Raw genomic sequence first — 226772 nt, forward strand, 5'->3', positions numbered from 1 at the left:
TGCTCATCACGATCGGCGCCGGACTGCTGATAGCGGCCTGGTGGGGCCGCGGCGCCGGGCTGGTGGCGGCCGGGACCGCGGTGGCGCTCATCGTGAGCGCAGGTCTGATGCTGGGCGGCCTGCCACGGAACATCGGCTCGTCCGAGTGGGCCCCGACCACGCTCACCGAGCTGAACGCCGCCTACGATGTCGGCGTCGGCGACGGCCGGCTGGACCTGTCGGAGCTGAAGCTGGCCCCGGGCACGACGGCGACGGTCAACGCCGCGGTGTCGTTGGGCGAGCTGGAGGTGATCGTGCCGCCGACGGTGAGGCTGGAGGTGCACGCCTCCAACAAGGTCGGCGACATCACGGTCGACCAGTCGGTCCGGGGCGGCGTGGACATCCGGCTGGACAAGGTGCTGGAGCCGGAGATCGAGCCCAAGGGCGAGGTCTCGACGATCGTGCTCAACCTGAGGGGCGGGCTCGGCGACATGGAGGTGCGGCGTGCCGCGTGAGGTCGAGCGCCCACGTCAGCTCCACAGGACGGACTGGATGGCCCTGCTCAGCGGCGTGCTCTTCGTCGTTGTGGGTATTTTGATCGTGACACGCGCGATCAGGGATCCGCTGGTCCTGATCGGCGTCACGGTGCTGGGATTGGCGTTCGCAGGGCTTGTCGCGATCGTCGCACGGGCGGTCCGCGGTAAGTAACCCTTGACCGGGAGTAACACCGGCGTAGGTTCGGGTGTGTCCGCCTTTCCCCTGCTCCTGAGGGAGGACGTATGCCCCGGATCACCGTCACCGTCGATGGGATCAAGTACGAGGAGGACGTCGAGCCGCGACTCCTTCTCGTTCATCTGCTACGAGAACGGCTGGGTAAGACCGGCACACCTGTCGGCTGTGACACCAGCAACTGCGGCGCATGCACGGTCATGCTGGACGGCAAGAGCGTGAAGAGCTGCTCGGTCCTCGCCGTCCAGGCCGACGGCTGCGACGTCGTCACGATCGAGGGCCTGGGCGTCAACGGGTCGATGCACCCCATGCAGCAGGCCTTCCACGAAGAGCACGCGCTGCAGTGCGGCTACTGCACGCCCGGCATGGTCATGGCCGCGATAGACCTGCTCAGAGACGATCCCGACCCGTCGGAGGAGAGGATCAGGCAGGGCCTGGAGGGCAACCTCTGCCGCTGCACCGGCTACTGCAACATCGTCCGCGCCGTACGCAAGGGCGCGCAGGAGATGGGTCAGGCGGTGAGCACGCCATGACGATCCAGGAAGTCGGCCAGGAAGTCGGCAGGCCCAGGAAGCGTAAGGAGGACGCCAGGCTGCTGACGGGGCGCACGCAGTGGACGGACAACCTCACGCGTCCGGGACTCCTGCACGTGATGTTCCTGCGCAGCCCGATGGCGCACGCGAGGATCACCAGGGTCGACGTGTCGGGGGCACGTGAGCTTCCTGGGGTCGTGGCGGCGTTCAGCGGTCAGGACTTCGCCGCCGAGCAGGGCAGTCTGCCGTGCGCGTGGCCGGTGAGCGAGGACGTGGTCATCCCCGACCACCCGCCGATGGCGGTGTCGGAGGTGCGGTACGTGGGCGAGGCCGTGGCCTGCGTGATCGCGACGGACCGCTATCGCGCGGCCGACGCGCTGGAGGCCATCGACGTCGAGTACGAGCAGCTGCCCGCGGTGCTCGAGATGAAGGAGGCGCTGACCGCGGAAAGCCCGAAGGTGCACGAGGCGGGCAACAAGGCGTTCAGCACCAAGATCACCTCGGGTGACATCGAGGCCGCGTTCAGGGACGCGCCCATCGTCATCGACCGGACGTTCCGGCAGCAACGGCTGATCCCGAGCGCGATGGAGCCGCGGGCGGTCATGGCGGACACCGACGGCGAGTCGTACACGTTGTGGTCGTCCACGCAGATCCCGCACGTGCTGCGGGTCATGCTGGCGGTCGTGACCGGCATCCCCGAGCACAAGATCCGCGTGATCGCGCCCGACGTGGGCGGCGGGTTCGGCTCGAAGCTGCAGGTCACCGCCGAGGAGGTGCTCTGCCTGCTGCTGGCGCGCAAGCTCGGCAAGCCGGTCAAGTGGACCGAGTCCCGCTCCGAGGGCAACCTGACCGTGCACCACGGCCGCGACCAGATCCAGCACCTCCGGCTGGCCGCCGACGCCGACGGCCGCATCCGCGGGCTGCAGGTGGACCTGCTGGCCGACATGGGCGCCTACCTCATGCTGGTCACGCCGGGCATCCCGCTGCTGGGCGCGTCCATGTTCAACGCGATCTACAAGATGGACGCGTACGAGTTCGCCTGCACGGGCGTGTTCACCACCAAGATGCCCACCGACGCCTACCGCGGCGCGGGGCGGCCCGAGGCGACGTTCGGCATCGAGCGGATGATGGACGAGCTGGCCGCCGAGCTGCACATGGACCCGGTGGAGGTGCGCAGGCGCAACTGGATCAAGCACGAGGAGTTCCCGTACACCACGATCTCCGGGCTGACCTACGACTCGGGTAACTACGAGGCGGCGACGGACAAGGCGACCGCGATGTTCGGCTACGACAAGCTGCGCGCCGAACAGAACGACCGGCGGGACCGGGGCGACCCCGTGCAGCTGGGGATCGGCGTCAGCACGTACACCGAGATGTGCGGCCTGGCGCCGTCGAGGATGCTCGGCGAGGCCAACTACGCCGCGGGCGGCTGGGAGCACGGCACCGTGCGCATGCTGCCCACGGGCAAGGTCGAGGTCATCACCGGCACCTCCCCGCACGGGCAGGGGCACGTGACGGCGTGGAGCCAGATCGTGGCCGACGCGCTCGGCGTGCCGTTCGACGATGTCACGGTCCTGCACGGCGACACGGCGATCTCGCACAAGGGCATGGACACCTACGGCTCGCGCTCGCTGGTCATCGGCGGCATCGCGGTGCTGAAGGCGGCCGAGAAGGTCAAGGACAAGGCGCGCAAGCTGGCCGCGCACCTGCTGGAGTGCTCGCCGGACGACCTGGAGTTCGAGGCCGGGGCGTTCAAGGTGCGGGGCACGGAGTCGCAGAAGACCATGCAGGAGCTGTCGTGGGCCGCGTTCGCGGCGCACGACCTGCCCGAGGGCGTGGAGGCGCGGCTCGACTCGGACGCCACGTTCGACCCGGAGAACTATTCCTTCCCGCACGGCACCCACCTGTGCGCGGTGGAGGTGGACACCGAGACGGGCATGGTGAAGATCCGTTCGTACGTGGCGGTCGACGACGTCGGCAAGGTGGTGAATCCGCTGATCGTCGAGGGGCAGGTGCACGGCGGCATCGCGCAGGGCATCGCGCAGGCGCTGTTCGAGGAGGCCGTCTATGACGCCGACGGCAACCTGCTGACCACGACGATGGCCGACTACCTGCTGCCGTCGGCGGCGGACCTGCCGACGTTCACGCTCGACCGGACCGAGTCGCCCGCGACCAGCAACCCGCTGGGAGTCAAGGGCGTGGGCGAGGCCGGGACGATCGCCTCGACCCCGGCCGTGGTGAACGCCATCGTGGACGCCCTGCGCCCGCTCGGCATCCACGACGTCGAGATGCCGTGCTCGCCGGAACGCGTCTGGCGCGCGCTGGAAGGAGTGCGGTCATGATCCCCGCGCAGTTCGAGTACGTGCGCCCGGACTCGCTCGCCGAGGCGTCGCAGGCGCTCGCGGCGGACGAGGACGCCAAGGTCCTGGCCGGCGGGCAGTCGTTGCTGCCGCTGCTGCGGCTGCGGCTGGCCTACCCGTCGACGCTGGTCGACGTCGGGCGGCTGACGGAGCTGAAGGGCGTGCACGACCGCGGCGACCACGTGTTCATCGGCGCCATGGCCACGCACGACGAGGTCATGCGCTCCGACGTGGTCAATGCCGGCTGCCCGCTGGTGGCGCTGGCCGCCGCCCACGTGGCGGATCCGGCGATCAGGCACCGGGGCACGTTCGGCGGCTCACTGGCGCACGCGGACCCGGCAGGCGACCTGCCGGCCGTGGTGCTGGCCCTGGACGGCGTGTTCGTGGCGAGGTCGGCGCAGGGCGAGCGGGAGATCCCCGCCGCCGACTTCTTCGTCGACTACCTGGAGTCGTCGCTCGAGCCGGGAGAGATCCTGGCCGGGGTGAAGATCCCGAAGCTGGGCGAGGGCTGGGGCTTCCATTACGAGAAGTTCCATCGCACCGCGCAGGCGTGGGCCATCGTCGGCGTGGCGGCGGCCGTCAAGCGCTCCAACGGCGCGATCGCCGAGGCCAGGATCGGGCTGACGTGCATGGGCCCGACGCCTGTGCGCGCCCGCGCGACCGAGTCCGCCCTGCAGGGCATGGAGCTGAGCGACCAGATCCGGCAGGCGTGCGAGCAAGCGGCGGCGGACACCTCCCCGCCGTCGGATCTGCACGCCCAGCCGGACTACCGCCGGCACCTGGCCAAGGTCCTGACCCACCGCGCGGTACGCACCGCGGCAGGCGCACCTTAGTCCACCTCCGGGGGCGCCTCTTCCAGGGGCGCCCCCGCCCGTCGTAGTGTCGCAACATCGGCAGAAGGAGCGGATCGATGGCGATGCGGTTCGAGCACGAGTTCACTGTTCCAGTCCCGATCGAGCAGGCCTGGGCGGTGCTGCTCGACGTAGAGCGGGTGGCGCCGTGCCTGCCCGGGGCGACACTCGACATCTTCGAAGGCGACGAGTTCACCGGCAGGCTGAAGGTCAAGGTCGGCCCGATCATGGTGACCTATCGGGGGACGGCCAAGTTCGAGGACGTGGACAAGGACTCCCACACGCTCACCATCCAGGCCTCGGGCAAGGAAGCCCGCGGCTCCGGCACGGCCTCGGCCACGGTCAAGGCCCGGATGGCGCCGCATGAGGGGGCCACGGCGGTGACCGTGGAGACGACGTTCAACGTGACCGGGCGGCCCGCCCAGTTCGGGCGGGGGGTGATGGCCGAGGTGGGCGCGAAGCTCATCGACAAGTTCGCGGAAAACCTGGCGGCGCTGCTGTCCGAGCCCACCGTGGAGCCTGCCCAGCCGCAGGCGGCGCAGGAGGAGGAGCGGCACCTGAGCGCCGTGCCCACTCCCGACGAGGACGTACGCCCCGCCGGCACCTTGCGCACGTCGCGGACGCCCGATGAGGAGGCGCTCGACCTGCTGGAGATCGCCGGACAGCCGGTGCTGAAGCGGCTGGCGCCCGTCGCCGCCGCGATCGTGGGTCTGCTGATCATCGCCTGGGTGATTCGTCGGATGATGCGCTGACCGCAAAACTCCGGCTTTTTGGGCAAAACTCCATCAAGTCCGGACACTTCGTCCTCCCCGAGGGAAGTGCCATCCCCGCAGGCAATTGGACCAGCGGGGGGACTTGGGGATGCCGGACTGCACCGTTGTCGTGATCACGTATAACGACGCGGCCCGCCTGCCCAGGGCCGTGCGCTCCGTGCTCGGCCAGTCGCTGCACGACCTCGAGGTGATCATCGCCGACGACGCCAGCACGGACGGCACACCGGAGGTAGCGGCCCGGCTCACCGCACTGGATCCGCGGGTGCGTTACCTGCGCAGGGGTGTCAACAGCGGGGGCTGCGGGGCGCCGCGCAACGACGGGATCGACGCCGCGGCCGCGCCGTACGTCATGTTCCTGGACAGCGACGACGAGCTGCCCAGGCACGCGTGCAAGAGCCTGCTCACCGAGATCGAGCGGACCGGGGCGGATTTCGTGTCCGGGCAGATCTCGCGGTTGTTCGAGGCGAGCGGGCGGCTGCAGCCGTACTACCCGTCGTTGTTCGCCCGCCGGCGCGTGGTCGAGGGCATCCGCGAGGAGCCCGAGCTGTTCCTGGACAGCTTCAGCACGAACAAGCTCTATGACGTGAGCCGGCTGCGGGAGCGGATGCTGCGCTTCCCCGAGGACATCCACTTCGAGGACCATGTCTTCGCCACCGAGTTGTACGCGGTGTCGCGGAGGTTCGCGATCGTGCCGTGGGTGGTCTACCACTGGCACCGCTCGCCGGCGAACTCCTCGATCTCCTTGAGCGTCGACGACATGGAGAACGTGCGGCAGCGGGTCATCGCGGCCCGGCTCAGCGACGACCTCCTGCGCACGTACGGGGCCGAGGACCTGGTGCCGCACCGGCAGCGCCGGTTCGTGCGGCAGGACCTGCGGGTCTACCTCAATCCGCTGCCCGCGCGGGATCTGGTGTGGGTCAAGGAGTTCGCCTCGATCGTCCGGCCGTACCTGGAGGAGATCCCGGCCGAGGTGGTGCGCGAGGCCGAGCCGCTCGAACGGGTCTGCTGCCGGCTCATTCTCGACGACCGGATCGAGGACCTGCGGGTCGCGGCGGGATCGCTGACCGGGCCGCGGGCCGCGCCACGGGCGGCCGTGCAGCTCAACGGGCGTACGTACTGGGGCACCTCGGTCTCACCCGGGCTGGACATCACCGCGCTGCGGCTGGCCGAGCTGCCCTTCTCGGCCTCCCGGCTGCGGCACGAGGCGTCGGAGATCACCTGCGAGGGCGAGCGGGTGCGGATGACCGTGCGGACCTACGACCCGTTCGGCGCGCTGCCGGTGGACTGGACGGCGTTCCTGCAGCTCGGCACGGAGAGGATCCCCATCGAGCCGGAGCCGTCCGGCGAGGGGGGATATCTCAGCGAGGTCGTCTTCACGCCGTCCGGCAGGTGCGATCCGCGCATCGGCTTCACCAGGATCTCCGACGGGCACACCACGACCGACCGGATCATCGCCGACCCGCACACCCCGCCGATCGAGCTGCCGCGGTGCCGGGTGCTGGTCGAGGGTTATGCCGCGTACCTGTGCGTGCGGCCCGATCCCACCGCGCGGTCGGTGTGGCGGCGGGTCAAGCAGGTCGTGCTGAGGCGGTTCAACACGCCGCGCGCCAAGCTGCGTGCCTACAAGGTGCTGATCAAGGTGCTGCCGCGGCGGCGGGACCTCGCGTTGTTCGAGTCCGACGTCGGCAAGAGCTGCAGCGGCAGCCCGCGGGCCGTCTACGAGGAGCTGCGGCGGCGGAACCTGCCGATCGAGGTGGTGTGGTCGGTGGCCGGGAACCGCCGGAACTTCCCTCCTGGCGTGCGGCTCGTGCGGCGCGGCAGCTGGCGCTATCTCTGGACGATGGCGCGGGCCGGGATCTGGGTGGACAGCCACGGGTTCCCGCTGGACTACCCGAAGCCGCGCGGCACCCGCTACCTGCAGACGTGGCACGGCCAGGGGATCAAGTCGATCGGGTTCGACGCGCCGGATCTGCGGGCCGACTTCGACAAGCCGCGAGACCAGTGGCGGGCGGCTGTGGCGCGGTGGGACGCGCTGGTGTCGCCGAGCGCGGAGTTCTCCCGGATCTTCGTGCCGTCCAACGGGTACACGGGCAGGGTCTACCGGTACGGGACGCCGCGCTGCGACGCGCTGGTCAGGGGCGTGGCCGTCGGGGACGTCCGGGGGCGGCTGGAGATCCCGCGTGGGCGACAAATCCTGCTTTATGCGCCTACTTACCGGGATTGGGCAAAGGGAAGCGGCAAATCCGTACGGGTCGATCTGGAGCTGCTGGCTGAGGAACTGGCCGACGACTGGGTGCTGGTGCTGCGTACCCATCCGGTCGAGCACTACAGCCCACCCGAGCACCTCAAACACTTCGTACGGTCCGCCGGGTCCTATCCCGAGATCAACGATCTGATGCTGGCCTCGGACGCCCTGCTGACGGACTACTCGTCCGTGATGTGCGACTACGCGATCACCGGCAAGCCCATGGTGTTCTTCATCGACGACTGGGACGACTACCGGCTGTCGGAGCGCGGCGTCTACCACGACCTGCCCGCCATCGCGCCCGGACCGTGCGTCACGACGACCGAGGAGCTGGTGAGCGTGCTCAGGCGTCTGCCCGGCCTGCACGCGTCCTACGCCGAGCGGTACACGGCCTTCCGCCACCTGTGGTGCGCCGACGAGCGCGGGGACGCGGCCGCGCGGATCGTGGACGACTTCTTCGGGTCCGGCCTCCTGGAGAAGGTCCGGTGAGCGTGGTCTTCGCCTGCGTGGACGCCGACACCCTCGGCGGCATCCAGCAGGTCACGCACACGCTCGCCCAAGGGCTGGCCGAGCGCGGCCATGAGGTGCACGTGATCGGCCTGCAGCGGTCCCTGGCGCCGTTCACGTACGTTGACCGGCCGCTCTACCACCGCCACGTGGTGGAGTCCGACCGGAAGGCGCGCAAGCTGCTCGCCGCGATCGGACCGAGGTACGCGATCATGACCTCGCCGTCGGTGGTGATCAAGCTGTCGGAGCTGCTGCCCGCCGGGCTCCGGCCGATCGGCCAATACCACGGCTCGTACGACCACGCCCGCGGCTGCTGGCACCTCGGCTCGATCAGGAAGCACTACCCCAAGCTCGACCAGGCGGTCTTCCTGAGCGAGGACGACACATGGCGCTTCTCCGAGGACGCGCTGCTGCCCAACGCCTGGACGTTGCCGAACCCGCTGGCCGCCTGGCCGGAGCGCACGTCCACGCTCAGCTCACACCGGGTGCTGGGCGTGGGCCGGCTGGAAGGCGTCAAGCGGTTCGACCGGCTGATCAGCGCGTTCGCCCGCTCGGGGGCACCCCCGCCCTGGGAGTTGCACCTGATCGGCGACGGCGCCGAGCGGGAGCGGCTCCGCGCGCACGCGGACAGGGAGGGCGTCGGCGACCGCGTGGTCTTCAGGGGCCTGGTGCCGGCCGCGCGCCTGCCCGCCGAATACCTGAACGCCGCGATCCTGGGCCTTACCAGCGAGCACGAGGGCCTGCCGATCGTGTTGCTGGAGTCGGGCGCGCACGGGGTGCCGTCGGTGGCGTTCGACGTGTCGGGCGGCGTGCGGTCCGCCGGGCCGGTGCTGACGCCGCCGGGGGACGTGGACACGTTCGGGGCCGAACTGTCCAGGCTCATGAACTCGATGGAGGAGCGGCGGCGCCTCGGGGCCGCCGCCCGCGCACGGGCCGAGTCCTTCCGCCTCGACCACGTGCTGGACCGCTGGGAGCGGCTGTTCGCCCACATCGAGCGCTAAACGGTCAGCTCCGACCGCTGCTGCGGAATCCCCGCGAGCGAGCGCTGGCGCGAGGTGAGCAGGGCAGGCACCGGGCTCGGCTCGCGCAGCCGGTTGAAGCGGTCGCGCATGTGCTTGCGCATGCGGCTGGCCTTGCGCTTCTGCATGGTCTTCTGGCAGGTCGTGATGTGCTCCCTGGCCGGCTTGGGCACGCCGGTCAGCTCGTAGCCCATGGACTCCAGGCGGTCGCCGAGCATGTGCTCGCACAGCGCGATCTCCCAGTCGTCCAGCCGGTTGGCCCAGCTGCCCACCCGGGTGCGGATGACCTCGCCGTGCGTGTTGCTGTGCCAGACCTTGTGCTGCGGCACCGCCACGCTGGCCGCCTCACGTGGGGAGACCATCGACGGGGAGAAGTCCTCCTCCAGGAAGTGGCAGAGCTTTTTCAGCTCGGTCGCCGGATCGTCGGTGAGGTCCTCGTACCGCAGTTCGTAGTACGTGTCCTCGGACAAGGTGCGCCGCAACCGGCCGCCCGCGTCGATGGCCTCGGCCCAGGTGGAGATGGCGTGGTAGGAGTCCAGCGTGTACCAGGGCATCTCCTTCAGCGAGGACACGCAGTCGCGGCCGTCCCTGATCAGGTGGATGAACTGGGCGTCGGGGAACAGCCTCAGCAGCATGTCCACCTGCTTGACGTAGCTGGGCCGCTTGTCGCCCCAGCGGCTCTTGTCGAAGCGGTCGGCGTACATGCGGAAGGCCGTGCCGATCACCGACCCGAGCGTGCCGGGACCGGCCACCGCCTGCCTGACGAACTCGTCCTTGTCGATCTTGAGCTCCCGGAACTTCGTGCTGCGGTCGGTCGCGATCCACTGCGCCAGGGCGCGGCGGCGATGGGCCACGCGCAGGTCGCCCCACTTGCGCCGGCGGTAATACGCGGGAACGAGGAAGCGGGTCTCCGGCGGCACCGCCATGCGCGGGTGCGAGTGCAGCATGAGCTGGAGCATCGTGGTGCCGGAGCGCGGACATCCGATGACAAAGACTGGTCGGTCGGACATTTCGTACTAACCCCCCGAAAACTTAGACGAGAACGCGCTCTCGGCTCTCCTGAGAGGAGGCCACGGCGTACCTGCGTGTGAAGAGCCACATCCGGTAGACAAGGACGACCTCGTTGACGAGCAGCAGGACCCCTGCCGTCGCGGCGACCGGGATCAGCGCCCACGCCCCCGCGAGGGGCGCGACCACGAACACCGCGGCGTGGAACTCGATGCCGCTGATCAGGTGCGAGCGGACCCGGCGTCGGGCCAGGGACCTGTTGAGCCGCCGGTAAAAGCTGCGCGGCCGTGGCGCCCGCTGCGGCGCCATCTGCTCCAGCGGCTCGCGGGCCAGCGGCAGCTGGTCCAGCAGCGCGGGGTCCACGGGGTCCAGCGCTCCGGGATCCTCATCGAGCTCCGGCAACTGCCGCTCTTCCCTGACGGCCTCGCGCACGCGCTTCATCTGCGGCGCGTTGACGTACCTGAAAAGGTCCAGCACGGCCACCCCCGCGCCGAGAAGCACGTAACGCAAATCCCCGGTCAAGGTGTACTGCCCGTACGCCAGCCCGCCGGCGCACAGGACCACCCTGACCCGGTCCCCCACGTAGTCGAGCCAGAGGCCGAAGGGCGTCCCCGTGCCCTTGAGCCTGGCTATCTTGCCGTCCACGCAGTCGATCATGAAGCTGAGATAGAAGACCACGGCGCCGGCGACGAGCTGATTCATCGCGAGGCAGGCGGCCGACACCATGCCGAGGACCAGCGAGAACACGGTGAGCGCGTTCGGCGTCAGCCGCGTACGGTTGGCGACCGGAAGAGCGACCCGGCAGGCGACCGGGTCCACGAAATACACGGTCCACCAGGAGTCTCTCCGCTTGCGTGTCCCGTAGACGTCATCGAGCGAATAGGTCCTCATGGAGACCAGCATGAACACGACACGCACTCTTGCGATTACTGTCTGGAACTACTGGGGCATGTCCATGCCGCTTCTTGACCAACCCGGCACTCCCGATGCCGTGAACCGCCACGACGCGTGCGCCTCGACGTCCCTGAACCAGCCCTTCAGCACCAGCCCGCGGGTCTCGGTCCGCGCCTGCAGCCGCCAGCTCGGGCCACCGCCGGCCAGCCGCTCCGGGTCGATGGTCGTGACGATCCCGTGCCGTCCGGCGCGCCGCACCTCCAGCGGGACCTTGCGGCGGCCGTCGCTGAGCCACAGGTCGATCTGGCCGACCCGGCGGTCGACGCGGTGGATCGAGACGTGCCCGCGTACCCGGTACTCCGTGCCCGTCCACTCGCAGCTCTCGACCCTGGCGTGCAGTTTCAGCTCGTCGCGGGCGTCGAACACGGCGTCGGGGATCTTGAGCCGGCGGTCGCGGAAGAACGGGTAGTCGCCGTACCAGCCGGTGTTGCGCCAGCCACGCGGCACGATGCGGGCGGCGTCCTCGCGGGCGCGGCGGAACTCGCGGATCTTCCGCAGCTCGGCCACCAGGCCGCGCCCGAGCAGGTGCAGCTCAAGGCGGCGCAGCGACGGCGCGGTGTTCAGGGCGTTCTGGCCCAGCGAGGCCACCCACGCGCGGGCCAGCTCGAGCAGCGGCTCCGGCTCCTCGCTGACCTCCAGCGCCTGGAACAGGAAGAGGATGTCCTTCTCCAGCACCAGCGCGTCGAAGCCGTCGAGCAACTCGGGCGCCCGCTCGTCGAGGAACGCCCGGACCGAGCGGATGGCGGCCAGCCGCTCGTGCAGGTTGGGCAGCTCGTTCCGGCACTGCGTGATGGACGACTCCCGCCTGCGCCAGTGATAGACCACGTCGCCCAGCATGTCCACACGGGTGGCCAGCACGTGCGCCCGCATGGCGACCGGCACATCCTCGTAGATGCCGGCGGAGAACCGCAGCCCGGCGCGCTCCCAGAAGTCGCGGCGGTAGACCTTGTTCCAGATCGTGCGGTCTCTGATGAGCACCGGCTTGTCGGTGATGTGGGTGCACAGCTGCGGCCGCCTGAACACCTTCTCGTGCAGGATCGACTCCTCCAGCACGCCGTCGACCAGCCGCCCCACCGCGCCGCACGCCAGGTCGGAGCCGGTCTCGGCCAGCTTGGCGACGAGCCGCTCGTACGCGTGCGGCGGCACGACGTCATCGGCGTCGGCGAAGGCCAGGTACGCGCCCGTGGCCCGCTCGATCCCCGCGTTGCGGGCCGGCCCGGGCCCCAGGTTGCGTTGCTCTATCAGGACGAAGCGGCGGTCCTTGGCGACGAAGTCCTCGGCGATCCGCCGGCTGCCGTCGCTGGAGCCGTCGTCGACCATGACGACCTCGAAGTCCTCCAGCGTCTGGACGGCCAGCGACTTCAGGCACTCGGTGAGGTACGACTCCACGTTGTGGTACGGAACGACGATGCTGAGATGGGGGATCATGCCGAATTTGCTCCTCGGATCTCAGGATGGGATCGAGGGCAGCATGCCTTGGAATCCGCACCCGAGACCTGAGCCTGATGAGCTCTTTACCGAAGGTCCGCAGAAAGCCTCGGCCTTCAGCCGGAGCGCGGAACCTCAGGTGGGGCGGCGCTGCTGTTCGATATACGCCTTGATGATCGATAGTGGGGCTCCGCCACAGGAGGCGGCGAAGTAGCTGGGTGACCAGAAGGGGCCGTGCATGATGGCGCGGTCGAGGCGGTCAGTGAACTCTTTGCGGAGGTAGTGGGAGGAGACGCCCTTCAGGGAGTTGACGAGTTTGCTGACGGCGACTTTGGGCGGGTAATGGACGAGCAGGTGGACGTGGTCGTGTTCGCCGTTGAAGTCGCGAAGTTCGGCCTCGAAACTGTCGCACACCTCGATCATGATGTCTTCGCAGCGGCGCAGCATCTCCTCATCGAAGCCGTTTCTGCGATATTTGGCGACAAAGACCAGATGGACGTGCAGCGCGGAAACCACGTGCCTGCCACGCCGATATTCCATCTCCCGGCTCATGGGCCAGGTGATAATGTGTTCGAGTCTTGAGACGCAGGCGTCCCGTGGGAGAGGGGTGTTTCGCGTGCTGGCGGGCCGGAAGTACCGCCTGGAGTTCGACTTCGGGCAGCGGGCGTTCGCCGAAAGGCTGGCCGGGATCTGCCGGGCCGTGTGGAACACCGGACTCGAACAACGGCGGGAATACCGGCGGCGCGGACAGCGGATCACTTATGAGGAGCAGTGCAAGCAGCTCGCCGAGGCGAAGACCGACCCGTACTGCGACTGGCTCGCCGACGCCCCCGCCCAGGTGATCCAGCAAACCCTCAAAGACCTGGACCAGGCGTGCCGCACGCATGGCACGTGGAAGGTGCACTGGAAGGCCAAGGCGAAGTGGCGGCCGTCGTTTCGGTTCCCCACCGCCAAGCACATCCCGGTCGAGCGGATCGGCCGCAAGTGGGGGCGGGTGTTCCTGCCCAAGTTCGGGTGGGCGCGCTTTCGCCTGTCGCGCCCGCTTGGGGGAAGCGTCAAGTCCGCGACCGTGTCCCGGGACGGCAAGCACTGGTTCATCAGCTTCCTCATCGACGATGGGATCAGCGAGCGGGAGGAGCACGCCTGCCCGGCATGGGTGGGTGTGGATCGGGGGGTGGTCACGGCCGCTGTGACGTCGGATGGGGAGTTCTTCGACCGCCGCCACGCCACAACCGACGGTGTCTCCTCCACGCAGCCGCCACCGGACAGCAAACAGGACCGAGAAGGCGACCTCGGGTATCTCACGCCCGGCGAAGCGGAACGGTATCTGCGGCTGCAACGCCGGCTCGCCCGCGCGAAGAAGGGATCGAAGCGGCGCAAGACGGTCGTGGCCGCGATGGGTGAGATCATGCGGCGGGTGCGGTGGCGGCGCGCCGACTTCAACGCGCAGGCCGCGCACCGGCTCACCCGGTCCTACGGGCATGTGGTCATCGAAGAGCTGAACACCAAGGGCATGAGCGCGGCCGCCAAGCCGAAACCCGACCCCGGCCTGCCGGGCCGGTTCCTGCGCAACGGCGCGGCGGCGAAATCCGGGCTCAACAAGGCGATTCTCGACAAGGGCTGGTACGGCCTGGAAGTCGCCCTGCGCTCCAAGGCCCGCTACACCGGCAGCGCCATCCATAAGATCAACCCCGCGTACACGTCCCAGACGTGCCCGAACCCTGCCTGCGGGACAGTGGACGAGAAGAGCCGCAAGAGCCAAGCGATCTTCTCCTGCGCTTCTTGCGGGCACACCGAGCACGCCGACATCGTCGGGGCGAAGAACATCAAAACCAAAGGACAGGCGGCCGGGCTGGTCGTCTCAGGGCGTGGAGACCCACCCGGGTCCGCGAAACGCCAAGCACCCCGTTCCACAGCACAGGCCGCGCACGCGGCACGTGCTGCCGCATAGCGGCACGGGAATCCCCGTCCCTTCAGAACGGGGAGCAGGTCAACTTTCGGCGAGCTCGTAAACCGAGATGGACGCGCTGCGGAACCGCAGCCGGGCGAATTTCCATAGGTTCGGATTTCGCCCGGTGAAGAGCCATTTGACCCCGTATTCTCGGGCGAGGCGCCGGACGTTCTCCGCCGTCGGCGCCGCGAACACCGCGTCGTTCGCCGCCAGCCGAGCAGGGTCTGCGAACGGCACCGTCAGGTAGGACGTCACGAACAACTGGGTACGTGACTGCGTGCTCTCGGCGTACCCCCAGCCCTCCACGAGTACCCGGCGTTCGGTGAACCCCGACACCCAGTAGTGCCTGCTGTCGCACGGATGCGGCGCGACGGGACGGCAATGCAGGTCGGTGGCCACCACGTCGGCGGGTGAGGAGTGCTCGCGCAACCACCGCCCGGCCTCCAGCGCGCCGTCGGGGATCAGCCGCTCACGGTCCCCCGGCGCAGGCGTGACGTGCGCGACCACGTCGCGCACGGAGGCCGGGACCGAATACCCCGCGAGCAGCGCCACCACCGCCAGCACGGACCCACACCGCCACACCACCACCCCCGCGACCGCGAGCAGCAGGTACGGCACCACGACCCGCTCCAGCGCATCCCCGGGCACGTCGAGCTGCGCTGCCATCACGGCGGCGCCCGCCCCGGCCCCTGTCCACGCCACGGCCCGCCAGGGCTTGTTCATGGTCGCGCCCGCTTCGCTCCTCGCTCTCTCGCCGCGATCTCCTCCGCTTCGGAGGGCAAGCATCCCGCACACGGCAGCGATCGACAGGTAGGGCCGGACGCCTTCCAGGAAATAGAGCTGCGACTCCGACGGGTGTCCCAGCAGCGTGGCCGCGCCGATTCCGGCGACGCCCATACCGAGCAGCAACACCATCGGCGGCTCCAGCACCCGCCGCCCGAGCCCTGCCACCCCACCCCACACACAACCGAGGCAGAACAGGTGCACGACGGAGAGCACCACCAACGGGCCCAGGGACGCGGAGGCCAGTGCGGGCATCTCGATGCCGGCCACCGCCCCCCACACCACCCGCATCGTCGCGAACGGCGAGACCGCCATCCCATGAGACCCCCGCCCGAACACCACGAACTGGGCGATGAGCAGGCACACCAATGTGAGCGCCGCCGCGGCTGCCCACCTGCGCGGCAGCCGCCGCTCCGCGACCCACCGCACGGCGACCACAGCCAGCAAGCCCGCCAGCAACAACGGCAGAAACGTGGCCTTCGCCCCGGTCAACGCCAGCAGCAGCACGACCAGCGCCACCCACCCTCGCCGCGACCAGCCGGCGACCAGCAACACCACCACGGGCGCGAACAACAACGCCCCGAACGTCTGCGTGGGACTCGCCCAGGCGGTGAACATCGAGCGCGCCGTGAAGGACACACCGTCCTGCAGGACCGGGCTGAGCAGGAAGTACGTCACTCCGACCGCCGCCGCCCCGGCCCCCCAGCGCCCGCCGAGCCGCCGCCCCAGCACCGCCACCAGCACGACCATCGCCGCCATCATCGGCAGCGTGGACAACTTGTACACGAGCGTCACCGGCTCGATCCCGGTGACCCAGCTCGTCGCGGCCATGTCGGCATAGACGAACCAGTGGTAACAGAGCCGCTCGCCCAGCACGGACGGCAGCGTGGGCGGCAAATGGTGCTTGACCTCGCCGACCAGGGCCAGGTGGTAGGGCATGTCCACGTACGCGCTCGCGATCGGCACCCGGTACAGGGACAACGTGCTCCACGTGATCAGGTATCCGATCACCCCTGCCAGCACCCATGCACACCACCCGGGCATCCGCTCCGCGCCGGCCCGGCCCCGCCAATGTCGCCGCAGCCCCGGCGCGATCAGGAAGGTGCCGAGCACGGCGACGGGCGGGACCAGCACGAGCAGCGGCATCCCGGCGGCCCTCGCCGGGATGTAGGCCAAGACCTCTATCGCGTAGCCGAGCGCAAGACCGGCCGCGACGTCCTCGGCCGTCGACCGCCCGCCCCCCGTCAGCGCCCGCCAGAGCAGGGTCCCCGGCAACGCCACCCCGAGCCCGGCGTACGCCGCGAACGCCGCCAGATCGCGGGCCGAGACCCCGCACCATAGGAACACGGCCACCGCACCGGCCGCCACGATCCCCGCAGGCCACCACCCCGGGCCCAGCCGACGGCGCGAGGACCGCGCCGGAGCGGCATGTGTGCTCTTGAGCGGCGCGATCGTCATGAAACCGGGGACCACCGGCACAGCACCGCGCGAACCATCGTCATCGGACCACCGTGCGAACCATCGTCATCGGACCACCGTGCGAACAGTCGTCATCGGACCACCGTCACCAGCCGGGTGAACTCGGCCGGCAGATCGACCCCGTCCCACACCCGATGGAAACTGAGCGCGCTGCCGACCGGCACCATGCGGTCGACCCCGGGCCCCGCCAGTGCCCTGGCCAGCTCCTCCAACTCCGGCCGCCCGAACCCGTAATGGGTCATCGTCTGATCCCGCCGCTCGACCAGTCCCGCCAGCTCGGCCGGCGAGCCGAGCCTGGCATGGGCGAACGTCCCCGCGCCCAGCCACCGCCTCGGCGCCTGGTCGGCGGCCGCCAGGGTCACGTTGGCCAGCGCGTTCCCGCGGAACTCCACGCTCTGCGCGACTCCCTCCGCGGCCAGCCCATAGGTGGAGACCCGCTTCTCCACGGCCATTGCCGCATCGACACCCCAGCCGCGTGCCGTGACCACCCGCGACACGTGATCGATGAAGTCGGCCCGCGCCGCGTCGCAATCGACCTCCGCGCCCACCCAGAACACCGTCCGCGGCGACGAGCAGGCCGCCTGGTCGAACCAGTAGGTGTCGTTGACGAACCCCTCCGCCACGCTCACTCGCGTGGCTCGCGGCGCGCACAACCACGCCGCCGCCCGTATCACGGCGAACGAGGAACGATCAGGGAAGACCAGGTCACGGGCATGCGGGGGGAGCGGGTATCGCCGCACGTCCTGCACCGTCCGGTCGCCGCCCCACACCACCCGCAGGTCGCAGGCCGCGGAGAGCGCGGTGGTGACGGCCTCGGCTTCGCGTTCGTAGGAGATGATCCGCTGTGTCTGGCCGACGACGGGGTCGGCCTCGCGCAGCGCCTCCTGCAGCGTCTCGACGATCGCCTCGGCGACCGCCCCGGAACGCGGCGAAAGGCGTACGACGTTGCGGTTGCCCATCAGGGCCGACAGGGCCCAGGAGTAGACGAAGACCGTGTCCACGTTCGCGGGCGGGATGTGGAAGATCAGGCCGCGTGGCACGCGTACGTGCTCGCCGGCCATCCCCTCGATCGTGCGGGCCAGCTCGCTGGGCCGCAGGAAGAATCCGAGCGACCCGAGCTCAGGGTGCCGCCGGGCCAGGGTCGGCCGCAACAGCCGCCTGCCGAATTCGGCCAGGAACTCCCGAACCCGCCGATCCCCGACCTCGAGTCGGCCCCGCACCTGTCCGAGCAGCACCTCCACGGGTACGCGCTCCTCCCACGGAAACCGCACCCGCACCACCGCGCCGCCACCCGCCTGTGACGCGCCGCCACGCGCTTGTGAGGTGCCGCCACGCGCTTGTGAGGTGCCGTCACCCGCCCCAGTCGCGCCGGTATCCGCCCCGGATGTGTCCCGCATCAGCCGACCTGCCCCATGGTGTCGCTGCAACCCCGTGCCTCCGCTCGCGGCAGCCTGCCGAGGACCTCGAACCGCTTCCCCGGCCAGGCCCCGTCGTCGACGCCCCGCACCACACCTAGATCCTCCGTGAGCAGCACATGACCGGGATACGACGTCGGCAGCGTGCTGACGACCTCGATCAGCCCGGGCACGCCGTTCGGCGCCTCCTGCCACGTCTCCGGATCACGAATCACGACATTGGCGAAATCGGGGCAGTAAAGCCCATCCCCATGGGGCCCTTCCAGAAAGATCGTCCCGATCTGCTCGACCATCCCGTAGAAGTTGTGCACCCTGGTCAACCCACACTCCGCCGCCAGCCGCCGCCGGAACTCGGCATTGTCCACCGCCTGCTCGGCCAGGCGCTTCCACCCACCGGAGTGGATCAGCACCCCCTGCGACAGATCCGCCCCCAGGTCCCGCAGCCAGAGCCACACCATGAACGTGAACCCGAAGATCAGGAACCGCCGGCTCCCATGCCGCTCAAGGAACCCCTTGACCGCCTCGGCGTCCACCCGCCCCTGCTCGTCCAGCACGAACGTGTGATCCCTGCCGAAGTTCATCATCCCGAGCACCCCAGCCCCGCGAGCGCTCAACGTCGGATCCCGCACCACGGAACGGCTGTCCACGACCAGCATCGGCAGCCGCCGCTCACCCAGCACCACCCTGAGCGTGGCCGCCAGCATGCGCGTCTGAGCCGCGGCCGCCTCCCGGTCCAGATAGACCTGGCTCGGCTGCTGCCCGGTCGTCCCGCTGGAGGTCAGCACCCTGAACACCTGCTCCTGCGGCACGCTGCGCAACTCGTGCGTCTTGAACAGCCGCACCGGCAACCACGGCAGGTCCATCAGGCGCTCGTAGGGCGGCACCGCACCGATCGCGTCGAGAATCCGACGGTAGGGCCGGCAGGTCGCCCTGTGCCGCTCGGTCAGGGCGGCCAGCTCGGGCACCAGCACTGCCTCCCGCTCGGCCTCATCCATCGTGAAAACGCTCACCCAACGCCCCCCACGTCCTTGACCACACACCACCACGCGCCCGCCCACCTGCCCCGGCCCTATCCCCGCAGACGTCGCCTCCGGGATCGCGGGCCACCCCCGGGATCGTCTCGCCCCTCGGGACCGTGTCGCCCCTCGGGACTGCGTCGCCCCGGGACTGCGTCGTCCACGGGATCGCACGTCGCCCCGGGATCGCGTCGGCCCCCGGGATCGCGTCGGCCCCCGGGATCGCGCGCCGCCCCACGGGATCGTGTCGCCCACCGGATCGCGTCGCGCCCGGGATCGTGTCGCGCCCGGGATCGTGTCGCCTCCGGGATCGTGTCGCCTCCGGGATCGTGTCGCCTCCGGGATCGCCCCGGGATCGTGTCGTCCCCGCGGGACTGCGTCGCCCGCGGGACTGCGTCGCCCGTGGGACTGCGTCGCCCCCGGGATCGCACGTCGGGATCGCGTCGCCTCCCGGGATCGCGTCGCCTCCCGGGATCGCGCGCCGCCCCACGGGATCGTGTCGCGCCGGGATCGTGTCGCCTCCGGGAAGTGGACCCGCCCCGGGAAGCGGACCGCCTTGTGCATGGGCTTGGCCGCCAGTCGCGCCGATCGCCTTGCCAGGCGGCGCACAGAGCGTCGCCGTCGTGCCCTCCACGACGCGTCGATAGGCCGTCCGCCGGGGGCGTGGCGCCTGGCCGCGGGACGCGCACAACATTAAGGAGGCGCGGTGCGCCCAGCACCCGGATGAACGACGAGGCCGTCATGAGCGGGCTTCCAGGGCACGGTAGTCGATCTTGCCGGTGGCCAGCAGGGGGAGACGGTCGATGCCGCGTACGTCGAACCCGCTCCAGTGCACCCGCAGCTCGGCCCCCAGCCGCCGCGCAAGTCCCACGCACCCGGCCGCGTCCAGCCCTTCGGCCCACACCGTCACCCGGTCGTCCCCGCTGGTGGCCGCCACCGGCCCGGAGTCCCGCAGGAGGCGCTCAACGTCGTCCAGATTCACCCGTACGCCGAAGATCTTGGCGATGCGCTTGAGTCGTCCCGTGATGAAGAGGAAGCCCTCGGAGTCCAGCCGGCCCAGATCGCCGGTGCGCAGCACACCGCCCAGATCGTCCCCTCGGGCCAGGTCCGCCGCCGTCTCCGCGTATCCCATCATGACGTTAGGACCGTGATAGACGACCTCGCCGTCCTCGACGTCCAGTCGCCCACCCGGAACGGCCACCCCCACCGAGCCCGGCTTGTCGGCGAGCCGGTCCGGGGGCAGGATCGTGATGCGGGCGGTGGCCTCCGTCTGGCCGTACATGACGAAGAACCGGTCCGCCTTCTCCGAGAACTCCGCGATCAGCTCAGGGCTGAGGCGCCCGCCGGCCTGGGTGAGCGTGGCGATCGTCGGATGCTCCGACCGGTCGTAGCGGAGTCGGCGCAACATCTCGTACTGGTAGGGGACGGCGGCCAGTGACGTGCACCGGTGCGCGTCCAGATGCGTCCAGAACGACCGCTCCAGCAGCCCCGCCTCCGTCAGCATCACGGTCGCGCCCGCCGTCAGATGGCTGTTGAGCACGGACAGGCCGTAGCTGTAATGCAGCGGCAGGCTCGTGGGCGCGATCTCGCCGGGCGTGATGGACAGCGCGGCGGCGATGGCCTGGGCGTTGGCCAGGACGGCCTGGCGGGACAGGCGCACGAGCTTGGGATTGCCGGTGGAGCCTGAGGTAGCGAGGAGGATGGCGAGGTCGGGATGCGGATCAGGCACGTCGCGCCGTGTCGGCGGGGAGCCGTCGGCCGCATGTGTGAACCCGACCAACGCGGCCGGCCGGAACCGGCCCACCAGATCGGCCAGGATCCCGGCGGGGAGGTCCGGATCCAGCAGCGCGATCGGCCGGCCGGAACGCCAGGCGGCGAGGTATCGCAGCACGGAGGCGAGGTTGTTGCGCATCCCGCAGAACAGCGGCCCCGGCCGCAGCCGGGAGAGAGCCTCCGCCGTGCGTGTGATGTGGTTGCCCAGCGCATAGCCGCCCAGGCCCGCCGCTTCCCCGGCCACCACGAGCCGCGCCTCCGAGTGCGGGAAGACCGCACCCCTGAGCCCGGCCTGCGGGTGTGGCGATGGCTTGGCGAAGGTCATGGCGTCAGCCCGCCGTCCACGCCGATGACCTGCCCGGTGATGAAAGCCGCGGCGGGCGAGAGCAGGAACGCGACGGCACCGGCGACGTCATCGGGTGTGCCGAGCCGGCCGAGCGGGGTCGCCGCGATCGTCGCCTCCCGGGCGTCGCCGTCGAGTGTGGCGAGCATGTCCGTCTGGATGTAGCCGGGAGCCACGGCATTGACCCTGATCCCGGCCGGGCCCAGCTCCTTGGCCGCGGCCAGGGTGAGGCCGATGACCGCCCCTTTGGTCGCGGAGTAGACCGCCTGTCCCCGGCCGCCCGCGCGGCCCATGACCGAGGAGACCAGCACCACGGCGGGAAAGGCCCCCCGGCGCAGCAGCCTGAGCGAGGCCTGCAGGGTGTGTGTCGCGCCCATGGCGTTGACCTCGAACAACCGGTTGATCGTGTCGTGGCGCATCATGCCGAGCGGGCCCGCCGCGTGGATGCCGGCGTTGATCACGAGGGCGTCGAGCCGGCCGTGACGCTGGTAGATCTGCCGCATCATGGCCGAGACGAGCGATGGGTCCGCCACGTCGCCGTGGATCGGGTGGGCCGCCCCGCCGGTCTGCGCCGCCACCTCGGCGGCGGCCTTGGACGCACGCTCCTCGTCGCGGCCGTGCACCTCGACGGCGTATCCGGTCGCGGCCAGCCACATCGCGATCGCCCGCCCGATGCCCGCCGTCGATCCCGTGACGAGCGCGACACGTGGCTCGGACGACGGCGACAACGACGGTGGCGGCGTGGTAGTGGGCTCCGACGAGATGGCGGCGCGGGGCGCAGGCGGCACGGCTGCGCCGGGCTCAGACGGCGGCGGCGCCGATGCCATGCTTCTCCAGCAGCTCGGCCGCCTTCGCGAACGAGCTCATGTCGATCATCTCATCAGTGTCGATCATGATGGAGAACTCGTCCTCCATCGCGGCGATCAACGCCATGTGGGCCAGCGAGTCCCACTGTGGGACCGCCCGGTATTGGAGGCCGTCGACATCGGCGTCGGCGGGAAGGTTGAGCGCCCTGCGGAAGACGGCCCGCAGGCGATCGAGATGACTCATGATCACTCACTCTCTGTCCTCAAGCCACGACGTAGTGTAGCGGCATTTCCGGGTCCGGAGAAACCAAGCCCCCGTCTCGAGTAATGGAACCGTATAACGGCGAGTGGGGCACGTTGGGCGCTGGGAATGTCGGCTGGGGCGCGCGAACCACTACAGGGGGAATGATGGACGAATCCAATCACTGGTACGGGCACTCCCGCATACTCGCCAGATACTGCGACCTGTCCGACGAGGTGCCAAAACGCATCCAAGGTTTCCTTCAGCACGGATGGAACTATCTCCATGGATTTCCCCCGAACGACCACTGGTGCAGCCCCGGATACCCCCGCTTCATCTGGTCCGACGTGCTGCGCCGCCGCGGCTGGTCGATGGGCAGAAGGGGGCACTACCTCATCGGCGCCCCCTGGATTTACCTCCTTCATCTGGAGCCTGAGCTGGGCGTGACGCCGGAGCGCCAGGGTACGATCTGGTATCCCTTTCATGGTTGGGAGAAGTATTCCGTCACTGGCGACCACGCCCGCCTGGCCGACGAAATCCGAAATGTCGAGACCGGTCCGGTCACGGTCTGCCTTTATTGGTTGGAATTCGCAAATCCGGACATTCGGCGGGCGTACGAATCGAGGGGATTTCGAGTCATCTGCCATGGCGAGCGCGGATCCCGCTGGGAGGGCAAGGGGCGGGACTTCCTGCGCAAGCAGCTGGTCCAGTTGCGGCGCCACCGCAGGGTGGCCTCCAACCGGCTCGGCAGCGCGCTGTTCTACGGCGCCTCGGTGGGGTGCGAGGTGGCCGTGTACGGGGACCCGATGCAGTTCGAGGACGAACGTCCCGAGTACGGCGGCACGGCGCGCCGCATGCGGCTCTGGCCCGAGCTGCACGGCACACGCGTCGATCCGGAGCTGGCGGCCGAGGTGGCGCGGCGCGAGCTGGGATTCGAGTATCAGGCGACACCGGAGGAGCTACGGCGAATGTTCGGATGGAAGCGGGTGGGCGAGGGAGCGACGCCGCCTGGAGCAGAGGCGGAGACGAAGCGACCGGCGCGGGGGAAGGCGGCGGCATCCGGGCGACCGAGCCGCCGGACGGAGTGAGGCCATGAACACGTGTATGAGTGGCGAGGCGCCCGAGAACGTCCATTTGATCGGCGGCGAGATGCTGCTTTGGTCTGACATGTCCAACATGGGTGGTGCGACAGACTGGCGGGGCGCGGCACTGGAGCTGATCAGGCGGATGCTCCCGCCGAGCGGCCGGGTCCTGCTGGTCGGACCGCATCCGCAGCTGGTCGTGGACGAGGTGGCGGCGCATGCCTCCGCGGCGCACGTCTCTGCGGCGCACGTCTCTGCGGCGCACGTCTCCGCAGTGCATACCCCTTCGGCGGCCGTGCTCCTGCGGTCCTACCCCGACGCCTGCGCGCTCGGCGAACGCCATCCGGGGCTGGCGGTATTCTGCGGACGGCTGGAGGTGTTCGCGGCAGACGAGCCGTACGACCTGGTGCTGGCCCTGGACGGGCTGCTGCGTACACACTCCGCCGAGGCGCCGGCCGCGGCCTGGATCGAGTCGCTCGACGCGCTGGCCGCACTCGTCGCGCCGGGCGGGCGCCTGGTGCTCGGCGTACGCAACGACCTCGGCGTGGACCGGCTCGTCGAGGCCCGGCCCGCCGACCGGGACGGCGCCGACGACCAGTGGGCCCCGCACGGCTTCGACCCCAGCTACCCCAGCGGACGCGGCGCCCTGGACGCTGGACTGGAGTCGGCGGGGCTGACGGTGCAGCGGTGCTACGCCGCGTACCCGGGCAGGCAGGCGCCTCGTGCCCTGCTCGCTCGCGAGGCCCTGACCGCCGAGCTGCCGGACGCGCTCACGTTCCCGCTGAGTTCCTGGGGCGGTGACGGCATGCTGGTGGCCGACCCGCTGCGCCTGACCCGCCTGGTGTTCCGGCATCGCCTGGGGGAGGAGCTCGCCCCGCTGTGGCTCGCCGTGGCCACCCGCCCTCCGCTGATCACCAAGAGCCCGATCGGCGCCGACGATGCAGGAGAGCTGCCGCTCGGCCTCATCGAGGAAGGGCCGGCCCTGTACGAGCTCACCCAGGCCGGACTCAAACACCTCCCCGACGGCGCGGAGCACCCCGTCCCCACAGGCCGGGTCGTCGAAGAGATCCTCGTCGAAGCATGCGCCCGCGAGGACGTGAAGACCGTCCGCGAGCTGCTCCAAAACCTGGCCATCTGGCTGGAGCAGGGCGGCGACGCGGCCGCCGGCACCGACAGCCTGGTGTACGACGGCGAGCGGTTCACCGCCATCGGCCCCATGGCGGCGCTCCCGTCCACGCCCCCCGAGCCACGTGTAGTGCTGTGCCGGATCCTGCGGCGGTTCGCGGTCAGGCTGCTGGCGGCCGGCCACCATCACCCGTGGCCATGGCCGCTGGAGGCGGACCAGCTCACGCTGACCCTGTGCGGCATGGCCGCCCGCCCCTGCGATCCAGGCGACCTCGACCGGGCCCGCAAGCTCGACGCCGAGCTGGGGCAGCCCGCCGAGCTGGCGGAGCAGGCGCCGACGTACCGCGACCTGGTCAGCGCCCGCGACCGCCTGACCGACCAGCTCACCGCCGCCCTGGCGCGCGTCGCGCGCCTGGAGACCAAGTTGTCCTACCGGGAGCGTGAGCTGGTCAGGGCCAGGGCCAAGCTGCGCAGGACGCATCGCAAGGCCACCGCCTACCGCAGAACGCTCGGCTACCGGCTCTCGCGCCGCCTGGCACGCCCGCGCAGGGTCGCCCGCAAAGTGTTCCGCTTGTTGTCCGGCTGACGAGGAGGAGTACAGGTGCCGGTTCTGTCGGTCATCGTCCCGTTCTACAACGTCGAGAAGTACATCGGACCCTGCCTGGACTCCATCGCCGCCCAGAGCCTGAAGGATCTGGAGGTGATCTGCGTGGACGATGGCAGCGACGACGGCGGCCCGGCCGTCGTCAGGGACCGGCAGGCCGGCGACCGCCGCATCCGTCTCATCAGCCAGGACAACCAGGGTGTGGGACGGGCCCGCAACATCGGCCTGCGCCAGGCGACCGGCCGCTACCTGGCCTTCGTGGACGGCGACGACACGGTCCCCCCGGGCGCGTTCGGCCGCCTGGTGTCCTCGCTCGAGTCCTCGGGCTCCGACCTGGCCTGCGGAAACGTCATGCGGCTCTACAGGAACCTGCTGGTCCGCTCGTGGGCACACAAGGAGGCGTTCGCCAAGCCCGTCAAGGGCACCCACATCACCCGCCACCGGCTGCTGATCCGCGACCGCATGCTCTGGAACAAGATCTACCGCCGCTCCTTCTGGGAGGAGCTCGGCCTGAGCTTCCCCGAGCGCATGTACGAGGACCAGCCCGTCGCCATCGCCGCCCACGTCGGCGCGCGCTCGGTGGACGTGCTTGCCAAGGTCGTCTACCACTGGAGGCAGCGCGACGAGCCGGGCTCCTCGATCACCCAGCGCCAACTGGAGCCGGGCAACCTGCGTGACCGCCTCCTGTCGGTGCTGGAGACCGCCGACCTGGTGGCCCGCCGCGCGCCGCGGCTCAAGCCGGACTTCGACCGCGACACGATGGAGATCGACATGAGCGTCGCGGTGGAGGCCGTGGCCGCCATGGGCGACTCGGCGGACCCGGCGTTGATCGACCTGATCGTCCGTTATCTCGACGGTGTGTCGCGCGAGGCGTGGCAGAGCGTGCCGTTCGCGCACCGGCTTCAGGTCCACCTCCTGCACGAGCGCCGCCTGGCCGAGCTCGCCGACGTGCACGCCCAGGTCCGCGACGGCCGGCTGCGGCCCCGGGTGCGCCCGGCCGGGTTCGTGCGCAGGCGCTGGTACGGCCGCCACCCATGGATGCCGGGACAGTTGTCCGACGTGTCGGCCGAGCTGGACCTGTCCGCCAGGCTCGTGGAGCTCGACTGGCGGGACGGCCGGCTCGCCGGCGCGGGCTGGGCGGGCGTCGGCAGCTTCGACGTCGGCGCGCTGGGCCAGGCACGCGTACGCGTCTGGCTGGAGGAACGCAGGACCGGCGAGACCGTCCAGCTGGGCGAGCAGGACTCCGCGCCGGTCTGGGAGCACTTGGCGGACGACGACGGTGACACGCTGCCCCAGCACGTGTTCCCGTTCAGGTTCGCCCTCGACCCGGCCGCGCTGACCACGGCCCAGCTCGCCCGGCGCGGCCTCTGGGACCTGCGGCTCGACCTCAAGGGGCAAGGGCTGCGGCTCGACGGCAGGGTGGGCGGGCCGCGCTGGCTGCCGCCCGAGATCCCGGCGCCGCGCCGCAGGTCAGGGGTGTGGCTGGTGCCGGTACGCAGCGTCAAGGGCTCCTGGGGCCTGCGGCTGCGTAAGGCGGAGGCGATCATCGCGGAGTGCCGGGTGAACGGCGGCGACCTGGTGTTCTCGGGGGAGATGTCCGACGTCGGCGACGGGGAGCCGGTGCTGCGGTTGAGACGCAGGAGCGACGGCGAGGAGATGTACTTCCCGGTGGCGCTGTCGGGCCGGGACTTCCACGCCCGGGTGCCACTGGCGGACGTCGACGAGCGGGTCGGCGACGAGTCGTGCTGGGAGGTCGTCATCGACCAGGGCAAGGCGCTGCGCCCGCTGGTGCGCACCCGCCAGCGTCCCGTCGCGACCATCGCGGAGCGGCGGTTTCTGGTGGACCGGGGCGAGGACGGCTGCCTGCTCCTCGCCGAACGCTAGGCCAGGATCTTCGCCAGTGTCTCCACGACCCGGTCCTGCTGGGCGTCGGTGAGATCGGGGAACAGCGGCAGCGACAACTCCTCGGCGTAGTAAGCCTCCGCGTGCGGGCAGAGGCCGCGCCGGTAGCCGAGGTCGGCGAAGACCGGATGCCAGTAGGCGGGGATGTAGTTGACCTGCACGCCGATGCCGGCCGCCCGCATGCTCTCGTAGACCTCACGCCGCCGCCCGTCGCGGACGCGTACGGGATAGAGGTGCCAGCTCGGGGACACGTAGGCCCGCTGCGCGGGCAGCCGCAGCCCCGGCACCTCGCGCAGCAGCAGGTTGTAGCGGGCGACCAGCTCGCGCCGCCGCTCGCGGAAGCGGGCCAGCCGCCGCAGCTGGCTGATGCCGAGCGCGCACAACACGTCGGGCAGCCGGTAGTTGAGCCCGAACGCGTGCACCTCCTGGTGCCAGCCGCCCACGTCCGGCTCGCGTTGTTCGGCGGGGTCTCTGACCAGGCCGTGGTTCTTGAAGCGGGCCGCCCGCGCATGCTGCTCCGGATCGGCCGCCGCCACGGCGCCGCCTTCGGCGGTCGTCACGGTCTTGGTGGGGTAGAACGAGAACGTCGTCAGGTCCGCCAGCGACCCCACGGGCCGGTCCTTGTAGGCCGCCCCGATCGAGTGCGCCGCGTCCCCCACCAGCGACGCGCCCACCCGTTGTGCGACCGTCCGCAGCTCGTCGTAGTCGGCGGGGTGGCCGGCGTAGTCCACCGCCGTGATCGCCCGGGTCCGGGAGCCGGCCAGCGCGGCCACGGCGTCCGGGTCGAGGTTGCCGGTGTCGGGCTGCACGTCGGCGAAGACCACCCGCGCGCCGAGCAGCGCCGCCGTGGCGGCCGTGGCCACGAACGTCAGCGGCGACGTGATCACTTCGTCGCCCGGGCGCACCTCCGCCGCCGCGTATGCGACGTGCAGCGCGGCCGTGCCCGAGGTGACCGACACGCACGGCACGCCGCCCGTCCAGCGGGCCAGCTCCGCCTCGAACGCGGCCACCGCGGGCCCGGTGGTCAGCCAGTCGCCGCGCAGCACCTCGGCCACGGCCTCGACGTCGGACTCGGCGATCGACTGCCGCCCGTAGGGGAGCATCAGCCGGCCACCAGGGTGCGCAGGTCGTCCACCGACAACCACTCGTCGTTGGTGTCGGAGCGGTAGGCGAAGCCCTCCGGCAGCATCTCGCCGGTCTGTGGTGGCTTGTAGCCCCACGTCGCGATCGTGGGCTGGACGACGAAGCGGTCGGCGAGCCGCAACGCCCTGCGGCCGTCGTCCGGGCCGATCATCTCCTCGTGCAGCTTCTCTCCGGGACGGATGCCGATCTCGTAGATCGGGCTGTCCGGCGCCAGCGCCTCGGCCAGGTCGGTGATGCGCATGCTGGGGATGCGCGGCACGTAGAGCTCGCCACCCCGCATCAGGTCGAACGAGTCGACCACGAACCTGACCGCCTGGTCGAGCGTGATCCAGAATCTGGTCATGCGCTTGTCGGTGATCGGCAGGCTGGCGCCCCGCTCAGCCAGGCGCAGGAACAGCGGCACCACCGAGCCCCTGCTGCCCACGACGTTGCCGTAGCGGACCACGGCGAAGCGGGTCACGTGCGCGGCGGCGTAGTGATTGGCCGACACGAACAGCTTGTCGGCGACGAGCTTCGTGGCCCCGTAGAGGTTGATCGGGCTGGACGCCTTGTCGGTGGAGAGCGCGACCACCTTGCGCACGCCGCAGTCGATGGCGGCCTCCACCACGTTCTGTGATCCTGCGACGTTGGTGCGGACGTATTCGAACGGGTTGTATTCGGCCGTGTCCACCTGCTTGAGCGCCGCCGCGTGCACGACGTGGTCGACGCCGTGCATGGCGCGGGTCAGCCGGTCGCGGTCCCTCACGTCCCCGATGAACCAGCGCAGCCGCTCGTCGTCGTTGAAGAGCTGCCTGCTCTCGTATTGTTTGAGCTCGTCGCGGGAGAAGACCACCAGGCGGCGCACCCCGAGTGTGTCGAGCGCGTGGCGGATGAAGGCCTTGCCGAAGGACCCCGTCCCGCCGGTGATCAAAATTGATGATCCGCTGAGAATGCTCACGTGCCCCCCGAAATTCGCGCTTACGCACTGTTGTCGTCATGCTCGGCGGTAGCATAGCGCGATCGATCAATGACGCACTGTCACACGGGGAAATGGGGCTGCTGTGCGTATTGTCGGGATCATTCAGGCTCGTATGGGCTCTACGCGGTTGCCGGGCAAGGTGCTGCGGCAGCTAGGGGGCGGCGGGCGTTCGGTGCTGGGGTGGGTGGTGCGCGCCGTGCGCGAGTCGCACGCCGTGGACGACCTCGTGGTCGCCACCACCACGGAGGACGTCGACGACGTGGTGGTCGCCGAGTGCTGCCGCCTCGGCGTGGACTGGCACCGGGGACCGGTGGACGATGTGCTCACGCGGTTCATGCAGGTGCTGGAGGAGCGGGAGGCCGAGGCCGTGATGCGCTTCACGGCGGACTGCCCGCTGCTCGACCCTCAGGTGATCAGGGAGGCGGCGCTCGTCTACCGGGCCGTGCCCGGGCTCGGCTACCTGAGCACGAGCCTGGCGCGTACGCTGCCGCGCGGGCTCGACGTGGAGATCGTCGGCCGGGAGGCGCTGGAGCGGGCCGACCGGGAGGCGGCCGCCTACCACCGCGTGCACGTGACCTCCTACGTCTATGAGCATCCAGGCGACACGCGGCTGCTCGGGCTCACCTATCAGCCCGTCGCCGACGATCTGCGGGTCACGCTCGACACCGAGGACGACTGGCGGCTCATCTCCCGGGTGGTGGACGAGCTGGGCGACGGATGCGTGCCGGTCGGGACGCTGGTGAGCTGGCTGCGCGACCGGCCGGAGGTGCGCGAGCTCAACGCCCATGTCCAGCAGAAAGCGCTCCAGGACGCGTGACGGGCGGGTTGCGGGTCGGCTTCCGCTGCGACGCCAGGGTCGGGCGCGGAGCCGGCCATCTGGTGCGTTGCGTGGCGTTGGCCGAGGAGCTGTGCGCGCGCGGAGCGCACGTCGTCTTCGTCGGTGCGGTGGACGGGTCCGAGTGGGCGCGGGCGCAGCTGCGTGAGCGTGGTCTCCCGCTGGTCGCCGCACAGGAAGACCCGGTCCGGCTGGCGCGGCTGGCCCGTGAGCTCCGGCTCGACGCCGTGGTGCTCGACTCCTACGACCTGCCGGAGGGCACGGGGGCGGCGCTCAGGGACGCGGGTCTGGCGGTGCTCGCGATCGTCGACGGCGACCCGCTGGGCCAGGCGGCCGACCTCTACCTCGACCAGAACCTCGGCGCCGAGCGCCGGCCCTTCCGCGCCGGCCGGCGGCTGGCCGGGGCGCGTTACGTGTTGCTGCGCGACAGCGTGCGGAGATGCGAGCGGGCACCGCGGCGGGGCATGGCGGTGCCGCGGGTGTTGTGCTTCTTCGGCGGCACCGACAGCGCGGGCGTGGTCCCCGCGTGGACGCGGGCGCTCCTGGCGACCGGCGTGCCGTTCGAGGGCACGGTGGTCAGTCCGGCCCCCTTCGCCGCGGGTGACTCGATCACCGTCATCCCGCCGACGGACCGGCTGCCCGCGCTCATGGCCGAGGCCGACCTCGTGGTCACCGCGGCGGGCTCGGCCGTCTGGGAGCTGCTCCATCTCGGCGTGCCCACGGCGCTGACCTGGGTGGCCGGCAACCAGCTGATCGGCTATGAGGAGCTGGTGGGCAGGGGCGTCGCGGCCGGGCTCGGCAACACGCCCGGACCGCAGGCCGTCGGCACGCTGGCCCGCCTGCTCGCCGAGCCCGCCGCCCGCGAGGAGCACGGCCGGCGGGGCAGTGGCCTGGTGGACGGCAAGGGCCGGGAACGCGTCGCCGACGCCCTGCTCGAACTGCTCTAGATCAGGTCCCAGGTCAGCGGCGTGCCCTTCGGGACGTCCCGGGCGAAGCGCCGCCCCATCACGTCCCGTGCCGAGTCGGGAGGCAGCCCGCCGGCCGGCCGGATCGACCGTACGTTCTCCGCGCTGACCGTCTCCCCGGCCCGCACCTCGCGGACCACGTACAACGACCGCCGGAACCGCAGCCCTTCGCGTTCGGAGGCACGCGGCCCGATCACCGCGCTCCCCAGCGCCTCCCAGGCCCGCTCGCTCTCCGTCACCAGCGTCGCCAGCTCGCCGGGCTCCAGCGAGAAGGCGGCGTCCACCCCGCCGTCGGCCCGCGACGCGGTCACGTGCTTCTCGATCAGGCAGGCCCCCAGCGCCACGGCGGCCAGCGGGACCCCGATGCCGGGCGTGTGGTCGGAGATGCCCACCACCTCCCCGGTGAGCTCCGCCAGCAGCGGCAGCGCCCGCAGGTTGCTCTCGGCCGGCGAGGCCGGGTAGGAGGCCGTGCACGCCAGCACGGCGAGCTGTGTGCACCCGGCTTCCCTGGCGGCGGCCACGGCGGCGTGGATCTCCCCGGTTGACGCCATCCCCGTGGAGATGATCAGCGGCTTGCCGGTCCCGGCCGCCAGCCGGATCAGCGGCAGATCCACGATCTCGGATGAAGCGATCTTGTACGCCGGCACGTCGAGCTTCTCCAGGAACTCGACGGCCGTCGGATCGAAGGGTGAGGAGAACACGATGAGCCCGTGCGAGCGCGCCCGCTCGAAGATCGGCTCGTGCCACTCCCACGGCGTGTGGGCCCGTTCGAAGAGCCGGTAAAGCGTCTGTCCGCCCCACAACTCGTGCCCGTCGCCCACGCGGAACGCCGGCCCGTCGGCGTCGATGGTGAGCGTGTCCGGCCGGTACGTCTGCAGCTTCAGCGCGTGCGCCCCGGCCGCGGCCACCGCGTCCACGATGGCAAGCGCCCGCTCCAGGCTCCCGTTGTGGTTGCCGGACAGCTCGGCCACGACGAACGGCGGATGACCAGGACCGATCGCCCGCCCCGCAATGGAGATCATGTGTGTTCCTTCCTCAGCTCGATGGCCACGACCTCACGCGCCACCCCGTCCACGTCCCGCCGGTAGAACCCGACCTCGACGAACCCGAATCGCCTGTGCAGCAGCCTGACCGGCTCGTTGTCGGCCAGCACGGAGCCGTGCAACGTCGTCAGCCCGAGCGGCCCGAAGGCGTGGTCGATGGCCGCCCGCTCCAGGCCGATCCACGCCCGCAGCAGCCTCCCCGATCGTTCGAGCCCGTCGAAGTCCAGGTAGAAGCCCCAGCAGGCGCTCGCCGCCGTCAGGTCGGCGTAGGTCACCACGCCCGCGGCGGTCCCCTCGTGGTCGTAGATCAGGACGTGTGTTGCCGGATCGGCGCGGGTGGCCGCCCACCAGCGGGCATGCTCGTCCGCCCCGATCTCATGTGTGGTGAAACTGGCGGCCCGCACCTGCGGGTGGTTGCGCCAGCGCCGCATGACCGGCAGATCGTCGTCCCGGACGCCTCTCAGCATCGCGCTCCCAACTAAGCGTGACACATCCCTTGCCCAACGTAGCTGATGGAGGGTCGGTTGACCTGCTCCCCGTCCTGAGGTGAAGCTGAAGGCTTTCTGTGGACCTTCGGTAAAGTCACTCTCCGCTCAGCGGAATGGTGAGGGAATCCCCGCGCGGCCCGTTGGACATCCCCAGCAACATTTCCCTGGACGTACGGCCACAGGCAAAGGATCAGGGAATTCATGGACACGCGTGCCGCCACGAAGCCGGCCCCCCGCGTCCTCGACACCGCGGCCCGGCTCGCCAGCGTCGACATCGTCATCCCCGTGCTCAACGAGGAGCGTGCCCTGCCCGGCTGCGTGCGAACGCTGGCCGCTTTCCTCGACGACCGATTCCCGCTGCCGTGGCGCATCACGATCATGGACAACGGCAGCACCGACGCCACCTGGCCGCTCGCCGCCGCGCTGGCCGGGGAGTTCGACCAGGTGCACGCCCGCAGGATCGACGTGCGCGGCCGGGGCGCCGCGTTGCGCGCGGCCTGGCGCGACAGCCCGGCCGACATCGTCGCGTACATGGACGTCGACCTGTCCACCGACCTCGACGCCCTGTTCCCGCTGGTCGCGGCGGTGGCCAGCGGACACTCCGAGATCGCCATCGGCACCCGGCTCGCGCACAGCGCGCGCACCCGCCGCTCGCTGCGCCGCGAGGTGGTGTCGCGTTCCTACAACGCCCTGCTCAGGTACGGTTTCGGCGCCGGGTTCAGCGACGCCCAGTGCGGTTTCAAAGCGGCCAGGACCGACGTGGTGCGGCCGCTCATGGACAAGGTCGAGGACAACGGCTGGTTCTTCGACACCGAGCTGCTCCTGCTGGCCGAGCACAACGGGCTGCGGGTGCACGAGGTGCCGGTCGACTGGATCGAGGACATGGACTCGCGCGTACGCGTGGCCAGGACCGCGGCCGACGACCTGAAGGGGCTGGCCAGGCTGGCGTGGTCGATGTCGACGGGCCGGGCCGGCGTCCGGCTGAGCAGGGCCGAGCCCGTGCCACGGCATCCGGACGCCGTCGTGGCCCGGCCGCGGGCGGTGACGCTGGCACGATTCACCTCATTCGCCGCGATAGGCGTGTTGTCCGTCATCCTGTTCACGCTCATCTACCTCCCGCTGCGCGCATTCTGGTCACCGGCCACCGCGAATCTGGCCGCGCTCGTCCTCACGGGAATCGTCAACACCGAGGCGAATCGCCGGTGGACGTTCGGCCGGGTGCGACGCAGCACCATGCATGTCCGCGCGACGGTGCTTTCCGCCACCACCTATGCGCTCACCACTGCCGCCGTGCTGGCGGTGCCGCCGGAGGCCGGGCGAGCGACCGAGGGCGGGGCGGTCGTGGCCACGTACTGCCTGCTGACCGTGATCCGCTTCACCGCGCTGGACCGCTGGGTCTTCTCCCGCACGAGGGGTTGAACACACCGATGGAAACCACAGAGATCCGCCGCCTGATCGCGCTGGAGAACCACCACTGGTGGTACCGCGAGCGCCGGGCCATCCTCCGCCGAGAGCTGCGTGGGCTCGGCCGTCCCGGACGAGCGCTGGACATCGGGGCCGCCGGCGGCGGGAACACCAGGGTGCTGGCCGAGGCGGGCTGGGACGCGACCGCGACGGACAGCAGCGAGACGGCCGTCGAGCTCGCCAGGCAGCGTGGCGTCAAGGCCGTGTGGGCGGACGCGCGGGCGCTGCCGTTCGAACGGAACAGCATGGATCTGGTGACCGCGTTCGACGTGCTCGAGCACATTCGCGAGGACCACCTGGTCACTGAGGAGATCGCCAGGGTGTTGGCGCCGGGCGGGCACGCGTTGATCGCGGTGCCGTGCGACATGGCGCTGTGGTCGGCCCACGACCACGCCGTGGGCCACGTCCGCAGATATCACCGCGACTCCCTGACCGGCGTCGTCGAAAAGGCGGGACTCCAGGTTCAGCGGGTCTGGAGCTGGAACGTTCTCCTGCGGCCCCTCGTGGTCCGGCACCGCCGCCGCTCCCGGGGCAGCGACCTGCGGAAGATGCCCGCCGTGGTCAATGCGGGCCTGTCGGCGATCGTCGCGGCCGAGCGCTACCTGCCGGTCAAGTCGCTCAAAGGCGTGAGCTTGTTCCTGCATGCCAGACTCGGGGCGTGAGAACGGCGGACGGCGTTGGCCTAGGCTGTCGTTTGTGGTGATTCACGCCTTACTCGCAGCTTCGCTGGCCCTGACCTCCGCGCCTGCCGCTGCCCACGCACAGATCGACTGCTCCCGGGTGAAGTGCCTGGCGCTGACGTTCGACGACGGTCCGGGAGAGACCACGCCCGCCCTGCTCAAGACGTTGAAGCAGGCGGGGGCGAAGGCGACCTTCTTCCTGGTCGGCAAACAGGTGGAGGTGCGTCCGAAGATCGCCGCGCAGGTGGTGGCGCAGGGGCACGCGATCGGCAACCACACCTACTCGCATCCCTCGCTGCCGACGCTTCTCGACGACGAGATCGTCGCGGAGCTCCAGAGCACCCAGGAGATCATCCAGCAGGCCACGGGGCGGTCGCCGGTGATGTTCCGCCCGGCGTACGGGCACACGGACGAGCGGGTGCTGAGCCTGGCCGACCAGGCAGAGCTCGCGCAGATCATGTGGACGGGCACGACGCTCGACTGGCAACTGCGTGACGCCAAGAAGATCAAGGCGGCCGTGCTCAGGCTGGCCCAGCGCAACGGCGTGATCCTCATGCACGACACGGTCCCGGCGACCGTGAAGGCCATGCCCGGCATCGTCAAGGAGCTCAAGAAGCGCGGCTACCACCTCGTCACGGTGCCGACGCTGCTGCGCGGCAAGGGGCCGAAGGCCGGAGTGAGCTACTTCTAGGGGGCCTTCCGGCAGCTCGGGATCGGAGACATGGGGAACGACACGACGGTCGAGAAGCCCAAACCGTGGGCCGCCCTCGCCACCTTCCTCGCCGTCCAGGCGGTGCTCGGGTGCTGGTGGGCGGCCTTCTACCCCGGCCTGTTCAGCCGCGACTCGGTCCTCTACCTGAGCCACACCGTCGTCGGCCCCTGGGTGAGCGACCATTCCGTGGTCTACGACGCGCTGCTGTGGCTGAGCTTCCGGACGACCGGCGACCTGGGCGTGGTCACGTTCGCGCAGACCACGGCCATGGCGGCGGCGCTGACCTTCCTGGCCCAGTCGCTGAAGGCGCTCGGCGCCCCGCGTGCGCCCACCACGGCGGTGGCGGTACTCATGCCGTTGGCGCCGCCTGTGGGGACGTTCGCGGTCACGTTGTGGAAAGACGTGCCGTTCACGATCTGCGCGGTGGCGATCGCGGGGGTGTGCGCGCGCTTCGCGGCCCGGCGTGCGGTCACCTGGCCCGGGCTGGTGGGGCTCGGCGGGCTGATGCTGGCGCTGGGGTTGTTCCGCGCGAACGGCTTCCTCGTCGTGGGCGTGGCCGCCGTCGTGCTCGTGCTGGTCGTCACGACCATGCGGGTACGCCTGCTCCTTGCCGGCACGGTGGCGGCGGCGCTTCCGCTCGTGCTCACGAACCTCGTCTTCCCCCAGGTCGGCATCGTCGCCCCGTCGAAGACGTACGTCTACCACACGGCCTTCGGGGACATCGCGGTGGCGTTCCGGGACCGGCCCGACCTGTTCAGCGCGCAGGACAAGACGTTGATGGCGTCGGTGGCGCCGCTGGAGCGGTGGTGGTGGGGCGGGACGTGTTACACGATCAACCCGCTGATCTGGCGGGGCGACTTCAGCTGGCAGCAGGCCGACGCGCACACCACCGAGCTGCTCGAGTTGTGGAAACGGCTGCTGCTCAGCGAGCCGCGGCTGATCGTCGACGCGCGCCTCTGCCGAGGGGCGATCGCCTGGAAGCCTGTGCAGGATCCCTTGATGACGGGTGGGGCGACGTATCGTTTCTCGCGCCGGCCCACCGCGGACACCTACGTCGGGCCGGCCAAGGTGCCGGACTTTCCCGGACGCGAGGTCTACACGCTGCGGCCGCTGTCGTCGGAGCTGAACCAGCTGGCCGATCGGTGGCTGACGGCTTCGCTGGAGCCCGAGTACGACTGGGCGTTGTGGCGGGGGGCGTCGTGGGCGTACCTGTCGTACCTGGCCGTGGCGCTGGGGGCGGTGGTGTTGCGCAACCGGTATGTGGTGGGGGTGGCGGCCGTGGTGGCCGGGCAGCAGCTGGCGGTGCTGGCCAACATCTCGGCGCAGGATTTCCGGTACATGGCCTCGCCGATCTTCGTCGCGGTGCTGCTGGTGCCGTTCCTCTTGAGGAGCGTGGGCGTTTTGGTTATGCGGCTCGTACGGCGGGGCCGGCACCCGGTACGGCCACAACAGCCCGAACTCCTACCTTCGCCTGAGCCGTCGCCCGAGCCCGAGCCCGCGACGGAGGCGGAGGCGGAGACCGGGACCGGGACCGGGACCGGGCCTGCGGCTGAGCCTGCTGAGCGCGAGCAACCGTGAGGCCCACGACGTCCGCGTGAGAAGGCGCTCAGCCGGACGGCCGAGCGACTCCGGGGAGAGGAACCACCGACCAAAGATCGCTAGACCGGGGACAGGAAGTCGCGCACGAGCTGGTCGTAGCGGGTACGATCCACGTTCCACGCCTCCGTATGCTCGCCCTGCGCGAACGGCTCGAACTGGATCTTCCAGCCCAGGTGGTGGCCGGCGGCGACGAGGTCGCGCGCTTCCTGGATCGGGTGGTCGGCGTCGGGGACGGTGTGGATCAGCAGGAGGGGCGGCCTGACCTTCGGCGGGTGGCGGATAAGGCTGAGCCTGTCCGGATCGACGCCGGTACGCCACTCGATGACCTGGTTCGACAGCCCCGCCATGAAGGCGGGCAGGTGATAGTTCTTGACGGCCTGTTCCGCAGTCATCCGTACGTCGATCATGGGCGCGTCCATGATGACCCGGTCGACCACGTTCGCGAGCGGTGACCTGGCCAGGAACTGCCCGACGAGCTGACCGCCCATCGAGGTGCCGTACAGGATGAACCGCCGCGCCCCCATCGTCTGCGCCTGGCGCAGGGCGGCCTCCAAGTCGCGCCACTCCGACGCGCCCATGTGCAGCAGCCCATCAGGCGAGGGCGGCGCCCCTTCGTCGTTGCGGTAGCTGATGTCCAGGAAGGGCAGCCCGAGTTGGTGCACGATAGGAAGGATCTTCAGCTGCGCCTTGCGCCGCCCGTTCTGCCCGTGAACGGCGACGACCCAGGTCGCGCCCTCCCCGGGTACGTACCAGGCCGGCGCCGGCCCGAGCTCCGTAGGCACCATGATCTCGGTGTAGCCGACCCCCCAGGCGACCTCGGGATCGCCGGGGGGAACGTTGCCGAAGTAGCCAGGAGTGCCCACCGAGGGGGTTGGACCGCGCACCACCTTGCGTGTCACCCGCCCCGGAGCACGGGACACGACGTCACCGAGCATCGAGTAGGTGCCACTCCACTCCAGCCAGTACGTGCCCGGCTTACCGGTCTGCGGCGTCTGCTCCAACGTCACCAGGTCACCCTGCACGGCGAGCACCTTGGTGTTGCTCGTGCCGTAGCGAACCACCCCGATCGCCTGATCGCTGCCGAACCAGGCCCCGGCCCCCGTCGCCGCGACCAGGATGACGAGGACCGCCACGCCCGCGACCCACGCCCTCCGCTTCCAGCGGGGCCGCCGCTCATTGCCGGATGCCATCGAAAATCCTCCTCGCGGTGCGCGCGCACAGACTGCGGAACCCGTCTTCCTCCAGGCCGATGCGGCCACCGAGGTAGAGCTGCACGAGCCCCTGGATGGACGACGTCAGCGCCAGCGCCACCTCCAGCGGATCGTCCTTGCGCAGCAGTCCCTCGCGCATGCCCTCCTCGATCACCACGACGAGCATGGTGAACACCGGCGACCCGCCGCCTTGAAAGTCATCGGGGAAGCGCCGAGCCCGCTCCCGGCGATCGGTCATGAGGAACCTGTACAGGTGCGGCCGCCCCAGGGCGAAGTCAAGGAAGTCCTCCATGAGGCCGAGCGCCCTGTCCTCCCAGGGGCCATCGGAGACGCGGACTCCCCACCCCTGGGCCAGCTCCCGGAAAGTGCGATCGGCCACCGCATCGAGGAGCGCCTGGCGACTCGGGTAGTGCTTGTAGGTCGCCATCGGGGACACGCCGACCATGTCGGCCACCCGCCGCATGGTCACGGCCGCGGCGCCCTCGCTCACGAGAATGGCCTGCGCGGCGTCGGCGATCTTCTCCGCCGTGTTGGAGATGCTCACGGTGTACACAGTAAACCATAAAGGTGTACGGCGTACACCCTCGGGCGGGTACACCTTGAGTCCGTTAGGAGCCGCGATGTCAAAACCAGGCAACGCCGGCGAGATCGTCCTGGCACAGGGCACTAGCGCCTGCTCGCGGGCTCCGCCTCCATGAGATCGGCCAGCGCTTGCCGCGCCTGGGTCTCCCTGGCGGGTATGCGCAGCGACTGCCAGATGGCGAGCGCCTGGCGGTAGGCGTCCGCGGCGGACGCGGCGGCCCCTCGAGCCCGGAACACTTCGCCCATGGTGATCAGCGCCCGTCCGAGGCCCCACGGATCCGAGTGGACATGTGCCTGCTCGATGGCCTCGGCGGCGATCGCCTCGGCCTCGGCCCATCTCCCCTGGGCCGCAGAGAACCCGGCGAGGTCCCCACCTGCATGGGCGAGATGGGCATGTTCGCCAACGGCGAGCAGAATGGCGCGCACCCGTTCCAGGCAGACCTCGGCCTCGGCGAACCGCTCTTGCCTGCAGTAGATCAGACCGGTGCAGCGGAGGGCCCATGCTTCCAGAAGGGGGGTCCGGCTGGCGCGGAAGGCATCCCGGGCGCGCTCGAACAGGCTGAGGTAGTCGCCCTCGCGGTGTTGGTGGCGCCAGGTGAGAATCCGGCGGGCGGTCACGAGCCCGACTGACAACCAGTCGCCGTCCGTGCCCTGATGGGGCTCCGGTTGGGAGACGGGAGCCGGAGAGGGATCGGATCCAGGTTCGGCGGCCAGCCGGTAGGCCTTCAGCGCGCGTTCGCCGTAGCCGAGCGCGGCCAGATAGTCGTCACGGTCGCTCTCGACCAGCATCAGCAGGCCGAGCATGGTGGCCCTGCCCTGGTCGTCGCCGAGCAGTTCTGCGGCCCGCAGGCCGGATGACAGCACCGCGACCCGCTCGTCGTGGCGACCCTGCAACTCCAGGATGTTCGACAGACGTTGCGCGAGCGGCCAGGCCAGCCCCGCGTCGCCGCCTGAGTCACCGCTTGAGTCACCGTCCGGGTCAGCGCCTGAGCAACCGCTTGAGTCACCGTGCGGGTCGCCGCCTGCGTCCGCCGCGCGGCGGACGAGCGAGACCAGAGTCTCGCGTTCCTCGTCGAACCACTGGACCGGACGGTCTCGCACGCGCTCGACGATCGCGTCGGGTGGTCGCCAGCCCGGCTCAGGAGCAGGATCAACCCCCACCCAGTGGGCCAGCCCGTCATCGGCGGCGGCGGCCAGGGCGAACCATCCGTGCGTGGCGCGCCGGACCGCCGCATCGCGCTGCCCGGCGTCGCCGCCCTGCGCCGCCAGCTCCGACGCGCACAGCAGGACGAGGTCGTGCATGCGGTAGCGGGGACCGGTGGCATCGCGCCCCGCGGGCTCCACCAGGTGCGCCTCCACCAGCTCATCGAGGACGAGCTCCGCACCCGGGCCGATGAGCGCAGTCGCCACCCAGGACGGGAAAGGGTTGATCCGCAGGAAGCCGAGCCACCGGAACAGCCGCTGCTGGTCACCGGTCAGGTCGCTGTAGCTGTCCAGGATGCCGGTCCGCACCGCGGCGTCACCGAGCCGCAGCCAGTCGAGGCGCGTTTTCGCGTCCCCGAGGCGGTCGGCGAGGTCGGCGAGGGTCCAGTTCGGCCGGGTCGCCAGCCGTGCTGCCGCGATGCGGACCGCCAGCGGAAAGCCGCCGCAGTAGCGTGCGATCTGCCTGGCGGCCGCCAGGTCCTGCCGTTCACCGGCGGCCTCACGGAGCAACTCGACGGCGCCGGCCTCCGGTAGCGGAGGCATCTGCAGGGACAGCCAGGCGTCGGTGCCCGCCAGCCGCCGCCTGCTGGTGATCAGTACGGCGCAGCCGGGCCGTTCGGGCAGCAGGGCGCCGATCTGGTTCTCCTGCTGGGCATTGTCGATGATGACGAGCACGCGCCTGCCAGTCAGTATCCCTCTGAACATGTCGACGCGGTCGTCAATGCTGTCGGGAAGCGCCTGCGGCGGTACCCCGAATGCCTCAAGGAACCGTCCGAGCAACGCCTCGGACCGGCTTGACGGCGAAAGCCTCGCGCAAAGGATGCCGTCGGGGTAGTCGCGCCGCAGTTCGTGGGCCAGCCGTACGGTGAACGCCGTCTTCCCGATGCCGCCGGGACCGGTGATGACCACGCGCGGCGAGGTGGCGGCGTCCGCGGTGCGCAGGGCCGTGACGACCCGTTCGATGAGCTCCCCGCGCCCTGCCAAGTCCGGGATTCGCGCCGGCAGTTGGACGGGCGGCGGATGGCGGCACGTGTAACCTGCCGGATCGGCACGCGTCGGAACCTGGTCGCCGCCCGCCTGGAGCATGTCCATCTGGAGCCGCCGCAGCCCGGCACCCGGCTCCAGCCCCATCTCCTCCGCCAGGCGTCGCTGCGCCGCGGCGTAGACACCCAGCGCCTCGGGGGTGCGCCCGCCCTGGTGCAGGGCGCGCATGAGCTGTCCGACCCCATGCTCACGGAACGGGTGCTCGGCCACGTGCGCGGTCAGCTCGCCGACCAGCTCGCGGTGCTCGCCGAGCGCGAGCCGGTGCTCCCAGCACTGCTCCATGGCGGCCAGGCGCTGCTCGTCCATGCGGGCGGCGGCCGACGTCAGGGGCCCACCGGCGGGACCGCCCAGAGCCGGGCCGCGCCACAACGCGAGAGCGGCACGCAGCGCCTCTACGGCGCGATCGAGGCGGCCTTCGCCGGCGAGGGTGCCAGCCTCGGCCACCCGGTGCTCGAACCGCTGCCAGTCGAGCTGGGCGTCATCGTCCAGCCGCAGCAGGTATCCGGGTCCATCGGTGACGATCCGGTCTTCTTCCCCGGCTGACGCCAAGGCGCGCCGAAGGTCGGCGACGCCGTTCTGCACCTGCTTGCGTGCGGTGGAAGGCTCGTTGCCGTCCCACACCGCCTCGATGAGAGCTTCGATCGACACCACCCTGCCGGGCTCGAGCAGCAGCATGAGCAGGATCTTGTGCTGTCGAGGGCCGCCCGGCCGGATTCGCCGGCCGTCCCGGCGTACGTCGAGCGGGCCCAGGATCCGGAACTCCAGCAACGGGCCCCCACCTCCGGGAGGAGTCGGTCAGGTCGGCGCGTGGGCCAGCATACCGAGGACCAAGGACGGATCAGGGATGGATCAATGACGGACCGAGGGCGGCGTCCCCCATCCTTGAGCGCGGATCACAACATGGCACTCTCCTCCGGGCGCAGATCGAAGAGGAGGGCGGGGAAAGGCTGATCATGCGCTTGGTACAGCCGTTCCCTTCTAGGGAGGCAACACGTGTTACAGAAGATGCTTCGGGCCCTGGTCGTCGCCGTCCTGTTGACCGTGGGCGGCACGGCGCCGCCCGCGGCTGCCGATCCGGGAGGACCTGGAGGCTCCGAGCCGACGGCTGATCAGGCGGCAACCGCGTCCGCGAGCAGGTCGGTCGGCCAGTACGTCCCGCTCGACCTGCCGGAGCGCATGGTCGACACCGGTGCGGGAGGCGTGGCCGCGGGCGGGACGGTGACGCGCAAGCTGGCCGGAAGCAATGGCATCCCCGCCGAGGGGATCGTGGCCGTGGCCGCGCACGTGGCGGTCGGATCACCGTCGGCCGCCGGATCGCTGCGCGCCTGGGCGGCCGGCGACCCGGTGCCGCAAGTGACGACGGTCACCTTCGACGCGGACGTCCAGTGGTCGTCCGCCCACGCGGTGATCCGGCTCAACGCGGCGGGTGAGGCGAGCTTCTTCAACAACAGCGCCGGAAACGTGCGCGTTGTCGTGGATGTCAACGGCTACTACGTCAGGGACGCCGTCCCCGAGGGCCTGCGGTTCGTCCCCGCCGTCCAGAGCAGGATCCTGAACACCAAGGAGGGCGTCGGCGTCTCCACCACCACCCCGGTCGGGCCGAACTCGTCGATCACCTTCCAGGTGGCCGGCAAGGGCGGGCTGCCCGCCGCCTCCCAGATCGGCGCGGTCGTGCTGAACGTGACCGCGGTCTACACGACCGCCACGGGATCCTGGCAGGTCTATCCGGCGGGCTCCTCCCCCCGCTACGGGCACGGTCATTTCGTGGCGGGCCGTCACAAGTCCACCACCGTGATAACCAAGTTGTCCACGGACGGGCGACTGTCGCTGCGCAACGCCGGTCAGGGAAGTACGCACTACCTGGCCGACGTGGTCGGCTACTACCGGGCGGCGCCGTCGGCGGTGCCCACGTCCGGCGTGATCCCCGTCAAGCCGCAGCGGGTCCTGGACACCGCCGCCGACGGCGGACCGATCCCCGCCAAGGGCACCAAGGTGCTCAGGGTCGGCGGGACGGCCGGAGTCCCGCAGTCGGGGGTGTCGGGGGTGGCGCTGCTGCTGTCGGCCCGCGGCTCGGCGCACGCGAGCTTCCTGACCGTCTACCCGGGCGGGACGAGCGCTCCCGATCCGTCGTCGGTGCAGTTCCCCGCCAACGGGACCGGCTTCAACCTGGTGTGGACCAAGACCTCGGACAACGGCACCATCCGCATCTACAACGGCAGCGCCAGCCCCGTCCAGGTCTGGGGAGACTTATACGCTTATGCCGAGGCTGCGACCAAGCCCGACGCACCGACCCAGGTCAAGGCGGAGGCGGGAGACAAGCAGGTCACCGTCTCCTGGCAGAAGCCCTTCGACGGCGGTACGCGCATTACCGGGTACACGGTGACCGCGTACCCCGGGGGCAGGACCGCCACCACCACCGGCGCGACGACCGCGACGGTCACCGGCCTGGACAACGGCACCGGGTACACCTTCACCGTCACGGCCACCAACAGCCTGGGGACCTCGCCGCCGTCGGCGCACTCCGCCCCGGCGATCCCGGCCGACCCGAAGCCCCCGGGCCGTCCGCTGATCACCGAGGTGTTCCCGCGCGACGGCGAGGTGCGGGTGAGCTGGAGCCCGCCGGCGACCGGCGCGGCCGGGGTGACCGAATACGTGGTGGCCGCGGAACCCGGCGGCGTGAGCGTCAAGGCGGGTCCCCAGGACACTGAGGCCGTGGTGTCCGGCCTGGACAACGGCACCGTCTACACGTTCACGGTGACCGCGGCCAACGGCAACGGGTCGGGACAGCCGTCGCCGACGTCGGAACCGGTCTCACCGGCCGAGGCGGAGGTTCCGGTGAAACCGCTGATCACCGCGGCGGTGCCGCTGGACGGCAGGATCGACATCCAGTGGGCGCCGGCGGCCGACGGAGGCTCGGCCATCACCGGCTACACCGTGACCGCCGAGCCGGGCGGGCGCACCGTGGACACCCCGCCCGACACCACCGTCGCGTCGGTCTCAGGGCTGACCAACGGCACCGCGTACACCCTGTCGGTGGTGGCCAAGAACAAGGCCGGCACCAGCCCGGCCGCGACGACCGACCCGCTGACGCCCGACGCGAGCCGGGCCCCCGCCGTACCGACAGACGTGCGTGCCTCGGTCGTGGCCGACGGCTCGATCAAGGTGACGTGGACCGCGCCGGAGGACACCGGGACCGCGCCGATCACCTCCTACACGGTGACCGCCACAGGAACGGGCGGCAAGTCGGCGACCGTGACCGGCACCTCCGCCACCCTCACCGGCCTGCGCGCCGACACCGGCTACACCATCAAGGTCGCCGCCACCAACACGCACGGCATCGGCACGGCCAGCGAGCCGACCGGGCCGGTGATGCCCGACCTGTCCGTCAAGGCGACCCCTAAGGTGCTCTCCAGCGGCGCGCTGAACACCCTCCAGGCGGCCCACCCCGACGGGACGCTCGACTTCGTCCAGCCGCCGTCCGAGATCACCTCGCTGACACCGGGCACGTTCATCATCGCCACCTCACATCCGCGCCTGCCGGAGGGCCTGTTCCGCAAGGTCACCGGCGCGCGCGAGATGAGCGGGCTGTTCGTGGTGTCCACCGCCCACGCCGGTCTCGACGAAGGGCTCGGCGCGGGAGCCGTCGCCTACGACGAGACGATCAGCGCCGCCGAGATCCGCGATTTCAAGCCCGCCTCGCCCGGCGTCACCCTGGTCCAACCCATCGTCGAAGGCCGCACCCTCCAGCAGGGCGCCCCGCGCGCGACCCGGGGCGCGAGCATCGGAATCCGCGACGGCGAGGCCGTGATCAGCTTCTCCACCAGCGTCAACGGCTTCCCCTACGCCTCGCTCCAAGCCGAGGCCGGGCTGCGCCCCATCCTCAAGGGAGGCATCGACATCGGCGTGGACGGTGTCAAGACCCGGCTGAAGCTGGGTGCGCAGACCCGGGCCAACGCGACACTCAAGGCAGGCATCGGCGGCGAGCTGGAGCAGACGATCCCGCTGGGCTCGTTCACCACCACACCGATCACCATCCCCGCCGGGCCGGCCCCGATCGTGCTCGTCCCCGAACTCACCTTCAAGGCCACGGTCAGTGTGAACGGCTCCGTCGGCATCCGGGTCTCGGCGGGCTATTCCCGCGTCATCGCCGGCGAGATGCGCACGCACAACGCCACCGTCACCGACTTCAACGTGATCAACGAGCCGGGCAGCAGCAATTACCTGGACGACCTCCAGGCCTACGGCTCGGTCGGCGCCCAAGCCGGGGTGTCGGTGGGCCTGCTGCTCAAGGTATACGGCGTGGCGGGCCCGGAGTTCAGCGCCGGCCCGTACGTCAAGGCGACCGTCGACGTCGGCGCGAATCCCTGGTGGGAGGTCCGGGCGGGCATCTCGGCCAGCGTCTCGCTGAAGCTGAAGCTCTTCACCTTCGAGCTGTCCAAGGACTGGCCCATCGCCGACGTCAACACCGTGATCGCCCGGGCTCCCGGCGCTTGGGACGGCATCCTCATCGAACCGGGCAGCGCGGACATCGGGCTGAACGAATCCCTCACCCTCAAGGTCACCGCGAACGGCACCCCACCGCCGGTGCGCTGGCGAGTGGTCTCCGGCCCGGGCACCATCAACCAGGACGGCGTCTACACCTCCGACGAACGCGGCGTCGCCGAGATCGAGGCCGCTCCGACACAGGGCGACAAGAAACCCGCCCGGGCGGGCATCCGGGTCGGCACCCGGCCGAGCGCCCCGAAGGTCGAGGTCAAGCCCGCTCCGCTGGCGCTGCGGGTGTCCTGGCCGGCGGTGACACCCGGCGACAGCCCGGTCACCGAATACGCCATCACCACCCACCCGCCTACTTCGACCACCTACGTGCCCGTACGCGCTGGGGCGGCGAACTACACCGCCTACACCGGCCAGCTCAAGCTCGGCTCGTCGTACTTCGTGAGGGTCACCGCGATCGCCGAGGGCCTGGACGGGGAGTCCGCCTGGGTGGGACCGACGGCCCCGACCGCCCTGCTGGGCCGCCTCGGTTCGCCCACCTATATCGCGACAGACGCCAACGGCAACCCGGAAAAGTTCGGGGTGTACGAATTCACGCTGTCCAACAACGGAAGGTATGCCTTTTTCGGAATCGAGGCCCGCAGCAACCTGGCCCCACCCGAGATCTATGACCCGAACAGCACCGCTCACTATCTCATACGCAGGGATCTGACCACGGGTGAGATCGAGCTGGCGTCCCGAGGCACGGATGGACACACCCCGATGACGACGGCGTATTATCCATGGGCTTCGCCTTCTTACGATGGAAACAGCGTCGCATTCATCACCTCGGACGCGGGCGGAGACTCGCCGGGCGAACGTGTCCTCGTTCACGACATGGCCGAACTGACGACCTGGGAGGGCGCACCGGCCGGCGACGTCGCGACGAGACCGCTGTCCCCGGAGCTCTCCGGGGATGGAAATGTCCTGGTGTACCAGGAGCGCGATGGCGAAGCCCCGCTCGGCGACGTCGACGAGCCCATCTGGCGCAAGCAGCGGAACGCCGCGCGGGAGCTCGTCGAGCCATGCCCGCGGGAGCGCTGGGTGTGTCGTGCCGGCAACGTGTCGCATGACGGCAACCGCATCGTGTACTCGCGCTGGGATGTCGCCACGGATCGAGGCATTCCCATGCTCTGGGAGGCGGGTAGCCGGACCAACCTCATGCAGAACGCGTCCGCCAGCGAGTACGCAGCCGCCCCCGTGATCTCCAGCAACGGCGCCAAGGTGGCAGTCCGCTATCTCAACCAAAGCACGGAGGGAATCGCAGTCGTACCAATCACGGCGACGTCTATCACCGAGGCGGACCTGGTCGTGAAAAGAGGCATCACCCCGCCCAGCCATCCGAAGTCATACCCGGCCGACCTGAGCGCGAACGGGCAACTCATGGCCTATGGCGAGACCGATGTCCTGAAAGGCCACATCCGGTTCGGGGTCGCCGATACGGAGGCGAAGACCTCCCAGCTCGTCGTCGAATTCGGCACCCACCCTGATATGACGATCAGCGACCAGGGCACCGTGCTCGGATGGCTGCAAGCCTGCGCTGAGGGAGTAGGAGTCCCGTGCCCCGAGGGCATGCTCACAGGTCCGTACGTGCAGCGGTTGAACTGATGCGATCGAGGTTCGGAATGCGCCTCACCCGACGCGGTTTGCGGTCGGCGGCGATGTCGGTTGCCATGGTTCTGGTCACAGCCGCGGCGCCGGGTTCGGCGCGCCAGGATCCCGTGTCGCACGGCACCAACAACGTGTTCGGGAACCCCACACCCGGAGTCGTCCTGCCCGAGAACCAGGCCACACTCCAACGGCAGTTCGACATCGAGATCGTCAACGTCGTCGGCGGGGCGATCACCCATGTCGGCGCCACCGGGCAGCGCACGCGGATCGGGTCGGTGGAACGGCCTGCGACGCGGCCGATGGCGGCCGGGGACGGGTTCTGGGCGTCGAAGTACTCCCGTGCGGTGAACGGGGGCGGCGGACATGTCCTGGCGGCCTCGGTCTACGTGCTGCGGCTCAAGGCCGGGCCGGACCAGGTGTACGACCCGCGCTTCTACGACACCTGGCGACCGGGCGACCCGCAGGACTGGCGTACCAGCCTGATCAACATCCGCCCCGACAGGTACCACGAGGCCGACAGCGGCCGCTGGCAGGCCGACACCATCTACACCGACATCGTCGGCGGGACGGGCATCTTCGGCGGTGCGAGCTCGCCGCCGGTCGGCTCTCCCTTCACCTACTACGACGAGGCCGCCCGGCGGTGGCGGCCCGTCACCGCCTCCTTCGCCGGCGACTACACCAAGCCGCCGCCACGCAAGCTGCGGTTCACCGTCTACAAGCCCGTCACGCAGCACGGATCACCCTCCTCCATCGAGTTCGAGAACTGGGCGGCGGGTGACACCGTCGCCGGCGTCGAGCACCCCGCCAACGGCCGCGTCCTGCTGGGCTACCCGGGCCCCGAACCGGTCCATATCGCCGACGTCCTGCAGCGAGTCACGGGCGTGGGCCGGTTCGGCGGCACCGAGTTCGCCCACGCCGGCCAGGTCGACACCAACCATCCCGGCGCCCTAACGCTGTCGACCTCGCCGTACGCCGGGTTCAGCCACGACGAGAACGTGCGCGGCGGCCTGCAGATCGTGCCGGCCAACCATGTGAAGTGGCTGAGCCACCGGCTCGGGCAGAACTCGTTCATCGGCCTGCCGCAGTGGCTGATCGTCGGCGCCGCCGGAGTGGACAAGGCGCTGCTGGACCGCCGGGTCCCCTATCTGGTGGACGGGCAACTGTCCGTCTTCCCCGGCTGGGAGGCCATCGCCCCGATCTTCGGCATGTACGTCAGGACCGCCTACGACGCGGCGGACCCGGACTGCGGCACCCGTTTCACGGTCTCCACCGACTACGGGCGCACCTGGCGGTCCAGTCCGGAACTGGTCGGCATGCGCGACCCGTCGAACTGCGCGAATTCCTCCTGCGTGCAGAACTGGACGAACATCCGCCTCCACCTCCGCTACCCCGCGGGCCCTTGACGCGCGGTAGGAACCTTCTCCCGAGGTAACCGATATGAGAACCACCAGGGCGGCTTTTGCCGCCGCCGTCATGATCGCGCAAGCCGCTTGGGCGGCCGGGACCGCGCACGCCGCCGCGGATCCGCTGCAGCCGGCCGCGGCCTGCCCGACCAGCGGCGAGGTTTACCGGATCTTCATGGCCGCAGACGGGTCCGACGCTGCCGACGGCTGCACGCGCACAACCGCGGTGGCGAGCCTCGCTCGGGTACAGGCCCTGCTCAAGGCGGCCGCCCCGGGAAAGGACGTCGAGGTCCGCATCGCCCGGGGCACCTACCGGCAGACCAGTCAGGTGTCGTGGGACCACTACGTGCCAGGCCACGCCATCTCCTTCCTGCCCACCGGCTACACGCCCGGCAACGGCAGGCCGGCCGACGGCGTGCCGATCTTCGACGGGGGCGGCGCCGCCGGGTGGTGGTTCAAGGCCACGCTGCCGAGCGGACATCCGGGCGGCGCCACCATGCTGCGGTTTTACTACCTGCAGGTGCAGAACTACGCCAACGGGCTCCAGATCGTCGGCGGGTTGACCACGTCTGGCGGGCGGCGCTTACCCGCCACCAAGGGAGCCAACAAGAACATCATCTGGGGCATGACCTTCACCAGGCTCGGCAACAAGCACGCACCGCAGACCGCCGGTACCGCGGCGCTGTCGCTGGCCAACTCGAAGGGCAACCGGGTCGAGGCCAGCCATTTCAAGCAGCTGGAGAACACGGGCTCCGAAGGCAAGCTCATGCATGGCGTCTACCTGGAGACCCACAGCAATGGGAACACGGTGACGCGGAACCGGTTCGAGCTGGTCAGCGGCGACGCGACGCGGGCACGCAACGACAGCAACGGCAATCGCCTCTTCGACAACACCTTCCGCAGGACCGGGGTGCGCGGCGCGTACGAGGAGTGGTTCTGCCATCCCACGACCGGGTGCGACCGGCCGACCTCCCAGGAGTGCGCATCACACGGGAACGTCTTCTACTCCAATGACATCGGCGCCGCCTACGACGGCGGCACGCTGCCGGACTGGAGCCTGATGCCGCCGGGCAACCGCTTCGCCGGCGACCACCCCGGCTGCACCAACGAGGGCCAGCCGAGACTCCGGACATGGAGCAACACGTGACAGCGGCCTAGGCCGGCTGCGGCGCGCAGGGCGGGGAGATCCGGGCGCCAACGCCGCGGCGCGCCGCACCGCCGCGACCGACCGGCTACCCCAGAGATTCCGGCGCCCGGACGGATCCCTGACGAACTGGTGATATCGGCGGCAGGGGCCGACCTCACCGACACCCCGTCGGCCTGACCGGCGAGGCGTCTCGGCGTCGGGTTCGGGAGATCTCTACCAGCCGCCCCTGTAGAGCTGGCCGCGGACCGCACCGCCCGGGAACTCGGCGTTGTGCAGGTTGGCGTACCAATTCTTGGGGTTGTTCTTGATGCGGAAGGCCACCTGGGAGGGAGCGGTGGCGGTGCCGGCCAGGCCGTTCACGCCGGTCGGCAGGCCCTTCTCGGCGGCGAAGAACGGCACGGCCACGGGGCCGTTCTTGCCCTTCGGCGCGCGATGGATGTGGGCGGCGGTCGGCGCGGCGACGCGGTTCCAGGCGGTGGCGAAGTGCACCTTGGTGCCCTTCACCCAGACGAGCCAGGCGGCGCGCCCGTCCGGGTCGCCGACCTTCATGCCGGGCGCCGGCACCTCCTGGTCGCCGTCGGCCACCGCGGTGAGCGTGCTGCGATTCCCGACGGCCAGCACGGACTCGAGCACCACCGGCCGGACCCGGTGCAACTGCGCGCGGACGGCGCCGCCGGGGAACTCGCCGGTGTGCAGGTTGGCGTACCAGCCCATGGGGTTGTGCATGATCCTGTTGAGCAGCCCGAGGTCCTTGACGTAGACGGTGCCCTTGATCGCGCTGAGCGAGGCGGGCAACGCCTGGCCGAAGAACGGGATCCGGACGTCGCCGTTCTGGCCGGCGTCGCCCCGGTGGATATGGAAGCCGGTCGGCGGGGCGACTTTGTGCCAGCGGATGGCGTAGTCGACTCGGTTGCCATGGATGCGGAACACGGCGATCGCACTGCCGTTGCCGTCACCGACCTTCATGCCCGGCGCGGGCACTTCGTTCTTGCCGTAGAGCTTCGCCGCGAAGTACATCGGGGTGCTCGACTCGGCCTGGGCGGCGGCCGGGCTGAGGGAGGCGCTGATCAGCCCAGTGGAGATCAACGCCGTGGCGAGCGCGAGGCCGGGGACGGTGAGGATGCGCTTCGTCATGATCGACCCTTTCGAGGCCTCACGAGGTGAAGCCCCCATAGCGGAGGTGACGCAGGGTGGTACGCCCCGCGTCGTCCGCTGGGTTCAATCCGGAAATGTGGATAAATACGCATTCGAGCCCGGCCACGGCCGGATGAACCCTTCGGTTTGCGGCGCCGTACCTCTCGAAGATCGGACTATCCCGACACCAGAAGGAGGGGCCGCATGCGGATTCCATCGGGGGGAAGACGATTCAGACCGTGGTTGGGGGCCGCTTGCCTGGGCGGGAGCATCGCGCTCGCCCTGTCGGGCTCCCCGGCGTTCGCGCACGTCGGCACGGCCGCAGCACAGAGCATCGTCTGCCCAAGCGTCGCGGACAAACTTCCCCAAATACCGGCCACCGCCCAGGCCGAGGTCGACCGCAACCTCGCCCTCCTGGACAAACAACTCCAGGAGGCCAACGACCGACTAGCCCGCTCCGTCGGCCAAGGAGGCCCCAACTTCGTCCAGAACGCCATCCTCGGCCCCCTCGCCTCCAAACGAGGCGCCACCATCGACCGCATCGCCATCGCCATCGGCCGCACCGCCCAACGCCCCACCGGCCTCGACAACCTCGCCACCTGCACCCTAAACGACTCCGCCGCACCGGCGCCCACCGACGGCACGGCCACACCGGCACCCACCGACGCCGGCACGGCCGCACCGGCACCCAGCGACAACGCGACGGCCACCCCCAACCCAAGCTCGACCTCAGGTCCCGGGACGGGACAGGCCATCGTCTGCCCAAGCGTCGCGGACAAACTTCCCCAAATACCGGCCACCGCCCAGGCCGAGGTCGACCGCAACCTCGCCCTCCTGGACAAACAACTCCAGGAGGCCAACGACCGACTAGCCCGCTCCGTCGGCCAAGGAGGCCCCAACTTCGTCCAGAACGCCATCCTCGGCCCCCTCGCCTCCAAACGAGGCGCCACCATCGACCGCATCGCCATCGCCATCGGCCGCACCGCCCAACGCCCCACCGGCCTCGACAACCTGGCCACCTGCACCCTCGGCAATGCGGGGAACGCCGCGCTGTCGGCCGCCGACTTCGTCGACATCCAGCAGGTTGCCGCCTCCGAGCAACCGGAGCCGAGTGAGAGCGGCTCGACCGGCACGTTCGTCTCCCGATGCGGCACGAGCAGCGAGGGCCACAGCAACAACGACAACGTCATCACGGCCCCCGGCGTGAGCAACGGAACCCAGGCCCAGTACGACTACGTCGGCAACATGTCCACCGACGCCGTCTCCACCAACGAGAGCCTTGCCGACGCGGACACCACCTGCCGCAACCCGTCCGATCAGTCGGCCTACTTCTGGCCGGCCTTGCGCGTCCTCGACGCCGAGACGGACGCGGACGCCACCGGCACGGCCGTACAGCCGTCGTCGGTGCGACTGGAGTACCGCGGCAACGCGACCTCCGAGGTCACCGCGCCACCGCAGTTCCTCAGGATGCTCGCCGGCGACGCCAGAGCCGCGACCAACGGCGGCGCCGAAGCCCGCCCGACGTGGACGTGTACGGGCTTCACCGACCGCCTGACCGACAAGTACCCCATCTGCCCCTCCGGCAGTGACCTGGTCCGCGTCTTCGACATGCCGAGCTGCTGGGACGGCGAGAACCTCGACAGCGCCGACCACCGCACCCACCTCACCTTCCCCGACGAGGAGGGGGCCTGCCCCAGCGGCACCGAGGCCGTGCCGCAACTGCGCCTGACGCTGACGTACGACGACGTCCCCACCACCGAGCCCGAGGGCACGGACGTCCCGTTCGCTGTGGACAGCTTCGCCAGCGAAGGGAACAGCCCGAACACCGACCACGCCGGCGCCATCGTCGTGATGTCGGAGCAGCTCATGAACAAGGTCGTGCAGTGCATCAACGGCGGCAAGAACTGCTGACCCAGTAGGCACCCGCCTGCCGACGGCCGGACAGCACCTACCGGAGCGAGTCCGGCCGTCCCTGCGCGCTACCGCGCGTAGATTAAGAGATCACCCCATGACCCCGGCTCAACAGTGCCCAGCGGACGAGATGGTCATGTTCGCCTGCAGGGAGATCGGCGAACTCACGGAGGCGATAGACGCCGCGATCGACGCGCACCCATTTGCCGGTGTCGACGTGGTAGTGCTGCGCTTGGTAGGTATAGCCGTCCTCGATGGCCTGGGCTGCGGTGAAATAGCCACGCTGGTGGCTGTCGAGAGCTCGGCCTACGTCACTCCCACTCGATGGTGCCCGGGGGCTTGCTGGTCACGTCGACGACGACCCGGTTGATCTCCCGGACCTCGTTGGTGATCCGGGTCGAGATCCGCGACAACACGTCGTACGGCACCCGCGCCCAGTCCGCCGTCATCGCGTCCTCCGAGGTGACCGGCCGCAGCACCACCGGGTGGCCGTACGTGCGCCCGTCCCCCTGCACGCCCACCGACCGCACCTCGGCCAGCAGCACCACCGGGCACTGCCAGATCTGGCGGTCGAGGCCGGCCCGCGAGAGCTCCTCGCGGGCGATCGCGTCGGCCTCGCGCAGCAGGGCCAGGCGTTCGCGGGTCACCTCGCCGACGATGCGGATGCCGAGGCCGGGGCCGGGGAACGGCTGGCGCCAGACCATGGCGGCGGGCAGGCCGAGCTCCTCGCCCGCCCGGCGCACCTCGTCCTTGAACAGCGCGCGCAGCGGCTCCACCAGCTTGAACTGCAGGTCCTCCGGCAGGCCGCCCACGTTGTGGTGGGACTTGATGTTGGCGGTGCCGGTGCCGCCGCCCGACTCGACCACGTCAGGGTAGAGCGTGCCCTGGACCAGGAAGTCCACGGGGCCGTCGGCCATGATGGCGCGCTGCTCGTCCTCGAAGACGCGAATGAACTCGCGCCCGATGATCTTGCGCTTCTCCTCGGGGTCGGTGACGCCGTCCAGCGCCTTGAGGAAGCGGTCGGAGGCGTCGACCACCCGCAGCTTGACGCCGGTGGCGGCCACGAAGTCGCGCTCGACCTGCTCGGCCTCGCCCTTGCGCAGCAGGCCGTGGTCGACGAAGACGCAGGTCAGGCGGTCGCCGATGGCCCGCTGCACGATGGCGGCAGCCACCGCCGAGTCCACGCCGCCCGACAGCGCGCAGATGGCGCGGCCCTCGCCGACCTGGCGGCGTACGGCCTCGACGGACTCCTCGACGATGTTGAGCATCGTCCAGGTCGGGCGGCAACCGGCCGCGTCGAGGAAGTGCTTGAGCACCACCTGGCCGTGCTCGGAGTGCAGGACCTCGGGGTGGAACTGCACACCGTAGAGGCCGCGCTCGACGTGCTCGAAGGCGGCGACCGGGGTCTCGCGCGTCGAGGCGGTCACCCGGAAGCCCGCGGGCGCGGCGGCGACGCTGTCACCGTGCGACATCCAGACCTTCTGGCTGGCCGGCAGGCCGGCGAAGATGATGCCCTCGTCGAGCACCTCCAGCGCGGTGCCGCCATATTCGGCGACGCCCGTGCGGGCCACTTCGCCGCCGAGCGCCTGCGCCATGGCCTGGAAGCCGTAGCAGATGCCGAACGTGGGCACGCCCGTCTCGAACAACCCATGCGGCACGGGCGGCGCACCCTCGGCGTAGACCGAGGAGGGACCGCCGGAGAGGATGATCGCCTTGGGATTCTTGGCCATCATCTCCTCGACGGGCATCGTCGACGGGACGATCTCGGAGTAGACGTGGCACTCGCGCACCCGCCTGGCGATGAGCTGTGCGTACTGCGCGCCGAAGTCGACCACCAGCACTGTGTCGAATTCAGACACCGTGAGAACCCCCCCAAAGGCGAAATGCGGTACCCCCAGTCTATCGGCCCCGAATATTGCACCTGGCCTGCCGGGGAGACTCGTGCTAACACAGAAAGGTGGATCTTGTCTGGCCGGTGGCCGCGTGGGCCGTGTGGGTCGCCGCGCTGGCCGCCGCCTTCAAGGTGTCCAGCCGCGAGCGGCCGCCGAAGGCGCCTCCTGCGCGGGACGCGCCTCAGCCCGTGGTAGAGCTTCTGCGCGACATGCGGGCGCAGGAGGTGTTCCATGCGGCGCTGTTCGAGCTGGCCGGGCGCGGGTGGGCGACGGTCGAGGGCGACCGTCTTGCCTTGGCGATACCTCGGCGGGAGCCGCTGCTGCCGTACGAGCGCTGGGTGCTGGAACGGGTGACCGCCCGGATGAAAGGGGCCGCGGACGCGCCGGTCGTCGCGCTCATGCCGGACAGCGACGGTCTGGAGCGCGAGTTCATGCCACTGGTCCGGCAGAGTGCGATCGATCTCGGTCTGGCGCGGCGGCGCTGGCCCACCATGATCGTGCCGGTCCTCCTGGCCGCCGCACTCGTCGTCCCCTGGTACGCCACCATCACCAGGTCCGGGGTGTCGTGGGCCGGCGGGATCGCGACGATGGTGTCGTTCGTGGCGGGGATAAGCCTGCTCATGGGCGGGCGGGGATTCCTCCCGACCGCGCGCGGCCGGGAGATCGCCGGGCCTGAGGCCGCGCCCCTCAACCCCGAGCAGGAGTGGATCTTCACAGGCAGCGGCTGGCACGGTGTGGAGATCGAACCCGCCGAAGCCGCCTGGCCGGGCCACAAGCGGCAGGAGGTCACCGGCCACGTCGTCAAGCGGTGGGTCCACGTCGAGTCGGGCGGCGAGCACGGGTCGCGGCGGGACTACTACATCGCACTGCACGACGGCAGCTCCGACAAGGCCACGGCGTTCCGCGTGGAGCAGGGTGTCTACAAGGACGTGCTGCCGGGCGACGCGGTCCGGCTGGTCGTCAAGCCGCGCAGCGGCACTGTGGTCAGGGTGCTCGCCCACGAGCGTCACTGGTAGGACGGCAGGTTTCCAGTCAGCAGGGTCTCGGTCTGCAGGCGCAGCCTGGCGGCGTATTTGGGATCGCTCAGCACCAGGAACCGCTCCTCGCGGATGGCCTGCACGGCCAGATCAGCGACCTCGGACGGCTCGATGCCGCCCGCCGCGGCCCTGCCGACCTGGTCGAGCGCCTCCACCTCGTCCTGGGTGGGGCTGCCGGCCAGAATGGCCGGGCGTACGCGCTCGGACTCGGCGATCCGCGTCCTGACCGCCCCCGGGCAGAGGGCGGTCACCCGGAGCTTGGCGCCCACGGCGGCCAGGTCCTGGGCGAGCGCCTGGGAGGCGGCCAGGGCGGCGTGCTTGCTGAGCGCGTAACCACCCGACCCGGAGACGGCGAACAACCCCGCCACCGACACCGTGTTGACGATGTGCCCCTCAGCGTCCTGCTCGATCATGCGCGGCACGAACGCGTGGACGGCATGCAGCACACCCCAAAGATTGACGCCCAGCAGCCAGGCGAAGTCCTCCTCGCCGCGGGTCCACATGTGGCCGCCCTGGTAGACGCCGGCGTTGTTGCAGAGCACGTGCACGGCCCCGAGCTCGCCGAAGCAACGATTGGCCAGGTGGGCGACGGCGGCCGCGTCGGAGACGTCGGTGATCTGCGTGAGCACCTTGCCGTCCCCGGCCAGCGCGGCGGTCTCCGCGAGCCCGCCGTGGTCGACGTCGGCCAGCATGAGCGTCATGCCCTCGGCCGCTAACCGCAGGGCCAGGGCCCGGCCGATGCCGCTGGCCGCGCCCGTCACCACCGCAACCTTGCCAACGAGCTCGCGCACGTGATCGACGCTACAGGATCGCGCCGATCAGTCCCAGGGGCGGCGAGCCCAGATCGAACAGCGCCTTGTGGAAGCGCTGCACGGTGAAGCCGGTCCCCCACTCCGTGCGCGCCCGCTCCCGCAGGTCGAGGATGAGCAGCTTGCCCCAGGTGTAGCGGCCGTACGTCGGGTCGAAGGTGGCCCGGCGGGCTTCCGACAGCGCCGCCGGCCCCGCCAGATGCGTGTCCGACTCGAAGCGCCTGGCGCCTTCCTCGACCGTCATCTGCCCGGTGTGCACGCCGATCGCGCAGGCCAGCCGGGTGACGCGGATGAGCGCCTCCACCCACACGCCGATCTCGAAGCGCGGGTCGCCGGCCTCGAACCCCTCCTCGACGCACAACTCCTCGGCGTAGTGCGCCCACCCCTCGATGAACGCCATCGACTGCAGCAGCCGGCGCACGTCCGACGGCGCCCGGCGCAGCGCACGGGCGTGCGAGAAGTGTCCCGGCGCCACCTCGTGCACGTTGATCGCCGGCAGCGTCGTGTGGCTGAAGACCTCCAGCCATTCCTCCTGGTCCTGCTCGGGCCAGGAGGGGTCGGGCGGCGTGATGTGGTACCAGGACGGCCCTTCGGGCTCGCCGGGCGAGTTCCAGGCCATCATCGCCATGGCCCAGCGGCGCGACTCGGGCGCGAGACCGACCAGGCACTCACCGTCGTGGTATGGCACGAGGTCCTTCTCGCGGGTGAACGCGATGGCCTTCTCGGTGCCCGCTCTGGCCGCCTCGATCACGCCGTCCGCGTCGGGGTGGTCTTTGACCAGCTCACGTACGACGTCCAGCGGCGGCCCCGAACGCCCCAGCCGCGCGCAGGACTCGGCGAGCAACCCCATGAGCCGGTCGCGCTCGGCGTCGGCCCGCTCCGCCAGCCGGCCCAGGTCCACCGGCAGGCCCTCGGCCGTGCCCATGAGCCTGGCCAGCACGTCGCCACCGAGCGAGGCGTCGGGCTCGCCCTCCGCCGCGGCACGCTCCATGTGGGCGACGAGCCTGCCATGCGCCGCCAACGCCTGCTCGTCCGTGACACCGGCTGCCAACCCTCTGGCGGCGCCTATCAGGGACTTCGCGACCGGCGCGCTCATCTGGTCGAGCGCGGCGATCGCGCCGTCCACGGCGTCCGGCCAGAGCGCGAGATGGGCCGCCTTGGCCGCGGCGCGCTCGGCCTCGGGGCCGTAGTCGCGGTCGTAGCAGGCGAGATCCAGGTTCGACAGGTGCACCATGGGGTTCTTGCGGTGCAGCTGCAGCTCCCCAAGCTGAAACCGCAGGCTCTCCTCGAACACCTCCAGGTGCTCGGCGTCGTGCGGGTCGGCCGGCGCGGCCCCCTCGCCGAGCCGCGCCAGCCCGGCCCGTACGCCGTCGGGCGACAGGTCCTGGATCCGGCCGTCGTACTCGTGCCTGCCGCCGCCCTCGCGCGCCTCGGCCACCATGAGGTCGGTGACCGCCTTCAGCCTGTGATCAAGTTCCGTCATGTCGCCGACGCTAGCGCACGGGCATTGCACCGATAAATCATGCGCTTCCCGGCAAATCATGATGTGAGAATGCTCGGCATGGCCCTCCAGATCACGACCCTCGCCGAGCGCCCGGAGCTCGGGGCGGCGCTGTGGAACATGGACCACACCTGGCCCGTGTTCATGTTCCAGGATCCGATCGCCGATCTTTTCTACCCGTTCGCCGACACGATCTACCCCGAGTACGTGCTCGTGGCCGACGACGACCTCGACCCCGGCCGGCTGGTCGCCAGGGCATGCATGATCCCGTACCGGGCGGACGGGGACGAGCTGCCCGACGACGGCTGGGACGGCGTGGTCCGGCGGGGCTGGCTGGCCCGCCAGCGCGGCACGCGGCCCGACGCCGTCTCGGCCCTGGAGATCACCGTCCGCCGTGACCTGCAGGGCAAGGGCCTGTCGTCGATGATGCTCGCGGCGATGCGCGAGCGTGCCGCCCGCCACGGCTTCAGCGAGCTGGTCGCGCCGGTCCGGCCCAACATGAAGCACCTCGAACCGCACACCCCGATGAGCGAGTACGCCTACCGCACCCGCGACGACGGCCTGCCGTACGACGGGTGGCTGCGGGTGCACGTACGCGCGGGTGGCAAGATTGTCAAGGTGGCGTCGCGGTCGATGACGATCGCGGGCACGCCGGCGGAATGGCGCGCGTGGTCCGGCCTGCCGTTCGACCGCACGGGCGCCGTCGAGGTGCCGGGCGCGCTGAACCCGGTGCACTGCTCGGTCGAGCACGACCACGCCGTTTATGTGGAGCCGAACGTCTGGGTCAGCCACCCGCTGGGCTAAACGGTCGTACGGCGGCGCAGCTCGGCCAGGTGAGGGCCGACGTCCAGGCCCTTCCCCACGGCCCACGCGTCATCGTGGTACGTCGCCAGATGCCGGTCGGCGGCGTCGCCGATCAGCGAGACCACGGTGCCGCTCTCGCCTCTCGCGCGCATGCGTTCGACCAGCTCCAGTGCCGCCCAGAGCGCGGTGCCCGAGGAGCCGCCCACCGGCAGCCCTGTCACCTCCCTGATGTGCCTGGCCGCCGCCACGCTCGCCGCGTCCGGCACGGGGATGACCAGGTCGACGAGGTCGGGGCGGAAACCGGGCTCGATGCGCGGCCGGCCGATGCCTTCTATGCGGGAGGGCATGCCGGTCGCGTAGTCGGGGGTGTCGAGAGTCCAACCCGGGAAATACGCCGAGTTATCAGGATCCGCCACTGCGACCCGGCACCGGTGTTCCCCGCCAACCGCCGCTTCGTCGCTTGGCACAGGCCTCCCACCGACACCCGGCGCGGACCCCTCGGCAGAGCCCCCTGGAAAGGCGCCGTCGCCAGCCCACACGACAGAACCGTCGGCAGCGCTCGGGACGGGGCCATCGGCGTCGGTGCTCGGGGCAGGGGTGTCGGCTGGGCGGTGGGAGCGTAGCCAGTGGCCGAGGGTGGCGGAGGTCGCGCCTGTGCCTGCGCCCGTCACCACCCAGTCTGGGCTCACCTGGCCGAACAGCTCCTCCGCCAGGTCATGAGGCGCCGACCGGCCGAACTGGTCGAGAAAATGCCCGTCGATCTCCCGGGCCGCATCGTAGATCGCCAGCGGCGGCGTCACGAACCTGCACTCCCCGCCCAACGCCTCCACCGCCCGCGCCCGCGCCTGGCTGCGCTCGCCCGGCATGACCACGACGTACGGCAACCCGAGCCGCTGCGCGAACCACGCCTGCGCCACCGCGGCATTCCCGCCTGTCGCCTCCACCACGGTCGTGCCCTCGACGACCAGCCCATCGAGGATGGCCTGCCGGAACAACGCCCTGGCATGCCGGTGCCTCAGGCTTCCCGTCGGCTGCGCGGACTCGTCCTTCAACAGCAGCCTGATCCCGGGCGCCGGCACCGGAAAGTCGATCAACGGGGTCGGCGGCCCGGCCGCCAGGACGTCCAGCGCTCGCGCGTTCCAGCTCACCGCTCCACCCTGTCAGGCGCTGATCAGGAAGACAGTGCCTGTTCGCCACAGGCGAGCATCACACGTCCAGGTACGTCCGTTCGCCCGGCCCGAGCAGCCGGAGCCGGTGGCCGAACCCCGCGAACGCCTACTAGCGGCGATCGCGCCCCGCCCGCGAACAGCAGCGCCACGTCCACCGGCCCCACCCGCTCCGCGACGGCCCGCACGACGTCGAGCGAGGCGTTGTCGCCACTCACACCACCCACGTCGACGGACGTCCAGTTGGGCAGCCCACGCACCGGCACGCCCACGCGCTCGGCCGCCGCCCCTGTGGACAACACCAGCGGCGCGGACGTCAGATAGGCGCGCCCGGCTCTGTCCAAGTTGTCCGGGTGCTGGTCCCGGGAGAGCAGCACGACGTCCACCGGCCCGACCTCGTCGGCCCCGACGGCGGGACCGGCGGTCTTCGTGAGCGCCCTATTTCCGTGACCGTCAACGACACGGCGCCACGCCGGGTTTCCGCCCAGAGCCCGTCGTCGATCCGCCAGGTCGCCCGGTGGCAGAGCACGCGGAAGCCACCCCGGCACATCGTGGCAGCTCAGCGGGGTTTGGCGGCAGTTGACCAAGATGGACGTCCCATATACTGGCGCTGGACGTCACGTGCATACGAGAAGACATTCGTAAAGCTACTCATGGGTAGTTTTTGCGGATCCGTGCCATAGCGACAGAATCTCTTCATGGCAACCTACGCTGCGCTGCGACCCGGAGATCCACAACGGCTGGGGGGCCTGGATCTCCTCGGCAGGCTCGGCGAGGGCGGCCAGGGCGTCGTATATCTCGCCAAAGACCATTCTGGCGGACATGTCGCGGTCAAATGGCTGCGGCCCGACCTGTCCGGCGACCACGCCAGCGTCGAGCGGTTCCTGCGCGAGGTCCAGGTGGCTCAGCAGGTGGCGCCGTTCTGCACCGCCGCCGTCCTGGGCACCGGAGTCGAGCAGGACCGGCCGTACATCATCAGCGAGTTCATCGAGGGGCCCTCGCTGCAGCGCGTGGTGCAGGAGGAGGGCCCGCGCGCGGGCACCGTCCTGCACCGGCTGGCCATCGGGACCGCCACCGCGCTGGCCGCCATTCACCAGGCCGGAATCGTGCACCGCGACTTCAAGCCGGCCAACGTGATCATCGGCGCGGACGGGCCGCGGGTGATCGACTTCGGCATCGCCAGGGCGCTGAACGCCACCTCCACCGTCAGCAGCACGGTCGTGGGCACGCCGTCATACATGCCGCCCGAGCAGATCATGGGGCATACCGTGGGCCCGGCGGCGGACATGTTCGCGTGGGCGAGCACGATGGTGTTCGCCGCCTCAGGGCGGGCGCCGTTCGGCAGCGACACGATGCCCGCCGTGATCAACCGGGTGCTCAACCAGCAGCCGGATCTGGGCGTCCTGGACGGGATGCTGGGTGACGTGGTGGCCGCCTGCCTGAACAAGGATCCGGCCCAGCGGCCGACCGCCGAACAGGTGATCATGCGCCTGCTGCAGCACCCGGCGCCCAAGCCCGGCATGCTCGCGCAGGCCGCCGCCGAAGCGGCCCCGCAGGCGCCCTTCGCGCCGCCGTCCGGCCAGCCCTCGGGTCCGCAGCCGGGCCCGCCCACAGGTCCGCAGGCTGGCCCGCCGTCGAATCCTCAGTCCGTGCCGGTCCCCTATCCCGGCCACTTCTCGCACCCGGCGCCGGCCGCGCATTCCGGGCAGGTACCGCCGCCTCCCCAGCAGCAGTGGCAGCCGCCGACGCCGCGGCCCCCGTACGGACAGCCGACGTACGCGAGCATGTACAACCCGCCGCCGAAGAAGAGCAAGGCCCCGCTGATCGCCGGCATCACGGTGGCGGTCGCGTTGCTGCTGCTCGCCGGGGTGATCGTGGTCATCCAGATGGACAAGGCGGCGTCGGTGCAGGCGGGACCGTCCGACTCGGCGACGCCCGGTCGCACGCGGACCAGCACCAGCGCCAGCCCCAGCTCTGGCACCGGCACGGACGCCAGCGCCAGACCGAGCCCCAACCCGTCGTCCACGGCCGCCGTGCCGCGGACGGGCACCAAGCAGACGCTCCCCGGCAAGGTCTCGCTGTACGAGAACCCGTCCGACGCGATCGTCCTGACCTCTTACGAGATCTTCGACAAGGCCAAAGACGACTGGATCGACTACGCGAGGGGCTCGCTCCGCGGCCCGTTCACCAAATACGCCGGCAACTGGGAGTCCATGGTCTCGCCGGACGGCCGCTACCTGGCCAGCAGGGGCAGACAGTACAGCGACGACGGCTACGACTTCATCTACATCACCGACCGGCAGTCCAGTGAGCGTACGACGATCAAGACCGTCAAGGAACCGCTGATCAGCAGCATCAGGGCCTGGTCGAAGGACGGCTCGAAGATCCTGCTCAACACGGAGCGGAAGACCGGGAAGGACAAGTGGATCTATCTCGGCTTCGTGCTCGTGGACCTGGCCACGAAGGAGGCCACCAAGGTCGACGTGTCTGACTCCTCTGTCCGCGACACGGCCTTCGGCTTCGACGGCGCCGACGAGGGCGTGGTCAACGCCTACGGCAGCGAGAAGAACCGCGGCCTGCGCTTCTTCGACGCCCAGGGCAAGGCCACGCGCTCGATGCCGGGCATCGGCACGCTGTCGGCGGGCACGCAGGACATCTTCTCGCCGTCGGGCAAGACGTTCGTCACCAACTGCCCCAACGGCGGGGACGGCGATCATTGCATCTGGGACGCCGCCTCCGGCGAGCGCCTGCGCAAGTTCTATTCCGACTGCGACAAGGTGCTCGGCTTCTACGACGAGAGTCACCTCTACTGCTGGGAGCAGGACAACGGCCTCAACGACGAGATCCAGGTGATCGACTTCTCCGGCAAGCTGTTGCGCAAGCTGCTGGAGGTGCCCAACAACGTGGACTTCAGCCCCGCCTTCACCATCAATCCGCAGCGGGGCTCCTGAACCATCCGGTAAGGAAAGCCGTGATGAGGTCATGAAGACGCTGATCCGTACGGCCGTGACCGCCGCGGCACTCGTGACGGTGGCGGCCGCCTGCACCTCCTCCACGGGAGAGGCGCCGGTGCCCCCGAAGAAGACGGCCCTCGGGGCGGTTCGCCTGGTGGCCTACACCAGCTGCGACGACATGCTGGCGGGCCTGCGGGAGAAGGCGGCGGCGAACGTCGGCCCGTGGGGGTTCGGCGGCGTCATGCCGCTGACGGCGCGGGCGGAGGACACGGCGGCGATCACCCCCAACGCGAAGACGGCCGTCCCCGAGCACTCCACCACCAACGTGCACGAGGCCGGCGTGGACGAGCCCGACCTGGTCAAGACCGACGGCAACCGGGTGATCACGGTGACCGGCGGCACCCTGCGGGTCGTCGACACCGCCACGCGCAAGGTCACCTCGACGCTGAAGCTGACCGAAGGCGACGAGCGCGTCTTCGCCCCCGCCGACCTGCTGCTGTCGGGCGACCGCGCCCTGGTGTTGTTCCGCGGCTACGACGACATCATGTTCAAGGTGCGCTCGATGCTCCCGCTCGGCGACACCCGTTACGTGCTGGTCGACCTGTCCGGCGAACCGAAGGTCCTCAGCACGGTCAAACCCCAGGGCACCTACGTCGACGCCAGGATGGTCGGCTCCACGGTCAGGATCGTCACCCGCAGCCAGCCCGAGATCACGCTCCCGCAGCCCAAGGAGGACGCCTCGGAGGCCGAGCGCATCAAGGCGAACCAGGCCGCGGTGCGCCAGGCCCCGATCGACGCCTGGCTCCCGAAGATCGAGATCACGGACGCGTCGGGCGCCGTCAGGAAGGACGCGGTCCGATGCGAGCGGGTCAGCCACCCCGCCGACTACACCGGCACCTCGCTGCTGACCGTGCACACGCTCGACCTGGCGCAGGGCGTCACCGCGACGGGCACCGACCCGATCAGCCTCGCCGCCGACGGCGACATCGTGTACGGCACCGGCACGAGCCTGTACGTGGCCAGCAACCCGCGCTGGTGGTCGTTCCCGATGCCGATCGAGGACACCCCGGACGCCGCCCCGGCGGAGGAGCCCACCCCCGAAGAGCCGAAGCCGACCCCCACGATCCCGCCGGAGGAGACCGAGATCCACCGGTTCGACGTCGCTTCTCCTGGACCGCCCTCCTACGTGGCCTCCGGCAAGGTCAACGGCAGGCTGCTGAACCAATACTCGATGTCCGAGCACGACGGCCACCTCCGCGTCGCCACCACGCTCACCTCGCCTGACGGCAAGAACAGCTCCAGCACCGTCCACGTCCTGAAGGCCGACACCTTGGCCAAGAGCGGCGAGGTCGGCGGGCTCGGCGAGGGTGAGCGCATCTACTCGGTCAGGTTCATCGGGCCGATCGGCTACTGCGTCACGTTCAAGCAGGTAGACCCGCTCTACACGCTCGACCTGCGGGACCCGGCGGCCCCCAAGGTGACCGGCGAGCTGAAGATCACCGGCTACTCGGCATACCTGCACCCCGGCGGCGAGGGCCGGCTGATCGGCATCGGGCAGGAGGCGAGCGAGCAGGGCAGGACGCTCGGCACCCAGGTGTCGTTGTTCGACGTCAGCGACCCCGCCAGCCCGCGCCGGCTGTCGCAGCTGTTCCAGAAGGACTCAGGGTCGGAGGCCGAGTGGGATCCGCACGCGTTCCTGTACTGGCCGAAGACGGGCCTGTCGGTGATCCCGTTGACCCAGCAGACCGAGTCGGGGGCGCTCGTCCTCAAGATCGATGACTCGGGTGTGTCGAAGCTGGGCATGATCAAGCACCCCGTCCAGGAGAGCCAGGACTACCAGCCCGGCATCCAGCGCTCGATGGTCATCGGCGCGACGATCTGGACGTTCTCCCAGGAGGGCATCCAGGTCAACGACGCCACGACGCTCGCCTCACAAGCCTGGATCCCGCTTCGTTAAGCCACTTAAGAGGTGTCGGCCAAAGGAATCGGCTCGCAGCGACCGGCACCTCTTTTTATGGACTTTTCCAGACAAATGATGAAAGCTTTACTGACAGTCCCTGTCGAGGAAGGGCTTTCATGCGACCACTCACCCCCCTGCTCGCATTGCTCATCGGCGCTCTGGCGTTACCCCTGACGCCCATCCCCGTCTCTGCCACCGCACCGGACGGCACGTACATCGTCCAGCTCAACCCGGCGATGCGGGCGCCCCGCGGCGCCGCCCAGGACCAGGTGTCCCAGCACGGCGGCCAGCTCATCGGCGTCTACGAGCACGCCTTCAAGGGCTACACCGCCCGCCTGAGCGCGGCCGCCGCCGAGCAGCTCAAGCGCAACCCGAACGTGCTCAGCGTCGAGCCCGACGCCGAGGTCACCGCCTTCCCGCAGACCACGCCCACCGGCGTACGGCGGATCTTCGGCCCCGACAACCCGAACCTCGACATCGACGGCACCGACGACGTCCGCATCGACGTGGACGTGGCCGTCGTGGACACGGGTGTCGACTACACCCACCCCGACCTGAACGTGGTCGCACGGGCCAACTGCCAGGCCGGCGTCTGCCTCAACAACTCCGGCACCGACGACAACGGCCACGGCTCGCACGTCGCGGGCACCGTCGGCGCGATCGACAACGCGATCGGCCCGGTCGGCGTCGCGCCCGGCGCCCGCATCCACGGCGTGAAGGTGCTCAACGCCGCGGGCTCGGGCACCCTGTCCGGCATCGCCGCAGGCATCAACTGGGTGGTGGCCCGCGCCTCCACCATCGAGGTCATCAACCTGAGCCTGGGCTGCAACGGCTGTTCCAGCAGCGCGATCAACACCGCGATCACGAACGCGGTCAACGCCGGCATCGTGGTCGTCGTGGCCGCCGGCAACAGCCACGCGAACACCTCGACCTTCTTCCCCGCCAACCACCCCGACGTGGTCACCGTCTCGGCCCTGACCGACAACGACGGCCTGCCCGGCGGCGCCGGCGGCAGCACGCTGTCGTGCCGCAGCGAGACCGACCAGGACGACACCTCGGCGTTCTACTCCAACTACGGCGCCACCGTCGAGATCACCGCACCCGGCACCTGCATCTACTCGACGTGGCGGAACGGCGGCTACAACACGATCAGCGGCACCTCGATGGCCTCCCCGCACGTGGCGGGCGCGGCCGGCATCCTCACCTCGGGTGCCCGCAAGCCGACGACCAGGGCGGGCTCGCTGGCCGTCCGCAGCACGCTGATCGCCACGGGCAACTCCAACTGGACCGATGACTCGGGCGACGGCATCAAGGAGCCGCTGCTCGACGTGCACGACTCCACGCGCTACCCGCCCCCGGCGTAGCAGTCAGCGGGCGGCCTCCGGGCCGCCCGCACCAAGCGGCCTGGACGGTTCGGTCATGCTCACTCCGGTGCGACCACGGGGACGATCTCGGGCGCGCCGAGCCTGGTCGCGTCGGCCTCCTGGTCGGAGTCCTGCTCCTGGGAGCGACGCTCGGCCTCCACGCGCTTGGTGTAGTACTCCACCTCCCTCTTGACCTGTTCCCCGTCCCAGCCGAGCGGCCCGGCCAGCAGCTCGGCCGCCTCCTGCGCCACGCCCTGGCCGCGGTGGAAGGTCTCGATGGAGATGTGCGTACGGCGGGTCAGCACGTCGTTGAGATGCCTGGCGCCCTCGTGGGTGGCGGCGTAGACGATCTCGGCACGCAGGTAGTCGTCGGCCCCGGTCAGCGGCCTGGCCAGCGACGGGTCACCCTCGATCAGCTCCAGCACCTCATCGATCAGCGATCCGTAGCGCTGGAGCAGGTGCTCGATCCTGGCCACGTGCAGGGACGAGCTCTGGGCGAGCCGATATCTGGAGTTCCACAGCGCCTGGTAACCCTCGGCGCCGGCGAGCGCGATGCGGTCGGTGCACGAGCGCGGCACCCGCTGGTCGAGCCCGTGCGCCACGGCGTCCACGGCGTCGCGCGCCATGACCCGGTAGGTCGTGTATTTCCCTCCCGCGATCATCACCAGCCCTGGCACCGGGTGCGCCACCACATGCTCTCGGGACAGCTTGGAGGTCTCGTCGGACTCGCCCGACAGCAGCGGCCGCAGCCCGGCGTAGACGCCCTCGACGTCGTCGCGGGTCAGCGGGACCGACAGCACGGCGTTCACATGGTCGAGCAGGTAGTCGATGTCCGCCCGAGAGGCCGCGGGGTGGACCTTGTCCAGCGTCCACTCGGTGTCGGTGGTGCCGATGATCCAGTGGCGTCCCCACGGGATCACGAACAACACCGACTTCTCGGTACGCAGGATGATCCCGGTCAGCGAGTGGATCCGATCGCGCGGCACGACCAGGTGGATGCCTTTGGACGCGCGGACGTGGATCTGGCCCCGCCCGCCCACCAGCTCCTGGATGTCGTCGGTCCAGACGCCGGTGGCGTTGACCACCTGCTGGGCGCGCGCCTCCAGCTCCTCGCCGCACTCCAGGTCCCGCACCCGCACGCCGGTGACCCGCTCCCCCTCCCGCAGGAACCCCACGACCTGCGACCGGGGCGCGACCAGAGCGCCGTACGTGGCCGCCGTGCGCAGCGTCGTCATCACGTAACGCGCGTCGTCCACCTGGGCGTCCCAGTACTGCACGGCGCCGGTGAAGGCGGCCCTCTTCAGCGCCGGTGCCAGCCGCAGCGCACGCGACCTGGACAGGTGCCGATGGCCGGGGACGCCGCGGCTGAGCCCGGAGGCGAATCCGAGCGTGTCGTAGAGCGCCACCCCGGCGCCCACGTAGGGGCGCTCCCAGCCGAAATGGGTCATCGGGAAGAGGAACGGTACCGGCCTGACCAGGTGAGGCGCGATCCGCTGCAGCAGGAGCGCGCGTTCCTGGAGCGCCTCGCGTACGAGCTCGAAGTTGAGCTGCTCCAGGTAGCGCAGGCCGCCGTGGATGAGCTTGGAGGAGCGTGATGAGGTGCCCGAAGCGAAGTCCCTGGCCTCGACCAGCGCGACGTCGAGGCCGCGGGTCGCGGCGTCGAGCGCGATCCCCGCGCCGACGATACCGCCGCCGACCACGACCACATCGAGCTCCCGCGCGGCCATGTCCTCCAGTGCCGCGGCGCGCTCCGCGGGCCCGAGCCGCGCCACGCTCCTTCCCGACGTCATAGCTCCCCCTATCGCCTGCGCTCCATACCTACCCAAGCCCGGCCCCATACGACCCCTGCCTCCGGTGAGGGCCCCGTCAGGCGCGTACGACCTTGACGCCGGCGTCGGAGAGCTGCCCGGCGAGGGCGTCAGACAGCTGCGAGTCGGTGACGAGCGTGTCGATCTGATTGATGGGGCAGATGCGAGAGAACGCCCGTTTACCGATCTTCGAGGAGTCGGCCACCACGACCACCTGGGCGGCCCGGCTGATCATCAGGTGGTTGACGCTGGCCTCGCCCTCGTGGTGCGCCGACGCGCCCAGCTCGACGTCGAGCCCGTCCACGCCGAGGAAGGCCACGTCCAGCGTCACCTGCTCCAGCACGCCGGACGCCAGCGGCCCGATGAGCTCGTACGACTGCTGTCTGGCCACGCCGCCCGTCACCACGATCTTGACGTGCCGGCGTACGGTGAGCTCCGCGGCGATGTTGAGCGCGTTCGTGACGATCGTGAAGCCGCTCTCCAGCGTGGACAGCGTGGCGAGGGTGCGCGCCAGCTCGGAGGTGGTCGTGCCGCCATTGAGCCCCACCACGGCCCCCGGCGTGACCAGCTCGGCCGCCGCGCTCGCGATGCGGTGCTTCTCGTCGGCGTGCCTGGCCGTCTTGTAGCGCAGCGGCAGGTCGTAGCTCACGCTCTGCGCGACCGCCCCGCCCCGCGTGCGCATGAGCATCTGCTGCTGGGCCAGCTGGTCGAAGTCCCGCCTGATCGTCGCGGTGGAGACGTCGAGCGCCTCGGCGGCCTCCTCGACCGACAGCCTGCCCTCCTGGGCCAGCAGCTCGAGGATGGCGTTCCAGCGGTCGTAGCGGGACACGAGGCCTCCTAGCGGATGTGGTCAGGAGCAAGCGTGGCACACCACGACACCCGGAGCCACCACTGCACATTGTTGCGCTTTTCTGTTATAAATAATGCAGAAACAATCAATCATGGGAGGCATGCGGTGACCACCCACACCGAGGCCGAGATCGCGTCCCAGCCGTCGTGCTGGCGGCGGGCCATCGAGGACGTTCCCGTCGACGTGCTCCCCCGCCGGGGCGAGCGGGTCGCCGTCGTGGGCTGCGGCACGTCGTGGTTCATCGCGATGGCGTACGCGACCCTGCGCGAGCGCGCCGGGCACGGCGAGACCGACGCCTTCGCCGCCTCCGAGTTCCCCGCCGGCCGCCGCTACGACCGCGTGCTGGCGTTGTCCCGCTCGGGCACCACGACGGAGGTCTTGGAGCTGCTGGCCCGGATCGACACGGCGACCACGGCCATCACCGCCGACCCCACGACCCCGATCATGACGGCCGCCGACGAGGTCGTGGTGCTCGACTACGCCGACGAGCGGTCGGTCGTGCAGACCAGGTTCGCCACCACGCAGCTCGCCCTGCTGCGTGCGGGCCTCGGCGAGGACCTCACGCAGGCGATCGCCGACGCCGAGGAGGCCGTGGCCGCGCCGCTGCCGGACACGCTGGTCGAGGCCGAGCAGTTCAGCTTCCTGGGCATCGGCTGGTCGGTCGGGCTGGCGCAGGAGGCGGCGTTGAAGATGCGCGAGGCGTCCCGATCATGGACGGAGGCCTACCCGGCCATGGAATACCGGCACGGCCCCATCAGCATCGCCGCGCCCGGGCGCGTGACATGGATGCTCGGCGCCGCCCCCGGCGGCCTGCGGGCACAGGTCGAGCAGACCGGCGGGACGTTCGTCGAGAGCGGGCTCGACCCGATGGCCGAGCTGATCCGCGCCCAGCGCGTGGCCGTCGCCAGGGCCTTCGCGCGTGGGCTGGACCCTGACGAGCCCATGCACCTCACGCGATCTGTGATCCTTTCCTCATGAGCCTTACTCTCGCCGACGCCAGGATCGTGACTCCCGAGGGAGTGCACGAGGGGTGGCTGACCATTGAAGACGGCCGCATCACGCACGTCGGCCACGGATCCGCGCCGGGGCCGGGCCTGAGCCTGGGCGGGCGGCACATCGTCCCCGGGTTCGTGGACATCCACAACCATGGCGGCGCGGGCGGCTCGTTCCCCACCGGCGAGCAGGACCGGGCCCGCGACGCGGTCGCGCTGCACCGGCGGCACGGCACCACGACGACCATGGCCAGCCTGGTCACCGACTCGCTCGACGGGCTGACCCAGGCCGCGGCGGCGCTGGCCGAGCTGTGCGACGAAGGGCTGCTGGCGGGCATCCACTTCGAGGGCCCCTACATCGCCAGGAGCCGCTGTGGGGCGCACGACCCGACGCTCCTGCGCGAGCCCTCGACGCAGGAGTTCGCGGGGCTGGTGAAGGCCGGGCGTGGGCACGTACGCATGATCACCATCGCGGCCGAGCTGCCCCGCGCGCTCGACATGATCCGCATGGCCGTGGCCGAAGGCGTGATCGCGGCCATCGGGCACAGCGACGCCGACTACGACCAGACGATCATCGGCATCGAGGCGGGCGCGAGCGTGGCCACGCACCTCTACAACGCCATGCCGCCGCTCGGACACCGCGCCCCGGGGCCCGTGGCGGCGCTGCTCGACGACGAGCGCGTGACGGTCGAGCTGATCAACGACGGGGTGCACGTGCACCCGGCCATGTTGCGGCTGGCGTACGAGGTGGCAGGGCCCGGCAGGACCGCGCTGGTCACGGACGCGATGGCGGCCACCGGGCTGGGCGACGGCGACTACGCTCTCGGCTCCATGCAGGTACGCGTGGACGGCGGTGTGGCCCGGCTCGTCAAGAGCGGCTCCATCGCGGGCTCCACGCTGACCATGGACGTCGCCTTCCGGCGCGCCGTACGGGAAGTGGGCATGTCGCTGCCCGACGCCGTCCAGGTCGCCTCGCTGACGCCGGCGCGGGTGCTGGGGCTGTCCGACAGGATCGGCTCGATCGCCGTCGGCAAGGCGGCCGACCTCGTGGTGCTCTCCGATGAGCTGGAGGTGGCCGGGGTGATGAAGGACGGCGTCTGGGTCACGGAGCCCCGATGATCCTCACCGTGACGCTCAATATGGCGCTCGACGTGACCTATGAGGTGCCTTCCGTCGACTGGGACGGGGTCAACCGGGTCGGCGCCGTGCACCGGCGCGCGGGCGGCAAGGGCGTCAACGTGGCCCGCGTGCTGGCCGCGCTCGGCCGGCAGGTGCTGGTCACCGGCCTGGTGGGCGGGCCCACCGGCCGGGCCATCGAGGAGGACCTGGCGTCGGCGGGACTGCGGAGCGAGCTGTGCCGCATCGCCGGCGACTCCCGCACGACGCTGGCCGTCTGCGAGACCGCCGGCCCGGCCGCCCCGCAAGAGCCCGCCGCCCCGCATGAGTCGGCCGCCCCGCACGAGAAGGTCGCGACCCGCCGCACGGCCCTGTTCAACGAGCCCGGGCCCGACGTCACACCCGACGAACTGGCCGGCTTCGTGCGGCGCTACACGTCCCTGGCGCGGGAGGCGGACGTGGTGGTCCTCTCGGGCAGCCTGCCGCGCGGTGTGCCCGCCGACATCTACGCCACGCTCGCCGGCATCCCCGACGCGCCCGTGATCGTGGACGCGGACGGCGACCCCCTGCGCCACGCGCCCAAGGGCCGCCCCGCCGTCGTCAAACCCAACGCCGAGGAGCTGGCCAGGGCCTTTCCCGGCGGACAGGGCGCGCAGGAGGTGCGTAGCCAGGGTGCGGAGGCCGTGGTCGTGTCCATGGGCGCCGACGGGCTGCTGGCCGTGACCGGGGAAGGGACATTCCGGGCGCGGATGCCGTACACCGTGGTGGGCAACCCGACCGGGGCCGGCGACGCCCTCGTCGCGGGACTGGCGATGGACGTGGGGCGGCCGTGGCCCGACCGGCTCAGGAGGGCCGCGGCGCTCGGCGCGGCGGCCGTGGCCGCGCCGGTGGCCGGCGCATTCGACCGTGACGTCTACGCCGCCATCCATCCACAGATCGTCATCACGTAAGGAGCCCACCATGCCCCTCGCCGCCATCGGCGACATCGTCCGCCAGTCGCCCGCGGGGGTGGGCGCCTTCAACGTGATCCAACTGGAGCACGCCGGCGCCATCGTGGCCGGCGCCGAGGCGCTCGGCCTGCCGGTCGTCCTGCAGATCAGCGAGAACTGCGTGCGTTACCACGGCGCGCTGGAGCCGATCGCGCTGGCCTCGCTCGCAGTGGCCCGGCGAGCCGACGTGCCGGTCGCCGTCCACCTCGACCACGCCACCGACCGCGCGCTCGTCGAGGAGGCGGTGAAGCTGGGGCTCGGCTCGGTCATGTACGACGCCTCCGCGCTGCCCGACGAGGACAACGTCCGCACGACCGCCGAGGTGGCGGCCTGGTGCCACGAGCGGGGCGTGTGGGTGGAGGCCGAGCTCGGTGAGGTCGGCGGCAAGGACGGCGTGCACGCGCCCGGCGCCCGGACCAAGCCGCACGAGGCGGTCGGCTATGTGGCCAGGACCGGCGTGGACGCGCTGGCCGTGGCCGTGGGCACCTCGCACGCGATGACCAGCAAGGACGCGGTGCTGGACCTGGAGCTCGTCGCCGAGCTGCGGGCAGCCGTGCCGGTGCCGCTGGTGCTGCACGGCTCGTCGGGCGTGCCGGACGACGTGCTGCGCGAGGCCGTCCGGCGCGGCATGAAGAAGATCAACATTGCGACGCACCTGAACAAGGCGTTCACCGGCGCCGTACGCGACTACCTGGCCCACGACGAGCGCGTCGTCGACCCCCGCAAATACGTCAAGGCCGGCCGCGACGCGGTGGCGCGCGAGGTCACGCACCTGCTCGGCGTGCTCACGAGCTGAGCTCCTTCCGCATCATCACGGCGGAGCGGCCCTTGACCCCTTCCCTTCCGGTCTCGACGTAGCCCAGCGACGTGTACAAGGCGATGTTGGAGGCCATCTTGACGTTCGTGTAGAGGCGCAGCGCGGGCAGCCCCAGCCGGCGCGCCTCCTCCTCGGCGTACGCCAGCAGCCCCCGCCCGATGCCCTTGCCGTGGCTCTCGGGCCGTACGGCGACATTGTCGACCAGCAGGACCCCGTCCTCGGGCACGAGCACGATCAGCCCTTGGAGGTCGTCGGTGACGTGCACCCGCCCGGCCTCGATGAGCGCGCCGTAGTCGGCCTCCATCGGGACCGGCCGCATGCCGACGACCTCGATCCACGGCTCGTAGGCGGCGTGGACCAGCTGCTCCACGCCGGCTCTGTCCTCGGGCCCGGCAAGTCTCATGCGGCCAATATTGCCAGCACCCGCTCCACCTGCCGCCGGAAGGTCCCCGGCGGATTGCGAGGGCTCTCGTGCGACAGCAGGAACAACCAGGTCATCCCGTGCAGTTTGCGGTAGTCGCGCATCAGCCGCTCCTCCGGCCGGCTCAGCTCGAACCGCCCCACGATGTCCACCTCGCCTTCCACCCACATGGACACGTGCTCGGCCATCTCCGCCAGCTCCCACACCCGGTCGCTGCGTCCGGAGTCCTCGAAATCGACCCTGCGGACGCGGGCGCCGTCCCACAGGAAGTTCGCCAGGTTGCCGTCGCCGCCCCCGAACACCGGTGTCACCCCGGACTCGCCGGGAGTCCAGCTCTCCAGCCACCGCAGGCCCTCTTTCACGGCCCGGTCCGCCAGCGGATCCCGCGACCGCCACTCCGCGCCCCGCCGCCGGACCCAGTCGCGGACCGCCGCACGCTGCCACGGGCGTATCGGGACGGTCTCGAGCACGGCAGGCGGCACCGCCGCATGCAGCACGTCGAGCGTCTCGGCCATGGCCGCGACCTGGGCATCCCCCACGGACAGCCCACGCAGCGACACCCCGTCGATCCTCGTCATCGACACCGCGCCGGCCTCGAACGCGATCGGCTCCGGTGCCAGCCCTGGAGCGTGCTCGGCCAGCAGGGTCAGCGCCCGCCATTCCCGCTCCGCCCCGCCCTGCTTGCCGTCCACATACCGTTTGGTGACGACATCCCCGTCGAAGACCAGCTCGTGCGTATGTTGAAGATCAGCCACACGTCAGGGTAGCAACCGCTCCACCCGCCACCGGCCTGACCGGCACCGGTCATGCCCTACTCCCGTGGACCCCCGTCACCAGGGGAGGGGCCGCCCGTCGCGGAAGAAACCGCCGGTCGGCCCGTTATCCGGCAGATCGACGCCCCACAGCACGCTCCTCGCCCCCTCGGCGACGGGCCGCCCGCCCGGACCGCCCATGTCCGTCGCCGACCAGCCCGGACAGACGGCGTTCACCAGGATCCGGTCCTGCCGCAGCTCGGCGGCAAGCATCTTCGTCAGCGCGTTGAGCGCGGCCTTCGACACCGCGTACGCCGGGGTGCCCGCCCCCATGGACGCCAGGGACCCGATCTCGCTGGACACGTTCACCACTCTTCCGCCTCGCAGGAGGGGCAGGAGCGCCTGCGTCACCCGCCACGCCCCCAGCAGGTTCGTCTCCAAAGCCTCCCGCACCACGCCCAGATCCGCGTCCACGGCCCGCTGCCAGGTGTCGTAGTGAATGGCCGCGTTGTTGACCAGGACGTCCACTCGCTCATGGGACTCCCGCACGCCCTCGGCGAACGTGTCCACGGACTCCTGGTCCGAGACGTCCAATCGCGTCGGCACCACCTCACCGCCCAGCCCCTGAGCCGCCGTCTCGGCCTTGGCCAGGTCCCTGGCGGCGAGCAGCACCGTGTCACCGGCCAGTGCGAGCTGCCGGGCCACCTCCAGCCCGATCCCCCGATTGGCCCCCGTGACCACGCATACCCGACCCGCCATCAATGCCCCTGCTCATTTGCCTCGCGCCTGCGTCGCAGGAAATCGCGCTCCACCTCGTTGCCCGCCCGGTCGATGGCCGCCCCGTACGCCTGCGCCGCCTCCTCATGCCGCCCCAGCCGCCGCAACAGGTCGGCACGCACGGCGTGGAACAGGTGATAGCCCGCCACGTCGAGCCCGTCGACCAGGGCCAACGCCTTCTCGGGCCCTTCCGTCTCGGCCACCGCCACGGCCCGGTGCAAGCCCACGACCGGGCTAGGGTCGTACGTCAGGAGCTGATCGTACAGCCGCAGGATCTGATCCCAGTCGGTGTCCGCCACGCTCGGCGCGTCGCTGTGCACCGCGTTGACCGCGGCCTGGATCTGGTACGGCCCCGGCCGGTCGATCCGCAGGCAGCTCCGCACGAGGACCTGTCCCTCCTCGATGAGCCCGCGGTCCCAAAGCCCTCGATCCTGCTCGGCCAGGGGCACCAGCTCGCCCGCCGGCCCCATGCGCGCGGCCCGCCGCGACTCGATGAGCAGCATGAGCGCGAGCAATCCCATGACCTCGGGCTCCTCTGGCATGAGCGCGGCCAGCAGCCGCCCGAGTCTGATGGCCTCCGCGCAGAGCTCCTCGCGCACGAGCCGACCGCCCGAGCTGGCCGTATACCCCTCGTTGAAGATCAGATAGATCACGGTCAGCACGGCGTGCAGCCGCTCAGGCAGATCGCGTTCCTCCGGCACCCGGTACGGGATCTTCGCAGCGCGGATCTTGTTCTTGGCCCGGACCAGCCGCTGTGCCATGGTCGGCTCGGGCACCAGGAACGCCTGTGCGATCTCCGCCGTGATCAGGCCGCCGAGCAACCGCAGCGTCAGGGCGACCTGGGCGTGGACGGCGAGCGCGGGATGGCAGCAGGTGAAGATCAGTCGCAGCCGGTCATCGCGTACCGGCCCCTCCTCCGGAGGCTCGTCGCGGACCTGCAGCAGCGCGGCCTGAGCATGTTTGTCCTGCCGCACCGACTCCCTGCGCAGCCGGTCGAGGGCCCGGTTGCGGGCGGTGGTGATGATCCACCCGGCCGGGCTCGGCGGCACCCCGTCCACCGGCCAGCGCCGCACCGCGACCGTGAACGCCTCCTGCACGGCCTCCTCGGCCACGTCGATGTCCCCGAAGGCACGCACCAGCACGGCCACGGCCCGGCCGTACTCCTCCCGGAACACCCGCTCGATCTCGGGCATGAACCCGCCTCAACGCCCCCGGCGCGCCATCGACTCCACCGTGTTCTTGGCCTCCAGCAGGGACGCCCCGGTCGCCTCGCGGTAGATCTTGATGGCCAGGATCGTCTTCCTCCTCTCCAAGGCGTGGTAGAACTCCGGCGGCAGGAACGGGCCGCCGGAGTTCGCGAGCTCGGGATCGATGCCGAGATGCCGCTGAAGATCCGCCACCTGCCGCTCAAGCCGGGCAATTCTGTCCTCTACGGATTCCATGGTCGAAACACTACGCGTCCGGATCAAGCAGCACGCGCATGAGTTGCCGCGCTAACTCCGCCCGGCCGCTCGGTGCAGCCCCGTGCCCGCCCCTGCGGAGGGGCGCGGAATCCTTGGCATGGCAAAAATGCGGATAAATGCAACGGTCTGCATGATCCTGAGTACAGTCAGTAAGCAGGGCCTCTACGATGACGGGAGCTGACCGTGAGGGAGGAGTCACAAGAAGTGACAGCAGTCGCCAGATTGCCAGAGGAGCTTCGCTTCATCCTGCCCAGCTCGCCCTATCAGATGTGGGTCGACGGCGAGCTTCAGGACTATCTCCACATCCCATACGACGGCACCCGAGTCGAAATCATCGATGGAGAGATCGTCGTGTCCCCCGCCGCCCGCCTGATGCACAACATCATCTGCACGCAGATCGCCAACTTCGTCGATCGCGCGCTTGTCAAAGACCCGTCCTACCGATGGCGCAGCGTCTCCGGCAACGGCCTGACCTTCGTCGCCGAGGAGAACGGCTACATTCCGGATCTCATCGTCATGGATTGTGAGGTCACGCAGGAGGCGTTGAAGCTCAACCAGATGCACTTGATGACCGACCAAGCCGAAATGGTCGTCGAAGTGACATCTCCCTCGACGGCAAACCGAGACCGCCCCCCGGCCGACAAGCAGTCAGGCAAGGGCAAGTGGTGTGGATATGCGCGGGCCGAGATCCCCTACTACCTGCTCGTCGATCTCGACCCGGCTGTCTCCGCCGTCACCCTTTACTCGATACCCGACCAGGCCTCCGCCGCCTACCTCCACAAGGAGAACTGGAGCCTCGGAGAGACGATCACCTTGCCCGACCCGATCGGGATCGAGATTCCCACGGACGACTGGAAGCCCTGGGAATGAGGCCCGGTCTCGGGAAGCCGACCTTCCCGAGACCGGTCAGGGTCAGCGCTGGGTCGGCGCCACCACGACCTCGACCCGCTGGAACTCCTTGATATCGGAGTAACCGGTGGACGCCATCGTCCGCTTCAAAGCACCCATCAGGTTCATCGACCCGTCCGCCACGCTCGACGGCCCGTGCAGGATCTGCGCCAGCGTCCCCACGGTCCCGAACTCGACCCGCCGCCCCCTGGGCAGATCCGGGTGGTGCGCCTCCGACCCCCAGTGGAACCCGTGCCCCGGCGCCTCGGCGGCCCGCGCCAGCGGCGAGCCCACCATCACGGCGTCCGCCCCGCACGCGATCGCCTTCGCGATGTCCCCCGAGGTCCCCATGCCACCGTCGGCGATCACGTGGACGTAGCGCCCGCCCGACTCGTCCATGTAGTCCCGCCGCGCCGCCGCGACGTCCGAGATCGCGGTGGCCATCGGCACCGCCACCCCCAGCACGTTACGCGTGGTGTGCGAGGCGCCGCCGCCGAAGCCCACCAGCACCCCGGCCGCGCCCGTGCGCATGAGGTGCAGGGCGGCCGTGTAGGTGGCGCAGCCGCCCACGATGACCGGCACGTCCAGCTCGTAGATGAACTGCTTGAGGTTGAGCGGCTCGGCCCGGCCCGACACGTGCTCGGCGGAGACCGTGGTGCCGCGGATGATGAAGATGTCCACGCCGGCGTCGATCACGGCCTTGTGGTATTGGACCGTGCGCTGCGGCGACAGGCGTACGGCAGTCGTCACGCCTGAGGCGCGGATCTCCTCGATGCGCCGCCCGATCAGGTCCTCCTTGATCGGAGCCGCGTAGATCTCCTGGAGGCGCTTGGTGGCCGCCGCCGCATCCAGGGCAGCGCACTCCTCCAGCAGCGGCGACGGGTCCTCGTAGCGCGTCCAGAGCCCTTCGAGGTCGAGCGGGGCCAGCCCGCCGAGCCGCCCGATCTCGATGGCGGTGGCCGGCGACACCACGCTGTCCATGGGTGCGACGACCACGGGCAGCTCGAACCGGTAGGCGTCGATCTGCCAGGCGATCGAGACCTCCTCCGGGTCACGAGTGCGCCGCGAGGGCACCAGGCCGATCTCGTCAAGCGCGTACGCCCGGCGCCCGGTCTTCCCCCGGCCGATCTCCACCTGCTGAGTCATGAACTTACCTTCTGTGATAGTTCGGAGCTTCCACGGTCATCTGGATGTCGTGGGGGTGGCTCTCCTTGAGGCCCGCCGCCGTGATCGGCATGAGCTGCCCGTCGGTGTGCATCTGCTCGATCGTGCGGCACCCGGCATACCACATGCCCTGGCGCAGCCCGCCGACCAGCTGGTGCGCGACGGCCGCCACCGGCCCGCGGTAGGGCACCTGCCCTTCGATGCCCTCGGGGATGTATTTGTCATCGCCGCCGACGTCGGCCTGCGCGTAGCGGTCCTTGCTGAAGGAGGTGCCACCGCGCTCGCGGTTGCGTACGGCGCCGAGCGACCCCATGCCCCGGTACGACTTGAACTGCTTGCCGTTGATGAAGATCAGCTCACCGGGCGACTCCTCGCACCCGGCCAGCAGCGAGCCGAGCATGACCGTGTTCGCGCCGGCCGCGATGGCCTTGACGATGTCGCCGGAGTATTGCAGGCCGCCGTCGCCGATGACCGGGATGCCCGCAGGCGCGCATGCCTGGGATGCCTCGTAGATGGCCGTCACCTGCGGCGCGCCCACGCCGGCCACCACTCGGGTGGTGCAGATGGAGCCGGGCCCGACCCCCACCTTGACCGCGTCGGCGCCGGCCTCGACCAGCATCTGCGCGCCCGCCCTGGTCGCGATGTTGCCGCCGATGACCTCGACCTTGCTGTTGGCCTTGAGCTTGCCGATCATGTCGGCCAGTCCCTTGGAGTGGCCGTGGGCCACGTCCACGACCACCACGTCCACCCCGGCCTCGATCAGGGCCTTGGCACGCAGCTCGGCGTCGCCGCCGACGCCCACGGCCGCGCCCACGAGCAGGCGCCCGTCGGCGTCCTTGGTGGACAGCGGATATTGCTCGCTCTTGGTGAAGTCCTTGACCGTGATCAGGCCGCGCAGCCTGCCGTCGGCGTCGACGAGGGGCAGCTTCTCGATCTTGTTGTGCCTGAGCAGCGCGAACGCCTCGTCCCTGGACACCCCCACCGGGGCGGTGACGAGCGGCATCTTGGTCATGACCTCGCGGACGGGCCGCGACTGGTCGGTCTCGAAGCGCATGTCGCGGTTTGTCACGATGCCGACCAGCGTGCCCGACATGTCGGTCACGGGCACTCCCGAGATCCGGTACGTCGCGCACAACCGCTCCACGTCGGCCAGCGTGTCGTCCGGGCTGCAGGTGACCGGGTTGGTCACCATCCCCGCCTCGGAGCGTTTGACCAGATCGACCTGCTGCGCCTGCTCCTCGATCGACAGGTTGCGGTGAAGAATGCCGATGCCGCCCTGCCTGGCCATGGCGACCGCCATGCGCGCCTCGGTGACGGTGTCCATGGCCGCCGAGACCAGCGGGATGGACAGCGAGATGCCGCGCGACAGGCGGGATCCGGTGTCGGCCTCTCCCGGCTGCAGGTCAGAATAGGCGGGCACCAGCAGCACGTCATCGAAGGTCAATCCCGTATCGGTGAACTTGGACATGCTGCGGCCCCCTCTGCCGTTGCCTTGATTGGACCAAGTCTAGGGCCTGCGTCCAAACCGAGTCTCCGCGCCTGGGAGGTCACGATGCCGGGAGGACGATGACCCCCACGGCCCGTCGTACTCCCGGCATCAAAAGTGCCAGGAGATGGGACGGTCGGTGATCCGTCCCATCTCCCGGCCACCGGCATCCGCTGTGGTGACGCGACGCGCCCACCGAACCCCCCTCCGCGTTCTGATGAGCGGCGCGACCACTGCTTCTTGACGATGCCGACGCTAAGTAAAGACTGCGTTACTCAACGGAACATCGCAAGGTAAAAACGTGCAATTGCACGAAGTTGCATCGCAGAGGCTGCGAGTCGACGCAAGGAGCGGACACCAGCGGAATGCGGCGTTATTCTCGCGGCACGCCGTGAACCCCCTACGGAGTCGCAAACAATGCGCAACGAGTCCCGCATTCGGTCAGATCCCTTCGAGACGCTGGGCCTCGATCCTGCCCAGCGTGCGCTCTACACGGCCATTCTGCGGCTGCACAGAGCAACGCGCACGGATCTCGCGCAGGCCATGGACGGGCCGGTGGAGAGCGTAGGCCGCCAGCTCGACGCCCTCGTCAAGCTGGGGGTGGTCGACGAACGATCGGGCGAATACCTGGCCAGGCACCCGGCCGCGGCGCTCGGCCGGCTGATCGCCGAGCGCCTGGACCGGTTGGCCGAGGAGAGCCGCATGATCGACTCGGCGCTCGGCTCGATCCGGGCCCTGATCCACGACTACGACGCCGGCCGGGATTACCAGAGCGGCCCGTTCACCGTGGAAATGGCGAGCGGCGCGGACGTGCTCTACGAAAGCGTGGTCGGCATAGCCGTGCAGTTGCCCGGGATGGAATTGCTGACCGCCATTCCGGATGAGCGCACAATGACCGACTTTGTCCGTAAATTTGCGGACCCGTGGATAGATGCGCAAAAACGAAAGCTTCTCACGGTTCGCGCTGTCATCCCGGTCGCCACCCTCACCCTGCCCGGCGTCCGCGACCAACTGATCGAACTCGCCGAGACCGGCGGCAGCGTACGCACGCTGCGCCGCGTTCCGAGCTGGTTCATGACCGCCGGGCCGGAGGTCGCGGGCCTGCCCGCGCTCTGGGGCGGCAACCTGCCCGACCACGCGTACAACTTCTATCTCGTCCGCACGCCGATCGTGGTCGGCGTGCTCCACACGCTCTTCGGCGAGCTGTGGGCCCGGGCCGTGCCCCTCCCCTGGGGGCGCAAGGGAGACGGGATGGTGCAGGTCCTGCGCCTGGCGGCGCAGGGCATGTGCGACGAGTCGATCGCCCGCCAGCTGGGCGTGTCGGTCAGGACGGTACGCGCCAGGTTCGCCGACGCCATGGCCGAGCTGGGCACACAGTCGCGCTTCCACGCAGGTGTGGAGGCCACCCGGCGCGGATGGCTGAGCTAATACTCTCCGCTCGGGCCGCATCGGTCATATGGTGGGAAGGTGCTGGAAGACGTCCCCCGCGACCCGTTCGCGGACGACCCGAACGACCCTTCCTCGGCGATGGGCGCGCTCGACGACGCGGAACCATTGACCGCGCAAGAGCGTGACGAGGCCATCACCGACCTCGCCGACGTCGAGGTCTTCCGCTCTCTGCTCGAACCGCAGGGGGTGCTGGGTCTCGTGCTCGACTGCCCGGAATGCGGCGAGCAGCACTTCTTCGACTGGGAGCTGCTGCGCGGCAACCTACGACAAATGATCGAGAAAGGCCAGCCCCAGGTCCACGAGCCGGCCTTTCACCCCGACCCGGCCGACTACGTCACCTGGGAGTACGCCAGAGGCTACGTCGATGGCGTCATCGACACGGAGGAACGCCGCTGACCGACACCACCGAGCACGGATGAGCCGGCTCGGTCACCGTCACCGATCGCGGAAGAGCCCAACCCGCCACCCCCGAACACGGAAGAACGCCGGAGATCACTCTCGTCACCGTCAAGCACATCTATGACGAGAGCGGCCAGCAACCGCACAGCCGGATCGCCGTGGCGGACCGAGCCTCGGTGGAGCATGCTCTGACGGACCCTCTGAGGATCCTCTCCACGGCCGAGCGCTTCGAGCAGCGCGTCGGTCTCCTCCTCTGACGTCAAGCCGACTCCAGCTCGACCATCTGCCGCAACCTGGCCAACGCCCGATGCTGGGCGACGCGGACCGCACCTGGTGACATACCGAGTACATTACCGGTCTCCTCCGCGGACAGCCCTGAGACCACTCGCAAGAGCAACAATTCCCGCTGGTTATCGGGCAGCCGGGCCAGCAGCCTGCGCGCGTGCTCGACCTCGATGTAGCGGACCACGGTCTCCTCGGGTCCGGGCCCGTCGTCCGGGCCGTCCGGCAGATCCTGGGTCGGCACGGCCGACCGCACTGAACTCCGCAGCGCATCGGCCACCTTGTGCGAGGCGATCCCGAAGACGAAGGACGCGAAAGGCCGCCCCATGTCCCGGTACCGCGGCAGCGCGGACAACACCGCGATGCACACCTCCTGGGCAACGTCATCGGCAATGTGATATTGCCCTGAAACCCTGCCCAGCCTGGCGCGGCAATACCGCACCACCATCGGACGCAACTCACCGAGCAGAGATTCGATCGCACTGCGATCCCCCTGCACGGCGAGACTGGTCAGTTCCCTAAGGTCGGAGTCATCCGTCCGTGCCGGAAGTCTCGACGCGAGCCTTACCCCAATTTTGGCGTCGGCGACGCTTCCCTCGCTCACGATAGGCATGATGCCCGCGTTGATCCTGCATGTCGTCATGGCGAACGGCTACGGATTGGTCACATTGAAGCGACGATAACGAGCAGTAATCAATCGGCCACACTAAGGCTTTATTGCTCGACATAATATTTCACTACACAACCCGAAATGCGCGACAATTGTCAGACCATAGACGCTTATCACCCACTGCCGGTTTACTCCATTAATCCACCTTTTCCGCCCACTTCTCCCCATGTCCGACCAGGTCACCCCGTGCGAAGGACTCGGCGATGAGGGTTCGGCGCCGGTCCGCGTGCCGCGCTACGCGGCGGGAATCATCAGGAGGGAGAGGCCCCTCAGCGCTCTACGGGAGGCGCGGATCGTCATGCATTGGCACGCCTACCAGTGGACGGGTGCCGGCGCCGATCGCGACAACGAGGCCGAGCGGCGGCCGGATTCGCCCGACTTCCGGGCGTCCGCCCTGCCCCCGATGCGGACGGGCGATTGGCTGGCCAAGCCCGCCTCCCGGATCGCGGCCACCTTCGACGACGTCGAGGCGGCGGTCGACTGGCTCGCGGCCGCGTACGGCGACATAGGCGACGCACTCCTCGTCCCCGACCGCATCCCCTTGGAGGATCGGCTGGCCGGGGCCAGGGACCTGCTGCCGCGCGGTGTGGACGTGCAGTGGGGCGAATGGCTGCAGGGTGGCCGGTTCGCCACCATCGGCATGATCTGCTGCCCGAACCGGCACGCTGCCCATCCCTGCCCGATCCGGCGCAGCGCCGGGGTGGCCGCCCTATAAAGGATCATTCATCGCGGGCGTCGAGCAACTCCAGATACCCCTGAACGGCCTCCCACAGGTGATGCTCCGGATACCGGCCGATCCCCCGGTGCTCTCGCCGCCACTGCCGCTCCCAGTACGAGCGATGCACGGCACGCAGGTGCTCGAGAGCCGCTTCGAGCTCGCCGGCGACCTGCGTGCGCTCCTCCTCGGCTCCGGCCGTCACCCGGCGCAGCCGATCGAAGCGCCGCTCGCCCAGCGCGTCGAGCACACCCCTGTCGGGCCCGTCCAGCGACCAGAACCGGACCGGCCCCCGAATGACGTGGTTCCACACCGGATCCCGGAAAGACCGCCAGTAGTAGGCGATGCCGCCCTTGTCCAGCCGCAGGAAGTCGACCAGCCACGGGGTGCCGGGCGGTTGAGAGCCCCAGGTCACTTCCTCCGGCGGCAGGTTCAGTACGAAGACGGCCTCGATGTGATCAATGGGATCGGCGCCCTCCAGCAGGTCACCGAAGACGTACGCCTCGCGCAGGAACGGCTGCGCCGCCGGCACCCGTCTGGTCTGGTCACACGCCTCGGCGAGCATCCGCACCCTCTCGACCGCCCGCCGGTACTGCATCGTGCGCCCCCTCCTCACGTTCGGCTCGCGACCAGCGTACGAGTTGCGCTCGGCGACGCGGCTACAGCGGCGGCTCCTGCTGGGTGGCGCCCCAGTCCCAGAGGGCTTGGAGGACGGGGCCGAGGCGGCGGCCGTGCGGCGTCAGCCTGTAGCGAGTGCGGGGCGGCCAGCCGGGCTCCCGGCGCCGATCCACGACGCCTGCTTCGGCAAGATGGGCCAGCCGATCGGACAGGACCTTGTCGGACAGCGCGGGCAGCACCCGGCGAAGTTCGGTGAACGTGCGCTCGCCCTGCAGGAGCTCACGAATCACCAGAGTCGTCCAGCGGCCCCGCAGGGCGGCGAGGGTGATCTCGACCGGGCAGGACGAGGTCGGTTCGGTGACGGCCGCGCGCGGGTCGTTGGGCAGGCCCGGGCGGGTCGTGGGACGGTGACCAACCGTTTGGTGAGTCACGAAGGCGCCTCCTAGCGTTGCCGCGTCCCCTACTTCTACCTTCTGGAAGGACATGCGTTGAGAATGCGAGAACTCGCCGAGCGCCCGCAGGACGTGCCGCTGGTGTTCGCGGAGCGGTTCAACAGCGGCGATCCGGCGGCGGTGGCCGAGGTGTACGAAAGCGGAGCCGTGTTCGTGCCCGAGCCGGGCACTCCGCTGACCGGGACGGAGGCTCAGGTGGCCAACGCGCGGTTCGTGGGTCTCGGGGTGCCGATCAGCGTCCGGCCCCGGCACGTCTACGCCACAGCCGACATCGCGCTGCTGATCGTGGACTGGCTCATCGAGGGCACCGACCGCGACGGGCAGCCGGTACGCATCGAGGGCACCGCCACCGACGTGGCCCGTCGCGGTCCGGACGGGCGCTGGCGGTACGTCATCGACAATCCCTTCGGCACAGAGCTGTCGAATTCCGGCCGGCCGTCCGACATAAGGGTGTAGGTACGAAGTCCACCACTGAAAGGAAGACCCCTGTGGCCCAGTACGCGATCCTCCTGTACGCAAAGGCCCCCGCCGATGCCGACGATCTGACCCCCGAGCAGCGCGAGGCGCACCAGCGGCACGCCGACGAGCTGGGCGACGCCATGCTCACGGCGTTCGCGCTCCAGCCCAGCACCACCGCCACCTCCATCCGCGGCGACGCCGTCACGGACGGGCCTTTCGTCGATGCCAAGGAGGTCGTCGCCGGGATCTGCGTGATCGAGGCCCCGGACCTGGACGCCGCCCTGGAAATGGCCCGCCGCAATCCCATCACCCAGCTGGGCGGCGGCGTCGAGGTGCGGCCCGTGGCGAGCGGGTTCGTCAGGGGATGACGGACGTCGAAGCGGCGGTCGCGGACGCGCACCGCCGCCGGTGGGCCCTGGTCCTCGCTTCCACGGCGCGCGTGGCCGGGGACCTGGACCTGGCCGAGGAGTGCGTGCAGGAAGCGTACGCCGCGGCGCTGACCGGCTGGGCACGCGACGGCATCCCTGACAACCCGGCGGCCTGGCTCACCACCACGGCCAGGCGCCGCGCCATGGACGCGGTGCGGCGCGAGCGGGTGTTCCGCTCGAAGCTGCCGCTGCTGATCGAGCCCGAGCCGGAGGAGCCGGCGGACGAGGACGACATGAACGGACCCGAGGACGCGGTGCCGGACGAGCGGCTGCGCCTGGTCTTCATGTGCTGCCACCCGGCGCTGGCGCAAGAGGCGCAGCTGGCGCTCACCCTCAGGCTGGTGTGCGGGGTGTCCACCGGGGACATCGCCCGCGCGTTCCTGGTGCCGGAGACGACGATGGCCGCCCGGCTGACCCGGGCGAAGAAGAAGATCTCGGTCGCCAGGATCCCGTACCGGGTGCCGGGCGCGGCGGCGTTGCCCGACCGGCTGCGCGGGGTGCTCGGTGTGATCCATCTGCTCTTCACCACCGGGTACACCGCGCCGTCGGGCGCGTCGCTCATGCGTACGGACCTGATGGACCAGGCGCTGCACCTCGCGCGCATGCTGCGCGAGTTGATGCCCGACGAGCGGGAGGTGTGGGGGCTGCTCGCCCTGCTGCTGGTCACCGACGCCCGGCGGGCCACCAGGGTGGACTCCCGCGGCCGGTTGCTGCGGCTGGAGGAGCAGGATCGGTCGCGATGGAACCGGACCGCGATCGCCGAGGCGCACGAGCTGATCGTGGGCGGCCTGCGCGGCGGGCGGCCGGGGCGCTATGTGCTGCAGGCCGCGATCGCGTCCCTGTACGCCGAGGCGTCGGCTTACGACCGGACGGACTGGCCGCAGATCGTGACCTTGTACGACGAGCTGCTGAAGGTATGGCCGTCCCCGGTGGTGGCGCTGAACCGCACGGTGGCCCTGGCCCGCGTCTGCGGCCCGGCGCAGGCTCTCGCCGAGGTGGAGGAGCTGGAGAAGGACACCCGCCTCGCGGGATACCAGTATCTGCCCGCGATCAAGGCGGACCTGCTGCGCGAGCTCGGCCGCACCGAGGAGGCGTCGGCCGCGTACCGGAAGGCACTGGAGCTCACCACGAACGAGGCCGAGCGGGAGTTCCTGACCGGACGCCTCGCGGAGCTCCGGTAGAACGCCGTACGGCCCGCGTCCCATGCGCATGGGACGCGGGCCGTACGACGGACGGACGGGTCAGTGGCCGTGGCCGTGACCGTGGCCCTGGCCGGCGGCCGGGGCCTCCTCCTCGGGCTTGTCCACCACGAGCACCTCGGTGGTGAGCAGCATGCCCGCGATCGAGGCCGCGTTCTGCACGGCCGACCGCGTGACCTTCACCGGGTCGATGACGCCCTGGTCGAGCAGGTTGCCGTATTCGCCGGTCGCGGCGTTGAGGCCGTGACCAGGCTGCAGCTCGGCAATCTTGTGGGTGACCACGTAGCCCTCGAGACCGGCGTTCTCGGCGATCCAGCGGGCCGGCTCGACCAGCGCGCGGCGGACCACGCCGACACCCGTGGCCTCGTCGCCCGACAGACCGAGGTCGTCGAGGTCCTTGGAGACGTGGATGAGCGCGGAGCCACCGCCGGAGACGATGCCCTCCTCGATCGCGGCGCGCGTCGCGGAGATCGCGTCCTCGAGGCGGTGCTTCTTCTCCTTGAGCTCGACCTCGGTGGCGGCGCCGACACGCAGCACGCACACACCGCCGGCGAGCTTGGCCAGACGCTCCTGCAGCTTCTCGCGGTCCCAGTCGGAGTCGGACTGCTCGATGGCGAGCCTGATCTCCTTGACGCGGTCCTCGATGGCCTGCTGGTCACCGGCGCCGTCGACGATGGTCGTGGCGTCCTTGGTAACCACGATGCGGCGGGCCTGGCCGAGCACCTCGAGACCGACATGCTCCAGCTTGAGACCGACCTCCTCGCTGACGACCTGGCCGCCGGTGAGGATGGCCATGTCCTGCAGCATCGCCTTGCGGCGGTCGCCGAAGCTCGGGGCCTTGACGCCCACGGAGGTGAACGTGCCGCGGATCTTGTTGGTGACCAGGACGGCCAGGGCCTCGCCCTCGACGTCCTCGGCCACCACGAGCAGCGGCTTCTTCGTCTGGGCGATCTTCTCCAGCAGCGGCAGGAAGTCCGCGATGGAGGAGATCTTGCTCTGGGTGAGCAGGATGTAGGCGTCCTCCAGGACGGACTCCATCCGCTCGGGGTCGGTCACCATGTAGGCCGACAGGTAGCCCTTGTCGAACTGCATGCCCTCGGTGAACTCGAGCTCCATGCCCATGGCGTTGGACTCTTCGACGGTGAGGACACCGTCCTTGCCCACCTTGTCGAACGCCTCGGCGATCAGGTCGCCGATCTGCGCGTCCTGAGCGGAGATCGTGGCGACATTCGCGATCTCCTTCTTGTCCTCGACCGGGCGGGCGCTGGCGAGCAGCTTGTCGCTCATCTCCTTGGCGGCCTTGTCGATGCCGCGCTTGAGCGACAGCGGCGAGGCGCCGGCGGCGACGTTGCGCAGGCCCTCGCGGACCATGGCCTGGGCCAGGACGGTCGCGGTGGTGGTGCCGTCACCCGCGATGTCGTTGGTCTTGGTCGCCACTTCCTTGGCGAGCTGGGCGCCGAGGTTTTCGTAACGCTCCTCCAGCTCGATCTCACGAGCGATGGTCACACCATCGTTCGTGATCGTCGGCGCACCGAACTTCTTGTCGATGACGACGTTGCGGCCACGCGGGCCGAGGGTTACCTTCACGGCGTCCGCGAGGGCGTTGACGCCGCGCTCAAGCGCGCGGCGGGCGTCCTCGTCGAACTCCAGGATCTTCGCCATTGCTGAAAGTCCTCTCCTAGCGTCGAAAGCCCCGGTCGCCCTGAAGAGCGCCCGGGGCTCGACACATCCGGCTTACTTCTCGATGATCGCGAGAACATCGCGGGCGGAGAGCACGAGGTACTCCTCGCCGCCGTACTTGACCTCGGTGCCGCCGTACTTGCTGTAGAGGACGATGTCGCCCTCCGAGACGTCGAGCGGAATCCGCTTGTCTCCGTCCTCGTCCCAGTTGCCAGGGCCCACCGCGAGGACCTTGCCCTCCTGCGGCTTCTCCTTGGCGGTGTCTGGAATGACCAGACCGGAAGCGGTCGTCTGCTCAGCCTCAAGCGGCTGAACCACGATGCGGTCGCCGAGCGGCTTAACGGGAACCTTAGTGGCGGTCGTCACGATCGGACCTCCCCTTCAGATATGAATGATCTAGAAGAGGCGACCAGCTGGGCCTGCCGTCGCGGGTGTCAGACCTGCCTCGTCGCACGTTGGCACTCTCAAGGTGAGAGTGCCAACAGGAAACATATGCAAGAGGGGCTTGACAGTCAACACGAACGCGTCTGCTCAGAGCGATCAGGCCTCATTCGGCGTACGAACCCCGCGTGAGGTCGGCCAGGATGCCGGGCCGGACGGGGCTCCAGCCGAGGGCCTGGCGGGTGCGCGCCGCGCCGACCCGCTGGCTGATCGACAGCGCGTGCGCGAAGCCCTCCCCGAGCAGCTCGGCGGCCTCCTCGAGCGGCCAGGGCTCGGCCGCCTCCTTGACGCCGGCCGACCTGGCCGCCGCCTCGGCCACGGCGGCCACGGGCACGGCCTCCTCGCTGACGGCGTGGTAGACGGTCGCCACGCCCTTCTCGACCGCGGTCACGATCAGCTCGGCCAGGTCATCCACGTGCACGAACGTCCACGTCGGCGCCTCGCCGCCGGCCGAGACGTACACGCCGGTCCCGCGCTGGGCGGCCTGGCCGCGCAGCAGCGCCGGGATGCCCGCGCCGCGCCCGTGCACGACGCCGGGGCGCACCACGGAGCCGCCGCCGTCGAGTATCAGCCGCTCCACCTCGTGCCGGTACGCCACGAGCGGAATCGGATTCGCCGGGCTGTCCTCGTCCGCGCCGTCGGTCTCGCCGAGCACCCAAACGCCGCTCACATAGACGACCCTCTTGCCCGACCCGGCCAGAGCGGCGATGGTCGCCAGGTCGGTGCCCTGCTCGCCGGTCAACTGGCCCGCGTGCACGATCGCGTCGATGTCGGGGGTGATCGCGGCCTGCAGGGTCAAGGCGTCCGCCAGGTCTCCGTGCCGCTCCTCGGCCGCGGCCGGCACCCGTCTGGCTCCGCCGGCCGCGGGCCGTACGAACGCCGCCACCTCATGACCCCGCTCGATCAGCCGCTCCACCACGGCCGCGCCGATGTAGCCCGTTGCCCCAGCGACCAGCACCTTCATTGTCCCACCTCAAAAATTTCGACATTGAACATTTCCACGCAGAAGGTATAACACGCCGTCAAACATTTCAATGTCGTACGATTAGCCGCATGGACGACGTGGTCGACGCGATGCTCGGACAGTGGGCGTGCGCCCGGCCCGACGTCGACGTGTCCCCGCTGGGTGTGATCGGCCGGGTGTCGCGGGCGTCACGGCTGCTGGAGCGGGGGGTCAAGGAGTTCCTGGCCGAGCACGGGCTGGAGGCGTGGGAGTTCGACATGCTGACCACGCTGCTCAGGAGCGGCGATGACGCCACCATGTGCATGAAGGACGTGTCGGCGGCCGCCATGATCAGCCCGGGCGCGCTCACCAACCGAATGGACCGCCTGGTGGAGCGCGGCCTGGTGGAGCGCCGGCCGGCGCCGGACAACCGCAGGATGACGCTGGTCACGCTGACGGACGAGGGGCGGCGGGTGGCCAACGACCTGCTGGAGCGGCACACGGCCAACGAGGACCACCTGCTGTCCGGGCTCTCCGCCCCCGACCGCGACGCCCTGGCCGGCCTTCTCCGCAAGCTCCTCCTCTCCCTCGGCGACACCGCACCCGTGTGACATGGCCGCGCCCCGAGGTCGCGGGAGCCGTCTCGAGGGGTCTCGAGGGCGCGATAACGTCGTGTGACGTGGACCTCGACGCGTTCAACGAGCTGCTGACGACGCGCGGCCAACGGGCGCTGGCCGAGGCCGGTGAGCTCACCGGCGCGGACCCGGTCGCCGCCGCCACGAAGCTGCGCAAAACGTACGACGCCCCCCTCACCTCGGCCGCGCTGACCCAGGCCGGCCTGCGAGAACGCGCCAAGGCCAAATTCGGCGAGGACGCCCGGGGGATGTACTTCACGCACCATGGCCTGGAGCAGTCCACACGGGCGGAGGTGGCGGAGCACCGCGCCCGCCGCCTGGCCGGGGCCTCGGTCGTCGACGCCTGCTGCGGCATCGGCGGCGACTTCCTGGCACTGGCCCGCGCCGGCTGCACGGTGACGGCCGTGGACATCGACCCCCTGACGGTCGCCGTGGCCAGAGCCAACGCCGAGGCGCTCGGGCTGGCCGACCGGGTGACGGTGACCATTGGGGATGCGGCCGCCGTCCGGCCGGAGGACTACGACGTGCTGTTCGCCGACCCGGCACGGCGGACGAGCCGGGGCAGGACGTTCGACCCCCTGGCTTACTCGCCGCCCTGGCCCGTGGTGCTCGGCCTGGTCTCCAGGGCCGAGCGGGCCTGCCTCAAGGTCGCACCGGGCATCCCGTACGAGTTCATCCCGGCGCAGGCCGAGGCCGAGTGGGTCTCGTACAAGCGCGAGGTCAAGGAGGCCAGCCTCTGGACCGGGACCGGGGAGCGGCCGACCCGCCGCGCCACGCTGCTGCCCGGCGGTCACACCCTGACCTCCGCCGACGTCAGGGCCCCGGTCGGCGCGATGGGACGCTACATCTACGAGCCTGACGGCGCCGCCATCCGGGCTCACCTCGTGGGCGAAGTGGCTGAGCTGGTCGGCGGCCGCCTGCTCGATCCGCTGGTGGCGTACATCGCGGCCGACGAGCCGGTGGACACCCCATGGGCCTCGAGATACGAAGTCGAGGACATCATGCCGTTCTCGCTGAAAAAGCTACGTGCGGCCCTCCGTGAACGGCAAATTGGAAATGTCACCATCAAAAAACGCGCCTCCGCCCTCGACATCGAGCGCCTGCGCCAAGATCTGCGACTCAATGGGGAAAAGTCGGCAGTAATCATCTTGACGCGGATCATGGCGCGGCCATATGCCCTCATCTGCGACACCTCCCCACCTGCCTGAACAGGGAAACCGGCCATTCTTGCGTTAACCGCGATCTTTCAATTTCAGCCCTGACGGACCTTGATCGAAAGGCTAAGGTGGACGGGCGGGAGTTCTCCCCCGAATGCGGTTACCCGCGTTCTCGCCTTTTCATCTGCAAACCGGACCTACCCCACCGCTGCGCGGCAGACCGTCGGCGACGCGAAGGAGCCTTTCGGTGGACAATTCCAATCACACCACCCTTCTTCTTCAGGCAGGAGGCCACTCCCCCATCTCCGAAAGGATGCGCGACCTGCTCCAGCGCGCCGCCCAGGATCACGTCTACGAGCAGCGCACGCAGGGCGCCGTGCTCGACGAGATCCGCCAGCGGCTCGAGGGCATGGAGTGGCTGCTTCGCGAGGTACGCGAGCGCGAGCTGGGCGGTCTGAGCGGCACCCTGGAGTCGGTCAACGGGCGGCTGGAGGACATCACCATCAAGCCGCCGATGTGGGCGGAGGGCCTGGCCCAGCACGTGGAGGCGGTGCGCGACCACGTCGACGCCGTCGACGAGCGCGTGGGCCAACGCCTGCAGTCCGTGCTCGACACCACCGATGGCATCACCAAGGGCATGTCCGATTTCGCCACACTGCTGGCCGGCCTCAACGCCAGCATGGAAGCCGCCGCCAGCCGCTTCACCAGACTCGACAAGTCGGTGGCCGAGCTCGTCACTCGGACCGACCGGGTGGAGTCGGCGGTCGGCGCGCTGTCCGAGGACGTCAACGATCGGCTGGCCGGCGCGGTCGAGCAATTGGCCGGCAAGGTAGACGCGGCCGAGCAGCGCCTGACGACCCGCCTGGAGGCGACCGGCGAGCACCTGACCTCCCGGCTGGACGAGACCGACCAGAGCCTCACCCTCAGGCTCGACGACACCCACCACCGCCTGACCACCAAACTGGACGAGGCCGACCGCCGCCTCACCACCAAGCTCGACGAGACCGACGAGCGGCTCACGGCCCGGTTGGAGGAGAGCCACCGGCACCTGTCCGCCCGGCTCGAGGAGGCGGACCAGCAGCTGTCAGGCCGCCTCGACGCGGCGGACGAGCGGCTGTCCGGCCGGCTCGACGCGGCGGACGAGCGGCTCACCGCACGCCTCAAGGAGGCCGACGCGCAGCTCAACGACCGCCTGACCGACGTCGAGCAGCGCCTCACCACCCGGCTCGACGAGACCGACCAGCACCTGGCCGTGCAGCTCGGCGAGAGCGAGCAACGCCTGGCCGTGCAACTCGGCGAGAGCGAGCAGCGCCTGACGGCCAGGCTCGACGGCGTGGACTCCAGGCTCGATCGGGTCGAGGGAAGGTTGCACGGGCTCGACACCAAGCTCACAGGGTTCGACACCAAGCTCACGGGGTTCGACACCAAGCTCACGGGGTTCGACGGCCGGCTGGAGTCCGCCGACGAGTGCCTGGCCGACATCGACGCCAGGCTCGACGGCCTCGACGGCAGGATGGGCGGCGTCGACAAGCGGCTCGGGGGCATGGACGGCCGGCTCGGCGCGGTGGACGAGCGGCTGGGCACCATGGACGGCCACCTGGGCAGGCACGATGACCGTTTCGACAGGCTCGACGTACGCATCGACACCCGCTTCACCGCGCTGGACGAGCGCGTGGCCGCCACCGACCAGCGCCTGGGCGAGACCGCCACGCGCAACGAGGGCCGCTTCAACCGGCTCGACAGCCAGATGGACGCCATGGACGAGCGGCTCAGCGAGGCCGAGGAGCACCTGAGCGACCGCTTCGACGCGATCGACGGCCACCTCAGCGGGCTCGACACCCGCTTCAACGGCCTCGCCACCCACATGAACGGCCTGGCCACCCGCGCCGAGCAGGCCGGCGCTCATCTGGAGGCGGTGGACGACCGCATCGAGGCCGTCAACCAGCGTGTGGGGCGGCTCCCCGCGGCCCTGGGCTCCGAGCTGCAGTCGCAGGCAGGCGAGCAGGCCGCACGCCTGGCCGCGGCCGCCGACACGCTGACCGACCTCGTCAGGTCCCGTCCCGACCGCGACGAGCTGGCCCAGACGGTCACCGGCATCGTCGAGCCCGCGGCCACCGACCTCACCAAGCGCCTGAGCGCCCTGGAGGAGACGATGCTGGTCCTGGCCGAGGCGCTGCTGCGCCCCAGCAGGTCCAAGGACTGAGTGCCGGTCTGCGCTCGCGCGCCCTGGGCGTGCGGGCGTCAGACGTGGACCGTGGTGATCGGCAGGGAGGAGTCAGCCGGGATCTCCAGGCTCGACGGCGCGACACCGGCCACGACCAGGTCAGAGCCCAGCGCCGCGACCATGGCCCCGTTGTCGGTGCACAGCCCGGGACGGGGCACCCGCAGCCGCACTCCGGCCGCGTCGCACCGCTCCTGGGCCAGCGCCCGCAGCCGGGAGTTGGCCGCCACGCCGCCCCCGATCAGCAGGTCCGCCACGTCGTACTTCCGGCACGCCTGCAGCGCCTTGCGGGTCAGCACGTCCACCACGGCCTCCTGGAAGGAGGCGGCCACGTCCGGCACGTGGATGGACGCGCCCGCCCTTTCGCGGGCCTCGATCCAGCGAGCCACGGCCGTCTTGAGCCCGGAGAAGGAGAAGTCGAGCGTGCCGTCGTCGATCTTGCCGCGCGGGAAGGCGATCGCCGTGCCGGAGCCCTCGCGGGCGGCCCGGTCGATGTGCGGGCCGCCGGGGAACGGCAGTCCCAGCACCCGCGCCACCTTGTCGAACGCCTCCCCGGCCGCGTCGTCCACGGTGGAACCGAGCGAGATCACGTCCTCGGCCACGTCAGGCACGAGCAGCAGCGACGAATGACCGCCGGAGACCAGCATGGCGATGCACGGCTTGGGCAGCGGGCCGTGCTCCAGCTGGTCGACGGCGACATGGGCGGCCAGGTGGTTGACGCCGTAGAGCGGGACGCCGAGGCCGAACGCGTAGGATTTGGCCGCCGCGACCCCGACCAGCAGCGCGCCCGCCAGCCCAGGACCGGCCGTGACGGCGATGGCGTCGAGGTCGGTGAGCTTGAGCCCGGAGGCGGCCAGCGCGGCCTCCACGGTCGGCGTCATGGCTTCCAGATGGGCGCGGGAGGCGACCTCGGGCACCACGCCGCCGAACCTGGCGTGCTCCTCCATGCTGGAGGCAATGGTGTTGGCCAGCAGCGTGTGGCCCCTGACGATGCCGATGCCGGTCTCGTCACAGGACGTCTCGATGCCCAGGACCAGTGGTTCGTCAGCCATCCAGGTTCCTTCTCATCATGATCGCATCGGTGCCGTCGTCGTAGTAGCGGCGGCGGGTGCCGATCTCCTCGAAACCGAAATGCCGGTAGACGGCCTGTGCGCGCGGGTTGTCGGCGCGTACTTCGAGGAAGATCTCCCGCGCTCCCCTGCGGCTCGCCTCGGCCAGCAGCTCGGTCAGCATCGCGCTGCCGATGCCGGTGCCCTGGTGCTTCTCCAGCACCGCGATGGTCTGCACGTCGGCCTGGTCGGCCGCGGCGGCGAGCCCGGCGTAGGCGACGATCTCGTCATCGACCAGCGCCACCACGTAGTGGCGTGAGCGCGGCATGTCGGCCAGCTCGCCGCGCATCATGCTCTCGCTCCACGCGTCGAGCGGAAACGTGGCCCGCTCGATCTCCATGACGGCCGGCAGGTCGGCCTCGGTCATCGGCCGGAGCTTCACGCCGTCACCCTCTTGGGCGCCCCTGGCACCACGGCGTCGGGCCGGCGTAGATAGATCGGGCGGGGCGGGTCGAGCGGAGTGCCCTCCGCGAGCCGCTCGGCCGCGAGGGACGCCAGGGCCCCGGCGTACGGGTACGGCGGACCGGCGCTCTGCCCGAAAGCCTCGGGATAGAGCTCGGCACCGGCTCCCACCACCGACAGCCCCTCCGCCGGCACCTGCGCGGGCCGCTCCACGAACGGCCCGTCGAGCCTGGTGCGCATGTCCGCGTAGCGGGCCCAGAACACCTCTTTGCGCCGCGCGTCGGTGGCCACCAGGAACGGCTCGGCGAGCCCGCTGCCGTAGGCGACCGCGTCGAGCGTGCACATGCCGTACGCGGGCACGCCCAGCGTTGTGGCGAGCCCCTGAGCGGTCATCAGCCCGACGCGCAGCCCGGTGTAGGGCCCCGGGCCGCTGCCCGCCACGATGGCCGTCACGTCGCGCAGTGTCGCGCGCGCCTCGCCCAGCACCCGCTCGATGGTGGGGACGAGCAGCTCGCCGTGGCGCCGGGCGTCGATCGTCGTGGACTCGGCGAGCACGCGCTCCCCGTCGTGGAGCGCGGCGGTGACGGCAGGCGTCGCGGTATCAAAGGCCAGGACCAGCACGACTGTTTAGCCTACCTGCAGGAGCCGTCTCAACCGGCCGTATCGTCAGTCCCAGCCGGTACGCCGCCGCAGCCAGTCGAGCGCGACCACGCCCTGCGCCCGCTGGAACTCCCGCACCGTCGGCAGCCCCGGCGGGTCAGGCTGTCGGGCCTGCCGCACGAAGTATCCCGCCATCGCGGCGACGACGGCGGTCACGGCCGGGTCGGGGTCGGTGAACAGCTCATGCGGCGGCGGCCCGCCCTGCATGCCGACCGACGGCAGCATGCCCACCCGGTCGAACCACTGCGGGCCGACGCACGCCCACGGCCAGTCCACGACGTAGACCCGCTCGTCGGTGAGCAGGATGTTGTCGGCTCGCAGGTCGGCGTGGACCAGCGTGTCACCCGCCGCGGCCGCCTCCCAGCCGGACTCCAGCTCGGCCAACTCCTCGAGGTGGCCGAGCGCCCAAGGGTCGAGCCCGCTGGTGTCCTCCGCCATCAGTTTGCGCCAGCCGTGCAAGTCCGACCCCAGGACCTCGCCGATCGGCGGCGCGTCGATGGGGGTTGGGGTGAGCGCGGCCGACATTCTGCCCACGGCCTCCAGCACCCGGTCGAGCTGGTCGCGCCGCCACGGCAACTCCGGGTGATCGCCCTCGACGTCCTCGAAGACCAGCGCCACCCAGCCCTCCAGCTCGAACCCGGTCAGCAGCCGGGGCGCGGGAACGGACGCGGGCAGCGCTGCGGCGATCTTGAGCTCGGAGCGGTAGAGGCGGACGGTGTCGGGGTTCGGCTCGGGACCGGCGGGTGCGCCTCCTGCCAGGGCACGCGCGTGCCGGCCGCGGGAGGGTGGCTCATACCTGCGAAGCGTAGACGATGATGTTGTCCAGGTATTCGCCCTTGGCGTAGTCGAACTTGCCGCCGCAGGTCACCAGCTTGAGCCCGTCCTCGACGTACACGCGCCTGATCGGGAAGCTGTCCTTGTGCACCTGCTCGATCGAATCGACCTTGTACGTCACGGTCTTGCCGTCGCTGCGCTCGACCTTCACGGTCTCGCCCTTGCGTAACTGCCTGAGCTTGTAGAACACGGCCGGCGCGGTCTTGGTGTCCACGTGGCCGATGATCACCGAGGCGCCCTTCTCGCCGGGCACCGCGCTGCCCGAGTACCAGCCGGCCAGCTTGGGCTTCTCGTATGGAGGCAGCTCGACGTCGCCGTTCTTCTCCAGGCCGAGCTTCATCAGCGGGGCCTCGACGTCGATGGAGGGGATGTCGATGCTCTTGGGTACGACGTTCGCGACGGGAGTGGAGTCGGTCTGCTGCATGCCCCTGCCGAACGCGAACAGCAGCAGGCCCGTCACGGCCCCGGCGAGCACCACCCGTCCTGGGCGGGCCATCGTGTTATGCCCGGTTACGCCGCTTGACCGCGAAGGCGATGCCGCCGGCCAGGGCCAGGGCGATCAGCACGCCCGCGGGGCCGAGCGGGATCGAGGACTCGTCACTGACGTCCTGCGCGTACGTGCCGCCGCCGCCGGCCCTGGGCGCCTTGGTCGGCACGTTGGTCGGCAGCGCCTCGCCCGAGACGACCCGCAGCCGGGCCGTCCCCATGTCGTTGGTGCCGTCACACTTGACGTCGACGGTGTACGTGCCGCGTCTGACCGTTCCCCCGACCTGCGCCGAGCCGCGCACCCAGGGTGAGCCGCCGGCGGCGCCGGTCGGTGTGGGGGAGCTCCCGCCCGAGGGCACCGGGTCGAGCGTGGCGCCGCTGACGAACGCCGTGGACGTGGCGGTGCCGGTGTGTGCGGGACCACCGCTCGGGAGCGGGCAGTTGGCCAGGATCCATACCGTCGAGGTCTGGCCGGCCGTGACACGGTCGGGGTTGAGCTGGACCTGGATGGTGGGCCGGGTGACGCTCGGTCGCGGGCTGGCCGAGGTCGGGGTGGCTGTGGGGGTCCCACCCGGGGTGGTGGCCGTGCCGGTGGCTGTGGGTGTCGGTGTGGCTGTGGGGGTGGGGGTGGTTTCGGCCGAGGCCGTGCAGCCGGTCGTCAGACCGACCATGACGATGGCTCCCGCGTACGCGACTCGCCTGACCCTGAGCACCGGCCGCACCCCACTTTGCCGTCTTGCCACCAGCATCCACCCAAAATGTGGATGTCGCCCCTCCTGATACCCAGAAAATCTGGGCGAATCCCTAGCCAACGATCATGATTTACATCATCGGCCCGGTACGTCAAGAGTGCCAGCTTTGCCGGGGATTGATCGCGATTTTAATCTTCTAGCCGATCAAACGGCGTGTCGGCCCATCGCGGGCCCACGGCGCGCAACGTCACGATCCTGACCTCGTCGCCGGCCTCGCGGTCGATGTGGACCTCCAGCCGGTCCTCGGACAGGCCCTCGACCAGGCCTTCGCCCCATTCGACGACCGTGACGGACTCATCCAGCGAGGCGTCCAGGTCCAGGTCGTCCACTTCCAGGTCGCCGCCCAGCCGGTAGGCGTCGGCGTGCACCAGCGGCGGGCCCTGATGCAGCGACGGGTGCACCCGGGCGATCACGAACGTGGGCGAGGTGATGGGCCCGCGTACTTTGAGTCCTTCGGCGAGCCCCTGCACGAGCGTGGTCTTGCCGGCGCCGAGCGGCCCGGACAGCACGACCAGGTCGCCGGCGCGCAGGAACGCGGCCAGGCGGGCGCCGTACGCGCGCATGTCCTCGGCGCTCGCCGCCCTCACTCGTCCTCCACCCGCTTGACCAGGTCGCGCAGCGCGTCGTTGACGACGCCGGGGCGTTCGAGCTGGATCAAATGGGAGGTGTCGGGCACCTCCGTCAGCTGGGCTTTAGGCAGCGCGGCGGCCATGGCCTTGCTGTGATCGGGCGGGGTCAGCCAGTCCCGGTCGCCGACCACGATCGCGGTCGGCACCGGGTCGAGCACGTGCAGCGCGGACAGCTTGTCGTGGTTCATCAGCGCCGGGTAGAAGTCGGCGACCACCTCGGTCGGCGTCGCCCTGATCATGGACTCGGCGAAGTCGACGACGGTGGGACTGATGTTCTTGGAGTCGCCGAAGCCGATGAAGCGGGTGATCAGGAAGGCGATGTCGCTGCCGGCGCTGCGGGTCCTGTCGACCAGCGAGCCTCGCTTGCCCAACATCGAGACCGTGGACGGCGCGACCTTGTGCACGACCTTGGAGACCATCGCCGGCAGGCCCAGCGTCAGCTCGGCCAGCTTGCCCGCCGAGGTCGAGATGAGCGCCACGGCGCGGATCTTCTCGCCGAACAGATCCGGATAGCGGTCGGCGAGCGCCATGATCGTCATGCCGCCCATGGAATGGCCGACCAGCACGCACGGGCCCGGCACGAACTCCTCGATCACCTCGGCGAGGTCCTCACCCAGCCGGTCGATCGTGCTGTCGTCGGCGCCGGCACGCTGGGAGCGGCCGTGCGAGCGCTGGTCCCACAGGACGACGCGGTAGTTCTCGCGCAGGTCCTTGCGCTGGTAGTGCCAGGACTCCAGGCTGAGGCAGTAGCCGTGACAGAGCACGATCGTCAGCGGCGCGGCGTGCTCATGGTCGCGACCGCTTCGGGGCTCGTTGGCATCGTTGCTCTCGCTCTCTCCCCCCGAGCTCCTTCGCTCCTCGGGACCGTCGATCTCCACATGCAGCGCCACCCCGTCGGAGGTGACGAGCGTGCGCTCCCTGCCTCGCAGCTCGCCGAACGGCTCGCTGGCCTCGGTGTCGGGGCGCAGCCTGATCCGGCCGACCGCGTAGCGCTTGGCCAGCGCCGCCGCCGCGACACCGGCGGACGCCGCGCCGACGAGCGCGCCGGCGATCCCTACCCTGCGCCGTGTTGTCGTCGTCATCTCCCCGATCCTTCTTATGCCCGACCCTGGTAAACCCGCGGCACTCGCGAGCCGATCCTCGTCACGATTTCATGCGTGATCGTGCCGAGCGTATCCGCCCACTCCTGAGCGGTCGGCTCGCCCCCGTCACCGGGGCCGAACAGCACGACCTCCTCGCCCGCCGCGAGCGGGTCGTCACCCATGTCGATCATGAACTGGTCCATGCACACCCGGCCGGCGATCAGCCTGCGTCGGCCGCCCGCCAGCACCTCGGCCCTGCCCGTGGCGTGCCTGAGTATGCCGTCGGCATAGCCGAGCGGGACGAGTCCGAGCGTGGTCTCGCGGTCGGTGACGTAGAGGTGAGCGTAGGACACTCCCGAGCCCTCAGGGACCCGCTTGACCAGCCCGACCTGGGCGGTGAGCGTCATGGCCGGCCGGAGGCCGAAGTCGCCCAGCTCGGGGATCGGGCTCAGGCCGTACATCGCGATGCCGGACCTGACCAGGTCGTAGCGGGCTTCGGGGAGCGTCATGATGGCGGCGGAGTTGGAGATGTGCCTGATCACGTGGGAGCCGGCCGCGCCTCCCTGCTCGGCCAGCTTCAGCGCGGCCTCGAACGCCTCCAGCTGCTGCTGGATCGACGGGTGACCGGGGATGTCGGCGCAGGCGAAGTGGGACCAGAGGCCGACGATCTCGATGACGCCCTCGGCCCGCAGCTCCAGGGCCCTGGCCAGCAACGGCGGCCAGGTGGCGAGCGGCGAGCCGCCCCGGCTCATGCCGGTGTCGGCCTCCAGGTGCAGCTTCGCGGTGCGTCCCGTGCGCCGGGCGGCGGCGGCGATCTCGTCGAGCAGCCGCTCGTCGGCGGCCGACAGCTCGACGTCCTGCGCCAGCGCCTCATCGAGCGGCTCGCCCGGCGTGATGAGCCAGGCCAGGATCGGCGCGGTCACACCGCCCGCGCGCAACTCCAGCGCCTCCCTGACGAACGCGGTGCCGAGCCGGCTCGCGCCCCCCTCCAGCACGGCCGCGGAACACGGCACCAGGCCGTGTCCGTAGGCGTCCGCCTTGACGGCGCCCATCAGCTCGGTGCCGGCCGCCCGCTCCTTGAGCAGGGCCACGTTGTGTCTGATCGCGGCCAGGTCCACCCGTGCCTGCGCGGGCGTGGCCATCGGGGAGTACATCCTTCTAGTGTGGCAGCTCAGACGTGTGGTCGAGCGCGATTCGCACCGCTCACGCCGCTGCCCCGCGACTTTCGCCCCACATCACCCCGCCTCGCCCGCAGATCGCATGCGCCGGGCACAAGCCGCCTCGCCCGCAGATCGCATGCGCCGGGCACAAGCCGCCCCACCCGCAGAACGCACGCGCCAGGCAGCCGCCCGCCCGGCACGGGCAGGGCGTGCGGCCGGTCAGGTGTTGTCGGTGCTCACCGCTCGCATGGCCGCCGGGATCGCCGTAGCGACGTCGGCCGCCGCGAGCGGGGCGCCGTCGGCGGCCATGCGGCCGGCCAGCCCGTGCAGGTATGCCGCACAGGCCGCGGCGTCGTAGCAGCTCAGCCCTTGGGCGAGCAGCGCGCCCGCCACGCCGGACAGCACGTCGCCGGTGCCGCCGGTGGCCAGCCAGGACGTGCCGGTGCCGTTGACGCGTACCGGCCTGGAGTCCTCGGCGATCATCGTGGTCGACCCCTTGAGCAGCACGGTCACGCCCAGCTCGGCGGCCGCCCGGCGGGTGTGCTCCAGCCTGGCGGCCTCGATGTCGTCGCGGTCGGCCCGGATCAACCTGGCCAGCTCCCCGGCGTGCGGCGTGATCAGCACCGGCGCGCTGCGGAACAGCAGCGAGCGTTCCCTGGCCACCAGCGTCAGCGCGTCGGCGTCGATCAGCACCGGCACCTGCGACTCGAGCACCCTGGTCGCCAGCTCGTGCGCCCAGTCGTCGGTGCCGAGTCCCGGCCCGAGCACCCAGGCCTGCACCCGCCCGACGTCATCGATCGAAGGCCGCTCCAGCTGGGTGATCACCGCTTCCGGCCAGTGCGCGCGCACCTGCGCCACGGGGGCGGCCGGCCCGACGTAGCGCACCATGCCCGCCCCGGCACGCAGCGCCCCGCCCACGGCGAGCACGGCGGCGCCCGTGTACAGATCGCTTCCGGCCGCGACGCCCAGCACGCCCCTGCGGTATTTGTCCGACTCCTTGCCCGGGCGCGGCAGCAGGACGTCCACATCGCCGTCGGTGAGCGCGGCCACGTCGGGGTCGGGCAGGTAGGACCCGAGCCCGATGTCCACCAACTCGACCCTCCCCGCGCAGTCGGCTCCGGGATCGACGAGCAGTCCCGTCTTGTAGGCACCCATGGTGACGGTCACCCGGGCGCGCACGGCCGTCCCCTGCACCTGCCCGGTGCTCGCGTCGACGCCGCTCGGCACGTCCACCGCGACGATCGGGCCGCGGGCCGCGTTCGCCTCCTGGACGAGCTCACGGTACGGCTCCCGCAGCGCCCCGCTCGCCCCGATCCCGACGAGCCCGTCGACGATCAGGTCGGCCCGGTCGAGCGCCGCCAGGTCGACCACCCGCCCGCCGGCCTCCTGGAGCGCCGCCAGGCCCGCCTGGTGCGTCCTGGACCCGGTCAGGATGGCGCCCACCCACGCCCCGCGCCTGGCCAGGCGCTCGCCGGCGTAGAGCGCGTCGCCGCCGTTGTCGCCGCTGCCGACGAGGAGCACGACGCGTCTGCCGTAGACGCTGCCGAGCAGGTCGGCGCAGACTCCGGCGAGCCCGGCGGCGGCCCGCTGCATGAGCGTGCCCGGCGGCAGCTTCGCCATGAGCACCTGCTCGGCGGCCCGGATCTGGTCGGCGGTGTAGGCAGTGCGCATGATCCGAAGCTATCCTTCCGCGATCACATAGGCCACGGCCACCCCCGCATCGTGGCTGAGCGACACGTGCCAGCGCTTGACCCCGAGGTCGTAGGCGACCTCGGCGGCCTTGCCGGTGACCCGCAGCTCCGGCTTGCCCAGCTCGTCGCAGCGCACCTCCGCCTCCAGATGCCCCAGGCCCTTGGGTGCGCCCAGCGCCTTGGCTACGGCTTCCTTGGCGGCGAACCTGGCGGCCAAGGAGTGCACCGGGAGCGGCCGCTCGAGGTCGGTGAACAGCCGCTCGCGCAGCTGCGGCGTACGTTCGAGCGCCGCCTCGAAGCGGGCGATGTCCACGACGTCCACGCCGATGCCCAGGATCACCGTCCCAGGTTACTCAAAACAATCCACGCTCCCACGGGCCCCAGATCGCGATGGATCTGCCCTGTTTGGCCTGGACGTTGACGTACAGCGTGTGGCCGCCCGGCCCGAACGTGGAGCCCGCGAACTCGGCGCCCGGGTCGTCAGTGATCGGCTCAAGACGGCAGAAGTCGAAGATCTGCCCCGACCTGGTGAGCCCGCGCAGGTAGTTGGCACCCTCGCCGTCCTCGCACAACACCAGCGTGCCGCGTCTGCTGACCGTCACGTTGTCGGGCAGGTCGAGCGCCGAGGAGCGCGGCGACTCGTAGACGAGCTTGAGCCGGCCGCTCCACGTCTCGTACCCCCACACCTGCCCCCGGCCCTTGCCGAACCCCGACGGCGGCGGGTCGGCGGGATCGGTGTCGCCGCCCTGCGTGGAGACGAAGTAGACCGTCCCCTGGTGGAAGACCGCGCCCTCCAGCCTGGAGAAGATCGCCGCCCCCTGGGCCCGCCCCTGGCGGCCGACGGCCTGCACGACCTCGTCGTTGGACGGCTTGCCGCGGAAGTCGGGGTCGGGGTCGTCGATGTCCACCCAGACGGTCGTGTACGCTGCTCCAGGCTCCTGCCCCAGCGACAGGTCCTTGCGCTTGGCTCCCTTGACGGCGAGCATCTGCAGCCGGCCGCCGTCGAGCAGCTTCCCGGCCAGGACCGGGTGCTTCGGCGGCAGATACCGGTAGAACCCGGAGGGAAAGCCGAAGTTGTCCTCGGTCAGGTAAATCGCGCCCGTCGACGGGTCGAACGCCGCCGACTCGTGCGGGAAGCGCCCCGCCGACCTGATCGGCCTGGCCGTGGCCGCGCGACCGACCGGGACCTCGAAGATGTAGCCGTGCTTCTCGGTCAGCCTGGCGTTGTCGCCGCCGGAGAAGTCGTCGGCCACGTCAGGGCCGTTGACCGTCTCCTCGCAGCTCACCCAGGCGCGCCACGCCATCGGACCGCCCGAGCAGTTCATCATCGTGCCGTTCAGCGAGGGCCCACTCTTGATCACCTCGCCGTAGCGAGTGACGCGCAGGGTCGAGGTGCCGCCGCCGGCCATCGGGTCGTAGGCCCTGTCCTTGTCGCCGAACGCGCCGACGGGCCCGTTGACCTCATGGTTGCGGATCAGGATCGTGCTGCCGCCGGGACCGGAGAAGGCCGCCATGCCGTCGTGCCGGCCCGGCACGGCCGACCCGTCGCTGAACTTCTCGCCCGCGGCGCTGAACGAGCGGTATTTGAACCCCTCGGGCAGGTGCAGCCGCACCTTGCCGTCCCGCAGGTCGCGTACGGGACGCAGCGGCCCGTACGCGCCGGGCGCCGCCTTGGCCCCGCCCTGCGCTCCCGCGCACGCGACGCCGGCAAAGGGACCGGCGATGCCGGCCACCACATGGGAGAGGAAGCGTCGACGATCCACAACCTGAGACGGTATCCCGTTCCCCGAACTGAATCTCGGTAATCCCACGTCTTTATCCACAGCTTGTGGACACACCCCGCCCGACGGCCGGTTTGCCGACGATCGCTACGCTGCCTAGGTGAATAACGGCTACGTGGAACTGAGCAGGGAGCGGTGGAGCGAGCTCCGCAAGAACACGCCCTTGACTCTCACCGCAGGAGAGCTGGAAGAGCTGCGCGGCGTTGACGACCCCATCGATCTCAACGAAGTCACCGACATCTATCTCCCGCTGACCCGGCTGCTCAACCTGCACTTCACCGGATCCAAGCAACGCAGCAGCGTGCTGAGCGCGTTCCTCGGACATCCCGAGCAGCGTGTCCCCTACATCCTGGGCTTGGCGGGCAGCGTCGCGGTGGGCAAGTCGACGACGGCGCGACTGCTGCACACGCTGCTGGCCCGCTGGCCCGAGCACCCGCACGTGGAGCTGATCACCACCGACAGCTTCCTCTACCCGAACGCGGTGCTGGAGGCCAAGGGGATCATGCATCGCAAGGGCTTCCCGGAGAGCTACGACCGGCGGGCGCTGGTCAGGTTCGTGGCGGAGGTGAAGGCCGGCGCGGCGGAGATCCACGCCCCTGTGTACAGCCACCTCGAGTACGACATCGTCCCCGGCACCACCCAGATCGTGAAAAGTCCCGACATTCTGATCATCGAGGGCCTCAACGTCCTCCAGCCCGCCCCGCCCACCTCCCTCGCCGTCAACGACTACTTCGACTTCTCCATCTATGTCGACGCCAAGGTCGAGGACATCCGCACCTGGTACGTCGAACGTTTCCACAAGCTCCGCCGGACGGCCTTCGAGGACCCGAAGTCGTACTTCCGGCACATCGCGGATATGTCCTACGACGAGGCCACCACCTTCGCGGTCAACGTCTGGCGCGACATCAACGAGCGCAACCTGGTCGAGAACATCGCCCCCACGAGGGGCCGCGCCGACCTCGTGCTGCAGAAGGGCGCCGACCACTCGGTCCGGAGGGTGCGGCTTCGCCGAACCTGAGCGCCTCGGATACGCGCATCAAAACGATGTCAACGTTCGATGGACAACAATGGGCGAGTGCTACATCTGCGACTGATCAGCCCGCCCGCCCGCACCGATGAGGTGACGGCGGTGTTGGAGGACTGCCCCGGCGTCACCAACATCGTCGTCCTGCCCGGAGTCGCCCGCGAGCCGAAGGGCGACATGATCTTCTGCGACGCGGCCAGGGAGTCGGCGAACGAGGTGATCGGCCGGCTCAAGTGGCTGGAGAACGAGGGCTCCATCGCCATCGAGCGGGTCGATCTGTCGCTGTCGAAGGCCGCGGAGGAGGCCGTCGAGGAGGCGCCGGGCGAGCCCGACGACGCGGTGATCTGGGAGGAGCTGGCGCAACGCGTCTCCGCCGACTCCCGCATCACGTGGGCGTACCTGGCCTTCCTCGCCGTCGCCACACAGATCGCCGGCATCGGCATCCTGCAGAACTCGCCCATTCTGATCGTCGGCGCGATGGTGCTCGGGCCGGAGTTCGGCGCGGTCGCGGCCATCTGCTTCGGCCTGCTGCAACGCCAGTGGGGCCTGATCACGACCTCGCTCAAGACACTGGCCGTGGGGTTCGCGTTGGCCATCGCGATCACCTTCGCCTGCGCGCTCGTGTCCACGTGGTTCGGCTGGATCGGCGACACCAACCTCGTCACGAACGCGGAGGTGCAGTTCATCGTCAAGCCCGACAAATGGTCGTTCATCGTGGCGCTGCTGGCCGGCGCGGCCGGTGTGCTGTCGATCACGGCAGGCAAGTCGTCGGCCCTGGTCGGCGTCTTCATCTCGGTCACCACGGTGCCCGCGGCCGGCTATGTGGCCGTCGCCCTGGCGCTGGGCCACTGGCTGGAGGTCGGACCCTCGGTCGGGCAACTCGCGGTCAACATCGCCGGAATGATCCTTTCGGGCACGGCGACGCTCGTGATCCAGCGCAGATTCTGGCCTCAAGTAGGACGACGTTCATCCCTATGACCGAGGCCACGGCCCTGATCGCCCAGGTAGGGTCCGGCACATGCACATCCTCGCCACCGAGGGGCTGACCAAACGGTTCCCCACCGTCACCGCGGTCGACCAGCTTTCGGTCACCGTGGGACCCGGAGTCACCGGTCTGGTAGGGGCCAACGGCGCCGGCAAGTCGACGCTGATCAAAATCCTGCTCGGCCTGCTGCCGCCCACCGGCGGCGCGGCGCGCGTGCTCGATCTGGACGTCACCGCCCAGGGCGCCGAGATCCGCAGGCTCGTCGGCTATATGCCGGAGCACGAATGCCTGCCGCCCGACGTCTCCGCCACCGAGTTAGTCGTCCACCTCGCACAGATGTCCGGGCTGCCGCGTACGGCCGCCCGCGAGCGCGCCGCCGACGTGCTGCGCCACGTCGGCCTGGCCGAAGAGCGCTACCGGCCCATCGGCGGTTACTCCACGGGCATGAAGCAGCGGGTCAAGCTGGCCCAGGCCCTCGTCCACGACCCCAAGCTGATCTTCCTCGACGAGCCGACCAACGGGCTCGACCCGCGCGGCCGCGACGAGATGCTCATGCTGATCAGGCGCATCGGCACCGAGTTCGGCATCAGCGTCCTGGTCACCTCGCACCTGCTGGGCGAGCTCGAGCGCATCTGCGACCACGTGATCGTCATCGACGCCGGGCGGCTGCTGCGCTCCTCGGCCATCAGCGAGTTCACGCAGGCCACGCAGACCGTCACGGTGGAGGTCGACGAGGGCATGGATCCGCTCGCGGCCCGCCTGGCCGAGGCCGGGCAGACGGTCTCGCAGCAGGGCCGCATGCTGGTGGTCAAGGTGGAGGGGCCCGAGACGTACGACGCGATCAGGGACGCCGCCGCCGACCTCGACCTCTGCCTGATCCGCCTGGAGCAGGGGCGTCACCGTATCGAGGACGTCTTCAGGGAGGAGGTCGCGGGTGTCTGAGATTTACGACATCGGCTACCGGCACTACGACGGTCCCCGGTTGGGGCGGGGCTACTCGACCAGGTCGCTGGCCGTGCACAGCCTGCGTGGCGTCTTCGGGCTGGGCCGCCCGGCCCGCAGCAAGATCATTCCGTTCGCCCTGTTCACCATCATGCTGCTGCCTGCCGTGGTGAACATCGCCATGATGGCCATGCTCCAGCAGCGCGGCATCCCCTACAGCGGATTCGCGGTCGCCATGCAGCCCGTGGTGGCGATCTTCCTGGCCTCGCAGGCCCCCACCGTCGTCGCCCCCGACCTGCGCTTCCGCGTCCTGCCGCTCTACCTGTCGCGTCCGGTCTCGATCACCGAGTACGTCGCCGCCAAGGTCGCCGCAATGACCGTGGCGCTGTTCCTGCTGGTCGCGGTGCCCCTCACTCTGATCTACGTGGGCGAGCTGGTCGTGGACATGCCCGGCCCGCCAGCCACAGGCGAGTACGCCGGCGCCCTGGTCATGGCCGTGGTGCTGGCGCTGCTGCTGTCGGTGATCGGGTTGGCGCTGGCCTCGTTCACGCCGAGGCGCGGACTCGGCGTGGCCTCGGTGATCGTCGTCTACCTGCTGTCGTCGGCGGCGGTCCCGATGGTCTACGGCATCTTGGCCGAGTCCGGCAACGAGGAGGGCGCCGCCTGGGCGTGGTTGCTGAACCCGTTCTGGCTGGTCGACTCTGTACAGTCCTGGTTGTTCGGCACCCCGTCGCACGCCCTCGAGGGCACCTATCCCAGCGGCCCTGCCCCTGCGGCCATCCTCGTGGTGCTGCTCGGCCTCGGCCTGGCCGCCCTCGCGCTGCGTTACAGGAAGGCGGCCTCGCGATGAAGATCGAGCTCTCGCAGGTGTCCCGCTGGTACGGCAACGTGGTGGCGGTCAACGACGTGACGATGACGATCGGCCCGGGCGTGACGGGCCTGCTCGGCCCGAACGGCGCGGGCAAGTCGACGCTCCTGCACATGATGGCCGGCTTCCTGTCGCCGTCTGGCGGCACGGTGACGCTGGACGGCAGCAAGGTCTGGAAGAACCACCACATCTACCGAAATATCGGCCTAGTCCCGGAACGGGAAGGTGTGTATGGCTTCCTGACCGGCTGGCAGTTCGTGCTCTCGGCCGCCCGCCTGCACGGGCTGCCCGACCCGGTCGAGGCCGCCCGCAAGGCGCTGGCCACGGTCGAGATGGAGGAGCCGAAGGACCGCCGCGTCGAGACGTACTCGAAGGGCATGCGCCAGCGCGTCAAGGTGGCCGCGGCGCTGGTCCACGACCCGCCGGCGCTCCTGCTCGACGAGCCGTTCAACGGTATGGACCCGCGCCAGCGCCTCCACCTGATGGACCTGATCCGCGCGATGGGCACGGCCGGCAAGACCATCCTGTTCAGCTCCCACATCCTGGAGGAGGTCGAACGGGTCGCCCAGCACATCGAGGTCCTGGTGGCGGGGCGGCACGCGGCGTCGGGCAACTTCCGCGAGATCAGGCGGCTGATGACCGACCGGCCCCACCTGTTCATGATCCGTTCGAGCGACGACAGGAGACTCGCCGCCGCCCTCATCCGCGACCACTCGGCCGGAGGCATCACCCTCCGCCCCGACGGCTTGGAGGTCCAGGCGACCGAGTTCCGCCGCTTCGCCCGCCTCCTGCCCAAGCTGGCCCAGGCGGAAGGCGTACGCCTGCACCAGGTCTCCCCAGCCGACGAGGACCTGGAAAGCGTCTTCTCCTACCTGATCAACCGGAGCACCTGAATGAACACAGTGGTTGCGGGGATTACGTACCGCGCCTTGCTGGGCCGCCGCCGGATCATCCTGCTGCTCCTGCTGCCCCTGGCCCTCGTCAGCATGGCCGTGTTGTTCCGCCTGCTCGGCGAGGGCGACCAGGACACGGCCGTCGTGCTGTCGAAATTCGCCATCGGCACCGTGCTGCCGCTGCTCGGCGTGATCGCGGGCACCGGCGTCATCGCCCCGGAGATCGACGACGGCACCATCATCCACCTGATGTCCAAGCCGATCTCTCGCCCGCTGATCGTCCAGACGAAGTTCCTGGTGGCGGCCTCGGTGCTGGTCTTGTTCGGCGCCGTGCCGACGTACTTCGCGGCCTGGCTCCTGGTCAGCAACGAGGACGGCATCGCCGCTGGCTTCGCGCTGGGCGCCCTGGTGGCCGGCATCGCCTACGCCGCCGTCTTCCTGCTGCTGGGCATCGTCACCCGGCACGCGGTCACGATCGGCGTCATCTACGCCTTGGTGTGGGAGACCGTGGTGGGCAATGTCATCACGGGGGCGCGGAAGTTCTCGATTCAGCACTGGGGCACGACGATCGCCGACCAGATCTCGGCCTCGCCGTTCTTCCGGGCCGACGTCACGCTGAGCTTCGCCGTCCCGGCCCTGATCATCGTGACGGTCGGCGGCGTCTTCTGGGCAGGCCAGCGCCTGCGGGCCTTCTCACTCACGGGCGACGAATAGAAAGATCGGGTACGGCACGTCAAACGTGCCGTACCCGATCAGGAAGCGCAGGCCTTGCGGACCACGTCCGCGAGGTGGCCCGCCACCTGCGTGGCGTGCTCCTCCGACGCGGCCTCGACCATGACGCGGATCATGGGCTCGGTGCCGCTCGGCCGGATCAGGACCCGGCCTGTCTCACCCAGCTCCGCCTCGGCCAGAGCAACCGCTTCGGCGAGCTCGGGCACGGAGGCCTTGCCCTTGTCCACGTCCTTGACGTTGATCAGGATCTGTGGCAGCGGCGTCATCACCGAGGCCAGTTCCTTCAGCGGCACCCCTGACTTGGCCACCACGCCCAGCAGGTGGAGCGAGGTGAGCAGGCCGTCGCCGGTGGTGGCGTGGTCCAGCATGATGACGTGGCCCGACTGCTCGCCGCCCAGGTTGTAGCCGTCGGACTTCATGCGTTCGAGCACGTAGCGGTCGCCCACCGCGGTCTCCACCACGGTGATGCCCGCCTCGCGCATCGCCAGCTTGAAGCCCAGGTTGGACATGACGGTCGCGACCACGGTGTCCTTGGCCAGTAACCCTTCGCCGTGCATGGCGGCGGCGAGAATGGCCATGATGTGGTCGCCGTCGATGATCGCGCCCGTGTGGTCGACCGCCAGGCAGCGGTCGGCGTCGCCGTCGTAGGCCACGCCCAGGTCCGCCCCGCGCGAGATGACCACCTGCTGGAGCTTGTCCAGGTGAGTGGAGCCGTGGCTTGCGTTGATGTTGAGGCCGTCCGGCCGGGCGCCGATGGCCTCGACCCTGGCGCCCGCGCGGACCAGCGCCTCGGGAGCCACCATGTGAGCGGCCCCGTGAGCACAGTCGATCACGACGTTGAGGCCGTCGAGTGCGGCGCTCATCGTGGTCAGCACGTGCGAGATGTAGCGGTCGGCCTCGCCGTACGCGTCCCGCACCCGGCCCACGCCGGAGCCGATCGGGAAGCTCCACTCCTCGCCGAGCCTGCGCTCGATCTCGTCCTCGACCGCGTCGGACAGCTTGAAGCCGCCACGGGCCAGGAACTTGATGCCGTTGTCCGGCGCCGGGTTGTGCGACGCCGACAACATGACGCCGAGGTCGGCGCCGAGCGCGGCCGTGAGGTGGGCGACGGCCGGGGTGGGCAGCACGCCGAGGCGCAGCACATCCACTCCGGACGCCGCAAGGCCGGCGACCACGGCGGCCTCGAGAAACTCTCCCGAGGCACGCGGGTCCCGGCCTACGACCGCCACCGGACGGCGTCCGGTGGCGGCGAACGCGCCTGCATCGCCGAGGACGTGGGCCGCTGCCACGGACAGGTCCATGGCGAGCTCGGCCGTGAGGTCGCGGCCTGCGACCCCGCGTACCCCGTCGGTGCCGAAAAGGCGCGCCAACGTTAGCGCTTGCTGTACTGCGGAGCCTTACGGGCCTTCTTGAGGCCGTACTTCTTCCGTTCCGTGGCGCGGGCGTCACGGGTGAGGAAGCCGGCCTTCTTCAGCGGCGGGCGGTTGACTTCGACGTCCAGGATCGCCAGGGCGCGGGACAGGCCCATGCGCAGCGCGCCGGCCTGGCCGGTCACGCCGCCGCCGTCGATGCGCGCGATGATGTCGAACGCCTCCTCGGCGCCGAGCACCACGAAGGGCTCGTTGACGATCTGCTGGTGGACCTTGTTCGGGAAGTAAGCGTCCAGCGAACGACCGTTGATCGTCCACTTGCCGGTGCCGGGGACGATGCGCACGCGGGCGATCGCCTCCTTGCGGCGGCCGGTGCCGTACGAGTTGCCCGTCGTGACGGGCTTACGCACGGGCGCCTCGGCGCTGGCGGCGGACTCAGTGGTGTACTCGGACGGGAAGTCCTCGCTGGAGATGTCCTCCAGCTCGGCCTCGACGGCCGTCTCGACACCGGTGGGCTCAGCCACGGTTCTCCTCTAACTCTTTCGAACTACTACTGGGCGATCTGGGTGATCTGGAACGGCACCGGCTGCTGGGCCTGGTGCGGGTGCTCGGAACCCGCGTAGACCTTGAGCTTCTTGATCATCTTCCGGCCGAGGGAGTTCTTGGGCAACATGCCCTTGACGGCCTTCTCGACGGCCTTGTCCGGCCGCTTCTCCATGAGCTCGCCGTACGAGACGGAACGCAGACCGCCCGGGTAGCCCGAGTGGCGGTAAGCCTTCTTCTGCTCAAGCTTGTTGCCGCTCAGCGCGATCTTGTCCGCGTTGATGACGATGACGAAGTCACCGGTGTCGACGTGGTTGGCAAAGATCGGCTTGTGCTTGCCGCGGAGCAGGGTCGCGACGTGGCTGGCCAGCCGGCCCAGCACGACATCGGTCGCGTCGATGACGTACCACTGACGCTGGACGTCGGCGGGCTTCGGTGAGAACGTGCGCACGGTCGTAGCCTTCTTTATGCTCGCGTCTTCGGCGCTGTCGGATGCGACAGCTACATTGGTCGGTCGGTGCGGGCACACGGCAGCCCGGACCTTCCGTCTCCTCGCTACGGGAGATGACGCCGGACGCGCCGCGCATTGGTCACGCTGGACCTATGCACACAACGAACGATTAGGCTACCCGCCCACAGGCGTGCTGGTCAAAAGACCGGTAACCTCGCACGAGTCTACCCGACCGCAGAACGGTTCGATTTCGTTTCCCTGGAACCCCTTCTTTCCCAGGACCCGACATCTCTATCGTTGTCAGCGGTATGCGGCAGAACTCTCACACCCGGCCAACCCAGCGGGGCGCTCGGCGCCGGAGTCATCTGGGTGTGTTGACCTGCCTCATGGCGGCGGTCTTGTTCACCGGCGTGCTGATCGGTCGGCTGACCGACGACACTGAGCCGAACCCGCACATCTACCTCAACGGGACCGCCCCGCCCGCCGCCGCCACGGCCAATCCCGCGCCGACGACGGCGAAGAAGGCGCTGCAGCAGCTGGAGAGCGTGCCTCGAGAGGTCACGACCACGAAGGTCCCGCGTGGCGCGGGCACCCCGAAGCCCACCGGCAGGACGTCCGACGGCCAGATCCCCGGCTACGACTCCCAGGACGACCCCACCCAGACGTTCACCGGTGAGCAGCCGTCCGTCGCGGTGATCCCCGGCATGGCGTCCAAGGTCGTGTCCCTCACCAACAGTGCCAGGGCCCAGCACGGCTGCGGGCCGCTCAGGGTCGACCAAGGGCTCATGCGCTCGGCGCGTACGCACTCGCTGGAGATGGCCAGGATGGGGCAGCTCACGCACAACTCCCCCGACGGCGCCTCCCCGTGGGACCGCATGGAGCGCGCCGGATACCGCTACGGCGCCGCGGAAAACATCGGCGCCGGATACAGCAGCCCCAACGAGGCGGTGCAAGGGTGGCTCGCCAGCCCCGACCACCGCAAGAACCTCCTGAACTGCCGGTTGAAGGCCATCGGCGTCGGCGTCGCCTCCGGCCCGAACGGCCCATGGTGGACTCAGGACTTCGGAACCCAATGACGCTCATCACGGTAATGTCGCCGCATGGCTTTTCCCGAGGAACGTGAAAACGGCACGGGCAGCGCCCCCTACGGGATGGGCAACCCACCGCCGTGGTCCGGCATGGGAGGCGCCCCGCAGGCCGACGGCATGAGAGGCGCCCCGCCGGCGAACGGAGCGGGCGGCGCCCCGCAGGGCGGCGGTTTCGGAGGCCCTCCGCAGGGCGGCGGTTTCGGGGGCGCCCCGCAGGGTGGCGGCTTCGGAGGCGCCCCGCAGGGTGGCGGCTTCGGGGGCGCCCCGCAGGGTGGCGGCACGGGAGGCGCTCCACAGGAGCCAGCCGCACCTCTGGACGAGACGGCCCCCACCTCGCGTCGCTCCCGCTCTCGTTCCCGCAAGGAAGGGCCGGACTCCCGCAAGGAAGGGCCCGCCGACGAGGCCGAGAAGGCGCCGCAGAGCAGGATCGGATGGAGCCCGTACGACGAGGGCCCCCGCTCGCGCGCGCCGCTCTGGTTCGCGATCGGCGGCGTGCTGGTGCTCGGGCTGCTCGGCGGGGGCATCGCGGTGATGTGGAACGCCGGCGGCCCCAGCACCGCCGAGACCGCCACCGCCCGCCGGACGTCAGCGCCACTGCCGTCGCCTCCGCCCGGCAAGTACGGCTTCGCGGAGTCCCGCACCACGGACCCCGAGGCGATCACGGTCAAGGAGATCTTCGGTTCGAAGAAGAAGCTCACGGTCTCCGGCCGGGGCTACGAGATGACGATCACCAGCAAGGACAAGAAGTGCACTGACGGCGCCCTGGGCGACAAGCTGCAGAAGGCGCTCAAGGACGGCAAGTGCAACCAGCTCGTCCGGGCCAGCTTCCGCGACAAGGACGGCAAGGTGATCGGCACTGTCGGCGTGGCCAACCTGACGACCAGCAAGACCGCGGGCAAGGTGGCCAAGAGCGGCGACGAGAAGAACTACGTGAAACCACTGTCGGGTAAGGACAGTGTCACCAAGTTCCTCGGCTCGGGCAGCGGCGGCGCCAAGATCTGGACGCACGGCCACTACGCGATCATGGTCTGGTTCCAGAACAAGGACGGCACGAAGCCCGACAAGAAGGGCTCCAAGCGGCTTTTCCAGGCCATCGATGACATCACCCAGGCCACCGTGTTCAAGGCCTTGGACAACCGTACGCTGACCGGCAGCCCGCTGACGTAACCCGGCTTTGCAGGCCTTAAGCACCCAAACGGGATGCCCGATGCTTCTGGGAACCCTCATACCGACATAACGATCTCGCTACTCTCGCTAGGCTCGCCCTATGCGTGGTCAGGAACCCGGGTCCGAGCACGATCACAGGGAGGCCGCCGGCTCGGCCAGACCTGCGACGCCACCGCCGAGCTTCGGCCAGACCAACGGGGGAGACGCTCCACCGGCGTTCGCGCCTTTCGAGGAGGCGGACGACGACGAGACGCTGTCCGTCGTCCCCCTGCTCAAGGGACCTCCGCCCGAGCTGCCCGGGCCGATACATGAGGACGCGCAGCCGTGGGAGGTGCCCGGCGACGACGCCGCGCCCTACGACTGGTTCGCCGACCACACCGACACCGATCCCCGCCCCGGTCACCCGCCGACGGCCGGCCCGCCCACCGCCCCCTGGTCCGCGAAGGCACCGGCCTGGCCGATCGAGCCGGTGGTGCCGGGCGCGCCGCCGTGGGAGCCGCCGCCCGCGTTCACCGCCGCGGCCGCCGGCATGCCGGTGTGGCCGGGCCCCATCTCGGACCCGCACGCCTTGCCGCCGTGGCCGGCCGCCACGGGCGAGCTGGTGGCCGAGCCGGACGCCGACGAGCCGGACACCCCCGCCGCCTTCGACCCCAACGCGACCGAGCCGGACGGCGTCACCCGACCGGCCCACTACTTCGACCCCGAGGCCGCACGACGGGAAGCCGCCCAGCAGCGACCCGATCAGCCGGGCAGCGGACTCCCTGACGCCGCTGAGCCGGGCAGCGCGCAGAAATCCGCCCCTCAGACAACCGCCCCCCAGACAATCGCCCCCCAGACGATCCCCTTCCCGGCGACCGCTCCTCAGGCGACCCCTCCGCAGGCACGCGTCACGGAGGGACAGACAGCACCAAGGGAAGCTCACAGCACGCCACACGACGACGCACCGGAGACAGGCACGCCGGACCAGGGCGCACCGCAGGGGACCACCCAGCAGCGGACCACCGTCCCCCTCGCCGCGCCCATCGCCCCGGAGCGCGAGGACACCCGCCCCATCGCCCGCGAGGACACCGCCCAACCGGCCTCCGACGGGACCGAGCTTCCAGGCCAGTTCTTCGACCCCAAGGCGGCCAAGCGGGACCAGCCCCACCCCGCCACCCCCCACGGGTTCGACCCCAACGCCCCGACCCCGACCCCGGCAACGGCCCGCCCCGCCGAGCCCGGCGACGTACCGGTCTGGCCGCCGCACTCGCCCGTCACCCAGAAACTCCCGGACCTGCCATTCTCACGGGAGGCCTGGGGCCAGAGGCCTTCGACCGCGCTCGACCTGCCCACGCAGCCCCAAGGCAGCGGCCCGGCCTTCCCGCCTGGAGCGTTCAAACAACCGCCGTTCCAGACCCCTCCTCCGCCGCCGGCCGCCCAAGGCACGAGCAAACGAGCCCTCCTGGTGACGCTGGGCGCGCTGGCCCTGGCCGGGGTGGCCACCGGCGGCTTCTTCGCCTGGCAGGCCGTCAGCAACCCCACCTCCACCACGGCCGCCACCACCGGCAGCGCCGCCCCGTCCACGCCACCCGCCGAAGAGCCGGCGGTCACGCCCTCCGAGGCGCCCGGCGCGTCCGTGCTCAATTCCGAGCAGACCGATCCGCAGAAGTTGTCGCTGTCGGAGGCGTTCCCGAAGAAGAAGGTCAGCGCGGCGGGCACCACGTTCACCAGGGTCAAGGCCAGCGTGGAGACGACCTGCGACAAGGCCGCCAGTGGCGCCTTCGCCGAGGCGCTGAAGGAACAGAAGTGCAGCCGCGTCCTACGCGCCACATACGTCGACAACAAGCGCCGCTACGCCGTCACCACGGGTATCGCCGTGCTCCCGACCAAGGACGCGGCCACGGCCGTCGACCAGGAGAAGGACCTCGGCAAGAACGTCTGGTTCCGGCCTCTGCCCGGAGCGGACGGGTCGGGCGGGGAGCGCGTGCACATCGCCGGCGGCTACGCGGCCGGCCTGGTGTGGGGCCGCTACATCGTCTTCAGCTACGCCACCCATGCCGACGGCCACACCCCGGCGGCCAAGGAGAAGGCGCTGCCGAAGGTCAGCGGCGCGTTCCGCGACCAGCTCTCACTCGTCCTCGAGCGCCGCGCCACCAAGGGGTGACAACATCCGTACCCGCCTCGTGGCCTCGGCCCGCGCGGCGAGCTCAGGCTCCGGCGGGTAGCCGACCTCTTCCAGGCACAGCCCGCGGGCGGGAGCCACGTGCACGCCAGAGTCCCGTACAGCGCGGGTCAGCACCTCCCCGGGCCACTCCACCGGCCGCCGCCCGTCACCGACCGCCAGCAGGGAGCCGACCAGCGCCCGCACCATCGAGTGGCAGAACGCGTCGGCCACGACGGTGGCCACCAGGACGCCGTCCGGCTCCCGTACCCACTCCAGCCGCTGGAGCTCCCTGATCGTGGTGGCCCCTTCGCGCTTCTTGCAGAAGGCCGCGAAGTCGTGCTCACCGATCAGCCGCGCCGCCGCCGCATTGAGCGCGGCCAGGTCCAGGGGCCGGTTGTGCCAGACCACCTCGTGCCGGCGCAGCGGGTCGACGCCGCCGACGGCGTCGCTCACCCGGTACGCGTACCGCCGGAAGCTGGCCGAGAATCGGGCGTCAAAGCCCTCAGGAGCCACTGAGACCCGATAAATACGTACATCGGGTGTCATGACCCCACCCAGCCGTCGCACGAGCGCAGAGAGCCGCTCATCCACGCGCAGCGGCCCTCGGTTCCCGTCCAGTTCGGCCAGCGACCCGTCGGGCACGTCCACGTGGGCGACCTGGCCGCGGGCATGCACTCCGGCGTCGGTACGCCCGGCCACGGTCAGCATGGCAGGCTCGCCGAGGCGCAGGATCCGGCCGAGCGCCTGCTCGATCTCGCCCTGGACCGTGCGCTGCCCGGGTTGCCTGGCCCACCCGGAGAAGTCGGTCCCGTCGTAGGCGAGGTCGAGGCGGAGCCGTACCACGATGATCCTCCTTAACCGAAAAGGGCCCGAACCCCCCGTGGGGGTCCGGGCCCGAATTCTTCAGCCCGAGATCAGGCCTCGTCCTTCTTCGCCTCGGCCTCGGCGGCCGGAGCCTCCTCGGCGGCGGCCTCAGGAACCTCCGCGGCCTCCTCAGCCTTGGGCGCCTCGGTCTCCTCCGCAGCCGGCGCGGGCGCCGCGGCGGCGGCCGGAGCCTCGGTGCGGCGGGTGGTGACGGCGTTCAGCGGCTCGGTCACCAGCTCGATGACCGCCATCGGGGCGTTGTCGCCCTTACGCGGGCCGACCTTGGTGATGCGGGTGTAGCCACCGGGACGCTCGGCGAACGTCGTCGCGAGCTCGGTGAAGAGGTGGTGCACGACGCCCTTGTCCTTGACGACGGTCAGGACCTGGCGACGGTTGTGGATGTCGCCCTTCTTCGCCTTGGTGATCAGGCGCTCCGCCAGCGGACGCAGGCGCTTGGCCTTCGTGACCGTCGTACGGATCTTGCCGTAGCGGAACAGATCGGTGGCCAGGTTGGCCAGGATCAGCCGCTCATGCGCCGGGCTGCCGCCAAGACGTGCACCCTTGGTGGGCTTGGGCATTTCATCTCTCCTTGTGGATTAACCCGCCCCGGCCGTATCAGGTACCGGAGTCGGGCCGGCGCCGCGAACGCGCGACACCGTTACTTTCACCCGCACATCCCCACGCCCCGAAAGCTTCCTCGGAGACCGAGGAGCGGCGACCTCTCGCCGCTCCTCTCCTCCCCCAAGGACCTCAGCCCTCCGAAAGGCGCGGAGACGATCACGCGGGATGTGTCTAGTACTGCTCGGTCTCGACGTACGCGCTGTCGTCGTCGTCGTAGCCACCCCCGGCCACCGCGCTCGGGTCGAACCCGGGCGGGGAGTCCTTGAGCGCCAGCGACATCTCGTGCAGCTTCTGCTTGACCTCTTCGATCGACTTCGCACCGAAGTTGCGGATGTCGAGCAGGTCCTGCTCGCTGCGCGCCACGAGCTCACCCACGGTGTGGATGCCCTCGCGCTTGAGGCAGTTGTAGGACCGGACGGTGAGGTTGAGCTCCTCGATCGGCAGCGCGAGGTCGGCGGCCAGGGCGGCGTCGGTCGGCGACGGGCCGATGTCGATGCCCTCGGCCTCGACGTTGAGCTCGCGGGCCAGGCCGAAGAGCTCGACGAGGGTCTTACCGGCGGAGGCCACCGCGTCGCGGGGCTTCATGGCCGGCTTGGTCTCGACGTCGAGGATGAGGCGGTCGAAGTCGGTACGCTGCTCGACTCGGGTCGCCTCGACCTTGTAGGTGACCTTGAGCACCGGGGAGTAGATCGAGTCGATCGGAATCCGGCCGATCTCCTGACCCGGCTGCTTGTTCTGAGCGGCGGAGACGTAGCCGCGACCGCGCTCGACGGTCAGCTCCATCTCCAGCTTCGCCTTGCCGTTGAGCGTGGCGATGCGCAGCTCGGGGTTGTGCACCTCGACACCGGCCGGCGGCGCGATGTCGGCGGCGGTGACCTCACCCGGGCCCTGCTTGCGCAGGTACATCACGACCGGCTCGTCGTGCTCGGAGGAGACGACCAGTTCCTTGAGGTTGAGGATGATGTCGGTGACGTCTTCCTTGACCCCGGGAACGGTCGAGAACTCGTGCAGCACGCCCTCGATGCGGATGCTCGTCACGGCCGCGCCCGGAATGGACGACAGCAGCGTGCGGCGCAGCGAGTTGCCGATGGTGTAACCGAAGCCCGGCTCCAGCGGCTCGATGACGAATCGGGACCGGGTGTCGTCGATCGACTCTTCGAGAAGAGTCGGGCGCTGAGCGATCAGCATGTGCGGGTCTCCCCTTTTTTCGTGTGGCGCCCGCTATATGACGCCACTCCGATATAAAGCGTAGTCGAGGTGCGGAAATCCGCACCTCGACCAAGGCTCACTTCGAGTAGTACTCGACGATGAGCTGCTCTTGCACCTGGGTGTCGATCTGCTGGCGAACCGGCAGCTGGTGAACCAGGACGCGGAGCTTGTCCGGCACGACGCCGAGCCACGCGGGAACGGTGCGCTCGCCCGCGGTCGCCCGAGCGACCTCGTAGGGCAGCAGGTTGCGCTTGTTCTCGCGGACCTCGATGATGTCGTGCTCGCGAACGCGGTAGGACGGGATGTCCACCTTCTTGCCGTTCACCAGGATGTGGCCGTGGCGCACCTGCTGGCGAGCGGCGTCACGCGACTGCGCGAACCCGGCGCGGTAGACGACGTTGTCGAGACGGGTCTCCAGGATCTGGAGCAGCACCTCACCCGACTTGCCGCTCTTGCCCGCGGCCTCCTCGTAGTAGTTGCGGAACTGCTTCTCGAGGACGCCGTAGATGCGGCGGGTCTTCTGCTTCTCACGAAGCTGAAGCTGGTACTCGGACTCCTTGGGGCGTCCGCGGCCGTGCTCACCCGGCGGGTAAGGACGGATCTCGATGGGGCACTTGGCGGACTCGCACTTGCTGCCCTTGAGGAAGAGCTTGGTCTTCTCTCGACGGCAGAGCTTGCAGTCCGCGCCCGTGTAACGAGCCATTTCTCTCTATCTCCTGGGATTCAGACGCGGCGGCGCTTCGGCGGACGGCAGCCGTTGTGCGGAACCGGGGTGACGTCCTGGATCGAACCCACTTCGAGGCCGGTGGCCTGCAGCGAGCGGATCGCGGTCTCACGACCGGAGCCGGGACCCTTGACGAAGACGTCGACCTTGCGCATGCCGTGCTCCATGGCGCGGCGAGCGGCGTTTTCCGCGGCCATCTGAGCGGCGAACGGGGTGGACTTACGGGAGCCCTTGAAACCCACGTGGCCGGCGCTGGCCCAGGAGATCACGTTCCCGCTGGGATCGGTGATCGAAACGATCGTGTTGTTGAACGTGCTCTTGATGTGGGCGTGCCCGTGAGCGACGTTCTTCTTTTCCTTGCGGCGCACCTTCTTCGGCGCGCCCTGGCGGCTCTTAGGAGGCATTGTTTGCCATTACTCCTGAGGTCTTCGGTCCCGCGGCTGCGTGGACTACTTCTTACCGGGCTTCTTCTTGCCGGCGACGGTCTTCTTCTTGCCCTTGCGGGTGCGCGCGTTGGTCTGCGTGCGCTGACCGTGGACCGGCAGGCCCTTGCGGTGCCTGATGCCCTGGTAGCAACCGATTTCGATCTTGCGACGGATGTCGGCCTGGACCTCGCGGCGCAGGTCACCCTCGATCTTGAAGTTCGCCTCGATGTAGTCACGCATCGGGACGAGCTCGGTGTCGGAGAGCTGGTGCACGCGGAGGTCGCCGCTGACACCGGTGGCCTGGAGGATCTCCTGGGCGCGGGTGCGGCCGATTCCGTAAATGTAGGTGAGAGCGATCTCCAGCCGCTTCTCGCGGGGGAGGTCGACGCCAACCAGGCGAGCCATGGTCGGGCATTCTCCTTCGTTGTGGCGGAGGTCTTGCGCCTCACTACCCCTCCCCATGCCCGGGGTGAGGGCCCCGGCCTCCGACCGGGGGTCTCCTGAGCGGTTCGGAACTCCGCCTGCTCAGGTGTGAAACGCTATTTCTCGTTGCAGGCTCCTCATGCGTCGAGCCCGCTCCCTCGCGGGGCGGACTCGGAGAAGCCTTGCGGCGACTAGCCCTGGCGCTGCTTGTGGCGCAGGTTGTCGCAGATCACCATGACGCGACCGTGCCGGCGGATCACCTTGCACTTGTCGCAGATCTTCTTGACGCTCGGCTTTACCTTCATTGTCCTTCGTGTTCCTCAGACGTCTTACTTGTATCGGTAGACGATCCGCCCACGACTCAGGTCGTAGGGGCTCAGTTCAACGACTACCCGGTCGTCAGGAAGGATCCGGATGTAGTGCATCCGCATCCGTCCGCTGATGTGGGCCAGGACCTTATGGCCGTTGTCGAGCTGCACCCGGAACATGGCGTTCGGGAGCGACTCAACCACAGTGCCCTCGATCTCGATGGCGCCGTCTTTCTTGGCCAAAATTCCTCGCGTTTCACTGATCGGTCGTCTGAGGCTCCGGTTCACTACGCAGCCGCGACCTTCACGCTTCGAAGAGAGCGACGGTCAGCAAAGACCGCCGACGCGTGATAGTCATAGTGAGCCGACTAAGGAGTGTACGACACCTGACTCCAAAACGCGAAACGCGTGCCAGGTGTCCTGACACAACCACGTAATAGTGTACCCCAGGATCATCGGGCCCAAGGCGCACAGCGGAAGGCCCGCCGAGGGAGAGAACTCGGCGGGCCTTCCAGGGGATAGGGCTCACAGGGCAGTGCGGTGCCTCGCGACCATGGGCGGACTAGTAGATGCGGTGCGGGGAGCCGCAGTAGGAGAACTTGCCGCCCCAGCAGGTGTAGGTGTAGAGCTTCTTGATCCCGTGCTTGGACCAGGTCTCGCTGTACGACCCGTCCCACTGACGGTAGAACTTGTGCCAGCTACCGCCGGAGTAGTAGTTGAACCACACGTAGCCGTGCTTCGAGGTGAACTCCTTGCCGTACCACTTCGTGTAGACCTTGCCGTTCTGCTTCCAGGTCTTGCCGTAGGTGTAGGCCTTGTGGTTGCTGGAGTAGTACTTGCCCCAGTTGCCCATCGACGTCGCCGTCGAGGCGGCGGTCTGGGTCGCGGTGGCCGCCTGGGCGGCGGGGGCGGCGACGGCGAGGCCGGTGACGGCGATCGAACCGGCGAGGGCGGCAGCTGCGAGGACCTTGCGCATGAGATTTCCTCCGTGAGTCGTGTTCCCGACACCGCTCACGTTAGGAAGTCGCGCTTATCCGTTCTGCGCACGAATCCACACAGTGCACTAATGCACACTGTCCTACTTTTTCTTCGGCTGATTGCTGCCGAAAATGGTGCTCACCAGCAATATCACGCCCCACGGCCCCATCACCCACATCGGCCACGGATAGACCCCGCCGTCCGCCGAAAGGCTCACGATCAGCCAGATGACCCAGTTGATCCCGCTGGCCATGGCCCAGGCGCCCCAGGCGGCCTTCATGCCCGAATGCATGCCGTCTTTGCTCTCGATGGCCTTGGCCGTCTTGGCGGGCCGGTTGCGCAGGTCCACGTCGGGCAGGTCGGCCGTCAGCTTGGCGAGCTCACCGTAGGTCTTGCTCTTGTAGAGGTCTTCGAGCCGCTCGTTGAACTCCTCCATCGTGATGCGGCCCTGCGCGGTGTGCTCGCGAAGGATGGCTGCCACCCGGTCGCGGTCGGAGTCGGATGCTCGCATTTCGGGGCTGTTCGCCATCCCGCCCACTCCCGGCTAGGTCTGCAATTGAGTAAGGCGCTCCTTGCCCCCGTCTAGGGCGGTTAGCACCCAAGGACCATTATGTGTCACGGCAACGCTGTGTTCGAAGTGTGCGGAGGCTTTGCCGTCGATCGTTACCACGGTCCAGTCGTCGGCCAGCACGCGCGTGCGCTCCGTGCCCAGGTTGACCATCGGCTCGATGGCCAGGCACATGCCCTCCTCCAGCACCGGGCCCCGCCCCGGCCGGCCGTGGTTGGCGATCCAGGGGTCCATGTGCATCTCGGTGCCGATGCCGTGGCCGCCGTACTCCTGAGGGATGCCGAACCGGCCTTGCGACCTGACGTACCGCTCGATCTCGTAGCCGATGTCGGACAGGTGCCGGCCGGGCCGCAGCGCCGCGATGCCGCGCCACATGGACTCTTCCGTGACCCGCATCAGCTCCGTGAGCTTGGGATCCACTTCGCCGACCGCGACCGTGACCGCCGAGTCGCCATGCCAGCCGTCGAGGATGGCGCCGCAGTCGATCGAGATGATGTCACCCTCCTGCAGCTTGCGGGCGTTCGTCGGGATGCCGTGCACCACCTCGTCGTTCACCGACGCGCAGATCGTCGCCGGAAAGCCCTGGTAACCCTTGAACGACGGGATCGCGCCCTCGCCCCTGATCGCCTTCTCGGCGATGGAGTCCAGGTCCAGCGGCGTCATGCCGGGCTCGACCGAGCGCTTCAGCAGGTCGAGCGTGCGCCCGACCACCAGCCCCGCCGCCCGCATCTTCTCGAGCTGCTGCGGTGACTTGATCTGGATTCCGTGGCGGTTCCTCTTGAACATGTTCTGCCCCCCTGGGTCTCAACGGGCCACCTGGGGGCCCAATTCCCCCACAATAGCCGCGAGGTGGCACGGAAACCCGTGCCACCTCCGCAGATCGGTGCCGCCGCAGCTAGCCCATGAACGGGCGGATCGCCTCCATGGCTCGCTGGGTGACCTCTTCGACCGGTCCGGTCGCGTCGACCCCCACGAGGATGCCCTCGTCGGCGTAGTAGGAGACCAGCGGCGCCGTCTGCTCCTGGTAGACCTCCAGGCGATGCCGGACGGTCTCCTCCTTGTCGTCGTCCCGCTGGAACAACGCGCCCCCGCACGCGTCGCACCTGTCGTCCTTCTTGTCATCGAACTCGACGTGCCAGATGCGGCCGCACTGGCTGCACGTGCGCCGGCCGGCCAGCCGCCTGACCACCTCGTCGTCATCCACGACAAGCTCAAGGACGAGGTCCAGCGCCTGGCCCCAGTCCTTGAGCATGTCGCGCAGGATCTCGGCCTGCGCGACATTGCGCGGGAAGCCGTCGAGCAGGAAACCGTCCTGCGCGTCCGGCTCCGAGAGGCGGTCACGGACCATGGCGATGGTGACCTCATCGGGCACCAGGTCGCCACGGTCCATATATGTCTTGGCCAGCCTGCCAAGATCCGTGCCACCCGAGACGTTGGCACGGAAGATGTCACCTGTCGAGATCTTCGGGATGGACAGGTTCGATGCGATGTACTGAGCCTGTGTCCCCTTACCCGCTCCGGGGGGCCCGACCAGAACGAGACGCATCTACCGCAGGAAGCCTTCGTAATTACGCTGCTGCAGCTGACTCTCGACCTGCTTAACCGTGTCCAGACCGACGCCTACCATGATCAGAATGCTCGTCCCTCCGAACGGGAAGTTCTGGCTCGCACCGGCGATCGCCAGCGCGACGATCGGGACCATGGAGATCAGACCCAGATAGATCGCGCCCGGCGTGGTCAGACGGGTGAGCACGAAGTTCAGGTATTCAGCCGTCGGCCGGCCGGGGCGGATGCCCGGAATGAAACCACCGTACTTCTTCATGTTGTCGGCGACTTCAGCGGGGTTGAACGTAATGGATACGTAGAAGTACGTGAAGAAGATGATCAGCAGGAAGAACGTGGCCATGTAGATCGGGGTGTCGCCCGTGGCCAGGTTCTGAGAGATCCACCGGATCACCACGTTGTCGCTCGTCTGGAAGAGCGACGTGACGAGTTGCGGCAGGTAGAGCAGCGAAGAGGCGAAGATGACCGGGATGATGCCGGCCTGGTTGACCTTGAGCGGGATGTAGGTGGACGTGCCGCCGTACATCCTGCGGCCGACCATCCGCTTGGCGTATTGAACCGGGATGCGCCGCTGCCCCTGCTCGACGAAGACCACTGCGGCGATCATGAAGACGCCGACCACCATGACCACCGCGAAGGTGAACTTGTTGGCCTGGAAGATGTTGGCCAGCTCGGACGGGAAGACCGCGACGATCTGGGTGAAGATCAGAATGGACATGCCGTTGCCGACGCCCCGGTCGGTGATCAGCTCGCCCAGCCACATGATGACGGACGTGCCGGCCGTCATGATGACCACCATCGTGACGATGCCGAAGATGTTGTCGGGGTCGAGCAGGACGTCCTGCTGGCAGTTCGGGAAGAGCTGGCCGGTGCGGGCCAGCGCGATGAACGCTGTGGACTGCAGGACCGCGAGTCCGATGGTCAGATAACGCGTATACTGCGTGATCTTGGTTTGGCCGGACTGGCCTTCCTTCTTCAGTGCCTCGAGGCGCGGGATCACGACGACGAGCAGCTGGAGAATGATGCTCGCGGTGATGTACGGCATGATGCCGAGCGCGAACACTGAAAGTTTCAGGAGGGCGCCGCCGCTGAACAGCTGCACCATCCCGTAGATGTTGCCGGTGTCTTGATCAGCGCGCGCCTGGTTGAAACAGGCCGCCAGATTCTGTACGTGAACTCCCGGAGTCGGAAGAACCGAGCCGAGACGGAAAAGCGCGATGATGCCCAAGGTGAAGAGCAACTTCTTGCGCAGGTCCGGCGTCCGGAACGCCCGGGTAAACGCGGTCAGCACGGTCCCTCCTGCGCGCCTATAAGGCGATGTGAGTATGCGGCGATGGTGCGGGGATCTGCCATCTGAGTCTCATTGTCAAACGAGCCGGACAGAAGCCTGCCGTCTGCGAACTCTAACGCACTACGGGCGTGGGGGCCCATTGTCAGAACCCCCACGCCTCGTCATAGCGTTGCTACAGCTCGGTAACGGAGCCACCTGCGGCGGCGATCTTTTCCTTCGCGGCGGCCGAGAAGGCGTGAGCCTGCACGTTCACCGCGACGGAGATCTCGCCGGTGCCGAGCACCTTGACGAGCTGGTTCTTGCGAACAGCACCCTTGGCGACCAGCGTCTCGACGGTGACCTCGCCACCCTCGGGGAACAGCTCGCCGAGCCTGTCAAGGTTGACGACCTGGTAGGTCGTCTTGAACATGGCGTTGGAGAAGCCCTTGAGCTTCGGCAGACGCCTCTGCAGCGGCACCTGGCCACCCTCGAAACCGAGGGGAACCGTCGTACGGGCGTGGCTGCCCTTGGTGCCGCGACCGGCCGTCTTGCCCTTCGACGCCTCGCCACGACCCTTGCGGATCTTGGCCTTGTTGGCGCCGGGAGCAGGACGCAGGTCGTGAATCTTGAGCGGAGCCTTGTCAGTCATGACTAGTCGACCTCTTCCACCTCGACGAGGTGCGTCACCACGGAGACCATCCCGCGAATCTCGGGCCGGTCCTCCTTGACGACGACATCGCCGATTCGCTTCAGGCCAAGCGAACGCAGCGAGTCACGCTGGTTCTGCTTGCCACCGATCTTCGAGCGAACCTGAGTGATCTTCAGGCGTGCCATGACTAGCTCACCGCCTTGGCGGCCGCGGCCTCCGCGATGCCCTCGCGCTGAGCCTTGAGCATCCGGGCCGGAGCCACGTCCTCGATCGGCAGGCCACGGCGGGCGGCGATCTCCTCGGGCCGGGAAAGGCCCTTCAGAGCCGCCACAGTGGCGTGCACGATGTTGATCGGGTTGTCCGAGCCGAGCGACTTGGACAGCACGTCGTGGATGCCCGCGCACTCCAGCACCGCACGCACCGGGCCACCGGCGATGACGCCGGTACCGGCCGAGGCCGGACGCAGGAAGACGACGCCGGCCGCCTCCTCGCCCTGCACGGTGTGCGGGATGGTGCCCTGGATGCGGGGCACCTTGAAGAAGTGCTTCTTCGCTTCCTCGACGCCCTTGGCGATGGCCGCGGGGACTTCCTTGGCCTTGCCATAGCCGACGCCGACCAGGCCGTTGCCGTCACCGACGACGACGAGGGCGGTGAAGCTGAAGCGACGACCACCCTTCACGACCTTGGCCACTCGGTTGATCTTCACTACGCGCTCGATGTACGAGACGCCCTTGTCGGCGGCGCCACCGCGGCGATCGTCACGACGGTCCCGCCGCTCGCCACCGGTGCCGCCACCGCGACGCGGAGCTGCAGCCATCAGTGGTTCCTCATCTCAGTTGCCATCAGAATTCGAGCCCGCCTTCGCGGGCGCTGTCCGCCAGGGCCGCGATGCGACCGGCGTAGCGGTTGCCACCGCGGTCGAAGACGACCGCCGTGATCCCGGCTTCCTTGGCCCGCTGAGCGAGGAGCTCGCCGACCTTCTTGGCCTTCTCCGTCTTGTCCGCCTCCAGGGAGCGCAGCGAGGGGTCCATGGTGGACGCGCTCACCAGCGTGTGGCCGACGGTGTCGTCCACGATCTGGACGAACATGTGACGGGTCGAACGGTTGACGACCAGGCGCGGACGCGCGGTCGTGCCGACGACGTTCTTGCGGACGCGGCGGTGACGGCGGGCCCGCGAGACGGTGCGGGCAGCCGTGTGCTTGCTGAACGCAGTCTTCGGAGCCATGCCTACTTACCAGCCTTTCCGACCTTGCGGCGGATCTGTTCGCCCTGGTAACGCACGCCCTTGCCCTTATACGGGTCAGGCTTGCGCAACTTTCGGATGTTGGCCGCGACCTCGCCGACCTTCTGCTTGTCGATGCCGTCCACGTGGAACACGGTGGGCTTCTCGACGCGGAAGGAGACGCCCTCAGGGGCGTCGACGATGACCGGGTGACTGAAGCCCAGCGAGAACTCCAGCTGCGACGGGCCCTTGGCCTGAACGCGGTAACCGACGCCGACGATCTCCAGGGACTTCGAGTAGCCCTGGGTGACGCCCTGCACCATGTTGGCGATCAGCGTCCTGGACAGGCCGTGCAGCGCACGCACCTTGTTCTCGTCGTTGGGCCGGGTGACGGCGATGGAGCCGTCCTCGTCCCGAGCCACCTTGATGGGCTCGGCGACCGTGTGACTGAGCGTGCCCTTCGGGCCCTTGACCTGGACATCCTGGCCGTCGATCGTGATGTCTACGCCACTGGGCACAGGGATGGGCAGCCGTCCGATTCTCGACATGCTGTGTTCCTCCCCTCTACCAGACGTAGGCGAGGACTTCCCCGCCCACACCACGCTTGCCGGCCTGCTTGTCGGTCATGAGGCCGTGGGACGTCGAGATGATCGCGACGCCCAGTCCGCCCAGGACTCGAGGCAGGTTGTCCTTCTTCGCATAAACCCGCAGACCGGGCTTGGAAACCCGGCGCAGGCCCGCGAGCGACCGCTCACGGGTGGGCCCGAACTTGAGCTCCACCACGAGGTTCTTCCCAACCTTGGCGTCTTCGACGGTCCAGGCCTGGATGTAGCCCTCCTGCTGGAGGATCTCGGCGATGTGCGCCTTGATCTTCGAATACGGCATCGACACGCTGTCGTGGTACGCCGAGTTCGCATTGCGCAGACGAGTCAGCATGTCTGCAATCGGGTCGGTCATCGTCATGATGGCCAGTGGCCTTCCTCGCCGCGGTTTCCAGTCGGCCAAGCGGAGCTCTGCCGGTGGACCTTCGGCGCGGTCACGGACGCAAAGCGCGTCCTGATCTTCTTGATATGTACGGGGGGCGACGCGGGGCCGCCCCCTAGGGTATCTACCAGCTGGACTTGGTGATGCCGGGCAGTTCGCCCCGGTGCGCCATCTCGCGGAAGCACACGCGGCAAAGCCCGAACTTGCGGTAGACGGCGCGCGGCCGGCCACAACGCGTGCACCGGGTGTAGGCCCGGACCTCGAACTTCTGCTTGCGCCCCGCCTTGGCGATCAGCGACTTCTTCGCCATTGGATCAGGCCTCCTTGAAAGGGAAGCCGAGGAGCTTCAGCAGCGCCCGGCCCTGGTCGTCGTTCTTCGCGGTGGTCACGATCGTGATGTCCATGCCCCGCGGCCGGTCGACCTTGTCCTGGTCGACCTCGTGGAACATGACCTGCTCGGTCAGACCGAAGGTGTAGTTGCCGTTGCCGTCGAACTGCTTGGGCGACAGGCCGCGGAAGTCCCGGATACGGGGCAGCGCCAGCGCCAGCAGCCGGTCCAGGAACTCCCACATGCGGTCGCCGCGCAGCGTGACGTGCGCGCCGATCGGCATGCCCTCACGCAGCTTGAACTGCGCGATGGACTTGCGGGCCCGGACCACGGCCGGCTTCTGGCCGGTGATCGCGGTGAGGTCGCGGACGGCGCCCTCGATGAGCTTCGAGTCGCGAGCCGCCTCGCCGACGCCCATGTTGACCTTGATCTTGGTCAGGGCCGGGATCTGCATGACGTTCTCGATGCCGAACTGCTCGCGAAGCTGCTGCGCGATCTCCTCGCGGTACTTCGTCTTGAGTCGCGGCGTCGGACGCTCGGTCTCAGTGGTCGTGGCGGTCATCAGCTGTCCTCACCCGTCTTCTCGTCGGCCTTCTTCTCGTCGGCCTTCTTGTCGGCGGGCTTGTCGTCCTTGAGCTTCTTCACGTTCGAGACGTGGATCGGGGCCTCCATGGTCTGCACGCCACCCGTCTTGGCGCCGCGCGGACCCTGGTTGGACTCCTTCTCGTGCTTCTTGATCATGTTGACGCCCTCGACCACCACGCGGTCCTCGCGCGGGAGAGCGGCGATCACACGGCCCTTGGCACCCTTGTCCTTGCCCGCGATGACCTGAACCAGGTCACCCTTCTTCACATGCAACGACTTCGGCATCACAGCACCTCCGGGGCGAGCGAGATGATCCGCATGAACTTCTTGTCACGCAGCTCGCGACCGACCGGGCCGAAGATACGAGTGCCGCGAGGGTCACCGCTGTCCTTGATGATGACGGCGGCGTTCTCGTCGAAGCGGATGTAGGAGCCGTCGGGCCGGCGGCGCTCCTTGACCGTGCGGACGATGACGGCCTTGACCACGTCGCCCTTCTTGACGCCAGTGCTGCCGGGCAGCGCGTCCTTGACAGTGGCGACGATGACGTCGCCGATACCGGCGTAGCGTCGGCCCGAGCCACCGAGAACACGGATGCAAAGGATCTCCTTTGCGCCCGTGTTGTCGGCGACCTTGAGCCGCGACTCCTGCTGGATCACGTTGAACTCCTGTTAGTCGCGCCGGTTCTCATTTCTGAGCCTGGCGGAACCGTCGTTGTCTTGTTCCCACGGCCACAGCCCTCGCTGAGGGCCGCACCGCAGGCGACGCGGGACCAGGTGGCCCCGCGTCCTTGGACGCCGTCGTGGGGGCTCTGAGAGCCCCCACGAGGCGCGGTATATCCGAGAGGGCCTACTTGGCCTTCTCGAGGATCTCCACGACCCTCCACCGCTTGGTGGCGGAGAGGGGGCGGGTCTCCATGAGCAGCACGCGGTCGCCGACGCCGCAGGCGTTGGCCTCGTCGTGTGCCTTGTACTTGGTCGTACGGCGGATGACCTTGCCGTACAGACGGTGCTTCACGCGGTCCTCGACGGCGACGACGACGGTCTTGTCCATCTTGTCGCTGACGACCAGGCCCTCGCGGACCTTGCGGAAGTGCCGCGCGTTCTCGGTGGTGTTCTCAGTGGTCTCGGTCTCAGCCATCGCTCGTCTCCTTCTCGACCGTGACGATGCCGAGCTCGCGCTCGCGCATCACGGTGTAGATACGGGCGATCTCGCGGCGGACGGCACGCAACCGCCCGTGGCTCTCCAACTGACCGGTCGCCGCCTGGAAGCGGAGGTTGAACAGCTCCTCCTTGGCTTCCTTGAGCTTCTGGACCAGGGTGTCCTGGTCCTCCACTCGCAGCTCGCCGGCGGTCAGGCCCTTAGCCATCACGCCTCACCCACTTCACGCTTAACGATCTTGCACTTCATCGGGAGCTTGTGAATCGCCCTGGTGAGCGCCTCACGCGCCACCGACTCCGCCACGCCGGACAGCTCGAACATCACGCGTCCGGGCTTGACGTTGGCGATCCACCACTCCGGCGAGCCCTTACCGGAACCCATGCGGGTCTCGGCGGGCTTCTTGGTGAGCGGGCGGTCGGGGTAGATGTTGATCCACACCTTGCCACCACGGCGGATGTGACGGGTCATCGCGATACGAGCGGACTCGATCTGACGGTTGGTCACGTAAGAGTGCTCAATCGCCTGAATGCCGAACTCGCCGAACGTGACCCTGGTGCCGCCCTTGGCGGCTCCGCTGCGGTCGGGCCGGTGCTGCTTGCGGTGCTTGACCCTGCGCGGGATCAGCATGGTCAGCTCCCTTCAGCACCCGGCTGCGCGGCCGGGCCGGTCTCGGGGGCAGCCTGGGAGGCGGCCTCAGTACGGGGGGCGCGGCCACCACCGCGACGCGGGCGGTCGCCACCACCACGGCGGGGACGCTCGCCACCGCCACGACGGTCGTCGCGCTCGCGACGCTGGCCGGCACGAGCACCGGCGGCAGCCGCCTCGCGCTCGGCGCGGCTGGTCGGAGCCTCGCCCTTGTAGATCCAGACCTTCACGCCGATGCGGCCGAAGGTCGTGCGGGCCTCGTAGAAGCCGTAGTCGATGTCCGCGCGGAGCGTGTGCAGTGGCACGCGACCCTCGCGGTAGAACTCCGACCTCGACATCTCAGCGCCGCCCAGACGACCCGCGCACTGGACACGGATGCCCTTGGCGCCGGACTTCATGGCCGACTGCATCGCCTTGCGCATGGCACGGCGGAACGAGACACGGCTGGACAGCTGCTCGGCCACGCCCTGCGCGACGAGCTGCGCGTCGATCTCCGGGTTCTTGACCTCGAGGATGTTGAGCTGGACCTGCTTCTTGGTCAGCTTCTCCAGGTCGCCACGGATACGGTCCGCCTCGGCGCCGCGCCGGCCGATCACGATGCCGGGCCGCGCGGTGTGGATGTCCACCTGCACGCGGTCCGTGGTGCGCTCGATCTCGACCTTGGAGATGCCGGCCCGCTCCATGCCCTTCTGCAGCATGCGGCGGATCGCCACGTCCTCGGCGACGTACGACTTGTACAGCTTGTCGGCGTACCACCGGCTCTTGAAGTCGGTCGTGATGCCGAGGCGGAACCCGTGCGGGTTAACCTTCTGGCCCACTATCGGGTCCTTCCCTTCGGCTCGCGGGACTCCACGATCACAGTGATGTGGCTCGTCCGCTTGTTGATCCGATAGGCGCGACCCTGTGCACGCGGACGGAACCGCTTCAGCGTCGGGCCCTCGTCGACCCAGGCCCGGCTGACGACGAGCGTCTGCGGGTCGAGGTCGAAGTTGTGCTCAGCGTTCGCCATGGCGCTGCTGAGCACCTTGAAGATCGGCTCGCTCGCCGACTGGGGAGCGAACTGCAGCACGGCCTGCGCCTCCGAAGCGGGCAGCCCGCGAATGAGGTCCACCACACGGCGGGCCTTCTGGGGCGTGACACGGACGAACCGCGCCTGAGCCCTGGCTTCCATCGCTTTCTCCTACTTCCGGGACGCTTACCGCCGGCTGCGGCGGTCTTCCTTGACGTGGCTGCGGAACGTCCGCGTGGGGGCGAACTCTCCGAGCTTGTGGCCGATCATGGACTCGGTGACGAACACCGGGACGTGCTTGCGGCCGTCGTGCACGGCGATCGTGTGCCCGAGCATGTCGGGAACGATCATGGAGCGCCGCGACCACGTCTTGATGACGGTTTTGGTGCCCTTCTCGTTCTGGGCGTCCACCTTCTTGGCGAGGTGGTCGTCCACGAAGGGACCCTTCTTAAGGCTACGTGGCATTTCGGCTGCTCCTACCGCTTCTTCCTCTTGCTCCGACGACGGATGATCAGCCGGTCGCTGGACTTGTTGGCCTGGCGGGTGCGCCCCTCGGGCTTGCCCTTCGGGTTCACCGGGTGGCGACCACCGGAGGTCTTGCCCTCACCACCACCGTGCGGGTGGTCGACGGGGTTCATCGCGACACCGCGGACGGTGGGGCGCTTGCCCTTCCACCGCATACGGCCGGCCTTGCCCCAGTTGATGTTGGCCTGCTCGGCGTTGCCGACCTGGCCCACCGTCGCCCGGCAGCGCACGTCGACCATGCGCATCTCACCGGACGGCATACGCAGGGTGGCGTACTGGCCTTCCTTGGCGAGCAGCTGGATCTGGGCACCCGCGCTACGGCCGAGCTTGGCGCCGCCGCCCGGACGGAGCTCCACCGCGTGGATGAAGGTACCGGTCGGGATGTTGCGCAGCGGCAGGCAGTTGCCCGGCTTGATGTCGGCCGCGGGGCCGTTCTCGATACGATCGCCCTGCTTGAGGCCGGTCGGCGCGATGATGTAGCGCTTCTCGCCGTCGGCGTAGTGGAGCAGAGCGATATTGGCGGTGCGGTTGGGGTCGTACTCGATGTGAGCGACCTTGGCCGGAATGCCGTCCTTGTCATGCCTACGGAAGTCAATGATCCGGTAGGCGCGCTTGTGACCGCCGCCCTGGTGGCGTGCGGTGACCCGGCCGTGTACGTTGCGGCCGCCCTTGCCGTGAAGGGGCGCAAGCAACGACTTCTCGGGCTCGCTGCGGGTGATCTCGGAGAAGTCCGAGACACTCGATCCGCGGCGACCCGGAGTGGTCGGCTTGTACTTACGGATGCCCATCTTTTTCGTTCATCCTTCGTCGGTTACATGGATGAGCCCGCCGCACCGAAGTGCGACGGTCTCGCCCCGCGGGCCTGTTCGGCCCGCGCACTATCTGTGGCTGCTAGCCGATCTGACCGAAGATGTCGATCCGATCGCCCTCAACCAGGCTCACGATCGCGCGCTTGGTGTCGGGACGCTTGCCGAAACCGGTGCGGGTGCGCTTGCGCTTGCCCTGCCGGTTGATCGTGTTCACGTCGGTGACCTTGACCCCGAAGATCTGCTCAACAGCGATCTTGACCTGGGTCTTGTTCGCGGTCGTCTTCACCAGGAACGTGTACTTGTTGTGCTCATCGATCAGGCCGTAGCTCTTCTCAGAGACGACCGGCTTGATGATGACGTCGCGCGGGTCGGCGATCTTGTCCATCAGGCCTCTTCCTTCCCGCCGTTGCTCAGTCTGGCCACGACCTGGTCGTACGCCTCCTGGGTGAAGACCACGTCGTCGGACACGAGCACGTCGTACGTGTTGAGCTGCCCCGCGTCCAGCAGGTGGACCTCAGGGGCGTTGCGCAGGCTCAGCCACGTCATCTCGTCGGCCTCGTCGACCACGACGAGCACGCGCCGCCCCTGCGTGACCTTGCGCAGCGCCTCGAGCGCGGCCTTGGTCTTGGGGGTCTCCCCCGTGACCAGCGAGCTGACCACGTGGACGCGGCCGCCGCTCGCGCGGTCGGACAGCGCGCCGCGCAGGGCGGCGGCCTTCATCTTCTTGGGCGTGCGCTGAGAGTAGTCACGCGGCAGGGGACCGTGAACGACCCCACCGCCGGCGAACTGCGGCGCACGGGTCGAGCCCTGACGGGCGCGGCCGGTGCCCTTCTGGCGGTACGGCTTCTTGCCGCCGCCGGAGACCTCACCACGGGTCTTGGCCTTGTGAGTGCCCTGCCGGCGAGCGGCGAGCTGGGCCACGACCACCTGGTGGATCAGCGGAACGTTGACCTTGGTGCCGAAGATGTTTTCGGGCAGGTCAACCGTGCCGGTCTTCGCCCCGCTGGGGTCGAGGACGTCGATAGTGGTGCTCACTTGGATGCCCCCTTCTTGGCAGCGGTACGGACGAGGACCAGGCTGCCGTTGGCGCCGGGGATCGCACCCTTGATCAGGATGAGACCGTTCTCGGCGTCCACGGAGTGAACCTTGAGGCTCTGCACAGTGGTGCGGACGTTACCCATCCGGCCAGCCATGCGCAGACCCTTGAAAACGCGGCCCGGGGTGGCGCAGCCACCGATGGAACCCGGCGAGCGGTGCTTGCGCTGCGTACCGTGCGACGCGCCCAGACCACCGAAGCCGTGCCGCTTCATGACACCGGCGAAGCCCTTGCCCTTGCTCTTGCCCGTCACGTCGACGAACTGGCCGGCCTCGAAGGTGTCGGCCAGCAGCTCCTGGCCCAGGGTGTAGTCGCTCGCGTCGTCGGTGCGGATCTCCGCGAAGTAACGGCGCGGGGTGATGTCGTGCTTACGCAGGTAGTCGCCGAGCGGCTTGTTGACCTTCCGGGGGTCGACCTGCCCGAAGCCGAGCTGGATGGCGGAGTAGCCGTCCTTCTCTGCGGTGCGGACGCGGGTCACCACGCACGGACCGGCCTCGACCACGGTCACCGGAACCATCCGGTTGTCCGCGTCGAAGACCTGGGTCATGCCGAGCTTCTTGCCCAGGACGCCCTTCATCGTCTTAGCCATGTCAGTGCGTTCCCTCAGAGCTTGATCGAAATGTCGACACCCGCGGGAAGGTCGAGCCGCATGAGCGAGTCAACCGTCTTGGGGGTCGGGTCGATGATGTCAATCAGCCGCTTGTGCGTGCGCATCTCGAAGTGCTCGCGGCTGTCCTTGTACTTGTGCGGCGAGCGGATGACGCAGTACACGTTCTTCTCGGTCGGCAGCGGCACCGGGCCCGCGACCTTCGCGCCAGTCCGCGTCACCGTCTCGACGATCTTCTTGGCCGAGCTGTCGATGACCTCGTGGTCATAGGCCTTGAGCCGAATGCGGATCTTCTGTCCCGCCATAGTGGCCTCGGTGTCCTTCGCTGTCGTCTGAAAAAGTATCGTGCGGCCTGTTGCCGCTGTGCTGGTGCAGGCCAGAGCCTGCTTGACCCCACGAGGCAGACGCAGTCGATCTGCCATTTCTTCCGTGATCCGGCAGTGACTTCGGTCACGAGGCCGAAGCTACTGCTGGATCACGGCGCTTTGCGTGAGGCTCTTACGTGGTGCGGCGGTCGGACCCGGATGTTCGGGGCCGACCGCCGCCCCGACGGTCTAGCTACTTGATGATCTTCACGACCCGGCCGGCGCCGACGGTGCGGCCACCCTCACGGATCGCGAACTTGAGGCCTTCCTCCATGGCGATGGGCTGGATCAGCTCAACGCGCATTTCGGTGTTGTCGCCCGGCATGACCATCTCGGTGCCCTCAGGGAGGTGCACGACACCGGTCACGTCAGTCGTACGGAAGTAGAACTGCGGGCGGTAGTTGTTGAAGAACGGCGTGTGGCGGCCGCCCTCGTCCTTGGACAGGATGTAGACCTGGCCGGTGAAATCGGTGTGCGGGGTCGTCGTGCCCGGCTTGATGATGCACTGGCCGCGCTCGACGTCGTCGCGCTTGATGCCGCGGAGCAGCAGGGCGGCGTTGTCACCGGCGTGACCCTCGTCGAGCATCTTGTTGAACATCTCGATGCTGGTGACGGTGGTCGTGGTCTTCTCCGGCTTGATGCCGATGATGTCGACCTGCTCGTTGACCTTGACGATGCCGCGCTCGATACGGCCGGTGACGACCGTGCCGCGACCGGTGATCGAGAAGACGTCCTCGACCGGCATGAGGAACGGCTTGTCCGTCTCACGCGGCGGCTCGGGAACGTTCTCGTCCACGGCGTTCATCAGCTCGACGATGCTGTCGGCCCACTTCTCGTCGCCCTCGAGAGCCTTGAGCGCGGAGACGCGGACGACCGGCAGGTCGTCGCCGGGGAACTCCTGAGCGGACAGAAGCTCACGGACCTCCAGCTCGACGAGCTCGAGGATCTCCTCGTCGTCCACCATGTCGGCCTTGTTGAGGGCCACGACGATGTAGGGGACGCCGACCTGGCGGGCCAGGAGGACGTGCTCCTTCGTCTGCGGCATCGGGCCGTCGGTGGCGGCGACCACGAGGATGGCGCCGTCCATCTGAGCGGCACCGGTGATCATGTTCTTTACGTAGTCCGCGTGACCAGGGCAGTCAACGTGCGCGTAGTGACGCTTCTCCGTCTGGTACTCGACGTGCGCGATCGAGATCGTGATGCCACGAGCCTTCTCCTCCGGCGCCTTGTCGATCTTGTCGAACGGGGTCGCCTTGTTCAGCTCGGGGAAACGGTCGTGAAGCACCTTGGTGATCGCCGCGGTCAGCGTGGTCTTGCCGTGGTCGATGTGTCCAATGGTGCCGATGTTCATGTGCGGCTTGGTCCGCTCGAACTTGGCCTTGCCCACTGGTTCTCTCCTTGAGAATCTGACTGACTTTCGTCTACACACTCGGGCCCGGGAACTCCCGAACCCCTTGGCGGCGGGGTGGCTCGCACCACCCCACCAGGGACCAGGACAGAAGTCCTGGCTCGATCCCTCGCGGGATCGGACCAGGAACTACTCGCCCCGGGCCTTCGCGACGATCTCCTTCGCGATGCCCGGAGGCACCTCCGAGTAGGAGTCGAACTGCATGCTGTAGCTCGCGCGCCCCTGCGTCTTGCTACGCAGGTCACCCACGTAGCCGAACATCTCAGACAGCGGCACGAGCGCCGTGACGACACGGGCGCCGGCCCGCTCGTCCATGGACTGGATCTGCCCGCGGCGACCGTTGAGGTCGCCGATGACGTCACCCATGTAGTCCTCGGGCGTGGTGACCTCGACGGCCATCATCGGCTCGAGGAGCACGGCGTCCGCCTTGCGCGCGGCCTCCTTGAAGGCCATCGAGCCAGCGATCTTGAACGCCATCTCCGAGGAGTCGACGTCGTGCGCGGCACCGTCGACCAGCGTAACCTTCACGCCGACCATCGGGTAACCGGCCAGCACGCCGAACTCGGCGGCCTCCTGAGCGCCCGCGTCGACCGAGGGGATGTATTCCCTCGGGACCCGGCCACCCGTGACCTTGTTCTCGAACTCGTAGCCGTCGTTGCCCTCGCCCAGCGGCTCGAGGTTGATGATGACCCGCGCGAACTGACCGGAACCACCGGTCTGCTTCTTGTGGGTGTAGTCGAGCTTCTCCACCTTGCGGCGGATCGTCTCGCGGTAGGCAACCTGCGGACGGCCGACGTTGGCCTCGACCTTGAACTCGCGACGCATACGGTCGACGAGGATCTCCAGGTGAAGCTCGCCCATGCCCCAGATGACCGTCTGGCCGGTCTCCTCGTCACGGCGGACCTGGAAGGACGGGTCCTCCTCGGCCAGCCGCTGGATCGCGGTCGACAGCTTCTCCTGGTCACCCTTGGTCTTGGGCTCGATGGCGACGTTGATCACCGGAGCCGGGAACGTCATCGACTCGAGGACGACCTGGTTCGCCGGGTCAGAGAGGGTGTCACCAGTGGTGGTGTCCTTCAGACCCATGACCGCCACGATCTGACCAGCGATCGCCGAGGGGCGCTCTTCGCGCTTGTTGGCGTGCATCTGGTAGATCTTGCCGATCCGCTCCTTCTTGCCCTTCACAGAGTTGACAACCTGTGAACCGGTGTCGAGCGTGCCCGAGTAGATGCGGATGTAAGTGAGCTTGCCCAGGTGCGGGTCGCTGGCGATCTTGAACGCCAGAGCGGAGAACGGCTCGGCCGGGTCCGCGTGGCGCTCGATCACCTGGTCCTCCTTGCCGACCGCGTGACCCTTGAAGGCCTTGAGGTCGGTCGGGGCGGGGAGGTAGGCGACAATCGCGTCGAGCAGGGGCTGCACGCCCTTGTTCTTGAACGCGGTCCCGCACAGCACCGGGTTGATGGCGCTGGCCAGCGTGGCGCGGCGAATGGCCGCCACCAGCTGCTCCTCGGTGGGCTCCTGCCCCTCGAGGAAGAGCTCCATCAGCTCGTCGTCGTTCTCGGCGACGGTCTCGATGAGACGGTCCCGCCACTCGCGAGCGGCCTCGGCGTGGTCGGCCGGGATGTCGACGGTGTCGTACATCTCGCCCTTGGCAGCCTCGGCGCTCCAGATGAGACCCTTCATCTTGATGAGGTCGATGACGCCCTTGAAGTCGGCCTCAACGCCCCACGGAAGCTGGATCACAGCCGGGGTCGCACCCAGGCGGGTGACCATCATCTCGACGCAGCGGTGGAACTCCGCGCCGACCCGGTCCATCTTGTTGACGAAGCAGATCCGGGGAACTTCGTAGCGGTCAGCCTGGCGCCACACCGTCTCCGACTGCGGCTCGACACCCGCGACGCCGTCGAACACGGCGACAGCACCGTCGAGGACGCGGAGCGAACGCTCCACCTCGATGGTGAAGTCCACGTGACCCGGAGTGTCGATGATGTTGATGGTGTGACCGATCCACTCACAGGTGGTCGCGGCAGACGTGATCGTGATGCCGCGCTCCTGCTCCTGCTCCATCCAGTCCATCGTGGCAGCGCCCTCGTGGACTTCACCGATCTTGTAGTTGATGCCGGTGTAGAACAGGATGCGCTCGGTCGTGGTGGTCTTGCCCGCGTCGATATGGGCCATGATCCCAATGTTGCGGACCTTGGCCAGGTCAAGAGCGGTCGTAGCGGCCACTTTAACTCGCGTCCTCGTCGTCTCGTCGAACCCGCTGTTACCAGCGGTAGTGGGCGAAGGCCTTGTTGGACTCGGCCATCTTGTGGGTGTCCTCGCGCTTCTTGACGCTCGCCCCGAGGCCGTTGCTGGCGTCGAGGAGCTCGTTCATGAGGCGCTCGGTCATGGTCTTCTCGCGGCGGGCGCGGGAGTATTGCACCAGCCAGCGCAGGGCCAGGGTGGTGCTGCGCGCGGCGCGCACCTCAACCGGCACCTGGTAGGTCGCGCCACCGACACGGCGGCTGCGGACCTCGAGAGTCGGCTTGACGTTGTCGAGCGCGCGCTTCAGGGTGACGACCGGGTCGTTGCCCGTCTTCTCCCTGCAGCCCTCGAGGGCGCCGTAGACGATCGACTGCGCGATGGAGCGCTTGCCGTCCAGGAGCACCTTGTTGATCAGAGCGGTCACCAGCGGCGAGCTGTAAACCGGGTCAGCCATGAGCTGACGACGGCCAGGAGAACCCTTACGAGGCATTGTTAGCTCTTCTCCTTCTTCGCGCCGTAGCGGCTACGGGCCTGCTTGCGGTTGCGGACACCCTGGGTGTCCAGCGAACCGCGGATGATCTTGTAGCGAACACCAGGCAGGTCCTTCACACGACCGCCACGCACGAGCACGATGGAGTGCTCCTGCAGGTTGTGACCCACACCGGGGATGTAGGCCGTGACCTCAATGCCGTTCGTGAGCCGAACGCGGGCCACCTTACGCAGTGCCGAGTTGGGCTTCTTCGGGGTCGTGGTGTAGACGCGCTGGCACACGCCGCGCCGCTGCGGACTCCCCTTGAGGGCAGGAGTCTTGGTCTTAGAGACCTTGTCCTGCCGGCCCTTGCGGACCAACTGCTGAATAGTGGGCACTGCCACTCCGTTTCGTGCCTTGGCCGGTGTTACGTCAGTTGTGATGCATTTCGCAGGTTCTGCCGGTGTCATGACCTGCTGGTTTTCTCTGTCTCGGTGCCCCCGCGCTCGGGCGTGTCGCGCTATTCACGCAGACGTCCCGCGAGGTTTACGAGCCAGGAAGCCGTCCCGCACTCGTAATGAGCGCACGGTCGAGAGCCCGCATAGAGACGGGCACGATGTCCAAGACTACCCAGGCCCATGCGACACGTCAAAACGGCGCGGCAAGGCTGATCAGCCATGCCACTCCGGGTCGCCGGGGCCTATCTCATCCAGCCCATCTACAGCTCCACGCTCATGATATAGGCTCCCGCCGCCTTCCGTCCCCGGTACGCCCAACCGTCACCCGACCGCGACCAATCGCCACCCCCCACCACGGCCCACAGCGCACCGTAGAGACGAGCGGCTCACGCCCCGCCCTGGAACTCGGCCCCCTGTGCGTCGTAACGGCGGTGCACCACTGAAGGGCTCAGAAACCGTCTCCCTGGAGGGCCCTCAGCCCCGAGCGGCGACTGGGCCGCCACGGCACCGCCGTAACGAAAGAAGGGGTTGAACGCAGCGCGCCCGGACTTGGTGCGAGACGGACCCCGGCCGCAGAACCGCACGGGTTTGAACGCAGCGCGCCCGGACTTGGTGCGAGACGGACCCCGGCCGGGAACGCAGCGCGCCCGGGCCTCTTGGACAAGAGACCCGGGCGCGTCACCTACAGGCGATCAAGAATTCATCGGTTGTACTGGCCGAAGTCGTACTCCTCCAGCGGGACCGCCTCGCCACTGCCGGTGCCGAAGGTGTAGTCCGCCGCGGTGCCGTCGTAGCCACCGACGGTGTACATGGCCGCCTTGGCCTCTTCGGTCGGCTCCACCCGGATGTTCCGGTACTGCGGCATGCCGGTGCCGGCCGGGATGAGCTTACCGATGATGACGTTCTCCTTCAGACCCAGCAGCGAGTCGGACTTGGCGTGGATCGCCGCGTCCGTCAGCACCCTGGTCGTCTCCTGGAAGGACGCCGCCGACAGCCACGACTCGGTCGCGAGCGAGGCCTTCGTGATGCCCATGAGCACCGGACGACCGGCGGCCGGAGAGCCGCCCTCCGCCACCGTCTCGCGATTCATCAGCTCGAAGCGCGGCCGCTCGACGAGCTCGCCGGGCAGCAGGTCGGTGTCGCCGGACTCCAGGACGTTGACCCGCTTGAGCATCTGCCGAACGATGATCTCGATGTGCTTGTCGTGGATCGACACACCCTGGGACCGGTAGACCTGCTGGACCTCCGCCACCAGGTGCAGCTGCACGGCCCGCGGGCCGAGGATGCGCAGCACCTCGTTGGGGTTGACCGCACCGGCGACCAGCTGCTGGCCGACCGTGACCCGCTGGCCGTCCTGCACCAGCAGGCGCGACCGCATCGACACCGGGTAGGCGATCTCTTCCGAGCCGTCGTCCGGAGTGATGACGATCTTCCTGGTCTTGTCGGTCTCGTCGATGCGAGCCCGGCCCTCGGCCTCGGAGATCGGGGCGACACCCTTGGGGATGCGCGCCTCGAACAGCTCCGTGACACGGGGCAGACCGTGGGTGATGTCGGCGCCGGCCACACCACCGGTGTGGAAGGTCCGCATCGTCAGCTGCGTGCCGGGCTCACCGATCGACTGGGCGGCGATGATGCCGACCGCCTCGCCGACGTCCACGAGCTTGCCGGTGGCCAGCGAGCGGCCGTAGCAGGTCGCGCAGACACCGATCTTCGCCTCGCAGACGAGCGCGCTGCGCGTGCGCACCGTCTCGACCCCGGCCTCGACCAGCTTCGTCACGTGGGTGTCGTTGATGTCGACGCCCGCCGGGACGATGACCTTGCCGTCGGCCTCGACGTCCTCGGCCAGGATGCGGCCGTGCACGTTGGACTCGGCGTTCTCCGCCTTGACCAGGTTGCCCGACGCGTCGCGGTCGGCCACGTGCAGCGGGACCGCGCGGTCGGTGCCGCAGTCGATCTCGCGCACGATGACGTCCTGTGCGACGTCCACCAGACGACGGGTCAGGTAACCCGAGTCGGCGGTACGCAGCGCGGTGTCGGCCAGACCCTTCCGCTGACCGTGGGTGGAGATGAAGTATTCCAGCACCGACAGGCCCTCGCGGAACGAGGCCTTGATCGGCCGCGGGATCGTCTCACCCTTGGTGTTGGACACCAGGCCACGGATGCCGGCGATCTGCCGGACCTGCATCTTGTTACCACGGGCGCCGGAGTTGACCATCATCCAGACCGGGTTGGTCGCCGGGAAGGCGTTGACCATGTCGGTCTCGACGTCGGCCGTCGCGTGCGTCCAGATCTCGATGAGCTCCTGACGGCGCTCCTCGTCGGTGATCAGACCGCGCTCGTACTCGCGCTGGACCTTGTCGGCCCGGCGCTCGTAGTTTTCCATGATGTCGGTCTTGTTGGGCGGCGCGACGACGTCCTCGATCGAGATCGTGACACCGGAGCGGGTCGCCCAGCGGAAGCCGGCGTCCTTGAGCGCGTCGAGCGAGTTGGCGACCTCGATCTTGGGGTAGGTCTCCGCCAGCTCGTTCACGATCGTGGACAGCTGCTTCTTGCCGACCTGGAAGTCGACGAACGGGTAGCTCTCGGGCAGCGTCTGGTTGAACAGGCACCGGCCGAAGGTCGTCTCCAGCCTGATCGCGTCGCCCTGCTCCCAGCCCTCGGGTGCCACCCAGTCGCGCGGCGGCAGGACATCGTCCTTTAGCCGGATCTGGATCTTCGCCTGGATCTCCAGCTCGCCGCGGTCGAAGGCCATCTGCGCCTCGGCGATCGAGCCGAACACGCGGCCCTCGCCGATCGCGCCGTCCTTCTGGGTGGTCAGCCAGTAGAGGCCGATGACCATGTCCTGGGTGGGCATCGTCACGGGCTTGCCGTCGGCCGGCTTGAGGATGTTGTTGGTCGAGAGCATCAGGATGCGTGCCTCGGCCTGGGCCTCAGCCGACAGCGGCAGGTGCACGGCCATCTGGTCGCCGTCGAAGTCCGCGTTGAACGCGGTGCAGACGAGCGGGTGGATCTGGATGGCCTTGCCCTCGACCAGCTGCGGCTCGAACGCCTGGATGCCCAGGCGGTGGAGCGTCGGAGCGCGGTTGAGCAGCACCGGGTGCTCGGTGATGACCTCTTCGAGCACGTCCCACACCACGGGGCGGGCGCGCTCGACCATCCGCTTGGCCGACTTGATGTTCTGCGCGTGGTTGAGGTCCACGAGCCTCTTCATCACGAACGGCTTGAACAGCTCCAGCGCCATCTGCTTGGGCAGACCGCACTGGTGCAGCTTGAGCTGCGGGCCGACGACGATGACCGAACGGCCGGAGTAGTCGACTCGCTTGCCCAGCAGGTTCTGGCGGAAACGACCCTGCTTACCCTTCAGCATGTCGCTGAGGGACTTCAGCGGACGGTTGCCGGGACCGGTGACCGGGCGACCGCGGCGGCCGTTGTCGAACAGCGCGTCCACGGCCTCCTGGAGCATCCGCTTCTCGTTGTTCACGATGATCTCGGGCGCGCCGAGGTCGAGAAGCCTCTTGAGGCGGTTGTTCCGGTTGATGACCCGGCGGTAGAGGTCGTTGAGGTCCGAGGTCGCGAACCGGCCACCGTCGAGCTGCACCATCGGGCGCAGGTCCGGCGGGATGACCGGAATGCAGTCCAGCACCATGCCACGCGGCGAGTTCGTGGTGTTGAGGAACGCGGACACGACCTTGAGCCGCTTGAGCGCGCGGGCCTTCTTCTGGCCCTTGCCGCTGCGGATGGTCTCGCGCAGGTTCTCCGACTCGACATCGAGGTCGAAGCTGATCAGGCGGTCCTGGATCGCCTGCGCGCCCATGCCGCCCTTGAAGTAGCGGCCGAAGCGGTCGCGCATCTCGCGGTAGAGCAGCTCGTCGCCCTCGAGGTCCTGGACCTTGAGGTTCTTGAAGCGGCTCCAGACCTCGTCGAGCCGGTCCAGCTCGCGCTGGGCCCGGTCGCGCAGCTGACGCATCTCGCGCTCGGCGCCCTCGCGGACCTTGCGGCGCTGGTCGCCCTTGGCGCCGGCGGCCTCAAGCTCGCCCAGGTCGGCCTCGAGCTTCTTCTGCCTGGCCTCGACGTCGGCGTCGCGGCGCTGCTCGATGTGCTGCCGCTCGACGGAGATCTTCGCCTCCAGCGAGGGCAGGTCACGCTCACGCATCTCGGTGTCGACATGCGTGATCATGTAGGCCGCGAAGTAGATGACCTTCTCCAGGTCCTTCGGGGCCAGGTCGAGCAGGTAGCCGAGGCGCGACGGGACGCCCTTGAAGTACCAGATGTGCGTGACGGGCGCGGCCAGCTCGATGTGGCCCATCCGCTCACGACGCACCTTGGCCCGGGTCACCTCGACGCCGCAGCGCTCACAGATGATGCCCTTGAACCGGACGCGCTTGTACTTACCGCAGTAGCACTCCCAGTCCCGGGTCGGACCGAAGATCTTCTCGCAGAAGAGCCCGTCCTTTTCCGGCTTGAGGGTCCGGTAGTTGATCGTCTCCGGCTTCTTGACCTCGCCGTGCGACCACTGACGGATGTCGTCGGCGGTCGCAAGACCGATCCTGAGCTCGTCGAAGAAGTTGACGTCTAGCATTTTGTGCGATCTCCCCCTCAGACTTCTTCCACGCTGCTCGGCTCACGCCGGGACAGATCGATTCCGAGCTCCTCCGCGGCGCGGAAGACGTCCTCGTCGGTGTCGCGCATCTCGATGGACATGCCGTCGCTGGAGAGCACCTCGACGTTCAGGCACAGCGACTGCATTTCCTTGATGAGCACCTTGAAGGACTCCGGAATACCGGGCTCGGGGATGTTCTCGCCCTTGACGATGGCCTCGTAGACCTTCACGCGGCCCAGCACGTCGTCGGACTTGATGGTCAGGAGCTCCTGCAGGGCGTAGGCGGCGCCGTACGCCTCCAGCGCCCACACCTCCATCTCACCGAAGCGCTGGCCACCGAACTGGGCCTTACCGCCGAGCGGCTGCTGGGTGATCATGGAGTAGGGGCCGGTCGACCGAGCGTGAATCTTGTCGTCGACCAGGTGCAGCAGCTTGAGGATGTAGATGTAGCCGACCGAGATCGGGTACGGGAACGGCTCACCGGAGCGGCCGTCGAACAGCTGGGCCTTACCGGTCTCCTGCACCATGCGGTCACCGTCGCGGTTGGCCACGGTGTTGCTGAGCAGGCCGACGATCTCCGCCTCGTGGGCGCCGTCGAAGACCGGGGTGGCGACGTTGGTGCGCGGGGCGACCTTCTCGAAGCCCTTGTCACGCAACCGGTCGGCCCAGGCCTCCTGGATGCCCGAGATGTCCCAGCCGCGGGCAGCGATCCACCCCAGATGGGTCTCCAGCACCTGACCGACGTTCATCCGGCCAGGCACGCCCAGCGGGTTGAGGATGATGTCGACCGGGGTGCCGTCCTCCAGGAACGGCATGTCCTCGACCGGCAGGATCTTGGAGATGACGCCCTTGTTGCCGTGCCGGCCGGCCAGCTTGTCACCGTCGGTGATCTTACGCTTCTGCGCCACATACACGCGCACCAGCTCGTTCACACCCGGAGGCAGCTCGTCGCCCTCCTCACGGGAGAACACCCGCACCCCGATGACCTTGCCCTGCTCGCCGTGCGGCACCTTCAGCGAGGTGTCGCGCACCTCACGCGCCTTCTCACCGAAGATCGCACGCAGCAGCCGCTCCTCCGGCGTCAGCTCGGTCTCACCCTTCGGGGTGACCTTGCCGACCAGGATGTCACCGGGCACGACCTCGGCGCCGATCCGGATGATGCCGCGCTCGTCGAGGTCGGCCAGGACCTCCTCCGACACGTTCGGGATGTCCCGGGTGATCTCTTCGGGGCCGAGCTTGGTGTCCCGGGCGTCGACCTCGTGCTCCTCGATGTGGATCGAGGACAGCACGTCGTCCTGGACCAGCCGCTGAGACAAGATGATGGCGTCTTCGTAGTTGTGGCCCTCCCACGGCATGAACGCCACCAGCAGGTTCTTACCCAGCGCCATCTCGCCCTTGTCGGTGCACGGGCCGTCGGCGATGACCTGGTTGACCTCCACCCGGTCACCCTCGGCGACGATGGGCTTCTGGTTGAAGCTCGTGCCCTGGTTGGAGCGCTTGAACTTGGCCACCCGGTAGGTGGTGCGGGTGCCATCGTCGTTCATCACGGTGATGTAGTCGGCCGAGACCTCCTCCACCACGCCCGCCTTCTCGGCGCTGATGACGTCACCGGCGTCGGTCGCGGCACGGTATTCCATGCCGGTGCCGACCAGCGGCGCCTCGCTCTTGAGCAGCGGCACCGACTGGCGCTGCATGTTGGAGCCCATGAGCGCGCGGTTGGCGTCGTCATGCTCGAGGAACGGGATCATCGCGGTGGCCACCGACACCATCTGGCGCGGCGACACGTCGATGTAGTCGACCTCCTCGGCACGGGCGAGCTCGGTCTCACCGCCCTTGGTGCGGACCAGGACGCGAGCGTCGGCGAACGTGCCGTCGGCGTTGAGCACCGTGTTGGCCTGCGCCTTGACGTAGCGGTCTTCCTCGTCGGCGGTGAGGTAGTCGATCTGGCCGGTCACCTTGCCGTCGACGACCTTGCGGTAAGGCGTCTCGACGAAGCCGAAGGCGTTGATCCGCCCGTAGGAGGCCAGCGAGCCGATCAGACCGATGTTGGGACCTTCAGGGGTCTCGATCGGGCACATCCGGCCGTAGTGGGACGGGTGCACGTCACGGACCTCGAAGCCGGCCCGCTCACGGGACAGACCACCGGGACCCAGCGCGGACAGACGCCGCTTGTGCGTCAGGCCGGCCAGCGGGTTGGTCTGGTCCATGAACTGCGACAGCTGCGAGGTGCCGAAGAACTCCTTGATCGACGCCACGACCGGGCGAATGTTGATCAGGGTCTGCGGCGTGATCGCCTCGACGTCCTGCGTGGTCATGCGCTCACGCACGACGCGCTCCATACGGGCCAGACCCAGGCGGACCTGGTTCTGGATCAGCTCGCCGACACTGCGCAGGCGGCGGTTGCCGAAGTGGTCGATGTCGTCGACCTCGACGATGGCCTCGCCGTTGACGCCCGGCATCGACTCCTCGCCGGCGTGCAGCCGGACGATGTATTCGATCGTGGCGACGATGTCGTCTTCGGTCAGCGTGCCCTGGGTGATCTCCGAGTCGACACCGAGCTTCTTGTTGATCTTGTAGCGGCCCACCTTGGCCAGGTCGTACCGCTTGGGATTGAAGTAGAGATTCTCCAGCAGAGTCTGCGCCGACTCCTTGGTCGGCGGCTCACCCGGCCGCAGCTTGCGGTAGATGTCCAGCAGCGCGTCATCCTGGCCGGCCGTGTGGTCCTTCTCCAGGGTGGCCCGCATCGACTCGTACTGGCCGAACCGCTCGAGGATCTTGTCGCTGGTCCATCCCAGTGCCTTGAGAAGCACGGTGACGGCCTGCTTGCGCTTACGGTCGATGCGCACACCGACACTGTCACGCTTGTCGATCTCGAACTCGAGCCAGGCACCACGCGACGGGATGACCTTGCAGCCGTACAGATCCTTGTCCGACGTCTTGTCGACATTACGTTCGAAGTAGACGCCGGGCGAACGGACCAGCTGCGAGACCACGACACGCTCGGTGCCGTTGATGATGAACGTGCCCTTCGGCGTCATGAGCGGGAAATCACCCATGAACACCGTCTGGCTCTTGATCTCACCAGTGGTGTTATTGATGAACTCCGCCGTCACGAACATCGGGGCGGAGAAGGTCATGTCCTTGTCTTTGCACTCATCGACTGAGTACTTCGGCGGCTCGAACCGGTGGTCGCGGAACGACAAGGACATGGTCCCCGAGAAGTCCTCGATGGGACTGATCTCTTCGAAGATCTCTTCGAGGCCCGACTGGGTCGGGACGTCCTTGCGCCCGGCCTGACGAGCCGCCTCTACCCGGGCCTTCCACTTCTCGTTTCCGAGCAGCCAATCAAACGACTCGGTCTGCAGAGCGAGAAGGTCAGGAACTTCGAGAGGCTCCTGGATGCGCGAAAAAGAGACGCGACGGGGACCAGCGGGTACGGCGGAGGCGTTGCGCGAGGCTGCCAACAGATGTCCTTCCGAGGGCTCGCGGCGGACTGACTACACGCACGCCAGACAACCTCGCAACGTGAGCAAGCATCGCGGGTCGTCAAAGGGCAGCGCAAAGGGGCAGTGTAGCCGAACGGCACACGCCTGTCCACTTTGCTCTCGCTGCATGCTCCACGTTGGTCGCAGCATCGCCCGTTCAGACGGAAACGTCAAGCCCGTGAGCCCGACTTTTAGCCGACTCTGGGCCCGGACGCTGGGTTTTCTCCCCTGTGTGACCGATCGCCTACCGCACAGGCCCAAGACGATACCCGCGAACGGGGGCGGTTAACGCTCCGTCACACCAGGGGTCGAACCCATGCCGACAACCGGTGTAGCTGTGACTTGATTACCCCCGTCATATGCTTCGCTAAACCAGATTTTTGGTAACAATTGAACGAACCGCCGCGCCGCCGGAGATCGTCCGGCGCGTCATGCGGTGCCGACCAAGGTCGACAGGCTGGCGACCAGCCAGCGCGAGTCCTGCCGGACCATGACGAACCTGGCTCGGTTCCGGAAGTACTCGTGCCGGGGCTTGGGTTCGCCGGAGACCTCCTTGACGGTAGACATGTTCACGAAGAGCAGAACCTCGACGCGGTCCGGCTCGGCTCGCTCCACCCCGGCTCCCGCCACCGCGATGGTCTGCACGATCTTCTGTGCCTTGGCCTTGGCGACCAGGCTCGTGGTCAAGTCTTTGAGGTGCTTGGTCAGCTCACCGGTGGTGTGCGCGCCGGCCCGCACCAAGTCCTCCTCTACGCTCCGATAGTCGTACGAGAGCAGGTCGGGCGCGACCTTCTTGGCCACGGCCACGGCCTCCACACCGGCCGCGTCGGCGTCACGAAGATCGCGCAGGTTGAACCACATCGCCGGCACCAGCACGCCGGCCACGACCACGAGCACGCCCAGCAGCACGATCACGAACGTCTTCACAACACCTGCACCGCCTTCGACACCAGCCAGGCGCCGCCGACCTTGTCCAGGTCCATCGACCAGCGGTAGTAGCGCGCCTCCGGCGCGTTCTTGGAGCCGTCCCAGCGGATCTCCACATCCGCCACGACCAGCACCTTGGCCTTCGCTCCTGCCAGCGAGACGAGCCCCGTGGCGCGCAGCACGCCCTGCTGGACGACCTTGCTCCCGGTCGTGGTGGACTTGAGCTTGTCCGCGGTGGCGACGTATTCGGCCCTGGCCGCCCCCGTGGAGGTGTCGAGCATGCGCTGCAGGTCGGCCTCGACGGTCCGGTAGTCCAGCGAGATCAGGTTCTTGGCATGCGCGCCCGCTGCCAGCAGCGCGGCCTCCTTGTCCCCCGCCCTGCCCTGCTCGTCGCGCGCCTGCACGGCGATCCACACGCCCACGCCGACGAGCACCGCCAGCATCCCGCCGAGCACCGCGATCAGGATGCGGGCGAGCCTGACGTCGAGCCCTTCCACGTCTGTCTCACCCCTTCCCGCGCGTCGGCCGCCGCCGGATCATAACGCGGCGGTCACGCCAGGGGCCCCTGAACCAACCCAGGAGGTAAGGGATCGGCGAAAGAGTTGCCAGATCCCACAAATGCCTCCATACGGCCCTCAGGGGCTCGCAGAGCGTCTGTTAGGGGCGCGCCCTACGTAAGGAGCCCCTCGGGGGCGGAGCTCACTTGACGCCGTGCAGGTAGGCGTTGACCAGGCGCGGGTATTCCTCCAGCCAGTTGCGGCCGCGCTCGTCCACGAACGAGCCCTGCGGCGGGATCACGCCGTTGGCCGCCAGCCAGGTGCCCGGCGGCTGCTGGGCGCGGCGGATCCGATCGCCGGTCGGCATGAGTTGCGGCGGGATCGGCGGCAGCGCGCCGGGGTCGTGCCCCAGCTGGGCCTCGGCCTCCAGCTCGGAGATGTCCTTCTCCTCCGACATGCCGATCGGGCCGTGCCTCCTGGCGTTGAGGAACTGCCGCACCACCGGCTCGTCGCTCGACAACAACATCTCGCGCGGGCCGAACATCACCAGCTCCCGCCGGAACAGCAGCCCGATGCTGTCGGGCACCGTACGGGCGGTGTTGATGTCGTGCGTCACGATCAGGAACGTCGCCTCGACCTCGGCGTTGAGATCGACGATGAGCTGGTTGAGGTACGCCGTGCGCACCGGGTCGAGCCCGGAGTCCGGCTCGTCGAAGAGGATGATCTCCGGATCCAGCACCAGCGCCCTGGCGAGCCCTGCCCGCTTGCGCATGCCGCCCGAGATCTCCCCCGGCAGCTTGCGCTCCGCGCCGAGCAGCCCGACCAGCTCCATCTTCTCCATCACGATCTGGCGGACCTGGGACTCGGTCTTCTTGGTGTGCTCGCGCAGGGGGAAGGCGATGTTGTCGTAGAGGTTGAGCGAGCCGAACAGCGCGCCGTCCTGGAACAGCACCCCGAAGAGCCTGCGGACCTCGTACAGCTTGCTCTCGGTGCAGTTGGCGAGGTCGTAGCCGTCGATCCAGATGTGGCCGCGGTCCGGCCGCAGCAGCCCGACCAGTGTCTTGAGGAAGACCGACTTGCCGGTGCCCGACGGCCCGAGCAGGACCGAGATCTCGCCCGCGGGCAGCGTGAGCGAGACGTCCTCCCAGATGACCTGGCGCCCGAACGACTTGGTGAGCCCGTCTACGACGACTTCGACGCCCACTGGCCACCTTCCCGTGCTCGGGGATGATGCCATCACCGTAACGACGCCCGGCCGGATGACGACCAGGATCGATAACTTGTTACGAGGCAGTTATGAGACTTCCGGTCCAGTAAGCGCTCGCAGGCTCGGGCGCAGCACGCGCGCGATCTCCTCCTGGGAGACCTCGCGGAGATCGTCCAGCTCCAGCAGCTGATGGCCGACCGTTACGCCGAGCATGATCATCGTCATCAGCGCGGCCCGCAGCCGGGCGTCCTCGCTGGGGATGGAGTCCGCCAGCCGGTCGATCTGCCTGCCCAGCAGCTCCCGCGCCGCGGCGGCGGCCTCGGGGTGGGTGAGCATGGACCGCATCATGGCCAGGGAGCCCTGCGGCAGCTCGCCGATCTTCATGGTGAGCGTGCCGAGGAGGTATTCGACCAGCTCGTTCGCGTCCAAGCCTGCGCCGGGGACCGGCGCCACGCGCACGGCCTGGTTGAAGAGCTCCTGCTTGCTGCCGAAGTACTGCATGACTAGGGCGGGATCGACCTCGGCCGCCCGGGCGACGGCCCGGATCGTGGTGCGCTCGAATCCCAGCTCCGCGAAGAGCGTCCTGGCCGCGTCGAGGATCCTGCCCTCGGTCCTGCGTCGCCGCTCCGCCCGCGGAAGCACTCTCTCACTCACGCGACGACTCTACATGCGTTGACCGATCGCGCTTTTTCGCTCTACGCTCGTTGAATCAACGCATGTTGAGCGAATTGGGGGTCACTCATGTCCATAGAAGAGATCGTCACCGCCTTCCACGACGCGATGCTGCACAAGTCGGCCGACGAGCTGGCCGAGCTGTATGCGGAGGACGGGCTGCACGAGTTCCCGTTCGGCGGGCTGCCGCCGTACAAGAGCAGGGAGGAGATCCGCGCGGGCTATCGCGCGTCATGGGGCGCGACGCCCGCCGACGTCAAGGAGGTCCGCAGGTTGGCGCTGCACCGCACGGACGATCCGGAGGTCGTGGTGGTGGAGCAGAGCACGGACGTCACGGCCGGGGACCGGTCGATCACGGTCCCCGGCCTCCTCGTCCTGCGGATCAGGAACGGTGAGATCGTCCATACGAGGGACTACATGGACACCAGCGCCATCGCCCAGGTCCGCGGCTAGGCGTTCTGGGTGAGGTCGAAGACGGTGGCGCCCCCGACAGTGGTGGCGGTGAAGGTCTCCTGGACCCACGCGGCGATCTCGGCCGCGTCGCCGCTGCCGCCCGTGCTCCGCCCGCCGAAACCGCCCATGCCGGTGCCCAGGAAGTAGTGAATCTTCTTCTCGGCCACGTACTGCTTGAACTGCTCCAGCGTCGGCGCGGGATCGGTGCCGTTGAACCCGCCCACCGCCATCACCGGTTGGCCGCCGGCGAGCTGATATCCGGCCGCGTTGTTGGACCCGACGGTCGCCGCCACCCACGTGTAGCCGGAGGCCCCGTCCTTCAGCAGCGCGGTCAGCTCGGCGGCCGGCGTGCCGGCGTTGAGCAGCCCGCCCATGCCGCCACCGCCCATCCTGCCGCGCCCGGCGCCGTCGGCGCCGGCCGTCGGCGGGCGGAAGGCCTGGCCTCCGCCGCCGGGCCGCTGGAACCCGCCACCGGGCGGCCCGCCGAACCCGCCGCCGCCGGTGGAGGGCCCGGCCGTCGGGATGGCTCCGGTGTGCGGCGACGCGGCGGTGTCCACGGCGTACGCGGCCGGCCCCGCCAGGCACGCCACCAGGGCGATCGCGACCACGGCCAGGACGCGGCGGGTCAGCAACATCGCCAGCGCCGCCCCCAGGCCCGCCACCAGCACGGCGACCCCCAGCCACGCGTTCCAGTCGGCGCTGCGCGACAGCAGCACGTACGACCACACGGCCGTCCCGGCCGTGATCATGGCCGGCAGCCTGCGGGCCCCCCGCTCCCAGAGCACGGCGGCCCCCATGCCCACCAGCACCGCGATGGCCGGCGCCAGCGCCACGGTGTAGTACGCGTGGAAGATCCCTTGCATGAGGCTGAAGACCAACGCCGTCACGAGCAGCCAGCTCCCCCACACCCAGACGGCGGCGCGGACCGGGTCGGCCCGAGGAGCCCGCCGGGTCAGCCAGGTGACGGCGACCAGCAACATCAGGGCCGCAGGGAGCAGCCAGGAGATCTGCCCGCCCGCCTCGGTGTCGAACATCCGCAGCCATCCGGACTGCTGGTTGAGGTTTCCCAGCCCGCCGTAGTCGGCTCCGTTGAGCCGGCCGATGCCGTTGTAGCCGAGGGCCAGCCCCAGCACGCTGTTGGTCTGCGAGCCGCCGATGTACGGCCGCTCGGAGGCGGGCACCAGCGCCACCGCCAGCAGCCACCACCCGGCGGCGGCCACCATCGCGGCCCCCGCCAGCAGCAACTGCCAGATCCGGCGCCTGAACGCCACGGGCGCGGTCAGGAGGTAGACCAGCGCGAACCCCGGCAGCACGAGAAACGCCTGCAACATCTTCGCCAGGAACGCGAACCCGATCGCCGCCCCCGCCAGCACCAGCCACCGGGTCGCCCCCCGCTCCTGGGCCCGCACCACGCAGTAGCCCGCGACGGTCAGCAACAGCACCAGCAGCGCGTCGGGGTTGTTGAACCGGAACATCAGCACGGCCACCGGCGTGACCGCCATGACCGCCCCGGCCAGCAGCGCCGCCCATAGGCTGAACAGCCGGCGCACGGAGGCGTACACCATGGCCACGGTGCCGACGCCCATCAACGCCTGCGGCACGAGCATGGCCCACGAGTTCAGCCCGAACAACCGCACGCTGAGCACCATGGGCCACAGCGAGGCAGGCGTCTTGTCGACGGTGATCGCGTTCGCGGCGTCCGAGGCCCCGAAGAAGAACGCCGTCCAGCTCTGGCTGCCGGCCTGCACGGCTGCCGCGTAATAAGAATTGGCCCAGCCCGAGGCTCCAAGGCCCCAGATGTACAGCACGCCGGTGCCCACGAGGAGGGCGGCCAGCGCCCAACGAGACTTAGCTTCGGTAACCACGTCAGGCACGCTAGGCACGCCGGTTGGCGGGGCGATGAGACCGGGATGAGAATCTCCTGAGCCGTGGCCGCACGGCACCGCTCAGGAAATGCGAAAAGGGGCGGAGACATCCGGCACCAGGATGTCTCGCGCCCCTTCTCAGAAGAGACAGGACCGTCTTACTTCACGGTCACGGTGGCGCCGGCGCCCTCGAGGGCAGCCTTGGCCTTCTCCGCCTGCTCCTTGTTGACCTTGCCGTCGAAGACGTTCTTCGGAGCGCCGTCCACCAGGTCCTTGGCCTCCTTGAGGCCCAGGGACGTGAGGGCGCGGATCTCCTTGATGACCTGGATCTTCTTGTCGCCGGCGGCCTCGAGGACGACGTCGAACTCGTCCTGCTCCTCAACGGCGGCGGCCTCGGCGGCGGGGGCGCCGGGGGCGGCGGCGACCGCGACCGGGGCGGCGGCCTTGACGTCGAAGACCTCTTCGAACTGCTTCACGAACTCGGACAGCTCGAGGAGGGTCATCTCCTTGAACGTGTCGAGCAGCTCTTCGGTGCTGAGCTTCGCCATGATGTTTTCCTTACGTTTAGGACTTGCTGACAACTAGGAACGGGACCGCGGTAGGTGCGGCAATCCCCGGTGTTACTCGCCCGCCTCGTCGCGCTTCGCGCGAAGGGCGTCGGCCAGCTGAGCCATTTGCGTGGGCAGCGCGGCGAACATCGCGGCAGCGGCGCTCTGCTTCGCCTTGAGCGCACCGGCAAGCTTCGCGAGGAGGACCTCGCGGGACTCGAGGTCGGCGAGCTTGGTGATCTCAGTAGCGTTGAGGGCCTTGCCCTCGAGCACGCCGCCCTTGATCACCAGAAGGGGATTGGCCTTGGCGAAGTCACGCAGACCCTTGGCCGCCTCCACGACGTCGCCCTTGACGAAGGCGACGGCGGTCGGACCGACCAGCAGGTCGTCAAGACCCGTCACGCCTGCCTCGTTGGCGGCGATCTTGGTCAGGGTGTTCTTCGCCACGGCGAACTTCGCATTCTCACCGAGAGAGGTGCGCAGCTCCTTGAGCTGAGCGACGGTGAGACCGCGGTACTCGGTCAGAACGGCGGCAGCGCTGCCCTCGAACTCATTCTTGAGCTCGGCAACCGCTGTCGCCTTATCCGGCCTCGCCATGGGCCTCCTTCCAGATGTGCCGCCGGCGAAGGCCCCCGAACATGAGAACAGCCCCGGGCGCAGGGCGCACGGGGCTCGCACACACGGATCAGACCATGTGGGAAACTCGCATCACACCTGCGCGGGTCGTCCACATGACGTGGATCCTTCGGCCGTCAAGCTTGAGCACCTGACGACAACCGGCGGTCTTCGGCAACGACCAGACTACGTCCTGGTCGCCGAGTTTCCAAATCGTTCTCAGTTGGTCGTGCCCTTGGGCAGCTCTCCGACCTGGTCGGCGGGCGGCGTCTCGATGGTCACGGCCTTGTTGAAGTCCTTGAAGAACAGCGTGGCGTCGAGCGTGGCGCCTTCCTTCTGCCCGTTCAACGCGAGCTTGCGCGGCAGCCCGTCGGCGGCCACCCAGATGTCGAACTTGACGTCCTTGAGCTCGGCCAGCCCCGTACGGGCCTGCTGCTGCTCGTCGGCGGGCAGCAGCTGCACGGCCGCGTCGACCGGGAAGCTACCGCTGTAGTGGGTGGTGTCCTCGCTGTTGACGCTCTCGTTGCCGACCGACTTCACGTCCTGCGAGGCCGTGACGAGCTTGGTCACGTTGGCCAGATCGAACTGCTGGATCTGGTTCAGGTACTGGTTCACCTCGCCGGACTCGCCCATCTCGGTGAGCGGGACCTTGATCCACGGCTTGGTGGCGCCTACCAGGTCCTTGAGCGCTTCGACCTTGACGTAGACGGCGTCGCCCTGCAGCACGGCTCGTACGCCGCCCGGCAGGCTCTGACCGCCCATGTCGACGGTGTCCAGGGTCAGGTCCACGGCCAGGGGCTGCTTCTGGTAGAGCATGCGTCCCTGCACCCGGCCGTCGCCCTGCTGGGGGTGCGTGGCGTTCACCACGGCGTCAACGGTGTAGCTGGTGACCTCAGCCGTCTTCTGCGCGGCCTGCGCCAGCACTTCCGAGGCCGCCAGATTGACCTGGATGGGCTGGGCAGTAGTGCCACAACCGGCAACCGCGGCCACCACGAGCGCGGCTCCGGCCGCGGCGAGACTTATCGATCGCTTCAGCATGTCTTGACCCTACGTTTGCATTCCACGGCCGTAGCGCCTTCCCCGCACAATTAGGGGAAAACCCAGGGTTATCCCCCACAAGGTCTTCACACCATCTTCACAATCCACCATACGGACGCTCCGGCCCGGCCCACCCGCCGCCCCGCTGAAGGGCTCAGAAACCGAAAAACCCCCGCCCGAAAGGGGCGGGGGCTTGTCAAAGAGCAGAGATCAGCTCTCCAGCTCCGCGGTGATGCCGCGGGTGATGTTGGGGTCGACCGGGACACCCGGGCCCATCGTCGTGGAGAAGGTGACCTTCTTCAGGTAACGGCCCTTGGCCGCCGACGGCTTGAGACGCAGCACCTCGTCCAGGGCGGCAGCGTAGTTTTCCAGGAGCTCGCGCTCGCCGAACGACGTCTTGCCGATGATGAAGTGCAGGTTGGCCTGCCGGTCGGTGCGGAACTCGATCTTGCCACCCTTGATCTCCGTCACGGCCTTGACGACGTCGGGCGTCACCGTGCCGGTCTTCGGGTTGGGCATGAGACCACGCGGACCGAGCACGCGGCCCAGGCGGCCGACCTTGCCCATCAGATCCGGCGTGGCCACGACGGCGTCGAACTCGTTGAGCCTGTTGCCCTTGGAGATCTCGTCGATCAGCTCGTCGGCGCCGACGATGTCGGCGCCCGCCTCGCGGGCCGCCTCGGCACGGTCACCGGTCGCGAAGACCAGGACCCGGGCGGTCTTACCGGTGCCGTGCGGGAGGTTGACCGTGCCGCGCACGATCTGGTCGGCCTTGCGAGGGTCGACGCCCAGCCGCAGCGCGACCTCGACGGTGGCGTCGAACTTGGTGGTCGACGTCTCCTTGGCGAGCTTCGCGGCCTCGACGGGCGAGTAGAGCTTGTCGCGGTCGAACTTGGCCGCCGCGTCTTTGTGCGCCTTGCTGCGCTTCATTCTTAACTCCTAGTGGTGAACGGGCCTGACGGCCCTCCCACGAACGTCTGAAAGGGTGTTACTCGGCGACCGTGATGCCCATCGACCGGGCGGTGCCGGCGATGATCTTCTCGGCGGCCTCGATGTCGTTGGCGTTGAGGTCGGGCATCTTCGTCTCGGCGATGCTGCGCAGCTGCTCGCGGCTGAGCTTGCCGACCTTGTCACGGTGCGGGACCGCGCTGCCCTTGTCGAGGCCGAGGGCCTTCTTGATCAGCTCGGGGGCCGGCGGCGTCTTCGTGATGAAGGTGAAGCTGCGGTCCTCGAAAATGGTGATCTCAACGGGGATGATGTTGCCCCGCTGGGCCTCCGTCGCGGCGTTGTACTGCTTGACGAAGTCCATGATGTTGACGCCGTGGGGACCGAGGGCGGTACCCACGGGCGGCGCCGGGGTGGCCTGGCCAGCGGGAAGCTGGACCTTTACCAACGCGGCGATTTTCTTCTTCGGAGGCATTTGTCCTTCTCCGGGTCTTTGATTGTGATGCCGTCCGGGCTGCGGATTACAGCCCCGGACATGTCGGAGGCCGCCCTCGCGAAGGCGGCCGCCCGAACGTCTAAGTGTAGGTGATCGTCCTAGATCTTCGAGACCTGGTTGAACGACAGCTCGACCGGGGTCTCACGACCGAAGATCGAGACGAGCACCTTGAGCTTCTGCGACTCGGGGCTGATCTCGCTCACCGAGGCGGGCAGCGTCGCGAACGGGCCGTCCATGACCGTGACCGACTCGCCGATCTCGAACTCGACCGTCGGGCCCGCGGACGGCTTGGCCGCGGCCTTCTTGGCCTCCTCGGTCGGCTCGGGCGCGAGCAGCTTGGCGACCTCGTCGAGGCTGAGCGGGCTCGGCTTGTTGGACAGGCCGACGAAGCCGGTCACGCCGGGCGTGTTGCGCACCGCGGCCCAGGACTCGTCGGTCAGCTCCATGCGCACCAGCACGTAGCCGGGCAGCACGCGCTCCTTGACCGGCACCTTCTTGCCGCTCTTGAACTCCTGGACGGTGTGCGTCGGCACCTCGACCTGGTAGATGTAGTCCTCCATGTTGAGCGACACATTGCGGCTCTCGATGTTGGACTTCACGCGGTTTTCGTAACCGGCGTAGGAGTGAATGACATACCACTCGCCGGGCAGGCCGCGCAGCGACAGCTTGAACTCTTCGACGGGGTCGACGTCGGGAAGAGCCGAAGCGTCCTCGGCGGCGACAGCCTCGACCTCGGCCGCCTCGTCGCTCTCCGCGACCTCGGCCTCTTCGAGAGCCGCCTCGGCGGCTTCCTCAGTGGCCTCTTCCAGCTCGTCGCCCCACTCCTCGCGGGACTCGTCGGCCGGAATAGAAGACTCGGACACGGTGACTCTTCCTCTTTCGTCTAATCGATTGAGCTCGTATCGATGGCGACTCCGTCAGGCGGGCACCGGCGGCGCCGGGATCAGGCTCCGCCGAAGACGCGGAGGACCAACCATCCCAGGGCGGCGTCGAGGCCATACACGATGCCAACCATGATCAGAACGAATATCAGAACGACCGTGGTGTAGGTGATGAGATCCTTGCGTGTCGGCCAGATGACTTTACGAAGCTCGCCGACGACCTGCCGGTAGAAAAGGGCAGGCGAAGTGCGCGTCTTCTTTTCGCCACTGGGCTTGTCGGCGGTTTCGCCGCGTGTGTCGATCGCCACAGTCCTCACCTGAATTCGTCCGTATCCAACGCAGTTTGCGGCGCGCTTACACGCCTATCGTTGCGCGGACCGCACTCGCAGGGCACGAGGGACTCGAACCCCCAACCGCCGGTTTTGGAGACCGGTGCGCTACCAATTGCGCCAGTGCCCTATGTCATCAACCAGACTACCCTGATCGACTCACTGCCTGGACCGAACCGCCCGGCGACATGCGGCGGAAGGACCAGCCGAAAGCATACGGGGGAATGCCCGGTACGTCGAACCCAAAGCTGATCGCCCAGGTCACGAGCACGTGGGACGATGGACCCATGTCCACCCGACCTCGCATCTCCGCAAGAATTTCCGCGATTTCCGAATCGGCCACCCTCGCCGTGGACGCCAAGGCGAAGGCGATGAAGGCGGCCGGACGCCCCGTCATCGGCTTCGGCGCGGGCGAGCCCGACTTCCCGACGCCTGACTACATCGTCGAGGCGGCGATCGAGGCGGCCCGCCAGCCGCGCTTCCACAAGTACACCCCGGCGGGCGGGCTGCCCGAGCTCAAGCAGGCCGTCGCCGACAAGACCAGGCGCGACTCCGGCTATGCCGTCGAGCCGTCTCAGGTGCTGATCACCAATGGCGGCAAGCAGGCCGTCTACGAGGCCTTCGCGACGCTGCTCGACCCGGGTGACGAGGTCCTCGTGGTCGCGCCCTACTGGACGACCTACCCCGAGGCGATCAAGCTGGCCGGGGGCGTGCAGGTGGACGTCGTGGCCGACGAGTCCACTGGCTACCTGGCGGGCGTCGAGCAGCTGGAGGCCGCGCGCACCGAGCGTACGAAGGTGGTGTTGTTCGTCTCGCCGTCCAATCCGACGGGCGCGGTTTACTCGCGCGAGCAGACCATCGCGATCGGCCGCTGGGCGGCCGAGCACGGCCTGTGGGTCGTCACCGACGAGATCTACGAGCACCTCGTGTACGGCGGCACCGAGTTCACCAGCATCGCCACGGCCGTCCCCGAGCTGGGCGACCGGGTCGTGATCCTCAACGGCGTGGCCAAGACCTACGCGATGACCGGCTGGCGCGTGGGCTGGCTGATCGGCCCGGCCGACGTGGTCAAGGCCGCCACCAACCTGCAGTCGCACGCCACCTCCAACGTCTCCAACGTGGCGCAGATGGCGGCGCTGGCCGCGGTCTCCGGCGACCTGTCGGCGGTGGCCGAGATGCGCACGGCGTTCGACAGGCGCCGCCAGACGATGGTGCGGATGCTCAACGACATCCCGGGCGTGTTCTGCCCCGAGCCGAAGGGGGCGTTCTACGCGTACCCGACGGTCAAGGAGCTGATCGGCAAGGAGCTGCGGGGCAGGCGGCCCCAGACCTCGAGCGAGCTGGCCGAGCTGATCCTGGAGGAGGCCGAGGTGGCGGTGGTGCCCGGCGAGGCGTTCGGCACGCCGGGTTACTTCAGGCTGTCCTACGCGCTGGGCGACGACGACCTGGTGGAGGGCGTCAGCCGCCTGGGCAAGCTATTGGCCGAGGCCCGCTGAGACGCCGCCGGCGATTCGCCTGATCTCGGTGGCGAGGCCGGGTGTCGCACCGATGTAGACCGCGGTGCCCGGCTGCTCCAGCCACATGAAGTTCCGCAGGCCGCTCTTGGTGGTCCAGCGCAGCGCCGGCCGGCCCTTGTACGCCGTCAGCGTCGACCTGGCGACCAGCGTGGCGAACTGCTCGGCGGTCCGCACCCCGCACACCACACCGACGTACAGATGCTCGTCGTTCCTGCGCCAGATCAGGCCGTCGACGTCGAGCCGGCGGGCGAGCGAGGGCAGCTGGGCGAACGCGCCGGCACGCTTCAGCTTCGCGGGCATGGCCGGCAGGCTTACCTCGGTGTCACCGCAGGACAGCGAGATGGTCTTGCTCCTTGCCGGTTCCTGCGACGGCGGCGCGACGGTGCGGGTGGGCTCCGGCACGCCGTCACCGCCGCCGCAGCCGGTGAGCGTGAGCACGAGGAGCACTGCCGCCAGGCGCCGCATCGACCCCCCATGACGTGTGTGGATACCCGGAAGTGAGGGACTGGGAAGGGGACCTAGTCTCCTACAGGAGCCTTCACGGAGGCGGCAACTGCGAGGAGTTCCCCGCTCAGGGAGTCGCTGACCCTGATCCACGCGCCGGTGCCCACGCGTTCCAGCCAGACGATCATGCGACCGCCGTTCGGATGCCTGCCGACCGCGGCGGGCCGGCCGCGTACGGTGGTGTCACGGGCGTCGAGCAGGGTGACCCGGGAGCGGTAACTCTGCCAGTCCACCGCCACCATACCGTGCTCGACCTGCGCTTCGACGAACCTGCCCGCGGCTGCGAACCTGGCCCAGCCGCCTTTGACGCCCGGCTCCGGCTCGATCACCCCGCCGCCACTGCGTTCGAGCCCCGCGGGGAGGTAGGTGAGCCAGAAATCGTCGGAGATCACCGCGAGGACGCCGCCCCGTGAGTCCGAGCCGCGGGTGGGCTCGGCCGAAGCGGGGCGGACGTTCGCCTGGTCACCGCCCAGGCGGGTCTCCGGAGGGGCCACGGCGAGGGGTGGGGGCGCCTCCTCGGCAGGACGGGCGATGCGCCCGAATCCCGACGAGAACAACGCGTGGATGATGAGACCCGCCATCGCGAACGCCAGCGCCGCCACCACCGCGCGCCATCCCCGTCCGCCGTCGCGCCCCTCAGGGATCATGCGTCATTGATCCCCGGTTCCCGCCCATCCATCACTCGCCCGCCCGGCTTTCACGGTCCCGAGCCCGCGAGTGGGACGGCACCCCGCCACAGGCCGGATGGCAAGATAAGCAAATGCCACGGCCCCTAGACGCGCTTCCCAAGGCCCATCTCCACCTGCACTTCACCGGTTCGATGCGGCACACCACGCTGATCGAGCTGGCCAGGGAGCAGGGGCTGCATCTGCCCGACGCGCTGGAGGAGCACTGGCCGCCGAAGTTGCGGGCCACCGACGAGCGCGGCTGGTTCAGGTTCCAGCGGCTCTACGACATCGCCAGGTCCGTGCTGAGCCGGCCCGAGCACGTCTACAGGCTGCTGCGCGAGACGGCCGAGGACGAGGCCGCGGCCGGGTCGCGCTGGCTGGAGATCCAGGTCGACCCGTCGGGGTACGCCCAGCGTTTCGGCGGCCTGACCGCCACGCTGGAGCTGGTGCTCGACGCCGTGCGGCAGGCGGCCGAGCACGCCCGGATCGGGATCGCGGTGGTCGTGGCCGCGAACAGGACCAGGCATCCGCTCGACGCGAACACGCTGGCCAGGCTGGCCACGCAATACGTCGGCAAGGGCGTGGTCGGGTTCGGGCTGTCCAATGACGAGCGCAGGGGCGCGGCCAGGGACTTCGAGCGGGCGTTCAGGATCGCCAAACGGGGCGGGCTGCTGTCCGTGCCCCACGGGGGCGAGCTCATGGGGCCGCGCAGCGTGGCGCAGTGCGTGGACGACCTGGCAGCGGACCGGGTCGGGCATGGTGTGCGGGCGGCCGAGGACGAGTGGTTGATGCACCGGCTCGCCGACCGGCAGATCTGCTGCGAGATCTGCCCGACCTCCAACGTCGGGCTGGGGGTTTCCGAGCAGGCGGCCGACGTGCCGGTGCGGCGGCTGTTCGACGCGGGCGTGCCGCTCGCGCTGGGGTCCGACGACCCGCTGCTGTTCGGTGCGCGGCTGCTGCCGCAATACGAGCTGGCCAGGGACGTCTACGGCTTCAGCGACGCCGAGATCGCCGAGCTGGCGCGGCAGTCCGTACGCTCGTCGGCGGCTCCGGAGTCCGTGCGCAAGGAGCTGCTCAAGGGTGTGGACGACTGGCTGACCGGCTCACTGGAGTGACTCGGCGATCGTGATGGCCTCCTCCTTGGTCCGTACGCCCTCCAGGCGGTAGTTGATCGTGTCCTGGCTCCAGATGAGCGTGGCGGCGGCCTGGCGCAGCGGCACCTGCGTGCCGTCCTGGCGCGCGATGTAGCCGAGCGGGTGCTCACCCTCGAGCCAGAACGCCTGGTAGGGGCCCACATTCACGAAGTCCGGGTACGGCGGGCCTGCCTTCTTGAAGAAGATGGGGTCGACGGCGCCGTCGAACTGGTCGAGCCGGATGCCGCCCGGCCAGAACAGCGACACCACCCTGCCGTTGTCGGCGACCAACGCGCTCTGCGGCGGGCCGAGCCTGGCGGGGATCCTGACCTCGAACCTGGCCAGGCTCCGCACCCCGGACGGGGGCACGGTGCGCTCGCCAGGCAGGGACGCCGTGGTGGTGACCGGCGGGGGTGTGCTCTCGCCGATCTCCAGCTCCACCCCGGCGAACCGCAGGATCCTCGCCACCGCGGCCCGGCCCTGGGGGGTGGCGGCCGTGATGGCGATGACGACGACGACCACCGCTGCCACGATCGTCCACCGCCTGCCGCGCCGCGCCGGCCGCCCACCGTCCCGCCGCCCCGGCGGCCGAGATCGAGCCGGCCTGACGGGGCCGGTATAGGGACCGTGCGCCGGATCGGGCCCTTCCCCGGACTCGCCACCCGCCCCGGCGTCGGAGTCGGGATCGGCGTTGGCCTCGGCGTCGGGATCGGCGTCGGGATCGGCGTCGGGATCGGCGTCGGAAGACGAGGCGGGGTCGGGGGGTTGAGGGGTGGATTCGAGGCGGGCGCGAACGGCGGCCGCCACATCGGTGGGAGGCGGCGCGGGCACGTCGATGAGATCGCCGAGCGCCAGCAGCTCCTCCTGCAGCTCATCGAGAGGCTCGTCGAAGGGCTCACGCGAACTCATTGCCCACCTCCTCCCTCAACCTGGCCAGCCCACGGTGGGTGCTGGACTTGACGGTGCCGACCGGCCAGTCGAGCACCTGTGCCGTCTCCGCCTCGCTCAGCTGTAAGAAGTACCGGCAGACAACGGCCTGGCGTTCCCGCTCGGGCAGTCCTCGCACTGCCGCCAGAAGGTGAGAACGCCGGTCGGTGGCCACGGCCGCACCCTCGGGATCGTCGGGAGCCGTGACGTCGGCGGTAGCGCCGAGCCGGAGCGCCAGCTCATTTCGCCGCCCCCGCGACCGGGTCAGGTTGTGGGTCTCGTTGGCCACAATGCGCAGCAACCACGGCCGGAACGGCGCCTCCCGGCGGAAGCTCGCCAAATGCCGGAACGCCTTGACGAAAGCCTCCTGCACCACGTCCTCGGCCTCGTCCCCCGCACCCAGCATGTACGCGGTACGGTGGGCGAGCGCGCTGTAGCGGGCGACCAGCGCCTCATAGGCCGCTAAGTCACCGTCCAGCGAGCGCGCGATCGCCTCGTCGTCGTCCATGGCGAGTCAGATTCCACCGCATGGAGGGGTCCGCGGGGAAGGGTGTTTCGCAGATCGCGTGACCCCCACCGCCGACAGGGGCATTAGACTCGGGCAATCCGTGTGCCCCCTAGAAGGAACGGGACTATGTCTTCTGGGTATGACCGTGTAGTACAACCGGCGGCCGGTGACGAGGCCCTGGAGAACCACCTAGGTGGGGACGAGGCCAAGAACTATCGGCAGTACGAGTTCGACATGGTCGCCCCGCATGTCGGCCGCTCCATGCTGGAGATCGGCTCGGGGCTGGGCCACTTCGCCGAGCAGTTCCTGCCGCGCCTCGACCGGCTGGTCGTGAGCGACTTCGACCCCTACTGCGTCGAGCAGTTGAAGAAGCGCTTCGAGGGCCGCGACGAGATCGACGTCCTGCAGTTCGGCCTGCCGACCGACATCCCGCTCGAGGACAAGGTCGACACCGTCGTCATGATGAACGTGCTGGAGCACATCGAGGACGACGCCGGGGCCCTGCGCTCGCTGGCCCGGGTCACGCTGCCCGGCGGCCGCATCATCATCTGGGTGCCCGGCTACATGCAGCTTTATGGAGACTTCGACCGCAAGGTGGGCCACGTCCAGCGTTACACGCCCAAGACGCTGGCCTCGGCGGTCGCCAAGGCGGGCCTGGACGTCGAGGTGCTCAAGCCGATCAACTTCCTGGGCGGCATCGCCTGGTGGACGGCGGTGCGCCGGGGCGGCGTGGGCTACCCGGACCCCCGGCTGGTCAAGATCTACGACCGGACGGTGGTCCCGCTGACCCGCCTGATCGAGCGGTTCGTCCGTCCGCCGTTCGGTCAGACGGTGTTCTGCGTGGCCCGGGTGCCGCAGAAGTAAATCCCAGGGGGAGACTCCCCCTGGGATTCACTTGATGGAGCCGGCGGTCAGCCCGCCCACCACCTTCCGCTCGATCAGCGCGAAGAGGATGATCACCGGGATGGTGGCGATCACGGAGCCGGCGAACAGGTTCTGCCAGTCCACCTGGTATTGCCCGATGAACGAGTTGAGCGCCACGGTCAGGGGCTGGTTCGCGGGCGTCGTGGTCAGGGTAAGCGCGACGACGAACTCGTTCCATGCTGCGATGAACGTGAAGATCAGCGCGGTGATCACGCCAGGCATGGCCAGCGGCAACGTGATCCTGAACAACGCGCCGAAGCGCCCGTTCCCGTCGATGAACGCCGCCTCCTCCAGCTCGCGCGGGATCGAGGCGAAGTACGCGTTCAGGATCCAGACCGCGAACGCCAGGTTGAACCCGCCGTTGACCAGGATCAGCGACCAGACCGAGTCCACCAGCCCGAACTGGAAGAACTCGCGGTAGATGCCGACCAGCATGGCCGTGGGCTGGAACATCTGGGTGATCAACACCAGGATCAGGAACGCGGTGCGCCCTCTGAAGTTGTGCCTGGCCGAGTAGTACGCCGCCGGCAACGCCACCAGCAGCACGAGGATCGTCGACCCGGCGGCCACCTTGATGGTGACCCAGAGGTTCCCGGCCAGCCCGCTGGTCCAGAAGTTGGTGAGGTTCGACCACACCCACTCATCGGGCCAGAACGTCACATCCCGCAGCGAGTCCTGGGCCCGCAGCGAGGTGAGCAGCATCACCACGTACGGGAACAGGAAGATGAACGCGATGACGTACGCGCTCGCCGCCACGATCACGGTCTTGAGCCGGGGCATGCCGCGTGCCGCGGTGCGCCGGGGCCGGGCGTGGTGGTGCGGACTGACCTGCCGCGGGATCGTGTTGACGGCCATCACGCCACCTCCTTGTTCCACCGGGACACCCGAAGGAAGATCACGGTCAGCACGATCACCATGCCGAAGTTGACGACGGACATGGCGGCCGACTCGCCGATGTCGGAGCCCTTGAGGATGAACATGAGGATCGTCGAAGTGGCCGTCGAGTAACCGGGCTGCCCGTGCGTCATCGCCCAGATGATCGGGAAGCTGTTGAAGACGTTCATCACGTTGATCAATGCCGCCACGGTGAGCGCGGGACGCAGCAGCGGCAGCGTGATCGACCAGTACGTACGGAACCGTCCGGCCCCGTCCATCCTGGCCGCCTCGTAGACATCGCCGGGGATCGTCGCCAGCCCGGCCAGCAACGCGTACGTGGTGAACGGCACCGACACGAAGACCGCCACGAAGATCAGCCACGGCATCGCGGTGGAGGCGTCACCGAGCTGGTCGGCCGATGCCCCGCCCATGGCGTCGATGAGCCCGAGCTTCAACCGGATCTGGTTGATCACGCCGACCTCGGGGTCGAGCATCCACTTGAAGATGATCGCCGTCATCAGTACCGAGGCCGCCCACGGCGCGATCAGCGCCCAACGGGCGATCTTGCGACCGGGGAAGCGCTGGTTGAACAACTGGGCCAGGGCCAGCGAGATCAGCACGGTGAGCGCGACGACCGCGACCACCCAGATCACGCTGCGGACCATGATGTCGGCGAAGTCCTTCTCGCCGAACAACTTCTCGTAGTTGGCGAACCCGTTGCCGCCCTGGACCACGCCGAACCGGCTGATCTTGAGGAACGACGACCTGATCATCTCGATCACGGGCCAGAGCACGACGACCGCGATGAGCACCACGGCGGGCCCGACCCAGGCGATGGGCTCCAGGGCGCGCAACCTTCTCAATGCAAAGCCTTCCGTGAAAGGGATGGCCCAGCGAGGAGACGCTGGGCCATCCACCCCGATCAACCGGCCTCGGCGACCTTCTGGAGCTCACCGAGGACCTTGGCCGGGTCCTCCTTGACGGCTCCGCCGATGGTCTGCTTGATCGCCGGGTTCACCTCGGCCCACTTGGGGTCCTGGAACGGGTAGAAGCTGGCGTTGGGCAGCGCGTCCAGGAACGGCTTGAGCTTCTCGTCACTCGACAGCTTCTGGATGCCGCCGTTGGTGACGGGCAGCAGCTTGTAGGTGTCGGAGATCTTCGTCGCGGCGTTGCCGGTGTAGAAGAAGTCGAAGAACTTCTTGATCTCCGCGGCGTGGCCGTTCTTGTTGAACGCCATGATCCAGTCCATGACGCCGAGCGTGGTGTCGAGCGGGCCGCTCTTGCCGGGGATGGGCGCGACGCCGTAGTTCTTCAGCCCGGCCGCGTCGAAGATCGGGATGGACATGGGTCCGCCGTTGACCATGCCGACCTTGCCGGCGCCGAAGTCCTCCCAGACCGTCTTGCGGTCCTTGGTGCCCGGGTTGGGGGTGGTCAGGCCGGCGTCGACCAGGCCCTTCATGTACGTGAAGGTCTCGACGTTCTGCGGCGAGTTGATCGCCCACTTGCCGGAGGCGTCCTTGTAGCCGCCGCCGTTGCCGAGCATCCACAGGAACGACTCGGCCTGGGCCTCCTCCTGGCCGAGCGGCAGGCCGAACGGCTGCGTCACGCCGGCCGCCTTCAGCTTCTCGGCCGCGGCCTTGAGTTCGTCCCACGTCTTCGGCGGCTCGGCGATGCCGGCCTTGGTGAACAGGTCCTTGTTGTAGAACAGCGCGCGGGCGGAGGAGACGAACGGGATGCCGTACGCGGCCCCGTCCACCTTGCCGAACTCGGCGAACTTCTGCAGCATGTCGCCGGAGACGTTCGGGGACAGGACCTCGTCCACCTTGTGGAGCAGGCCGTCCTTGACGAAGCCCGAGTAGTCGCCGGTCTGCAGGATGTCGGGCACCTGGCCGTTCTGGACCATGGTGGCGACCTGCTTGTCGATGTCGTTCCAGTTGATGACCTGGACCTCGACCTTGATGTTCGGGTTCGCGGCCTGGAACTCGTCCACGACGCCCTTCCAGAACGTCTCACCCGAGTTCGGCTTGCCGGGTCCGTCGCCGTAGTCCGCGGCGACCATCTTGAGCGTGACCTGACCGCCGCCCGATGCCTGGGTGCCGCCGCCGTCGCCGGAGCTGCCGGAGCCGCAGCTGGACAGGACCAGCATCGTGGCAAGGCCGAGAGCGGCGCCGCCCACAAGCTTCATGTTCACTGGAGATACCGCCTTCTCGTCGGACGGGTGACGCTGGTCCGTACCAGCTACCGGACCCCGCCCTGGGGGGATGGGCACGCGCGACGCGCGTTTGCGCCAGAGTAAGCCAGCGTTCAGGAGCCGGTCTATACCGGCTTGTCTCGATTTGAAAACACTCTTACCAGTAAGTGCTCACAACCGGTCTAGACCGGACGTCAGAGGATCTTCCTCCGGACGTTCTCCCCGCCCTCCGGCGCGCCGATCCACGGCCCCTCGATGGACGGGTCGAGGATGCCTTCCTCGACGAAGCCGTAGCGGCCTTCCAGCACGTATCCGGCCAGCCGCGCGTCGTGGGCGTCGCTGTTGTCCCAGAGCCGGTCGAACAACGCATCCACGCGGCGTCGCGCCTGGTGGCAGAAGGTGTCGGCCAGCTCGTACGGCCTGCGCCCCAGATCCTTGGTGTCCTCCTCGGCCTTGACGCAGGCGGCGGTCATGGCGAACAACTCGGCCCCGATGTCCACGATCCTGCCGAGGAAGGACTGCTTGTGCTCCAGCCTGCCTTGCCAGCGGGACATGCCGTAGAAGGTGGACCGGGCCAGTTTCCTACTGGTCCGCTCCACGAAACGCAGGTGCGCGGCCAGCGGGCCGAAGTCGGCGTACGCGGTGGGCAGGTTGCCGGTGCCGGCGACCAGCGTGGGCAGCCACTTGGCATAGAAGCGGCTGGCCCGCTTGAGCGCCTGCGTGCGTTCCTGGCGGGACGCCTCGGGGTTGATCAGCTCCCCGGCCGCCGACAGGTGCGCGTCCACCGCCTCCCTGGTGATCATCAGCCGCATGATCTCGGAGGAGCCCTCGAAGATGCGGTTGATACGCGAGTCACGGAGCATCTGCTCGGCGGGCACGCCGCGCTCGCCGCGGGCGGCCAGCGACTCAGCGGTCTCGTAGCCGCGCCCGCCTCTAATCTGGACCAGTTCGTCGAGGGCCTGGTATGACATCTCCGTCGAGTAGAGCTTGCTCAGCGCGGCCTCGATCCTGATGTCGTTGCGCTTGTCGTCGGCCAGGCGGCTGGTGAGCTCCATGACGGCTTCCAGCGCGTACGCGGTGGCCGCGATGAAGGCGATCTTCGTGGCCACGGCCTCGTGCGTGCCGATCTTGTGTCCCCATTGCACGCGCGCGTTGCCCCACTCGCGGGCGATCTTCAGCGCCCACTTGGCGTTCCCCGCACACGTGGCGGGCAGCGACAGGCGGCCGGTGTTCAGCGTGGTGAGCGCGATCCGCAGCCCCTCGCCCTCACGCCCGATCAGGTTCTTGGCGGGCACTCTCACCTGGGCGAACTCTGTGACACCGTTCTCGATCCCGCGCAGCCCCATGAAACCGTTGCGCCGTTTGACAGTGATGCCCGGCGAGTCGGCCTCGACCACGAACGCACTGATCTTCTTGCCGGTCCTGGCCATGACCACGAGGAGGTCGGCGACGACGCCGTTGGTCGTCCACAACTTCACGCCGTCGAGCACGTAGTCGTCGCCGTCGCGGACGGCGGTCGTGGACAGGCGTGCCGGGTCGGAGCCGACGTCCGGCTCCGTCAGCAGGAAAGCCGAAATTTCGCCCGCCGCGCACCTTGGCAGGAATTCTCGCTTCTGTTCCTCCGTGCCGAACAACTTCAGCGGCTGCGGCACCCCGATCGACTGGTGCGCCGACAACAACGTCGCCAGTGCCGGGGAGTACGAGCCCACCAGCATGAGGGCCCGGCAGTAGTACAGGTACGGCAGGCCGAGCCCGCCGTACTCCTCGCCGATCGTGATCCCGAACGCACCGAGCCCGGCCAGCCCTTTCACGACCTCGTCGGGCACCTGCCCGGTCCGCTCGATGAGCGCAGGATCGACGTGCGCGTCGAGATAGCGGCGCACCGCGCGGACGAACTCCTCGCCGCGTTTGGTCGCCTCGTCGGGCAGCTTGGGCGCCGGATACACCAGATCCAGCCGGAAGTCGCCGAGGAACAACTGCTTGGCGAAACTCGGCAGGGCCCACTCCTTCTCGCGGGCCTGCTCGCCGACTGCCCTGGACTCCGCGTACTTGGCGTGCTCGGTCATCGGAATTCCTCCGTGGATACTCCGGCCCTCAAGCCGGAGAGGAAACGGACTCCCGCGTAGTGGTGCAGGAAAGCCGCTTCGCCTTCAGGCGGGCCGGTGTCAAGGTGTGCCGTGCCACCCCGCGGCAGTGCCCGCCCGATGACGCCTTTATCTACCCTCTTTATACGCACGGCGAGCGCCGATCGAAAGGACAACGGCCGCCACAACCGCAAGCACGGCGGGAAGCACGAGGTAGACGCCGCAGAACGCGAGCGCCGCGAGCGACATCATTGCCCCCACGACCGCCGTGTTCCGGTGCCGGCCCGCGGGCAACATGCGCACCGCAGCCACCACGCCCGCCGCCGTGACGGCGGCCAAGCACGCCGAGGTGGCGCGCATCAGCAGGTCCAGATCCACCGCCCACATCAGCACGGGCAGGCACAGCACGGCCAGCAACCCCAGACTCCGGTACGGCGTGCGTCCCGGCTCCCCGCCCTTGGCGAACCACCCGGGCAGCGCTCCCTCCCTTGCCAGGGCCGCCCCGAGCCGCGCGGCCCCGGCGATGTAGGTGTTGACCGCCCCGAACGTCAGCAGCACGGCCACCACCCCGGTCACGGGCCGCGCCGCGGCACCGATGCCCAGCTCCAGCATCGCGGTCAGCGGCACCTCGGTCATGTCCGCGCCCAGGACGGCGACAGAGGAGACCGACACCCCCAGGTAGAGGACGGCGATCACGGCAAGCGTCACCACCGTGGCCCTGATCAGGCCGTTCGTCCGATCGGCGAACTCGGCCGACAGGTGGCTGGCCGCCTCCCAGCCGACGAAGGCGAACATGAGCACGCCGGCCGCCCCGGCCACGCCCGCGAAGCCGTACGGGGCGAAGGGGGTGAAGGTGGCCGGGTCAGCGTGCGGCGCGGCGCTCACCACGGCGGCGGTCAGCAACGCGACCAGGAGCACGACGAACACGATCTGCAGCCGCCCCGAGGTCCGCAGGCCCGCCGCGTTGGCCGCGAAGGCGGCGATCATGATGAGCCAGGCGGCCAGGGTGCCGTCCTCGCCGAAGCACGCCTCGACGTACTGGCCGCCGACTAGCGCGCCCGCGACGGTGCCGATGGGGACGGCGCCGAAGAACCACCAGCCGGCCACGGCAGAGGCGCGCCGGCCGAACGCGAGCCCGACGAAGCTCGCCACGCCGCCACCGTCCGGGTACCGCGCGCCGAGCGCGGCGAAGGTCAGCGCGACCGGGACGCTCAGCACCAGCAACCCGGCCCAGGCCAGCACGGAGGCGGGCCCCGCGGCGGCGGCCGCCAGATGCGGCAGCACCAGCATCCCCGGCCCCAGCACCGCCCCGACCAGCAGCGCCATGCCTTGTCCGGTGGTCATCCGTTGTGTCATAATCCATGAAATTACTCATCTGAGCGAGATATACCGCTATCTACCGAACGTACGACCGGACGGAGATGCGAATATCCCTCCATGGATGAACTTGATTCGGCCATTGTGCGGTTGCTCCAAACGGATGCTCGGCAGTCCAACAGGGAGCTGGCGCGACAACTCGGCATCGCGCCGTCGACCTGCCTGGAGCGAGTCAGGTCGCTCACCCGGCGCGGCGTCATCCGCGGCTACCACGCCGACATCGACCCGGCCGCGCTCAATCGCGGCGTGCAGGCCATGGTCTCGGTCCAGGTGCGGCCGCTCAGCCGGGCGGTGATCAACGCGTTCAAGTCGTCGGCCGCCGAGATGCCCGAGGTGCTCAGCGTGTTCGTGCTCGCAGGCGGCGACGACTTCCTCCTGCACGTGGCCGTCCAGGACCTGGACCATCTGCACGCCTTCCTGCTGGACAAGCTGAGCAAACGCAAGGAGATCGTCGGCTTCCGCACCTCCGTGGTGTTCCAGCAGGTCCAGAAGGCCGTCCCGACCCGCCTGCCGCCACCCGGCGAGACCTGACTTTCGTCAGGGGCCATCCTGGACGATCGGTGGATCCGGAGAGAGGCCGCCCCCTTCTAGGTTTCTCGGGTGAAATCCCTCCTGATCGCCCTGTACGCGGCCACGGCCGTCGCCGCCCCGACGCCCGCGATGACCCCGGCCGCCATCGACACCTACGTGCGTGACGCGCTGGAGGCCACCGGTCTGCCGGGCGTGTCCGTGGTCGTCACGCACGGCGGCAAGGTCGTCCACGCGGCCGGCTACGGCCACGACTCACAGGGCCGCGCGGTCACCGCGAACACACCGATGCGCGTGGCCTCGGTGAGCAAGTCGTTCACCGCGATGGCGGTCATGACGCTCGTGGAGCGCGGCAAGATCAAGCTGGACGAGCCGGTGGCCGCCCAGCTCCCGGGCTTCAGGATGACCGATCCGCGCGCGGCCCGGATCACCGTGCGGCACCTGCTGAACCAGACCTCCGGCCTGTCGGACACCACGGTCGACATCCGGGAGCTGGACAGCTCCGCCTCTCTCGCCGATTACACCGCTCGCCTGGCCGACGACGGGCTACGTGCCGACCCCGGCACACGTTGGGAGTACTGCAACGTCAACTACAACCTCGCTGCCCGGCTGGTCGAGGCCGCCAGCGGCCAGGGCTTCGGCGACTATTTGCGCGAGGGGGTCTTCGGCCCGCTGGGCATGAAATCCAGCGCCGTCAGCGACCAGGTCGTCAAGCCCGCCGACGGCCACAACTCGATCTTCGGCGCCTGGCTCCCCCGCCCTGAGCTTCCCGCCTTCCTCAGCGACAGCGGCTCGGGAGGTGTCATCACCACGGCCGCCGACATGGGCAAATGGTTGATAGCCCAGACGGGCGACGGCAGCCCGCTGGTCAAGCGGCGCAGCCTGGAGACCATGCACACGCCCAGCGCCCTCCGGGACTACGGCATGGGCTGGGGCGTGGACGACGAGACTGAGCTACTCACGCATTCCGGGAACCTGTTCACCTACACCGCTGTGGAGGCCATCTCTCCCAGGACCGGCTATGGCATCGCCGTCATGACCAACAGCGCCGCACTGCAGGACGACGCCTACACCATCATGCTCGGGCTCGCGGCCATGAGCGAAGGCCGCACGCCGGAGCCGCCCGGGGGCGACCGGCAGCTGTTCGAGCTGATCCTGGCCGTCATCGCGCTGGCCGCGATCGGTCTCGGGGCCGTGGGCGTGGTGCGGGCCCGGCGCTGGGCCGCCCGGCGGACGGGCAGGCCGCAGTGGCGGACCCATCTGCGCCTGGTGCCCGCTCTCCTGCCCGCGGCGATGCTGGCTGCGTATCCGGACCTTCTGTCCTTCCTGATGAACGGGCGCACGGTCACCTGGGCGCAGCTCACGTACTTCCCCGCGCCGATGTCGATCACCTTGCTCGTGACGGCGCTCGCAGGCGTGCTTGTAGCCGCTGTCAGGATTTGTGTACTGCGCTGGGGCGGACCTGGTCGGTCGTCGTCAGCTGCCGGCCCGCTTCGAGCACCGATTCGCGGCCAGAATTAATTTGGTTGCGGCGGGTTCCGGATGCCCCGTACCTTCATGGGCATGCGCCTTTACCTGTAATTCGCAGCTTCAGTCCGTCCCGTCCGTCCATCCAGACGCGGCAGCTGAGCATGTCGACCGGCCTTCGTTCGCGAGTGAGCCGCGTCATGAATTACGTAAAGGAGCCTCTTATGCGAGTTCGCGCAGCCAAGAAGGGCAAGAAGACCCCGGCCTTCCCCGGCCGGGAGATGCCGCCCGCGCCCCGGCAGATGCCCCGGATGCCGCAGCGTCCGATCGCGCCGCCCCGGCGCATCCCGTCCAAGGGCCGCTGAGACCACTACCAGGATGGGTAGTTAGGGCGAGCGCCGCCTCCCTCGTTACGCCCGGAGGCGGCGCTCGCAACCCGTTACAGCCTTTCGATGATCGTGACGTTGGCCTGGCCGCCGCCCTCGCACATCGTCTGCAGCCCGTAACGGCCGCCCGTGCGCTCCAGTTCGTGCAGAAGCTTGGTCATGAGGATCGCGCCCGTGCCCCCGAGCGGGTGGCCGAGTGCGATGGCGCCGCCGTTGGGGTTGACCTTGGCGGGGTCGGCGCCGAGCTCGTGCGTCCAGGCCAGCGGCACCGGCGCGAACGCCTCGTTGATCTCCACGACGTCGATGTCGTCGATCGACAGGCCGGCCTTCTGCAGGGCCCGCCGCGTGGCGGGGATCGGCGCGGTCAGCATGTAGACGGGGTCGTCACCCATGAGCGCGAGCTGGTGGATGCGGGCGCGCGGCGTCAGCCCGTGATCCTTGACGGCCTGCTCGGAGGCGATCAGAAGCGCGCCCGAGCCGTCGGAGATCTGCGAGGAGGTGGCGGCGGTGATCTGGCCGCCCTCCTTCAGCGTCTTCAGCGAGGCCATCTTCTCCAGCGTCGTGTCCGCACGCGGGCCCTCGTCGTCCTCGACGCCATTGACGGGCTCGATCTGGTCCTTGAAGTGGCCGTTCGCGATCGCCTTGGCGGCCCGCTGGTGGGACTCGAGCGCGTACTGCTCCAGCATCTCCCGCGTGTAGCCCCACTTCTCGCACATCAGCTCCGCGCCGCGGAACTGCGAGATCTCCTGCTTGCCATATCGCTCGACCCATTTCTCGCCGAACGGAAACGGCATGCCCTTCTCCAGGGCGGCCGTGATCGAGGAGCCCATGGGAACGATGCTCATCGACTCGACGCCGCCGGCCACGACCAGATCCTGGGTGCCGGACATGACGCCCTGGGCGGCGAAGTGGATCGACTGCTGCGAGGACCCGCACTGCCGGTCGATCGTGACGCCTGCGGTGGTCTCCGGCAGCCCTGCCGACAGCCAGGCGTTGCGGGCGATGTCCATGCTCTGGGGGCCGAACTGCATGACGCACCCCAAGATGACGTCCTCGACCGCCACCGGGTCGACGCCGGTGCGGTCGATCAATGCCTTCAGCGTGTGAGCGGCCAGGTCAGTGGGGTGGACGGTGGAAAGGCCGCCCTTCTTCTTGCCGACCGGGGTGCGGACCGCCCCGACGATGTACGCCTCTGCCACGGTGCCTCCTGAGAACCGAGCATTATTCGGTTACTAGAGGCAGGGTACAACAGAATGACGTTCGGCCGCTGCTCACGCCGGCGGCAGCAGGTCCTCCGCCGTGTCCACCCGGAACCGCCACCGGTCCACGACCAGCCCGTTCAGCGCCTCGGACAGCTCCAGCGCCAGCGTCCCCAGCTTGGCCTGCTCGTCGCCACGCAGCTCGATCGCGGTCAGCTCGGTGGCAAAGGGCAGCAGCTCCTGCACGGCCGGAGGCTGGCCCTTCTGCGGGACCAGGACGGCCTTGATGTCGCCGGCGGTGAACGTGAACTCGTCGTCCTCCTGCGGCTCCAGCAGCGGCGCCAGCTCCTCGGCGGTCGGACGGACCGGGAGGATGACCGCGGGCCCCGTGTTCTCCTCATCGGACGGGTCGCTCACCTCACCCCGGCAGACCGCGAGCCCCTTGAGCCTGAACGCGATGCCCTCGGCCAGGTAGCGGTCGAAGAAGTCCAGCGGCAAAGGCCCTTCGGCAGCCACCCGCACCGCCCAGACCTTCTCCAGCTCACCGCCCGCCAGGTCGGCGTCCGCCTCCACGGCAGCGCTCACTCGGACGTCGGTGGCCACGATGTCGTCGCCGTCTTTCCTGGCCCCTGGGTCGGCGAGCTGGACGATGCGCAGCAGCTCGGCCGGATCAGGTTTGGCCGGCAGCGCCGCCGTGGGACCAGTACGCAGTCTCCGCTTCGCCATCCAGCCCATGCCCGCCTCCGCGCTCAGCTTCGATAGGAGCTTGTCATCGTCGCGTAGACGATGATGTTGTCGGTGTAGTGCCCGGTACGCCGATCGTAGGTCCCGCCGCAGGTGATCAGATGGAGCTGGGCGTTGTCCTGCGGACCGTAGACCCGCTGGGTCGGGAACGTCTTCTTGTTCGCCTGCTCCACGCCGCCGACGGTGAAGACCGCCGTGGTCCTGTCCTGGCGCTTGACCTCGATGATGTCACCGTTCTTGATCTGGAACAAGGCGCTGAACACCGCACTGCGCGTCCTGGTGTCCTTGTGCCCGAGCAGCACGGCGGGACCGGCCTCGCCCGGGGTGGACATGTTCCGATACCAGCCCACCAGGTTGGGGTTGTCCGGCGGCGGCACCTGGATCGTGCCGTCCTTGGCCAGGCCGACGGACCTGATCGGCGCGTTGATCCCCAGACGCTTGACCACGATCCGGACGGGGGTGGACGGCATCATCGGCGGCGCCGGGTTGATCTGCGGCAGCGGCGGCGGCACGTCGGGCGCCGCCTGGAACAGCGCCTGCTCCGGCTTGCCGCTCTGGTTCGGCTGCGACGGCAGCGCCAGGCTGTCCCTGTTGTTCGACGCGAGGCCGTACTCGTCCGGGGAACGCAGCACGATCAGCAGCCCGGCCACCACGGTCGCGACGCCGGCGATGGCGGCCACGATCAGCACGGTCCTGAGCGCCGTGCCGCCCTTGTGCTCGGGTGGAGGCGGCGGTGCCGCCCCGCCGCCACCGTACGGGTAGTAGCCGGACACTGCGGTCAGCCCCGGGTGGCGTTACGGCGACGCATGAACAGCCCACCCACCGTCGCGGCCGCGATCAGCGCGGTGCCGGTCAGGATGAACATCCGCCCATCAGGCCCCATCTCGCCGCCGGCCCCGGTGTCCGCCCCTTCCTTGGGGGTCTTGGACTTTTCAGTCTTCTCGGGCGGGGTGACGGTCACCGTCGCGGTGCTGGTCTTGGTGGGCTTGGGGGTGCTCGTGGTCGGGGTCGGGGTCGGGGTGTTCGAGGTGGTCGGGGTATTCGTGCCGGTGGCGGTGCTGCCGGTCCCCACTACCAGGGTGGCGGCAGGGCCGGAGCCGGAGGCTGTCGGCTGACAGTTGTAGCTGCCACCACCGACCTGAAGCGCGAAGCCGCCGCCCTTGAAAACCACCGTCCCGCTCGCGGTCGGCGTGACCACCATGGTCATCGTGGGGATCGGCACGGGAGCGCCCTGGCTGATCCCCGTCGCGGGTGCGACGGCACCGGTCGCCACAACCTGCGTCGAAGGCACCGGTGACCCGCTGGGGCTGACGGTTCCCGACGCCGCCACGGTGCTGCTCGGACTGATCGAGGCCGCCGCCGTCAAGGCACCGGTCGACGGCTGGATGATTTCCCACGTGAGGGTCGCTGTGGAGCTGGGGCTCGGCTGCGCGGCCGGAGTCTTCACCTCCATGGAGAAGGTCACGGTCGCCGCCGCGGCCCCACCTGAACCCGTGCAGGAGTAGACCACGGGGACCGGGGCCGCAATAGCAGCCACCACGGGTAGCCCACCGAAGATCCCTGCGCCTAGGACGGCCATAGCGGATGTCTTGAGGGCGAGGCGGCGCCTCGCCTTGGACGTCTGCACTTCCATCTCCATTCAGCGCAGTATCAACAGTCGTGCCAGAATCCCAGCCGTTTGTCACGGTTAGGTTGAGATCTTACGAACTGTCCCTGTCAACTTCCGGTAAACCGCCAAATCGGCCACAACTACCTCGGTCACCCCTTCTTCTTGGACAACGTCGCGTACACGATGATGTTGTCCTGGTAGCTGTGCGCCCCCTTGTTGAAGACACCGCCACAGGTGACGAGCCTGAGCTGGGCCCCGCCGGTGTTGCCGTACACGCGCTTGGTCGGGAACGTCGACTTGCTCACCTGCTCGATCCCGCTCACCGTGAACCGCGTGACCTTGCCGTCCGACCGGTACACGTAGATGTGGTCACCCTTGGCCAACTCCGACAGCCGGGCGAAAACAGCAGGACCCTTGCGGGTGCTGACGTGACCATTGATGATCGAGGGCCCGGACTCGCCGGGGACCGGCGAGAAGCGGTACCAGCCGGTCTGGTTCTGCTTGGTCAGCGGCGGGGTGCCGAGGTTGCCCTTGATGTCCACCGTGACCGGTCCCACCGGCGCGTTCACCTTGATCTTGGGGATCTTGATGCGAGCCGGCTTGGCCTTGGCCTTGGCGACCTTGGTCTTGGGCACCGGGATCGGAGCCACGGTCGGCACGGCGGCGAGCGGCGGCGGAGCGTCGAGGCGGGCCGGAGTGAGGCCGGACGGCCCGCCGGGGCCGACGGTCGGCGGCAGCACGAACGCGCCCGCGTTCTCGATCTGCACGGTGGACGGCTCGTCCATGGCCGCGACGCCCGGTCCAGAGCCGTCGTCCACCGCGGGCGCCAGCGAGAGCAGACCCACCATGACGGCGCCCACACCGGCCAGCGAGCCGGCGATGAGCAGCCCGGGCACCGCTTTGTTGAGCGGCGACTTCTGCTGCTGCTCGGTCATTACTTCACACCTCCGGCGTGCACGGCGCGGCGGCGCCACAACAGCAGGCCTCCGGCCGCACTGCCCATGATCATCGCGGATCCACTCGCGATCAGTCCGTACGCTCCCGTGTCCGCGGGCGGATCGGGCGCCTCACCGGTCTCCACTCCGCCCTTGGGCGTCTTGGCCACCTGCGGTCTCACATACTTCGTCGCCGTCGGGGACACGGACGTCGTGGTGCTGGTGGTCGGCGTCGCGCTGCTCAACCCCCCGGGGACGACGGCCACGATCGGGGGATGGATGTCATGCGACGTGGGGTTCGGCGAGCCCGTCGTCGGGGAGACCGAGGGCGACGTGCCGTTGGTCGGGGTCTGGCTGGTGGAGGGGCTGGTCGGCGGCGTCGAGGTCGGGCTGGTCGGCGGCGTGCTGCTCGGACTGCCCCCGACGGTCACCACGATCGACCCGGGAGGGCTGGCGGGCGTGCACTTCGCGCTGTGGAAACCGGTCGGGTTCTGAGCCGTGGCGGTCGAGACCTCGAACGCGTCCAGCCACGCGGGCTTGGTGGAGGCGTTCCGAATCTCGATCGTGTGCTCTCCGTAGGTCAGCTCGGGTGACGTCCACAACGGCTTGCCGCCGTCGAGGTCGTGGTTGACCGGCTTGTCGTTGTCATCGCGCGAGGGGTCCACCGTGGCCTGCTTGTGGCCGTCGATGTAGATGTCGACCGGGCCGGCGTCCTTGTCCGTCGGACCGATGTACTTCACGCTCGTGCCGATGAAGGTCAACTCGGCGGAGGCGCCCAGTTGGGTGGTCTCGTGCAGGTCATTGTGCACGTGGTGTTCGGAGGCAGGACGGTCGTCCACCGACGCCCACGCGCCGCTGTAGACGATCTGCATGTCGCTCGGGTTGTCGGAATCGTCACCGTCGTTGATCACCACGCTGTTGTCCGGCGGGGTGAAGTCGAGGTCGATGTCCCGCGGCGTGATCTTGATGGTGCCCGGCTTGTTGATCAGGCCAGGGTCGTTCAGCATCGGAGGCAGGCCCAAGGGAGAGTCGGGGCGCAGCGCTTTCTCCGGAGCGGCGCTTCCCCTGGGCTGGAGGATGCCCGTCCAGTTGCTCTTGAGCTCGAGGTTGCCGATCGCATGCACCTGTCCGCCAGGACCGAAGTAGCCGGGCGACTGGAACCGGCTGCCGTCGCCGGTGTACTCCAGCTTCCAGGAGTAGTTGAGTGGCCCGCCGACCACAAGATCCGTCTCGAAGGTGAGGTACGTCGTCAGCTTCACCGGAGGGTTCCGAACGATGCTGCTCGTACCGGTCTCCGTACAGATGTACTTGACCTCAAGATCGGCCGGCGCCGCCGATGCGGGCAGGTTGGGCAACACCACTACGCCTAACGCCGCCAGGGAACCCACCGATGCGGCGATCCACGCCTTGCGCCACCGACTCACGGAAGACTCCGATCACCCACGTTATAGACCGAGGGTAGATCTTAGGGGCGAAAACACCCGCAACACATGCCAAATGAAGCCTCTTCCAGCACTTGTGATGAAGCCGTGTCCAGCACCAGAATCCTGTTCGGGAGGCGAGGATGGAAAGAGACCTCTTCGACGAGGAACACCTGCTGTTCAGAGACACGGTGCGCGAGTTCATGGCCCGCGAAGTGGTGCCGCACCACGCGCAGTGGGAGAAGGACGGCATTGTCCCGCGCGAGGTGTGGAAGAAGGCCGGAGAGCTGGGCATGTTCGGGTTCTCGGTCCCCGAGGAGTACGGCGGCGCCGGCGTCACGGATTTCCGGTACAACGCGGTGATCGTCGAGGAGATCATGCGGCACGGCGCGACCGGACTCGGCTTCTCGTTGCACAACGACGTCATGGCCCCGTACGTGGTCGATCTGACCAATGACGAGCAGAAGCAGCGGTGGCTGCCCGGCTTCGCCAGCGGCGAGCTGATCACCGCGATCGCGATGAGCGAGCCGGGCGCGGGCAGCGACCTGCAGGGCATCAGGACAACCGCCGTCCGCGAAGGCGACCACTACGTCGTCAACGGGCAGAAGACGTTCATCACCAACGGCATCAACGCCGACCTCGTGGTCGTGGTGGCCAAGACCGATCCGGAGGCGGGCGCCAGGGGGACGACGCTGATCGTCGTGGAGCGCGGCATGGAGGGGTTCAGCCGGGGGCGCAACCTCGAGAAGGTCGGCATGAAGGCGCAGGACACCGCCGAGTTGTTCTTCGAGAACGTCCGCGTGTCCGTCGCCAACCGCCTCGGCCCGAACGACGGCGAGGGGTTCTTCCAGCTCATGAACAACCTGCCCCAGGAACGCCTGTCGATCGCGGTGGCGGCGGTGGCCGCGGCGGAGGCCGTGCTGGAGCAGACCATCGAATACTGCAAGACCCGCCAGGCCTTCGCCCGCAGCATCGGCTCGTTCCAGAACACCCGGTTCGTCCTGGCCGAGCTGGTCACCGAGACCGAGATCGCCCGCCACTACGTCGACAAGTGCATCCTGGCGCTCAACGCCAAGCAGCTCACGGCGGTGGACGCGGCCAAGGCCAAGTGGTGGACGACCGAGCTGCAGAACAAGGTCATCGACCGCTGCGTCCAGCTCCACGGCGGATACGGATATATGACCGAATACCCGGTCGCGAAGGCGTGGCTGGACAGCCGTGTCCAAACCATTTACGGCGGCACGACCGAGATCATGAAGGAGATCATCGGCCGGTCATTCGGGTTTTAGCACCTGACGCGCGGGCCGCCGTCCGACGCCGCATACTGGACAGCATGGACGGCGGCCTGATCCTCCTGGTCTTCCTGGCGTTGCTCGTCGCCTGGGGGCTCAATCGTGTGCGCCGGGCGTTCCGCCTGGGTCCCGTGGGCTATGCCGGCGTGATGATCGTGTTCATCATCGCCATGCTGCTCGTCTGGGGCCAGACGAAGGTCTAGGCGATCGCTTCGACGAAGCGGGTGAGCAGCCGGGCGAACTCGGCACGCTCGGCCGCCGACCAACCCTCCATCGCCGTCGCGAACGCCGCTTGCCTGGCGCGATGCGCCTGTTCGAGCGCGGCGCTCCCCTCGTCCGTGAGCACCAGGCACGACCTGCGGCCGTCCGCCTGATCGGCCTCGCGCCTGACCAGGCCCGCCTCCACGGCCGCGGCCACCAACCGGCTCGCCCGCGGCTGATCCACGCTCAACGCCTGCGCGACCGCGGTCACGGTGACAGGCTCGCGCGCGGCCTCGATCACGTCGAGCACGTCGTATTCGGGCCCAGCGCCCTGTGCTTTCGCCAGCACCCGCCTGCTCTGCCTGCGCCTGATGGCGACCATCGACTGCTCGATCGCGCGGAGCTCGCGGAGCCCGGCAATTTCCTTGTCTTCATCCATATAGTTGCTATTGTACATGCATGGAGAAGCATATCGGCTATTGGGTGAAGAATCTGGACACGGTGCTGGAAAGCGCCATGGACGACGCGCTGCGGGTGTCCCGGCGAGAGTGGCAGGTGCTCAACACCGCCGCGCATGACGCCCGGCCGGACGAGCTGGCGCCGTTCGCCGGGGTGGAGGAGGCCGTGGAGCAGCTCACTGCCCGGGGATGGCTCGCGGACCGCCGGATCACCGCGGCGGGCAGGGCCGCGCACGCGGAGATCGCCGAGCGGGTGGTCCTGTTCAGGCAGCGGGTGAGTGCGGGCGTGAGCCCCGAGGAATATCAGGCGACCGTGGACGTGCTCCGCCGGATGGCCGCCAACCTCACGGGCTCATGAGCCCGAGGCCTCCAGGAGGACGCGGGCCACGAGGCCCGGGTCGTCGCTCATCGGCACGTGCCCGCAGCCCTTCAGCAGCTTGACCCGCTGCCCTGACCACCGCGCCGCACGCACCGCCTGGCGGCGCGGCAGCAGGCGGTCGTGCTCGCCCCACGCGATCGTGATCGGTGTCTTGGGCGGCGCGGGCGGCATCACCCCGGCGAACGACTCCAGCGTCTCCTCGAAGCCGGTCGAGGCGGCCAGCGCCCGCGTGGCCGCGATCAGCGCGCCCGGCTCCATCCGGGACGGGTGCGCGACCAGCACACCCGTGGACAGGGCGCGCAGGAAGGGGCTCTCGGCCGTCCTGACGGCCTGCTCGGGCGGCATCGCACGGGCGGTGGCCCGCAGCGCACGCAGCACGGTCTGGCAGTAGAGCAGCTCGGCACGGGACCAGAAGCCGGCCGGCGACAACGCGGTCGCCGTGCGTACGACGCCGCGCGAGGCCAGCTCCAGCGCGATGTAACCGCCGAGCGAGTTGCCCGCCACGTGCGGCTCGCGCACGCCGAGCAGCGCGCAGAACGACTCGACCGCATCGGCCAGCGACTCGGCGGTGTACGGGATGCCGTCAGGCAGCCCCGGCGACGCCCCGAACCCGGGCAGGTCGATCGCGATCACGGTCCTGGAGGCGGCCAGGCGATCCAACACCGGCGACCAGGCCTGCCAGTGGTGGCCGATGCCGTGGAGGAGGATCAGCGGCGGACCGCTGCCCCGCCGTTCGAAGGCCAGCTCCATACGGCCAGTGAATCATTCACCTGCCGCGCGTGGGAATCTCGAACCAGACCGCTTTGCCTTCCCTGGTCGGTCGCGAGCCCCAGCGTCTGGCCAGCTGGTCGACGAGGTAGAGGCCGCGCCCGCCCTCGTCGTTCTCCCCCGCGCTGCGGATCCGCGGCAGGCGCAGGTCCTGGTCGAAGACCTCGACCCAGACCGACTCCTCGCCCCTGCGCAGCCGCAGCGTGAACTCCTTCTCGCCGACCACTTCGTCCTCGAAGCCCGGCATGTCCCAGGATTCCTCGAACGGCAGCGGCGGCCCCTCCACGACCAGCTCCCTGCGCGGCACGCTGGCGCTGGCGGCGTGCAGGACCACGTTCGTCACAACCTCGGAGACCAGCAGGCAGGCCAGCTCGGCCCGCTCCTCGGGTACGTTCCAGCCGGCGAACGCCTCCGAGGCCATCCGGCGCGCCTCGCCGACCATGATCGGCTGGGCGGGGAATGTGCGCTCCTCGACGTCGAGATCCACGTCGCTGGAGCGCACGACCAGGATCGCCATGTCGTCGTCGATCTCGCCGGGCACCGCGACCGTGGCGACGTCGGCGATGCGCTCGACGTCGACGTCGGCCATCTTGGCGAGCTTGTCGCAGAGCACGCCGAGCGTCTCCTCCTCGCTCGGCATCCTGCCGTCGCGGCCGGGACGGCGGTCAACCAGGCCGTCGGTGTAGAGGAGCAGCGCCGCGCCGGGCGGCAGCGTGCGGGTCTCCTCCTTGTAGACCAGGTCGGCGTGCATGCCCTTGGCGCGTACGCCGAGCGGCTGGCCGACCTCCTCGATGTCCAGCTCGACGCACTGGCCGTCGACCAGCAGCAGCGGCGGGGCGTGGCCCGCGTTGGCGAAGGACAGCTGCCTGGACCAGGCGTCGTAGACGAGGTATTGGCAGGTCACGATGGGCGGGATGCTGACGTCGGCGCCGTTGTCGTCCTGCTCGGGGGTGGCGATGATGCGGGTCCACTCGTCGAGCCTGGCCAGGATGTCGGCGGGCGACTTGTCGTCCTGGGCGAAGGCCCGCAGCGCGGCCCGGAGCTGTCCCATGATGGCCGCCGCTTTGGCGCCCCGGCCCTCGACGTCGCCGATCACGATGCCGACGCGGCCGGCGGACAGCGGGATCACGTCATACCAGTCGCCACCGACCTGCGTCTGGATGCCCTGCCCGTGGGAGGCGAGCGGCGCGGCCGGGTAGTAGCGCACCGCGATCTCCAGGCCGTCGAGCTGCGGCAGCGCCCGGGGCAGCAGGTATTTCTGGAACGACTCCGCCGTGTGCCGCTCCTCCTCGAACAACAACGCGTTGTCGATCGCGAGCGCGACCCTGGTGGCGATGGCGCCCACGAAGTCGCGGTCGAAGGCGTCGTAGTGGGGGCTGCGGCGGTCGGTGAGGTTGGACAGGCTGAGGTACATCAAGCCGAGAGTCTCACCGCGCACCAGCAAGGGGGCGACGATGGCCGAGGTCATGCCGATCTCACCGCACAGCCGCGCGCTGTCCTCATGGGGCGCCGGGTAGCTGCTGGAGGAGAAGTCCTCGACGAGGATGGTCTCCTGACGGCGCAGCGCCGTGTCCGCGTAGTGGCCGGAGGGGTAGCGGATCTCCGCGCCCACCGGCTTCCATGTTCCCGACGGGGGCGTCCACCCCTGCACGTGTTGTGAGACCCGGCGGACGAGCCGGTCACCCTCCATCAGCTCGATGAAGCAGTGGTCGGCGAACTGCGGGACGAGCATCTCGGCGACGCGCTTGAGCGTCTCCTCGACATAGAGCGAGCCGGCCAGCCGCTCGCCGATGCGCTCGAGCAGCCCGAAACGGTCCTTCTCCCGCTCGTTGCTCCGGAGCGCCTCGCGGGCCATGATGACGATGCCCGTCACCGAGCCCGACGGGTGGCGCAACGGCACAGCCTGGGCGCGGACGTAGACGATCGTGCCGTCGCCGCGCTTGACGTCGAACGTGCCCTCCCACACGCCGCCCTTGAGCACGTGCTTGGCCAGCTCGATCGCCAGGGGGTGGTCCTTCTCCATGATCCCGAGGGACAGGACGGACGTTCCCCTCGAAGGGGCGCTGTCCGGACGGCCGAACAGCTTCTCGGCGAACGGGTTCCAATAGAGGAGGTTGCTGAAACGGTCGGTGACGACCACCGCCATTTCCGCGTGGTCTAGAACGGATCCGGCAGCAAGGTGATCAGCCGCATCTTGTGACAGATCCCCCCAACGCTTCATCCGGAGACCACTCCTCGGGGTGGCGAGCATGCAAAGCGAACCACGAGCGCTCCTGCAACAGTCTTGGCCAGGGGAGAGTGGAGGGCCTCCCAAGAGGGATTCAACCAAGCAGCCGCGCGCGCGTCAGCGCTTGGAGACAAAAACGTGCGCGGCAACATCGCGCGGAAGCTCCGCGGGAGTGTCGTTCGCGTCACCGTCACCTGTCACCCGCACACCGTCGTCGCTCGCCGCGAGCGTGACCTCGCGTCCGGGTTGTATCCCAACTTGCTTGAGTTTAAGCATCACAGCGGGATCACTTTGCACTTGTTCGCTAATTCGGCGGACGACGACGGGTATATCTCTCGGTCCTGCCACGTCGCTCATGGACATCAGCTGGTTGCCGCCGGCCTCGGCCTCCTTGGCGCCCAGCTCGGCGAGCCCGGGGATCGGGTTGCCGTGCGGGCACACCGTGGGGTTGTCGAGCAACGTCACCAGCCGCGCCTCCACGGACTCCGACATGACGTGCTCCCAGCGGCACGCCTCGATGTGCACCTCTTCCCAGGGAAGTCCGATCACCTGGGTCAGCAGGCACTCGGCGAGCCGATGCTTGCGCATCACCCGTGTGGCGAGCTGGCGGCCGAGATCGGTCATCGACAGATGCCGGTCACCCTCGACCCGGACGAGGCCGTCACGCTCCATGCGCGCGACCGTTTGGCTCACCGTGGGCCCGCTCTGTTGCAGGCGCTCGGCGATGCGCGCGCGAAGGGGGACGATGCCCTCCTCCTCGAGCTCGTAAATCGTGCGGAGATACATCTCCGTCGTATCGATCAGGCCGTGTGCGGTCAAGACAGTCCTCCCAACTGAATGTTACGCCGGTCGTGGCGTTTGGGTCCCCCTGGACGCTGACCACCCGACCCAGGACTGAGCCCGTTCGCCTCGGGCACAGGCCTCACAGGAACCCTATTGGGAGAACGACCGACGATGGATAAGGACGGCAACACCAGCGCGGCCCAGTTCCTTCCCGACAAGCTGGACCTCGAGTCGCTGCGGCTCGCCGCGGCCTGTTGCGAGGGGTGTGGCCTGTACAGGAACGCCACGCAGACGGTGTTCGGCGAGGGGCCGAGTCAGGCGAGGTTCATGCTGGTGGGCGAGCAGCCGGGGGACCAGGAGGACCGTCAGGGGCATCCGTTCGTGGGCCCGGCGGGTCGCATTCTGGACAAAGGTCTGGCGGAGGCCGGTATTCCGCGTGACGACGTTTACGTCACCAACGCGGTCAAGCACTTTTCCTTCGTGCCGCGCGGGAAAAGGCGCATTCACCAGAAGCCGACGGCCGCCGAAGTCACGGCCTGTCATCCGTGGCTCGACGCGGAGCTGGCCGTGGTGGATCCGTCGGTGATCGTGGTGCTGGGTGCGACGGCCGCGCAGGCGCTGCTGGGGCGGACGTTCCGGGTGACGCAGCACAGGGGGGAGCCGGTGCCGCTCGGCAACGCGCTCGCGGTGGCCACCATCCACCCGTCGGCCGTGTTGCGCGCGCCGGACAGGGACGCCGCGTACGCGGGCTTCCTGTCCGACCTCCAAGCGGCGGCTCGGGCTGCCTGACCATCAAGCGGCGGCCCGGGTGGCCTGAGCATCACGCGGCGGCCGGATCGCCTGACTATTCCGGGGCGGCCACCGGACTCTTGGCGACCGTGCCCGCCCGGTAGTTCCTGAAGGTGGCCACCGACAGGCCCACGACCAGCACCACGGCCGCGCACGCCAGGCCGCCGCCCACCCACGCGCCGGTGAGCCCGAACACCGTCGCCGTCGCCCCGGCTCGCAGGTCGCCCAGGCGCGGCCCGCCCGCCACGACGACCATGAACGCGCCCTGCATCCGCCCCCGCATCTCGTCGGGCGCGTACAGCTGCAGGATCGACTGCCGCCACACCGACGAAACCACGTCCGCCGCGCCGCCGACGGCCATGAACGCCACCACCAGCCACAGCTCGGACACCAGGCCCGCCGCGGCCACGGCAAGCCCCCAGACGGCGATGACGACGACCAGCGCCACCCCCTGCCGGCTGACCCGCCCCACCCACCCGGAGAACAACGCGCCGACGACCGAGCCACCGGCCATGGCCGAGTTCAGCAGGCCGAGCGCGATCTCCGACCCGCCGAACGACTTGTCGGCCAGCTCGGGGAACAACGCCCGCGGCAGCGCGAACACCATCGCGATGATGTCCACCACGAACGACATCAGCAGCACACGGCTCCTGACGATGAAGCTGAGCCCCTCCAGCACCGCCCGCGCACCTGGACGGCTCACTTCGCCCTTCGGAGGCAGTGAGGGCAGTCTGAGGGCCGCGTAGAGGCTGCCCGTGAAGAGCAGGGCGTCCACCGCGTACGCCGCCGCGAACCCGCCGGTGGCCAGCAGCACGCCCCCGACCATCGGTCCGACCACCGCGCCCATGCTGTAAACCAGCGAGTTGAGCGCGTTGGCGGCGGGCACCAGCTCGGGCTCCAGGATCCTCGGGATGATCGCGCCCCTGGTCGGGCCGGTGACGGCGAAGCCCGTGGCGTTCAGCGCGACCGCCGCGAAGATCAGGTAGACGTTCGCCAGCCCGAGCAGCGCCTGCGCCAGGATGAACAGGGTCGCCGCCCAGGCCACGAACGAGCCGATGATCAGCACCTTGCGCCGGTCCATGGCGTCGGCGACCGCCCCGCCCCACAGGCCGAACACCACCAGCGGCACCAGGTTGGCCATGCTGAGCAGCCCGACCCAGAGCGAGGAGTGCGTCAGCTCGTAGACCTGCTGGCCGACCGCCACGACGGTGACCCCGACCCCCATGTGCGCGACCGCTTGGCCCAGCCAGATCCGCCGGTACGCGGGTACGCCCAGCGGCCGGGTGTCCACCAGATGACGTTTGACCAGCTCCCCGAATGCCACTCAACGCACACTAAGGCGCGAGTCTCTCCAAGGCCCAGCCGGGTCGGGTCCGCCGGTAGCGAAGGCGGTCGTGCATCCTGTCGAGCTGCCCCTGCCAGAATTCCACCTCGTTCGGGGCCACGCGGTAGCCGCCCCAGAAGTCGGGCACCGGCGGGTCGTCCGGCCAGCGGTCGGCCAGCTCGCGGTAGCGGGCGTCCAGTTCCTCCCTGGAGCGCACGACCGCCGACTGGCGTGAGGCCCACGCGCCGATGCGCGAGCCGTACGGGCGGGAGTTGAAATATGCCGCCGACTCCTCGTGGGAGATCTTGGCGACGGTGCCCTCGATGCGGACCTGGCGGCGGATGGGGTGCCAGGGGAACAACAACGAGGCCCGCGGGTTCTCGGCCAGGTCGCGGCCCTTGCGCGACTCGTAGTTGGTGTAGAAGACGAATCCGCGTTCGTCGTAGCCCTTCAGCAGGACCGTCCTGGCGCCGGGGCGACCTCCGGCGGAGGCGGTGGCCAGGATCATGGCATTGGGTTCCGGCAGGCCGGCGTCGACCGCGTCCTGGAACCAGACGGTGAATTGCGCGATGGGGTCGGACGCGAGGTCTGATTCGAGCAGCGGCTCGCCCTCGTACGTACGGCGAAGCCCCGCCAGCACGGGCGGGCGCGGGGTGGCATCCACGAGACCGTATTCTTGCGTGCCCGCGGGCACGATCCCACGCACCCGCTTCCCACGGCGATCTCATGCCGACTCTGAGACCGCTTGTGTCATGGTGATCTCACGCCGACTCTGACACCACTGTGTCATGGCGATCTCTTGCCGGCTTCCGAGACCGCTCCGACCAGCGGGTTTGGCCTTACGGCGGGTCCCGAGACCGAGCATGACCTGGGAGGGGGTTAAATTGACCCGCCGGTATCTCGACATCAAGGCTTTGCGTTGCCGAAACATGGCAAGAAAGGGAGGCGGCCGAGCATGTCCGACTTCAAACCCGGACTCGAAGGCGTCGTAGCTTTCGAGACCGAGATCGCGGAACCGGACAAAGAAGGGGGCGCCCTTCGATACCGGGGCGTCGACATCGAAGAGCTGGTCGGCCGTGTCCCGTTCGGGGCCGTCTGGGGCCTGCTGGTCGACAACACGTTCCAGCCGGGCCTGCCCCCGGCGGAGCCGTACCCCATCCCTGTCCACTCCGGTGACATCCGCGTAGACGTACAGAGCGCGCTGGCCATGCTGGCTCCGGCCTATGGCTTCAAGCCGCTGCTCGACATCAGTGACGAAGAGGCCCGCGACCAGTTGGCGCGGGCTTCCGTCATGGCACTGTCGTTCGTGGCGCAGTCCGCCCGCGGGCTCGGCCTGCCGATGGTGCCGCAGAGCCGGGTCGACGAGGCGAAGACCATCGTCGAGCGGTTCATGATCCGCTGGCGCGGTGAGCCCGATCCCAAGCACGTCAAGGCCATCGACGCTTACTGGACCTCCGCTGCCGAGCACGGCATGAACGCCTCGACGTTCACCGCCCGCGTCATCGCCTCCACCGGCGCCGACGTGGCCGCCGCGCTCTCCGGTGCCGTCGGCGCCATGTCCGGACCGCTGCACGGCGGCGCCCCGGCCCGTGTGCTGCACATGATCGAGGGCGTCGAGCAGCTGGGCGACGCCAAGAAGTACGTCCAGGGCGAGCTCGACAAGGGCAACAGGCTCATGGGCTTCGGTCACCGCGTCTACCGCGCCGAGGACCCGCGCGCCCGCGTGCTGCGCCGTACCGCCAAGGAGCTCGACGCCCCGCGTTACGAGGTCGCGGCGGCGCTGGAGCAGGCCGCGCTGGAGGAGCTGCACGCGCGCAAGCCCGACCGGGTGCTCGCCACCAACGTCGAGTACTGGGCAGCCGTGGTGCTGGACTTCGCCGAGGTTCCGTCCCACATGTTCACCTCGATGTTCACCTGCGCCCGCACGGCCGGCTGGGCCGCGCACATCCTCGAGCAGAAGCGCACGGGCAGGCTGGTCCGCCCCAGCGCGAACTACGTCGGTCCCACCTCGCGCCCGCTCAGCGAAGTGCCCGGTGCCGACGAGGTGACCGGCGCGTTCTGATCCACGTCACAGCGGCTACCGCGCGGCTCGCATCCGCGCGGTAGCCGTTTTTCGTGGACCCCGTGCGAGCCACTCCACGCCGGTCAGTACGCTGGTTCACGTGGCTGACATCGTGATTCCCGCTGACATCAAGCCCGCCGACGGCCGATTCGGCTGCGGGCCCTCGAAGGTACGCACCGAGCAACTGGCCGCGCTCGCCGCCTCCGGCGCGAGTCTCATGGGCACCTCCCACCGCCAGAAGCCGGTCAAAAACCTGGTCGGCCGCGTACGCTCCGGACTCGCCGACCTGTTCTCGCTGCCTGAGGGCTACCAGGTCGTGCTGGGCAACGGTGGCACCACGGCGTTCTGGGACATCGCCGCCTTCGGGCTCGTCCGCGAGAAGTCGCAGCACCTGTCGTTCGGCGAGTTCTCCTCGAAGTTCGCCACGGTCACCAAGAAGGCCCCGTGGCTGGCCGAGCCGAGCGTGATCAAGTCCGAGGTCGGCACCCACCCGACCGCGGTGACCGAGGAGGGCGTGGACGTCTACGCGCTCACCCACAACGAGACCTCGACCGGCGTCGCCATGCCGATCAAGCGGGTGGGCTCGGACGACTCGCTCGTGCTCGTGGACGCCACCTCCGGCGCCGGCGGCCTGCCCGTCGACATCACCGAGAGCGACGTCTACTACTTCGCGCCGCAAAAGAGCTTCGCCTCCGACGGCGGCCTGTGGATCGCGATCATGTCGCCGCGCGCCCTGGCCAGGGTCGAGGAGATCGCCGCGAGCGGCCGTTACGTGCCGGAGTTCTTCAGCCTGCCGGTCGCGATCGACAACTCCGGCAAGGACCAGACCTACAACACCCCGGCCGTGGCCACGCTGTTCCTGCTGGCCGACCAGCTCGACTGGATGAACGACAATGGCGGCCTGGCCTGGACCACCGCCCGCACGGCGGACTCCGCCTCGCGCCTCTACACGTGGGCCGAGAAGTCGTCCTACACCACGCCGTTCGCCGCTCCCGAGTTCCGCTCGCAGGTGGTCGGCACGATCGACTTCTCCGACGACGTGGACGCCGCGGCCGTGGCCAAGGTGCTGCGCGCCAACGGCATCGTCGACACCGAGCCCTACCGCAAGCTGGGCCGCAACCAGCTGCGCATCGCGATGTTCCCGGCCATCGACCCGGCCGACGTCGAGGCGCTGACGGTGTGCGTCGACTACGTGGTCGAGCGTCTCTGACGACGACGTAGCTCTGCCATGAGGGCGAGCGCGTCCTCCTCCGCGACGCTCTGCGCGAACCTCGCCAGCACCGGCAGCCGGTCGGTGCTGGCCGCGAGCGCTTCCAGCATGAGGTCGCTGACCTGCTCATCCCTCGACTTGGCCGCGGCATACCTGAAGGCGTTGCGATATGGCGTGCGCACGAGCAGGCCCTTCTTCACCAGCCGCTCGGCCACGGTCTGGCTCGCCAACGGACTAACCTTTCCGGCTCAAGCTGTAGGAATCATTCTTGCCCGACATCCCCCCATTCGGCCAGGGAACCGTGCGCCCCAAGAGCCTCGGTTATCTGATGTTCGCCAGCCGCTGGCTCCAGGTGCCGCTCTACCTGGGCCTGATCGTGGCGCAGGCGGTGTACGTGTGGCAGTTCGTGCTGGAGCTCTGGCACCTGATCGAGACGGTGTTCCTGCACGCCGCCCCGGCGTCGGCGGGCACGCCGTCCGCCGAGGTCGTGGTGATGCTCACCGTCCTGGGCCTCATCGACGTGGTGATGATCTCCAATCTGCTGATCATGGTGATCATCGGCGGTTACGAGACGTTCGTCTCCCGCATCAACCTCAACGACCATCCCGACGAGCCGGAGTGGCTCTCCCACGTCAACGCCAACGTGCTAAAGGTCAAGCTGGCCACGGCCATCATCGGCATCTCATCGGTGCATCTGCTGCAGACCTTCATCCGGGCGCAGTCGACGCCCAACGACAAGATCATGTGGCAGACGATCATCCACCTGGCGTTCGTGGCCTCCGCCGTGGGGCTGGCCTTCATCGACCGCCTGCTCTCGGCCTCCCCGGCCGAGCACACGCGGTCACATATTTAGCGCTCGCTTACGGCGGAGCACCCAGCCGGCCACCACGCCGCCGACGAGGCCGAACAGGTGTCCCTGCCAGGAGATGCCCTCCTGGTTGGGCAGCAGGCCCGCCAGGATCCCGTAGTAGACGATGCCCACGCCCACGGCGATGACGATGTCGAGCAGCCGCCGGTCGAACACGCCCCTGGCCAGGATGTAGCCGAAGTAGCCGAACACCAGCCCGCTCGCCCCGACCGTGTAGACGGCGGGGCTGGTCAGCCAGGTGCCGAGCCCGCCGATCACGATGATGATCAGGCTGGCCCACAGGAACTTGCGCACGTCACGCAGCCCGGCCAGGAAGCCGAGCACCAGCAGGGGCACCGAGTTGGCCATGAGGTGGCCGAAGCCGCCGTGCAGGAAGGGCGCGAACAGGATGCCGACCAGCCCTTCGGGATCCCAGCCGAGGATGCCGAACTGGTCGAGCGCGCCGTTGAGCACGTAGTCGACGCCCTCGACGACCCACATCACGACGAGCATGCCGACCACGATGATGAAGGCGCTCAACGCACCAGAGAGAAGGGCTCCGGCGCCACGTTTGGCGGACTCGAACCTCGGCGAACCCGAATAGTCGCTCATACGCCCTCCTCCGGAGGTCGCATGAGCGACAGTCGGCTGTGTTGAACTAGTCGCTCGCTGCGCTCGCTCATACGCCCTCCCGGTAGCTCGTCTACTCCCTTTACGGTACGCAGGAAGTCCTATGAATGCGCTAAAAGTATCCCCTCCCGGTTCCGGGAGGGGATAGCGGGGCCGGGAGGGGATACCGGTGCCGGGAGAGGGAGAGCTATTCGCCCTTCCACTGGGGCGCGCGCTTCTCGGCGAAGGCCGCGGCGCCCTCCATGGCGTCCTTGGAGCCGAACACCGGACCGACGATCGCGCCTTGCTTGGCGAACATCTCCTCCAGCGACCAGTCCTGGGACTCGATGATCACCTTCTTGGTGGCGGCGAGCGCCAGCGGGGCGTTGGCGGCGATCTTGCGCGCCAGCTCCAGCGCTCCCTCCAAGGCCGCCCCCGGCTCGGTGATCCGGTTGACCAGGCCGAGTTCGTACAGGCGGGAGGCCGGGTAGTGCTCGCCGGTCAGCGCGATCTCCATAGCCACGTGGTACGGGATCCGCCGCGGCAGCCGCATGATGCCGCCCGCCCCGGCCACCAGCCCGCGCCTGGGCTCGGGCAGCCCGAACGTGGCCTGCGACGAGGCCACGATGACGTCGCAGGCCAGCGCGAGCTCGAACCCGCCCGCGAGCGCGTACCCTTCGACGGCGGCCACGAGCGGCTTCTTCGGCGGCGCCTCGGTCACCCCACCGAACCCGCGCCCCTCGACCACCGGGAAGTCGCCGGTCAGGAAGCCCTTCAGGTCCATCCCCGCCGAGAACGTGCCCCCGGCGCCGGTCAGGACATATGCCGAAATGTCGGGACGTTCATCGAGCTCGTCCAGCGCGCCCGCGATCCCGCGCGCCACCGCCCCATTGACGGCGTTGCGCGCCTTGGGCCGGTTGATGGTAATGATCGCGACATTGCCGGACTCCTCGACGAGCACTTCGTCAGACACGGGAAGCCTTTCAACTCGGGGGTTCGCGGGGGGCGTCCCCCCGCGGGGACCTCACTTGGGCTGGAAGCGGATGCCGCCGTCGAAGCGGATGACCTCGGCGTTCATGTAGTCGTTCTCGATCAGGCTGCGCACCAGGTGCGCGAACTCGTCGGCCCGTCCCATGCGCTTGGGGAACACCACCGGCGCGACCAGCTTGGCCTTGAACTCCTCGGCGTTGGAGGAGAAGCCGTAGATCGGGGTGTCGATGATGCCGGGGCAGATCGTGTTCACGCGGACGCCGATGGCCGACAGGTCGCGGGCCGCGGGCACCGTCATGCCCACGATGCCTCCCTTGGAGGCCGAGTACGCCAACTGCCCGGTCTGCCCCTCCAGGGCCGCCACAGACGCTGTGTTGATCACCACGCCGCGCTGCCCGTCGGCGTCGGCCGGCTCCGTCTTGGCGATCGCGGCCGCCGCGATGCGCATGAGGTTGAACGTGCCGATCAGGTTGACCTCGATGACCTTGCGGTAGGTGGCCGGGTTGTGCGGCTGGCCGTCGCGGTTGACGGTACGCTCCGCCCAGCCGATGCCGGCGCTGTTGACCACCACGCGCAGCGGCTTGCCGGTGGCCACGGCCGCGTCCACGGCCGCCTGCACCTGCTCGTCGTCCGACACGTCCGTCCTGGCGAAGACGCCGCCGATCTCGTCGGCGACGCTCTTGCCGCGCTCCTCGTTGAGGTCGGCGACGACCACGGTGGCGCCGGCGCGAGCCAGCTCGCGAGCGGTGGCCTCGCCCAGGCCGCTGGCGCCGCCGGAAATGATTGCTGCAGATCCGTTCACGTCCATAGACCGGACCCTAACCCGGCGACCGAATGAAGTTCTACTCGGGGGTCGTCAAATCTCACCCACGGCGCTGTCCACGTCGGAGTAGACCTTGATCCGCCGGTCCAGCCCCGTGGTGCGGAGGATGCGTGCCACGGGCGCCTGCGGCGCCGCCAGCGACACGCCGCCGCCCTCACCGGTCGCCAGCCGCCAGGCCTCGATCAGCACCGACAGCCCGCTGGAATCCATGAATGACAGCTGCTGCAGGTCGAGCACGAGCCTGGCGCCGTCCTGCTTGATGGCATCGCGTACCTCGTCACGGAGAAACGGCGCGGTGAACAGGTCGAGCTCGCCCTCAACGGCCACCACCACGGCGTCTCCCAGGGCGTGTCGCGCAAGCCGCAGCTTCATTTGGCCCCTCCTCGATGAGCCACTGTACTTCGACATCCCCGGAAACCGGACATGCAAGACTCCGAAGATTTGATGCCTAACTTCCTCACACCGCGGGGATGGCGAACCCGTACGGGAGCTCCAGGCGGTGTGAGGCCAGCAGCTCGGTGTCCGCCAGCAGCTCGCGGGTGGGCCCGTCGGCGGCGATCACGCCGTCGGAGAGGATGAGCGAGCGCTCGCACAACTCCAGCGCGTACGGCAGGTCGTGCGTGACCATGAGCACCGTCACGTCCAGGGAACGCAGGACCTCGGCCAGCTCCCTGCGGGCGGCCGGGTCCAGGTTGGAGGAGGGCTCGTCCAGCACCAGGATCTCCGGCTCCATGGCCAGCACCGTCGCGACCGCCACCCGGCGCCGCTGGCCGAACGACAGATGGTGCGGCGGCCGGTCGATGGCCTCCAGCATGCCGACCCGCTCCAGCGCGCCCTTGACGACCCGATCCAGGTCCTCGCCCCGCACGCCCGCGTTGGCCGGGCCGAAGGCCACGTCGTCGCGGACCGTGGGCATGAAGAGCTGGTCGTCGGGGTCCTGGAAGACCAGGCCGACCCGCTGCCTGACCTCGTGGAGCGTGTCCTTGCGCACCGGGGTGCCGGCCACGGTGACAGTGCCGTGCCCTGGGGTGAGGATCCCGTTGAGGTGCATGACCAGTGTGGTCTTGCCGGCGCCGTTCGGGCCGAGCAGGGCCACCCGCTCGCCGCGGGCGATCGACAGGTCCACGCCGTACAACGCCTGCGTGCCGTCGGGGTAGGCGTAGGCGAGCTGCCTGACGTCGAGAGAATTCACAGGCCGAGTCCCAACACTGCGAGTGCCGCTGCGGGCAGAGCGAGAGCGGTGCCCCATTGGGGGACGGATGCCGACATATCATGAATTATCGGCATGCGGCCGGAGTATCCGCGGCTGAGCATCGCCAGATGCACCCGCTCGCCCCGCTCGTACGAACGAATGAACAACGCCCCGGCGGATCGCGCCAGCACGGGGATGTGCCGGAAATTTCGGGCTTCGAACCCGCGGGACTCCCGCGCCACCCGCATCCGCCGCATCTCATCCATGATCACATCCATGTACCGCAGCATGAACATGGCGATCTGGACGAGCAGGCTCGGCAGCCGCAGCCGCTGCGCCCCGATGAGGATGACCCGCGGCTCCGTGGTGGCCGCCAGCAGGATCGAGGCGGCCACCCCCAGTGTGGCCTTGGCCAGGATGTTCCAGGCAGCCCAGAGGCCGGGCACGCTCAGCGAGAGCCCCAGCACGGCGACCCGCTCCCCCAGCCCGATGACCGGGATGAGGAACGCGAACAGCACGAAGGGCACCTCGATCACCATGCGCCGCACGATGTACGTGGCCGGCACCCGCGCCGCCACCGCGACGACGCCGAGCAACACCGCGTAGGCCGCGAACGCCCAGAACCGCTCGCGCGGCGTGGCCACCACGACGACGGCGAACGCGAAGACCGCGAGCAGCTTGCACTGCGGCGGCAGCCGGTGCACGACCGAGCCGCCCGGCAGGTAGAGCTGATGGTGACGCCCGGCGCCCACCCCTCAGACCTTGACCTTGTCTCGACTCCTTGCGGCGTACGCCACCGCCCCGGCGACCAGCAGCACGAGCCCGACGCCGACGAGCCCGGCCACGCCCACGGGGATCCCGCCGACCTCACCGTAGTCGGCCAGCGCCCACCCACCGAACACGTGGTCCGTGGCCTGGCCGAGGAAGCCCTTGCTCTCGGCCACCGACTCCAGCCCGTCGGGCGAGGAGGAGGCGAAGAACGACACCACCCCGGCCAGCACCGCCGTCACCCCGAGCCCGCCGAGCAGGAACGGCCGGCCGGCGCCGCGGACAGGGGCCGGCTCGGGCTCGCCCACGGTGGTCGTCCCGTCGGCGCCGCGCAGGACCAGCGGCTTGGCCAGGCCGCGGGCGCCGTACACGAGGTCGGGCCGCACGGCGAGCACCGCGCCGACGGTCAGCGCCGTGATCACTCCCTCGCCGATGCCGATCAGCAGGTGCACACCGCCCATCGCGGCCGCCACCGCCGACACCTCGATCGGCGCGGTGCCGCCGAGCCAGAACAGCAACGTGAACACCATCGCGGAGGCCGGCACGGAGATCAGCGCGGACAGGAACGCCGCCAGCGTGATCCCGCCCTTGCCCCTGGCCAGCCCGCTGACCAGCCGGAAGACCGCCCAGCCGACCAGCACGCCGACGAGGCCCATGATCGTGATGTTGACGCCCAGCGCGGTCAGCCCGCCGTCGGCGAAGAACACGCTCTGGACGAGGAGGACCACGGCGATACACAGAACGCCGGTATAAGGCCCGACGAGTATCGCGGCCAGCGCCCCGCCCATCAGGTGGCCGCTGGTGCCCGCGGCGACGGGGAAGTTGAGCATCTGCACGGCGAACACGAAGGCGGCCACGAGCCCCGCCATGGGCGCGGTCCGGTCGTCGAGCTCCCGCCGCGCCCCGCGGAGACACACCGCGACCCCGGCCGCCGCCACCACCCCGGCTGACAGGGATGTCACCGCATTGAAGAAGCCATCGGGTACGTGCACGACCATTGCCTCCCAAGAGGACGAACAAGCGTTCCTACCTTAAGGCATCGTCTTGCACCTGCACATAGATGGCAATTAGCTCATGATCTTTTTCACGAGAGTCGCCGGTGTCAGCCGCCGTACGACCGTGCTCAGCCGCCCCTTCCCCGACGTCGCGTACGGTCGCACGCTCCGCAGCAGGGCGGCGAACCACCACCGGCGCGGCGGCGCGACCGCCCCGGCGTCGGCCTCGATCCTGAACCGCGCGGGCGGCCCGCCCAGATCGAGCTCCAGATAGGCGTCCCAGGTGCCGGGCGCGAGCTTGCCCACCGCCGGCCTGGCCGTGAACCCGCCGCCGGGCAGCGCCGTCACGGGCTCCATCAGCTCGCGGCCCGTCTGACGCTCGCGCCAGACGATCCGCCTGATCGCCGCGGCCGCCGGGGTGGTGCCGGCGACGGCGATCTCGCCGTCCACCACCAGCCGGCGCACGAGCCCCCACCTGGTCCTGATGATCCTGGCCGTGCCGGGCACCCCGACCACATGCCCGCCGACGTCGATGCTCAGGTTGCCGTTGTCCCTGGTGAAGTAGGGCAGGACCGCTCTTTTGCCGAGCAGCCTCGGCTGCGGCAGGGTGACGCCGCTGTCGCGCTCCGCGCCGAGCCTGCCGAAGCGCACGACGCCCTCGAGCTCGACCGCCACCCGCAGGTCCCAGATGCCTGAGTCGAGCCTGCTCGCCTCGACGCGGGCGGTGAACTCGCCGCCCTTGCGCTGCGCGGGCACGACCAGTTCGGAGTGCGGGGCGTACCGGGAGCGCAGCACCACGGCCACGCCGTCGTCCCTGCTGATGCCGTCGAGCCGGGCGGCGCCCGTCACCACCAGGCGGTCGCCGTCCCAGCGCAGCCCGGTCAGCCTGCGCCGCACGGTGGCGCTCTCGATGCGGGCCAGGCGCACGAGCCGGTCGATGTCGTCCAGCGCGCCCGCCCGCTGCCGGTCGATGCTGCCCAGCCGCTCGTGCACGCCCGGCGTGTACCACTCGTCGCAGAGGGCGGCGACCTCCCGCGCGATGTCCTTGCGCCGAATGTCGTCGCTCTCCAGGAACACCGCCCCGAGCTGCGCGAACGCGTCCAGCCTGAAGTGCCTGCGCAGCAGGTGGTCGCGGAGCGGGCCGGGCTCGATGTGCCTGGCCATGAGCCGGATCGGCTCCCGGATCATGGCAAGCCAGGCGAGCGGGTCCCTGCTGCTCGGCTGCTGCATGACGCTGCTGCCGTCGGGCCTTGCCACGAGGTGGTAGCAGTCGTAGTCGGCGACCACAGAGATCACGCCGGCGTGGCAGTAGGCGTGGACCGTGAAGAGGATGTCCTCGCCGATGCTCATGCCCTCGCCGAACCTGATGCGGTGGCGTTCGAGCAGGTCCCTCCTGAACAGCTTGAAACAGCACAGGCTGTTGTAGACGGCGCTATCGCCGAGCTCCGCCCGGTCGGCGTTGTGCTGGAACATTGACGCCGGCGCCCGCCTGCCGTGTCCCACGATCTTGCCGAGGACGATGTCGGAGCCGTTCCTGTCGCCCATGGCGACCATGCGTTCCAGCGCCTCTTGCCCGAGGTAGTCGTCGGCGTCACAGAAGAACACATACCGCCCGGTGGCGTGCTCGAGGCCGACGTTGCGCGGGCGGCCCGCGCCGCTGCCGCGCTCGATGCGCACCACCCGGATGCTGTCCTTGTGGTAGGCCGCGTAGAGGTCGAGCAGGTCGGCGCTGCCGTCCGTGGAGCCGTCGTCGATGACGACGATCTCCTTCTTGACCCGCTGCACGAGCACGGACGTGAGGCATCTGTCGAGGTAGTCTCGGCAGTTTTGCGCGGGGATGACGACGCTGACGTCCACCGCATCGTCATTGCCTGTCGCCGGCATCGCCACCACTCCCGGGCTACGGTCCGCTGTCGCTCCGCTTCAGTATGTGACGAACGGCCGCCGCCATGGGGCCCGATCGCATCTCTTCATCCCCGGCTTTTGCTGACACCGGATATTCACGGCATTCCGCGAATAAGCCCCGGCAAGGTCGCCAAATACCACATTCAGCCGCGACCGAACGGGCTTCAGGAAAGAGGTTTTCCCACCCGGGAGGAGAAACCTCTCCGTCAGGTGCATGGAGGTCTCCCCGAACGGCCCAGGTGATCCGCTCGCAAGGGTTGCGCGTCTACAGTTAGGCAACCTTGACCGGGAGGTGGCGGGATGGGATCGGATCTCCGCAGGCGGACGACCGAATCGGCAGTGCACACTGCTGAGTTCATCGTCTCTTCTGCTCGGCTGGCAGAGCTGCACGAGTGCTCCGCATTGCTGCGCCGTACGAGGATGCGGGCCGAAGAGATCGTCGACGAGGCCCGCTCGTTGCTGGCCGCGGCCGAGCGCCTCGGCGACGCCGACCGCATCCTGAGCCTGCGGGCCCATGTGGACCAGGCGCGCCAGGCGTACTCCAAGGTGTTGACCGCTTACGTGACGATCTGCCGCAGGATCACCGAGGAGCGGCAGGCCATCTTGCAGGCACAGATGGAACGGGATCGGCGCGCGGGGTTGTCAGGCGCCGCCTGACGGGTCTAGTGTCAGGCCATGCCTGACTGGGAAGACAAGATCCGCTGCTCCTTCTGCCACAAGAAGAGTGCGGACGTTGAGAAGGTCATTGCCGGTCCTGGAGTGCATATTTGTGACCAGTGCATCCAATTGTGCAATGACATCCTCGCGGAGGAACGACTCGTCTCCTCCACCGAGCCCCGGCTCCCCATGTGGGAGTCGATGACCGAAGAGCAAATACTCGAGCACCTTCCGAAAATCGCCGCCGTGCAGGCCCAGGTCGACGACAATCTGCGCGACTGGGTGGCGCACCTGCGCGGCAGGGACGTCAGCTGGGAGCGCATCGGGGCCTCGCTCGGCATGACCCGTCAATCGGCGTGGGAACGCTTCAGAAGCGAGAAATAGGGCGTCAACCGTTGTGACGTCTGGGGCGTCATTACGTCAGGGAGGCCCATTATGCGCGTCCTTGACGGCCTCGCGGCGCCGGGCCTGGAAGAGCTCCAGCTGGAGCTGATTCTCGTCCTCGCGCTGCAGGAAGAGGCAGAACGGCTAGCCGCCGAATGAACGGGCTCCAGCTCCCCGGCCTGCGCCGGGGAGCTGGAGCAGGGGGCCGGTTATACCCGGACCACTATCCGAGCTGGCCGCGGATGGCGCCGGCCGGGAACTTGTCGTTGTGGACGTTGACGTAGTAGAGGTGCGGCCACTTCACGATGCCGCGCAGCTCGCGGAAGGTCAGGACGACCTCGGCGTTCTTCTTGTTCTGGTGCTTGACCGCCTTGACGCAGCCGCTCGCGAAGCCCTTCACCGGGGCCTTCAGCGTGACGACGATCGGGCCTGCCACGCCCTTCTTGCCGGCGTGGATGTGAGCCGCGGTGGCCGGCCTGATCTTGCGGGCCGCGATGGCGTAGCAGAGCTTGCCGTCGCGGACCCGGTAGGCGAAGGTGCCGAAGCCGTTGCGGTCGCCCGGTCCAGGGACTTCCTGCTTGCCGGTCAGCTTGACTCGGTCGACGTGCGGATATGCGGTATCCGCACTGGCCGGCCCGGGGAGCGCGACGAGTACGGCGGCGGTGGCAGCTGTGGCGAGGGTTGCCGCTGCCAATTGTCTACGCATGGGATGAATTCCTCTCCCATCGGACTTCAGGACACCCCCCATACGACCGAGCGGAAGACGCGGTTCATGCGGGTAAGAGGAAACCCGCCCTGTGGTGACCCGGCTTTCACGATGCCGGCGTGCTCAGCCAGCCTTGCTCCTGGCGCGGAAGGCGGCCGTCTTGACGCGGTTCTGGCAGGCCGTGGAGCAGAACCTGCGGATGCCGTTGCGCGACACGTCCACATAGACCCGGTCGCAGTGCGGCGCCGTGCAGACCCCGAGGCGGTCGCTGAACTCGCTGCCCAGCACGATCGCCAGCCCGGTCGCGCAACTCGCCGCCCAGTCGCCGGCCGTGGTGCCGCCGCGGCTGTGAAAGTGCAGGTGCCATGGCTCGCCGTCGTGCTTTTCGAGCAGCGGCCTGGCACGGGTCTCCTCCAGGAGCGCGTTAACCTGCGTGGCCGCGGCGTCGATGTCGGCCGCGGCGACGGCGGCGAAGACCGTCCGCAGGCGGGCGGCGACCTCGGCCAGCTCCGCACCCTCGACCGCGGTGACCACGCGGTAGGCCGGATAGACGCTGCGCAGGCCCTCGGTGGCGGCGGCGCCGGCGTCGGCAGGCGCGGGGATGGGCCGTCCGCGCTGCTCGCCCGGGGTCAGCGCGTTCACCAGGGCGACCGCCACCCTGACCACCGCGTCCGTGTGACTGTTGTAATCCAATTGACCGGTTACACCTTCGTGTTTTACGTTGTGACTGCCAAAAGCTTAGACGACGGTCACAAGGAGATGTTCGTGCTCACTCACAATGCCGCACGGGAATGGATCGCGCGCTGGGACCGCCAGCAGGAGGGCTACCTCCCCGATCGCGAAGAGCGGTTCACCGCGTTGATCGACGCCGTGGAGGCACTGGGGCGGCCCGATCCGCTGGTCATCGACCTGGGATGCGGGCCGGGGTCGTTGTCCGCGCGGCTGCTCGATCGGCTGCCCAAGGCCACGGTCGTGTCGGTGGACGCGGATCCGCTGCTGCTCGGGCTCGGGCGGGCCGCGTATCCGCAGCTGACGTTCGTACCGGCCGATCTGCGTACGAGCGGCTGGACGCGGCTGCTCGGCCTGGACCGGCCCGCAGACGCCGCAGTCAGCACGACGGCATTGCACTGGATTTCCGGGCCTGACCTGCGCCGCGTTTATGCCGAACTGGCCGGCGTGCTGCGGCCGGGCGGACTGCTGCTCAACGGCGACCACATGGACACCGACGACGCCACGCCCGTCCTGGGGCGGCTGGAGCGCGCCGTGCATGAGCGCCAGACCGAGCGGGCCTTCGGCACGGACCGGCCGGAGGGCTGGCGGGCCTGGTGGGACGCGATTGCCGCGGATCCGGCATTCGCCGAGCTCAACCAAGAGCGCACCACGGCTGGGGCCGATCACCACGGCTCGGAGTCGCACCTGATGTCCCATCATGTCGAGGCGCTGCGGGACAGCGGCTTCACCGAGATCGGCACGTTGTGGCAGCACGGGAACAACCGGCTGCTGTGCGCCGTGCGAGGACACTGATCACGTCGGCCGCCAGATCCGCCGGCGTGATGAAGCGCGTCGTCCACGCCTCCTGCCCGGCACGGCGCACGCCAGGGGCTGGTCAGCACCGTGCGCCACGCGTACCCGCCCCGACCTGTAGGACCGTTCCCCATGGAGCAGGGCAGAGGCTGTCGCCCACGCCTGTGCAAACCACACGGTGTCGGCCGCGAAGGCCGCCGTGGCCGCGGCGGCCGGGAGATACCTCTTCCCAGCGGCGCGTCTTGCTGGTGGAGTGGACAGAGTGAGCAGAGGGCATCGCGCGGTGCCGCACATGGCCGGCATCGTCATGGAGGCGTGGGCGGACACCCGGGAGGAGTGCCTGGCAGAGACGGTGCAGGCGTTGGTGGAGAACTTCGCCGACGTGGGCGACGCCGTCCCGGACCACAGCGTCGTGTTCGTCTCGGCGGAGGAGACCGACGAGGCACTGCTCATCGGTGTGCTGGACGAGACCATCCACCAGGTGGAGGCGTACGACCGGGTGGCGGTGGACGTGTCCGTGGACGAGCGCACCAAGGCCACCAAGGGGCAGGTCGAGGTGCGGCTGGCCACCGTGCCGGTCGCCGCGGTGAACCGGGTGGGCTCGATACCCAAGGCGGTCGCCGTCTACCACCTGCGCTTCGGCAAGACCGAGGGCCTGTGGCGGGCTCACGTGAATGTCGATTTGTGAATTCTGATGAAATGTAGGTTACGAGGCGTGTGTCCTATTCCTCCCAGCTCTCGGTCCCAGCAAGCTAGGGCCGTTCCCCACATCCTGGGAGGGTTCGCAATGCTCAGGCGTACGCCCCTGTTCGGCAAGAAGACCCGCATCACCTTCACCTTGCCCGCACACCAGCCCGACGGCATCGTCAGCGTCGTCGGCGACTTCAACGACTGGTCGCCCGGTCACCACGAGCTCCTGCCGCGCCGCAACGGCATGCGCACCGTGTCAGTGATCCTCCCGCCGGGGATCCACTATTTCCGTTATCTGGCGACCGGTGGCGTGTGGTTCGACGATGACACGGCCGACCACATCGACCAGCACGGCAGCATGCTTCACCTCTGACCCGGGTCGAGGTCGCTGCGACCAGATCAGAGGGCCGCTCAGCGTCGATCCGCTCGCGCGGCCGCAACGTCTGAGGAAGCAAGGCCGTTCACCGGTGTCATGGCTGCTCGAGGCGCAGGAAGGTGACCCCCTGGGCCGCCGCGCGGGCGCCGAGGACGTGGCCATCGCACATCCTCGTCTCCGTCCCGGCCCGGTCGATCACCTTCCACGTCACCGGCTCCTTGCACGGTTCGCCGGGCCGGCTGTAGTTCCAGGTGCGGCGGCACACCCGGCACGTGGAGACGCCTGCGCTGGAGGAGAGGGTGTTGCCGTGTTCGGGGCAGACGCTCCACGGCAGGCCGCACGGCTGGGCCTGGATCCTGGCCAGGTCTGTGGCCGCGCGCTGCAGGTCCTCGGCGCCTCGGGCCAGCCAGTTGGCGGCCTGCCCCGCCACCGCGAGGTGCTCGCGTTCCGGCGATCCGTTCGGGGCACTGTCGCAGAGTGCCCGAACCTCGGCGGTCAGCGCCTCGGCCCGGCTCGCGAGGGCGCGCAGGTGCGCGGGAGTGACGGTCATGCAGGCTCCCATCTCCGCAGGGACTGGATGCTGATCTGGACCCTACGTCGCCTCCGGCGCAACCGGACCGATGGGAGATCCGGTTCCTCAGCCAGTTACGGATCCGCACTCAGGACGGACGCGGGGCGCGGCGGTCTCGCCCTCCACGACGTAGCCGAAGGCGGGGCCGGGGTGGCGGTGCGGCGGCGTCCCGGGGTCGCCGGGCGGGTACTCGATGACCACGGTCGTCACGTGCGCCCCCGTCCGGGATGAAGGGCGGCTCGGCCTCCTGCAGCACGATGTGCGGGCGCGGCTACCGGGCGGCGGTCTTGAGCCAGTCGCGGTATCGGATCTGGCCGAAGGTGGCGCCCTCACCGGGCACCAGCGTGCGCTCGCCCGGCACGCTGCCGAAGTAGCGGGCCTGCGGGTCGGTGACCACCTCGCGGGGGTCGCCCCAGGCAGCCAGGGCTTCGCGGAAGAACTCGTCCATCCGGAACTGCTCGGGCCCGGCCACCTCCACCCGGCCGTTCAGCGGCGTCCCCACCGCGACCCGGCCGACCGCCTGCGCGACGTCGTCTCCCGCGATGGGCTGGAAGCGCACCGGCGCGATGTGCACCTTGCCGTCGATCGTGGCCTCGTCCGCGATGCCGCGGGCGAACTCGAAGAACTGCGTCGCGTGCACGAGCGAGAACGGGATGGACGACTTCTCGATCAACTGCTCCTGGACGATCTTCGCCGCGAAGTAGCCGTTGTCCGGCATCCGCTCCGTTCCCACGACCGACAGCGCGACGTGGTGACCGACGCCCGCCGCCGCCTCTGCGGCCAGCAGATTGCGGGTGGAGGTCTCGAAGAACTCCATCACCGCGGCCGGCTCGAACGACGGCGAGTTCGACACGTCGACCACCACCTGTGCGCCCGCCAGCACCTCGGCCAGCCCTTCGCCGGTGAGGGTGTTGACGCCGGTGTTCGGCGACGCCGCCACCGCCTCGTGACCGTGCTCTCCCAGCTTCGTCACGAGCTTCGACCCGATCAGGCCGGTACCACCGATAACCACGATCTTCATGATGAGCCTTTCTGCCTCGCCGGGGCACTTGGTTGCCGGCCGGTCGCCAGCTACGACCGGGCAGCCTCCCGATCTGTGACAGCCTCAGCGAAATCTTTTCTTGGAGCTTCTCTTCGGCCTCCCTCCCCCGGCTCGTCTCTTCTCGCGCACGCCTGCAAGCAAAGGACTCACCTGGGGGCCTCCGGCCGGCGACCGCTCCGATTGGCGCGAAGATTGCCGGGGCGAAGCCGGGCGCCGCGGCGGTGCGCGGCGCTCCCGTCTACGACGAGGACGAGCTGGTAGCCGTGCTTGAAAGCCCTCAGGAGCCGCTCGTGGCGGCAGGGGCGGAGCCGATGAGCTTGAGCGGCTCGATCCTGCCCATGAGCACAAGGTAGTTGAACGCCCCCACCAGGGCGACCACCCCGATCACCAACAGCGGCACGACGAACGACCCCGTGGCGTCCACCAGCGCGCCCACCACGATCGGCGTGATGATTCCGGCGAAGTTGGACGCGAAGTTCTGTACCCCGCCGAGAGATCCGACGTGCCTGGAACTGGGCGCGACATCGGCGGGGAGCGACCAGATGCCGGTGCCGGCGACGGTGAGGCTGCCGTACGAGATCGACAGGAGCGTCAGCGCCATCCACGCCTCCGGGACCAGCGCGGCGAACATGATCACCGACCCGCCGACGAGCCCGCCGACGATGACCGTCTTGCGTACCCGGGTGACCGAGGCGCCCCTGCGGATGGCCCGATCGGCCAGGAGGCCTCCGGCCCAGCCGGACAGCACCGCGAACAGGCCGGGGATGGCCCCGAAGAAGCCCAGCTTCAGCAGGGAGAAGCCGCGCTCGGTCACCAGGTACGACGGGAAGAAGGTGATGAAGAAATAGATGACGCTGTTCAGGCAGAAGAAGCCGAACATCATGCTCAGGACCGTGCGGTAGCGGAACAGCGACCGCCACGGGATCCGCGCGGCCTCCTCGCCGTCGGTCTCCGCCGTACGGGCGCCGCCGCCCTCGATGTACTCGACCTCGGCCGCGCTCGCACCGGAGTGCTGCCGCGGGTCCCGGTAGTACTTCCACCAGACGAGCGCCCAGACGACCCCGACCGCGCCGATGACGACGAACACGGCGCGCCAGTGCAGCCACGCGATGAGACCGGTCACGACGGGGAGCGCGATGACCGCGCCGACTCTGGAGCCCGAGTCCCAGATGCTGGTGGCGAAGGCGCGTTCCCTGGTCGGGAACCAGGTCGCCACGACCTTGGCCGCGGTGCTTGGGGCCGGGCTCTCACCGACGCCGAGCAGGAAACGGAGCGTGATGAGGGACCAGAAGCCGCGGGCGAGCCCGGTCAGCGCGGTGAAGATCGACCACCACACCGCGGCGAGGAAGAAGGAGCGCCGCGGCCCGACCTTGTCCACGTACCAGCCGGCGACGAGCTGGCAGGCGTCGTAAGCCCAGAAGAACGCCGCGAAGACCAGCCCCTGCTGCGTCGCGGTCAGGTGGAAATCCTCCCCCATGAACGGCAGCGCGACGCTGAGACTCGCACGGTCGAGGTAATTGATCGACAGTCCGGCGAACGCCAGCCAGATGATCGTCCATCGGATCCTGGTCGTCCCCGTGCGTGACCTGACCGGCTGGGGATGCGCTTGCGTCATCGCGACGCCCTCCTTCGTGCGGGGGAGCAGCCGCCGGAATGCCCTGACGAATGACTTGACAAACCCGGACGGCTTTCCGGAATCATCTGATGAATCATGTGTTACGTCAAGGTTTCACCAGGAAAGTTGCGGATAACAGGCAGTCGTTCTGCACGATTGATCTGATGATTGACTTCTGATACGGCCGCGCGCGCTGGCGTTGGCTTTAAACTGGTCAGATGACTACCCGCGAGCCGCGCGCATCGCAATCCGACATCGTGGTCGAGGGCATCAAGCACATGATCATCAACGGTGCGCTGACGGCGGGATCCCGCCTTCCCGTGGAGAAGGACCTGGCCGCCCAGCTGGGCGTGTCACGCAGCTCGCTCCGCGAAGGGGTCCGCGCGCTGGTCATCACCGGAGTGCTGGAGACCCGGCAGGGCGATGGCACTTACGTGACCGCGCTCGACCCGGGGATACTGCTGAGCCCGATCGGTTTCCTGGTCGACCTGCACCGGCCGGAAAACGTCGCCGACCTGCAGTCCGTGCGGCGTGTGCTGGAGACCGAGGCCGTGGCGCGGGCCGCGCTGCGCATCACCGACGAGGAGCTCGACCGGGCCGAGCAGATCCTGGCGTCCATGGAGCTGCTACTCCAGGCCGAGCTGATCGACCACGAGGCGGTCATGAACGCCGACATCACGTTCCACCGCCTCATCGCCGCGGCGTCACACAACACGACCTTGGAAGCGCTGATCGAGGCGCTGGCCAGCCGTACCGTGCGGGCCCGCCTGTGGCGGGCCATCAACGCCGACGGAGCCGAGCTCGACACCCACAAGGAGCATCAGGCCATCCTCCAGGCGCTCAGGACACGGGATCCCGATGCGGCCCGGCTGCGGATGGGGGTGCACCTGCTCGCCGTGGAGCAATATCTGTCGGCGAATCAGGACTCCGTGGCCCTGGCCCAGTAGTCGCCGTCGGGGAAGGAGAACGTCGCCAGCGTGGCGTCGTACATCTGGGCGCTGTAGCCGGGGCGGGCCGGCAGCGTGTAGGCGCCGTTCTTGACGACGCAGGGGTCGACGAAGTGCTCGTGCAGGTGGTCGACGTATTCCGTCACCCTGCCCTCGAGCGAGCCCGACACGGCGACGTAGTCGAAGATCGACAGATGCTGCACCAGTTCGCAGAGGCCGACGCCGCCGGCATGCGGGCACACCGGCACGCCGAACTTCTTGGCCATCAGATAGACCGCGAGAATCTCGTTGACGCTGGCGAGCCTGGCGGAGTCGAGCTGGCAGAAGTCGATGGCCTCGGCCTGGAACATCTGCTTGAACAGGACCCGGTTCATCCCGTGCTCGCCGGTGGCCACGCCGATGGGCGCGACGGCCTTGCGGATCGCGGCGTGGCCGAGGATGTCGTCGGGGCTGGTGGGTTCCTCGATCCACAGCGGCTCGAACTCGGCGAGCGCGCGTACCCACTCGATCGCCTGCGGCACGTCCCAGACCTGGTTGGCGTCGATCATCAGGCTGGCGTCGGAGCCGATGACCTCGCGGGCGATGCGCAACCGGCGGATGTCGTCGTCGAGGCTGGCGCCGACCTTCAGCTTCACGTGCTTGTATCCGGCCTCGACGGCTTCCTGGCAGAGCCGCCGCAGCTTCTCGTCGGAGTATCCGAGCCAGCCCGCGCTGGTCGTGTAGCACGGGTAGCCGGTCGCGGCCAGCTCGGCGACGCGGTCGGCGCGGGTCGGCTCCAGCTCCTTCAGCAGCTCTACCGCCTCGTCGCGGGTGAGCACGTCCGACAGGTACGACAGGTCGGCGACGTCGGCCAGCTCCTCCGAGGTCATGTCGGTCAGCAACCGCCACAGCGGCTTGCCGGCGACGCGGGCCGCCAGGTCCCACACGGCGTTCATGACGGCGGCCATGGCGAGGTGTTCGACGCCCTTCTCCGGCCCCAGCCAGCGCAGTTGCGAGTCTGACTTTAGGTGACGGTAGACGCCGCCCAGGTCCGCCACCACGTCCTCCACGGCCATGCCGATCAGAGGAAGTCCACGCTGCTTGGCGGCGAGCACGCAGATGTCGTTGCCCCTGCCGATCGTGAACGTGAAGCCGAAGCCGGACAGATCCGGGTCATCGGTCCTGATCACGACGTAGGCGGCCGAGTAGTCGCCGTCCTTGTTCATCGCGTCGGAGCCGTCCAGGCTCAGCGACGTCGGGAAGCGTACGTCGAAGGCGTCCACGCCGATGATCGCGGTCATTCACTCTCCAGCGGAGCTCGTACGGTGCGTCACAATCTGTGACATCAGATCAGCTGCCGCCAGGATACATCTGATGAATATCCCTGCAAAGGTGGAGAGAGTCCGGCAAATCCGGAGAGAATCACATCTTTCATCTGATGTCTGTTGTGTATGCTGCTGCCGGAACACCAGAGCGATGGGAGCCCGAACGGTGCTAACCGCCAATTACCTGGGGAATCAGAAGATCGGCATCCGTGAGGCGGATCCGTCGCCCCCGAAGGCCAGCCAGGTGCAGATCGAGGTCGCGTACACCGGAATCTGCGGCACGGACCTGCACATCCTCCACGGACACATGGACGGCAGGGTCAAGCCGCCCGCCATCATCGGCCACGAGATGAGCGGAGTCATCGCCGCCGTGGGCGACGGAGTGACCGGGTGGGCCGCCGGCGACCACGTCACCGTCATGCCGCTGGACTGGGACGGCTCCTGTCCCGCGTGCCGTGCGGGCAACCAGCACATCTGCCAGAACCTCGTCTTCGTCGGCATCGACTCCCCCGGCGCGCTCCAGGGCCTGTGGAACGTCCCGGCCGATCTCCTGGTCCCTCTGCCCAAGACCCTCCGCCTGGACCACGCGGCCCTGGTCGAGCCCGTGGCGGTCGCCGTCCACGACGTACGGCGAGCCGAGCTCGTGCCGGGCGACCGCGCGGTGGTCGTCGGCGGCGGCCCCATCGGCGTGCTCATCGCCACGGTCGCCAGGCACGAGGGCGCGGACGTCGTGGTCGTCGAGATAGACCCGCGACGCAGGCAGGCCGCCGCGGCCATGGGGTTCCGCGTGCTCGATCCCTCGGCCACCGACCAGGTCGCGTGGGTCGAGGAATGGACGCAGGGAGCCGGCGCGGACGTGGCGTTCGAGGTGTCCGGCGCGGCGGCGGCGGTGCTGGGCGTGACGAACCTCGTGAAGGTACGGGGCACGGTCGTCGTGGTGGCCATCCATCCGCAGCCGCGGCCGGTCGACCTGCAACGTGTCTTCTGGCGCGAGCTGCGCCTGCTGGGCGCGCGCGTCTACCAGCGCGCCGACTTCGAACGCGCCGTCGAGCTGCTCGCCACGGGCGTGATCCCGGCCGGCGAGCTGATCACGGAGATCGTGCCGATCACCGGGACGGCGGACGCCTTCGCCGCCCTGGAGTCGGGGCAGGCCATGAAGATCCTCGTGAACGTCTCTGGGGGTACGGCATGAGCCGCGAGCTCTTCGACCTGACCGGGAGCACGGCCGTCGTGACGGGCGCACGCCGCGGCATCGGCCTGGCCATCGCCGAGGCGCTGGCCAGGGCGGGCGCCGACATCATCGGCGTCAGCGCGGCCATGGAGCCGTCGGGCAGCGAGGCGGCACGCCGCGTGGAAGCGACGGGACGGACTTTCACGCCACTCCAGGCCGACTTCTCCGACCGGGCGGCCGTCAGCGCGCTCGCCGCCCACCTCGAGGGGCTCGGCGTCGACATCCTGGTGAACAACGCCGGCACCATCGAGCGGGAGCCCGCCGCCCAGCACCCGATCGAGCTGTGGGACCGGGTCATCGAGACCAACCTCAACAGCCAGTTCGTGCTCAGCCAGGCCGTCGGCCGGTCGATGATCGAGCGAGGGCACGGCAAGATCATATTTATCGCGTCGCTGCTGAGCTTCCAGGGCGGCATCAACGTGCCCGGCTACACCGCTTCCAAGTCGGCGCTCGCGGGCCTGACGAAGGCGCTGGCCAACGAGTGGATGCCGAAGGGCGTGAACGTCAACGCCATCGCCCCCGGCTACATCGCCACGGACAACACGCAGGCGTTGCGGGAGGATCCGGAACGCAGCAGGTCCCTCCTGGAGCGCATCCCGGCCGGCCGGTGGGGGGCGGCGAGCGACCTCGGCGGCGCCGCGGTGTTCCTGGCCAGCCGCGCCTCCGACTACATCTCCGGCATCGTGCTGCCCGTGGACGGCGGCTGGCTCGCCCGCTGACGTCCACGCCGCGTTGCTGGTCTTGTCGGCTGAAGAACCGCTCTGCCGGCAGATGGGAAGATCTGAAGGTCGTACCCGCTCAACGGAAGAGAACCCTCGGCATGGCCGTCATCCACCACACCACCCTCAAGCCGACCAAGCTGGAACTTCTCACCTCCTGGCTCCCCTCCCGGCCGTGGTACCTCGGCGGCTCGGGCGAACCAGAACTGGGCAAGGCCGGCGGCTTCCGGCTGGACGACCCGCAGGGTGAGGTCGGGATCGAGTTCATGGTGGTCACCGACACCTCCAGCACTCACCCGACCAGCTACCTGGTGCCGCTCACCTATCGCGGCGCCCCACTCGCCGGGGCGGAGCACGCCCTCGTCGGCACCATGGAGCACGGGGTGCTGGGGCGGCGCTGGGCCTACGACGGCTGCCAGGACCCGGTGCTGGTCGCCCAATTGCTGGCCTTGATCGAGGGCCGCGTCCAGGCCCAGGACCAAAACACCAGCGACATCCCCGACCGGGAGGTCACCCGCTCCTACATCGGTGACGACCTCGCCGCCACGGATTTCACCACCACTGCCACCGACGACCACGAGGGCACCGAGCTGCCTGCACCGAACGGTACGGCCCTCCGCTTGCACCGGGTCCTGCGTCCCGCCCTAGACAACGCGCCTCTCCCCCCACCGGAAGCGACCGGCCACGTCGCCGGCTCCTGGCACCTGCCGGATGGCACCCGCGCGCGGGGGCTGTTCGTTGTCTTGCACAGCGGCCCTCGTACCTAGATCTCAGCGAGGGGCGACCTCGTCGAGGCCCTCCCGGGCGGCAGCCGGGAATGAGCGTGCCCCACGAGAGCCGCGATCCCCTGCAGGCCGACGGCGCTACGCTGCTGGGTCATGCAGGAGACGCGCCTCGACACTGCTCGGATCCGGGCGGCTCGCCGGTTAATCGACCCGATTTTCCTCGACACGCCGCTGTACCGCTGCGAGGCGCTGGAGCCCGACCTCGGGTGCACGGTGAGCATCAAGCTCGAAACGGCGAACCCGGTCCGCAGCTTCAAGGCCCGCGGCACCGAGGTGGTCGCGAGCCTGCTCGCCGACAATGGCTCGCGAGCCGTGGTGTGCGCCAGTGCGGGCAACCTTGGCCAAGCCCTCGCTTGGTCCGGTCGCGGCCGGGGGCTCGACGTCACCGTCGTGGCATCCCGCTTCGCGCCCGCGGCGAAGCTTGATCGCATCCGCGCATTGGACGCCAGGTTGGAACTGGTGGACGGCGACTTCGACCTGGCTCGCGAGCGGGCGGCGGCCGTCGCGCGGCACGACGGCATCCGGCTGGTCGAAGACAGCCTGGACATCGAGACCTGCGAGGGCGCGGCGACCATCGGCCTGGAACTGGTGGACACCCTGCCGTCCTTCGACGCCGTCCTGATCGCTCTCGGCGGCGGGGCGCTGGCCACCGGTGTGGGTCATGTGGTGAAGTCCTGGGCGCCCGAAGTCGAGGTGATCTGCATCCAGCCGCTGGGCGCACCGGCGATGACACACTCGTGGCGCCAACGGCGCGTCGTCACCACCGACTCGACCAACACCATCGCTGACGGCGTCGCCGGCCGGCGTCCCATCCCGGCCGTCCTGGACGACCTCCTCCTGGTCGCTGACGACGCCGTCCTGGTCCAGGAGGCGTCGATCATCGCCGGTATGCGGATGCTCCTCGACCACGCCGGCCTGGTCGTCGAACCATCGGCCGCGCTCGGCATCGCGGCGATCCTCGAAGACCGTGACCGCTTCGCCGGCCGACACGTAGTCACCATCGTGTGCGGCAGCAACGTCGACGTAGACGCCTACCACCGCTGGGTCGGTGCGGCTCCCCTCCACAGGTCCTGACCATTGCCTGCGCCACGAGGCGCTTTGCTATATCCCCTGTCCAGCAGGGAGAGATTGGAGGTGTATCTCTGGGCCTAATGACTTACCGGAGCCCGAAAGGGTGAAAGGGAAAATAGCATGTCAGGAAACCAGCGGTCGCGCCCAGACGTATGGGGCGAGGCGCTGGGAAGGCCCGCGTGATATGGCGAAAGCTGGATTGCCTGAACCCCAATCTCCAGAAGGCGCAATCAAACGCCCGTCGGAAAGACGTCTGAAACCGACGCCATCTCGTGCGGCGAGTTGAGCAATTGCTCGCTGCAACCTCCCGGGATGGAGCGATGTCCAGTCAGGGCATTCAAGGAGATGAGTGGGGCGCCTACGTCACGCTCGATACGTATAGCAAGGACGAACGTGGGATCGCCTACGGGGCGCGAGCTCTATGGCGACACAGTGCCCGTAGTAGTCGCAGGGGTCACGACCTGCCGGGGAGGACGGGAAGGCCGTCCACAGGGCGAAGGGGCACAGGTGATCGGACACCAACTGACCAGGAGGTATGCGAAATGCAAAGCGCCGAAACGGTGCTGGGTGTCCTCCACGATCGCGGCAGGAAAGGTCTGCCGTGTAACGAGCTGTATCGACAACTGTTCAACAAGGAGTTGTATCTGCTGGCCTACGGCCGCATCTACGCCAACCACGGCGCGATGACACCCGGGGCCAGCCAGGAAACCGCGGACGGCATGTCCGAGGAGAAAATCGACGCCATCATTGAGGCAATGCGCCACGAACGCTATCGGTTTACTCCTGCCCGGCGGACCTACATCCCGAAAAGAAATGGGAAGCTGCGTCCGCTGGGGCTGCCGACCTGGTCGGACAAACTCGTCGGTGAAGTAGTACGCCTGCTACTGGAGGCATACTACGAGCCACAGTTCTCCGACCACTCACACGGCTACCGGCCGAGAAGGGGCTGCCACACCGCATTGCGGCAGATCGAGCGGACCTGGACCGGCACGGTCTGGTTCATCGAGGGGGACATCTCCGACTGCTTCGGATCTCTTGATCACAACATCATGATCAAGATTCTCGCGGAGAAGATCCACGATGGCCGGTTCCTGCGGCTGATACGCAACATGTTAACGGCCGGATATCTGGAGGATTGGACCTGGAACGCCACGCTGTCGGGCGCGCCACAAGGCGGGGTGGTCTCACCCGTCCTGTCCAATATCTACCTGCACAAGCCTTGGGTTCCGCAGATGTGTCTGAAGAAAAGCATTCGAATCTGGGGTTTGAGCTGGGGAAACGCGTGCAGGCATGCTGATACGCCGTGTCACTAGGACACGGCGTTGTGCCTGGTCAGGCGCCTGTCGCGGGGATGGCTTCGACGATCTTCTTAGGGGCAGAGATGTCGAGCTTGGCCAGGATGTCGCGTTGCAGCTTGGTCAGTTCCGCGGTCTGGGCGAAGGCACCGGTGGGCCCGGTGAACGTGGCGATGGTGAGCTGGTCGAACTCGGCGCGGATACGCTGCCAGGTCATGCCGGTGGCCGTCTCGATGACGCGGATCAGCAGCAGGGCGAGCCAGCACAAGACGACGTGGGCGCGGATGCGCTGTTCGAGGCGGTGGTAGACGGGCCGCAGGTCGATGATCGATTTCATGTCTCGCCAGCCGCGCTCGACCTGCCAGAGCTGCTTGTAGCCCATGGCGATGTCTTCGGTGCTCATCTTCGGATCCGAGCAGCGCAGCAGGTACTTGCCGTCCAGGTTGGTCTCGGCCTTGATCCGGGCTTGGTCGATGCGCAGCAGCCCGCCAGCGGTGACGCGCAGGTAGCGGTTCAGGCCGGGCTTGGTGGAGATGACTCCGCGCAGTTCGGCCCGCTTGGTCACCGGCCAGGTGTCGGTGCCGTCGATCAGCTCGCTCAACTGGGTCACCAGGCGCTCGCGGATCGCCTGGTCGCGTTCGGCGGCCTCGGGGTTGAAGCAGATGACGAACCGATCGCTTTCGCTGATGCGCACCTCTTTGACCTTCAGGTTGGAGGCCACCTCTTGATAGCGGCCCTGGCGCGACAGCGCGGCCTTGGCCTCTGGTGAGCCGGAGCGCAGCTTCTCCCCGATGATGTAGTGGTGATCGCCTGTGCGCAGGTAGCGGCGGTTGGCGGACGAGGCGAACCCGCGATCCCCGACCCATACGATCTTGGCGAGGGTCCACTCCCGCATATCGCTCTTGGCCTGGCGGATCAGCTCCGAATCGGCGGTGCCGCCAGGCCAGCACCAGACCCTGACCGGGATACCGTCACGGGTGACCGCCAGCCCGATGACGATCTGCGGCAGGTCATCGCGATGGTCTTTGGACTTGCCGAGGGCGCGAAAGGCCTTGCGTTGCGCCGGCTCGGCGTCGGCCTCGGCGTCGGCGCTGTGGGGCAGCGGGATACCCCGCTCATCACGGTCGACGATCTCGTCGGGTTCGTCGATCTCGAAATAGGTGCTGGTCGTGTCGAAAAACAGCAAGTCCACCTGAAGGTTCAAGAGGTTGGCGACCTCGTCGAAGACCTTCTTCTCGATCGCGTCGCGCACGTCGTGCAGCCAGTCCATCGCCCGGTAGCAGGCGTCATCGCTGCACTCGGACAGGGCGTCGATGTGCGCGGTGCGGCCCACCCAGTGTGAGGCGGCCAGCTTTGAGGACGGGTCCAGCGCGCGGTTGGCCACCAGCGCGAAGAGCACGCGTTCGGTGTATGGGCCGCGCCGGGTCCGGGTCAGCATCCCCTTCGTGATCGAGTCGATGCGGAGCCGTCGCCACAACTGATCCAGCAGGTACGTTCCGCCGTAGGCAGCGGATCCGATGTAGGTCAGCTCGCCTGGGGCGCGCACGATCGCGGCGCGCTCGGGGTCCAGCAGCCGGCACAGGGACGCCACCAGGCGTTCCACCGCTGCGCGGTCCAGTTGGTCTTCGCGGCCGAAGTTGTGCAGGACCTTCATCTTGGCGGACTTGGTGGCCGGGTCCCACTCGTTGTGCGCCAGCTGCAGGTAGCGCACCACGGTGCCGTCCTTGTTCTTCCGCGTCGCGGTCCTGACGAACATGTCACCAGAACTTAGCAGCAGATCACCTGGTCGTTACGTGTTTCTGAGGAAGTCGTGTCACTAGGCGTTCTCGCAGTTTTCACCAGCCCGCATGCCCTCGACCTGCATGTTCACACCCGATCATGCCCCAGAACCGCGATTAGCTGCGGAACGCGAGCAAGCTGGACGAGTTTGTCGAGACGGTTCTCATCCCGCAGCACTCCCGTGGAGAGTGCCGACGACCCAACCCCGCCTATGAGGAGACACGTCATCCTCTGCGGCAAGCACAGCGGCGTGGCGACCGGGCAAAGGCCCGGGAACTGCGCAGGAGGCGGCGTGATCTGCCCAGCCGGGACCCCTACGATCCCGGCTATCGGCGGCTGCGCTACTCCCGCTACGCCGATGATCATCTGTTGGGTTTCATCGGAACCAAGGCCGAAGCCGAGGAAATCAAAGATCAGTTGGCGGCGTTCCTGCGTGAAGAACTCAACCTGGAACTGTCGCCGGACAAGACGCTGATCACACATGCCCGGACCCGGGCGGCGCGCTACCTCGGCTATGAGATCATCACGCAGTGCAACAACACCCGTCTGACCAAGGGCCGCAGGTCAGTCAACGGGATCATCGCGCTGCGAGTACCACGCGATGTGATCAAGGCCAAATGTGCCCCCTACCTGCGACGCGGCAAACCGTGGCACCGCAGCGGCATGCAGAACCTCGACGACTACGACATCGTCAAGGCCTACGGCGCCGAATATCGAGGCATCGTCCAGTACTACCTGCTCGCCATCGACGTCTGGCGGTTGAACCGGCTCTGCTGGATCGCACGGACATCGATGCTCAAGACGCTGGCGGCAAAGCACCAGTCCTCGGTGACGAAGATGGCGGCCAGATACACGGCCAAGATCCAAACCCCCTACGGGCTGCGCACCTGCTTCGAAGCCCGCGTCGAACGCGCCGGCAAGCAGCCACTGGTCGCACGGTTCGGCGGGATACCCCTGACACGGAACAAGGACGCCAAGCTCAACGATCGCGTCCCTGCCCCGATCCGGCACCCTCGCAAGGAGTTGGTCGCCCGGCTCCTCAAGCGGCGGTGTGAACTGTGCGGCGACGCGGCCAAGGTGATGGTCCACCAAGTCCGCAAGCTCGCACGGCTCCCCGGCCCGGGACAAGACCAGCCCGCCTGGGCGGCTCTCATGATCAAGAAGCGGCGCAAGACCCTTGTGGTCTGCCGCCTTTGTCATGAGGCCATCCACCACGGGCAACCCGCCGCGAACGCGGCGTAGATCGCTGGAGAGCCACGTGCTGGGAAACTAGCCCGCGTGGTTCGGAGGGAGGCCGCGCCGGAAAAGGACCTGAACACCAGGCACCTCGCCGCGCGGCCCACCCTGTTCCTGTGCCTGGCGTTCGGTGCGTCGCGCGCGGGGTGCTGACGGTGACGATCCCGCCCCTCTGAGATGGCCGCAAGATCACCGGAGCCCTCGGCCCAGCTGACCAACCCTCGCGTCGACCATGCAGTGCAGTGTCAGCGGCGGCGTCAGTACGGCAACGGCCCGGTATCAGAGCGGTCGGCGATGGTGGATGTCATTGAAAGTTCGTACCAGATGTGAAGGAGCACACCACCATGTCCGTCACCCTTACCGACCAGGACAAGCTCACCCTGCGGACCGCCGCGTGGGGCGCCGTCTCGCTGATGTCCGCCGCTGCTGCCGCCGGCTCGGCCCACAAGGCCGCCACCGGGTCCAGCATCGCTCTGACCTCCGCGACCGGCGTGGTCGGGCACGTGCTCGTCAAGGCGCCCAAGGGCCTGAAAGGCAAGTCCGTAGCCGCACTCGCCGACCAGGTGCTGCCGGCTCTTACGGCGGCCATGACCCTGCTCAAGCAGCAGGCTCCGGCCGAGGCCGACAACTTCCGCCGTACCGTCCTTGTCGCCATCGACGCGGCCGCGCGGACCCAGAAGGGCGAGCCCAGCCCCACCATGGCGGAGATGGCACGCAAGATCACTGAGGCCCTCGACGCCGCTTGATGGAGGTCGATCGTGCATCAAGCAGAGCGCGAACCGGGCCACGCCGAGCTCGCTGAGCTCGGCGTGGCCGGGCCACAGGCGCGGACGCCGGGGCCCCGAGCAGACACGGCCGGGATGCCTGTCGCCTGGTGCTGTTGACGAACTTCGAGACGAACGTCGAGCGGCATAGCCGGTTCGATGCGACGGTCAGCGCGCGTCCGCGACGCCGGCACTACGCCGTGCTGGTGCCGAACTTCCTGTTCTTCGGCTTCTTCTTCGGCAACTTCGTGGGCGACCCGCTCGGGACGTTCTGAGCCGTCAGCCCCGGTGGGTGGACCAGGCTCAGGAGGACGCCGATCTGGGCGGGCGACAGCGGCATGCCGCTGAGCAGCTCTTTCATGGGGATCACGCGTCCAGCCTGATGGAGATCGCGAGGCGCGGTCCAACACCGGAAAAGGCCGGATTAACGCGGATCTGTTGTTAATGTTGCCGCGTGGACCTGCATCCCCGGCTGCTCAGGGTGTTCGTGACCGTCGCCGAGGAGCTGCACTTCGGCCGCGCCGCCGCCCGCCTGTACGTGGCCCAGCAAGCGCTCAGCCGCGACGTGCGGCGGCTGGAGGAGCAGCTCGGGGCGGCGCTGTTCACCAGGTCCACCCGGCGGGTGGAGCTGACCGCGGAGGGAGCGCGGCTGCTGTCCGGGGCTAGGCGGCTGCTCGCGCTGCACGACGAGTTGGTCGCGGAGGTCTCCGGCGCTCGAGGGCCGCTGCTCGTGGACGTCAACATGCAGGGGCACGAGCCGCCGCAGCCGCTGGTCAGAGCCCGGGAGCTGGCGCCGGGAGTGGAGATACTCGCACGCTTCCACGGGGGGTTGGCCTCCGGGGTCGCCGCCATGCGGGAGGGGCGTCTCGACGTGTCGTTCGGCCGGTTCGCCGGACTGCCCGCCGACGTGCGCAAGGGACTGGCCCAGGTGCCCGTGCGGCTGGATCCGCTCGCCCTCCTGGTGCCCGAGGACCATCCGCTGACCGCACTGGAGGAGGTGCCGCTCGGCGTGCTGGCCGACTTCCCGCTGGACGCCATGGCGGGCAACCCCGCCACCACCGAGTGGACCGACCTGGGCGAGCGCCTGGCTGAGGAGTTCGGGCTCACCCTGGCCACGCCACACGCACCGCCGGTCGGATCCCACGAGATGGGCCTCTACCTGCAGCGGCACCAAGAGCCCGTGCTGGCCACGGCCAAGATCGGCGGGATCCCCGGCGCCGTGGTGCGGCCCCTGGTCGATCCCGTGCCGCTCGCCCTGGAGAACCTCGTCTTCCCCGAGGGGCTGCGGCATCCGGGTCTGGACGCGCTACTCCAGGCCGTGACGGAATTCCGGAGGGTGGGGCGCCCGCTGCGCCGGCCGCCGCACTCCTGGCTGCCCGAGGCCGACGAGGCGGTGCTGAGGCGGTCGGGACATGGTCACGGGGATGGCGATCTCCGGGGGCCGACGGCACTGTCACGACCCGACATACCGAAGATCATCTAGTTGGATGAGTCGTATGTCATGCGATCAGAAATCACTTGGTCGAGTTAGGCGAAGAGCTGGCCAGAATCGGCGCTTCCTCCATCGCTCCACTCCCGGCAACCGAGGCGGATGCCCTGGAGGAGGTGATCGGCGCCGCTATCCCCGATGAGTTCCGGTCGTTTCTCCATCGATTGGGCCTCGGCGGCCACCCCTCGGGCCTGTGTTTGACCTGGCCTGGATCGCCGATGAGACACGGCGAGAGTAGAAGTACTTCTTGGAAGAGCCAACATGGCGGTGTCTCCGCAACAGGCCTTCCCCATCATCGCTCAAGGTGGATCATCTACCCGCCTGGACATAAGCTCAGCATTATAATATGTGTATGGCCTGGGAGATCGTGCTGCTCGAACCTGTCGAATCATGGTTCCTCAAGCTCTACGAGAGCGACCCAGAGTCCGCCTCTCTCACAGAATGAGCCATCGACCGGCTTGCAGAAGTCGGCCCGGCTCTCGGACGTCCGCTGGTGGACACCCTGATAGACGGCGTTCGTCTTCGACCCGGACAGGGAAGCCATCTTCCTTGTAGCCGGCGACAAGGCCGGCAGGTGGTCGCGCTGGTACGAGGAAGCAATCCCACTAGCCAAAGCACGCTACGCCGAGTACCGCGCCGCGAAATCGGCTGAGAGGAAGAGGGAGGACAAGCGATGAGCCCAGGACGAAACTGGCGTGAGGTCAAGGCGGAAGCGCACCGGTTGTACCCCGAACTGGCCGATCCACAGCGGCAGGCCGCTGCCGACGCCCAGCTGGATGCCTACGTCGCCGGCCACCACTTGAAGGAACTGCGCAAGTCTGTCGGCAAGACACAATCCGAGGTGGCGGCTGCCCTTGGAATCTCACAAGCACGTGTGTCTCAGATCGAGAACGGTGATCTGGACTCGATGGAACTCGAGACCATCCGCGCCTACGCAGCCGCCCTTGGTGGTCACGTGGATGTGACGATCAGCGTCGGACCCCACTCGGTGCGGGTCGCTTGACCATGAGCCCGTGATTTCACACTGTGGTTCGAATAGCTGGGACCCAAGAAGTTGTTCTCAGCTCCGATAGCTGGACGAGCCGCCACTGGGGTCAATTAGTGGGCACGGCGACGGGGTGCCAGAACCTCAGTGACCTTGGCGATGGCTTCAGCACGTGCGGCTGCTGGTCGGCCAGTTGGCCCAAGCACGCCGGGGGCCACTGATGCCGGGCGAATCGAGGACGCCCTATACGAGGCGGCCACGTTGGCCGTCGCAGTCAGCGCGGGTCTGTGCCGACGATGACAAGGCGGGCCGTCACGCGTTCGGACGTCTAGCGCCTCCCACAGCTCCCCTGCCTGAGCGATCCCCTTGTGGTCGGCGACAAGGCCGGCAGATGGTCGCGTTCGAACCGATTCGCCCATGAATCGCGGATGCAGATCCTCGGGTGCTCCTCCTGATCAGCGTCGCGGGGAGCGGTGGATACGCCCAGGATCGTCGGAGGAGAGCCGTTCCCTGTAAGCGCGAACATTTGCACTCGTCAGGTCGGGCAAGTCCTCTGCCGCCTCGATGGCTGCATCCCGGCCGAGCGCGAGGGGCCATGCGCAGACGAGATAGTCCTCGACCGGCTCGTCAGCGTCGGGGGGAGCGATACGGGGGCGAGCCGAAGCATGCACCCGCAGCCTGTACACCCCAGGCCCTTGAGGGGTAAGCGAAGGAAGATCTGGTGGAGGGGTATCGCCCATGAAGCCGAACAGGCGCATGTCCCCGATTGAGGTGGGGAACATCACCTCCTCCACGTCGGCCCACTGCCGCACCCCGTCGAGAGGAGGTGCGGAAGTGGTCGTCTGCACTGTGACGCTCACATAGCCGGTATGCACCCCGGTGAAAATTGCAGCAGCATCCAGGTGGGCAGCCACCAGTCCGTTAGGGGCATGACTCGGAGGATCGGTGTAGTCAACCTCGCCGAGGGCCTTGATGAGGATCTTGCTGTAGGAGACGAACACCTTGGCGGTGGCCGCCGTCGATGCGTTGTCGCTCATGCGGGAACCGTAGTCGAGGATCAGACGGCGTTAGACGGGAAGCCGCAACCCCGCACCTATCCCAATTGTTAACCGACCTTCTCCCTGCCCGCTGCGGCATACCCGCGCTATACCGGCGCTCCCTAGGGTCTAGCGAGACAAGAAGTCGTCAGAAGGAGAAGATCGTACGCATGCGGAAGATCGTGGGGCGCATCGCGTCTATCGGCACCGTGGGCCTGGTGGCGGCGGCCACGCTGGCCATGAGCACCTCCAGCGCCCAGGCGGCGAACTACTGGTCGTCCAGCGCGCCGAAGTACGCCACCAACGTGGGCACGGTGACGTCGAAGACCGTCACGGTCACGCCTGACACGTACACGCTGCAGATCCGGTCGGGCAAGTGGGGCAGCAACTACTACCTGTGGGCTCGGGTCCCCAACCCCGCCGGCAATATGGGCGACAACGACATTCTCTGGCTGGAGGTTTACAACCCCTCGACGAGGAAGTGGGAATCCAGCGGCACTACACAGATCAAGAGCAAGACCGCCTACTCCAAGGCGCACCGCAGCAAGGCCGGCTGGGGTTACAAGGCCTGCGCGAAGGACGTCATGCCCGGCGGCAGCGCGGCCAAGTGCATCACCTGGTGGGTGTGAGTTCCTGAACGCGTACGGCACGTGTGCCGTACGCGTGACTTTCGCCGATAAATGGCCGGGGGTTCTTCGGTGTTGCGCTCAAACAGTGTCGCGAGCTGCAAGACCAGGCCCGCGAAGCGGATGGTGTCAGGTGGAAGAGGTCGGACCTGGGTGTTCACCACGAAGTACGGCACACCAGCGAACCGCGGAACCTCAATAGTGCCTTCGACTCGCATGGCAAAAAACGCCGGTGTCCCGCGAATCCGCTCGAGTGGCTCCCAAGGTGGCTCCCAGCAAGGCCAATGGTTCACCTCGCCGAGGTACCCCCTGCCTGGCGAGCACTTGGCGCTCGCGACGGACGAATCGTCTATCAATCGTCGATCCAGATGTACCACGGTCCGTCGAAGTGACGGTAGTAGCCCGGCGCGTCGATGTCCGGCTCGCCCTTCGGACTCCAGGCGAGGCCGTACCTTCCGAAGAAGCCCGTGTCTTCGATCATGAAGCCGAAGGCCCGGCGGGATCCTTCAAGGTACTCGACGGGATATAGGCCGATCCAATTCCGCGTCCCCGGCGGCGTCCCCTCTGACACCGTCTTCGCGAAGTGGTCGAGGCTACTGCGCGACAACTCGAAACGCATCCTGACCGGCGCACCGACGTAGACCAGTGAGCCGGCCAACGCCAAAATCAGGGGCGGCACCGCCCAGAACGGCCAGTTACGACGCAATGCGACTAGCCTCCCCCGCCTGACAAGGACGACACCGAGCACGATCAGCCAGCCCACGCCGAACGACAGCCAGCCCACGCCGACGAGCATGAGCCACGTGAAATGCCACCCGGGAACACTCGTCGCATAAATCGTCCCGAGCCCCAGCAATACGGCGACCGTCCCCCATGCCCTACCGCTGACGTTCATGGGAGCGCGCTGGCGAGACGCATTAGGAAGATCGCTCGTTATGTCCACCGCGTGATCCTATCTTTCGCTGGTGGCGATTCCGCCGAGCTGGCGTGTACGGATTGTGCAGAAATCCACGATCGATGTCGGGAGCTTCGTTCATGGCATTCATGCGCGCGCTCCTGTCGCCGGGAGCGTGATCGTGACCCCGGTCGGTAAGAGGTTACGGATACACGGATGCGGCGCTGCTGGCGGTCCTGCTCAGCCTGCTGCTGTCGGCGTTCGCCCCCGTGGTGGCGGTCCGCGGCTTCCGCCGCCCCCTGTGACGGGCGGGGGGTCAGCCGTGTCTGCGGGGCCGCGCCTCGACCAGGCCGGCCTCGTAGGCGACGATGACGAGCTGGGCCCGGTCGCGGGCACCGAGTTTCGCCAGCAGGCTGCCGATGTGGGTCTTCACCGTGGCCAGGCTGACCTGCAGGTGACGGGCGATCTCGGTGTTGGACAGGCCGCGGGCGACGTGTAGCAGCACCTCGCGCTCCCGATCGGTGACCCCCGCCAGGGCGCGGTTGCGGGCGGGGACGGTCAGCGGTTCCGGCCGCCCGGCGAACTCGGCGATGAGCCGCCGCGTCACGGCGGGCGAGATGAGTGCGTCGCCCCCCGCCACCACCCGGATCGCGGCGAGCAGATCGGCGGGCAGTGTGTCCTTCAGGATGAAGCCGCTCGCTCCCGCCCGGAGCGCGCCGTAGACGTACTCGTCCATGTCGAAGGTGGTCAGGACGAGCACCCGCACGCGGCTCTCCGGGCTCGCGCAGACCCGCCGGGTGGCCTCGATGCCGTCCATGCCGGGCATCTGCACGTCCATCAGGATCACGTCGGGGTGGCAGCTCGGCACCAGCTCCAGCACCTCGCCACCGGTCCCGGCCTCGCCCACGACCTCGATGTCGGGCGCCGATTCGAGCAGCAGGCGCAAACTGCCGCGGAGCAGCACCTGGTCGTCGGCGATGAGCACTTTGATGCCCTCGGTCATGAGCCTCCGTCCCTTGTCACCGGCGGTACGGCAGCCTGGCCGCGACCCGGAATCCGCCCTGTTCCCGCGGGCCGGCGGTGAACTCCCCGCCCTGGAGCAGGGCCCGCTCCCGCATGCCGATGAGGCCGTGCCCGCCCACCTGGGTGGAGGGGACCCTACCGGCTTTCCCGTCGTCGATCACCTCGACCAGGACCTCCATGGGGGTCACCGCGACCGAGACCGCGCAGGACACCCGCTCCCCCGCGTGCTTGATCACGTTCGTGAGGGACTCCTGCACGATGCGGAAGACCGTGCTCTCCACGCCGCGGGGCAGGTCGTGCCCGCCGTCTACGTTAATGGTGACCCGCACGCCCGCCTCTCGCGCCCGGCCGGCCAGGGTCTCCAAACCGACCAGTCCCGGCACGGGGGTGAGCGGGGAGTCCTCCGGGTCGCCGACGCCGGCGGAGCGCAGGACGCCCACCATGCGCCGCATCTCGTCGAGCGCGCCGCGACTGGTCTCCTGGATCACCTCCAGCGCCTTGACCGCCTCTCCGGGGCGTTCCCCGGCCACATGCACCGCGACGCCGGACCGCATGGCGATCAAGCTGAGGCTGTGCGCGACGATGTCGTGTAGTTCCCGGGCGAGGCGGACCCGCTCCTCGGCCACGGCGAGGCGGGCCTGCTGCTCGGCGACCCTGGCCGCGCCGGTCCGCCGCTCCCGTACGGCCAGGCCGAGCAGCCAGGCGGCCGCCATGGTCAGCCAGCTCAGCCCGATCAGCCCGACGCTGCCCACCAGGTTGGGCTCGTGCGTCAGCGGTACCAGGGCGGCGACGCCGGCCAGGCCGGCCGCGAGGCCGAGGTAGGCCGGCGGGCCCGAGGTCGCCAGCCCGACCGTGTAGAGCACGAACGCCCACACCAGCCACGGGTTGATCAGCGCGCCGGCCTGCACCCCGACGGCCGCGAGAGCCAGCACTACGGCGAGGGTGGGCAGCGGCCAGAGCCGCCGCAGCCCGGCTGCGAGTCCCAGGGCGACGCCGAACAGCCAGCCGTACGGCGGCACGGCCACCCGTTCCAGCGCGACCAGGCCGAGCAGGACGCCCAGTGCCATGTCGAACACGACCAGATGACGGCGGAGTAAGCGCGAGGCCAGCAGCGGACGGAGGCCATCCATGCGGTCACTTTACGTACCGCCCCGCCCGAGGGCATCCGCCCTGGGTCGGAGACGGCGGCCTCCGACCCAGGGCGGAGACGTCCAGACCTGGGCTCGATGACGCGGGCCCGGCCTTTCGCGATCGTGGAGACATGATTGAAGTACGGAACCTGACCAAGCGCCACGGGTCCAGGACCGCCGTCGACAACCTGTCCATCAACGTGATGCCGGGCCTGGTGACGGGGTTCCTCGGCCCGAACGGCGCGGGGAAGTCGACCACCATGCGGGCGATACTCGGCCTGGTCGCCCCCACCTCGGGCGAGGCGCTCATCGGCGGCCGGCCCTACAGGTCGCTGGTCCGTCCGCTCTACTCCGTCGGCGCACTGCTGGACGCGGACGCCGCCCACGCCGGCCGCTCGGCCTACCACCACCTGTCCGTCCTGGCCCTTACCAACGGCATCGGCCGGCGGCGGGTGACCGAGGTGCTGGACCAGGTCGGCCTGGCGGACGCGGCGCACCGGCGGGTGGGCGGCTTCTCGCTCGGCATGCGGCAGCGGCTGGGGCTCGCGGCGGCCTTGCTCGGCGACCCTGGCGTGCTCATCCTCGACGAGCCGGTCAACGGGCTCGACCCCGAGGGCATCCGGTGGATCCGCGGGCTGCTGCGCACGCTGGCGGACGAGGGCCGCACGGTCTTCGTCTCCAGCCACGTGATGGGCGAGATGGCGCTCACCGCCGACCGGGTCATCATCATCGGGCGCGGCCGGCTGATCACCGAGGCGACCGTCGGCGAGCTCGTCGCGCGGTTCCACCGGGACGTGCTGGTGCGCACCCCGCGGGAGGACGAGCTGAAGCGGCTGCTGCTCGCGCACGGCGCAGTGGTGCGCCCCGAACCGGGCGGGGGGATGGCCGTCAGCGGCAGCCGGCGCGACGCCGCCCGCACTCCCGCGCTGGACAACGCGTGGATCTCCGAGCTGGCCGCCGCGCACGGCATCCCGCTGTACGAGATCATCCCGCGCAGCGCGTCGCTGGAAGAGGCGTTCATGGAGCTCACCGACAGCAGCACTGACCACAGAACGGAACGGCGGCAGGCATGAGGACCGGTCACACCTACATCGCGAGCAGCCACGTCGAGCCGGACGGCCGCACGCTGCAACCCTCTCGCACCCGGCTGGTCCGGGACCTCGTCGCGGCGGAGTGGCTCAAGATCCGCTCGCTGCGCTCAACGTACTACCTGCTGGCCGTGCTGCCGCTGCCGGTCGTGCTCGGCGGCGGGCTGGCACTGAGCGCGGCCAGCTCATGGGATCGGCTGTCCGAGCAGGGCCGGTCCGGGTTCGACCCGTCAGCGGCGGGCGGGACCGCGCTTCAGGTCACCTACCTGGTCCTGGCCGCCTTCGGCATCCTCGCCATCACCTCGGAGAGCACCACAGGCATGCTGCGCCAGACGCTCACCGCGGTACCGCAGCGGCGCACCCTGCTGATGGCGAAGGCGCTGGTGGTCGGCGTGATCTCGCTCATCGCCGGCCAGCTCAGCTCGTTCGCCGTCTTCTTCGTCAGCCAGGCCGTGCTCGGCACCCGGGGCATCGGCGTGACCCTCGCGTCGCCGTACGCGCTGGCCTCCGTCCTCGGCGCCGGGTTCAGTTGCATGGTGATGGGACTGATGGGGCTGGGTGTGGGGACCGTGCTGCGCTCGTCGGGCGGAGGGTTCATCGCGATCTTCGCCCTGCTGTTCGTGGTGCCCGCGCTCATCTCGCTGCTGCCGGACCCGTGGAACGAGCGGATCGGCTCGCTGACCCTGCCGATGGCCTCCAACCTGCTGCCCGGCCGCATCCCGGACGCGTGGCTGCCGCCCGCCGGGGCGGCGCTAGTGCTGCTCGGATACATCGCGCTCGCGCTGGCGGCCGCGTCCGCCGCCATCTCCCGCCGCGACCCCTGACCGTACCGCGCCCTGCTCACGGCCCTTATGGGCCTCTGACCAGCACCGTTGCACATCCGAGAGCGCCTCCGGACGTGAGCATCGATAACCCTGCGGGCTCTCTTCCAAGATCTCTCGATGCCATGTCGGCCTAGATACGCGCAACGGCTCGTTCGGCGGAC

General features: G+C 68.9%; 232 protein-coding genes, 1 tRNA gene and 1 pseudogene (1 of these 234 only partly in view). 85 read left to right on the plus strand and 149 right to left on the minus strand.

Annotated features, from left to right (window positions below):
• The 8 genes from OHA25_RS00260 to OHA25_RS00295 form a co-directional block, all read left to right on the plus strand.
• Positions 1 to 494: the 3' portion of a PspC domain-containing protein gene (locus OHA25_RS00260; RefSeq protein ID WP_327585657.1), read on the plus strand. Its footprint begins 1360 nt before the window's first position; 494 of the gene's 1854 nt are visible here — the last part of the coding sequence; its start codon lies off the left edge, out of view; its stop codon occupies positions 492 to 494.
• 37 nt (positions 495 to 531) lie between these two features.
• Positions 532 to 687 carry a hypothetical protein gene (locus OHA25_RS00265; protein ID WP_305920100.1) on the plus strand — a complete coding sequence of 52 codons (156 nt, stop codon included), beginning with the start codon at positions 532 to 534 and terminating at the stop codon, positions 685 to 687.
• Positions 688 to 758: 71 nt separating this feature from the next.
• Positions 759 to 1241, plus strand: a complete 483-nt coding sequence (locus OHA25_RS00270; protein ID WP_305920099.1) for a (2Fe-2S)-binding protein — start codon at positions 759 to 761, stop codon at positions 1239 to 1241.
• Positions 1238 to 3583 (plus strand): xanthine dehydrogenase family protein molybdopterin-binding subunit, encoded by a 2346-nt coding sequence (locus tag OHA25_RS00275; protein ID WP_327585658.1) that lies wholly within the window; start codon positions 1238 to 1240, stop codon positions 3581 to 3583. The genes OHA25_RS00270 and OHA25_RS00275 overlap by 4 nt, the downstream gene beginning before the upstream one ends.
• The gene (locus OHA25_RS00280; protein ID WP_327585659.1) at positions 3580 to 4434 is read left to right on the plus strand and encodes an FAD binding domain-containing protein; all 855 of its coding nucleotides are present in this window, start codon (positions 3580 to 3582) and stop codon (positions 4432 to 4434) included. Before OHA25_RS00275 ends, OHA25_RS00280 begins: the two co-directional genes overlap by 4 nt.
• A 77-nt stretch (positions 4435 to 4511) precedes the next feature.
• Positions 4512 to 5204: an SRPBCC family protein gene (locus OHA25_RS00285; RefSeq protein ID WP_327585660.1), complete on the plus strand. Its 693-nt coding sequence runs from the start codon at positions 4512 to 4514 to the stop codon at positions 5202 to 5204.
• 109 nt (positions 5205 to 5313) lie between these two features.
• Positions 5314 to 7959, plus strand: coding sequence for a bifunctional glycosyltransferase/CDP-glycerol:glycerophosphate glycerophosphotransferase (locus OHA25_RS00290; RefSeq protein ID WP_327585661.1), 2646 nt, complete (start codon positions 5314 to 5316; stop codon positions 7957 to 7959).
• Positions 7956 to 8978: a glycosyltransferase gene (locus tag OHA25_RS00295; RefSeq protein ID WP_327585662.1), complete on the plus strand. Its 1023-nt coding sequence runs from the start codon at positions 7956 to 7958 to the stop codon at positions 8976 to 8978. The genes OHA25_RS00290 and OHA25_RS00295 overlap by 4 nt, the downstream gene beginning before the upstream one ends.
• Here OHA25_RS00295 and OHA25_RS00300 read toward each other — a convergent pair.
• The 4 genes from OHA25_RS00300 to tnpA form a co-directional block, all read right to left on the minus strand.
• Positions 8975 to 10006 (minus strand): sulfotransferase family protein, encoded by a 1032-nt coding sequence (locus OHA25_RS00300; protein ID WP_327585663.1) that lies wholly within the window; start codon positions 10004 to 10006, stop codon positions 8975 to 8977. The two genes, OHA25_RS00295 and OHA25_RS00300, sit on opposite strands and share 4 nt — an antisense overlap.
• 22 nt (positions 10007 to 10028) lie before the next feature.
• A complete protein-coding gene (locus OHA25_RS00305) occupies positions 10029 to 10895 on the minus strand; it encodes a CDP-alcohol phosphatidyltransferase family protein (protein WP_327585664.1) in 867 nt (288 codons plus the stop codon).
• Between the two features lie 48 nt (positions 10896 to 10943).
• Entirely contained in the window at positions 10944 to 12386 is a 1443-nt protein-coding gene (locus OHA25_RS00310) for a glycosyltransferase family 2 protein (protein WP_327585665.1), read from the minus strand.
• Positions 12387 to 12521: 135 nt separating this feature from the next.
• A complete protein-coding gene (gene tnpA, locus OHA25_RS00315; protein WP_327585666.1) occupies positions 12522 to 12938 on the minus strand; it encodes an IS200/IS605 family transposase in 417 nt (138 codons plus the stop codon).
• Positions 12939 to 13002: 64 nt separating this feature from the next.
• Here tnpA and OHA25_RS00320 point away from each other — a divergent pair, with 64 nt between their 5' ends.
• On the plus strand, positions 13003 to 14337 hold the full coding sequence (locus tag OHA25_RS00320; RefSeq protein ID WP_327585667.1) for an RNA-guided endonuclease InsQ/TnpB family protein: 1335 nt from the start codon (positions 13003 to 13005) through the stop codon (positions 14335 to 14337).
• Between the two features lie 39 nt (positions 14338 to 14376).
• Here the strand turns inward: OHA25_RS00320 and OHA25_RS00325 are convergent, their stop codons facing one another.
• The 6 genes from OHA25_RS00325 to OHA25_RS00350 form a co-directional block, all read right to left on the minus strand.
• Positions 14377 to 16578: a hypothetical protein gene (locus tag OHA25_RS00325; protein WP_327585668.1), complete on the minus strand. Its 2202-nt coding sequence runs from the start codon at positions 16576 to 16578 to the stop codon at positions 14377 to 14379.
• Positions 16579 to 16670: 92 nt separating this feature from the next.
• Entirely contained in the window at positions 16671 to 17996 is a 1326-nt protein-coding gene (locus OHA25_RS00330; RefSeq protein WP_327585669.1) for an acyl-CoA reductase, read from the minus strand.
• Entirely contained in the window at positions 17996 to 19024 is a 1029-nt protein-coding gene (locus tag OHA25_RS00335) for a LuxE/PaaK family acyltransferase (protein WP_327585670.1), read from the minus strand. Before OHA25_RS00335 ends, OHA25_RS00330 begins: the two co-directional genes overlap by 1 nt.
• Before the next feature lie 745 nt (positions 19025 to 19769).
• On the minus strand, positions 19770 to 21128 hold the full coding sequence (locus OHA25_RS00340; RefSeq protein WP_327585671.1) for an AMP-binding protein: 1359 nt from the start codon (positions 21126 to 21128) through the stop codon (positions 19770 to 19772).
• The gene (locus OHA25_RS00345) at positions 21125 to 21973 is read right to left on the minus strand and encodes an SDR family NAD(P)-dependent oxidoreductase (RefSeq protein WP_327585672.1); all 849 of its coding nucleotides are present in this window, start codon (positions 21971 to 21973) and stop codon (positions 21125 to 21127) included. The genes OHA25_RS00340 and OHA25_RS00345 overlap by 4 nt, the downstream gene beginning before the upstream one ends.
• A complete protein-coding gene (locus OHA25_RS00350; protein ID WP_305920081.1) occupies positions 21948 to 22196 on the minus strand; it encodes an acyl carrier protein in 249 nt (82 codons plus the stop codon). Before OHA25_RS00350 ends, OHA25_RS00345 begins: the two co-directional genes overlap by 26 nt.
• A 164-nt stretch (positions 22197 to 22360) precedes the next feature.
• On the opposite strand from OHA25_RS00350, the gene OHA25_RS00355 reads away from it, so the two are divergent.
• From OHA25_RS00355 to OHA25_RS00365, 3 genes are read left to right on the plus strand one after another with little or no spacing between them, the layout of a single operon-like run.
• Complete coding sequence (locus tag OHA25_RS00355) at positions 22361 to 23281, plus strand: hypothetical protein (protein WP_327585673.1); 921 nt, start codon at positions 22361 to 22363, stop codon at positions 23279 to 23281.
• A gap of 4 nt (positions 23282 to 23285) precedes the next feature.
• The gene (locus OHA25_RS00360; RefSeq protein WP_327585674.1) at positions 23286 to 24986 is read left to right on the plus strand and encodes a hypothetical protein; all 1701 of its coding nucleotides are present in this window, start codon (positions 23286 to 23288) and stop codon (positions 24984 to 24986) included.
• A gap of 15 nt (positions 24987 to 25001) precedes the next feature.
• A complete protein-coding gene (locus OHA25_RS00365; protein ID WP_327585675.1) occupies positions 25002 to 26888 on the plus strand; it encodes a glycosyltransferase family 2 protein in 1887 nt (628 codons plus the stop codon).
• Here OHA25_RS00365 and OHA25_RS00370 read toward each other — a convergent pair.
• Together OHA25_RS00370 and pseB are read right to left on the minus strand one after the other, a co-directional pair.
• Complete coding sequence (locus OHA25_RS00370; protein ID WP_327585676.1) at positions 26885 to 28009, minus strand: aminotransferase class I/II-fold pyridoxal phosphate-dependent enzyme; 1125 nt, start codon at positions 28007 to 28009, stop codon at positions 26885 to 26887. The two genes, OHA25_RS00365 and OHA25_RS00370, sit on opposite strands and share 4 nt — an antisense overlap.
• Positions 28009 to 28986 (minus strand): UDP-N-acetylglucosamine 4,6-dehydratase (inverting), encoded by a 978-nt coding sequence (pseB, locus tag OHA25_RS00375; RefSeq protein WP_305920086.1) that lies wholly within the window; start codon positions 28984 to 28986, stop codon positions 28009 to 28011. Before pseB ends, OHA25_RS00370 begins: the two co-directional genes overlap by 1 nt.
• A gap of 103 nt (positions 28987 to 29089) precedes the next feature.
• On the opposite strand from pseB, the gene OHA25_RS00380 reads away from it, so the two are divergent.
• Together OHA25_RS00380 and OHA25_RS00385 are read left to right on the plus strand one after the other, a co-directional pair.
• The gene (locus tag OHA25_RS00380) at positions 29090 to 29824 is read left to right on the plus strand and encodes a glycosyltransferase family protein (RefSeq protein WP_327585677.1); all 735 of its coding nucleotides are present in this window, start codon (positions 29090 to 29092) and stop codon (positions 29822 to 29824) included.
• Entirely contained in the window at positions 29821 to 30789 is a 969-nt protein-coding gene (locus OHA25_RS00385; RefSeq protein WP_327585678.1) for a PseG/SpsG family protein, read from the plus strand. The genes OHA25_RS00380 and OHA25_RS00385 overlap by 4 nt, the downstream gene beginning before the upstream one ends.
• Here the strand turns inward: OHA25_RS00385 and pseI are convergent.
• Together pseI and OHA25_RS00395 are read right to left on the minus strand one after the other, a co-directional pair.
• Positions 30786 to 31829, minus strand: coding sequence for a pseudaminic acid synthase (gene pseI / locus OHA25_RS00390; protein WP_327585679.1), 1044 nt, complete (start codon positions 31827 to 31829; stop codon positions 30786 to 30788). The genes OHA25_RS00385 and pseI overlap by 4 nt on opposite strands.
• A complete protein-coding gene (locus tag OHA25_RS00395; RefSeq protein ID WP_327585680.1) occupies positions 31826 to 32317 on the minus strand; it encodes a GNAT family N-acetyltransferase in 492 nt (163 codons plus the stop codon). Before OHA25_RS00395 ends, pseI begins: the two co-directional genes overlap by 4 nt.
• Positions 32318 to 32539: 222 nt before the next feature.
• On the opposite strand from OHA25_RS00395, the gene OHA25_RS00400 reads away from it, so the two are divergent.
• Genes OHA25_RS00400 through OHA25_RS00415 form a run of 4 tightly spaced genes read left to right on the plus strand, consistent with a single transcriptional unit; the run spans position 32540 to position 36772 of the window.
• Entirely contained in the window at positions 32540 to 33757 is a 1218-nt protein-coding gene (locus OHA25_RS00400; protein ID WP_327585681.1) for a glycosyltransferase, read from the plus strand.
• Between the two features lie 8 nt (positions 33758 to 33765).
• Positions 33766 to 34464, plus strand: coding sequence for a class I SAM-dependent methyltransferase (locus OHA25_RS00405; protein ID WP_327585682.1), 699 nt, complete (start codon positions 33766 to 33768; stop codon positions 34462 to 34464).
• A gap of 34 nt (positions 34465 to 34498) precedes the next feature.
• Positions 34499 to 35173 (plus strand): polysaccharide deacetylase family protein, encoded by a 675-nt coding sequence (locus OHA25_RS00410; RefSeq protein ID WP_327585683.1) that lies wholly within the window; start codon positions 34499 to 34501, stop codon positions 35171 to 35173.
• A 30-nt stretch (positions 35174 to 35203) separates the two neighbouring features.
• Entirely contained in the window at positions 35204 to 36772 is a 1569-nt protein-coding gene (locus tag OHA25_RS00415; RefSeq protein ID WP_327585684.1) for a hypothetical protein, read from the plus strand.
• An 80-nt stretch (positions 36773 to 36852) separates the two neighbouring features.
• Here OHA25_RS00415 and OHA25_RS00420 read toward each other — a convergent pair whose 3' ends face one another.
• From OHA25_RS00420 to OHA25_RS00430, 3 genes are all read right to left on the minus strand, one after another.
• Positions 36853 to 37983 carry an alpha/beta hydrolase family protein gene (locus OHA25_RS00420; RefSeq protein ID WP_327585685.1) on the minus strand — a complete coding sequence of 377 codons (1131 nt, stop codon included), beginning with the start codon at positions 37981 to 37983 and terminating at the stop codon, positions 36853 to 36855.
• Complete coding sequence (locus tag OHA25_RS00425) at positions 37967 to 38548, minus strand: TetR/AcrR family transcriptional regulator (RefSeq protein WP_327585686.1); 582 nt, start codon at positions 38546 to 38548, stop codon at positions 37967 to 37969. Before OHA25_RS00425 ends, OHA25_RS00420 begins: the two co-directional genes overlap by 17 nt.
• 122 nt (positions 38549 to 38670) lie before the next feature.
• Positions 38671 to 41601 (minus strand): AfsR/SARP family transcriptional regulator, encoded by a 2931-nt coding sequence (locus tag OHA25_RS00430; RefSeq protein ID WP_327585687.1) that lies wholly within the window; start codon positions 41599 to 41601, stop codon positions 38671 to 38673.
• 225 nt (positions 41602 to 41826) lie between these two features.
• Between OHA25_RS00430 and OHA25_RS00435 the strand changes: the two genes are divergently transcribed.
• The 3 genes from OHA25_RS00435 to OHA25_RS00445 all read left to right on the plus strand — a co-directional run bounded on the left by OHA25_RS00435 (position 41827) and on the right by OHA25_RS00445 (position 49527).
• Positions 41827 to 46974, plus strand: coding sequence for a fibronectin type III domain-containing protein (locus OHA25_RS00435; RefSeq protein WP_327585688.1), 5148 nt, complete (start codon positions 41827 to 41829; stop codon positions 46972 to 46974).
• Positions 46975 to 47039: 65 nt separating this feature from the next.
• Entirely contained in the window at positions 47040 to 48380 is a 1341-nt protein-coding gene (locus OHA25_RS00440; protein WP_327585689.1) for a hypothetical protein, read from the plus strand.
• 34 nt (positions 48381 to 48414) lie between these two features.
• A complete protein-coding gene (locus OHA25_RS00445) occupies positions 48415 to 49527 on the plus strand; it encodes a hypothetical protein (protein WP_327585690.1) in 1113 nt (370 codons plus the stop codon).
• A 213-nt stretch (positions 49528 to 49740) separates the two neighbouring features.
• On the opposite strand, the gene OHA25_RS00450 is transcribed toward OHA25_RS00445, so the two are convergent.
• Positions 49741 to 50661: a CHRD domain-containing protein gene (locus tag OHA25_RS00450; RefSeq protein ID WP_327585691.1), complete on the minus strand. Its 921-nt coding sequence runs from the start codon at positions 50659 to 50661 to the stop codon at positions 49741 to 49743.
• 204 nt (positions 50662 to 50865) lie between these two features.
• On the opposite strand from OHA25_RS00450, the gene OHA25_RS00455 reads away from it, so the two are divergent.
• On the plus strand, positions 50866 to 52572 hold the full coding sequence (locus OHA25_RS00455) for a DUF1996 domain-containing protein (RefSeq protein ID WP_327585692.1): 1707 nt from the start codon (positions 50866 to 50868) through the stop codon (positions 52570 to 52572).
• Between the two features lie 82 nt (positions 52573 to 52654).
• Here the strand turns inward: OHA25_RS00455 and OHA25_RS61060 are convergent.
• Both OHA25_RS61060 and guaA read right to left on the minus strand, forming a co-directional pair.
• Positions 52655 to 52858 (minus strand): annotated as a pseudogene (locus tag OHA25_RS61060) (type IV toxin-antitoxin system AbiEi family antitoxin domain-containing protein); the annotation flags it as partial.
• Positions 52859 to 52883: 25 nt separating this feature from the next.
• The gene (gene guaA / locus OHA25_RS00460; protein WP_327585693.1) at positions 52884 to 54431 is read right to left on the minus strand and encodes a glutamine-hydrolyzing GMP synthase; all 1548 of its coding nucleotides are present in this window, start codon (positions 54429 to 54431) and stop codon (positions 52884 to 52886) included.
• Between the two features lie 98 nt (positions 54432 to 54529).
• Between guaA and OHA25_RS00465 the strand changes: the two genes are divergently transcribed.
• Positions 54530 to 55480, plus strand: a complete 951-nt coding sequence (locus OHA25_RS00465) for a hypothetical protein (protein WP_327585694.1) — start codon at positions 54530 to 54532, stop codon at positions 55478 to 55480.
• Here OHA25_RS00465 and OHA25_RS00470 read toward each other — a convergent pair.
• Entirely contained in the window at positions 55471 to 56292 is an 822-nt protein-coding gene (locus OHA25_RS00470; protein ID WP_327585695.1) for an SDR family NAD(P)-dependent oxidoreductase, read from the minus strand. The genes OHA25_RS00465 and OHA25_RS00470 overlap by 10 nt on opposite strands.
• A 10-nt stretch (positions 56293 to 56302) precedes the next feature.
• Positions 56303 to 57793, minus strand: a complete 1491-nt coding sequence (locus OHA25_RS00475; RefSeq protein ID WP_327585696.1) for a DUF885 family protein — start codon at positions 57791 to 57793, stop codon at positions 56303 to 56305.
• A 78-nt stretch (positions 57794 to 57871) separates the two neighbouring features.
• Here OHA25_RS00475 and OHA25_RS00480 point away from each other — a divergent pair, with 78 nt between their 5' ends.
• Positions 57872 to 58615, plus strand: a complete 744-nt coding sequence (locus OHA25_RS00480; RefSeq protein ID WP_327585697.1) for an N-acetyltransferase — start codon at positions 57872 to 57874, stop codon at positions 58613 to 58615.
• Here the strand turns inward: OHA25_RS00480 and OHA25_RS00485 are convergent.
• Complete coding sequence (locus OHA25_RS00485) at positions 58612 to 59763, minus strand: PLP-dependent cysteine synthase family protein (protein ID WP_327585698.1); 1152 nt, start codon at positions 59761 to 59763, stop codon at positions 58612 to 58614. The two genes, OHA25_RS00480 and OHA25_RS00485, sit on opposite strands and share 4 nt — an antisense overlap.
• A gap of 23 nt (positions 59764 to 59786) precedes the next feature.
• Positions 59787 to 60167 carry a hypothetical protein gene (locus OHA25_RS00490; RefSeq protein WP_327585699.1) on the minus strand — a complete coding sequence of 127 codons (381 nt, stop codon included), beginning with the start codon at positions 60165 to 60167 and terminating at the stop codon, positions 59787 to 59789.
• Positions 60168 to 60479: 312 nt separating this feature from the next.
• Here OHA25_RS00490 and OHA25_RS00495 point away from each other — a divergent pair, with 312 nt between their 5' ends.
• From OHA25_RS00495 to OHA25_RS00505, 3 genes are all read left to right on the plus strand, one after another.
• A complete protein-coding gene (locus OHA25_RS00495) occupies positions 60480 to 62732 on the plus strand; it encodes a WD40 repeat domain-containing serine/threonine protein kinase (protein WP_327585700.1) in 2253 nt (750 codons plus the stop codon).
• 31 nt (positions 62733 to 62763) lie between these two features.
• Positions 62764 to 64692, plus strand: a complete 1929-nt coding sequence (locus OHA25_RS00500; RefSeq protein WP_327585701.1) for a beta-propeller domain-containing protein — start codon at positions 62764 to 62766, stop codon at positions 64690 to 64692.
• A gap of 119 nt (positions 64693 to 64811) precedes the next feature.
• Positions 64812 to 66059 carry a S8 family peptidase gene (locus OHA25_RS00505; protein WP_327585702.1) on the plus strand — a complete coding sequence of 416 codons (1248 nt, stop codon included), beginning with the start codon at positions 64812 to 64814 and terminating at the stop codon, positions 66057 to 66059.
• Positions 66060 to 66118: 59 nt separating this feature from the next.
• Here the strand turns inward: OHA25_RS00505 and OHA25_RS00510 are convergent, their stop codons facing one another.
• The gene (locus OHA25_RS00510; protein ID WP_327585703.1) at positions 66119 to 67849 is read right to left on the minus strand and encodes a glycerol-3-phosphate dehydrogenase/oxidase; all 1731 of its coding nucleotides are present in this window, start codon (positions 67847 to 67849) and stop codon (positions 66119 to 66121) included.
• 76 nt (positions 67850 to 67925) lie between these two features.
• Positions 67926 to 68696 (minus strand): DeoR/GlpR family DNA-binding transcription regulator, encoded by a 771-nt coding sequence (locus OHA25_RS00515; RefSeq protein WP_327585704.1) that lies wholly within the window; start codon positions 68694 to 68696, stop codon positions 67926 to 67928.
• A gap of 126 nt (positions 68697 to 68822) precedes the next feature.
• On the opposite strand from OHA25_RS00515, the gene OHA25_RS00520 reads away from it, so the two are divergent.
• Genes OHA25_RS00520 through OHA25_RS00535 form a run of 4 tightly spaced genes read left to right on the plus strand, consistent with a single transcriptional unit; the run spans position 68823 to position 72610 of the window.
• A complete protein-coding gene (locus tag OHA25_RS00520; RefSeq protein ID WP_327585705.1) occupies positions 68823 to 69695 on the plus strand; it encodes an SIS domain-containing protein in 873 nt (290 codons plus the stop codon).
• Positions 69692 to 70828 carry an N-acetylglucosamine-6-phosphate deacetylase gene (nagA, locus tag OHA25_RS00525; RefSeq protein WP_327585706.1) on the plus strand — a complete coding sequence of 379 codons (1137 nt, stop codon included), beginning with the start codon at positions 69692 to 69694 and terminating at the stop codon, positions 70826 to 70828. Before OHA25_RS00520 ends, nagA begins: the two co-directional genes overlap by 4 nt.
• Complete coding sequence (locus tag OHA25_RS00530; protein ID WP_327585707.1) at positions 70825 to 71775, plus strand: 1-phosphofructokinase family hexose kinase; 951 nt, start codon at positions 70825 to 70827, stop codon at positions 71773 to 71775. The genes nagA and OHA25_RS00530 overlap by 4 nt, the downstream gene beginning before the upstream one ends.
• A 10-nt stretch (positions 71776 to 71785) precedes the next feature.
• Complete coding sequence (locus tag OHA25_RS00535; protein WP_327585708.1) at positions 71786 to 72610, plus strand: class II fructose-bisphosphate aldolase; 825 nt, start codon at positions 71786 to 71788, stop codon at positions 72608 to 72610.
• On the opposite strand, the gene OHA25_RS00540 is transcribed toward OHA25_RS00535, so the two are convergent.
• From OHA25_RS00540 to OHA25_RS00560, 5 genes are all read right to left on the minus strand, one after another.
• Positions 72600 to 73034, minus strand: a complete 435-nt coding sequence (locus OHA25_RS00540) for a GNAT family N-acetyltransferase (protein ID WP_327585709.1) — start codon at positions 73032 to 73034, stop codon at positions 72600 to 72602. The two genes, OHA25_RS00535 and OHA25_RS00540, sit on opposite strands and share 11 nt — an antisense overlap.
• Positions 73031 to 73807: a phosphotransferase family protein gene (locus OHA25_RS00545; RefSeq protein ID WP_327585710.1), complete on the minus strand. Its 777-nt coding sequence runs from the start codon at positions 73805 to 73807 to the stop codon at positions 73031 to 73033. Before OHA25_RS00545 ends, OHA25_RS00540 begins: the two co-directional genes overlap by 4 nt.
• A gap of 75 nt (positions 73808 to 73882) precedes the next feature.
• Positions 73883 to 74563, minus strand: coding sequence for an SDR family NAD(P)-dependent oxidoreductase (locus OHA25_RS00550; protein ID WP_327585711.1), 681 nt, complete (start codon positions 74561 to 74563; stop codon positions 73883 to 73885).
• Complete coding sequence (locus OHA25_RS00555) at positions 74563 to 75774, minus strand: RNA polymerase sigma factor (protein WP_327585712.1); 1212 nt, start codon at positions 75772 to 75774, stop codon at positions 74563 to 74565. Before OHA25_RS00555 ends, OHA25_RS00550 begins: the two co-directional genes overlap by 1 nt.
• A 9-nt stretch (positions 75775 to 75783) precedes the next feature.
• Positions 75784 to 76023 (minus strand): hypothetical protein, encoded by a 240-nt coding sequence (locus OHA25_RS00560; protein ID WP_327585713.1) that lies wholly within the window; start codon positions 76021 to 76023, stop codon positions 75784 to 75786.
• Between the two features lie 225 nt (positions 76024 to 76248).
• Here OHA25_RS00560 and OHA25_RS00565 point away from each other — a divergent pair, with 225 nt between their 5' ends.
• The gene (locus OHA25_RS00565; RefSeq protein WP_327585714.1) at positions 76249 to 76914 is read left to right on the plus strand and encodes a Uma2 family endonuclease; all 666 of its coding nucleotides are present in this window, start codon (positions 76249 to 76251) and stop codon (positions 76912 to 76914) included.
• A gap of 42 nt (positions 76915 to 76956) precedes the next feature.
• On the opposite strand, the gene OHA25_RS00570 is transcribed toward OHA25_RS00565, so the two are convergent.
• Both OHA25_RS00570 and guaB read right to left on the minus strand, forming a co-directional pair.
• On the minus strand, positions 76957 to 78078 hold the full coding sequence (locus tag OHA25_RS00570) for a GuaB3 family IMP dehydrogenase-related protein (RefSeq protein WP_305924452.1): 1122 nt from the start codon (positions 78076 to 78078) through the stop codon (positions 76957 to 76959).
• 4 nt (positions 78079 to 78082) lie between these two features.
• Positions 78083 to 79564 carry an IMP dehydrogenase gene (gene guaB, locus OHA25_RS00575; RefSeq protein ID WP_327585715.1) on the minus strand — a complete coding sequence of 494 codons (1482 nt, stop codon included), beginning with the start codon at positions 79562 to 79564 and terminating at the stop codon, positions 78083 to 78085.
• A 435-nt stretch (positions 79565 to 79999) separates the two neighbouring features.
• Between guaB and OHA25_RS00580 the strand changes: the two genes are divergently transcribed.
• A complete protein-coding gene (locus OHA25_RS00580) occupies positions 80000 to 81010 on the plus strand; it encodes a helix-turn-helix transcriptional regulator (RefSeq protein ID WP_327585716.1) in 1011 nt (336 codons plus the stop codon).
• Between the two features lie 39 nt (positions 81011 to 81049).
• Complete coding sequence (locus OHA25_RS00585) at positions 81050 to 81427, plus strand: DUF5319 domain-containing protein (RefSeq protein ID WP_127939638.1); 378 nt, start codon at positions 81050 to 81052, stop codon at positions 81425 to 81427.
• 262 nt (positions 81428 to 81689) lie between these two features.
• Here the strand turns inward: OHA25_RS00585 and OHA25_RS00590 are convergent, their stop codons facing one another.
• Positions 81690 to 82325 (minus strand): sigma-70 family RNA polymerase sigma factor, encoded by a 636-nt coding sequence (locus OHA25_RS00590; RefSeq protein WP_327585717.1) that lies wholly within the window; start codon positions 82323 to 82325, stop codon positions 81690 to 81692.
• 223 nt (positions 82326 to 82548) lie between these two features.
• On the opposite strand from OHA25_RS00590, the gene OHA25_RS00595 reads away from it, so the two are divergent.
• Positions 82549 to 83097, plus strand: coding sequence for a hypothetical protein (locus tag OHA25_RS00595; RefSeq protein WP_327585718.1), 549 nt, complete (start codon positions 82549 to 82551; stop codon positions 83095 to 83097).
• Between the two features lie 4 nt (positions 83098 to 83101).
• Here OHA25_RS00595 and OHA25_RS00600 read toward each other — a convergent pair whose 3' ends face one another.
• Both OHA25_RS00600 and OHA25_RS00605 read right to left on the minus strand, forming a co-directional pair.
• Positions 83102 to 83695 carry a DUF7711 family protein gene (locus tag OHA25_RS00600; RefSeq protein WP_327585719.1) on the minus strand — a complete coding sequence of 198 codons (594 nt, stop codon included), beginning with the start codon at positions 83693 to 83695 and terminating at the stop codon, positions 83102 to 83104.
• A gap of 61 nt (positions 83696 to 83756) precedes the next feature.
• The gene (locus OHA25_RS00605) at positions 83757 to 84146 is read right to left on the minus strand and encodes a winged helix-turn-helix transcriptional regulator (RefSeq protein ID WP_327585720.1); all 390 of its coding nucleotides are present in this window, start codon (positions 84144 to 84146) and stop codon (positions 83757 to 83759) included.
• A gap of 63 nt (positions 84147 to 84209) precedes the next feature.
• Between OHA25_RS00605 and OHA25_RS00610 the strand changes: the two genes are divergently transcribed.
• From OHA25_RS00610 to OHA25_RS00620, 3 genes are read left to right on the plus strand one after another with little or no spacing between them, the layout of a single operon-like run.
• Positions 84210 to 84623, plus strand: a complete 414-nt coding sequence (locus tag OHA25_RS00610) for a YybH family protein (RefSeq protein WP_327591218.1) — start codon at positions 84210 to 84212, stop codon at positions 84621 to 84623.
• Positions 84624 to 84655: 32 nt separating this feature from the next.
• On the plus strand, positions 84656 to 84994 hold the full coding sequence (locus tag OHA25_RS00615) for a YciI family protein (RefSeq protein WP_327585721.1): 339 nt from the start codon (positions 84656 to 84658) through the stop codon (positions 84992 to 84994).
• Positions 84991 to 86235 carry an RNA polymerase sigma factor gene (locus OHA25_RS00620; protein WP_327585722.1) on the plus strand — a complete coding sequence of 415 codons (1245 nt, stop codon included), beginning with the start codon at positions 84991 to 84993 and terminating at the stop codon, positions 86233 to 86235. Before OHA25_RS00615 ends, OHA25_RS00620 begins: the two co-directional genes overlap by 4 nt.
• A gap of 60 nt (positions 86236 to 86295) precedes the next feature.
• Here OHA25_RS00620 and groL read toward each other — a convergent pair whose 3' ends face one another.
• The 3 genes from groL to OHA25_RS00635 form a co-directional block, all read right to left on the minus strand.
• Positions 86296 to 87915, minus strand: a complete 1620-nt coding sequence (groL, locus tag OHA25_RS00625) for a chaperonin GroEL (RefSeq protein ID WP_327585723.1) — start codon at positions 87913 to 87915, stop codon at positions 86296 to 86298.
• Positions 87916 to 87987: 72 nt separating this feature from the next.
• On the minus strand, positions 87988 to 88299 hold the full coding sequence (groES, locus tag OHA25_RS00630) for a co-chaperone GroES (protein WP_043623565.1): 312 nt from the start codon (positions 88297 to 88299) through the stop codon (positions 87988 to 87990).
• A gap of 181 nt (positions 88300 to 88480) precedes the next feature.
• On the minus strand, positions 88481 to 89338 hold the full coding sequence (locus OHA25_RS00635; protein ID WP_327585724.1) for an NAD-dependent epimerase/dehydratase family protein: 858 nt from the start codon (positions 89336 to 89338) through the stop codon (positions 88481 to 88483).
• A gap of 89 nt (positions 89339 to 89427) precedes the next feature.
• On the opposite strand from OHA25_RS00635, the gene OHA25_RS00640 reads away from it, so the two are divergent.
• The 3 genes from OHA25_RS00640 (at position 89428) to OHA25_RS00650 (ending at position 93312) form a co-directional block, all read left to right on the plus strand.
• Positions 89428 to 89928, plus strand: coding sequence for a MarR family winged helix-turn-helix transcriptional regulator (locus OHA25_RS00640; RefSeq protein WP_327585725.1), 501 nt, complete (start codon positions 89428 to 89430; stop codon positions 89926 to 89928).
• A 68-nt stretch (positions 89929 to 89996) separates the two neighbouring features.
• On the plus strand, positions 89997 to 91160 hold the full coding sequence (locus OHA25_RS00645; protein ID WP_327585726.1) for a class I SAM-dependent methyltransferase: 1164 nt from the start codon (positions 89997 to 89999) through the stop codon (positions 91158 to 91160).
• A gap of 196 nt (positions 91161 to 91356) precedes the next feature.
• Positions 91357 to 93312: a hypothetical protein gene (locus OHA25_RS00650; RefSeq protein WP_327585727.1), complete on the plus strand. Its 1956-nt coding sequence runs from the start codon at positions 91357 to 91359 to the stop codon at positions 93310 to 93312.
• A 38-nt stretch (positions 93313 to 93350) separates the two neighbouring features.
• Here the strand turns inward: OHA25_RS00650 and tsaD are convergent, their stop codons facing one another.
• The 12 genes from tsaD to OHA25_RS00710 all read right to left on the minus strand — a co-directional run bounded on the left by tsaD (position 93351) and on the right by OHA25_RS00710 (position 103898).
• Positions 93351 to 94382, minus strand: a complete 1032-nt coding sequence (tsaD, locus tag OHA25_RS00655; protein WP_327585728.1) for a tRNA (adenosine(37)-N6)-threonylcarbamoyltransferase complex transferase subunit TsaD — start codon at positions 94380 to 94382, stop codon at positions 93351 to 93353.
• A complete protein-coding gene (gene rimI, locus OHA25_RS00660; RefSeq protein WP_327591219.1) occupies positions 94375 to 94806 on the minus strand; it encodes a ribosomal protein S18-alanine N-acetyltransferase in 432 nt (143 codons plus the stop codon). Before rimI ends, tsaD begins: the two co-directional genes overlap by 8 nt.
• An 11-nt stretch (positions 94807 to 94817) precedes the next feature.
• A complete protein-coding gene (gene tsaB, locus OHA25_RS00665; RefSeq protein WP_327585729.1) occupies positions 94818 to 95462 on the minus strand; it encodes a tRNA (adenosine(37)-N6)-threonylcarbamoyltransferase complex dimerization subunit type 1 TsaB in 645 nt (214 codons plus the stop codon).
• A 45-nt stretch (positions 95463 to 95507) separates the two neighbouring features.
• Positions 95508 to 96260 (minus strand): aminoglycoside phosphotransferase family protein, encoded by a 753-nt coding sequence (locus OHA25_RS00670; RefSeq protein ID WP_327591220.1) that lies wholly within the window; start codon positions 96258 to 96260, stop codon positions 95508 to 95510.
• Between the two features lie 31 nt (positions 96261 to 96291).
• Positions 96292 to 96831 (minus strand): class F sortase, encoded by a 540-nt coding sequence (locus OHA25_RS00675; protein WP_327585730.1) that lies wholly within the window; start codon positions 96829 to 96831, stop codon positions 96292 to 96294.
• A gap of 4 nt (positions 96832 to 96835) precedes the next feature.
• Complete coding sequence (locus tag OHA25_RS00680; protein ID WP_327585731.1) at positions 96836 to 97564, minus strand: hypothetical protein; 729 nt, start codon at positions 97562 to 97564, stop codon at positions 96836 to 96838.
• A gap of 137 nt (positions 97565 to 97701) precedes the next feature.
• Entirely contained in the window at positions 97702 to 98160 is a 459-nt protein-coding gene (gene tsaE, locus OHA25_RS00685; protein WP_327585732.1) for a tRNA (adenosine(37)-N6)-threonylcarbamoyltransferase complex ATPase subunit type 1 TsaE, read from the minus strand.
• On the minus strand, positions 98157 to 99284 hold the full coding sequence (locus OHA25_RS00690) for an alpha/beta fold hydrolase (RefSeq protein ID WP_305924435.1): 1128 nt from the start codon (positions 99282 to 99284) through the stop codon (positions 98157 to 98159). Before OHA25_RS00690 ends, tsaE begins: the two co-directional genes overlap by 4 nt.
• A gap of 14 nt (positions 99285 to 99298) precedes the next feature.
• Positions 99299 to 100426: an alanine racemase gene (gene alr, locus OHA25_RS00695; RefSeq protein ID WP_327591221.1), complete on the minus strand. Its 1128-nt coding sequence runs from the start codon at positions 100424 to 100426 to the stop codon at positions 99299 to 99301.
• Positions 100427 to 100663: 237 nt separating this feature from the next.
• Complete coding sequence (locus OHA25_RS00700) at positions 100664 to 102115, minus strand: NAD(P)H-hydrate dehydratase (RefSeq protein ID WP_327585733.1); 1452 nt, start codon at positions 102113 to 102115, stop codon at positions 100664 to 100666.
• A gap of 9 nt (positions 102116 to 102124) precedes the next feature.
• The gene (locus OHA25_RS00705) at positions 102125 to 102475 is read right to left on the minus strand and encodes a holo-ACP synthase (RefSeq protein WP_305924433.1); all 351 of its coding nucleotides are present in this window, start codon (positions 102473 to 102475) and stop codon (positions 102125 to 102127) included.
• Positions 102476 to 102488: 13 nt separating this feature from the next.
• The gene (locus OHA25_RS00710) at positions 102489 to 103898 is read right to left on the minus strand and encodes an alkaline phosphatase PhoX (RefSeq protein WP_327585734.1); all 1410 of its coding nucleotides are present in this window, start codon (positions 103896 to 103898) and stop codon (positions 102489 to 102491) included.
• 133 nt (positions 103899 to 104031) lie between these two features.
• On the opposite strand from OHA25_RS00710, the gene coaA reads away from it, so the two are divergent.
• The 6 genes from coaA to OHA25_RS00740 are packed head-to-tail and all read left to right on the plus strand — an operon-like array spanning position 104032 to position 109342.
• Positions 104032 to 104934 (plus strand): type I pantothenate kinase, encoded by a 903-nt coding sequence (coaA, locus tag OHA25_RS00715; RefSeq protein WP_327591222.1) that lies wholly within the window; start codon positions 104032 to 104034, stop codon positions 104932 to 104934.
• Positions 104935 to 104991: 57 nt separating this feature from the next.
• Positions 104992 to 105918 (plus strand): DUF389 domain-containing protein, encoded by a 927-nt coding sequence (locus OHA25_RS00720; RefSeq protein WP_327585735.1) that lies wholly within the window; start codon positions 104992 to 104994, stop codon positions 105916 to 105918.
• Between the two features lie 40 nt (positions 105919 to 105958).
• On the plus strand, positions 105959 to 106867 hold the full coding sequence (locus OHA25_RS00725; RefSeq protein ID WP_327585736.1) for an ABC transporter ATP-binding protein: 909 nt from the start codon (positions 105959 to 105961) through the stop codon (positions 106865 to 106867).
• Positions 106860 to 107717, plus strand: a complete 858-nt coding sequence (locus OHA25_RS00730; RefSeq protein WP_327585737.1) for an ABC transporter permease — start codon at positions 106860 to 106862, stop codon at positions 107715 to 107717. The genes OHA25_RS00725 and OHA25_RS00730 overlap by 8 nt, the downstream gene beginning before the upstream one ends.
• Complete coding sequence (locus OHA25_RS00735) at positions 107714 to 108628, plus strand: ABC transporter ATP-binding protein (RefSeq protein WP_327585738.1); 915 nt, start codon at positions 107714 to 107716, stop codon at positions 108626 to 108628. Before OHA25_RS00730 ends, OHA25_RS00735 begins: the two co-directional genes overlap by 4 nt.
• The gene (locus OHA25_RS00740; protein WP_327585739.1) at positions 108629 to 109342 is read left to right on the plus strand and encodes an ABC transporter permease subunit; all 714 of its coding nucleotides are present in this window, start codon (positions 108629 to 108631) and stop codon (positions 109340 to 109342) included. It abuts the gene before it with no gap.
• 38 nt (positions 109343 to 109380) lie between these two features.
• On the opposite strand, the gene glmM is transcribed toward OHA25_RS00740, so the two are convergent.
• From glmM to rplM, 3 genes are read right to left on the minus strand one after another with little or no spacing between them, the layout of a single operon-like run.
• Positions 109381 to 110730, minus strand: coding sequence for a phosphoglucosamine mutase (gene glmM / locus OHA25_RS00745; protein ID WP_327585740.1), 1350 nt, complete (start codon positions 110728 to 110730; stop codon positions 109381 to 109383).
• A gap of 2 nt (positions 110731 to 110732) precedes the next feature.
• The gene (rpsI, locus tag OHA25_RS00750) at positions 110733 to 111254 is read right to left on the minus strand and encodes a 30S ribosomal protein S9 (RefSeq protein WP_327585741.1); all 522 of its coding nucleotides are present in this window, start codon (positions 111252 to 111254) and stop codon (positions 110733 to 110735) included.
• Between the two features lie 26 nt (positions 111255 to 111280).
• Positions 111281 to 111724: a 50S ribosomal protein L13 gene (gene rplM, locus OHA25_RS00755; RefSeq protein WP_327585742.1), complete on the minus strand. Its 444-nt coding sequence runs from the start codon at positions 111722 to 111724 to the stop codon at positions 111281 to 111283.
• 386 nt (positions 111725 to 112110) lie between these two features.
• Between rplM and OHA25_RS00760 the strand changes: the two genes are divergently transcribed.
• The 3 genes from OHA25_RS00760 to OHA25_RS00770 all read left to right on the plus strand — a co-directional run bounded on the left by OHA25_RS00760 (position 112111) and on the right by OHA25_RS00770 (position 116122).
• A complete protein-coding gene (locus OHA25_RS00760) occupies positions 112111 to 112800 on the plus strand; it encodes a CAP domain-containing protein (RefSeq protein ID WP_327585743.1) in 690 nt (229 codons plus the stop codon).
• A gap of 24 nt (positions 112801 to 112824) precedes the next feature.
• The gene (locus OHA25_RS00765; protein WP_327585744.1) at positions 112825 to 113979 is read left to right on the plus strand and encodes a hypothetical protein; all 1155 of its coding nucleotides are present in this window, start codon (positions 112825 to 112827) and stop codon (positions 113977 to 113979) included.
• A 100-nt stretch (positions 113980 to 114079) separates the two neighbouring features.
• Positions 114080 to 116122: a hypothetical protein gene (locus OHA25_RS00770; protein WP_327585745.1), complete on the plus strand. Its 2043-nt coding sequence runs from the start codon at positions 114080 to 114082 to the stop codon at positions 116120 to 116122.
• On the opposite strand, the gene truA is transcribed toward OHA25_RS00770, so the two are convergent.
• The 44 genes from truA to OHA25_RS00990 all read right to left on the minus strand — a co-directional run bounded on the left by truA (position 116087) and on the right by OHA25_RS00990 (position 151010).
• Positions 116087 to 116965, minus strand: a complete 879-nt coding sequence (gene truA, locus OHA25_RS00775) for a tRNA pseudouridine(38-40) synthase TruA (RefSeq protein ID WP_327585746.1) — start codon at positions 116963 to 116965, stop codon at positions 116087 to 116089. The two genes, OHA25_RS00770 and truA, sit on opposite strands and share 36 nt — an antisense overlap.
• A gap of 71 nt (positions 116966 to 117036) precedes the next feature.
• Complete coding sequence (rplQ, locus tag OHA25_RS00780; protein ID WP_327585747.1) at positions 117037 to 117564, minus strand: 50S ribosomal protein L17; 528 nt, start codon at positions 117562 to 117564, stop codon at positions 117037 to 117039.
• Between the two features lie 214 nt (positions 117565 to 117778).
• Complete coding sequence (locus OHA25_RS00785; protein WP_103960866.1) at positions 117779 to 118795, minus strand: DNA-directed RNA polymerase subunit alpha; 1017 nt, start codon at positions 118793 to 118795, stop codon at positions 117779 to 117781.
• 97 nt (positions 118796 to 118892) lie between these two features.
• Positions 118893 to 119519, minus strand: coding sequence for a 30S ribosomal protein S4 (rpsD, locus tag OHA25_RS00790; protein ID WP_127939604.1), 627 nt, complete (start codon positions 119517 to 119519; stop codon positions 118893 to 118895).
• Between the two features lie 20 nt (positions 119520 to 119539).
• Positions 119540 to 119944 carry a 30S ribosomal protein S11 gene (gene rpsK / locus OHA25_RS00795; protein WP_012887860.1) on the minus strand — a complete coding sequence of 135 codons (405 nt, stop codon included), beginning with the start codon at positions 119942 to 119944 and terminating at the stop codon, positions 119540 to 119542.
• A gap of 45 nt (positions 119945 to 119989) precedes the next feature.
• Positions 119990 to 120370, minus strand: a complete 381-nt coding sequence (gene rpsM, locus OHA25_RS00800; RefSeq protein ID WP_125644650.1) for a 30S ribosomal protein S13 — start codon at positions 120368 to 120370, stop codon at positions 119990 to 119992.
• Positions 120371 to 120579: 209 nt separating this feature from the next.
• Positions 120580 to 120693 carry a 50S ribosomal protein L36 gene (gene rpmJ / locus OHA25_RS00805; RefSeq protein ID WP_003956441.1) on the minus strand — a complete coding sequence of 38 codons (114 nt, stop codon included), beginning with the start codon at positions 120691 to 120693 and terminating at the stop codon, positions 120580 to 120582.
• Positions 120694 to 120717: 24 nt separating this feature from the next.
• The gene (gene infA / locus OHA25_RS00810) at positions 120718 to 120939 is read right to left on the minus strand and encodes a translation initiation factor IF-1 (RefSeq protein WP_012887858.1); all 222 of its coding nucleotides are present in this window, start codon (positions 120937 to 120939) and stop codon (positions 120718 to 120720) included.
• 319 nt (positions 120940 to 121258) lie between these two features.
• Entirely contained in the window at positions 121259 to 121672 is a 414-nt protein-coding gene (locus OHA25_RS00815; RefSeq protein WP_327585748.1) for a hypothetical protein, read from the minus strand.
• Between the two features lie 102 nt (positions 121673 to 121774).
• A complete protein-coding gene (locus tag OHA25_RS00820; RefSeq protein WP_327585749.1) occupies positions 121775 to 122203 on the minus strand; it encodes a DUF1707 SHOCT-like domain-containing protein in 429 nt (142 codons plus the stop codon).
• A 15-nt stretch (positions 122204 to 122218) separates the two neighbouring features.
• Positions 122219 to 123028, minus strand: coding sequence for a type I methionyl aminopeptidase (map, locus tag OHA25_RS00825; RefSeq protein WP_327585750.1), 810 nt, complete (start codon positions 123026 to 123028; stop codon positions 122219 to 122221).
• Positions 123029 to 123137: 109 nt separating this feature from the next.
• On the minus strand, positions 123138 to 123788 hold the full coding sequence (locus OHA25_RS00830) for an adenylate kinase (protein WP_305924415.1): 651 nt from the start codon (positions 123786 to 123788) through the stop codon (positions 123138 to 123140).
• Complete coding sequence (secY, locus tag OHA25_RS00835) at positions 123789 to 125096, minus strand: preprotein translocase subunit SecY (protein WP_327585751.1); 1308 nt, start codon at positions 125094 to 125096, stop codon at positions 123789 to 123791.
• A 172-nt stretch (positions 125097 to 125268) separates the two neighbouring features.
• The gene (gene rplO / locus OHA25_RS00840) at positions 125269 to 125724 is read right to left on the minus strand and encodes a 50S ribosomal protein L15 (protein WP_327585752.1); all 456 of its coding nucleotides are present in this window, start codon (positions 125722 to 125724) and stop codon (positions 125269 to 125271) included.
• Positions 125725 to 125726: 2 nt separating this feature from the next.
• Positions 125727 to 125909: a 50S ribosomal protein L30 gene (gene rpmD / locus OHA25_RS00845; RefSeq protein WP_080043226.1), complete on the minus strand. Its 183-nt coding sequence runs from the start codon at positions 125907 to 125909 to the stop codon at positions 125727 to 125729.
• 2 nt (positions 125910 to 125911) lie between these two features.
• Positions 125912 to 126541, minus strand: coding sequence for a 30S ribosomal protein S5 (gene rpsE, locus OHA25_RS00850; protein WP_049572667.1), 630 nt, complete (start codon positions 126539 to 126541; stop codon positions 125912 to 125914).
• A gap of 25 nt (positions 126542 to 126566) precedes the next feature.
• Positions 126567 to 126950, minus strand: coding sequence for a 50S ribosomal protein L18 (gene rplR / locus OHA25_RS00855; protein WP_327585753.1), 384 nt, complete (start codon positions 126948 to 126950; stop codon positions 126567 to 126569).
• A 2-nt stretch (positions 126951 to 126952) separates the two neighbouring features.
• Positions 126953 to 127495, minus strand: coding sequence for a 50S ribosomal protein L6 (gene rplF / locus OHA25_RS00860; RefSeq protein ID WP_305924411.1), 543 nt, complete (start codon positions 127493 to 127495; stop codon positions 126953 to 126955).
• Positions 127496 to 127511: 16 nt separating this feature from the next.
• Positions 127512 to 127910, minus strand: a complete 399-nt coding sequence (gene rpsH, locus OHA25_RS00865; RefSeq protein WP_020542297.1) for a 30S ribosomal protein S8 — start codon at positions 127908 to 127910, stop codon at positions 127512 to 127514.
• Positions 127911 to 128055: 145 nt separating this feature from the next.
• On the minus strand, positions 128056 to 128241 hold the full coding sequence (locus OHA25_RS00870; RefSeq protein ID WP_090769707.1) for a type Z 30S ribosomal protein S14: 186 nt from the start codon (positions 128239 to 128241) through the stop codon (positions 128056 to 128058).
• A gap of 4 nt (positions 128242 to 128245) precedes the next feature.
• Positions 128246 to 128821, minus strand: a complete 576-nt coding sequence (gene rplE / locus OHA25_RS00875) for a 50S ribosomal protein L5 (protein WP_138670601.1) — start codon at positions 128819 to 128821, stop codon at positions 128246 to 128248.
• Positions 128821 to 129117, minus strand: a complete 297-nt coding sequence (gene rplX / locus OHA25_RS00880; RefSeq protein ID WP_305924476.1) for a 50S ribosomal protein L24 — start codon at positions 129115 to 129117, stop codon at positions 128821 to 128823. Before rplX ends, rplE begins: the two co-directional genes overlap by 1 nt.
• An 11-nt stretch (positions 129118 to 129128) precedes the next feature.
• Positions 129129 to 129500, minus strand: a complete 372-nt coding sequence (rplN, locus tag OHA25_RS00885) for a 50S ribosomal protein L14 (protein ID WP_026214151.1) — start codon at positions 129498 to 129500, stop codon at positions 129129 to 129131.
• 190 nt (positions 129501 to 129690) lie between these two features.
• Positions 129691 to 129981: a 30S ribosomal protein S17 gene (rpsQ, locus tag OHA25_RS00890; RefSeq protein WP_305924410.1), complete on the minus strand. Its 291-nt coding sequence runs from the start codon at positions 129979 to 129981 to the stop codon at positions 129691 to 129693.
• A complete protein-coding gene (rpmC, locus tag OHA25_RS00895; RefSeq protein WP_080047279.1) occupies positions 129974 to 130210 on the minus strand; it encodes a 50S ribosomal protein L29 in 237 nt (78 codons plus the stop codon). Before rpmC ends, rpsQ begins: the two co-directional genes overlap by 8 nt.
• On the minus strand, positions 130210 to 130629 hold the full coding sequence (gene rplP / locus OHA25_RS00900) for a 50S ribosomal protein L16 (RefSeq protein ID WP_305924409.1): 420 nt from the start codon (positions 130627 to 130629) through the stop codon (positions 130210 to 130212). The genes rpmC and rplP overlap by 1 nt, the downstream gene beginning before the upstream one ends.
• Positions 130630 to 130631: 2 nt before the next feature.
• Positions 130632 to 131465 (minus strand): 30S ribosomal protein S3, encoded by an 834-nt coding sequence (gene rpsC, locus OHA25_RS00905; protein ID WP_305924408.1) that lies wholly within the window; start codon positions 131463 to 131465, stop codon positions 130632 to 130634.
• A complete protein-coding gene (gene rplV / locus OHA25_RS00910) occupies positions 131465 to 131818 on the minus strand; it encodes a 50S ribosomal protein L22 (RefSeq protein WP_305924407.1) in 354 nt (117 codons plus the stop codon). The genes rpsC and rplV overlap by 1 nt, the downstream gene beginning before the upstream one ends.
• Before the next feature lie 24 nt (positions 131819 to 131842).
• On the minus strand, positions 131843 to 132121 hold the full coding sequence (rpsS, locus tag OHA25_RS00915; RefSeq protein ID WP_219539599.1) for a 30S ribosomal protein S19: 279 nt from the start codon (positions 132119 to 132121) through the stop codon (positions 131843 to 131845).
• Between the two features lie 11 nt (positions 132122 to 132132).
• Positions 132133 to 132969, minus strand: coding sequence for a 50S ribosomal protein L2 (gene rplB, locus OHA25_RS00920; protein ID WP_127939590.1), 837 nt, complete (start codon positions 132967 to 132969; stop codon positions 132133 to 132135).
• Between the two features lie 103 nt (positions 132970 to 133072).
• On the minus strand, positions 133073 to 133375 hold the full coding sequence (gene rplW, locus OHA25_RS00925) for a 50S ribosomal protein L23 (protein ID WP_327585754.1): 303 nt from the start codon (positions 133373 to 133375) through the stop codon (positions 133073 to 133075).
• Positions 133375 to 134025, minus strand: a complete 651-nt coding sequence (gene rplD / locus OHA25_RS00930; RefSeq protein ID WP_327585755.1) for a 50S ribosomal protein L4 — start codon at positions 134023 to 134025, stop codon at positions 133375 to 133377. The genes rplW and rplD overlap by 1 nt, the downstream gene beginning before the upstream one ends.
• On the minus strand, positions 134022 to 134675 hold the full coding sequence (gene rplC, locus OHA25_RS00935; RefSeq protein WP_305924404.1) for a 50S ribosomal protein L3: 654 nt from the start codon (positions 134673 to 134675) through the stop codon (positions 134022 to 134024). Before rplC ends, rplD begins: the two co-directional genes overlap by 4 nt.
• Positions 134676 to 134689: 14 nt before the next feature.
• Complete coding sequence (gene rpsJ, locus OHA25_RS00940; RefSeq protein WP_012887830.1) at positions 134690 to 134998, minus strand: 30S ribosomal protein S10; 309 nt, start codon at positions 134996 to 134998, stop codon at positions 134690 to 134692.
• Between the two features lie 253 nt (positions 134999 to 135251).
• Positions 135252 to 136445 (minus strand): elongation factor Tu, encoded by a 1194-nt coding sequence (gene tuf / locus OHA25_RS00945; protein WP_305924403.1) that lies wholly within the window; start codon positions 136443 to 136445, stop codon positions 135252 to 135254.
• Positions 136446 to 136595: 150 nt separating this feature from the next.
• Positions 136596 to 138644 carry an elongation factor G gene (fusA, locus tag OHA25_RS00950; protein WP_371825977.1) on the minus strand — a complete coding sequence of 683 codons (2049 nt, stop codon included), beginning with the start codon at positions 138642 to 138644 and terminating at the stop codon, positions 136596 to 136598.
• 88 nt (positions 138645 to 138732) lie between these two features.
• On the minus strand, positions 138733 to 139203 hold the full coding sequence (gene rpsG, locus OHA25_RS00955) for a 30S ribosomal protein S7 (RefSeq protein WP_020542314.1): 471 nt from the start codon (positions 139201 to 139203) through the stop codon (positions 138733 to 138735).
• Between the two features lie 2 nt (positions 139204 to 139205).
• Positions 139206 to 139580 carry a 30S ribosomal protein S12 gene (gene rpsL, locus OHA25_RS00960; protein ID WP_020542315.1) on the minus strand — a complete coding sequence of 125 codons (375 nt, stop codon included), beginning with the start codon at positions 139578 to 139580 and terminating at the stop codon, positions 139206 to 139208.
• Between the two features lie 760 nt (positions 139581 to 140340).
• Entirely contained in the window at positions 140341 to 144219 is a 3879-nt protein-coding gene (locus tag OHA25_RS00965) for a DNA-directed RNA polymerase subunit beta' (protein ID WP_327585756.1), read from the minus strand.
• 17 nt (positions 144220 to 144236) lie between these two features.
• Positions 144237 to 147704 carry a DNA-directed RNA polymerase subunit beta gene (gene rpoB / locus OHA25_RS00970; protein ID WP_327585757.1) on the minus strand — a complete coding sequence of 1156 codons (3468 nt, stop codon included), beginning with the start codon at positions 147702 to 147704 and terminating at the stop codon, positions 144237 to 144239.
• 450 nt (positions 147705 to 148154) lie between these two features.
• The gene (locus OHA25_RS00975) at positions 148155 to 148652 is read right to left on the minus strand and encodes a hypothetical protein (protein WP_305915101.1); all 498 of its coding nucleotides are present in this window, start codon (positions 148650 to 148652) and stop codon (positions 148155 to 148157) included.
• Positions 148649 to 149149, minus strand: a complete 501-nt coding sequence (locus tag OHA25_RS00980; RefSeq protein ID WP_305915100.1) for a hypothetical protein — start codon at positions 149147 to 149149, stop codon at positions 148649 to 148651. The genes OHA25_RS00975 and OHA25_RS00980 overlap by 4 nt, the downstream gene beginning before the upstream one ends.
• 202 nt (positions 149150 to 149351) lie before the next feature.
• Positions 149352 to 150353, minus strand: a complete 1002-nt coding sequence (locus OHA25_RS00985) for an ABC transporter ATP-binding protein (protein WP_327585758.1) — start codon at positions 150351 to 150353, stop codon at positions 149352 to 149354.
• Between the two features lie 90 nt (positions 150354 to 150443).
• Complete coding sequence (locus tag OHA25_RS00990; RefSeq protein WP_327585759.1) at positions 150444 to 151010, minus strand: TetR/AcrR family transcriptional regulator; 567 nt, start codon at positions 151008 to 151010, stop codon at positions 150444 to 150446.
• An 87-nt stretch (positions 151011 to 151097) separates the two neighbouring features.
• Between OHA25_RS00990 and OHA25_RS00995 the strand changes: the two genes are divergently transcribed.
• On the plus strand, positions 151098 to 151481 hold the full coding sequence (locus OHA25_RS00995; protein WP_327585760.1) for a nuclear transport factor 2 family protein: 384 nt from the start codon (positions 151098 to 151100) through the stop codon (positions 151479 to 151481).
• On the opposite strand, the gene OHA25_RS01000 is transcribed toward OHA25_RS00995, so the two are convergent.
• The 9 genes from OHA25_RS01000 to OHA25_RS01040 all read right to left on the minus strand — a co-directional run bounded on the left by OHA25_RS01000 (position 151478) and on the right by OHA25_RS01040 (position 158328).
• Positions 151478 to 153346, minus strand: coding sequence for a glycosyltransferase family 39 protein (locus OHA25_RS01000; protein WP_327585761.1), 1869 nt, complete (start codon positions 153344 to 153346; stop codon positions 151478 to 151480). The two genes, OHA25_RS00995 and OHA25_RS01000, sit on opposite strands and share 4 nt — an antisense overlap.
• Positions 153347 to 153504: 158 nt before the next feature.
• Positions 153505 to 153894: a 50S ribosomal protein L7/L12 gene (gene rplL / locus OHA25_RS01005; protein ID WP_327585762.1), complete on the minus strand. Its 390-nt coding sequence runs from the start codon at positions 153892 to 153894 to the stop codon at positions 153505 to 153507.
• A 72-nt stretch (positions 153895 to 153966) separates the two neighbouring features.
• Positions 153967 to 154491 carry a 50S ribosomal protein L10 gene (gene rplJ, locus OHA25_RS01010; RefSeq protein WP_305915094.1) on the minus strand — a complete coding sequence of 175 codons (525 nt, stop codon included), beginning with the start codon at positions 154489 to 154491 and terminating at the stop codon, positions 153967 to 153969.
• 237 nt (positions 154492 to 154728) lie between these two features.
• Positions 154729 to 155547 (minus strand): LppX_LprAFG lipoprotein, encoded by an 819-nt coding sequence (locus OHA25_RS01015; RefSeq protein ID WP_305915093.1) that lies wholly within the window; start codon positions 155545 to 155547, stop codon positions 154729 to 154731.
• A 210-nt stretch (positions 155548 to 155757) separates the two neighbouring features.
• Positions 155758 to 156477, minus strand: a complete 720-nt coding sequence (rplA, locus tag OHA25_RS01020) for a 50S ribosomal protein L1 (protein ID WP_305915092.1) — start codon at positions 156475 to 156477, stop codon at positions 155758 to 155760.
• Positions 156478 to 156535: 58 nt separating this feature from the next.
• Positions 156536 to 156967, minus strand: a complete 432-nt coding sequence (rplK, locus tag OHA25_RS01025; protein ID WP_127939574.1) for a 50S ribosomal protein L11 — start codon at positions 156965 to 156967, stop codon at positions 156536 to 156538.
• A 119-nt stretch (positions 156968 to 157086) separates the two neighbouring features.
• Positions 157087 to 157851 (minus strand): transcription termination/antitermination protein NusG, encoded by a 765-nt coding sequence (gene nusG, locus OHA25_RS01030; protein ID WP_327585763.1) that lies wholly within the window; start codon positions 157849 to 157851, stop codon positions 157087 to 157089.
• An 80-nt stretch (positions 157852 to 157931) separates the two neighbouring features.
• Positions 157932 to 158177, minus strand: coding sequence for a preprotein translocase subunit SecE (gene secE, locus OHA25_RS01035; protein ID WP_164904133.1), 246 nt, complete (start codon positions 158175 to 158177; stop codon positions 157932 to 157934).
• A gap of 78 nt (positions 158178 to 158255) precedes the next feature.
• Positions 158256 to 158328 (minus strand) — tRNA-Trp (locus OHA25_RS01040).
• Positions 158329 to 158485: 157 nt separating this feature from the next.
• Here OHA25_RS01040 and OHA25_RS01045 point away from each other — a divergent pair.
• Positions 158486 to 159694, plus strand: coding sequence for a pyridoxal phosphate-dependent aminotransferase (locus OHA25_RS01045; protein ID WP_327585764.1), 1209 nt, complete (start codon positions 158486 to 158488; stop codon positions 159692 to 159694).
• Here the strand turns inward: OHA25_RS01045 and OHA25_RS01050 are convergent.
• Together OHA25_RS01050 and OHA25_RS01055 are read right to left on the minus strand one after the other, a co-directional pair.
• On the minus strand, positions 159674 to 160180 hold the full coding sequence (locus OHA25_RS01050; protein ID WP_327585765.1) for a hypothetical protein: 507 nt from the start codon (positions 160178 to 160180) through the stop codon (positions 159674 to 159676). The two genes, OHA25_RS01045 and OHA25_RS01050, sit on opposite strands and share 21 nt — an antisense overlap.
• Positions 160181 to 160233: 53 nt before the next feature.
• Positions 160234 to 160866 carry a hypothetical protein gene (locus OHA25_RS01055; RefSeq protein WP_327585766.1) on the minus strand — a complete coding sequence of 211 codons (633 nt, stop codon included), beginning with the start codon at positions 160864 to 160866 and terminating at the stop codon, positions 160234 to 160236.
• Between the two features lie 113 nt (positions 160867 to 160979).
• On the opposite strand from OHA25_RS01055, the gene OHA25_RS01060 reads away from it, so the two are divergent.
• The gene (locus OHA25_RS01060; protein WP_327585767.1) at positions 160980 to 162002 is read left to right on the plus strand and encodes an adenosine deaminase; all 1023 of its coding nucleotides are present in this window, start codon (positions 160980 to 160982) and stop codon (positions 162000 to 162002) included.
• Here OHA25_RS01060 and OHA25_RS01065 read toward each other — a convergent pair.
• Both OHA25_RS01065 and OHA25_RS01070 read right to left on the minus strand, forming a co-directional pair.
• Entirely contained in the window at positions 161991 to 162929 is a 939-nt protein-coding gene (locus OHA25_RS01065; RefSeq protein ID WP_327585768.1) for a hypothetical protein, read from the minus strand. The two genes, OHA25_RS01060 and OHA25_RS01065, sit on opposite strands and share 12 nt — an antisense overlap.
• Positions 162916 to 163455 carry an RNA polymerase sigma factor gene (locus OHA25_RS01070; protein WP_327585769.1) on the minus strand — a complete coding sequence of 180 codons (540 nt, stop codon included), beginning with the start codon at positions 163453 to 163455 and terminating at the stop codon, positions 162916 to 162918. Before OHA25_RS01070 ends, OHA25_RS01065 begins: the two co-directional genes overlap by 14 nt.
• Positions 163456 to 163581: 126 nt before the next feature.
• Here OHA25_RS01070 and OHA25_RS01075 point away from each other — a divergent pair, with 126 nt between their 5' ends.
• Positions 163582 to 164319: a class I SAM-dependent methyltransferase gene (locus tag OHA25_RS01075; RefSeq protein ID WP_327585770.1), complete on the plus strand. Its 738-nt coding sequence runs from the start codon at positions 163582 to 163584 to the stop codon at positions 164317 to 164319.
• A gap of 27 nt (positions 164320 to 164346) precedes the next feature.
• Here OHA25_RS01075 and OHA25_RS01080 read toward each other — a convergent pair whose 3' ends face one another.
• From OHA25_RS01080 to OHA25_RS01100, 5 genes are all read right to left on the minus strand, one after another.
• Positions 164347 to 165234 (minus strand): carbohydrate ABC transporter permease, encoded by an 888-nt coding sequence (locus tag OHA25_RS01080; RefSeq protein WP_327585771.1) that lies wholly within the window; start codon positions 165232 to 165234, stop codon positions 164347 to 164349.
• Positions 165234 to 166118: a carbohydrate ABC transporter permease gene (locus tag OHA25_RS01085; protein WP_327585772.1), complete on the minus strand. Its 885-nt coding sequence runs from the start codon at positions 166116 to 166118 to the stop codon at positions 165234 to 165236. The genes OHA25_RS01080 and OHA25_RS01085 overlap by 1 nt, the downstream gene beginning before the upstream one ends.
• A 59-nt stretch (positions 166119 to 166177) precedes the next feature.
• Positions 166178 to 167440: an extracellular solute-binding protein gene (locus tag OHA25_RS01090; RefSeq protein WP_327591223.1), complete on the minus strand. Its 1263-nt coding sequence runs from the start codon at positions 167438 to 167440 to the stop codon at positions 166178 to 166180.
• Positions 167441 to 167640: 200 nt separating this feature from the next.
• On the minus strand, positions 167641 to 169512 hold the full coding sequence (locus OHA25_RS01095) for an acyl-CoA dehydrogenase family protein (protein WP_327585773.1): 1872 nt from the start codon (positions 169510 to 169512) through the stop codon (positions 167641 to 167643).
• 147 nt (positions 169513 to 169659) lie between these two features.
• The gene (locus OHA25_RS01100; RefSeq protein ID WP_327585774.1) at positions 169660 to 170874 is read right to left on the minus strand and encodes an APC family permease; all 1215 of its coding nucleotides are present in this window, start codon (positions 170872 to 170874) and stop codon (positions 169660 to 169662) included.
• Between the two features lie 93 nt (positions 170875 to 170967).
• Between OHA25_RS01100 and OHA25_RS01105 the strand changes: the two genes are divergently transcribed.
• The 3 genes from OHA25_RS01105 (at position 170968) to OHA25_RS01115 (ending at position 173267) form a co-directional block, all read left to right on the plus strand.
• Complete coding sequence (locus OHA25_RS01105; RefSeq protein ID WP_327585775.1) at positions 170968 to 171438, plus strand: Lrp/AsnC family transcriptional regulator; 471 nt, start codon at positions 170968 to 170970, stop codon at positions 171436 to 171438.
• Positions 171439 to 171507: 69 nt separating this feature from the next.
• Positions 171508 to 172956: a serine hydrolase domain-containing protein gene (locus OHA25_RS01110; protein ID WP_327585776.1), complete on the plus strand. Its 1449-nt coding sequence runs from the start codon at positions 171508 to 171510 to the stop codon at positions 172954 to 172956.
• A 170-nt stretch (positions 172957 to 173126) separates the two neighbouring features.
• On the plus strand, positions 173127 to 173267 hold the full coding sequence (locus OHA25_RS01115) for a hypothetical protein (RefSeq protein WP_327585777.1): 141 nt from the start codon (positions 173127 to 173129) through the stop codon (positions 173265 to 173267).
• Positions 173268 to 173341: 74 nt separating this feature from the next.
• Here OHA25_RS01115 and OHA25_RS01120 read toward each other — a convergent pair whose 3' ends face one another.
• The 4 genes from OHA25_RS01120 to OHA25_RS01135 form a co-directional block, all read right to left on the minus strand.
• Positions 173342 to 174487: an acetyl-CoA C-acetyltransferase gene (locus OHA25_RS01120; RefSeq protein ID WP_305915076.1), complete on the minus strand. Its 1146-nt coding sequence runs from the start codon at positions 174485 to 174487 to the stop codon at positions 173342 to 173344.
• Between the two features lie 72 nt (positions 174488 to 174559).
• Positions 174560 to 175222 carry a hypothetical protein gene (locus OHA25_RS01125; protein WP_327585778.1) on the minus strand — a complete coding sequence of 221 codons (663 nt, stop codon included), beginning with the start codon at positions 175220 to 175222 and terminating at the stop codon, positions 174560 to 174562.
• Between the two features lie 14 nt (positions 175223 to 175236).
• Entirely contained in the window at positions 175237 to 176004 is a 768-nt protein-coding gene (locus OHA25_RS01130) for a class F sortase (RefSeq protein WP_327585779.1), read from the minus strand.
• Between the two features lie 5 nt (positions 176005 to 176009).
• Positions 176010 to 176453, minus strand: a complete 444-nt coding sequence (locus OHA25_RS01135; RefSeq protein ID WP_327585780.1) for a hypothetical protein — start codon at positions 176451 to 176453, stop codon at positions 176010 to 176012.
• Here OHA25_RS01135 and OHA25_RS01140 point away from each other — a divergent pair.
• Positions 176440 to 176736 carry a hypothetical protein gene (locus tag OHA25_RS01140; RefSeq protein WP_327585781.1) on the plus strand — a complete coding sequence of 99 codons (297 nt, stop codon included), beginning with the start codon at positions 176440 to 176442 and terminating at the stop codon, positions 176734 to 176736. The two genes, OHA25_RS01135 and OHA25_RS01140, sit on opposite strands and share 14 nt — an antisense overlap.
• A gap of 253 nt (positions 176737 to 176989) precedes the next feature.
• Here OHA25_RS01140 and OHA25_RS01145 read toward each other — a convergent pair whose 3' ends face one another.
• Together OHA25_RS01145 and OHA25_RS01150 are read right to left on the minus strand one after the other, a co-directional pair.
• A complete protein-coding gene (locus tag OHA25_RS01145; RefSeq protein ID WP_327585782.1) occupies positions 176990 to 177775 on the minus strand; it encodes a class F sortase in 786 nt (261 codons plus the stop codon).
• The gene (locus tag OHA25_RS01150; RefSeq protein WP_327585783.1) at positions 177775 to 179199 is read right to left on the minus strand and encodes a hypothetical protein; all 1425 of its coding nucleotides are present in this window, start codon (positions 179197 to 179199) and stop codon (positions 177775 to 177777) included. The genes OHA25_RS01145 and OHA25_RS01150 overlap by 1 nt, the downstream gene beginning before the upstream one ends.
• A 140-nt stretch (positions 179200 to 179339) precedes the next feature.
• Between OHA25_RS01150 and OHA25_RS01155 the strand changes: the two genes are divergently transcribed.
• On the plus strand, positions 179340 to 180485 hold the full coding sequence (locus OHA25_RS01155) for an acyl-CoA dehydrogenase family protein (RefSeq protein WP_327585784.1): 1146 nt from the start codon (positions 179340 to 179342) through the stop codon (positions 180483 to 180485).
• A gap of 44 nt (positions 180486 to 180529) precedes the next feature.
• Positions 180530 to 180691 (plus strand): hypothetical protein, encoded by a 162-nt coding sequence (locus OHA25_RS01160; RefSeq protein ID WP_165977497.1) that lies wholly within the window; start codon positions 180530 to 180532, stop codon positions 180689 to 180691.
• Here the strand turns inward: OHA25_RS01160 and OHA25_RS01165 are convergent.
• On the minus strand, positions 180688 to 181128 hold the full coding sequence (locus OHA25_RS01165) for a MarR family winged helix-turn-helix transcriptional regulator (RefSeq protein ID WP_327585785.1): 441 nt from the start codon (positions 181126 to 181128) through the stop codon (positions 180688 to 180690). The two genes, OHA25_RS01160 and OHA25_RS01165, sit on opposite strands and share 4 nt — an antisense overlap.
• Positions 181129 to 181148: 20 nt before the next feature.
• On the opposite strand from OHA25_RS01165, the gene OHA25_RS01170 reads away from it, so the two are divergent.
• On the plus strand, positions 181149 to 181505 hold the full coding sequence (locus tag OHA25_RS01170; RefSeq protein WP_327585786.1) for a MarR family transcriptional regulator: 357 nt from the start codon (positions 181149 to 181151) through the stop codon (positions 181503 to 181505).
• Here the strand turns inward: OHA25_RS01170 and OHA25_RS01175 are convergent.
• The 3 genes from OHA25_RS01175 to OHA25_RS01185 all read right to left on the minus strand — a co-directional run bounded on the left by OHA25_RS01175 (position 181500) and on the right by OHA25_RS01185 (position 185340).
• Positions 181500 to 182276 carry an alpha/beta fold hydrolase gene (locus OHA25_RS01175; RefSeq protein ID WP_327585787.1) on the minus strand — a complete coding sequence of 259 codons (777 nt, stop codon included), beginning with the start codon at positions 182274 to 182276 and terminating at the stop codon, positions 181500 to 181502. The two genes, OHA25_RS01170 and OHA25_RS01175, sit on opposite strands and share 6 nt — an antisense overlap.
• Before the next feature lie 16 nt (positions 182277 to 182292).
• Positions 182293 to 184515, minus strand: a complete 2223-nt coding sequence (locus tag OHA25_RS01180; protein ID WP_327585788.1) for an ATP-binding SpoIIE family protein phosphatase — start codon at positions 184513 to 184515, stop codon at positions 182293 to 182295.
• A 123-nt stretch (positions 184516 to 184638) separates the two neighbouring features.
• On the minus strand, positions 184639 to 185340 hold the full coding sequence (locus tag OHA25_RS01185) for a metal-dependent transcriptional regulator (RefSeq protein WP_305915064.1): 702 nt from the start codon (positions 185338 to 185340) through the stop codon (positions 184639 to 184641).
• A 135-nt stretch (positions 185341 to 185475) separates the two neighbouring features.
• Between OHA25_RS01185 and OHA25_RS01190 the strand changes: the two genes are divergently transcribed.
• Positions 185476 to 186093 (plus strand): UdgX family uracil-DNA binding protein, encoded by a 618-nt coding sequence (locus OHA25_RS01190; protein ID WP_305915063.1) that lies wholly within the window; start codon positions 185476 to 185478, stop codon positions 186091 to 186093.
• 55 nt (positions 186094 to 186148) lie between these two features.
• On the opposite strand, the gene OHA25_RS01195 is transcribed toward OHA25_RS01190, so the two are convergent.
• Entirely contained in the window at positions 186149 to 187417 is a 1269-nt protein-coding gene (locus tag OHA25_RS01195) for an MFS transporter (RefSeq protein ID WP_327585789.1), read from the minus strand.
• 10 nt (positions 187418 to 187427) lie between these two features.
• Positions 187428 to 188081 (minus strand): pyridoxamine 5'-phosphate oxidase, encoded by a 654-nt coding sequence (gene pdxH, locus OHA25_RS01200; RefSeq protein ID WP_327585790.1) that lies wholly within the window; start codon positions 188079 to 188081, stop codon positions 187428 to 187430.
• A gap of 291 nt (positions 188082 to 188372) precedes the next feature.
• Between pdxH and OHA25_RS01205 the strand changes: the two genes are divergently transcribed.
• Both OHA25_RS01205 and serC read left to right on the plus strand, forming a co-directional pair.
• Positions 188373 to 189479: a citrate synthase 2 gene (locus tag OHA25_RS01205; protein WP_327585791.1), complete on the plus strand. Its 1107-nt coding sequence runs from the start codon at positions 188373 to 188375 to the stop codon at positions 189477 to 189479.
• Positions 189480 to 189579: 100 nt separating this feature from the next.
• Complete coding sequence (serC, locus tag OHA25_RS01210; protein ID WP_442942039.1) at positions 189580 to 190689, plus strand: phosphoserine transaminase; 1110 nt, start codon at positions 189580 to 189582, stop codon at positions 190687 to 190689.
• On the opposite strand, the gene OHA25_RS01215 is transcribed toward serC, so the two are convergent.
• Positions 190668 to 190919 (minus strand): BlaI/MecI/CopY family transcriptional regulator, encoded by a 252-nt coding sequence (locus OHA25_RS01215; RefSeq protein WP_327585792.1) that lies wholly within the window; start codon positions 190917 to 190919, stop codon positions 190668 to 190670. The genes serC and OHA25_RS01215 overlap by 22 nt on opposite strands.
• A gap of 38 nt (positions 190920 to 190957) precedes the next feature.
• Here OHA25_RS01215 and OHA25_RS01220 point away from each other — a divergent pair, with 38 nt between their 5' ends.
• Positions 190958 to 191542 carry a TIGR00645 family protein gene (locus tag OHA25_RS01220; RefSeq protein ID WP_327585793.1) on the plus strand — a complete coding sequence of 195 codons (585 nt, stop codon included), beginning with the start codon at positions 190958 to 190960 and terminating at the stop codon, positions 191540 to 191542.
• Here the strand turns inward: OHA25_RS01220 and OHA25_RS01225 are convergent.
• The 8 genes from OHA25_RS01225 to OHA25_RS01260 all read right to left on the minus strand — a co-directional run bounded on the left by OHA25_RS01225 (position 191531) and on the right by OHA25_RS01260 (position 198797).
• On the minus strand, positions 191531 to 192148 hold the full coding sequence (locus OHA25_RS01225) for a rhomboid family intramembrane serine protease (RefSeq protein ID WP_327585794.1): 618 nt from the start codon (positions 192146 to 192148) through the stop codon (positions 191531 to 191533). The genes OHA25_RS01220 and OHA25_RS01225 overlap by 12 nt on opposite strands.
• 205 nt (positions 192149 to 192353) lie before the next feature.
• Positions 192354 to 193118 carry a crotonase/enoyl-CoA hydratase family protein gene (locus tag OHA25_RS01230; protein WP_327585795.1) on the minus strand — a complete coding sequence of 255 codons (765 nt, stop codon included), beginning with the start codon at positions 193116 to 193118 and terminating at the stop codon, positions 192354 to 192356.
• 51 nt (positions 193119 to 193169) lie between these two features.
• A complete protein-coding gene (locus OHA25_RS01235; RefSeq protein WP_305915053.1) occupies positions 193170 to 193943 on the minus strand; it encodes an SDR family NAD(P)-dependent oxidoreductase in 774 nt (257 codons plus the stop codon).
• A gap of 48 nt (positions 193944 to 193991) precedes the next feature.
• Positions 193992 to 194330, minus strand: coding sequence for an STAS domain-containing protein (locus OHA25_RS01240; protein WP_090946873.1), 339 nt, complete (start codon positions 194328 to 194330; stop codon positions 193992 to 193994).
• A gap of 85 nt (positions 194331 to 194415) precedes the next feature.
• Positions 194416 to 195150: an energy-coupling factor ABC transporter ATP-binding protein gene (locus tag OHA25_RS01245; protein ID WP_327585796.1), complete on the minus strand. Its 735-nt coding sequence runs from the start codon at positions 195148 to 195150 to the stop codon at positions 194416 to 194418.
• Entirely contained in the window at positions 195147 to 195902 is a 756-nt protein-coding gene (gene cbiQ / locus OHA25_RS01250) for a cobalt ECF transporter T component CbiQ (protein ID WP_327585797.1), read from the minus strand. Before cbiQ ends, OHA25_RS01245 begins: the two co-directional genes overlap by 4 nt.
• A 3-nt stretch (positions 195903 to 195905) precedes the next feature.
• A complete protein-coding gene (locus OHA25_RS01255) occupies positions 195906 to 196910 on the minus strand; it encodes an energy-coupling factor ABC transporter permease (RefSeq protein WP_327585798.1) in 1005 nt (334 codons plus the stop codon).
• A gap of 75 nt (positions 196911 to 196985) precedes the next feature.
• A complete protein-coding gene (locus OHA25_RS01260; protein WP_327585799.1) occupies positions 196986 to 198797 on the minus strand; it encodes a glycosyltransferase family 2 protein in 1812 nt (603 codons plus the stop codon).
• 321 nt (positions 198798 to 199118) lie between these two features.
• Here OHA25_RS01260 and OHA25_RS01265 point away from each other — a divergent pair, with 321 nt between their 5' ends.
• Both OHA25_RS01265 and OHA25_RS01270 read left to right on the plus strand, forming a co-directional pair.
• Positions 199119 to 199475 (plus strand): hypothetical protein, encoded by a 357-nt coding sequence (locus OHA25_RS01265; protein WP_305915048.1) that lies wholly within the window; start codon positions 199119 to 199121, stop codon positions 199473 to 199475.
• 18 nt (positions 199476 to 199493) lie between these two features.
• Complete coding sequence (locus OHA25_RS01270; RefSeq protein ID WP_327585800.1) at positions 199494 to 199859, plus strand: ClpX C4-type zinc finger protein; 366 nt, start codon at positions 199494 to 199496, stop codon at positions 199857 to 199859.
• A gap of 223 nt (positions 199860 to 200082) precedes the next feature.
• Here the strand turns inward: OHA25_RS01270 and OHA25_RS01275 are convergent, their stop codons facing one another.
• Both OHA25_RS01275 and OHA25_RS01280 read right to left on the minus strand, forming a co-directional pair.
• Positions 200083 to 200565, minus strand: a complete 483-nt coding sequence (locus tag OHA25_RS01275; protein ID WP_327585801.1) for a CHRD domain-containing protein — start codon at positions 200563 to 200565, stop codon at positions 200083 to 200085.
• Positions 200566 to 200688: 123 nt separating this feature from the next.
• The gene (locus OHA25_RS01280; RefSeq protein WP_327585802.1) at positions 200689 to 201258 is read right to left on the minus strand and encodes a CGNR zinc finger domain-containing protein; all 570 of its coding nucleotides are present in this window, start codon (positions 201256 to 201258) and stop codon (positions 200689 to 200691) included.
• 72 nt (positions 201259 to 201330) lie between these two features.
• On the opposite strand from OHA25_RS01280, the gene OHA25_RS01285 reads away from it, so the two are divergent.
• The 3 genes from OHA25_RS01285 (at position 201331) to OHA25_RS01295 (ending at position 203152) form a co-directional block, all read left to right on the plus strand.
• Positions 201331 to 202089, plus strand: coding sequence for a class I SAM-dependent methyltransferase (locus OHA25_RS01285; RefSeq protein ID WP_327585803.1), 759 nt, complete (start codon positions 201331 to 201333; stop codon positions 202087 to 202089).
• Positions 202090 to 202351: 262 nt separating this feature from the next.
• A complete protein-coding gene (locus OHA25_RS01290; RefSeq protein ID WP_327585804.1) occupies positions 202352 to 202777 on the plus strand; it encodes an archease in 426 nt (141 codons plus the stop codon).
• Positions 202778 to 202876: 99 nt separating this feature from the next.
• A complete protein-coding gene (locus OHA25_RS01295) occupies positions 202877 to 203152 on the plus strand; it encodes an isoamylase early set domain-containing protein (RefSeq protein WP_327585805.1) in 276 nt (91 codons plus the stop codon).
• A 97-nt stretch (positions 203153 to 203249) separates the two neighbouring features.
• On the opposite strand, the gene OHA25_RS01300 is transcribed toward OHA25_RS01295, so the two are convergent.
• The 4 genes from OHA25_RS01300 to OHA25_RS01315 all read right to left on the minus strand — a co-directional run bounded on the left by OHA25_RS01300 (position 203250) and on the right by OHA25_RS01315 (position 206383).
• Positions 203250 to 203705: a hypothetical protein gene (locus tag OHA25_RS01300; protein ID WP_327585806.1), complete on the minus strand. Its 456-nt coding sequence runs from the start codon at positions 203703 to 203705 to the stop codon at positions 203250 to 203252.
• A gap of 87 nt (positions 203706 to 203792) precedes the next feature.
• The gene (locus OHA25_RS01305) at positions 203793 to 203936 is read right to left on the minus strand and encodes a cupin domain-containing protein (protein ID WP_327585807.1); all 144 of its coding nucleotides are present in this window, start codon (positions 203934 to 203936) and stop codon (positions 203793 to 203795) included.
• A gap of 61 nt (positions 203937 to 203997) precedes the next feature.
• Positions 203998 to 204747, minus strand: coding sequence for an SDR family oxidoreductase (locus tag OHA25_RS01310; RefSeq protein WP_327585808.1), 750 nt, complete (start codon positions 204745 to 204747; stop codon positions 203998 to 204000).
• 298 nt (positions 204748 to 205045) lie between these two features.
• Positions 205046 to 206383, minus strand: coding sequence for an MFS transporter (locus OHA25_RS01315; protein WP_327585809.1), 1338 nt, complete (start codon positions 206381 to 206383; stop codon positions 205046 to 205048).
• Positions 206384 to 206601: 218 nt separating this feature from the next.
• On the opposite strand from OHA25_RS01315, the gene OHA25_RS01320 reads away from it, so the two are divergent.
• Positions 206602 to 207330, plus strand: a complete 729-nt coding sequence (locus OHA25_RS01320) for a FadR/GntR family transcriptional regulator (RefSeq protein WP_327585810.1) — start codon at positions 206602 to 206604, stop codon at positions 207328 to 207330.
• Here the strand turns inward: OHA25_RS01320 and OHA25_RS01325 are convergent.
• Positions 207303 to 208610, minus strand: coding sequence for an L-fuconate dehydratase (locus OHA25_RS01325; RefSeq protein WP_327585811.1), 1308 nt, complete (start codon positions 208608 to 208610; stop codon positions 207303 to 207305). The two genes, OHA25_RS01320 and OHA25_RS01325, sit on opposite strands and share 28 nt — an antisense overlap.
• 190 nt (positions 208611 to 208800) lie before the next feature.
• On the opposite strand from OHA25_RS01325, the gene OHA25_RS01330 reads away from it, so the two are divergent.
• The 5 genes from OHA25_RS01330 (at position 208801) to OHA25_RS01350 (ending at position 213753) form a co-directional block, all read left to right on the plus strand.
• Complete coding sequence (locus OHA25_RS01330) at positions 208801 to 209826, plus strand: zinc-dependent alcohol dehydrogenase (protein ID WP_327585812.1); 1026 nt, start codon at positions 208801 to 208803, stop codon at positions 209824 to 209826.
• A complete protein-coding gene (locus OHA25_RS01335) occupies positions 209823 to 210584 on the plus strand; it encodes an SDR family oxidoreductase (protein ID WP_327585813.1) in 762 nt (253 codons plus the stop codon). The genes OHA25_RS01330 and OHA25_RS01335 overlap by 4 nt, the downstream gene beginning before the upstream one ends.
• Positions 210585 to 210685: 101 nt before the next feature.
• Positions 210686 to 211351 carry a maltokinase N-terminal cap-like domain-containing protein gene (locus tag OHA25_RS01340; protein ID WP_327585814.1) on the plus strand — a complete coding sequence of 222 codons (666 nt, stop codon included), beginning with the start codon at positions 210686 to 210688 and terminating at the stop codon, positions 211349 to 211351.
• Positions 211352 to 211462: 111 nt separating this feature from the next.
• Positions 211463 to 212443, plus strand: coding sequence for a threonine ammonia-lyase (locus tag OHA25_RS01345; RefSeq protein ID WP_327585815.1), 981 nt, complete (start codon positions 211463 to 211465; stop codon positions 212441 to 212443).
• Between the two features lie 539 nt (positions 212444 to 212982).
• The gene (locus OHA25_RS01350; protein WP_327585816.1) at positions 212983 to 213753 is read left to right on the plus strand and encodes a reverse transcriptase/maturase family protein; all 771 of its coding nucleotides are present in this window, start codon (positions 212983 to 212985) and stop codon (positions 213751 to 213753) included.
• 19 nt (positions 213754 to 213772) lie between these two features.
• Here OHA25_RS01350 and OHA25_RS01355 read toward each other — a convergent pair whose 3' ends face one another.
• Complete coding sequence (locus tag OHA25_RS01355; protein ID WP_327585817.1) at positions 213773 to 215491, minus strand: IS1634 family transposase; 1719 nt, start codon at positions 215489 to 215491, stop codon at positions 213773 to 213775.
• 392 nt (positions 215492 to 215883) lie between these two features.
• Between OHA25_RS01355 and OHA25_RS01360 the strand changes: the two genes are divergently transcribed.
• The 6 genes from OHA25_RS01360 to OHA25_RS01385 all read left to right on the plus strand — a co-directional run bounded on the left by OHA25_RS01360 (position 215884) and on the right by OHA25_RS01385 (position 220006).
• A complete protein-coding gene (locus OHA25_RS01360) occupies positions 215884 to 216756 on the plus strand; it encodes an HNH endonuclease (RefSeq protein WP_327585818.1) in 873 nt (290 codons plus the stop codon).
• A gap of 338 nt (positions 216757 to 217094) precedes the next feature.
• On the plus strand, positions 217095 to 217496 hold the full coding sequence (locus OHA25_RS01365) for a hypothetical protein (RefSeq protein WP_327585819.1): 402 nt from the start codon (positions 217095 to 217097) through the stop codon (positions 217494 to 217496).
• 134 nt (positions 217497 to 217630) lie between these two features.
• Entirely contained in the window at positions 217631 to 217789 is a 159-nt protein-coding gene (locus OHA25_RS01370; protein ID WP_327585820.1) for a hypothetical protein, read from the plus strand.
• Between the two features lie 179 nt (positions 217790 to 217968).
• The gene (locus OHA25_RS01375; RefSeq protein WP_327585821.1) at positions 217969 to 218997 is read left to right on the plus strand and encodes a LysR family transcriptional regulator; all 1029 of its coding nucleotides are present in this window, start codon (positions 217969 to 217971) and stop codon (positions 218995 to 218997) included.
• Positions 218998 to 219545: 548 nt separating this feature from the next.
• Positions 219546 to 219680, plus strand: a complete 135-nt coding sequence (locus OHA25_RS01380; RefSeq protein WP_327591225.1) for a hypothetical protein — start codon at positions 219546 to 219548, stop codon at positions 219678 to 219680.
• Positions 219677 to 220006, plus strand: coding sequence for a helix-turn-helix domain-containing protein (locus OHA25_RS01385; RefSeq protein ID WP_185068243.1), 330 nt, complete (start codon positions 219677 to 219679; stop codon positions 220004 to 220006). Before OHA25_RS01380 ends, OHA25_RS01385 begins: the two co-directional genes overlap by 4 nt.
• Positions 220007 to 220443: 437 nt before the next feature.
• Here the strand turns inward: OHA25_RS01385 and OHA25_RS01390 are convergent, their stop codons facing one another.
• Positions 220444 to 221025, minus strand: coding sequence for a hypothetical protein (locus OHA25_RS01390; RefSeq protein WP_327585822.1), 582 nt, complete (start codon positions 221023 to 221025; stop codon positions 220444 to 220446).
• Between the two features lie 170 nt (positions 221026 to 221195).
• Between OHA25_RS01390 and OHA25_RS01395 the strand changes: the two genes are divergently transcribed.
• Positions 221196 to 221654, plus strand: a complete 459-nt coding sequence (locus OHA25_RS01395; RefSeq protein WP_327585823.1) for a hypothetical protein — start codon at positions 221196 to 221198, stop codon at positions 221652 to 221654.
• Positions 221655 to 222003: 349 nt separating this feature from the next.
• On the opposite strand, the gene OHA25_RS01400 is transcribed toward OHA25_RS01395, so the two are convergent.
• The 3 genes from OHA25_RS01400 to OHA25_RS01410 form a co-directional block, all read right to left on the minus strand.
• Positions 222004 to 222447, minus strand: coding sequence for a hypothetical protein (locus OHA25_RS01400; RefSeq protein WP_327585824.1), 444 nt, complete (start codon positions 222445 to 222447; stop codon positions 222004 to 222006).
• Positions 222448 to 222862: 415 nt separating this feature from the next.
• Positions 222863 to 223549, minus strand: a complete 687-nt coding sequence (locus OHA25_RS01405) for a response regulator (protein ID WP_305915028.1) — start codon at positions 223547 to 223549, stop codon at positions 222863 to 222865.
• 16 nt (positions 223550 to 223565) lie between these two features.
• Positions 223566 to 224699, minus strand: a complete 1134-nt coding sequence (locus tag OHA25_RS01410; RefSeq protein WP_327585825.1) for a sensor histidine kinase — start codon at positions 224697 to 224699, stop codon at positions 223566 to 223568.
• A 131-nt stretch (positions 224700 to 224830) separates the two neighbouring features.
• Here OHA25_RS01410 and OHA25_RS01415 point away from each other — a divergent pair, with 131 nt between their 5' ends.
• Together OHA25_RS01415 and OHA25_RS01420 are read left to right on the plus strand one after the other, a co-directional pair.
• Positions 224831 to 225772, plus strand: a complete 942-nt coding sequence (locus OHA25_RS01415; protein WP_327585826.1) for an ATP-binding cassette domain-containing protein — start codon at positions 224831 to 224833, stop codon at positions 225770 to 225772.
• Positions 225769 to 226611, plus strand: a complete 843-nt coding sequence (locus OHA25_RS01420) for an ABC transporter permease (RefSeq protein WP_327585827.1) — start codon at positions 225769 to 225771, stop codon at positions 226609 to 226611. The genes OHA25_RS01415 and OHA25_RS01420 overlap by 4 nt, the downstream gene beginning before the upstream one ends.
• Positions 226612 to 226772: the final 161 nt, after the last annotated feature.

Origin of the sequence: Nonomuraea sp. NBC_00507 (genome assembly GCF_036013525.1) — a bacterium.
In the GTDB taxonomy this organism is placed as follows: Bacteria; Actinomycetota; Actinomycetes; order Streptosporangiales; family Streptosporangiaceae; genus Nonomuraea.

Coding starts and splice junctions, on each gene's coding strand:
- OHA25_RS00265 (WP_305920100.1), top strand. CDS start 532: ATGGCCCTGCTCAGCGGCGTGCTCTTCGTCGTTGTGGGTATTTTGATC.
- OHA25_RS00270 (WP_305920099.1), top strand. CDS start 759: ATGCCCCGGATCACCGTCACCGTCGATGGGATCAAGTACGAGGAGGAC.
- OHA25_RS00275 (WP_327585658.1), top strand. CDS start 1,238: ATGACGATCCAGGAAGTCGGCCAGGAAGTCGGCAGGCCCAGGAAGCGT.
- OHA25_RS00280 (WP_327585659.1), top strand. CDS start 3,580: ATGATCCCCGCGCAGTTCGAGTACGTGCGCCCGGACTCGCTCGCCGAG.
- OHA25_RS00285 (WP_327585660.1), top strand. CDS start 4,512: ATGGCGATGCGGTTCGAGCACGAGTTCACTGTTCCAGTCCCGATCGAG.
- OHA25_RS00290 (WP_327585661.1), top strand. CDS start 5,314: ATGCCGGACTGCACCGTTGTCGTGATCACGTATAACGACGCGGCCCGC.
- OHA25_RS00300 (WP_327585663.1), bottom strand. CDS start 10,006: ATGTCCGACCGACCAGTCTTTGTCATCGGATGTCCGCGCTCCGGCACC.
- OHA25_RS00305 (WP_327585664.1), bottom strand. CDS start 10,895: ATGAGGACCTATTCGCTCGATGACGTCTACGGGACACGCAAGCGGAGA.
- OHA25_RS00310 (WP_327585665.1), bottom strand. CDS start 12,386: ATGATCCCCCATCTCAGCATCGTCGTTCCGTACCACAACGTGGAGTCG.
- tnpA (WP_327585666.1), bottom strand. CDS start 12,938: ATGAGCCGGGAGATGGAATATCGGCGTGGCAGGCACGTGGTTTCCGCG.
- OHA25_RS00325 (WP_327585668.1), bottom strand. CDS start 16,578: ATGACGATCGCGCCGCTCAAGAGCACACATGCCGCTCCGGCGCGGTCC.
- OHA25_RS00330 (WP_327585669.1), bottom strand. CDS start 17,996: ATGCGGGACACATCCGGGGCGGATACCGGCGCGACTGGGGCGGGTGAC.
- OHA25_RS00340 (WP_327585671.1), bottom strand. CDS start 21,128: ATGACCTTCGCCAAGCCATCGCCACACCCGCAGGCCGGGCTCAGGGGT.
- OHA25_RS00345 (WP_327585672.1), bottom strand. CDS start 21,973: ATGGCATCGGCGCCGCCGCCGTCTGAGCCCGGCGCAGCCGTGCCGCCT.
- OHA25_RS00350 (WP_305920081.1), bottom strand. CDS start 22,196: ATGAGTCATCTCGATCGCCTGCGGGCCGTCTTCCGCAGGGCGCTCAAC.
- OHA25_RS00355 (WP_327585673.1), top strand. CDS start 22,361: ATGGACGAATCCAATCACTGGTACGGGCACTCCCGCATACTCGCCAGA.
- OHA25_RS00360 (WP_327585674.1), top strand. CDS start 23,286: ATGAACACGTGTATGAGTGGCGAGGCGCCCGAGAACGTCCATTTGATC.
- OHA25_RS00370 (WP_327585676.1), bottom strand. CDS start 28,009: ATGCTCCCCTACGGGCGGCAGTCGATCGCCGAGTCCGACGTCGAGGCC.
- pseI (WP_327585679.1), bottom strand. CDS start 31,829: ATGATCTCCATTGCGGGGCGGGCGATCGGTCCTGGTCATCCGCCGTTC.
- OHA25_RS00395 (WP_327585680.1), bottom strand. CDS start 32,317: ATGCTGAGAGGCGTCCGGGACGACGATCTGCCGGTCATGCGGCGCTGG.
- OHA25_RS00400 (WP_327585681.1), top strand. CDS start 32,540: ATGGACACGCGTGCCGCCACGAAGCCGGCCCCCCGCGTCCTCGACACC.
- OHA25_RS00405 (WP_327585682.1), top strand. CDS start 33,766: ATGGAAACCACAGAGATCCGCCGCCTGATCGCGCTGGAGAACCACCAC.
- OHA25_RS00415 (WP_327585684.1), top strand. CDS start 35,204: ATGGGGAACGACACGACGGTCGAGAAGCCCAAACCGTGGGCCGCCCTC.
- OHA25_RS00420 (WP_327585685.1), bottom strand. CDS start 37,983: ATGGCATCCGGCAATGAGCGGCGGCCCCGCTGGAAGCGGAGGGCGTGG.
- OHA25_RS00440 (WP_327585689.1), top strand. CDS start 47,040: ATGGTTCTGGTCACAGCCGCGGCGCCGGGTTCGGCGCGCCAGGATCCC.
- OHA25_RS00445 (WP_327585690.1), top strand. CDS start 48,415: ATGAGAACCACCAGGGCGGCTTTTGCCGCCGCCGTCATGATCGCGCAA.
- OHA25_RS00450 (WP_327585691.1), bottom strand. CDS start 50,661: ATGACGAAGCGCATCCTCACCGTCCCCGGCCTCGCGCTCGCCACGGCG.
- OHA25_RS00455 (WP_327585692.1), top strand. CDS start 50,866: ATGCGGATTCCATCGGGGGGAAGACGATTCAGACCGTGGTTGGGGGCC.
- OHA25_RS00475 (WP_327585696.1), bottom strand. CDS start 57,793: ATGACGGAACTTGATCACAGGCTGAAGGCGGTCACCGACCTCATGGTG.
- OHA25_RS00480 (WP_327585697.1), top strand. CDS start 57,872: ATGGCCCTCCAGATCACGACCCTCGCCGAGCGCCCGGAGCTCGGGGCG.
- OHA25_RS00495 (WP_327585700.1), top strand. CDS start 60,480: ATGGCAACCTACGCTGCGCTGCGACCCGGAGATCCACAACGGCTGGGG.
- OHA25_RS00500 (WP_327585701.1), top strand. CDS start 62,764: ATGAAGACGCTGATCCGTACGGCCGTGACCGCCGCGGCACTCGTGACG.
- OHA25_RS00505 (WP_327585702.1), top strand. CDS start 64,812: ATGCGACCACTCACCCCCCTGCTCGCATTGCTCATCGGCGCTCTGGCG.
- OHA25_RS00510 (WP_327585703.1), bottom strand. CDS start 67,849: ATGACGTCGGGAAGGAGCGTGGCGCGGCTCGGGCCCGCGGAGCGCGCC.
- nagA (WP_327585706.1), top strand. CDS start 69,692: ATGAGCCTTACTCTCGCCGACGCCAGGATCGTGACTCCCGAGGGAGTG.
- OHA25_RS00530 (WP_327585707.1), top strand. CDS start 70,825: ATGATCCTCACCGTGACGCTCAATATGGCGCTCGACGTGACCTATGAG.
- OHA25_RS00535 (WP_327585708.1), top strand. CDS start 71,786: ATGCCCCTCGCCGCCATCGGCGACATCGTCCGCCAGTCGCCCGCGGGG.
- OHA25_RS00540 (WP_327585709.1), bottom strand. CDS start 73,034: ATGAGACTTGCCGGGCCCGAGGACAGAGCCGGCGTGGAGCAGCTGGTC.
- OHA25_RS00550 (WP_327585711.1), bottom strand. CDS start 74,563: ATGGCGGGTCGGGTATGCGTGGTCACGGGGGCCAATCGGGGGATCGGG.
- OHA25_RS00555 (WP_327585712.1), bottom strand. CDS start 75,774: ATGCCCGAGATCGAGCGGGTGTTCCGGGAGGAGTACGGCCGGGCCGTG.
- OHA25_RS00560 (WP_327585713.1), bottom strand. CDS start 76,023: ATGGAATCCGTAGAGGACAGAATTGCCCGGCTTGAGCGGCAGGTGGCG.
- OHA25_RS00570 (WP_305924452.1), bottom strand. CDS start 78,078: ATGACTCAGCAGGTGGAGATCGGCCGGGGGAAGACCGGGCGCCGGGCG.
- guaB (WP_327585715.1), bottom strand. CDS start 79,564: ATGTCCAAGTTCACCGATACGGGATTGACCTTCGATGACGTGCTGCTG.
- OHA25_RS00580 (WP_327585716.1), top strand. CDS start 80,000: ATGCGCAACGAGTCCCGCATTCGGTCAGATCCCTTCGAGACGCTGGGC.
- OHA25_RS00590 (WP_327585717.1), bottom strand. CDS start 82,325: ATGCCTATCGTGAGCGAGGGAAGCGTCGCCGACGCCAAAATTGGGGTA.
- OHA25_RS00595 (WP_327585718.1), top strand. CDS start 82,549: ATGTCCGACCAGGTCACCCCGTGCGAAGGACTCGGCGATGAGGGTTCG.
- OHA25_RS00600 (WP_327585719.1), bottom strand. CDS start 83,695: ATGCAGTACCGGCGGGCGGTCGAGAGGGTGCGGATGCTCGCCGAGGCG.
- OHA25_RS00610 (WP_327591218.1), top strand. CDS start 84,210: ATGCGAGAACTCGCCGAGCGCCCGCAGGACGTGCCGCTGGTGTTCGCG.
- OHA25_RS00620 (WP_327585722.1), top strand. CDS start 84,991: ATGACGGACGTCGAAGCGGCGGTCGCGGACGCGCACCGCCGCCGGTGG.
- groL (WP_327585723.1), bottom strand. CDS start 87,915: ATGGCGAAGATCCTGGAGTTCGACGAGGACGCCCGCCGCGCGCTTGAG.
- OHA25_RS00635 (WP_327585724.1), bottom strand. CDS start 89,338: ATGAAGGTGCTGGTCGCTGGGGCAACGGGCTACATCGGCGCGGCCGTG.
- OHA25_RS00640 (WP_327585725.1), top strand. CDS start 89,428: ATGGACGACGTGGTCGACGCGATGCTCGGACAGTGGGCGTGCGCCCGG.
- tsaD (WP_327585728.1), bottom strand. CDS start 94,382: ATGGCTGACGAACCACTGGTCCTGGGCATCGAGACGTCCTGTGACGAG.
- rimI (WP_327591219.1), bottom strand. CDS start 94,806: ATGACCGAGGCCGACCTGCCGGCCGTCATGGAGATCGAGCGGGCCACG.
- OHA25_RS00675 (WP_327585730.1), bottom strand. CDS start 96,831: ATGGCCCGCCCAGGACGGGTGGTGCTCGCCGGGGCCGTGACGGGCCTG.
- OHA25_RS00690 (WP_305924435.1), bottom strand. CDS start 99,284: ATGACGACGACAACACGGCGCAGGGTAGGGATCGCCGGCGCGCTCGTC.
- alr (WP_327591221.1), bottom strand. CDS start 100,426: ATGGCCACGCCCGCGCAGGCACGGGTGGACCTGGCCGCGATCAGACAC.
- OHA25_RS00700 (WP_327585733.1), bottom strand. CDS start 102,115: ATGCGCACTGCCTACACCGCCGACCAGATCCGGGCCGCCGAGCAGGTG.
- OHA25_RS00725 (WP_327585736.1), top strand. CDS start 105,959: ATGCACATCCTCGCCACCGAGGGGCTGACCAAACGGTTCCCCACCGTC.
- OHA25_RS00735 (WP_327585738.1), top strand. CDS start 107,714: ATGAAGATCGAGCTCTCGCAGGTGTCCCGCTGGTACGGCAACGTGGTG.
- OHA25_RS00740 (WP_327585739.1), top strand. CDS start 108,629: ATGAACACAGTGGTTGCGGGGATTACGTACCGCGCCTTGCTGGGCCGC.
- OHA25_RS00760 (WP_327585743.1), top strand. CDS start 112,111: ATGGCGGCGGTCTTGTTCACCGGCGTGCTGATCGGTCGGCTGACCGAC.
- OHA25_RS00765 (WP_327585744.1), top strand. CDS start 112,825: ATGGCTTTTCCCGAGGAACGTGAAAACGGCACGGGCAGCGCCCCCTAC.
- OHA25_RS00770 (WP_327585745.1), top strand. CDS start 114,080: ATGCGTGGTCAGGAACCCGGGTCCGAGCACGATCACAGGGAGGCCGCC.
- rplQ (WP_327585747.1), bottom strand. CDS start 117,564: ATGCCCAAGCCCACCAAGGGTGCACGTCTTGGCGGCAGCCCGGCGCAT.
- OHA25_RS00785 (WP_103960866.1), bottom strand. CDS start 118,795: ATGCTGATCGCTCAGCGCCCGACTCTTCTCGAAGAGTCGATCGACGAC.
- rpsD (WP_127939604.1), bottom strand. CDS start 119,519: ATGGCTCGTTACACGGGCGCGGACTGCAAGCTCTGCCGTCGAGAGAAG.
- rpsK (WP_012887860.1), bottom strand. CDS start 119,944: ATGCCTCCTAAGAGCCGCCAGGGCGCGCCGAAGAAGGTGCGCCGCAAG.
- rpsM (WP_125644650.1), bottom strand. CDS start 120,370: ATGGCTCGCCTGGTTGGCGTCGACCTCCCCCGCGAGAAGCGGCTGGAG.
- rpmJ (WP_003956441.1), bottom strand. CDS start 120,693: ATGAAGGTAAAGCCGAGCGTCAAGAAGATCTGCGACAAGTGCAAGGTG.
- OHA25_RS00815 (WP_327585748.1), bottom strand. CDS start 121,672: ATGCGCAAGGTCCTCGCAGCTGCCGCCCTCGCCGGTTCGATCGCCGTC.
- OHA25_RS00820 (WP_327585749.1), bottom strand. CDS start 122,203: ATGGCGAACAGCCCCGAAATGCGAGCATCCGACTCCGACCGCGACCGG.
- map (WP_327585750.1), bottom strand. CDS start 123,028: ATGTTCAAGAGGAACCGCCACGGAATCCAGATCAAGTCACCGCAGCAG.
- OHA25_RS00830 (WP_305924415.1), bottom strand. CDS start 123,788: ATGCGTCTCGTTCTGGTCGGGCCCCCCGGAGCGGGTAAGGGGACACAG.
- rplO (WP_327585752.1), bottom strand. CDS start 125,724: ATGACTGACAAGGCTCCGCTCAAGATTCACGACCTGCGTCCTGCTCCC.
- rpmD (WP_080043226.1), bottom strand. CDS start 125,909: ATGGCACGCCTGAAGATCACTCAGGTTCGCTCGAAGATCGGTGGCAAG.
- rpsE (WP_049572667.1), bottom strand. CDS start 126,541: ATGGCTGCAGCTCCGCGTCGCGGTGGCGGCACCGGTGGCGAGCGGCGG.
- rplR (WP_327585753.1), bottom strand. CDS start 126,950: ATGGCTCCGAAGACTGCGTTCAGCAAGCACACGGCTGCCCGCACCGTC.
- rplF (WP_305924411.1), bottom strand. CDS start 127,495: ATGTCGAGAATCGGACGGCTGCCCATCCCTGTGCCCAGTGGCGTAGAC.
- rpsH (WP_020542297.1), bottom strand. CDS start 127,910: ATGACGATGACCGACCCGATTGCAGACATGCTGACTCGTCTGCGCAAT.
- OHA25_RS00870 (WP_090769707.1), bottom strand. CDS start 128,241: ATGGCGAAGAAGTCGCTGATCGCCAAGGCGGGGCGCAAGCAGAAGTTC.
- rplE (WP_138670601.1), bottom strand. CDS start 128,821: ATGACCGCCACGACCACTGAGACCGAGCGTCCGACGCCGCGACTCAAG.
- rpsQ (WP_305924410.1), bottom strand. CDS start 129,981: ATGGCTGAGACCGAGACCACTGAGAACACCACCGAGAACGCGCGGCAC.
- rpmC (WP_080047279.1), bottom strand. CDS start 130,210: ATGGCTAAGGGCCTGACCGCCGGCGAGCTGCGAGTGGAGGACCAGGAC.
- rplP (WP_305924409.1), bottom strand. CDS start 130,629: ATGCTGATCCCGCGCAGGGTCAAGCACCGCAAGCAGCACCGGCCCGAC.
- rplV (WP_305924407.1), bottom strand. CDS start 131,818: ATGGAAGCCAGGGCTCAGGCGCGGTTCGTCCGTGTCACGCCCCAGAAG.
- rpsS (WP_219539599.1), bottom strand. CDS start 132,121: ATGCCACGTAGCCTTAAGAAGGGTCCCTTCGTGGACGACCACCTCGCC.
- rplB (WP_127939590.1), bottom strand. CDS start 132,969: ATGGGCATCCGTAAGTACAAGCCGACCACTCCGGGTCGCCGCGGATCG.
- rplW (WP_327585754.1), bottom strand. CDS start 133,375: ATGGACAAGATCGCCGACCCGCGCGACGTCATCATCAAGCCGGTCGTC.
- rplC (WP_305924404.1), bottom strand. CDS start 134,675: ATGGCTAAGACGATGAAGGGCGTCCTGGGCAAGAAGCTCGGCATGACC.
- rpsJ (WP_012887830.1), bottom strand. CDS start 134,998: ATGGCGGGACAGAAGATCCGCATTCGGCTCAAGGCCTATGACCACGAG.
- fusA (WP_371825977.1), bottom strand. CDS start 138,644: ATGGCCCATATCGACGCGGGCAAGACCACCACGACCGAGCGCATCCTG.
- rpsG (WP_020542314.1), bottom strand. CDS start 139,203: ATGCCTCGTAAGGGTTCTCCTGGCCGTCGTCAGCTCATGGCTGACCCG.
- OHA25_RS00965 (WP_327585756.1), bottom strand. CDS start 144,219: ATGCTAGACGTCAACTTCTTCGACGAGCTCAGGATCGGTCTTGCGACC.
- OHA25_RS00995 (WP_327585760.1), top strand. CDS start 151,098: ATGTCCATAGAAGAGATCGTCACCGCCTTCCACGACGCGATGCTGCAC.
- rplL (WP_327585762.1), bottom strand. CDS start 153,894: ATGGCGAAGCTCAGCACCGAAGAGCTGCTCGACACGTTCAAGGAGATG.
- rplJ (WP_305915094.1), bottom strand. CDS start 154,491: ATGGCGAGGCCGGATAAGGCGACAGCGGTTGCCGAGCTCAAGAATGAG.
- OHA25_RS01015 (WP_305915093.1), bottom strand. CDS start 155,547: ATGCTGAAGCGATCGATAAGTCTCGCCGCGGCCGGAGCCGCGCTCGTG.
- rplA (WP_305915092.1), bottom strand. CDS start 156,477: ATGAAGCGCAGCAAGGCGCACAAAGACGCGGCGGCCAAGTTCGACCGC.
- rplK (WP_127939574.1), bottom strand. CDS start 156,967: ATGCCTCCGAAGAAGAAAATCGCCGCGTTGGTAAAGGTCCAGCTTCCC.
- OHA25_RS01045 (WP_327585764.1), top strand. CDS start 158,486: ATGTCCACCCGACCTCGCATCTCCGCAAGAATTTCCGCGATTTCCGAA.
- OHA25_RS01050 (WP_327585765.1), bottom strand. CDS start 160,180: ATGCGGCGCCTGGCGGCAGTGCTCCTCGTGCTCACGCTCACCGGCTGC.
- OHA25_RS01055 (WP_327585766.1), bottom strand. CDS start 160,866: ATGATCCCTGAGGGGCGCGACGGCGGACGGGGATGGCGCGCGGTGGTG.
- OHA25_RS01060 (WP_327585767.1), top strand. CDS start 160,980: ATGCCACGGCCCCTAGACGCGCTTCCCAAGGCCCATCTCCACCTGCAC.
- OHA25_RS01065 (WP_327585768.1), bottom strand. CDS start 162,929: ATGAGTTCGCGTGAGCCCTTCGACGAGCCTCTCGATGAGCTGCAGGAG.
- OHA25_RS01070 (WP_327585769.1), bottom strand. CDS start 163,455: ATGGACGACGACGAGGCGATCGCGCGCTCGCTGGACGGTGACTTAGCG.
- OHA25_RS01075 (WP_327585770.1), top strand. CDS start 163,582: ATGTCTTCTGGGTATGACCGTGTAGTACAACCGGCGGCCGGTGACGAG.
- OHA25_RS01080 (WP_327585771.1), bottom strand. CDS start 165,234: ATGGCCGTCAACACGATCCCGCGGCAGGTCAGTCCGCACCACCACGCC.
- OHA25_RS01090 (WP_327591223.1), bottom strand. CDS start 167,440: ATGAAGCTTGTGGGCGGCGCCGCTCTCGGCCTTGCCACGATGCTGGTC.
- OHA25_RS01095 (WP_327585773.1), bottom strand. CDS start 169,512: ATGACCGAGCACGCCAAGTACGCGGAGTCCAGGGCAGTCGGCGAGCAG.
- OHA25_RS01100 (WP_327585774.1), bottom strand. CDS start 170,874: ATGACCACCGGACAAGGCATGGCGCTGCTGGTCGGGGCGGTGCTGGGG.
- OHA25_RS01105 (WP_327585775.1), top strand. CDS start 170,968: ATGGATGAACTTGATTCGGCCATTGTGCGGTTGCTCCAAACGGATGCT.
- OHA25_RS01115 (WP_327585777.1), top strand. CDS start 173,127: ATGCGAGTTCGCGCAGCCAAGAAGGGCAAGAAGACCCCGGCCTTCCCC.
- OHA25_RS01125 (WP_327585778.1), bottom strand. CDS start 175,222: ATGGGCTGGATGGCGAAGCGGAGACTGCGTACTGGTCCCACGGCGGCG.
- OHA25_RS01145 (WP_327585782.1), bottom strand. CDS start 177,775: ATGACCGAGCAGCAGCAGAAGTCGCCGCTCAACAAAGCGGTGCCCGGG.
- OHA25_RS01155 (WP_327585784.1), top strand. CDS start 179,340: ATGGAAAGAGACCTCTTCGACGAGGAACACCTGCTGTTCAGAGACACG.
- OHA25_RS01160 (WP_165977497.1), top strand. CDS start 180,530: ATGGACGGCGGCCTGATCCTCCTGGTCTTCCTGGCGTTGCTCGTCGCC.
- OHA25_RS01165 (WP_327585785.1), bottom strand. CDS start 181,128: ATGGATGAAGACAAGGAAATTGCCGGGCTCCGCGAGCTCCGCGCGATC.
- OHA25_RS01170 (WP_327585786.1), top strand. CDS start 181,149: ATGGAGAAGCATATCGGCTATTGGGTGAAGAATCTGGACACGGTGCTG.
- OHA25_RS01175 (WP_327585787.1), bottom strand. CDS start 182,276: ATGGAGCTGGCCTTCGAACGGCGGGGCAGCGGTCCGCCGCTGATCCTC.
- OHA25_RS01180 (WP_327585788.1), bottom strand. CDS start 184,515: ATGAAGCGTTGGGGGGATCTGTCACAAGATGCGGCTGATCACCTTGCT.
- OHA25_RS01190 (WP_305915063.1), top strand. CDS start 185,476: ATGGATAAGGACGGCAACACCAGCGCGGCCCAGTTCCTTCCCGACAAG.
- OHA25_RS01205 (WP_327585791.1), top strand. CDS start 188,373: ATGTCCGACTTCAAACCCGGACTCGAAGGCGTCGTAGCTTTCGAGACC.
- OHA25_RS01225 (WP_327585794.1), bottom strand. CDS start 192,148: ATGAGCGACTATTCGGGTTCGCCGAGGTTCGAGTCCGCCAAACGTGGC.
- OHA25_RS01235 (WP_305915053.1), bottom strand. CDS start 193,943: ATGGACGTGAACGGATCTGCAGCAATCATTTCCGGCGGCGCCAGCGGC.
- OHA25_RS01240 (WP_090946873.1), bottom strand. CDS start 194,330: ATGAAGCTGCGGCTTGCGCGACACGCCCTGGGAGACGCCGTGGTGGTG.
- OHA25_RS01260 (WP_327585799.1), bottom strand. CDS start 198,797: ATGCCGGCGACAGGCAATGACGATGCGGTGGACGTCAGCGTCGTCATC.
- OHA25_RS01265 (WP_305915048.1), top strand. CDS start 199,119: ATGGGATCGGATCTCCGCAGGCGGACGACCGAATCGGCAGTGCACACT.
- OHA25_RS01270 (WP_327585800.1), top strand. CDS start 199,494: ATGCCTGACTGGGAAGACAAGATCCGCTGCTCCTTCTGCCACAAGAAG.
- OHA25_RS01275 (WP_327585801.1), bottom strand. CDS start 200,565: ATGCGTAGACAATTGGCAGCGGCAACCCTCGCCACAGCTGCCACCGCC.
- OHA25_RS01295 (WP_327585805.1), top strand. CDS start 202,877: ATGCTCAGGCGTACGCCCCTGTTCGGCAAGAAGACCCGCATCACCTTC.
- OHA25_RS01300 (WP_327585806.1), bottom strand. CDS start 203,705: ATGACCGTCACTCCCGCGCACCTGCGCGCCCTCGCGAGCCGGGCCGAG.
- OHA25_RS01310 (WP_327585808.1), bottom strand. CDS start 204,747: ATGAAGATCGTGGTTATCGGTGGTACCGGCCTGATCGGGTCGAAGCTC.
- OHA25_RS01315 (WP_327585809.1), bottom strand. CDS start 206,383: ATGACGCAAGCGCATCCCCAGCCGGTCAGGTCACGCACGGGGACGACC.
- OHA25_RS01320 (WP_327585810.1), top strand. CDS start 206,602: ATGACTACCCGCGAGCCGCGCGCATCGCAATCCGACATCGTGGTCGAG.
- OHA25_RS01325 (WP_327585811.1), bottom strand. CDS start 208,610: ATGACCGCGATCATCGGCGTGGACGCCTTCGACGTACGCTTCCCGACG.
- OHA25_RS01335 (WP_327585813.1), top strand. CDS start 209,823: ATGAGCCGCGAGCTCTTCGACCTGACCGGGAGCACGGCCGTCGTGACG.
- OHA25_RS01340 (WP_327585814.1), top strand. CDS start 210,686: ATGGCCGTCATCCACCACACCACCCTCAAGCCGACCAAGCTGGAACTT.
- OHA25_RS01345 (WP_327585815.1), top strand. CDS start 211,463: ATGCAGGAGACGCGCCTCGACACTGCTCGGATCCGGGCGGCTCGCCGG.
- OHA25_RS01350 (WP_327585816.1), top strand. CDS start 212,983: ATGCAAAGCGCCGAAACGGTGCTGGGTGTCCTCCACGATCGCGGCAGG.
- OHA25_RS01355 (WP_327585817.1), bottom strand. CDS start 215,491: ATGTTCGTCAGGACCGCGACGCGGAAGAACAAGGACGGCACCGTGGTG.
- OHA25_RS01365 (WP_327585819.1), top strand. CDS start 217,095: ATGTCCGTCACCCTTACCGACCAGGACAAGCTCACCCTGCGGACCGCC.
- OHA25_RS01385 (WP_185068243.1), top strand. CDS start 219,677: ATGAGCCCAGGACGAAACTGGCGTGAGGTCAAGGCGGAAGCGCACCGG.
- OHA25_RS01390 (WP_327585822.1), bottom strand. CDS start 221,025: ATGAGCGACAACGCATCGACGGCGGCCACCGCCAAGGTGTTCGTCTCC.
- OHA25_RS01395 (WP_327585823.1), top strand. CDS start 221,196: ATGCGGAAGATCGTGGGGCGCATCGCGTCTATCGGCACCGTGGGCCTG.
- OHA25_RS01400 (WP_327585824.1), bottom strand. CDS start 222,447: ATGCTCGTCGGCGTGGGCTGGCTGTCGTTCGGCGTGGGCTGGCTGATC.
- OHA25_RS01405 (WP_305915028.1), bottom strand. CDS start 223,549: ATGACCGAGGGCATCAAAGTGCTCATCGCCGACGACCAGGTGCTGCTC.
- OHA25_RS01410 (WP_327585825.1), bottom strand. CDS start 224,699: ATGGATGGCCTCCGTCCGCTGCTGGCCTCGCGCTTACTCCGCCGTCAT.
- OHA25_RS01415 (WP_327585826.1), top strand. CDS start 224,831: ATGATTGAAGTACGGAACCTGACCAAGCGCCACGGGTCCAGGACCGCC.
- OHA25_RS01420 (WP_327585827.1), top strand. CDS start 225,769: ATGAGGACCGGTCACACCTACATCGCGAGCAGCCACGTCGAGCCGGAC.